The sequence below is a fragment of the Leptotrichia sp. oral taxon 498 genome (genome assembly GCF_002240055.1).
GTDB lineage: Bacteria > Fusobacteriota > Fusobacteriia > Fusobacteriales > Leptotrichiaceae > Leptotrichia > Leptotrichia rugosa.
On the sequence record NZ_CP016753.1, the window covers coordinates 1899243 to 2129928 of the forward strand.

Sequence of the window (230686 nt, forward strand, 5' to 3'; positions counted from 1 at the left end):
CCTTTTTCATCTGTTAGTCCTACCTTTCAAAAAGTTATTTTGTTTTTTTCTAATTGATTTTCAGCTCTTAATTGTCCACAAGCTGCCGCAATGTCTTGACCTTTTGTTTCCCTAAGCGTCACATTAACATTTCTATCCTTTAATATCTTATAAAATTCTCTTTGCTTTGATTTTGACGGCGTCTTATAAATTTTACCTCCAACTGGATTATATGGAATGAGATTTACAAGGCAGTTAAACGAACTTAAAAATTCCGCTAATTCTCTTGCATCTTTTGGTTCGCAATTTAACTCATCAATTAAAATATATTCAAACGTGATTCGATTTTTTGTCTTTTTCTGATACTCTAAAAGCGCTTCCTTTAATTTATTTACATTCCAAGTTTTATTTATTGGCATGATTTGATTTCTAATTTCATCTCTCACCGAATGAAGAGAAATTGCCAAATGAATTTGAGATTCATCTACTGTAAATTTTTTTATCACTGGAACTACTCCGCTCGTCGAAATTGTAAAATTTCTTTTAGAAAAATTTTGTCCTTTTTCAGAATTTAATATATTTATTGAGGAAAGCACGGCACAATAATTTGAAAAAGGCTCTCCCATTCCCATATAAACAACATTTCCAAGTTTTTTTCCACGCTTTAAAAGATGTTTCTGAACGTAGTAATATTGAAGCAAAATCTCTGAAACAGACAAATTGCGCTCGTAACCCATCAGAGCTGTCGCACAAAAATCACAGTTCATAAGACATCCAATTTGCGATGAAACACAGAGCGTGTACCTATTCTTGTGAGTTATTAATACGCTCTCAATAAATTTTTTATCATTTAATTCAAAAAGAAATTTTTCCGTTTCTTTGTCTTCTGAAATTTGATGAGTTTTAAATTCTAATTTTTTCACAAAAAAGCTTTTTTTCAAAATTTCTCTATCTTTTTTTGAAATATTTGAAAAATTGTCAAAGTTAAACTCAAGTTTGCTGTGAAGCCAGTCGAATACTTGATTTGCATTAAATTTTTTGAGTCCTGCCAAAAGAAATTTTTCTTGTAACTCCTCCAAATTTAATCCTAAAATATCAATTTTTTCCATATTTTTATTTTTCTCTCTCCTTTTTTACTTTTAAAACTTTCACATTTAATATCATATCACATTTTTTAAAATATTTATACAATTTTTTAAATTTAAAAAAAATAAATAAATTACTTTGATTATCAAAATTATAAATTTTATTTTTAAAAAAAATAATTCTTGTAAAAAATATAAAAAATATGGTATTATTTAGATAAATGTATGAAAAATGATTTTTTTAATAATTAAATTAGGAGGAAATAATGGTAATAAAACCTAGATTAAAAGGTGGATTAGCTCTGACTAATCACCCAATAGGAGCAAAAGAATTTGTAAAAAGACAAATTGACTATATAAAATCACAAGATAAATATACAGGACCAAAAAAAGTTTTAATAATAGGTTCATCGTCGGGATACGGGCTTTCAACAAGAATTTCACTAGCTTTCGGTGCTGGAGCCGAAACAATTGGAGTCGCATTTGAAAAAGGTGTTGAAGGAAAAAGAATTGGTTCTGCTGGTTGGTGGAATACAATAGCCTTTACTGAAGCTGCGAAAAAAGAAGGAATACCTGCAAAAAATTTTATTGGGGACGCTTTTTCCAACGAAATGAAAGATGAAGTCATAAAATACATAAAAGAAGAATTTGGTGGAAAAATTGACTTAGTAATTTATAGCTTGGCAAGTGGAGTGAGAACTGACCCAAAAGATGGAAAAACTTACAGATCTGCACTAAAATCTACAAAAGAAGAAATCACAGGTCCTACAATAAATTTTGAAAAAGAAACAATGGAAGAAACTACAATGGAAATTGCCACACCTGAAGAAATTAAGAGCACAGTAAAAGTAATGGGTGGTGAAGACTGGAAACTGTGGATTGAAGCTCTTTCAAATGCAAATGTCCTAGCAGATGGGTTTAAAACAGTAGCTTATTCATATTTAGGACCAAAAGTAACTTACGGAATTTACAAAGACGGTACAATTGGAGCTGCAAAAAGAGATTTAGAACATACAGCTGATATTTTAAATGACTATTTAAAAGAAAAAGTCAATGGAGAAGCATATGTTTCACTAAGTAAAGCGCTAATGACAAGAGCTAGTGCTGTTATTCCAATATTTCCGCTATATGCTGCATTACTTTATAAAGTTATGAAAGAAAAAGGAATTCACGAAGGAACAATTCAGCAAAAACATAGATTACTAAAAGATATGGTTTATGGAAATAACCGTGTAATTGATGATGAGAGAAGATTAAGACCTGACAACTTGGAAATGAGAGAAGATGTCCAAGCTGAGGTAGAAGCTTTATGGGACAAAGTAACACCTGAAAATTTTAAGGAAGTTAGTGATTACAAAGGTGCAAGAGAAGAATTCATGCAATTAAATGGATTTGATTTTGACAATGTCGACTACGATGCTGACATTGACATCGAAGAATTAGCAAAACTTCGTCCATAATTTTAAAATAAAAATTACGCTGAAAATTTGTAATTTTAACTTTTTAGAAGTCTGAAATTATAAATAATCAGCGATTTTTTTATCCTTTATTTTTTCATTTCATTTTTTTAATTTATCTTTTCAAAATTTTAAAATTTAAATATTTTGATTTTAGTTCAAATTATTTTATTTTTGAGCAAAATCCAAATTTATTTAACTCCCCAAGTATTTGGACTTTTACTCCATTCAAGTGCAATTTCTGCTTCTTCTTTTGTCAAATAATCTGTATTTTTAAGTAAATTTATCAAAACATTAAAATTTGACAGGGAACTAAATTTACAGTTAAACTTGTTATAATTTTCTTTTGCGGCATCAAATCCATAAGTAAAAATTGATTTTACTTCCATATCAGCCACTCCTTCTTTTTGAAGCACATCAACGGCAATTAAGCTGCTTTTCCCCGTCGTAATCAAATCTTCAATTACAACAACCTTTTTCCCTTTGACTTCAGCACCTTCAATCTGTTTTCCAGCTCCGTGATCTTTTGGTTTATTTCTAACATACGCAAGAGGTTTTTTCATTCTGTCCGCAATAAATGAGGCCCAAGGAATTCCCGCAGTTGCAACTCCCACAATTACATCTGCATCACTGTCAATTGCCTGTACAAATCCATCTACAATGACATCTCTCTCATCAGAAAATCCCAAGACAAATCTGTTGTCACAATAAATTGGACTTTTTATTCCAGACGCAAATGTAAAAGGTTCATTTACATTGATTTTCACCGCTTTTACATCAAATAACGCCTTTGCCACTCTCTCTTCCAAACTTAAATTTTTACTCATAAAATTCTACTTCCCTTCCATTTTCTAACCTATCACTAAATTTTCCATTTTCAAAAACAATTTTCCCATTAACAATTGTCAAAATATTTTTGCCTTTTAATTTCCAGTTTTCATAAGGTGTCCAGCCACATTTTGATTCAATTTTGTCGTCAATTCCAACAGTCCATTCTTTAGATAAATCAACAGCTATAATATCTGCAAAATATCCTTCTTCCAACTTTCCTCTTTTTCTGATTTTCATTATTTTTGCAGGACTTTCACACATCAGTTTTTGAATTGTTTCCAATTTCACTCTTTTTTCATTATAGGCATTTAGCATTAAAGCAAGTGAAGTTTCCACTCCTGGCATTCCAAAAGTTATCTTTTCTAATTTTTCTGAAATTAGGTGTGGTGCATGATCCGTTCCAATTGTATCAATTTCACCATTATTTAACGCTTCCCACAAAAATTCATTGTCAGCTTTTGTTCTAAGTTCTGGTTTCATTCTCAAAAGCATTTTATTTCTTTTGGTACTTTCTCTAATTTCTTCGTTCAAAAACAAGTGATGTGGTGTAACTTCTGCATAAATGGGATGCTTTTCGTTGTTAAAATCCTTATCTTTTTTCGCATTCAAAACTTTAATCAATTCTTCTTTTGACGGAATGTGGCAGACATAAAGTCCATTTCCATAATCTTTATTAAGTTTTAGTGCTTTGTCAATCATCTCATTTTCAGCATGAACCAACACTAATTTAGAATTTTCAAACACTTTTTTTAAAATTTCGTCATCTTCAATAAGCATTTCTCCTGTCGAAACATTCATAAATATTTTTACAGTATTTACTTTGCCGCTTTCAATAACTTTTTTTATTTCACTGGCGTTATTATTTTTACTTCCACCAAAATGAAATCCATAATTTACAATAGATTTTCTAGCCGCCAATTTCTTTTTTTCTTCCAGCGCTTTTAAACTTGTCGTCGTCGGAATTGTATTTGGCATATCATAAAATGTTGTAATTCCTGCTTTAGCACATGCTCTGCTTCCTGTTGCAAAATCTTCTTTATAAGTAAATCCTGGCTCTCTCATATGCGTATGAATATCAATAACTCCTGGCATTACTAATTTCCCGTTCAAATCAATAATTTTTAGATTCTTGTTGCTATTTTCTTTCTTAAATTCTTCAATTTCACTTTCCAAAATTTTTTCGCCAACTTTAAAAATTTTATCGTCTAAAATTAAAAGCTCAATTTGTTTTCCAAAAACATCAACACCATTTTTCAAAAATAACACTTTTTTCTCCTTTCTATCTCTATTTTGCTTTTATATTTTACCACAATAAATAATTTTTGTCTTTTTATTTTTTATTTCTCGAATGATATTTCCTAATTTTTTTTATTTTCTAAATTAAAAAGGTTAAATTAACGAGAAAATTGTGATATAATTTTTAAATAATATTATTTATTTAATAAGAAATTTTAATATTTATTATTTAAAAAATATAAATAATAATAACTATAAATAACAGAAGGGAAAAGAATGATTAACACAAAAAAATATTTAAAAGGCCTAAAAGCTGGAATTGGAATGGGAGTTGCATATATTCCATTTGGTCTGACAGTTGGGCTGATTGCTAAAAATAACGGAATGTATACGATTGTTACGGCAGCGATGTCATTTGGAATTTATGCCGGTGGCTCGGAAGCTATGCTTTTGAAAATGGTTTATGTGCAGCATTCTACAGCGATTGAAGTCATAATTTCAGTACTTATGATAAATTTGAGATATTTGCTTTTAAATTTACTAATTTTCAGGCAATTAAAAAATGGAACTAAATTATTTGAAAAAATACTTGTTGGAGTTGGACTTACTGATGAAACGATAACTTATGCGATTATAAAGGAAGAAAATTCACCTTGGTATATAATTGGGCTAAATACAATTCCATATTTATGCTATGCTGGAAGCTCTGTTCTAGGCTCACTTTTTGGAAATATGATACCTGAAGTTTTTCGTGCAAGTCTAAGTTTTATTTTATATTCAATATATTTTAGTTTACTTGTAATGTCCCTGCAAAAATTGCCAAAATTTTTTGAAGTTGTAATTTATGTAATTGCCGCAAAACTGGCATTTATGTATTTGCCAATTTTAAATAAAGTAAGTAGCGGATGGGCAATGATTTTAATTATGATAGGTTCAAGTTTAATTTATGCGGTAAGACATAGAAAGGATGAGGTAAAAGAAAATGAATAATTTGGAAGTTTTTAAAGTAATTGTCATTTCGGCGTTGGTAACAGTGGCTTTAAGGCTTTTGCCGCTGTTTGTAAAGATTCCAAAAAATCCGATAATGAATAAATTTTTTGAGGCATTGCCGTATTCGGTACTGGCACTTATGATTTTTCCGGATATTTTCACTTCAGGCGGTACAACTCCTTATGACATTGTAAAAATATTGATTGGAATGGGTGTCGTTGCTTTTTTATCACTAAAAAGATTTGGACTTGGAATTATTGTTTCGGTGTCGCTTGTTATGATATTTTTATTTGATTTGGCAAAGATTTATTTGATAAAATAAAAAAGAAGCGAGATTTTTTTTTATTACTTTTTATTTTTATGTATGAATAACTATTTCTTCCATTGGTATATCACTCTGAACCACCCATTCAAGGCCCAATCTTGTAAAATATAAAATACTTTCATTTACAATTCTGCTGTAACCATTTAATTTTATTTCAACATTCGCCCAATTTAATCGATACATATAATCTAATACATCCAAAATCTGATTTTTGGAACGAATCTCACACTTTCTTGCAAATGATTTTAAATTTTCATTTTCTAAAATCTCAATTATCTCCGCCAAATCAGAAAAATTATTTAAATCTGGCAATTTATCAATGGACAAAACCCATAAAAGTGTCTGCGCCGTTTCCAGTCTAAAATAAAACTCCACATTTAATTGATAATTTTCCTTTTTATTTTCCAAAAATTCTCTTTCCCGCTTTGTTAAAAATTCCTTAAACTGATATTTCTTCTCAAAAATCCCAATTATATCATTCAAATTTTTTAACATATTCTCTTTTTTCTCAAGAAATGTCTGCGATGCAATTCTAGTTATGACAATTGCCACAACTTTTCTTATAATTTCCCATTTTTTTCTTATTTTTACATCTTTTTCAGATATATTCACTTCCATTTTATCGTAAAACGGCATTTTATCTTTTTCCATTAACTTTATATTTCTTTCCATTCTGTCAGCATCTTCTTTTGTCTGCTCAAAATTTTCAAACATTTTTTCAGAAAGTGGCGGAATAAAATCTGAAAAATCCCATTTTTCTTCATCTCGCACAAGATTTTTTTTGTCATAATGATAATGTTTTAATCTTTTTGCTATTAAAAATTTTTGAAATCCGTAAAAAAACTCAGTTACTTTTTTTCTTAAAAGTTCATCATCGTCTCTTTTATTTTTATTTAACATTTCAACGGCTATCAATATTCTAGTATATTTTGAAATTTCTTTTTCATTCAAATTTTTAAAAGTTTCAAATTTTAACTTTTCTAAAAACAGCTCCATAAAAAATTCAGTTTCCAAAATATATTTGGGACTTGGATTTACTTGAATTGACAATTTTCTATCATTTTTTAAAACTAAAAAAAACTTTTTTGTCTTTGATGTTATCTCTTTGTCAGCTTCATTAGTAACTGACTTTATTTTATCAGCGTATGCTTCAAAAAAATTTTTTAAAATTTTCTCTTCCGTTTTATCTTTTGAAAAGCAGATAATCAATCTTTCTTTTCGTTTCTTTCTAAAAAACTCTAACACACCCACAGTAATTTTTTTCCTTTCTTAAAATTTAGTTTTCAAAATTATCCAATTCCTTTTCTAGTATAGTAATTATACTTGCTCCCGCCGGTATCATTTCCAAAATTTTTTGATAAAGTTCTTTTCTTTTATTTCGGCACGCTTTTAAAAATATAAGACAATCCTGTTTTTTTCTAAGTCTTAAATTATAACCATCGACCAAAAAAATTCTAAAATTCATAGTCTGAAAAGTTCCTCTTTTTATAAACATTCTAGTAAGTATTGCCATAGTAACTTCATTAATGTTAAAATAAATTTCTTTTTTTCTAATCCGATTTATAAATGTAAATATAAATTCCCCATCTAACTCTTCCAATTTTTCAGATTTATATTTTATCTTTTCTGATATTTTTCTAAAAATAAAATATAAAACATAAAATATCAATATATAAACTATTATCACAATTTTCTCCTTTTTCTAAACTAATCTATTCAAGAACACCGTTGCCAAACTTAAAAAAATCAAAAAGCCAAAGCAATCTGTCGCAGTTGTGAGCACGACAGCTGATGCCATCGCTGGATCAATTTTCATCGCTTTTAGTGTAATTGGAATCAAAAAACCTATCATACAGGCGATTACTAAATTTCCTACCATCGCTAAAAACACAATAAGACCCATATAAAAATTTCCACAAAATGCCCATATTATTGCGCCACACAAAATTCCTAAAAGCGCTCCGTTAATTGCTCCAACCAAAAAAGTTTTTGCGATTATTCCTATTGTATCTTTAAAATCGACTTCTCCCAATGCTAATGCCCGAATTGTTACTGAAAGTGCCTGTGTCCCTGCATTTCCACCCATTCCACTAATAATTGTCATTATTGATGACAAGATAACTACTTTTTCCACAGTTCCTGAAAATAATTTTATAACAAACGATGCCAAGAAAGCTGTTCCTAAATTTATTACAAGCCACGGGAGTCTCTGTTTTACTGAAAACCAAAAACTTGAATAAATTTCTTCTTCTTCCGAAACTCCTCCTAATTTTAAAATATCTTCTGTATTTTCTTCTTGAATTACATCTATTATGTCATCTATCGTAATGATTCCCAAAATAATTTTTTTGTGATTTGTAACTGGAACTACTTTTAAATCATATCTTGAAACTAGCCTTGCCACTTCTTCCTGATCCTGTTCGACATAGACATATTTGGGATTATCGTCCATAATATCCACTAATTTTGTGTCATCAGAAGAAATTAAAATATCTCTTAAATCTACTTCGCCTATCAGCTCTTTTTTTTTGTTTGTCACAAAAATCGTTTCTATAACTTCAGTTCGTGGAGCAATCACTTTTAATTTTTTCATGACATCTTTCACTTCGAGATTTCCTTTAAATGCTATGTATTGAGTCGTCATAATACCTCCAGCGGTATCCTCTTCATAACCCAATAACTCTCTTATTTTATTTGCTTGTGAACGCTTCATTTTATTAAGTATCGATTTACTTTTTTGAATATCAATAAATCCCAGAATATCGGCAACATCGTCTGGTGACATATAGCTTAAAATATCAATTGCTTCTTCATCTGAAAGTAAATCTATAATTCTAGTTTGCAGCTCTTCATCCGCCTGTTCCAAAATTCCCGCTTTATTTTCATCGCTCATAAGCTCAAAAATTCTTATTAATTCATCGTCTTTAAGTTCTTCAAAACTTTCTGCAACATCAATCGAATGATTGTCATCCAAATACTCTTCCAGCTCTTTTTCAGTTTCAATTTTCTGGATTTCCTGCGCCATTTCCTCAGGCGAAAATCTTTCCTCTTCTTCTTCAACTTCTTCATCGTCCGAAATACGCTCTCTAATTTCTTTTTTTAATTTTTCTACATCTTCTTCTGAAATTTCTGAATTTTGAAAATTTTCTAAATTTTCTTTACTTTTTTTACTCTCTTCACTACTTTCTTTATTTTTTCTATTTTCTAAACTTTCTTCAAAATCTTTTTCAAAATTTTCTTTATTTTTTACATTTTTCATCCAGCACCTCTCTTTTTTTGTAAACTAAATTTTATTTATAATTTTGAAAAATAAGTTACCGCAAGTACAGTTTTCATATCCCGTGTAACATTCAAAATGTCTTTCACATCGACCCACAAAACTTTCAAGTCTTCTCCGTGGTCAAGTGACAGCTCTTTTGGTTTAATTTTGTCGGATTTCAATCTTGCGCCGTAAAAATGCAAACTTTCAGTCGTATATCCTGGAGATACATAAAGTCCATGCGGCAATTTTTTTATATCCGTTAAATCTTCCTTAACATATCCCGTTTCTTCTCTAAGCTCTCTAAAAACCGCTTCATCAGGGTTTTCCCCCGGATCTATCAGTCCAGCACAAATTTCTACCATATAGCCTTTTGGTCCAGGTCTATACTGTTTTACCAAAATCACTTTTTCTTTAGTTTCATTAAACAAAACTATGCATACTGCATCAGATTTTGCCAAATACTCCAATGTTATTCCAGTTGTCGGATGTAACATTTTTTCCCCTTTTAAAAATTTAAAACTGCTATCCATTTTTATTTTCCTTTCTATAATTTATCTATAATTTTAAATTTCATTCAAAAATTTTTCTCTTTCTTATTTTATCAGTTATTCCAAAAAAAATAAAGTAATTTATTACAAAATTTAAAATTTTCTTTATTTTAAGCACTTTTTTTGATATAATATAACTAATTATAAAATAAAATATTAACAGGGAGGAATTTATTTGATAGCTACAAGTAACTTATCAGTTCAATTTGGTTCAAGAAAACTTTTTGACGAAGTAAACATAAAATTTACAGAAGGAAACTGCTATGGAATAATTGGTCCAAATGGAGCAGGAAAATCTACATTTTTAAAAGTTTTAACAGGAGAAATGGAATCAACTTCAGGAGAAGTTATTATAGACAAAGGAAAAAGATTATCTTTTCTGAAACAGGATCACTTCGCTTACGAAGATGAAGAAGTATTAAATGTCGTAATGATGGGACATACAAAATTATACGACATCATGAAACAAAAAGAAGCACTTTATTCAAAAGAAGAATTTACCGAAGAAGATGGAAATCTAGCTACTGAACTGGAAGGGGAATTTGCTGAATTAGATGGCTGGGACGCAGAAACAAACGCTGAAAAATTTTTAATTGGACTTGGAATCAATGCCGAATCGCATCATAAATTAATGAAAGAATTGACGGAGCCAGAAAAAGTAAAAGTGCTATTAGCACAGGCAATTTTTGGAAATCCAGATATTTTATTATTGGATGAGCCTACAAATGGACTTGACTTACATGCTGTAAAATGGCTGGAAGACTTTTTGATGGATTTGGAAAATACGACAGTTTTAGTTGTTTCACACGACAGACACTTTTTAAATAAAGTTTGTACTCACATTGCCGATATTGATTACGGAAAAATTAAAATGTTTGTCGGAAACTATGATTTCTGGTACGAATCAAATCAACTTATGCAAGAATTAATAAGAAACCAAAATAAAAAATTAGAACAAAAGAAAAAGGAATTACAGGACTTTATTGCTCGATTTTCTGCCAACGCCTCAAAATCAAAACAGGCGACTAGCCGTAAAAAACAATTAGAAAAACTACAATTTGAAGATATGCAAATCTCAAACCGTAAATATCCGTATATTGAGTTCAAACCTGAGCGTGAAGCTGGAAACAACATGTTAAAAGTGGAAAATTTATCAAAAACTGTAGATGGGGAAAAAGTCATTGATAACATTTCATTTACAATAAATACTGGTGACAAAGTTGTAATTTTATCAAATAATGATATTGCCAAAACTACTCTTTTCCAACTTTTAGCCGGAGAAATTGAGCCTGATGAAGGAAAAATTGAATGGGGTGTTACAACTTCTCAAAGTTATTTTCCAAAAGACAATTCCAAATACTTTGAAGGTGTGGATTTATCGCTAATTGACTGGCTAAGACAATTTTCAAATGACCAGCACGAAGAATATGTGAGAGGATTTTTAGGAAGAATGCTATTTTCTGGTGAAGAAGCTACAAAAAAAGCAAAAGTCTTATCAGGAGGAGAAAAAGTTAGATGTATGCTGTCAAAAATGATGCTATCGAATGCCAATGTCTTACTTTTGGATAATCCGACCGACCATTTGGATTTGGAAAGTATCACTTCATTAAATAAATCTCTGGAAAGATTCCCAGGAACAATTTTATTTACGACACACGACCATGAATTTATTCAGACAATTGCAAACAAAATAATCGAAATCACACCAAAAGGAATTCTTGAGAAAGAAATGGAATATGACGACTATTTAAACGATGAAAACGTACAAGAAAAATTAGAAGAAATGTATAAATAGTTTTTTTAATAATACCATTTCTCATTTAAACAGTAGATTTATAATAAAATTTTTTTATAAGTAAATGAATATAAAAAAACTATCTCGAATCAATTGTACGAGATAGTTTATTTTTTTATTTAATTTATTTATGCTTCAACTCTTTCAGGGTAAATACTAACTCTTTTTTTACCTTTTCCAAATTTTTCAAATTTTACAAATCCATCTGCTACTGCAAATAAAGTGTAATCTTTTCCTAATTTTGCATTAGTTCCTGCATAAAATTTAGTTCCTCTTTGTCTTACGATAATGTTTCCTGATTTTACAGCTTCTCCATCATATTTTTTAATTCCTAAATATTTAGGATTTGAATCTCTACCATTTCTAGTTGAACCTTGTCCTTTTTTTGAGGCAAATAACTGTAAATTTAATTTTAATATCATTTCTGACCTCCTTGTTTATTCTTTCGCTAATTTTTTAATTTACTCAAATTTTACAAATTCTTTGTATTCATATGCAATATCTTTCAAATAAGAATACATTGATTCTGTCAAAATGTCGACTTTTTTAAATTCTTCCTCTGTTAAATTAGAATTTTGCAAATCACAAATTAACTTTCCGCTCTCATCTATTTCATATTTTATTTTACCATTTAACTTCAAAATTTCTAAAATTCCATTTAAAGCCATCTGTGAAACAGATGAAACTGCTGCACACACAATATCTTCACCGCGATCAGCATAACCTGCGTGCTCACTAATTTTAAAATACACAATTCTATCTTTTTTTCGCTTTATTTTTATCTTTATCATTTTTCTCTTTAAAAACTAATTATATTGATTTAATTTCAATAGTTGTATATTGTTGTCTGTGACCTTTTTTTCTGTAATAAGTTTTTTTGTTGTATTTGAAGTTGATTTTTTTCTCACCTTTTCCATGTTCTTTAACTGTTGCCACAACCTTTGCACCTTCTACAAAAGGAGCACCAACTGTTACATTGTCACCTTCTCCTACCATAAGAACTTCTTTAATTTCGATTTCTGAATTAACTTCAGCTGCTAATTTTTCCACTTTTAACACAGTTCCAACTTCTACTTTGTACTGTTTTCCACCTGTTTTAATTACTGCAAACATTTAAGTTCACCTCCACATTATTTTTATTTTTTTCGCTATATTTGGTATTAGCCACCAATTCTAAGCGTAAAAATATTTTACTACATTTTCTTTTATTTGTCAAACTTTTTGAAACAACATTTCCTATTTTCATAGGATTAATAAAAATACCGTAAATATTAAAAAAACAGAAAAAATTATTTTAGTATTGACATTCAAAATCAAAAATGATAATATTAAATTGTAAAGGTAAGAAAAATAAAACTCGTTTTAGAAGGAGAGTAACTATAATGAAAAGAATTGCGATATTAACAAGTGGTGGAGATTCACAAGGTATGAATACTGCTATAAGAGCCGTTACTAAAGCCGCTATAAACAAAGGAATGGAAGTTTATGGTATAAGAAGAGGATATAAAGGTATGCTTGAAGATCAAATCTTTCCATTAACATTGTTAGATGTAAGCGGAATTGCTGATAAAGGAGGAACAATTCTACTATCAGCAAGACTTCCAGAATTTAAAGATCCTAAAGTTAGAGCAAGAGCTGCAGCTAATTTGAAGAAGTATGGAATTGACGGACTAGTTGTAATCGGCGGGGACGGTTCATTCCACGGTGCACATTACTTGTATGAAGAACATGGGATTAAAACAATCGGAATACCAGGAACTATTGATAATGATGTAGCTGGAACTGACTATACAGTTGGTTATGATACAGCATTAAATATTATATTGGATGCCATCTCAAAATTGAAAGATACTGCTACTTCTCATGAAAGAACATATTTAGTAGAAGTAATGGGAAGAAACTGTGGAGATTTAGCTCTTTATTCTGCAATAGCAGGTGGAGCAAGTGGAGTTATGATTCCAGAAACTGAAAGTTCAATTGATGACTTGGCAGAAGTAATCAAAAAAAGACGTTCAGAGGGTAAATTATACGATATAATCGTTGTTGCTGAAGGAGTAGGAAATGTTGTGCAAATTAAAGACGAATTGGCTAAAAAAGTTGATACAAGTATAAGAGTAACTATATTAGGACATATTCAAAGAGGTGGAGCACCTACAGCATCTGATAGAATTCTAGCAACAAGATTAGGAGTTAAAGCAGTTGAATTAATAGAAGAAGGAAAAGGTGGATTGATGGTTGGAATTCAAAGTGAAGAAGTTACAACTCACAAATTATCTTACGCTTGGGAAAACTATTCAAAGGCATCTTCAGCCGACTATGTAATAGCAAATATGTTATCACTATAATATTAGTAAATGAATTTTCCTGTGGTTTTTGCAGGATTCATTGATATAAAGACAATGAAAGATATTTTTTAGGAGGAAAAGACAAAATGAAAATTAAAATGACTAAAGTTGTTTGTACAATTGGACCAAAAACTGAAAGTGTAGAAATGCTTACAAAATTGGTAGAAAGCGGAATGAATGTAATGAGATTAAACTTCTCTCATGGTGATTTTGCTGAACACGGACAAAGAATCAAAAACATCAGAGAAGTTATGAAGAAAACTGGTAAAGAAATAGGGATTTTATTAGATACTAAAGGTCCTGAAATCAGAACAGGAAAATTAGAAGGTGGGAAAGATGTATTACTAGAAACTGGTAAAAAAGTAATTATGACAACAGATTATGATTTTGTTGGAAATGCTAGTAAATTTTCAGTTTCATATCCTGGAATCATAGACGACTTAAAAATAGGAAGTACTGTTTTATTAGATGATGGTTTAGTTGGATTAAAAGTTGAAGCTATCAACAAAGAAGCTGGAGAAGTTGAATGTGTTGTTACAAATACTGGAGAATTAGGAGAAACTAAAGGTGTAAACTTGCCAGATGTTTCAGTTGGTTTACCAGCATTAGCTGAAAAAGACATTGCTGACTTGAAATTTGGTTGTGAACAAGGTGTAGACTTTGTAGCAGCTTCATTCATAAGAAAAGCATCTGACGTTGCCGAAGTAAGAAAAGTATTAGATGATAATGGCGGAAAAAATATTCAAATTATTCCTAAAATTGAAAGCCAAGAAGGTGTTGACAACTTCGATGAAATCTTGGAATTAAGTGATGGAATCATGGTAGCAAGAGGAGATTTAGGAGTAGAAGTTCCTGCTGAAGAAGTTCCTTTCATGCAAAAAATGATGATCAGAAAATGTAATAAAGCTGGAAAACCAGTTATTACAGCTACACAAATGCTAGATTCAATGATTAGAAACCCAAGACCTACAAGAGCAGAAGCAGGAGACGTTGCTAACGCTATCTTAGACGGTACTGATGCTGTTATGTTATCAGGAGAATCAGCAAAAGGTAAATATCCAGTAGAAGCTGTTAAAATGATGGCTACTATTTCAAAAAGAACAGATGAGTTTAAAAAATTCAAACCAGTTGAAACTCCAGGAGCAGATATTTCTGTTACAGAAGCAATTTCAAGCGGTGCAGTAAGTACTACACAATCATTGGATGCTAAATTAATCGTATGTTGGACAAAAACAGGAAGATCTCCTAAGATGATTAGAAAATATGGACCAACTGTACCTATAATCGCATTAACTGACAATGAACAAACTGCTAGACAGTTGGCATTAGTAAGAGGAGTTAGAGCTTATGTAGAAAAAGGATTAGATAAAACTGATGACTTTTTTGCAAAAGCAAGAGAAATTGCAGCTAATCACGAAGAAGCTAAAAAAGGTGATTTAGTAGTATTAGTTACTGGAATTTCTAAAGAAGGAACAACTAATACATTAAGAGTAGAAAGAGTTGGAGAATAGTTAATTTCTAATTTTAAAAAATTTAAAAATTAAAATAATAATTATTTTTGGGGAATAGTTTTATAACTTTTTCCCTTTTTATTTTTTTATTTACAACTGTTTAGTATTTCAAGAATTTTAATTTATTTTTATAAAAAAATTTTGAATTTAAAAAAAATAGGATATAATTATAGTGCAATACATAAAATTTCTGGGATGTGATAAAAATGAAAAAATTCTTTCTAATATTAGCAGTTTTTTTAATGAATATAAAAATTTATGGATTTACACAAAAAGAAAAAATTCAAAGCACTTTGTCAAAAATAGGGATAAAACAAGAAATTATTGACGAAACAATAAAGCTTAACTATGAAATAAGGGATACACAATATTTTGAAGATGACGAAAAAATTATTTCGCAAAGAATTGAAAAATTAAAAAAACTTTTTGGTAAAGATGAGAGAAATTATATAATCTCACAGGATTTAATTACGATTTTTGGAGAAAAATTGGGAGAAAACTATAAACATTATTTGAATTTATTTATAAAATATACACCATATGAATATGAAAAAATTTTTTCAAAAATGATCTATTCACTCGATAACGGTGAAGTTTCAAATTTCCAAAATTATATGAACCAAATTTCTAAAACTTACAAAAATACTCCTGTAATTATTGAATTAGCAAAACTTTTTACAATAAATAACTTTGAAGAAAAACAAATCCAAACTGAAAAAGTTCTAAATTTGCTGAAGGAAGAAAAAGATAGAGAAAAAATAGGAGTTTCAGATGAAGAATATCACTTTATGCGACTTACATATTTTTTGAACAAAATTAGAAATTATTACGATAACGGTGAAATTGAAAAAGCTGTATCAGAATATTTGAAAAATGTGAATACTACAAAAGTCAGCGATGAAGTAAAAAATTATAATCTTCGTGCAGAAGTTATATTATATTTTAATGTTGTACTAATGAACGAGCAAATTTCAGATGAACTAAAAAAAGCAGTTAATATTTCTAGTTTGGAAGACACTTGGGTTGCGTCAAAAATTAAAGAAGAAACTGAAAAAGATAGCAAATTTTTGGATAAAATGTTACAATAAAAATAAAATAAAACAAAATAAAACAAAATAAATTTTATTTATTTATGAGATAATTAAAAAATAATATTAATAAATAAATTTGAGTTTAAATAACTTTAATTAATTAATTGATTAGATGGAGGGAAAATGAAAAAAAATTTTTTACTTTTAATATTTTTTATAATTAGTTTAAACGCTTTGGCTTATACAAGAGCTGAAAATATTAAAGATAAACTTTCTAAAATTGGAGTTAATAAAACAATAATTGATAAAACTATCGAGTTAGATTATGAAATAAAAGATGATTTTTCTGAAGATTTTGATGATAAAATGGAAAAATTGCAAAATCTTTACGCACAAGATAATAAAAATTTTTATGTTAGCGATTTAATTGCAAATGGGTACATGTTTTCTGATAAAAAAGACTTTAACAAGGCAAAAGAATACTTGGAAAAAGGTGAAAAATATAACGAAAAATTTGATAATTTGCTTAATAAAGTGAATTTGTATACCGTATTTAATAAAAAGAAAGATGAAAAAAGATACAAAGATGAACTAAAAAAAATTTATAATGGAACTCCTGTTATGGATTTACTGGACTTTGTCTATTCTGGAATTGAAAATTACAGAGATGAGAAGTTACCAAACAGCTCTGATGATTTGCCATTTGGGTCTTTTTATGATGAAAATACGGGCGAAATTATAAATGGAATTGCTAACGATGACGATGAAAATGACAATCAAAATATGAATTTCGAAGAAAGTCTGGATGAAATTAATAAAACAATTAGAAATTCTACAAAAGAAATTGATAAAAATGTGGAAAAATTTAAAAGAATTTTAAAATATTTTTCAAATGAAAAAAATAAACAAAAATTTTCTTTGACAGACGATATTTACAGAAATTTAGAACTTCTTGTGGAAACTAACACCATCGAAAAAATTTCAGCAAATGATGGAATCTTAAAAGCGCTGGATTACTATATAAACAATGTTTCTAATAAAGCGAAAGATAAAGAATTTGAATTTACAAAAGATGGGGAGATGACACTTTACGCACTGCTATACATAGGTTCTGCAACAATTAAAGATGAAAAAGTTTATGAAACTTACAGAAAAAAATTAAAAGATACAAAGGTTGCAAAACTTTTGAGAGATTCTGAAGCAAAAACAAACAAATAAATAAATAATATCTTAAAAATTAATAATTATAATAATTAATTAATAATTGGTTAAAGGAATTAAAATGAAAACAGTAAAAAAAGAAACTATAATCGAATTTGAAGAAAAAAAATCTAAATTTATTGGTTATATTAAGCCTATTACTACAGTTTTGGAAGGTGAAAATTTCATAGAAAAAATTAAAAAAATGCATCCAAACGCTACTCACAATGTTCCTTTGTACCGTGTCATTGAAAATGGACAGGAATATTTTAAATACAACGACGACGGAGAACCTTCAAATACTGCTGGAAAACCTATGGCTGAAATTTTAAATATTTTAGATGTCTACAATGTGGCAATTGTCGCAACGAGATATTTTGGCGGAATAAAATTGGGAGCTGGAGGACTTATCAGAAATTATGCCAAAACAGCTAAACTTGCTGTAAATGAAGCCGAAATTGTGGAATATATACAAAAATCAACATTTATAATAGACTATAAATATGAATATACTTCAGAGATAGAACTTTTTTTGAACAGCAAAAAAGATGAATATAAAATTGAAATATTGGAAAAAAACTACTCCGACAGAGTTACTATGAAAATATTAGCAACTTCTGAAATAGAAAATGAATTGAATAATTTTCAAAATATATTAGTGATAAAATTATAAAAATTTTTAAAAATTAAGGAGAAAAGTAAAAAAATGAAAAAATTAGATGATTTGATAGATGTCTTTGCGAAACTTCCTGGAATTGGAAGAAAAAGTGCACAAAGAATAGCTTTTGACATATTGGAAAAGAGTGAAAATGAAATTGATGAAATGCTAAATACAATTAAAACTTCACATTCTGGAATTAAGCACTGCAAAATTTGCGGAAATCTGTCAGAAAACGACATCTGTGAAATTTGTTCAGACGATAAAAGGGATAAAAATGTTATCTGTGTCGTGGAAGGTGTAAGAGATGTGATTGCTTTTGAAAAGTCGGACACTTATTTTGGACTTTATCATGTTTTAGGTGGAAAAATTGACCCGCTAAATGGAATAACTATTGAAGATTTGAATTTAAAAAATTTAATTAATAGATTAGATGGTTCTGTCAAGGAAGTTATTTTAGCTCTAAATCCAGATTTGGAAGGAGAAACGACAAATTTATATTTGACTAAAATTTTAAAAGGAAAAAATATAAAAGTTTCAAAAATTGCAAGTGGAATCCCAATTGGCGGAAATATTGAATATACCGATATTTTAACGCTTGGAAAATCGCTGGAAGGTAGAATTGATATAGAATAAAATAAAAAAAATAAAAAATAAAAACTGTAATTGAATTTATTTATTAATTATTCATATACAGTTTTTATTTTCAAATTATTTAATAAACTTATTTAATTATTTCAAATTTTTTATATAATTTTTCACAAATTTCTGAATATCAGCCTTATCAATCACATCTGAAAATCTAATCTCAGAATTTCTAACTTCAGTCAATTTTTCAGGAAATTTTACTCCAGTAATTTCTGAGACTTCATCCAAAATTGCATAAGGTTCTTTTGTATCATCAATTCCCAACGCTTTTGCAATTGGAGCTGGGAACTTGAATGGATGAGCAGTTGACATTATTACAGTGTGAATGTCTTTGTCCAGATGTTTTTCATCCAGTTTTTCGTAAACTGAATAGGCAACGGCTGTGTGGGGATCCATTAAATAGTGGTAATTTTCATAAATTTTTTTAATCGCACTTACAGTTTCTTCATCATTTGCAAATTCTCCGTAAAATTCATTTTGAATATTTTCTAGTTCTTTGTCGCTTACTGACAATTTTCCGCCTGAAAGCAAGTTTTTAATTAACTCGCTTACTCTCTTGCTGTCTTCATTTAACGCATAATATAAATATCTTTCAAAGTTTGATGAAAGAAGAATGTCCATTGATGGTGAATTTGTTGCATAAAAGTCTCTGTTTTTATTATATGTTCCAGTTTGGAAAAAGTCAGCTAAAACTTTGTTTTTGTTTGAAGCTGAAATAAATTTTTTGATTGGTACTCCAAGTTTTTTTGCAATAAATCCTGCTAAGATATTTCCAAAATTTCCAGTTGGAACCACTACATTAAATTCTTCCTCAGCTTTAATTGTTCCAGCATTTACCAAATTTACATAAGTTGTCACATAATATATAATTTGCGGGAATAATCTTCCGATGTTAATTGAATTTGCACTTGAAAACATAACATCGTGTTCATTTGCATATTTTTTAAATTCATCGCTTGAAAAAATCACTTTTATAGCGCTTTGAGCATCATCAAAATTTCCATTAATCGCAACGATTTCCACATTGTTTCCAAGCTGTTTTCTCATTTGTTCTTCCTGCATTGGACTAACTCCATTTTTTGGATAAAAAACGACAATGTTAATTCCATCAACATCCTTAAATCCTTCAAGTGCCGCTTTTCCAGTATCACCAGAAGTTGCCGCTAAAATTAAGATTTTTTTGTCTTCTTTTTGTTTTTCCTTACTCAAAAGAAGTAAATATGGGAAAAGTGACAAAGCTAAATCTTTAAACGCCAGTGTTCTTCCGTGAAATAATTCTCCAAAGCTCACTTTGTCATTTAATTTGTGAACTGGAACTATGTTTTTGTCGTTAAAAGTTGTGCTGTTGTAGGCATTATTTATGGCAGTTTTTATTTCTTTTTCTGAAAATTCTGTAAAAAATAATTTTATAATTTTTTCTGAAATTTCTTGATAAGATAAGTCTTTTAATTCATCATAAGTCAATTTTACATCTGGCAATTTTTCTGGAATATACAATCCTCCATCTTCACAAAGTCCATGAAGTGCCGCAAAAGTAGAACTTTTTACATTATTGGGATTAATTTCTCTCGTACTTTTATAGTTCATAACATACCTCTTTTCATTTTCATTTTTTTATATGGAATAATTATACTATTATTTTTTATAATATGCAAGATGAGGGACAAAAAAAATAAAATTTTAGCTTTTATATAAACGAAAATATGGTATAATTTAAGTAAAAAAGAGAATATTTTATTGGAAGGATGTGTTTTGTTTGAAAAAAGTATTTTTAATTTTATTGCTGCTATTTACGATTGTGTCATGTGAATTAGAAGATGCCAGAGAAGCTTATAATAAAAAGGAATATTTAAAAAGTATAGAATTAGTTTTTAATTATTTTGAAACAAATCCAAAAAAAATTAATAAAATTAAGCCTGAAATAAAAAATGAAATTATGGAGAAATTTTTGAATATTACAAATCATTATAAAGAGATGACAGGGAGCCGTGATTTGAGCGAAAGACAGAAAGGTTATGAAGAATTGGTTAAAATTTATGCATTATTTGACACTTATAAAAACTCTTCAACTTTTTCGGATTTTCAGCAAAAATACCCTTTGGATGAATCTTTGAATAATATTGAAAAAATAATTACGCAAAGATTAAAAAATAATAATTATAATTATGAATATTATGGTTATGACCATTTTAAAGATGTGACGAATGATATAAATAATTACTATGAAGATATCTTAAAATTTATTGATTCTATGGAAAAAAATCCAAAAATATCCAATGAAATGGCTTTAAAATATAAAGAAATAAGTAAGCAGATAAATAAAAATAAAGCTAATAAATTTATCGAATTTGCTAATGCAAGTGAAAATAAAAAAAATTATAGAGAAGCACAGAGATTTTACGAAGAAGCTGATAAACTTTTTGTAATAACTCGCCAAGATGCAAAAAAAGTCTCAATTAAAACAAAGGAATTAAAAGAAAAGGCTGATTTGCAAGCAGCACAAAACGCATATAGTATAGCTTTATCAAGCCTTAAAAATGCTAAAACTAGAAATGACTATAGAAACGCAGTTTGGGATTTAGAAAGAGCAAATGAACTTGTTCCAAATTATAAAGATTCTGTAAGTTTGATTTCAAAATATAAAGATAAAATTTATGTAAAATACAATATTTTTGGGTGCAGCAATAGCTGGGTTGAAAAATATCTAGATAAAAAATTGGAAAATGTCATTGGTAAGAAAACTTCTGCAAATTCTGCTGAAGTTCAAATAAATTGCAGAGTTACTGATAACTATAATATCTCTACATTTCCTAGCAATATTGAGAATCTGAGAGAAATAAGAGAAATTGTAAATAATGCTGGTGAAAAGGTTACAAAAGAGTTTATATTTCAAAAAATTAAAAGTCTAGCGATCGAAAAAATAACTTTTAACTATGAAATAGAAGTATCAGGTCTTGTAAAACAAAGATATTCAAATAATCTTTCAGAAAAAAATGAGGTGCATTCACTCCAATATATAGGAGATATTCCAAAAGAATATAAAGATAAGGATAAAATAGAAAAACCTTTAGGTGAAACCAAAATGAGAAATAAAATTTTAGAAAAATCTAATTTAGAAAGAGAATTAAATCAAATAATTGATGCGATGGATAGGTTATAGTTATGAAAAATAAAATAAAAAAAATAATTTTAGTTAGTACATTTTGCTTTTTACCAATTATAGCGAAATCCCAAAGTTTGGGAAATATTTCAGGTATTTCAAAATTGGAAAATTTTTCAAAAATAAAAAATATTGAAGCAGAAAAAATATTGGATTATGATACACAAATTGTACTAAATAATAATCTAGCTTATGAAAAAGAAAATAATAAATTATTTACTGGAGTTGCAGTTCAAAAAATAAAAGATAACATCAAAAATATAAATTTTTATGAAAACGGAAACCTCATTTCTTATTACAAATATTTTCTGGACGGAAATATTGAAGAGGCAAAGGAGATTGACAAAGAAAAGAATCAAGTAATTATCCAAAAATATGATAAAAATAAAAAAACTGCTTCACAAAAAATTTATGAAAATGGATTTTTAAAATCAGAAAATCAATATGTCAACGGAAATTTGACCGCAGAATATAAATCTAGTGGAAAAGAAAATGGGAAATTTATTTACTATAATGGCAACAAAAAAGTTTTATCAGAAATGGAAGTTTTGCAAGCTAATAAAAAAGGACAGAGTTATCAAATACCAAAGACTATAAAAATCTTTGGAAAAAACGGGAAAATTGAGAGGGAATACACTTTTGAAAATGGAACTCTTGAAAATCAAACACAAAAAGTTTATTATCCAAATGGAAATTTGAAATATACTGGAATTGCTAAAAATAACGATATGATAAATATGGAAATAAAAGATTTGTATGAAGAATATAATTCCAATGGAACAAAAAAAATGAGTTGTAAAGAAATCGAAACTGATAAATGGAGCTGCGAATACTATAAAAAAAATGGAGAACTAAAAATTAGAAAACAAATTAAAAAGGATTTTTCTAAAAATTTAGCTACTTCAAAGTATATCTATGATAATGAGCCTGGAATGAATTTTTTAAAATCTGTGGGAGAAGGAATAGGAAATATATTTTTGATGATTTTAGAAGGAATATAGATGTATTTGAGTTTAAATAATAAAAAATTTTAATCGAAAGGATCTGTTCTTATGAAAAAAATATTTTTAATTTTATTGCTGTTATTTACCATTGTATCTTGTGAATTAAAAAAGGCACAAGAGGCGTATGATAATAAAGAATATATAAGAAGCATATATCTTACTTTGAGTTATTTTGAGAAACATCCAAACAAAGTTGAAAAAATTAAACCAGATATTAAAAATGAAATTATGGAAAAGTTTTCTAATATTGTAAATTATTATAAAACAGAAGCTGGAAGCAGTAATTTAGAAGAAAGACAAGATGGTTATGAAGGACTTTATAAAATTTATGCACTATTCGATGTTTACTCTCAATCTTCAAATTTTACTGATTTTTTGTCAAAATATGATGGCGATGAACTTTTAGGCGAAATTTATAAAATTATAGATGAACGTATAAAAACAGGAGAATTGGAAGGTAAATATTCTAGAGATATTATTTCAATACTTGATGAATATTACAGAAATATGATTGGTTATACTAAAGAATTAAGTGAAATAAAAAAAATAGATGAAAATAAAATTTTAAAATATGAATCAATATCAAGAAAAATGTCTCAAGCTGAAGCTGATAAACTCATAGAATATGCCAATATAAAAGAAAAAGCTGAAGAATACCGTGAAGCACAAAAATTAAATGAAGCAGCACAAGAAACTTATGGACAATATCAGAAAAATTATAAAAATATGTATATAAAAATTAGAGAACTCAAAAAAAAAGCTGATTATCAAGAAGCAGACAAGCTTTACCAAAGTGCTGTACGAACTTCTGGTGCTGTAACTAAACATGGATACAGAGAATCAATAGAAAAATTAAAAAAGGTACAAGAAATTATCCCTAATTTTAAAGATTCAAAAGAGAAAATTGCAGAGTATTCTAAAAAAGCCTACGTAAAATATAACATTTCTGGTTGTGATAATAGCCATGTCCCTGCATATATAAATGGTCATTTATCCAAAGTTGGAGTTTATACAAAATATTCAAGTGAGGCTGAAGTCCAAATAAATTGTAAAGTTACAGATAATTATCAAGTTTCTACGTATCCTAGCCAAATAAAAAATTTATCTCAAGTAAAAGATGTTAAAAATAGCGATGGACAAACGGTAAAAAAAGAATTTATATTTCAGGAAAGTAAAACTAAGTCAGTTGAAAAACTAGATTTCAGTTATGAAATAGAACTTTCTGGATATGTGAAAAAAAAATATTCAGGTAATGCATATAAACAACACGAAATAAACTCGTTACAGTATTTAGGAAATGTTCCGTCTGAGTATTCTGGCAAAGATAAAATTGAAAAACTTTGGGGAGAAAGTGAAATGAGAAGAAAAGTTTATGATAGTGCATCTTTTTTTAAAGATCTTGAAGATATAGTTAAGGAGTTGGAAAAATTATAATTATATATAAAAATAGCGAATTGAAAAAATCTGACAAAAATGGGAAATTAAAATATATAAAAATAGATGGTGCACTTGAAAATAACATATCTTGCTCTTTGAATTAATAAAACAATATTAATAGTATACTTAAAATTTATACTTTACTAAAAGAGCTTTTAGTGAATTCATAGTAAAAAAATTTAAATGTATTTTGGTATAATGCTTGTATTTTTTTTATTAAAATGTTATCATAATAAACGGGAGAAGGACAAAAAATTATGAAAAGGAGTAAAAAATTGAAAACGGTCAAAACAAAATCAAAAAGCATTAAAAATAAAGAAATTTCTTTAAAACAGATGCTTAAAAGTGTAGATGATGACTTAAAAAGAGAAGAAATAATACATATGCTGTTAGAGCAAAAAGTTTCTAAAGTTATAAAAGAAGAAAAAGATGAAAAAATAAAAATTTCAAATAAAATTTCAAGATTTATTGGAAGCAAAAAATTTATTAACTTGGTTATCGCAGTTGTGGCAATCTGGCTTTTTATAAATTTGATATTTATATTTAATAAACAGTTTGACTCTTATTCTTTTGTAATTTTAAATGCAATTTTGTCTTTTGTTATGCTTTTATTTTGTTCACTTATTATAATTAATCAAAACAAATCAAAGAAACTTGATGAGAAAAAGTCTTTGAATGATTATAAAGTGAATTTAAAAAATGAGATTGTAATTGAAGATTTGCACTACAAGTTAGACGAGTTAATAAAAAAACAAAATGAAATGGCACAAAGAGTGGCACAATTGGAAAATAAAAAAGGGAAAAACAATAAAAAAGAAAGGACATTTAAATTTATAGATATTACAGAAACTGAAAAGGAACACGATAGTTGAGGTGAATATGAACATTTTTGATTTGAAAAAATTTGAAAATTTTGAAAATAATGAAGAAATTATAACAATTTTGGAAAAAAATAAAAATATAAAAATCGAAAGAATTATTTCAGAAGGTCAAACTACCGACTGGCAAAGTTGTGATAAGAATGAATTTGTAATTTTGGTGCAAGGAAATGCTGAAATAACTTATTTTAAAAATTCTGAAATTGTAAAATTATCGAGTGGTGATACGCTTTTGATAAAAAAAAATAAAAAACATAAAGTGAGTTATACAAGTAAAAATCCGCATTGTGTGTGGATTTGTATTTTTTATAATTAAAAGGGAGATGATTTTTTATGGTAATGATGATAATGTTACTTATATTTTCACTAGTTGTAGCAATTTTGGCAGGGATTCCATACATAAAAAAAACTGTGGAAGACAATAAAAAATTAAAGGAATTTGTTGAAAATGGAATGGGTAAGAATGAGGCAAAAGGAAAATTGAGAGATGAAAAGACTTCGACTGATAAAGTTATTTGCTATTTGTTTTATTTTTCTTTTGTAGTTTTTGTAATAAGTGGAGTTTACAATATCTATTCACTTACTCAAAATAATGGCATGGGATCTGACAGCACAGCTCAGACTCAACTGCAGCCAACAAGTTCGATGCCTGAAGTTTCAACTGGACCAAATGGAGAAACTGTACAAAGTCATAATAACACTAATTCTTCTGACTCTCAAAATATCCCTGCAACTAACAAGAATTTAAATAGTTCATCCGAAAATGAAAACGATGCAGCTATACAAAATAATGTAAGAAGAGAACAAAATAGAATAAACAAAATGTTTGAAGAAAGTGAAAGAAATACAAAGGATTTACTTAGCGCCTTTACTCGAAATGTTCAGAATAAAGAAGCTGAAGAAGGCATAAAAAATGGAGAAAAAGCTCTTAAAAATGTAAAAAAATCCAATGAAATGTTTAAAAACGCTCAGTGTGTTCAAACAGGCGACACAAGTTTTGACAAAGAATGTCCAAAATTGTTGGAACAAGGAAAAGAGTTATATTCTTCAAAACAAGTGACAGTTGAAAAAGCATTAGAAATGCTAAAAAGTATTGAGAAAGGAATAAAAGATGTTCAATCTAGCCAAATTGGACAGGAAGTGATGAAAAAAGGCGAAGAGCTATGGGATAACATTAAGAAAAATATAAATGGTAATTAATTAAAATATATTTATTAAAAAATAGGGAAACTTAAAAATATAAATTAAGTTTCCTTATTTTGTTTTTTTATTCTTAAAATATTTTCAATAAATAAAATATAACTAAATAAAATTTTACATATTAAAATATTTGCAAAATGGCTGTGAAAATACGATAGCACTTACAGATGCTTCAGGATACATCATAAATTCATCAGTAAGTTTTATTCCATAAATTTCAGGTTTTAACAATTTAAACAATTTTTTCTGGTCGCTTAAATCTGGACACGCTGGATATCCAAATGAATAACGGTTACCTTGATAATTTGCTTTTAATATATCTTCCGTTTGCAATTCTTTATCAATAATTCCCACATCTTTTCTCATAATTTGGTGAATATACTCAGAAGTAGCTTCCGCAAGTTCCAGTCCTATCGAATTTACCAAATGTCCTTTATAAAACTCACCTTTTGCTTTTAATTCGTTAGACACAATTCTTGACTTCTCTCCAGCTGTTGCAACAAAAAATCCTACATAATCTATTCCATCAGGATTTACATAATCGTTTAATGACAAATATTGACCGTATTTCTGTCTTGGAAAATTAAATGTTTCGATAACTTTACTCGAATCATCGGATAAAATTTCCAACGAAAATTCGTTTTTTTCTTTACCATATTTTCGCCGCACAGGAAAATATTTGTAAATTGCAGTTATATCAAAATATTCATCGCCGTGTTCGATAATATCTTTAATTTCATTATATATTTTTACTGTACGAGGATCTTGTTTTTCAAGCATTTTTCCAACAATCCATTTAAGACCCAGATGTTTTCCAATAAGCATTTGTAAATTGATAAACGGAAATACATCTTTTGCCTTTATATTTGTAATAATTTGCTTGTTCAAAGTTTCAGGCTTATAAATTTTCTCAAAATTATATTTTGGAATTTCAATTTCAGAATAGTCAAAAGTTCCGTCTTTATCTTTAATATCGCTAACTGTCTGTTTTACTTTTAATTTTTGCAGTTCTTTTTCATCTTTTATTAAAAGTAAATCTCTTCGCTTTTGCAAATATTCCCTAAATTCTTCAAATTTCTTTTCGTCAATCATTTTATTCAAGTCAGAAAGTGCTGTCATCGCATCTTTTGAATAAATTACAATATTATTTTCATAAGCTGGTTCAATTTTATTAACTGTAAATTTTTCTGTAAGAGCGGCTCCTCCAACGAAAATCGGTATAGAAATTCCCGCTTCTCTCAACACAGCAACAGTATTCACCATTTCAGCTGCAGATTTTACCAGAAGTCCTGAAAGTCCTAAAAAATCAGCTTTTTCTTTTACTACAGCATCTCGAATTTTTTCCGCAGGAGTATTAATTCCCAAATCAATTACTTCGTAGCCATTGTTTCCAATAATTATTCCAACCAAATTTTTCCCGATGTCATGCACATCACCCTTTACAGTTGCCATAATTATTTTACCTTTCACAGAAGACTCATCTTTTTCCATAAACTGCTCTAAATGTGCCACACTCGCTTTCATAACTTCCGCACTTTGCAAAACTTCCGCAACGATTAAATCATTTTTGTTAAAAAGTCTTCCAACTTCGTCCATTCCAGTCATCAAAGGCCCATTTATTATTTCAATTGGAGTATATTTTTTCAAAAGTTCATCAAGTAAAACTGTCAAATCCTTTTTACTTCCTTCAACAACCAAATTTGAGACTTTTTCTTCCGCCGTCAAGTTACTTACATCAACTTTTTTCTTAGTCGCCTTTTTATCTCTATAGAAATTTGCAAATTTTGAAACATTTTCATCATCTGTATGAAACAATATATTTTCTGACAGCTCTTTTTCTTCATCTGAAATTTCATCCATCGGAATAATTTTTTCAGTATTTACAATCGCAAAATCAAGCCCAGCTTCATAGGCTTTATTCATATAATAAGTATTTAACACTTCTCTTCCCGCAATTGGCAATCCAAATGAAATGTTACTCACTCCCAAAATTGTTTTAACATTAGGCATTTCTTTTTTTATTTCTCGAATAGCTTCAATTGTCGCACTTGCAGAACCAATATATTTCTGGTCTCCTGTCGCAACCGGGAAAACAAGCGTATCAAAAATTATATCTCTTTCATCAATTCCATATTTTTTTGTAAGCAGCTCATAACTTCGTCTTGCCACCTTAATTTTCTTCTCAAGCGAAACAGCCATTCCTTCTTCGTCAATAAGCCCCACAACAACCGCAGCTCCAAATTCTTTGATAACTTCAGCCATTTTCTTAAATTTTTCTTCCCCGTCTTCCAAGTTTATCGAATTAATAATCCCTTTTCCCTGAAGATAAGTCAGCCCTTTTTCAACAACATTTATATCAGTCGAGTCAAGCATTATCGGCACTTTTGCAAATTTTGAAACCTTTTCCAAAAATGCTTTCATATCGGCAACTTCATCTCTATCTGGATTTGCAAGACAGACATCAATTACATCGGCATCCCCTTTAATTTGAAGCCTTGCAACTTCAGTCGCTTCATCAAATTTTTCCTGTGCAATAAGATTTTTAAAAATTCTTGAACCTATTACATTTGTTCGTTCTCCCACATAAATTGGTCTATCTTTAGGAGTTTCAAGTGAAATTAGACCAGACAAATTATTAAAATTTTTATCTTTATCAATATTTCTAGGTTCATAGTTCACAGTTTTCTCTTTAATCTCTTTAATGTAATCTGGCGTGGTTCCACAACAGCCACCTACGATATTCAAATATTTATTTTTGAAAAAAGGTTCTAATTTATTTGCCAAAGTTACTGGAGTTTCTTCATATTCTCCATCTTCATTTGGAAGCCCTGCGTTTGGATAAACAGAAATGTAAGTATTTGAAATATCATTTAATGTTTTTAAAAACTGAGTCATAAATTCAGGTCCTGTTGCGCAGTTTAATCCGACAGAAAATGGATGCATATGATTTACAGCGTAATAAAAGGCATCCGCAGTTTGCCCGGCAAGTGTCGTTCCTGTGCTTTCAATCGTAAATGACAACATAAGCGGCACGGTATAATTTTCTTCCATAGCCTTTTTAAGCCCTAAATACGCAGCTTTTAAGTTTCTTGTATCTTGAATTGTCTCAAACAGGATTAAATCCACTCCCCCAGCTAGAAGTCCTGAAACAGCTGTATAATATGTATGGACAAGTTCATCAAAAGTAACTCCTCCAGTAACACTAATTGACTTATTAGATGGTCCTAAAGCTCCTGCAACATAAAGATGCCTAGTATCATCAGGATTTTCACTTCTATATTCTAAAATTGCCTCATTTACAAGCTCTGCCGCTCTTTTGCACATTTCAAAAGCTCTGTCTTCCAAATCATAATCTTTTAGAACAATGTCCAAAGCTCCAAAACTATTTGTTTCAATGATGTCACTTCCAGATTTCAAATATTCTTTATGAATATTTTTAATAATTTCAGGTTTTGTCAACACAAGATAGTCGTTACACCCCTCATATTTTTCGCCGCCAAAATCATCCGCAGTCAAATTCTGCTTTTGAATCATTGTCCCCATAGCTCCATCTAGCAGTAAAATTCTATTTTTTAAATCATTTTGTAAAAAATCATATGAATTTTTATATTGTGATGTTGCCATTAAATCACTCCTTTTATTTTATTAATTTTATTAATTTTTAAATTTAATTTATTTTATTGAAATTTGAAAATTATTCCTGCAATTGCCGATAATACAATTAAAAGTATGGGATTAAACTTAAACTTTGTAAGTATTGCAATAATTATTGCCAAAATAATGGATTTGTAATCAAATAAATTGACAATATTTTTTGACAAATTGTATTTTTCTATATCAAATAAAGACCCTTTTGCTACACTAATCCCAGCTGTTACAATAAGTGCAATAGAAGCTGGTCTCAATCCATAAAAAATATCTTGCACCAAAACTGAATCCTGAAATTTTCTTAGTGCGTTAGAAATCATAATAGTTATTATTATCGATGGTATTGTAAGTGCAATTGGCGCAATTACTGCTCCCCATAGTCCCGCTATTGTAAATCCAACTGAAGTTGCCATATTAATTCCCATAGGTCCAGGTGTTGACTGAGAAATCGCTATCATATCCGACACATCATTAGCAGTAAACCATCCTGTTCTCTGTCCCATATGATAAAGAAACGGCAAAGTCGCAAGTCCTCCACCAACTGAAAAAAGTCCAACTTTTCCAAATTCAATTGATAAATGCAATAATTTCATTATTTCATTCATTATTCTCTGCCTCCATTTCCTATTTTCTGACTATCTTCGTCACTTTTTTTACCATCTTTTTTTCTTGTAAAGTTTTTAATAATAACTCCTGTTACTCCCGCCAAAATCACAAGTAAAGTTGGATCTAATATATTCGTAACTGAAAATATAATTACAAGAATAAATATTACGATACAAATTAAATCAGGCAATGATTTTTTTGCCATCATAAATATAGCTTGAAAAACTTGCACACAGACACACGCACGGATTCCATTAAAAGCGTATTTTATAACCATCAGATGGGAAAAATTTTTCAAAAATATAGCAATCAAAGTAATAATTATAATAGGGGGAACAATCATTCCCATCGTTGCAAATATAGATCCGATAAGACCTTTCACTTTGTGTCCTACAAATGTTGCCGTATTTACTGCAATAACTCCAGGGGTTACTTGTCCTATCGCATAATAATCCATAATTTCATCTTCTGTAGCCCATTTATTCTTTTCAACAACTTCCCTTTTTATCATTGGAAGCATAGCGTATCCGCCACCAAATGTGAAAAGTCCCATTTTTGCAAATGAAAAAAATAATTTAAATAATGTTCCCATTTTAATTTCCTTTCTTTGCTTATAAGCATATATTTTATTATACAAAATATAATTTTAAAAATCAATATATTTTTATTTTATCATTAATTAAAAAAAGAAAGCTCTTACACTTTCTTTAATTTAATAAAAATATTCGAATAATAATTTTAAACCTTGTTTTAATGGATACACTACTTCAACTGAAATTGTTTCAAACATAACTCAATTCAGAGATTTGTTTCAATCCTTGTTTTAATGGATACACTACTTCAACTAAAAGATTTCAGCAGCAAGGAGATTGCTCAGATTAAGTTTCAATCCTTGTTTTAATGGATACACTACTTCAACCAGGTTACATCTATGAAGGAAACAAAGAGAAAGTTTTTGTTTCAATCCTTGTTTTAATGGATACACTACTTCAACAAAAAAGCAGGAGCAAATAACACAAGATTAGTGAGAAGTTTCAATCCTTGTTTTAATGGATACACTACTTCAACGAGTATATTCAGTATCAAAAGAAACAACTAAAGGACGACGTTTCAATCCTTGTTTTAATGGATACACTACTTCAACTTTTCTGATGATTGTAATGTATGTCCGAATTATTGGGCGTGTTTCAATCCTTGTTTTAATGGATACACTACTTCAACACTTGAATAAACTTCTTAAAAGAATGTTCTTAATCATGTTTCAATCCTTGTTTTAATGGATACACTACTTCAACACTCGAAATATATTATACTGATGGTAAAAGAAAGTACCGTCTGTTTCAATCCTTGTTTTAATGGATACACTACTTCAACCCGTATTTTCAATAAAATCCTTTATTTATCAGTATTACAGAGATTTTTTCAGACATTAAAATCACATTTTTTTGCTTAAATTTTGTCATTTTTTGATGTTTTTTTATCATTTTCCGTAACTCCTAAACCTTATATTTACTGACTTTGAGTTGATTTTTCTCCTTATTTTTTAATTCTTGGAGTGGTAGGAACTTTTCCTACGAACTTATTTTACCATATTTTTTTGTTTTTTCAAAATTTTTTTTAAATTTTTTTATGATAAATAAAAAACTTCATTTTCTATTTCTCTCTTTAAAAATTTTTATTTATAATTTTCTCAAAAAATGATATACTAAATTTAAAAATAAAAAAAATCAAAAAAGAAAAGGAAAAAGAAAAAATGAACTCACTTGATAATGAAATATTAAAAAATTATACAAATTTGAAAAACAAAATTGAAAAATATAATAATCTTTATTACAACGAAGATAATCCAATTATTTCAGATATGGAATATGACGGACTCTTGCGAAAGTTAAAAGAGATGGAAAAAGAATATCCCACTCTTTTAGAAATTGATGATTCTCCGACTGAAAAAATTGGAGGGACTGCGAGTAATAAATTTTCTAAAGTTGAACATAAAGTTCCTATGCTAAGTTTGTCAAATACTTATAATATCGCTGAAATCGAAGATTTTGACAAAAGAGTGAAAAAAATAATTAACTTTTCTGAAAAAATTGAATATATTCTGGAACTGAAATTGGACGGACTTAGTATCAGCCTTATTTATGAAAATGGGAACTTAACGAGAGCAGTCACTCGTGGTGACGGGAAAATTGGAGAAGATGTGACGGAAAATATTATGGAAATCGAATCCATTCCGAAGAAACTGAAAGAGCCGATTTCGCTGGAAGTTCGTGGAGAAATTATTTTGCCTATTCCAAATTTTAATAAAATAAATGAAGAGCGGGAAGAAAATGGGGAAGAAGTTTTTGCAAATCCAAGAAATGCTGCTGCTGGAACAATTAGACAACTGGATTCCACGATTGTTTCAAAAAGAGGGCTTGACTGCTATCTCTATTATTTGGTCAATGCGGAAAATTATGGAATTAAGACTCATCTGGAAAGTATTAAATTTATTGAAAAGCTGGGATTTAAGACAACTAAAGTTTTTGAGAAATATTCCGACTTTAAAACTCTTGAAAAATCTATTGAAAAATGGCGAATAAAAAGAGAAAAATTGGATTATGAAACCGACGGGTTGGTTATAAAAATAAATGATTTCTCATTTTATGAAACTTTGGGCTACACGACAAAAAGTCCACGATGGGCAATCGCTTATAAATTTCCTGCTGAACAAGTTAAAACAAGACTTTTGGATGTAACTTTTCAAGTGGGAAGAACGGGAGTTGTGACACCTGTTGCAGAGCTGGAAGCTGTGAATTTATCGGGGTCGGTTGTAAAAAGAGCTAGTCTTCATAACTTTGATGAAATTCGTAGAAAAGATATAAAAATTGGTGACAATGTGATTGTCGAAAAAGCGGCGGAAATTATACCGCAAGTCGTAAATGTCGTATTTGATGACAGGAAAGGGACTGAAAAAGAAATAAAAGAACCTGAAAGCTGTCCTGTTTGTGGCACAAAACTTGTAAAAGAAGAGGGCCTTGTTGCGCTAAAATGCTTAAATCCACATTGTCCTGAAAAAATTAAAAGAGAAATTTCCTACTTTGTGTCAAGGGATGCCATGAATATTTCAGGTCTGGGAGAAAAAATTGTAGAAAAATTTATTGAACTTGAAAAAATTAAAACCGTAGTCGATATTTATTTTTTGGGAAATTATCGCAATGAATTAGAAAATTTGGAAAAGATGGGGAAAAAAAGTGTTGAAAATTTGTTAAACAGCATAAACGAAAGTAAAAATCAGGACTTCTCCAAAGTTCTGTATGCTCTTGGAATCCCATTTGTTGGGAAATTTAACGCCAACCTTTTGAGTAAAACTTTTAAAGATATTGATGTTTTAAAAGAAAAGTCAGTTGAAGAACTTTTGGAAGTAAAAGGAATTGGAGAAAAAGCTGCAATCGCCGTAAACACTTTTTTAAATAACGAAAATAACTGGAAAATTATTACAGAACTTAAAGAAATTGGCTTAAAATTTAAATTTGAAGGAAATGAAATAAAAGAAGTTAAAGACAATCCGATAAAAGGGAAAAATTTCCTTGCAACTGGAAAATTGCAAAAATATAAACGAAACGAAATAAAAGATATAATTTTAGAAAAAGGTGGAAATTATTTATCTGCCGTTTCAAAAAATTTGGATTTTTTAATTGCTGGAGAAAAAGCTGGAAGTAAGTTAGAAAAAGCTCAAAATTTAGGAATTAGAGTGCTAAGTGAAGATGAATTTGAAAAAGAATTTTTATAATATAAAAAAGGGAGAAAAAGACGTTCTCCCTAATTTTTATCTCAAATTTTGGGTGTGTAAAAATTTTTTGTATGCAAATATTTCAAAAAATCGCTACACTTGACAGTTTTGTATACAAATTTACATAAAAATTCTGAATACTCTCATTTTTTTATTCTAAAATTGTTTTTTTATTCCATTTCAGTTGCTTCCAAAAAGATTTTACCATTTGAATTTAAAAATACAAGTTTTTTTAATTTTGTGTCATAAGCATAGACCATACTGTTATCGTCATCTTCTTTTACAAGCGCAAAATTTTTATAAACTTTTAATCTTCTTACTTCCTTTTCTGCTTGAGCATCTTCATTATCTTCATCGTAATAGTAACTTATGACATAATATCCTTTTGCATCTTTTTTTATTTCAAATTCATCAGAAGTATCAGTATATCCAAATTTTTTATTAAGAAATTTATCTTCGTGAAGTTTTCCGTCAGTTGTAAAATCACGATTTTCTCCGTCACCATAAGAAGCTTTCAATTTTTCTTCACTTTCTTTCTCTGTTTTAGAAGAAAAATCATTTACTTTTTTACTTTTATTTTGATTTCCACAAGCTATCACACTTATAGAAATTGCCAAAACTAAAAACATAATCCCAATTTTTCTAATTTTTTTCATACTTAGCCACTCCCAAACTCAAATTATTTTTAATTTTCAGTATTATTATACCACATAACTCAAAAAATTAAAAATTTTTAAACAATAATTTTAATGTATTTTTATTTTTAAAATTTTTAGAACTATATATCAAAATCATCATCATCGTCGTCATCAAATCCAAAGTCATCATCATGTAAATGCACAACTTCCAGTGCTTTTTCATAATTTGTAGATTTTTTAGAGAAAAAATCGTGTTGAGTAGTTTCCACATTAAGTCCATTTAGCACAATCGGATTAACATTTTTTACTTCAAACTCTTCTTCAAATCCCAAATTCATAAGCGCTTTGTTGGCGTTATATCTGATATATTCCTTAACATCGCCTGTAAGCCCAATATCTCCATATACTTCGTCGGTATATCTGCATTCATTTTCATACAAGTCGTAAAGCAATGTCTTTAATTCATCTCTCATTCCTTTTTTAGTTTCTTCATCAAATGAATTATATAATTCTTGGAAAAGCAGTCCAACAAATACTCCGTGAATCGACTCGTCCGCAATAATTTTCTTAATTATATCACAACTTGCCACCATTTCTCCCTGTCCAGCTAACCAAAGCGGTAAAAAGAATCCGCTGTAAAACAAATAAGTTTCCAAGTAAACCGAAGCCGCCAAAGACATCGCAATATCTCTTCTTGAAGCTTCTGGATTATTCATCTTTTGATAATAATTGTCAATTTTATTGGCTTTGTACTGCAAATGTGGATTTTCCTGAACCCAGTTAAATGTTTCATTTATTTCACGAGTTGACGCTACTGTTGTAAATATTGTTGAGTAAGATTTTGCGTGAATCGACTCCATCATGCACATATAAGAAAGCACTGACCGATTCTGCAGTGAATCAATGTGATCAATAATTTTAGGCATTCCAGTATGACTTTGCAATGTATCAAGCATTGTAAGTCCTCCAAGTGCATGTAAATAAGCCAATTTCATTTCAGGCTTAAGCGCATTCCAGCTGTCAATATCCCTTGACGGAATATATTCCGTATCAATCCAAAATTGTCTTATATTTTGTTCCCAGAAAGTTTCCACATAATCATTTTCAGGGGTATTCCAGTTTACTGCTTTGTATATTTTCTTTTCCATTTTTTGACTTCTCCTAATTTTTATTTTTTTACTTAAACTTAATACAATGGTTTAATATTTTATTTTTTTGTTCATTTTTATTAAACTTTTATATTTATTATTTGCAATAAAATCACTATAAAAGTAATCAATTTTTCTTATAATTTCAGAAAAATCAAGTTTCTTGATATTTTCAAATATATCTGTTTTTAATCCAGTATTTAAAACATGTATATAGTCATCAAAATCATATATTTTATTTTTTTCTTCTCCAAGTAAATTTTCTCTTATTTTCGCAGCTTTACTGACTAGACAAATATACTGAAAATCTTTATTAATATATTGTGTTTTATTATCTGGATGAGCCATTCCAAAATGTTGATTTGGAGTCAGCATTATTATATTTTCTAGATAATTTGATATTTCCGGGACTTCATTTTGAGGAAATATGTGATGTGCCTGTGTTGCTTTTATTGAACTAAGATATTCAGAAATCTGATAGACTTCTGATTTTCCATTATACATAATGTCATTAAATTTTCGAACTATTTTTTTAGCTTTATTTACTTCATAATTAGCCATTGCTTTTGTTTTTAAATTATTTTTCTCAATAAATTCATATTCTGAACGAGTCAATGATTTTTGTTTTCCACTTAATTCATCTCTCCAATTTGAACGATTATACTGCAAATCATTTAATGTTATCGGATTTTTTGAAATTTTTCCTCTTTCTGTACCACATTTTTTTAATTTATAGGCTATCGGATTAATTATCTTTGCAAAAATTCTTCCACATTCAGTTTCTCCATTTATGTTGGTATATTCAATTGTAAATTTTGTAAATTTATCTTTTACCATTTCATACATTTCTTTTGTTTGAAATTTAAAAAAATCATCAAAGATACTTATTAAATTACTATCATCCAGTACTTTCAAAATATATTCATAAAGAAAATTTAAGGCATTCATTGGTCTTAATGCAATTTTTCCTAAAATTTCCCTGTTATTTATAGAATAATAATATCTATTTTTTTCTTTCCTTGTGTTTAAAATTTTACTATAACTTAATAATTTTATTGGTTGACCAAAATATTTATCATATTCACTTCCCACTTTCAATTCAGGATCTGGTTTTGAAAAAATTTCAATAACATTCTCTCTCGCATAATTGCTATGCCAAATATCTGAAACAGTAAACTCACTTATAGAACTACTATCAACATATTCTAATATACAATCTGAAATGATAGATATTACATCATATGTACACTTTTGGTCTATCCATCTTGCATCTCTTGTTTTTTCTTATATCATAATCGAAATTATTTAAAAATTTTGTATAAATACTCATAATATACAACTCCTGTTTCTTTTATAATTTATAGATTCCATCCTTCAAAAAAAACTCTTTTAATTTCATCTGATGAAATTTCTTTAATTTTATTTATTAAGATACTTAAAATAGTAGTGTTATTGAGAGATGGCAATACATTTTTTACGTAATCATTTCCTTGTACAACAAAATTGAAATCATTTATTAAATGATTGATATATAAATTAGAATTTATTCTTAAACTTATACTCCCAACCCCTGCACTTTTTGCATTGTATAATGAAACTAAGACAGAATTTAGTTGAGCTTCATCTTTGTAATAATGAATTCTGCATTCTTCATTCCAAGCACCATCTACATCATTTCCTTCTACATGCATACTAATACTTTTATCAAAATAACTTATACTTTGATTTAATGAAGTGTTTTTATAATGTCTAATATTAGACAAAAAACCTAATGTTTTAATGTATTCATATAAATTATTAAAATAAATTCCTTTTAATCCCCATCTTGGGTTATTCGTCCTATAATCTAAGTTAATCATTTTAATCATCTCCTTAAAATAATTTAATAAAGTTTTTTTATATTTCAGTGTTTATACCAAACCAATAACAACTTGTTTTATCTATATTTAAAGAGCGTGTTTGGTAATTTCTTGCTATTTTATAAAAAGCTCTAAATTCATCACTTGAAATATATCTTTTTTGAGCTTCAGTTAATTCAAATTGATATTTTGGAATTAAAATTGCAACTGAACCATTAACAATATAGCCTTTTTCTTTCTTCATCAATCTGGGATTATATGTCATGTTTGGTGTAAGATAAACTTTTTCATCATTTAAATATTTTTTTACCTGAAAATTTTGCAAATCATTTTTATTTATGTAAGCGTCATAATTTTCAATATTTTCTATTTCTCCATCATTAGAAATATTTCTAGATTTTATAACTCTAATATCATTATCACTTAATTTTCCTATATGAGAGTTTGAATTTGTTATTTGCCTATCACGAAATACTTCAAATACTCCAAATATCATTTTACCATAAATTTTATCAAAATCAAAATTTCTATATATTATCCAATAAGGTAATTTCTGATCAAATATATAATTTTGATTTTGTATAACTTGTTCTTTTCTTGTTATTGATATAATTTCTGTTTTTTTAGGAGGTAATTTCATATTTATAGCTAAATTTACTGTTTCTATCAATACATCTTTAAATCCTTTTTCTCCAAAGTCAATTATACTTTCCACTTTTTTTTTAGATAAAATTTCTCTTGTCTTTTCATATTCAGGAGTATTTAAAATATTTTTAGGCATTATCAATGAGATATTATCTGCTATTTTCATTGCTTTTTCTAAAATTAACTCCGCTAAATTTTTTGTTTCTTTATTATGATTTTTTTTTATTTTTTCTTTTAAATAATTTCCTGATAATTTAGTAAATGGTGGATTTCCTACTACTAAATCTACTTTTTCTGTTTCAGAATAATCTAAAAAATCTTTATTTATAAACTCTATATTAAAATTTTCAGGTATTTCAATTTTAGAAATTAATAATTTAAGAATTTCTAAAATATTCTTATCAATATCTATCAATTTTAAATTAACTTTTGATATATTTTCATATTTTTTAAAAATAAATGGTATAAAGTTCCCAATTCCTACTGATGGTTCTAATATTGTTATTTCTTTATTATCAAAATTTGGTAGTTGTTTGAATATTTCCTGTATTATAAATTTATTAGTATAATAAGCTGAATGTTTTTCTCGCTTAGAATTAGACAATTCGATTATTTTTGATAAAATAGAAAAATTATATTTTTCGTAATTTTTTTCTATAAATTTCTTTATGTCTTTTTTTGTTTTCAAAGTTGTTGATATATTTTTTATTTCTGAACCAGACAGATTATTCTTTTCTAAAAATTTACTTATTTTTCTAGCTATCTGTCTAAAAATTTCTGTAGGAACTGCTTCTCCAATACTTTGACGAATATTCATTTCTTCTTTTTTAGATACTTTTCTTTTTTCTTCTAAAGTTAAATTATTTAATTCTTCCAATTCTAAATTTAACCATTTAAAGTTATCTGGAATTGTCATCATTTTCATTAATTCTCTAATAGAAAAAACTCTATCTTCTTTAGGATGAATAGTGTTTTGACTTGCCATTTGATCATTCCTTGTATGAATACAAGGAGCAACTTTATCAAATATCTGTCTTCTATATTTATCTCCATTTTTTGATTGATTAATAATAATTTCTCCATTTATTATTCTATGAGGTTTTTTTAAATCTTCTTTATTGTCAAATGCACTTTCACCTTCATTAATTTCTTTAATCCATTCTCTCATATGTTTAGGATATATTCTAAAATTATGATAAAAATCATTTTTATCGTATTCTCCCCATCTTAATGATGGCATATTACCAATTATTTCTCTTAAAGTTCTTTCTTTTCTATAATCTGGAAATAATTCCACTGGAGATATCTCATCAGAAAATTTATTGAGAACACCTATAACTAAAGTTCTTGTACGTGAAGAATTTGAACCGTAATTTTTAAAATTTATAACATCTTTATATAATGAGTATTCTTTTCCTAATTCTTCTGTTATCATTTCTCCTATTGAAATAATTTTTTTAGCCTTATCTATGCATCCTGTTTTCCAAAATGTGGAAACATTTTCAAAAATAAAAAATTTAGGTTGAATTTTTTTTATTATTTCAACACTTTCATTTACCAGACTATTTCTATTAATTTCATCTTTGGATTTTTTATGATTAACAACACTCATCCCTTGACAAGGAGGAGTTGCAATAACTACATCAATATAATTTTTTTGAACATTACACCATTTTTTTATTTCATTATATATTTTCTCTTTTGTTTCTTCGTTTCGAATATCTCCACAAATATACCCTGTTTCTAATTCACATTTGTTATTTATTTTCTGTATGTTTAATCTTCTTTCTATAATTTCATTAGTTGCAACACATTTAAAATTTTCTTCTTTAAATCCGAAACAACCTACTCCTGCTGAAGAAAACAAAGAAATATACGTATGTTGCCTTTTGTTTCTCATTTACAACTCCTAATTAACTTAAAATTATTTATTAATAAAAATTTTATTATACTGAACATGAAATACACTCCTCAATCGTAGCTTTCCGAGTTCTAGTATAATAAAGTGATTTTAACCCCAATTTATGCGCATAAATATAAAGTTTTGAAATATCTCTTGTAGTATCAGAGCTCTTTGTGTGAAGAATTATTGAAATTCCTTGATCCACATGTCTTTGGATTACTGACATTAATTTTAACACATTTTTTTGATCCATGTCGTAAGCTGATTTATAAAAGAAAAAGTTATCATTTGTCAAGTATGGCATTGGGTAAAAAGTTTTACTGTCCCCATATTCTCTCACTTCTATCATGTCAACTATTGGCATAACTGAAGCTGTCGAATTCATAATATACGATGTTGACTGATTTGGTGCAATTGCCAGTCTATAAGCATTATAAATTCCGTATTTCATAATTTGATCTTTTAATTTTGCCCAGTCTTCTGTCGTCGGAATATACATTCCTTCAAACAACTCTTTCACTTTATCAGTTTTTGGCTCATAATTTTTTTCCAAATATTTGTCAAAATATTTTCCATTCGCATATTCTGATTTTTCAAAATCTTTAAATGTTTCGTCTCTCTCTTTTGCAATTTCCATAGATCTTTCTAACGAATAAAAATTTACCATCATAAAGAAAACGTTACAAAAATCAAGTGCTTCACGGCTTTCATACATAATGAAGTTTTTAGCTAAAAATCCATGTAAATTCATTGCTCCAAGACCAACAGAATGTAATTCCTCATTTGCTTTTTTAATTGTCGGAACAACATCAATATTTGTCAAGTCTGAAACCATTGTAAGTGAATCAATCGCAGCTTTTGTTACTTCTTTAATTCTTTTATTTTCCATAACTGTTGCGATATTTAGTGAACCTAGATTACATGATATTCCTCTTCTTATCGTATCTTCTTCGTAATAAGCATTAATGTCTGAAACTTCTGATAATTGACATATCTCGGTACAAAGATTTGAAAATTTCACACTTCCAATTCTTTTCAAAGCATGTTCTTTATTTGCGTTATCTTTAAAGAAAATATACGGATAACCACTCTCTTTTTGAGATTGTGAAATTTTTACTAAAATTTCTCTTGCATCAACTTTTTTCTTTTTGACATTTGGATTATCGATTAATTTTTCATACATTTCGTTCATATCCATCTCATCTAAATATTTTCCATATTCCAAAAATACTGTATGCGGATTAAATGTGTAGCAAACTTCCCCTTCCTTGGCAAGTTCCAAAAATTTGTCTGGAATTATTACTCCTGTTGAAAGTGATTTTATTCTCACTTTTTCATCGACATTTATCTTTTTACAGTCCAAAAATTCGTTTATATCCGAATGGAAAACATTTAAATAAACAGCTCCTGCTCCTGCTCTTTGTCCCAATTGATTTGCATAAGAAAAAATATCCTCTAAAATCTTCATAATCGGCAAAACTCCAGAAGCTCTTCCTTCCACACCTTTTATCGCTTCTCCTCTTGCTCTTATTTTCGACAAGTTAATTGAAACTCCTCCTCCAAGTGAAGAAAGCTTCATTGAAGAGTCAAAAATGTATCCAATTCCGCTCAAATTGTCTCCCATTTCATCTAAAAAGCAAGAAACAAGTTCTCCTGCTCTTTTTTTTCCAGAGTTTAAAAATGTCGGCGTCGCTGGCTGATATTCCTGATTTATTAACATAAGTGCATATTCTTTTGCTTTTTCCACATCTCCTTGCGCTAAGAATAGCGAAACGATTGCAATTCTGTCTTCATATCTCTCTAAAAATTTTTGTTCTGTGTCATCTTTTAACGCATAGCTTTGATAAAATTTTGAAGCACTCATAAATGATGCAAATCTAAATTTTTTGTCATAGACCAGTTTAAAGACTTCCTTAATTTCATCATGCGAGTACATTTTGTAAAAATCAATATAATAATCGTTTTTTATTAAATATCTCATTTTTTCTTCCAAATTATGAAAAAAAACTGTATTTTTGTTGACATAATCCACAAAATATGAATAAACTGCTTCTTTGTCTTTTTCCAGCTGAAAATCCTCACCTTTTTTAATCATTATTTCATTATTTAGATAAATCCATTTTTTTGCTCTGTTATCTACCATTATTTATTTTTCTCGCTTTCTTTTTTATTTTGTAAAATTTATCTTTCCCAGAAAAACTTTTAAATTTTAAAATAAAGTTTTTTTATTTATTATTTTTTTCAACATAATCAATAAAATGTTTCACTTCTCTATTTGTTCCAGATAATTCAAATTTCATACAAACTGGAATTCCATATTTTTCTTTTATTTTGTCTGCAGCAACCGCAAAATATACTCCCCAGTTCATATTTCCGCTGGAACTAATTGATTTTATATATTTACTGTTCTTTTCCAAAAATCTAGCTGTAGTTTCTGGAACTTCACCTATTTTTGTCGTAAATGTAACAAAATGCCCATCTTTTTTGACTTCCAAATCAGAACTAATTTTAATAATTTCCCAGTTTGGTCTTTCGCCTTTTATTTTTTCCATAAATCTTTGAACATTTCCAGTTTTTGAGTCATAATATATAACCATAAGATTCTCCTCTACAATTCCGAAGCCATTTCGTTTAATTCTTCCATTTTGAATCCCATAACTCTTTTTACTTCAGCGTCATTTTCCATCAAAATCACAGTTGGAACTGTTCTCACCCTAAACTTCATAGCCATTTCTGGATTGTCAAAAGCATTTATTCTTTCATATTTTACACCTTTTTTATCTAAAAACTTCGACACCATCGCACATGGATTGCAGTCATTTTTTTCAAATTTAATTATTTTTTTCATATTTCATTCTCCTTTTCTTATTTTTAAGTTTAATATTTAATTTCAAACTAAAAAACACAATATATTGTGTTTTCTTTTTAAAAAAATTCATATATGTAGTGTATCTTATTTTTTAAAATTTTTCAATAAGATTATTTTTAAAATTAAATTAAGAAGTTTGCCAATTGTCTTAAATAAAGATTTTTTTTAATATATATATTTTATATATTTTTGAAATAAATTTTTGATAATTTAACTAATGAATTAATGTTTATAATTTTTTTTATTATTTTTATAAAAAAAATTAAAAAAAGAGAAAATCAATTAAAATCTTCTCCCTATTAATATTTTATTTTTCAATCTTTCTCAACCTTGATACAACTTCCATATGCTGTGTAACCGGAAACATATCAACAGTAACCATCTTTACTAGCTTATACCCATTTTCCTGCAAAATCTTCAAATCAATATTAAATGTTTTTGGATTGCAAGACACATAAATTATATCTTTCACATCGTATTTCAGCAATTTATTAAGCGTCTTTTCACCAACGCCTGCACGGGGTGGATCTAAAATTATAATATCTGGCTTGATTCCATTTTTATCAAATTCATCTAATTTTTCAAAAACATCTCCTGAGATAAAATGAGCGTTTTCGATACCGTTCAATTTTGCATTTTCATTTGCTTTTTCAACAGCCTCTTCCACAAGCTCAATTCCATAAACTTGTTTTGCCCTTTTTGAAACAATTTGCCCAATCGTACCTGTTCCACTGAATAAATCGAAAACAACTGAATTGTGAATATTTTCCCCTTCAATTTCATCTAAATAATCCAATACTTTTCCATATAGTTTTGCCACTGTTTTTGAATTTGTTTGAAAAAAACTGTACGGACTAATTTTAAATTTTAATCCTAAAATTTCTTCTTCCAAATCTCTTTTTCCAAAAAGAATTTCCTCACTTTCAGAAACAACCGAATCAGAAAAATTATCATTAAATGTATGTAAAATTCCTGTTATTTTGAATTCATTCTCCAGCTCCAAAGCCAACAATCCTTCAACTAAACCTTTTTGAAATTCCAATTTTTTCTCATCTTCAATTTGAGTTGTCGTAACCATATTTACCAAAATTTGTTTCGTAAAATCCGCTTTTCTAATAACTAAATTTCTAAAAAAACCAATATGATCCAATCTGTGATAAAAATCCAGCCCTGTCGCTTTTGAAAATTCATTACAAAAAACATAAATTTTATTAAAGCTATCATCCATCAATTTCAATCCATCTACTTCAACAATATCATGAAAACTGTTTTGTTTATGAAGTCCCAAAATCATAGGCCCGTCTTTCATAGCATTTCCGTAACTAAATTCCATTTTATTTCGATATTTTTCCACTTCGACACTTCTAACTGGCTCTTCAAAAGTAAAATCATATTTTGCAATTTTCTTCACTTCTTTTTCAATGTTAAAATTTTTCATCGCAAGTTGCTCATCATATGAATAATACTGATAATTACAACCACCATTTTGTCTAGCAATTTCGTCATAAATCGCATTTTTTCTTCCTGCAAAATCAATAATTTCACATCGAATCAATTCATATTTTCTTCTTCTTTTCACAAAAATACCTTCAACAATTTGTCCTTCAGCAGCATTTATATTTGGAAAAATCCTATTTTCATCATCTCCATAAAAACCGTACGCACGACCTTTCGTATTAAGTCCTGCTATTTTCAGCTGTATTTTATCACCTTTTTTTAAAATTTTTTTCTCTTTATTTTCCATTCCATCTCCATTTTCCTATAAAATTTTCTCACTTTAATTAAAAATAAATTTGGTAATCCCATCATTTATACAAGATTACCAAACAAATTTTCTGCAATTTTAAAAATTAATTTCTATTTTTATTTTTATTTAGATTCAATATATTTTTTCAATCTCGCAATCGCTTCTTCCAATACAGGCAAGTCATGCACAATCGAAAATCTCACATATCCTTCCACTTGAAATGTAATTCCTGGAATTATTGCTAATTCAGTCTTTTCCAACAAATCCAAAATAAAATCAAAAGAACCTACATTTTTAAACTTATCAATTGTTTTGTATGTCGCAAATACATAAAATGCTCCTTTAGGCTTCAAGCACTTAAATCCTAATTTTTCCAATTCTTCCACAAAATAGTAAACTCTTTTTTTGTAAATTTCTGATAATTCAGTCGTGTCTGAACAGTAATCTAATGCTGCAATTGCTCCATATTGTGACAATGTCGAAGCACTTGTAACTGTATATTGGCTAATTTTTTTCACTTGTGACTGTAAATTTTCACTAGCAATCGTATAACCTAATCTGTATCCTGTCATCGAATGTGATTTTGAAAAACCATTAACAACTATCAATTGCTCCTTCAAAATATCGCTATATTTTGCAAACGAAGTGAATTTTTCAAATGCAATTTGAGCATAAATTTCATCACTTAAAAGATAAATTTCTTTATCCTTCAAAAATTCAACAATTTTTATCATTTCTTCTTCTGGAAGCGTTATTCCTGAAGGATTATTTGGATAAGTCAAAATTATTAATTTAGTTTTTGGTGTAATATATTTTTCCAAGATTTTCTCAGTCAAAATAAAATTATTTTCTTCCAAATCCATAAAAATGGTTTTTGCTCTTGCAACTCTAATTAATGGCTCATATCCAACATACGCTGGAGTTGGAATTAACACTTCGTCATCTTCTGCAAGAATTGTTTTAAGTGTAGAAGAAAGTCCTTCAGTCGAACCAACTGTAACTAAAACATTGTCTTTGTTGTAATTTCCTCCAAATTTTTCATTATAAAATTTTGCAATTTTCTCTCTTAATTCAGGCATTCCACCCACAGGTGAATATTTGATTGGGCTGTTTAAAGCATGATAAGCGATTGCTTCCTTTACTTTTTTCGGTGCATCCGTATCTGGCTCCCCAATTGTCATATTTATTACATTTTTATAAGCTGACAATCTTTCGTGAATTTTTCTTATATCTGATATTTCTATTCCTTTTATTATTGGATCTATGTACATTTATTTACTTCCTTTCTAAATAAAAAAATTATTTTTATAATTTTTTTAATTATAACATATTTTTATTTATATTTCTAATTTTATAATAAAAAAGGAAACAAGGTAATTTATTTATTTTTTCTAAATTAATTCACTAGACACAATTTTTTTCTTGTCAGCTTCTTTAATATCTTCACAAATCACATACTCAATTGTATTTGGATTTTTCAATCTAATAAAAAGACTTCCACTCTCATCATCTTGTACCAAAATCCGTATTCTCAAACATTCTGAAGCTGGAAATTCTTTTCCCTCTGCTCTTGTATCTCCCGAATAAAGTACTTCTATACTATTTTCATTTTCAATATCGTCATATTTTATCCACTCATTGTATTTTGTATTAAAATCAATAATTGGAACAAATCTTCTTTTCTTACTATATCCTATGCAATATTTAAAATTAATTTCTTCATTTTTAGTGATATTTCTAAACGGTATATACTCAACTTCTCCATTACCTTCTCTCAATTCTACTAATCCAAAGGCTACTCCTGTTTTAGAATTTAATCCTATAACTTCTCCTTCTGTTTCATTTTCTATTGAGTAAGCATCTTTCAAAATAATATTATACTTTTGTTTAAATTCTTCTGTTAATTCATTTTCAAATATTTCTTCCACAAATTTACTTTTTGAAGAATTTCCTGCCAAGAAAATATATATTTCTTTCAATTTTTTACCATCAAATACCACTTTGAATTTTTCTAAAAATGATATTACGCCATTATAAATATTTTTTTTCAAAATTTCATCTAATCTGTTATAATCAATATCCAATTCTTCATTTTGATACTGACCTGATTTGTTTGAAAGATAAATCGTTTTTTTCAATTTTTCTTTTTCTGTTTCTTCCAATTTTCCTTCCCAATAATCTCTCATTGATTCCATTATTTTTTTCATATTGTACTCAGCTTGATTTGACTCAGACACAAATGTTTCAAACCCTATTTTAGATTTTTGATTTATTGGCAATGAAATTTCATATCCCTTCTCAAACATCTTTTCTCTATTTTGCAAAAATACATCAAAAGCAATTAATGATAACAAATTTTCTCCACCTAAATATTTATCTCCTCCACTTTCAAGTTCCTGTATTTCATAATCATATTTTCTAGAATTTTCTTTTTCACGATAGATTCCATAAGAAAAATCTGTTGTTCCTCCACCAAAATCAAATACTGAATATCCAATTTCATTTTCCAAGTCTGGTTCTACACAGAATTTTTTCAATGCAGTTATCGCATAAGAAGCAGGTTCACTTGCTCCAAATTTCACTCTAAAATTCTTCATAATTTCTTCGTCATTTAAAATTGAATTTGGAAGTGACTTCATAATACCTTTTCTAAAACTATTCAATATTTTATTTTTTACTTCCAGTTCATAAGTTACTGGGAATGATAAAATGTATTCTAAAAATATCGAATATTGTCCCATATTATTGATTCTACAACCAATATAGTAAGCATAAATTTCTATTGGATCAAACTCATTTTCATTTAATTCCAAATAACCATTTAAAATTATTTCTTTTCCAGTTTTATCAGCTATTGTTTTTTTCTTATTTTTATTTGCAGACCATTGTTTTAAATCTAACATAAACTCGTTTATATCAAAATTATTTTGAGTTCTTTTCAGTTCATTTTCAGCATCAACCGAAACTTGAATATCATCATAATGCGTATATGGTCTACCTTCTGAAGACAAATACTCCGTTATAAATTTTTCAATATTATCAAAATGAATAATTGTAGCATTTTCATAATTTTCGGTTCTTTCAATAGCATCTAAATTCCCAGAAATTCTAATTGGCAAAGTTTTACTACCATTTATTCCCTCATTATCATCTTTATACGAAACAACAACCGTACTTTTAGTCCCAAAATCAATTCCAATTACCCCTGATTTAACAATGTCATTTTTAGGATTTCTGCTATAAATTTTCCTATCTAAGATGTCTTCATTTATTTTTTCTCCATCAATAACAACATCATTGTTTTCATCTGTGGCTTCAAAAATATCCCAGCTTCCTTTGTTTCTGTCATATATTTCTGTAGTATATTTTTTACTTCTGAATCTATCATAATCTTTGTCAACAAAAATTGAAACTAATTTTTTGATTCTAATTTCTTTTTTCATATTTTCTAGTTCGTTTGGTAAAATTTCTTGAAATTCTTTTAATTCTGTTATAACTTTTTCTTTTAAATTTTCAGCCTCCCGGACTGTTATCTTTTTTAACCCTTCAATATATATCCCACCTTTTTGAATATAATTCTTTATTTTAGACAATCCTTCTTCATCCAATTTTTGTATAGCTTCTTTTTGACTATTTTTTAAAATTTCAACTTTATTTTTATTAAACTCTTCTTTTAAAATTTTTTCTTTTTCATTTTCAATAAATTCATCAATTTTTTTAAAATTACTATTATAAATCATTCTAATTTCTTTTATTTTTTCATCAAATTCATTCTCGATATTTGAAAATTTTAATATTTGTTTTCTTACATTTTCTTCTTTTGATTCTGCCTCTCGTAATATTTTTTCTTTTGTTTTAAAATATTGCTCTTCAGCCATTTTTAAAATTTGTAATTTTTTTTCAACACTAGGATTGAATATTTTCATTTGAACAAAATCACCAGTATAATATCTTAAAAACATATTTTCAATTAAATATGAAACTTCCATGTTTGTTCTACTTTTATTTCTGTCATATGCCTCTGAAGATAAACAAATATATTTTTTCTTACCTATTCTATCTTCCCAAATCATTTTTGTATTTTTTATAACTATATTCTCCAAAATATTCGGAATTCTTTTTACTAAATTTACAAATTCACCACTACCTTTTGAAGAAACTTCTCTCAGTTTTTTTAATATATCTTTTATTTCTTCTTGTTTTTTATTATTAAATTCAATTTCAATATCGCCATCATAATAACAATAATAAAATAATTTCTTTTGCAACCACAATATATCTTTATTATAAACATCTTCTTCATAATAAGCTATATCATCATTATCATACTTCTCATTATCCGAAAAATATACAGTTAATTTTCTATCAGTAAAATTTTCATATAATTTTTTACTACCTAGTATTTCTACCTCCCCAACATCTCCTATTTGACTTAAAATATCATTGTAAGTTTTCTTATAAGACTGATAAGCCTTTCTAATTCCATTTTGATAACTTTCTGGTATATCTACTGATATTCTCAATTCTTGATTCATTGTTTTTCCTTTCTAAAAATTATATTTTTAATTCCTATTACAACTCTCTCTCTACAATTTTCCCCTCATCAATCTTCTCAACATCTTCACAAATTACATATTCAATCGTACTTGGATTTTTCAATCTAATAAAAAGACTTCCTTTGTCGTCATCTTGCACTAAAATTCTTATTCTTGAACACTCTGAAGCTGGAAATTCTTTTCCTTCTGCTCTTGTATTTCCTGAATAAAGTACTTCTATTATTTTTTCATCTTCTACATCATCATATTTTATCCACTCGTTGTATTTTGTGTTAAAATTAATAACTGGAATAAATCTTCTCTTTTTACTATATCCAAGGCAATATTTAAAATTAATTTCTTCATTTTTGCAATATTTCTAAATGGAATATACTCTACTTCTCCGTTACCTTCTCTCAATTCTACTAATCCAAAAGCTACTCCTGTTTTTGAGTTTAAACCTATAACTTTCCCTTCTGTTTCTTCCTCTATCGAATAAGCATTTTTTAAAATGATATTATATTTCTGTTTAAATTCCTCTGTTAATTCATTTTCAAATATTTCTTCCACAAATTTACTTTTTGAAGAATTTCCTGCCAAGAAAATATAAATTTCTTTTAATTTCTTATTATTAAATACTGTATCAAATTTTTCTAAAAATGAAATAATTCCTCCATAAATATTTTTCTTTAAAATTTCGTCTAATCTATCATAATCCACATCAAGCTCTTCATTTTTGTATTGATTTTCTTTATTTGAAAGATAAACTGTCACTTTCCCTGAATCCTTCAAACTTTCTTCCAATTTTCCTTCCCAATAATCTCTCATCGCTTCCATCATTTTTTTCATATTATACTCTGCTTGACTCGCTTCTGACACAAATGTTTCAAATCCTATTTCTGATTTTTTATTCGCAGGTAATGAGATAAAATATTTACCATTAACTAATTTTTCTCTATTTTGCAAAAATACATCAAATGCAATTAATGACAATAAATTTTCTCCACCTAAATATTTATCTCCTCCACTTTCTAATTCCTGTATCTCATAATCATATTTTCTAGAATTTTCCTTTTCACGATAAATTCCATAAGAAAAATCAGTCGTTCCACCACCAAAATCAAATACTGAATACCCAATTTCATTTTCCAAATCTGGTTCTACACAAAACTTTTTCAACGCAGTAATCGCATAAGAAGCAGGTTCACTCGCTCCAAAAACTACCCTAAATCTCTTCATAACCTCTTCGTCATTCAAAATTGAATTCGGTAGTGATTTCATAATTCCTTTTCTAAAACTATTCAATATCCGATTTTTTACTTCCAATTCATAAGTTACTGGAAACGAAAGATAATATTCCAAAAATATCGAATATTGTGCCATATTATTAATTCTACAACCAATGTAGTAAGCATAAATTTCTATTGGATCAAATTCTCCTTCTTTCAAATCCAAATACCCATTTATCGTATGCAAAAATCCTCCTTCATCTCTAATTTTTTTCTTTTTATTTTTACTAGAGGCCCATTGTTTCAAATCTAACATAAATTCATTAATATCAAAATCTTCTGTATTTCTTTTCAATTCATTTTCTGCTTCTAATGATACTTGGATATCTTCATAAAATGTATAAGGTCTTCCTTTAGATAAATTATACCACTCAATAAATCTTTCTAAATCACTAAAATGAATAATTGTAGCATTTTCATAATTTTCTGTTCTTTCAATATCATTCATATTTCCAGAAATTCTTATTGGTAATGTCTTACTATTGTTAATCCCTGCATTATCATCTCGATAAGATACAACTACTGTACTTTTCGTTCCAAAATCTATTCCAACTACTCCTGATTCAACAATATCATATTTAGGATTTCTAGCATAAATTTCATCTTCTATTTCTATAATTTCATAATTTTTTCCTTCTCCAATACATAAATTTCCTTCTCCATCTAAATCATCAAAAATATCCCAACTTCCTTTATTTATATCTTTAATTTCATTTTCATAAGTTTGTCCATTAAATCTTTCAAAATCTTTTTTTATATAAGCAGGAATTTTTGAATTCTCTTTCCCTCTTATTTCTATAAATTTATCCAAATTTTTAATTCTCATCGTTTTTTTATTTCTAACTTCTCTATTTTCCATTTTTATTTCTTCCTTTCATTTTTTAGTTACTTATTCCAAATTCAATATTTATTGTAAATTTTGCCACTATAAAATCTATAATTAATATAAAAAATTTTAATTTCCTTCTTTTTACTAAAAATCACAGCTAAAATAAACTGTGATTTTAATTTTTATTTATAAATCTTACTTCTATGTCCAAAATCAATAGCCACTATTACCAAAATATCATCCTGAATATCCACAATAAGCCTATAATCCATTATTCTATACCGCCAAAGCCCTTTTAAATTTCCTGTCAATGCTTTTCCTTTTATTCTTGGATTTTCCACATCTACAAGATTCTTTTTTATATATGAATATAGTGTTCGTTTAGTAGATTTATCTAACTTTTTTATTTTCTTATTTAACTCTTCCGAAATTTCTACTCTAAATCCCATTCTTTAGCTGCCTCCTCAAATGGAATTGTTACTAACTTCCCTTCTTCCTTTGCTTTTAAATACTCTTTACATATTTCCAAATCATATTCATCTTCTATTTTCTCAAATATTAGATCTTTAATATATTGAGATACCGAAAATCCTTTACTCTCAATAAATTTTTTTATTACTTTTTCCTCTTCATCATTAAATCTAATTGAAATTACAGACATTAATATCACTCTCCTTTTTTGTTTACATTGTAAACTAAAAAAATAAATAAGTCAATTTTTTATCTTTCTATAAAAATTTAATCTAAAATAACAAGTGACTGTTTAACAATATCACCTTTCCTATTTTTATATCCTTTAAATACAACTTTTTTTACTTCATTTTTTGTATAACCAGTATTTACTGGAATTGATGTTATAGGATTATATCTATCTCCTATTTTATTATCTAAAAATGTATAAACAGGTGCTGAAAATAATAAATTATATAATTCAAAAAAGTAATAGTATGTTTCTATCAAAATTTCTGTATCTTTTGGATTTTCATTTTTTTGGATATTAAATTCAATTTGTTCCCATAATAATTTTAAATTTGATGCTTGCAATCCTAGTCCTAAAAATATTTCTTTTCCTTTTTTTTCTGTAATTATAACTTCTATTCGTTTTTTTTCATTTTCAGAAATTTTCTTAAAATCATTAAAGATTTTTTCAAAATTATCATTAAAACTTTCATTTGATGAACTATTTTTAACTACTTCTTTTGCTTTTTGTTTTTCTTGATTCAACTCTTTTTCCAACTCATCTATTTTTAAAGTCAAATTTTTTTCTTTTTTCTCTGCTTCATTTTTCAAATTTTCTTTTTCAGAATTTAATGTTTTTATTTGTTGCTCAAGTTTTTCCTTTTCTCCATCATTTCTATTACTTTCAAATTTTTTTATTTTCTCATTCAATTTTCTAATTTCATTTTTCAATGTTTCTTCATTTGATGAACTACTTTGTAAACTTCCCAATTGACTTCTTAAATTTCTAATTTCTATTTTTAATCCATCATTCTCTGCTTTCATTTTTGCTTCATTTACAATTCCACTTTTTTTCAACATTTGATTTCTTTTACTTTTTAAACTTTCTGATAAGTTTTTTATTACCCATAATAAAAAGATAATTATCGCTATTAATATTACTATTATTACTGCTGCCATAATATTTTCCTCCTAAATTAATCCAAAACTTCCGTCCTAATCTCTTCTAATTGTTGTCCTCTCTTGTTAATTACTGTGTAATCAATGGTGTCTTTTCCTCTTGATTTTATAAAAATATCTGCATCTGCATAACTTCTTTCTATTTCTAAAATCAAATTATATATTTCACCTTTTTTATTCATAAAATTCAGACATATTTCTTTCTCATCTGCTGATAAAGTTTTAATCCATTCTTCTTCACTATTATTATCTAGTAATACTTGAAATTCTTCATTTCTTTTTATCCCAACCTTATACAAAAATTCTTCTTCATCAACAATTTTTTCTTTATACATTTTTATCCATCCACTTCTTTGACAAAGAAGAAGACCATAAACTTTAAAGAAATTTTTATTTAATTCAATCCCATTTTCTAAAACAATTTTATCTCCCTCAAAAATTTCAATTATATCAATTTCAAATTCGTACTCTTCCATTTTTTTAAAAACTTCACCAATAACAAAATCTTTAAATTCAGGCATAACATCAAATATTATTTTTACTTTTTTAGAAAAAATATTTTTGTTATTTTCAATATCTAAAAATAAAATTTCTAATTTTTTCCAGATAAGTTCTTGTATTTCCCAAAACTCTTTTCCATCAAATTCTTTATTCAAAAATCCGTTTGCTACTTTTTTATTAATTTCTAAATCGTATCTCTCATTATCTAATATTTTTTTATAGTATCCCATTGAATAAGTATATTCATTTTTATCTAATTTTAAAACAATATAATTTGTTGGAATATCTGATATTTCTATTTTTTTACTGCTTTGCTCACTTAAAATTCCAGCAAGTAAAGATGTTGTATTTTCCACTCGATACTCTACTTTATATTTGCTCATTACTTTATCTTTTAATACTGAAGTTGGGATTGATTTTCTTATACCTTTTTCAAAATTGTATTTTATAAAATCAAGTTCCTCTTTTGTTCTAATATTTGAAAATGACAATGAATATCTCAAAAATATTTTTTTATCAATTTCATTATTCAAATAAAGTCCCAAAGTATATGCAAATATTTCAATTAAATTTATTTCTTTATCTATTTCTTCCAAATAAATTGTATTTTTAAATGGGTTTTGAAAATCTATCCAATAAAAATTTTCTTTATTTTCAGTATTTTCATATTCTTTAAAAGCATCATAAGAAAACAAAATATCATTTTTTGAAGTATTTGGTCTGCTCTCAAATTTTTCATAATCTTCCAAAAATTTTTTAATATTACAAAATTTCATAATACTCAAATTTTCTATAGAATCCTCATTTCTTTTAGAAAAAATACTTTTAGGATATATTCTACCATCTGAATCTTTTATTAATACTCTAACCATTTCATTGTCAAATTCTATCAATACTTGTGCATTTTTATCCACGTTATTAAGCGGATTTTCTCCGTAAATACTTTCATCAGAATACACTTTTCTAAAATCTTCACTTTTAGAAAATTTTCTTTTATCATAAATTGACCATAATCCTAAATTCATATCTTTTAGATTTGGTTTTAAATATTCAATTTTACTTTTATCATTTTCTTCTTCTAAAATTTTATCCTCGAGAAATCCCTTTTCAAAAATAATTTCTCCCTTTTCAATTAATTTTCTTAAACCCTTCACATTTTTCACAATAACTACATATTCATCGGTTCCTTTTTGAGCCATTCCTATAATATTAAAAAACATCATATTTGCCAAATTTTTAGAAATATCTAATTCTCGATCAAAAATATAAAATTTCCCATTTTTTCTTTCAATTAATAAATTTAATATTTCTATCGTAGCATTCGTATTCAACGATATTTCTTTTATCGGAAATATTATAGAATTTCCTTCTTCTTCAGTAAACATTTCAAATTCTATATTATAAATTTCATAATTATTATTTCGATTCATCAATATTTTTTGAAAATTGTTATTACTTATTCTTATTTTCCCATTTTCAAAAATTTTTCTTTGAATATAATAATTTTCATTCTTAATTTGTTTAAATAAATATTCATTAGGAATTGAAGAATTGAAATCTAAAATTCCATATTTTGACAATTCCTCTTCGTATTCTTCTTTTCTTTCAATTATTTCATTTTTGTTTTTCACAAAAATAGGATCTTTTAATTTGTAAATTATCAGTTTTCTTTTTATATCTATTATTTTAGTTTCTGTCTCTACTTTTGTATTAAAATATTCCAAATAAAGTCTTTTTTCAATATTTTTAAATAACTCTATTATTTTTTCTTTATTATCAATATATAACCTAGAAATATAGTTATATAATTCTTCTTTTTTTATAGTATCCTTATGCAAATACACGACCTTATTGTTTACTTTTAACATCTTTACACCATTTCTTCCTATTCATTTGATAAATCTATCTCTTTTGGCTCTTCTATATATTCATCTTTTTTTATTTTTTCACTATTAGAAACGCAATACTCAATTTTATTTGGAGAAATACTTCTTATATAAATATATTCGTCATCATCATATTCATCATCTAAATCAATCATAATTGTTTTTATATTTTCTAATTCAACATCTTTCAATAAGTTAGAATAATTATCTGTAAAGTAAATTTCATTTTCTATCTCATTTGCTACAATATATTTTTTCCACTCATCATACCCAATTTTTTTATCCAAAATATTTTTAAATTCTCCATTTCTCTTTCTTCCAACAATATAATTAAACGGAACTTCTTCTACTGAACTCTCTGTTTTTATTTCTCCATTTTTTCTAAGCAAAATACTTCCATAAGCAACCCCTGTTTTACCATTTGGAATAAATTTATTTCTATCAATCACATATCCCATTTCTCTTTGTTTTTCTTCAGCTTCTTCTGTCCCTAGTGGCGGAAATATCTTTACTTTTTCACTAAATTTTTCATTTCCATCTACCATTTCTACTTTTTTTGCTTCAAAAATTTCTTTAATATATTCAGATTTACTTGAATTTCCTGCCAGAAATATGTTAATTTCATTTATTGTTTTACTTTCTACTGTTGAAATTAGATTTGCAAAAAACTCATTTACTCCTTTTTTTATCATTTCTCTTATTCGATTTTTTAATCTATCAATATCCACTATTAAATTAACTGTAGTTTGATTAGAAAATTTATCCAATAAATTTATTGACAATTCTCCTAAATCATCATTGTAATTATCAGGCATATCACTGTTTTCCCAAATAAATCTTAATCCCTCAGCTATTTTTATTAAATTACTTTTAGCTTCTTTTGTTTCATTTATCATATCATAATTTTTCAATGGCACTTTTTTGTTTAAAGGTAGAGAAATTTGAAAATTCCCCTTTCTCAAATTTTCAATATTTTCTTCTGACATAAATGTTTCATATGCTAATGCACTTAAAATATTTTCTCCTCCTAAATACTTATATCCACCCGATGAAATACTTTCCATTTCATATGAATATCTATCATCATCTTCAAGTTTTCTAAAAATCCCAAAATCAAAATCTGTTGTTCCACCACCGAAATCAAATATACCATAAAATACTTCTTCATCTTTTACCCTATTAAAAAAATTATATTGTTCCAATGCTGTGGCCGCATAACAAAATGGCTCACTATTAAAATTTCTTACAGAAAATTTTTTCATTATTTTTTCATTGTTTAAAATCGTTACAGGTAATGATTTTTTTATTCCTTTTTCAAAGCATAGTCTTATTTTTTCTCTTATAGCTTTTTCATAAGTTACAGGATAACTCAAAATGTATCTTAAAAATATTTTTTTATTACACATATTATTAAGATTTAATCCAATGTAATAAGCATACAATTCAACAGGAGTAATATCGTCTTCTGAACCTTCTAAAAATTTTTTTATACTATACTCATTTCTTCTATCTTTTATATTAATTTTTCGATTTCCACTCGCCCATTGTTTTATATCTGACAATATTGAATTCAGTACTTCAGGTTTATTTGAATTTACAAAATCATTTTGTGCATGATGTGATACTTGAAGATCATTCCATTCAGTATAAGGACGCCCTTCTTTTTCTTTATACAATCTTAAGAATTTCTCAAAGTCTCCAAATTCAATCATTGTCGGATTTTCAAAATTCTTTTCTTTATAATTTTCATTAGCACTATTCGAACCTATTTCTAATGGATATATAGTTTCTGCATTATCTCTATAAATTGCAACTGTACTTTTTGTTCCAAAATCTATCGCTACAATTGCACTTTTTTCTACATCATTTTTTGGATTTCTCCCATATACTTTTATATTCTCTTCCTGCACAAAAGGCACACTTTCTGACCCTTTCACATCATCAAAAACATCCCAATGCCCACCATTTATATCAGTTAATTCTGATTCTAATAACTCATTTAAATTTGCTCTTTTATATTCACTTTTTTTATAATATTCTTTTATTTTAATATCATTCATAAAACAATTCTCTCTTTCTGCTATATTTTCTACCATTCTTTTTATCTCATCTTGTATTCTATTTCTTTCATCGCCAAATTTTTTACTCAATATTCTCAACTCCAAAATACATTTTTACAAACAAAATAACTTTAAATCTTTCTAAATATATTTTTCAACATTTTTTAGATTCTTTAAAGTTATCTTGCTCTTTATTTTTTATTTTAATAAAACAATAGATTGATACAATAATTTTTTGTCTCTTTTTCTTTGATACCCTTTCACAATAACTCTAGCTACATCACCATTGCTCACACTATTTGAAGATGGTATTTGAGAAATTGGATTGTATCTTTCACCAATTTCAGGATTTACAAACTCATACACTTCTTCATCATACTCTTTATTCATCACATTAATTACATAGTCATAGATTTTAACTAACACAGCATAAAAATCAGCATTCTCAATAAAATCATTTTTTAAAAAATCTTTATAATTTGAAAATTTTGTAGTTACCAAATATAAAAACATATCTTTTCCCAAATGTGGTTTTAATATCGCGTCATATTTCTCTCTATCATTTTCAGGAATTTTCAAATACTCGCTATAAAGAGCTTCTAATTCTTCTAAGTCTTTAAAATCCGCTAATCTTGATATTAAGTTATTCTTATCATTTTTTAATTCATTATTATCTTTTTCTAATCCAAAAATTTTATAATCTCTATTTTTCACATCTTCTGTCAAAGAACTAACTTGATTTTCCAAACGAGTTATCGATTGATTTTTAGAAAGAATTTCTCTTCTTAAGTCATCAACATTTTTTTCTAAATTAGTTTTTTCTCTCAACAAATTATTTATTTTGAAGTTTAAATCATTTATTTTAACATCTCTAGATTTAATTTCTCCATTTAATTTTAAAAATTCATCTTCTGCTCCCTTTTTAAAATTTGAAAATTTTGTTTCTAAATTATCGAAATTATCTTTTTCTTGATTTAAATCTTTACTTAATTTTTTAATTTCATCAATTTTCTCATTTTTTTCTTCTTCTAATTTTTTATTTTTTTCTTCCAATTCAGTATTTTTTTCTGTTAGTTCTGATATTCTTTGATCTTTTTCTTCTATCTCTTTTATTTTTTCATTTTTTAAATTTTCTAATCTTTCCTTTAAATCTAGATTTTCTTCTTTTAATTCATTTTCTTGATTTTCATTTCCAAAATTTAAGTTATTTTTCTCTTTTACTTCTTTTTTATCTTCATCAGAAATCGTTTCTTTTGGAGAATAAATATTATTTAATTTCTCAATTTCAGATATTCTCTTTTCTAATCCATCAACTCTTGTACTAATTTTGGCTATAATCGATAAAATACCTTTTATTTTCTCTATACTATCATTTAAAATTTTTCCTGTTTGTCCATCATTCATTTCTATCTCTCCTTAATTTCCTTTCAACTTCTTAGCAAATATTGAACTCAAATTCACTTCATCTTTTGCTACTGTATTCAAATTTTCTTTCTTTTTAGAAATCACTTTTGACCTTTTAGCATTCACTTTAAAAAAATTTTCATTATTAGTCTTTACAAAAATTTCATTTTTAAAATTTTCTTCTTCTTTTGTTCTAATAAATTGTTTTCCTTTTTTAGTTATGAAAATCTTTTCGTTTTCATTATTAGAAATTTTCAAAACTACATTTTCTTTTAAATTCACATTTTCAAGCAAAATTTTTTCCAAAGTCTCTAAAGTGAAATTACTATCTTCTAAAACTTCAAAATCATTAAATCCATTATAAATTTCTTTAACTTTTTCAAAATCTGTACCAAAAATCAATAAATCAAAAACATTTTTTGAACGAAAATTTTTTTTTAACCACGATAAAAATTCTTTTACTTCCCTATTACAAAATTTTTCTCCTTGATATTTTTTTACATTTCCATTATATTCTGTCAAAATTCCCTGTTCAGAAACATAAATCGCAATCGAAATTTTCACTGTCATTTTTCTCAGCTCCTCTCAATTATTCTTTTGCTGTTTTTTCTATATTTTTTTATTCTGATATAATTTCTAATCAATATATGTTCTTTATTATATTTTTTCGTTTAATTTTTCAAGTTCTTCATCCATCTTGTCTAATTTCTCTTTTAAATAATCATACATTGCAACATCATCATCTGCGTCTAATTCATTATTTAAATATGCATCTATATTTGTTGTAGGAATTTTACCATTTTTATGATCTTCTAGCATTTTTTTAAATTCATTTGCATCCATTTTTATTTCAGCTGCTCCTTTTATTGTTCCAAATGAAATAGGTTCTTCCAACCCTAAATCTTCACCAAAAGCCTGAAATATTGTTGAAATTGTATTTGATTTATGTTTTTTCTTCTCTGTTTCATTTAAATTTTCTAATTTATGTTCTTCTTCAGGAGTTAATTCTTTCATTGATTCTTTTACAGCATTTATATAACTTGCAACACTTTCATAGTTCTCAGGTTTTATATCTCTAACTTCTGCTGTATAAGAGAATCTTTCATAATCTCTTGGCTCTATTTGGCTTTTTGGACTTAACAATTTTACTATACCTTCAGCTAAATTCGCTATTCCGGAAAATAGTGCTCTTCCTACACCAGCTATTGCAGTTCCCACCGCTCTAATTGCTCCTGTTATTGCATGTCCTACCCCACTAAGAAAACTCCAAAATCCCATTTTATTCATCTCCTCTTATTAATTTTTATTACTATTTTTTTCTTTCTTATATTTTTTTATTTTACTTTAATGATGTATCATCCCATTTTATCCAATTTTTCTTTTAAATAATCATACATCGCTACATCATCATCTGCATCTAATTTATTGTCTAAATACGCATCTACATCCATTGTAGGTATTTTATTATTTTTATAATCCTCTACCATTTTTTTAAATTCTGTTGGATTCATTTTTATTTCAGCTGCACCCTTTATTGCTCCAAATGAAATTGGTTCTTTCAATCCTAATTCTTCTCCAAAAGCCTGAAATATTGTTGCTATCGTATTCGATTTATATCTTTTCTTTTCTGTCTCACTTAAATTTCCTAATTTTTGTTCTTCTTCAGGTGTCAATTCTTTCATTGAATTTTTTACATCACTTATATAACTTGAAACATCCTCATAATTTTCAGGTTTTTTATCTTTTATATTAGCTGTATAAGAAAATCTTTCATAATCTCTTGGTTCTATTTGATTTTTGGGACTCAATAATTTTGCTATACCTATAGCTAAATTTACTATTCCAAGAAACGGACCTACTCCTAGACCAAGTATAGAACTTCCTATCGCGCTAATTGCTCCTACAACACCACTTATTGCTGATGCTATCAAACCAAATACCATTTTTACTCATCTCCTTTTCCTAATTTTTCCATTGCTAATTTTTTTATTTCTAAAGGATCTCCACTATCTATTTTTTCATCTGTTATTTCTTCTGACAAAAATTCTATTATATTTTTCTCTAATTCTTCTACTCTATTAATTTCTTCTAATTTATGTTTTTTCTTAACAAAATATTTTTCTTTTAAATATTTTGCTAATAGATTTTTTTCATTTTCTGTTGCAATTCTTATATTTTTTACATATTCTTTGTTAGCTTTTTTAAAAATATTTGATCTATCTCTTATATCCCTTATAGAAAAATTTTCCAATGCTGCATACATATTTTTGAAACTACTTAGCAAGTCACTTCTGCTAAATTCTATAATAGTTTTCATTTCCTCAAAAGTCGGCTCCCTATCAAAAATATTACTTTCTGAAAATATTTCTCTTCTATAATTTTCTCTATAGTAATTAATGCAACTATCTTTCAATATTTGTTCATCTACTTCTTCATCCGAAGTTGTATTTGTCAATAATTTTATTTGAACTTGTACTGCTTTTGACCATCCTTGAGAAAAAACAACTGCTCTTCCTGTTGGCAAACTAGATAAAAATTCTTTTTGTTCTTTTTCCAAAATCATTGTATTTCCAACCGATTCTTTATCATCTTCTGCAAACAATTTATGAATTATTTTTGTATTCGTATTTTTCAACACTTCAGGAGTTAATTTATTCGGAATTTGATCAGCAATTATTAACGATTCTCCATATTTTCTAACTTCAGCAAGCATGTCAGCAAAAATTTCCACACCTTGTTTTTTATTAACCGAATCTCCTGGCTCAAATTTACTAAGTAGTCTATGTGCTTCTTCAATCAATGTAATATGTTTAAAATGTTTATTTTCTTTATATTTTGCTCTTAATGCTTCTCTTAAATTCGTCATTATAAGTCCCATTACAAAAGATTTTTCTCCAGTATTTTTTACTTCTTCTATTTCTAAAACAACTTTTTTATCTAATAATCCCACAAAATCAATACTTCTCGGTGTATTTAACATAAGTCCTTTTGAACCTAGAGTCAAACTTTGTAATCTAGCTTTTATTGAACCAATATAGTCTTTTTTCAATCTTTCATCAAATCCTTGTTTCTCAGCTACAGCATCCACTTTTTTCAATATATCATTGAATGTAGGAAATGCGTAAACATCATCTGCAAATGGATTTTCAAATTTTGTATTCTTATTCGTATTTACATTCCAACCATAATCTTTGTAACATTCATATATTGTTGATTCAATTAATTGTGGTATAGCTGCTTCCATATCAAATGAGGCTTCAATAGCAGCTTTTATCATATCTACTCTCGAAGTTAAACTTTCGTGTGGAAAAAACTCGAATGGATTCAATCTAAATGGTGCAATATTATCTTGACCTAAAGTAAAAATTACCATATCTTCTGTTTTTTTACTAAGTTTCATAATTCTATATTCCGTTTTAGCTGGTTCCACTACCAAAAATGGCATTCCACTTTCAAGCAAAATTCTTTGACAAGTAGTCGTTTTACCTGTTCCTGTTACTCCAGCAACAAAAATATGTTTATTCAAATCTTTTTTATCAATATTTACTTCTGAATTTTCTAATATTTTCCCACTTTGTACCAAATTTCCTAGTTCCAATGGTTCTTTCATTTTTTCATCAGTTGTATTTAATCCAAATTCCACTTGTTTTGTTACTTTTAATCCGTTTACTTCTTTTCTAGGAAGTCCTGCAATCAACGATAATTCTTTCGATGAATAAAAATCATTAACAAATCCATTTCCTATTTCTATTGAATTTACAGTATAGAACTCATCTTTTTCAATATCATTTTGAATTTTATTCATTTGAAAATTAACTAAATTATTTATTATTTTTTTATCTTTCACATTATCTAATCTGTAATATTCCAATGGCCTTTTATTCCCTTTTTTCCCAGAAGATAATGATTTCAATGTATTTCCCAATTTAAGCAAAGTTGCAGAATTATCAGCAAAAATATATGTATTTACTCTAAATAACCCTTTTCCTTTTCCATAATCAATTATTGGCAATAAAGTTTCATCAATATATGAAATCCATGAATGAATTTCTTTTTTTATAATTTCAATATTTTCTGTTTCAGATGTTCCTGTACTAGAACCACTATTTTTAGTTGTACTGTTATTTTTTGTAGTTCCAATTGTCTTATTTTCCGAAGTTCCTGATGTTTTGCTAGTTGAAGTTCCAGTAGCTTTACTCAATGAAGTTCCTGATGTTCTACTTGTCGATGTTCCTTTAGCTTGGCTAAGGTTACTTCCTTCTGTGATTGTTTTACTTCCTCCTTCTGATTTATTTTTATTTGTTCCCCATGATGTTCCAGCACTTTCCCCTGTTGAAGATGATTTACTACTTGTAGAAGAACCATTACTCGTTCCTGTTGTCGTACTTTTACCTGTATTTTCTGTTTTGTTAGATCCCTCAGAATTACTCCAGGTATTTCCAGTAGCTTTATTATAATTCGTTCCTTTTGTTTCACTTTCATTAGAACCTTTAGTATCACTAGCACTGCTTCCTTCTGTTTTTGTCTCACTAGATCCACTAGTCTCATTACTACTTTTACCTTTTGCTGTACTCTCACTAGTCCCACTTCCTACAGTAGCACTCTCCCCAGTATTATTACTTTGATTTTCCCCCAATTGATAACTTCTCTTATGAACTGTATTATAATAATTATACTGTTTATAAATATCCTTCTCAATCTCTACAATTTCCTCTTTCTGAATTGGATTAGCATAAATCACAAGTCCAAATGTCCCTTGATTTCCCACGCTCATTATGTCAATTAATCTGTCAATTCCCTGAAAATCACTTCTATCTTCAGATTCATTTATTCCAGGATTTCCTTCAAAATATGCATATTTATTCCCTTGATTTCTTATAACCTTCAAAACTTCTTCTTTTTCATCAGAAATAATTTCTTTTATCTTACTTCCTCTAAAATTCCCTTCAATACTCGGTTTTAAAATCATATCTCCAACATCTTGCAATTCCAAAATGCTATTGCTTGAATCAATATAACTGTTTTTCGCAACTCCAAAATAAATCGAAACTTTTTCTTTCGTCCCCAAAATAATGTACAAAAAATTATTAAAACTATCCCTCAATGCTCCCAAAACATTCTCAAAAGCCTCTCTTCTCGGTGCTTTTTCTTCTTCTTCATAAGTAATCTCATTAATCTTATAAAGTGCAATATCCCCAAAATTCTCCTCTAACAAATCAAAATCCGTCACTTCATAAATATCAGTAAATAAATCTTGTTTTTTTACTTCATTCACTAATTTTGTGTCAATTTCTTTTAAACTTTCTATTAAAGTTTCTTTTTTCATATTTTTTTGCCTCCAATTTTTTAAAAATTTTAATAGATGTCTCCAAAATAATTTTTAACTTCAGCTGATTTTGCATTTTTTTCATAGATTAAATCTATTAAGAAGTTCATGAAATTTAATGTGTCATTTAAGTCTATTTTGAAAGTATAATATCCATTTCCTTTATCATTATTATTATCAGAATATTGATAATACCATCTCATTTTTAAATATATTTCTCCTGTTTTTTCTATTTTTAAATTATAATGCCCATCAATAGAATACCATTTTGCATCACTATTATTCCCATGATAATTTGTATACTGATAATCATTATAATCATATGAACATCTCTCATTCTCCCAACCTAAAAACGACCCCTCATACACATAAGACATCGGCAACTCCCTTACAATATTATCCTCAGTCTCTTTCTCATTCGGCTTATCCCCATACTTTCTAAACTTAAATTTATAATTCGCTAACTCCTCTTTTGTTTTCCAAGTTTCTTTCAAAATATCTCTCAACGGAACTGCTCCACCCGAAATAAATCTCATTTTCAATAACTTCTCAATCCCACTTCTATCACTTATCGAATACAACAACTCCATAAATTTCTCATCATCTGTCAAATATTCTTCCGCATTCTCCCTCAAATAATCTACATTTAACTGCACCACTTTCAATGCCTTAGTACTCTCATCATTCATTGTTTCAACTTCTTGCACATCTTCAATCACAATAATATCATCACTCATTAAATTTTCTCCTCATTTTAAAATTTCTTTTTATTATCTTTTATCTAATTATTATTTACATTTTGAAAATAAATTATATCAATAAATATCTTCAAAATAATTCTTCAAATTATCCGCCTTCACATTTTTCTCATGAATTATATCAATCAAAAAATTCATAAAATTTTCAGTGTCATCTGCATCTATCTTGAAAGTGTAATGACTATTTCCTTTACCAAAAGAACTATAATAACAATACCATCTCATTTTTATATATATTTCTCCTGTTCTCTCCATTTTTAAATTATAATGTCCACCAATAGAATACCATTTAGCGTTGGAATTATTACCTCTATAAGTGTTTTTAAAATTAGCAGTATCATACAAACATATCTCATTTTCCCAACCTCTAAAACTCCCTTCCAAAACATCCGACATCAATAACTCCCTCACAATATTGTCTTCCGTCTTCTTCTCTTCAGGTTTATCCCCATATTTTCTAAATTTCACTTTATAATTTGCCAATTCTGCTTTAGTCTTCCCACTTCTCCACAAAATATCTCTTAATGGTACTGCTCCGCCTGATAAAAATCTCATTTTTAATAATTTTTCTACTCCGCTTCTATCGTTTATTGAATATAGCAAATCCATAAATTTTTCATCATCTGTCAAATATTCCTCAGCATTTTCTTTCAAATATTCCATATCTAATTGAATTACTTTTAACGGATTATTACCATTTTCTTTTACTGTTTCAGCTTCTATAATTTCTTTATCACTCATATTCTTATCCTTTCTCGCATTTCACATTATTATCATGTAATCTTGCTAAAAAATATCTCCAAAATAGCATTTTAATTTATTTTCTTTAACATTTTTCTCATAAATTATATCTATCAAAAAATTCATAAAATTTAAAGTATCGTCAATATCTATTTGAAAAAAATATTCTGATGAATCCCCACAAGTCATATTAAAATATAATTCCCAACTCTTATCCAATTTCAAATTAAAATTATCAGGCGACCGCCAAGTTCCATTCCCCACATATCTTTCACCTGACCAAACTCCAAAAGTTCCTAAAAAGATAGCCGCCATTGATAATTCTCTTACCACATTATCCTGCGTAATTTTTTCATTCTCTCCAATTCCATATTTTCTAAATTTTACTATATATTCTTTTAACTCTTCCCTATTTTTCCCGCTTCTCCACAAAATATCTCTAATTGATACCCCTTTTCCTAATAAAAATCTCATCTTTAATACTCTCTCTACACCACTTCTATCAGCCATTGAATAAAGTAAATCCATATATTTCTCGTCATCTTCAAAATATTCTTTTATATTATTTTTCAAAAATGGCACATCTAATTGAAGTTTTTTAAGTACACCATCATTATTTTTGTCGAATTTTCCCACATCAGATGATTCTCTTACTATAATTTCATCTTCGACTATAATATCTTCCATCTCACACTCTCCTCTACAGTTATGCAAAAGCTGCATTTAAACTTTCGTTTTTCTAATTTTAATAAAAAAGATAAACTCTTTTACTTTCTAAATTTTTATTTTTTTATTTTTTAATATATTATCTTTAAACTTATTAATATTATAACTTATTTCTGTTATTTTTCAAATTATTTTAATAAAAAAAATCCCTTTCCCAGAGATTTTTAAATTACTATTATTTCTTTTTAATCCAATATCTAGCCACAATCCTAGATAACTTCACAATCTTTTTTATTCCTTTCAAATGTTTCGTTTCCAAAAAAAGACTTGCAGATAAGCTGCTCCAGCTGTCATTCCACCAATGAATTCCATAAGTTTCAGGTTTTATGCAATCTTCTGTGTATTTTTCGTGATAACCGTATGGATAAAAGTATTCTTTCGGAAAAATTACAATTTCTCCATCTTTTAAAATATTTTCTCTTTTTTCGCTCAAATTATATTTTTTCTCAAAAACATAAGTAAAAATCTTTGGAATCGTCCAAATAGGCTTTTCCCAAATGTCAGCTTCGTAAAACTCCATTATTTCTTTTAAAATTTCATTATGTTTCGTTGTCCCAAAAATACCTACACTTATGTGTTTTTTGTCTTCGTAGCCAATAAAAAATTCCATTTTTTTTGAAAGTTTATCTTTTTGATTTTGAAAAAAAGAAATTTTTTCTTCCAAAATTGGTGTCAAATCTTTTATTATTTCCATATCTGTGTCCACATAAATTCCTGAATTCTCATACATAAAATGAACTCTCATGTAATCTGAAACATATGCCCACAATTTTTTCTCATAACATTCACGAAAAAATCTGTTCTTTTTTAGATGTTTTTCCATATCAAAATTTTTCTCGTTAATCTCAATTATCTCAAAATCTGGTAAATTCTTTTTCCAAGATTCCAAGCATTTGTAAAAAATCTCTGGCTTTTTTGCATTTCCTATCCAGACATAATATATTTTTTTATCTATAATTTTTTTTTCTGACATTTTTTCTCCTATTTTTATTTTTAAATAAAATTATATTAAATTTTTAAATATTTTTATCAAAAATTTTATAATTTTTTTTATTTTTAAACTTTAATTCTCTCCAATTCCCTTTTTTTCTCAATTTGCTTATACATGTAGTCAATACTTGTAACAATTGCATAAACTGCCACTAATAGCGCCATATTTTTGATTAATCCATCTCCAAAGAATGAACCTCTTGGAATGTAAAATAAATTTGGGATGAAATAATAGCTTGTAAGCAATAAAAATCTGTTTTTTACAACATATTTTTCATATTTTATGATTGCAATTCCCAATAAAATTGAGATTATAATTAGCCAAATATATCCTAAATCATACATTTCAGCGATATAGTTTGAACCTATTCCTTCTCCTTTTAAATATGCCGTTGGATCTAGCTCGTATGTCAATCTGTCGGCTAATGAATTTGTCATGTAAAGCGTGTCCATTGACTGTGGCTTGAATCCAAAAAGTCCTTGTAAAATGTAAGGATATGGACCTGCACCCACAATTTTGCCTTTGAAATTGACTGTGTATCCTAAAACTAAGTAACTTACTCCTTGTGAGAATAAAAAGTTGCAGATTGAATTTATTAAGTCGAAACTGAATATTTTTTTACTTCTGAATGAGACCAGAAATTGGGAAAAAATTACTGTAAAAGCCGTTAATTTGACCATTGTCTTTGGTTTTATCTTTATTCCATAAACTTTTGCGTAATACCACATAACGAATAATAATTGAGTTAAGAAAATCGCTCTTGCTCCTTTGAATGAATCCAATAATTTTACCATTAAATAAAGTGCTGAAACGAATAAAAATTTCTTTTTTTTAGGAATGGAAATTAAAAATATTAAAAATCCGATTGTCATTATTGTTCCGCTTCCTTTTGTAAAAACGGGATATTCGACATTTTTTAAAATTCCTGTGTAATATGCTTCGTATCCAGCACTTAAAATTACTTTTAACTGAAGCAACATCTTGTAAGCTAGAGCGGGTAACGAAATTATGAATAAGAACATTCCTAAATTTTCAAAAATGGGATTTTTTTGAAGTGTTACGCTGCTTTTTAATTCATAGATTTCTTCATTCATAATTCCAATAAAAAATCCTAGATGTGTAAATAGCAAAACTAATAAAAATATTGTTATAATTTCTATTCGGACATCGTAATAAAAGTAAAAATTGGCAAATTTTGTTGCCCAGCCGAATTCACGGTAATTTACAACATCTAAAAAAATTCTCGTAAAATTGAATAAGAACGTGGTGTACAAAAAAATCATATAGGAATTTAGCCAATCTAAATAAACTTTTGCTGTTAAGAATACATAAATATAGACAAACATAAGCAAAACTTCTAAAAATTTCATATCTGACTTTATGTTTTCAAAATGTACTGCCACTTTTAAAAATAACACAAAAGCTATTACAAATATATGAAATATTAAAAATAACAGTTTATCTCTTCTCATTTTTTTATTTTTCTCCTTTTTTTATTATTTTTATTTTTTTTATTTTATAAAAATTTATAAAATTTAATATTTGACAAGATGGCTTGAACCTTTGCTGTTATTATAAATTTTAATAATTTTTCTTTTCTAAAAATTTTTTTTATCTTTCGACCACATAATAAATCCTAAAAAACTTCCCAAAACAAAAAATAACTTGCTGTTGCACTCTTTAAAAGATTTTAAGTAGCTATAATTTGAAAATCTGCAAAATTTATAATAAACTGCGTTATTTAAAAGCCTTTGCTTAAAAGATAATTTTTCAAAATTTATTTCGTTGTGATAAAGCGCCTGTCCCTTTGGATTTTTTAGCAGCAAATTATTATATTTTGCCGTTAATCCATCTTTTTGATAATCTTTAATTTCAATTTTTTCATTGACATAAAGCATTTTATAATTTCTGCAAATTCTGTTATAAACAACAGCTTCGGTTATAAATTTTTCACCGTCAAATACAGGAAATGGAAATTTTTTTATAATTTTTGTAAAAAATGCAAGCCCTTTATCTCCTGTTACGCCGTATTTGTTATAAACTTCAAACTGTGTCGCAATTAATTCATCTTTTGGAAAAGCGCTTCCTATAATTTTTCCGTTTGGATAAGTTGAAAGATAGCCCATTCCAGCTAAATTCTTGTTATTTTCATATTTTTTTAAATATTTTAAAATAATTTCAAGCCCATAATTTTTGTATTCATCGTCAGAATCAAGACAGATAAACAATTCTCCTTGTGCTTTTTCCAGCGCAAAATTATACGCCCTCTGTTTTCCGCCATTTTCTTTAAAAAAATATTTTATATCGAGTTTTTTTTCTTTTAAAAAATCTTTTACAAGTTCATTTGTTCCATCATTTGAGCCATCGTCGACAATCAGCCATTCAAAATCTTTGAAAGTCTGATTTTGCAATGAAACATATAATTTTTTTAGTAATTCTTTTCGGTTGTAGGTCGGTGTAAAAATTGTAAATTTCATAATTTTCTCCTATTTATTTCATCTTTTCAAAAATTTTTTAAAAATATTTTTTATTTTTTCAGCAACTTCTTTATTAATAAGTATTTTTGCGATGATTCCCAAATAAACTATTTTTAATGCAAATTTCATCCACGAAACTTCATGATTTGACAGATAAAAAATCGCTGGATTTAATAAAATTATCAAATAAAAAAACATTTTTCTGTAATTAAAAGAAATATGATATTTTCTTTTTATGACGACCATTTCGGCAACTGCTCTCAATAAAAATGCCAAAATTGTTGTCCACAATGCAATAAATACCCCATAACTTTTAAAATTTGGAATCAAAATTAAATTTCCAATTAAATTAAAAGCCATCGCAAAAACTGAAAAATAAAAAATATACATACTGTCTTCATGAAAATGAAAAAAATAATCCAGACAGACAAGCGCCTGTATCACAATTCCCGCAAGAACATATGGGATAAAGTCAATTGCAGCGGCATAACTTTTTGGAAAAATAAGTTTTATTGCTTCTGGTGCAAAAAGCTGCGCAATTACACATGCAAACGAAATTATTCCCAAAAATGTTTCAAGACTTTTTGTAATTTTTGGATTATTTCTATCCGTTTTCATTGCTTCATAAAACTCTGGAGTCCAGCTGTTTATAAACGATCCCGTTATTACTGAAAGCGCCCTTCCACCAGTAAATGCAAGGCTGTAAGCTCCAACAATTGCAATTGGAATAAATTTTCCCAAAACAATTCTGTCGCTAAAATTTACAATTTGGTCAGTTAATTCAATGAAAATTAGTGGCAATCCATTTTTTAGTGAATAATTTACATATTCTTTCTTAAATTTAAAATTAAATTTTCCAAAATAATCTTTAAAGCAATAAATCAAAAGCAAAACTACAGCCGCAAAATTTGCAATTTGATTTCCAAGCGCTCCTAACTTCATATATTTTATAAAATATATCGCTAAGAAATAATTTGAAAAAAGTTTGATTAAACTTCCAAATGCAACTTTTCTGTACATCTTTTTCATTCTAAAAAGCGTTATTGCAAGTGTATTTAAAGCATTTACAAATCCTATTACAATTGTTAAAATAATCAGTGAATTGTAATCAATTTTGTTTAAATCAATTATATATGAAAATATTTTTTTTGAAAACGGCGTTATTAAAAATAAAAAAACTAATAAGTTAAAAACTATTATGACAAAAAACGAAGAAAACAAGAAACTTCCAAATTCTTTTGGATCATCTTTTAAATCCACATATTTTTTCATTTGCGCATTATAAATTCCAAGTCCTAAAAATACTGCAAAAAGCGTGGCAATTGGTTCTAACATTCCGACAATTCCATATTCTTCAACGGTCAAAAGCCTTGTGATTATCGGCAAAAATACGAGTGATCCCATTTTTGTGACAACATTTGAGAGCGTGTAGACAAGTGTCCCTTTTAATAAACTTTTATTATCCATAATTTCCTTTCTTTCTCTTTCTTTCCTATTTTAACCCAACCAAATCGTGCACTCTAATAATTCCAATAACTTTTCCATCTTCTGTAACTGGAAGCACTCCAATTTCATTTTTTCTATTTTCCATAAGTTTCAACGCTTCCAGTGCCATCGCTTCTTTATGAATAAAAATAGGCGATTTTGTCATAATGTCCTTTGCCTTGTAGCCAAAAAACTTTTCTTTGTGCTGCAATGCTCGTCGTATATCTCCTTCTGTTATAATTCCTTTAAGTTTTCCATTAATTCTTCCATTTTCAGAGATACAGACAGCTCCCATCTTCTTTTTTGTCAAAGTCATAATGACATTTTCTATCGGATCATCTTCACAAAGTACAGGTAATTCATCGCCAATGTGCATTAAATCTGACACATGCAACAAAAGTCTTTTTCCAAGACTTCCACCAGGATGATATTTTGCAAAATCATTTTTTGTGAAATTTCTAAGTTTCATAAGACTTGCTGCTATTGCGTCTCCCATGACAAGTGTTACAGTTGTCGAACTTGTCGGCGCTTGACCAATTGGGCACGCTTCCTTGTCAACTCCGATATTTACTACAACTTCAGAATGTTTCGCAAGCGCTGAATTTTTATTTCCAGTAAGGCTGACAATTTTTGCTCCAATTTTTTTTATTGGATCCAAAATGCTCAAAACTTCATCTGAATTTCCGCTATTTGAAATTGCTATGACAATATCCCCACAGCTTATCATTCCCAAATCGCCGTGAAGCGCTTCTGCTGAATTTACAAAAATGGCACTTGTTCCAGTTGAAGCCAAAGTCGCAGCTATTTTTTCTCCAATTATTCCAGATTTTCCAATCCCTGTAATTATAACTTTATTTTTTTCTAAATTAAAAATCATATTCACAAGTTTTTCAAAATTTTCATCAACTTTATTTCTAACTTTTTTTAATTCGTCTATTTCAATTTCAAAAACTTTTTTTCCTTCATCAATAACATCAATTTTATTTTTATTTTTCATCTTTCTTAAACTTCCTTAACTTTTATTTTTTTCAATTTTATCCAGTATCTTTTTAATTTCCTGACTTTTATCCTTATGACAGACCAGAAGTGCATCTTTTGTATTTACAATAACAATATTTTCCAGTCCAATTGTTGCAATCATTTTATCATTTTCCTTGTTGATGATAATGTTTCCTTCAGAGTCAATTTTCTCAAATTTTTCAGATTTTACAACATTTCCCTTGTCATCTTTGGAAAAAATATCTCCCAGTGACTTAAAACTTCCAACATCATTCCAACCAATATTCACAGGAATCACACTCACAGATTTTGTATGCTCCATCACGCCAAAGTCAATCGAGATTTTTTCAAAATTTTTAAATTCATCTCTGACATAACTACTCAATTTTTCTCCATGAAACTCTTTTAAATCAACTTTCTCAAGTAATTTTTCAATATTTTCCAAAACACTTTTGTGCGAATCCATATGTTTTTTTATCTCGCTCAAAATGAACTTCGTCTTCCAGACAAATATTCCGCTATTCCATAAAAAATTTCCCTGCTCAATATATTTTTCCGCAAGTTCCTTATTTGGCTTTTCCCTAAATCTCTTAACCTTGTATATGCAAAGCCCATCTTTTTTCTCGCAACTTTTATTTTTTTTCACATATTCAATATATCCGTACCCAGTTTCAGGATACGAAGGTCTTATTCCAAGCGTAATAATCCTGTCTCCCTTTGCCGCCTCAAATGCAAATTCAAGGCTTTTTAAAAACTCATCTTCCTTTTCAATCAAATGATCAGACGGCAACACAGCCATAATGCTATTTCCCATAATTTTGTCAATTATTTGCGAAGCATACCCAATACAAGCTGCAGTATCCCGTGCCATTGGCTCAAAAATAATATTCCTTACAGGTATTTGCGGCAATTCCTTTTTTACAATTTCCAAATAATTTATATTTGTTGAAATAAATATATTTTCACTTGGTATCAGTTTCAAAATTCTGTCAACTGTCTCTTTAATCATCGTCTTTTCCGACACCAAGTCCAAAAATTGCTTCGGCTTTTCATTAGTCGACAAGGGCCAAAATCTAGTACCACTTCCTCCCGCCATAATCAAGGCAACTCTATTAATTTTTTTCGTTTCCATTTTCAATTTTCTCCTAATTTTTTTTACTAAAATTGCACTTTAAGTATATCACAAATTACTGAGTTATTCCATCGTTTTTAAAAAATAAATTAACTGTAAAAAATAAAAAAATAACTCAATATGAATTCTAAAATTTATAAAGAGTTATTTTTTTATTTTACTGTATTTTCAAAAATTTAACTAATAAATCAATCTAAATCCAAGTCCACCTCTAATATTTTCTCCTCTTGTATCGTATCCTAAGTTTGCTGTAACTCCAAATCTAGTATTGTCAACTCCAACGTTTAAGTCAAATTTTCCACTTCCTCGTCTATCTTCCTTCTCACTTCTTATTCCAAACCAGTCGGCCTCTGTGTATCTTACTCTTGCCTTGTTCTTACCGTTTGCAACTCTTCCCAATTCATTTTCATACGCTGCTGCAAGTCCTACTGACAAGTTTGTTTTTAGTGCCATTGGCTGTACATACTTGAATTCCAATCCAACTTCCGGTTTTACTGAGAAATAGTCGTTTCCGTCAACCTCTAGTCTGATTTCCCCTGAATCTTCTTTAATATCAGTAAATCTTCCATATTCCATCTTCAACGCTCCATATGGTCTTAGGTGTGCTCTTTCACTTAAACGGACATCATATCCCAAATCTGTCTTGAATGCCGCACCATATGATGTGTAGTCAGCTTTTGCATTAAAGATGTCATCAACTACCAGGAATCTACGTTTCATTTCATTTCTTCCTGCAAATACATCTCCTGCTATTGTCCATCTAAGTGAACCATTGTGGTCAAAAGATGGAGACATTGTTTTAAAGACTCCCGCTTTTATCATAGTTTGATTTTCTCTTGATTTTCCTATATCTTTGAATTTAAATCTGTTGTTTACTGCTCCTGCATACCATCCAGAAGAATTTCCCAATCTTACAGTTTCATCTTCATGAACGTAAGCCACGCCGTAGGCGTTACTTGTATAATCAATTATTCCTGCTGTATCAGTCTTGTATTCATCTCTTTGACCAAATACTTTAATTTTGTTGCTTTGTTTAGATGAATTTTTCCAGTTATCATGCAAATAAGTAAATTCCTTGTCCAAAGCATTTCCTGTGGAATTTATTCTCTGTTGAACATTTCCATATTGGTGTCCCATCATTTCGTCGAATGCTTGGTACAGTAATACTTCCTCGTTGTTTCCAATTCCATTCAATTTGCTGAATACCTGTCTTTCCCTAGTTCCTAAAGCTTCAACTCCGTATCTTTGCTCAAGCCCGTCTGCAAAGTTGTATGTATCTGTGCTGTCTACTGGCGTAGCCTGTCTTCCTGCCCATTCTGTATACGGTATTTTTGCCATATATAGGCTTGTTATTGAACCGTCATTCGGATCTAGTGTTGGAGTAGCTATCCAACTTATTGAACCTGAGTACACATTCCACTTAATGTTTGGATTGCTTAGCATTGCTGTTTTATACGGATTTATTATATTAGGATCGTTTACTAATATATATTTGCTGTTTGTTGACTCAGCCGCTTCATTACCAATAATTAAGTCTGCTTCACTTGTCAAGTTTTGCAATCCGTCTATTGATCTTGTGTAGTCAACTCCTGATGTATTTACATACAGTCCAATACTTGAAGCTGATACTGTTATCGGGTTTCTACCTTTTGTATTTACTACCACTGGTGTTTGCGGCACTCCATTTAGTGTGATTGTAGCAGTCTGAGCTCCTGCCGGTGCATCAATTGCTACTCCGCCTACACCTTTTCCTGTTTCAGGCACTGTAAATTGGTATATTATGTTTCCGTCCACATCATTGTTATTTGTTTTAGAAGCACCATTTACTGTGATTGTTCCGTAGTTTGCTACTATTCCACCTTTCAAGTAAACTCCCACACCGTTCTTGGCATTTATGTTAATTGTTGCGCCTTTGTTATTTATCAGTTTAGAATCTTTTCCAAGATATACCCCTACTGCATTTGTGTAAGTTCCTGAACCAGTCGTAATTGATTTGTTATTAATTGCTGTCGCTCCATTGTCAACGTAGATACCTGTCGTGCTGCTTGCATTCAATACAATGTTTCCATCATTTGTCGCCGTACTTCCTGCTCCACTTGCATACATACCTATGCTGTGTTTTCCATTTACATTAATTGTTCCTTTATTTACAATGTTTCCTGTATCAGTTGTAGAATATCCTGCACCCATACCTATTGAGTAAAGGCTGCTTGCAACATCTGACTCCCCTACCGTAATTGTCGCATTATTTGTCGCAGTTCCACCTTTTATACTGTAAACTGCCACACTTCCTTTTCCGCTTGACAAATTAATATCTGCATTATTTGTTACTGTTCCTGCTGAATAGATTCCATAGTTCTGTTCTCCAGTAGAAGTTATTTTTGTAGAGTTTGTCACAGTTCCTGCCGTATCATTTGAATACATGTACACATTGTTGTCCCCAAGCCCTACATTTGAAATGCTTGAAGTTATTGTATTTCCTGTCCCGACGTTTACAAATCCAAATGAGTTGTTTCCAATGTTGAATGCTGTTCCGCTGTTTGTAACAGTTTGTCCGCTTCCCACTGTGTAAACTCCAACTGCCTCATCTGTTCCAGTTGTAATTGTTCCTCCTGTTAAATTAACATTTCCGCTTTGAGAGTAAATTCCAATTGCAGCATTTCCTACCTTCAAGTCACCTGAATTTTCTACATTGTGTCCATATACTCCAATTGTATTGTTTCCAGATTCTATTTTTCCTGTATTTTGCAATGGTACACTATTATGATCTGTGTAAAGCCCGACATTAGGACTTGTAATTGATGCCGAATCTCCCAATGTGATTGTTCCGCTGTTTTTAGCTGTATATCCTGGTGTTCCTGTTGCATAAACTGCTGTATTTCTGTCACCTGTCATTGTGATTTTTCCTGTATTTTCAAGCACTGTTCCTGAACCAAGTCCCGCATCTGGCTTGTAGGAAATCGCAACCGAATCATTTCCAGACGTTTCTATAGTTCCTGTATTTTTTATTGTCTGTGATGTGGAACCTTCTGAATACAGTCCTGTAGAATTAGAACCTATTGTGATCTTACCTGCATTTTCAATTAATGAATCATCAATACCATAAATAGCAGTTGATTTGTCACCTATTGTCATAACTCCTGTTGCTTTATTATACAATTCTCCAAACTTGGCATACATTCCTGTAGAACCTGTACCGCTCAAGTTAATTGTTCCTTCATTTGACAAGACAACATCATTTCTATGATATAAAGCCTTATCATTTTCCTGAGCCATTGCAACCTGATTAGCCTTTGTTCCTGTGATAGTCTTAGTATTTGCATTTGTTATTGATGAATTTGAAATTTCAAGCTGGTTATATGCGTCAGTTGCATCATCTAAATTTACATCCTGGTTGATTGCAAGTTTGCTTAAATACAGCATGAATGTCTTATAGTCAGTTCCATTTATATGTGCACCTGTAGCAGTAGAAACTGTATTTCCAGTCGTATCAGACAGGTCCATCTTAACATTTTGTGCAATGAACAGTCTTGAACCGCTGTTCATATTTAATGTTAAGTGCCCTAAAGTTGAATTTGTTCCATCTCCAAAGTTATTCTTTGCCCAGTTTTCAATTTGAGATTTCCCAAAGTCTCCACCATTTCCTACATAAAGAAAAGCGTTACCTCTAGTATTAGGAGTTGTTCCACCTTCAACGGTTGCTGTCATAGTTCCATTTATTAAAACTTTTCCTTGGTTTGCATTATCTGACCCTGTATAGAACAGCAATGACTTTTGCCCTGTAGTTGCAGTTCCTGTTCCTTTTAATGTTATAGTTGAATTTTTATCAGCATCATAGTTTACAGCACCATCGTATGCTTTTACTGTATGATCTTTAACATCTAATTTAGCATTTTCACCAGTATATAGTCCAACTGATTCTTGTCCTTTTACATTAATATCAGCATTAATATCGTGAGTTCCATCACTTACAAGTTTTGAATCTTTACTTACAATAATACCATAAGAACCTTGTTTCTTCTTATTAGCACCTTCCATATATTCATAAACTCCAGCAGATGTTGATGTTCCATTATTTACAGTTACTGTACCATTTTCTTTTACTGTTGCTTCAGCCTTACCATTTTTATTATCTCCAATAATTATTCCCGAAACTCCATTTCCTGTAACTGATACATTTCCACCATATTCTAAAGTGGCTGTTGCAGGAGTTGCTGTGCTTGTTGAACCATTAATTAATACTCCTGTTGAGCTATCTCCTGATACTGTTATCGCACTGTTTTGCCCTAACTTACCTGTTGGGTTATACATAGTTTTAACATGTGTAATTGGATCTTCATATTCATAGTTATTTAAAAATACTCCAATATTTTTTGTAACTCCACTTCCAGTTATTTTTATAGTTCCGTCATTATCAAGTATCCCTCCTAAAGTAGACATTCCAACAGAATTTTTTACATCACCACTAGTTATTATCTTACCACCATTTTTATTTGTAGCTTTAGAAACTCTTGCTAACTGTCCTATTGCAAAATTACCTTTCAAACTAATTTCACCAGTAGTATCATTTATTACTTCAGCATTTAAACCAACATTTTGAGTTCCTCCATGCCCAGTTCCATAATCAGCTCTCATTGCTACGTTCATAGGTTGATCTGTATCAACTTCAGCTATATCTGAATCTATTTGAATTTTACCTTTATTTGTCATATCTGAGTCTATATTGACAAACATTCCTAATGAATTTTGTACTCCGCTAAGTTTAATAGTTCCTGTTGTTGTATTGTTCACAGCCTTTCCTCTATCCAAACTTACATCATTTCTGACACTCGTATCTTCCATAAGTGCCATTGCTGCCGAATTGTCTGCTTTATCATTACCAGCAGGGTTTACTCTAAGTTCAATAATTCCATTATTAGTCATTTCAGCTGCTGGATCAGAATGAGCAGCTAATTTCATACCATAGCTTTCTGCTCCACTTAGTTGAATTTTTCCATCTGTTGTATTTATCATTTTTGCATAAGTTACGAAAGTATCATAACTTGATGCTTGTTTAGGAAGATATATATATATTCCTATAGAACGTTCTCCTCTAAAATCAATAGTTCCGTTATTTTCTAATCTTTGATTTTGAACTTGAGCCCAAACAGCTGATCCCCAACCAGTTCTACTATTTTCTTCAACTTGTGCTATTCCAACTTTATATCCAACATAACCATCTCCACTTTTTTTACATAATATTGACTATTATTAGGTCCATAAATTAATTTATAATTTTTCCCCGCATCATAATTCATATTTACTATGTAACCATCATTTTTTTCATCTACATCTGTTATTGTACCACTATTTTTAAGTGTTGCTCCATTTTCTTGAGAAACCATTGCTAATGTTAAAATTCCTCCAAGACTTACAGTTTTTCCATTAGGAATTTCAAAAGTACCTGTTCCCGAATAATTATCTATTTCCCAAAATCTAGAACCTCCTATAAAAAAATACTGATGGTTTCTATCAGTTCCTTGTGAACTTGCAACTCCGCCGCCAAATTCTTTTATCCCACCAAAATTATAAGAATTAAAATAATACGTATTCCCAGTTAGTAGAGCTGGTAATGTTGTTGTATTTGTCTCTTTATACATTTTAAAAGCATAAGACATTTCAGCTAAATTATTGTATGGCCAAGTATAATGTAAAATAGTGTCTATATTTTGACTACTAGTATTATCACCTGAACCTAAAAACCCACCTCTTGTATTTTGTCTAGGTGTAGCACTACTACTATTACCATTTTCATTATAATCCGCCCCTAGTATTACTGCAAATGTTGGTGGATTTGGAGTAAATGGATCTTTTGGAATACCAATAACTGGTTTTGGCGGTGTAAAGCTAATTGCTTCTGGCAATGTAGGTGTAACTGCCGTCTTATCTGCTATTCTTATTGCTGATTTATTTATGCTTCTTGGACGTATCCCTGCGTTCACTTCAAATGGTACAATTGGCTCCTTAACAGGTTTGAAACTTCCTATACCGTATCCAGCGGCTGAACCCAAGGCAAAATTTGGTCTTCTGTTTCTGCTTAACAGTCCGTATTTGTCACTGTCTGGAGAAACTGATCTCTCGTAAATGTCCAAACTTCTCTGATAAACCCCTTCATAAGGATATTTTGCCTTTTTATCTCCACGACCTTTATAAGTTCCTTGCCAGTCGTTATACACATAATTCATTCCATATTGCCAAGAGCTCCAAGGTGATTTAACTACGTGGTCTCCCTGTTCCATTAATTGAATTAACTCAAGATTTGTCGTACGTAACAGTCTATTATTTTCCTGTCTTGCCCGCTTAAAATCCTTTTGTAATTGTAGTATTGATGTATTTATAGCATGTTCCTGTGTCTTAATTTCATCTTCAGCAGAATAAAGATTAAATGAGATGCCACCAATTCCTATCATTCCTGTCAACAGAAATACGATAAGTGCTGAATCGGTATATTTAAAATCTTTAACTCTTTTTGCAAAAGCTTTCAGTTCTTTTTTTAAGACTTTTAAATTATTTGTCATAACTTTTACCTCTTTTCATTTTATTCAAAATTAAGGAAACTAGAAAGCTATTATAGAATAATTTAAAATAAATGAGTGAGTGGGTGATATTAAAACTTTAAGTTTCCTAAATTTTTTCAGCAATGTTATTTTATCAGAAAAATCAAGAAAAAACAAGTATTTTTTTAAGATTTTTCAAAAAATTTGTATATTTTTTACTTATTAATAAAGATAAAACAAATATAAAAGGGAGAATTAATAGGTATAAATAATATAATTTTGTATTCGTTTTAATAAAGGAATCTTTTCTAATATAAAAAAAAGACACATTTATTTCAGTGCCTTTTATATTTTAAATTTAAAATACTTTAAATTGCAATTATAAACAAGAAATTTCCTCTCTATTCTATCAATATTCTATCCCCAACTCACGTTTTAGAGCATCTTGCAATATTTGAGAAAAATTTATGTTTTGTTTTTTTGCCATTTCATTTAGCCAGCTCGGTACTGACACATTCTTTCTAATTGTCGTTTTTTTACATTCATTTACATACTTTAACATATCTAATGCAATTAATGTTTTAAAACTCTCCCCTTCCACATAAAAATCTTTTTCATCTTCTGGGATTTCAAGAGAGACATCATTCAATTTACTCGGAGTCGGTAATTTTTTTTTGTTTACAAAATCGTCATATAACCAAGTCCCAACATAGTCCTCTGCCATTTCCATCGCTTCCTCCAATGTTTTTCCTTCAGTCGCTCCACAGTCAAAATCTGGAAATACTACAATGTATCCTTCTTCTCTTGTTTTATGAAATATTGCTGGATATACTACCAACATTACTTATCACACTCCTTTTGTGAGGCACAAGCTAGACTATTTTAATCCAGCCTGTTTTAAAATTTTATGTTCCAAACCTTTCCCAAGTTCTTGTTTATGATCTGGAACAACTGTTAATCTGCCTGTAATCTTGTTATAAAATTTCTTATGTGAACCTTTTCCACCTGCAACTTGTACAAAGCCATTTTTTTTAAGAAATTTTATCATTTGCGTAGATGTCATCGGCATTTTATCACCTCAAAATTATTATACTTAAAATTATGTATAAAGTCAATATTTTTTATAAGATTTTTAGATTACCAATTATTTGACAAGCTTGTTACACAAAAAAAGACACATTTGTTTCAGTGCCTTTTTAAATAATATTTTAATCCACAAACAGCAGATTACTTATCTCGTCTATTTTCGGTATTTCAAATTCTTTTCCTAAAATTGAAAATACTGCCGCTACAGCTTGCAATATTAATATAATTGCAACAATTATAAAAAATAGTGCAGAGCCAATTTTCATTATTATATTTAATGGCAGTGCCACAATTATTATGACATTTAGTGAAAGTGTCTGTTTTGAATATTTTCTGACAAATTCGTTTTCTGGTTCTAAAATTAATACGATTAAAGAAAAAATTAGTCCAACTCCCACGAAAGTGCTTAAATTCGTTAAAAATGCCACAGCATTAGCCCTTAATCCAGCTATTGATCTCTGATTTTTAATATCTAAATCCATTTTTTACCTCCTAAATTTTGTATGATTTTAACATATATTTAAAAAAAAATCAATTTAAACTTATTTCTTTGCCAAAGGATGCGTATTCATGTAAATATCCCGCAGTAGATTTTTATTCACATGAGTATACATCTGTGTTGTTGAAAGGGAACTATGTCCTAAGAGCTCTTGTAAATATTCCATATCTATTCCTTTATTTAAAAGCTCTACTGCAAATGAATGACGAAATACATGTGGGGTTATTTCCTTTTCTATTCCCGCATTTTTTGCATGACCTGAAATTAATCTTCTGAGCGACCGTGTAGTCAGTTTTCTGCCTTTACTATTTACAATTATCGCATCTGGCGTGTAATTTTTATACTGTTTTTGTTTTTCTGCAATATATTTTATCAGCCATTTTTTTGCAGTTTCACTAAAAAAAGTAAACCTTTCCTTGCCACCTTTTCCAATGACACGGATTTCACGTTCCTCAATGTCAACCATATATTCACTTAAATTTATGAGTTCTACCGAACGAAGACCGCTGGAATAAAGAAGTTCTATGATAAGCCTGTCCCTTAATCCAAGAATTTTACTTGTGTCAATCACATTCCTCAACTTTTGCAGCTCATCTCGATTTATAACATCTGGCAGTTCTTTTTCAAATTTTGGCATATTTATGTAAATAACTTTATTTGTCTTTACTACTTTAATTTCCTGCAAATATTTAAAAAATGTTCTGAGAGCCGATATTTTACGATTTATGCTTCTTTTAGAAACTGGCTTAATCTCTTTTTTTCTACCCAAAACATCTTTTTTGTCAGATTTATTTTCTTTTCTTTCTGGAGAATTTAAAAACATGATAAATGACCTAAAAGTCATCATTTCAATTTGCTCAAAATCATAAATTTTTTCATATTTAAAAAGATATTCTGCAAACTGAAGCAAATCCCTTTTATAACTTCTAATCGTATTATAACTTTTACCCATCAGCACTTCCTCATAATACAAAAATTTATCGACATAGGAAAGAAGAGCTTCGCTTTTCTGCTGCTTTAAAATGTTATTTTTTTTCTCATTTTCCATTTTTTAATTCTCCTTTTTGAAAATTTTTCAAAATTTTTAATGATAAATTAAATATTATTTTTTTGTAATTGACTTTTTCGCAGTTTTCGCTTTTGTTTTTCTAGTTGCAGTCTTCTTTTTAGTTGTCGCTTTTTTTGCTGTTTTAGCTGCTGATTTTGTCTTATCTTTTGTTTCAGTTTTTTTGTCAGAAGCAACCGTTATTTTCCCAGTTTTTATATTTTTAATTGTCTTGCAATCTGGATAACCTGTACAAGCTAGAAATTTTCCAAATCGTCCATTTTTTATTTCAAACGGTTTTCCACAATTCGGACAAACTCCGGCTTCTTTTACAATCTTCTCATTTTCTTCTAAAATTCTAGTCATTTCTTCGTTAATTTGCAAAATATCATCAACTTCAACTATTGCTCCCTTTTTAAACTTTTGTTTCAATTCTGGTGGCAACGACATTCTTTTTTCATCTTTTTCATAATTTTCACTTTCCAAATACTCCCCAAATCGCCCACTTTTCAATAAATAACGGCTCCCATCTTCCGTAAAAAAATCTGTCAAAATTCCTTTTTTTGTACTCTGAATTTTTTCGACTTCCTCTTTTACAAAAATTTGTCCATTTTCTAGCTGCTCTTGTGGAATAACGACTTTTTTCAATGAAACTGTTTCTTTTTCATTACTCTCGCTTACCAGATATTTTCCATAAAGCCCTGTTTTTAAAACCATAGGAGCTCCCTTACTATCCAGCACATCCGAAACAATTCGTTTACTTTTTATCTTTTCAATTTCAATTTCAAATTTTTTAATATCTTTTTCCAGCGAATCATAAAAATCTGACAGAAGCTGTACCCATTCAACTAGACCTTCTTCAACTTTGTCGAGATCTTTCTCCATATTTGCTGTAAATTTTACATTTATTATATTTCTAAAGTTTTTAACTAATTCATCTTTTACTTCATAGCCCAAATAAGTTGGGAAAAATCGCTTGTCAACGACTTCGACATATTCCCTTGCCTTTAGTGTTTCAACTATCGTAGCATAAGTCGACGGTCTTCCAATTCCTTCAGATTCAAGTTTTTTCACAAGAGTCGCTTCCGAAAATCTTGTCGGTGCTTTTGTTATTCCTTCCTCAATATTTAATTTTTCAATCGGATAAATATCATTTTCTTTTAATTCTGGAAAATCCCCTGTTTTTATTTCATCCTCGTCTTTAAAAATTTTGTAATAACCGTCAAAAACTACTTTATTAATCGTCCCACGGAATTTGTAGTCGCCATTTACTGCATTAATTTGCATCTGCTCATATTTCATCGCCGCAAACTGTGAAACCAAAAATCTGTCCCAAATTAATTTATATAGTTTATATTGCTCATTTGTCAAATTGTCTTTTATCGAATCTGGTGTAAGCTCGATGTAGGACGGTCTAATTCCTTCGTGCGCATCTTGAACATTTGATTTTGAATTTCGTGTCACATATTTTCCAACATATTTTTCACCGTAATTTTGAGTTATGTAATCTTTTGCCATATTTATCGCATCGTTTGAAATCCTTGTCGAATCTGTTCTCATGTATGTGATAAGCCCTTTATTTTCGCCATCTATTGACAGTCCTTCATAAAGTTGCTGTGCAATTCTCATAGTTTTAGTTGCGCCGTAACCCAAATATGATGAAGCCAGTTGTTGCAATGTGCTTGTTTTAAAGACAAGTGGCGGTCTTTGAGATTTTTTCTTAACTTCGATTTTGTCAAGCGTAAGTTTGCCATTTTTCAAATCTTTTTTCAACTTTTTTATCACTTTTTCATCAAAAATTCTGTCAACTTTTTCATCGGCAATCTTTATTAAATTAAGATTTATATTTTTTTGAATAGACGCGCTGACTTCCCAGTATTTTTGCGGCACAAATGCTTTTATTTCATCTTCCAGGTCACAAATTAATTTTAGTGCAACCGACTGAACTCTTCCAGCACTCGCATTTCTGCTTATGATTTTCCACAAAAGTGGACTTATTTTGTATCCGACTATTCTATCTAGCAGTCTTCTTGCCTGTTGCGAATGGACAAGATTTTTATTTATTACTCTTGGATTTTTTATCGCATTGGTTACGGCATTTTTTGTAATTTCGTTAAATTCTATTCTTTTAATTTTGTCTGGCTGATTTATGTAATTTGCGATATGCCAAGCTATTGCTTCTCCCTCCCTGTCTTGATCGGACGCAAGATACACAACACTTGCCTTTTTTGATTTTTCCTTTAAATTTTTTAAAATTTCACCTTTACCTTTTATAACCTTGTATTGCGGTTCAAAATTGTTTTCTATGTCAATTCCCAATTTTGTTTTCGGCAAATCAATCACATGTCCATAAGATGCTGTAACTTCATAGCCTCTTCCTAGTATTTTTTCAATAGTTTTCGCCTTTGATGGCGACTCCACAATTACTAACTTTTTTGCCAACTTTCTTTCTCCTGTTTTAAATAATTCTTATATATTTTGAGCCATTCGTTTCGGTAATCAAACCTTTTATTTCTAAACTCATTATTATTGAAAATAATTTTACTCTATCCACTTTTTCATTCGTTTTATTAATTATTTCTTCAAAGCTTGTCTCTTCCGTTATCGCTTCAAACACGATTTTCTCTTCTGAACTCAATTTTTTTAGTTTGCTTTTCTCTTTTTTTATGTCCCACAAAAACTCTTTTGCTATATCTTCAGCACTAGCCACAAGTTTAGCTTTGTTATCTCTTATTAAATTATTACAGCCCTCAAACGACGGATAATTGATGCACCCTGGTATTGCAAAAATTTCCCTGTCCATAGAAAATCCAAGTTCTGCTGTTATGAGCGAACCTCCAGATTTAAAACTTTCAGCAATTAAAATTCCGTCTGACATTCCAGCTATGATTCTGTTTCTTCTAGGAAAAGTCCACCTTGTTGGCTGAGTTCCCAGCGGATATTCACTCACAATAGTCCCAATTTCACTAATTTTTTGCCACAAATCTCGATTTTCATAAGGATAGACAACATCTATTCCGCTTCCCACGACAGCTATGACTTCCATTTCACATTCAATAGCCTTTTTTTGTGCAATCGAGTCAATTCCTTCTGCAAGTCCGCTTATTATTGTGACATCGTAACTCGACAGTTCCTTTACTATCTTTTCACATGCACTTTTCCCAAAACTTGTAAATTTTCTCGTTCCAACGACAGCAATATTTCGTTTATTATCCACAAAGATTTTGTCCTTGTCTATTTTTATTCTGTCATATTCTTTTATTTTTTTTCCTTTTAAATATAAAAATACGGGAAAATCTTTTATCTCTTTCAGTCTTTTGGGATATTCCACATCGTTTACGCTCACTATCCTCACTTTATTACGCCTATAGAGCGCAAGTCTTTCTTCCAAATTAATTTTTTGCGCCTCTTCCAGCTTTCTTTTCAAATCATCGCTAAATAATTTGAAATTTTCTTCTGAGAATAATTCTTCATAATTCTGAAAAACTGCCATTATTTTTTTTATATGAGAATTTTTCATTCCAATTTCCTTAAGTCTAATCCATTCCATAAAAATCCCCCCCTTTTTTGAATGTTTTAGTTTAACTGTTTGTCGCTAGAACTTCATTTAAATATTTTATTTCTTTTTGAACTTGTTCTGTTGAGTTAAGATCTTCATATTCGTTTAAATATTTTAGAGCTTTTGCAAAATCTCCTTTACTTTTATAAGCGATGGCAATTCCCAAAAGTGCTTCAGGCTGTGCCTCACCTTGAGAAAGTATTCTGTTATAATACTCAACAGACTGGTCAAAATTTCCCATAAGCCGTGATCCGATTGCGACGACATACAACAGAGAAATATCAGGTTCTCCCTCTTTTAACGCCAAATTTACAGCTTTTTCATAAAGTCCGTCTTTAAAATACAATTGTGCCATTCTAAATGTTGCAGATTTTCCTTTTTTTAGCGTGGCATTTTCGTAATTTCCATACGAGCTGTATTTTTCTTCAGATGAAACATCTTCGCTTTGTGTAACAGGCATCGTCCCAGTATCAACATTTTGCTTGCCCGTTTCCTTCTTCACGTCAACCCGTTTTTTCGGTTTTGCTTTAGGAGCTACTGCTGGCTGCTCTTCTTGCGGTGGCGCTGAAGGTTCTTCCAAAGTGCTCTCTTCAATTGCTGTCGATGTTTGAGAATTTTCAACTTCCGCTATGACAATTGTTGTGCTAAGCAGCAAAATTCCAACTAATCCGTATATTATTTTTTTCATTTTTTCACCTTTTTCTCTGGTAAATTTTAGAACTCGAGATTTTTATTAGTTCTAGGAAACGGTATCACATCCCTAATATTTGTCATTCCTGTTATATACATAAGCATTCTGTCAAATCCTAGCCCAAATCCTGAATGCGGTACACTTCCATATTTTCTAAGATCCAAATACCACCAGTAGTCTTTTTCTTTTAGTCCCATTTCATTTATTTTGTCTAAAAGAATATTGTAGTCATCTTCCCTTTGACTTCCTCCAACGATTTCCCCAATTCCGGGAGCAAGTAAATCAACCGCTCTGACTGTTTTTCCATCTTTGTTAAGCTTCATGTAAAACGCTTTTATATCCTTTGGGTAATCAGTTACAAATACAGGCTTTTTAAAGTGTTTTTCCGCTAAATATCTTTCGTGCTCAGTCTGCAAGTCAATTCCCCATTCCACTTCATACTCAAATTTTTCTTTTGAATTTTTCAAAATTTCAATCGCTTCCGTATAAGTAATTCTATCGAATTTATTGTTTACTAGAGTATCAAGCCGCTCAAATAGACCTTTATCCACCCATTTGTTGAAAAATTCCATCTCTTCAGCTGCATTTTCTCTCACGTAATTTACAATATATTTAATCATTTCTTCAATGATATCCATATTTACTTCCAAATCTGCAAATGCGATTTCAGGTTCCATCATCCAAAATTCCGCAGCGTGTTTAGGAGTATTTGAACGCTCCGCCCTAAATGTTGGTCCAAAAGTGTAAGTATTTTTAAACGCTGTCGCAAATGTTTCCACATTTAACTGCCCGCTTACGGTCAGATTGGCTTCTTTTCCGAAAAAATCCTGTCTGTAGTCAACTTCCCCACTATCAGTTTTAGGAATATTGTTGATATCCATCGTCGTAAGTCTAAACATTTCTCCTGCACCTTCCGCGTCACTTCCAGTAATAATTGGAGTTTGAACGTAGACAAAGTTCTTTTCCTGAAAAAATTTGTGAATTGCATAAGACAAAATTGAACGCACTCTAAAAGTCGCAAAAAAAGCATTTGTTCTTGGTCTCAAGTGTGCTATTGTTCTCAAAAACTCAAAGCTGTGCCTTTTATTTTGAAGCGGATAATCTGAATTAGCTTTCTGATAAACCGAAATTCGAGTTGCCTTAATTTCATAATCCTGCCCTGCTCCTTGGGATTTTACAACAACTCCAGTAACTTTGACAGACGACGAAATCGTAAGTTTTGAAATTTCTGCAAAATTTTCCAGCTCTTCTCCAAACACGATTTGAATTCCATTAAAAAAAGTTCCATCATTTAATTCAATAAATCCAAAATTTTTCTGACTTCTAATTTTCTTAACCCATCCATTCAATGTAACTTCTTGCTCCAAATATTTTGAAGTATTTTTTTGTAATTCTCTCAATTCTAATAACATTTTCTCTCCTTTTAACTTTTATTTATATATTATATCACAATTTAATCTTTTTTAAATAAACTTATTTTAAAATCGTGATTTTTTAATTTCATAGTAAAATTATACTTTACTTTGTTCGTAAAATCAAGGTTTTTTTATTAATAAATAATAAAAATAGTGAAACATAAAAGTCTCACTATTTTTTTATTCATGCTAAATTGTAAAAAAGTTTTCTTCAATTAGTAAATCAATCTGAATCCAAGTCCACCTCTTACATTTTCTCCCTTAGTGTCATATCCAGCATTTACTGTTACTCCGAATCTTGTGTTGTCAATTCCAATATTAAGGTCAAACTTACCGCTTCCTTTTCTGTCTTCTTTTTCATTCTTCAAGTTATACCAGTCTGCTGTCGTATATCTTACCTTGGCTTTATTTAATTCGTTTACTTTTCCTAGCTCATCTGTATAGGCTGCTGTAAGTCCTACTGACAAGTTTGTTTTTAGTGCCATTGGCTGTACATACTTAAATTCCACTCCAACTTCCGGTTTTACTGAAATATAGTCGTTTCCGTCAACTGTCAATCTGATTTCTCCGTCATCCTCTTTTATGTCCGTAAATCTTCCATATTCCACTTTCAATGCTCCGTATGGTCTTAAATGTGTTCTTTCTGATGTTCTTATGTCGTATCCCAAGTCAGTCTTCAATGCGGCTCCGTATGAATAGTAATCAGATTTCGCATTGAATGTGTCGTCAACTATCCAGAATCTACGTTTCATCTCATTTCTTCCTGCAAATACATCTCCTGCTATTGTCCATTGAAGTGCGCCGTTATGGTCCTTAGCCGGTGACATTGTCTTGAACACTCCTGCTTTTACCATTGTCTGGTTCTCTCTTGAGCCACCTAAATCTTTAAATTTATAGTGGTTGTTTACCGCACCTGCATACCATCCTTGGCTGTGACCCATTCTCACATCTTCCTTTTCATGGACGTAAGCTACTCCGTAGGCGTTGCTTTCGTTATCTATCACTCCTGCTGTATCTGTGTTGTATTCGTTTCTCATTCCAAATACTTTTATCTTGTTGCTGTCTTTCGATGGATTTCTCCACTGATCCTGAAGATAACTGAACTCCTTGTCAAGAAGGCTTCCTGTTTCGTTTATTCTCTGCTGTGTATTTGAATATTGGTAACCCTTCATTTCATTTACTGCTTGTGCAAATATGTGAGTTTCACCTTTTCCTATGTCATTCAATTTATTAAACAGAAGTTTTTCTCTGGCACCTCTGTCGCCGTATGTGTCAGCTCCATATCTTTGTTCCAGTCCATCCAGGAAGTTCTTCGTATCTGGATCTTTTGCGCTTGCAAAGTCTGTATATGGAACTTTTACCAAGTAGATTCTGTCTATTCCGCTTCCTGCCAAGTTTCTTACTGGCTGTGCAAGCCAAGTCAAGCTTGATGAATTTACATTAAGTGTTCCTGTTATTCCTGTCAACGCATCGTTATATGGTTTTAATATGTTGTCCCCTATTTCAATCGCTTTGGCATTTGAATATTGAGTAGCTTCTACTCCCACTATCAAGTTTATATCTGTCAATCCTGACAAATAATGCAATCCTTGAATTGGGTGAGTGAAGTTAATTCCTGATGTATCTACATACATTGCTAGGCTTGTGATTTCTCCAGTCTGCCCTTTTTGTGAGAAGTCTTTCAAGTTAAATGTTCTAAATGGATCATTCAATAGTGTACTGTCTCCTGCTCTCACTTCCACCAATGTCGCATTAGGTGTTGCAGCATTTGTGTCAACATTTTCTATTGCTACTGGTTCAAGTGTTCCATCTGGCTTTCTTACCATTACTGACTGTGGATTTGCCTTTGGCGGAGTCTTGATTACTACGCTTCCTTCAGGTTTTTCATCTGTAGCTGAGGCCAAATATATTGGTCTGTCTGAGTTGTTATGTCCTGTCACTCCTCTTGCAGAATCTTCATCTTCCGCATAAGGCATGCTTACGCTTCCTGTTCCATCTGAGTAAACTCCCATTGTATCTGGTCCTGTTATTTCGATGTTACCATAGTTCTTAAGGATACCTCCGTTGGCTAATACCACACCTTTCATTTTAGATCCTGTCGCTACTGTCTTTATTGTTCCGTAGTTTATTCCTGTCGCTCCCTGGTCGATGTACATTCCTACTGTGTTAGCTCCGCTCAGGTTGATTATTCCACTTGTTTCATTTATCGCTTTTGAACCTGCTCCTACCGCATACATTCCTATACTGTTTGGAGTCGTTACATTGATTACTCCTCTGTTTACTACTGTTCCTCTATTTGAAACCGCTCCTGTTGCTTCATCAAAATATCCTGTTGCCATTCCGATTCCAAATTCTTTTGTCATTGTATTAGACGGTCCTACATTAATTGTTCCTGTATTCGTAATTGTTCCACCTGTCGAGTAAAGACCTATATTTCCTACCCCTGAACCTAGGTTAAGAGTTCCGTTGTTCACTGCATCCTGCAATGAGTAGATTGCATATCCGTTACTTCCTGTAGTATTTACAGTACTGTTATTAGTTATCAAGCTTCCTGCCTGAATTGGTGATGCTGAGTAGATATACACTGACTTATCTCCAACTGTAGCTGTAGTTCCCGCTCCTGTTGTCAAGTTTACAGGTCTGTTTGTGATTAAGCTGTATCCAAATGACTGGTTGTTTCCAACATTCATATTTACATTTCCTGTAATATTTATTGCAGGAGATGGTGAATTCTTGTCATCTTGAGCATACACCCCTACCGCATTGTCGTTACCGACATTGATTGTTCCACCAGTTAATGCTATATTTGGACCTGTTGAGTAAATACCTAGTCCGCTGTCGTCAACATTGATTGTTCCGCCAGTCATATTTACGTTTCTTCCGTAAATACCGTATGAATTTTTACCAACATTGATTGTTCCTGATGTTGTTATTGGTGTATCAACATCTTGCGTAAACATACCGATTGATTCGCTTCCAGCTGTTGTTGCCGCAACATTAATTATACCTGTACTTGCATTTTCCATTGAAGATTTATCTGTGGCATACATACCTGCTGAAACTGTTCCATTTACATTGATTGTTCCTGCATTTGTCAATGTACCTCTTGAAGTTCCCATTGCAATTGAGTTGTTTCCACCGTTCATTGTAATTGTTCCGCCAGCTGCATTTGTCGCTTTAACGTCACCTGCTCCTCTTTCGTTGTTGTTTCCAATACCCAAGCTGTTGTTGTAGGCATAGATTCCAACTGAGCTGTCTTTGTTCACTGTGATTTTTCCTGTATTTGTCACATCAACCTTACCATATTGTCCAGCTGCAGCTAAAGTAGGATTATAGTATGCTTCTGTAGTTGGGTCAACTCTTGCTCCGGCATTGTTTATTCTGTATGAAAGTCCTAAAATACCAAATGATTTTTCTCCACCTACTGTCACTTCTCCAGCATTTACAATTGGAGTACTGTTTGTTCCGTAAATTCCTACTGCGTGTGGATTATTTTTTGTAGCTTCCACTTCCACTTTTCCACTTGCGTTATTATTAATTTTACCGTAGTTTACGTAAAGCCCTACTCCACCGTTTCCGCTGTCTGTTCTGTTTACTGTCACATTTCCATCGTTGTTGATACCAGTTTTATTATTGGCTGGCACTTTTGAATTAGATGAAGCTGCTACTGCAATTCCTACTGGAATATTTGCTCCACCTATTGAAGTAAGGTCTGCTGTGTTTAAGTTTGCAGTTACATTTTTTCCTGCTCCTACATTGATTTCAGCATTCTGTAAAAGTAATCTTCTTGTGAATACATAACCATCTGATGTTGACGAACTGTCTCCTTTGTCGATGTCAGAATCAATATTAAATTGAATACCATCAATTACTGCATATTTATATTTGAATTTATTACTTCCTGTTGTTATTTTAGCTCCAGCCAAGTATCCTGAACCACCTGTAAATTGGTTATCCAAGTTTGTTGAGTTCAATGGACCCGAATTTCTTAAATCCATTAATATTACATCATCTGATTTAACATCTATCTTAGTGTTACTATCGAATTGAATAGTACTTGGATTAGACATATCTTTTATGTAACCAGTTGCTTTTCCACCTAATGTTAATGTACCACCTTGGAATTCTATCTGTCCAACACCATCAGAATACAAGGCATATCCTGAACCTTCATAATCTACTCCACCATCTCGCAAAACAACTTTACCATTTGCTCCTGTGGCTGCAGCAGCTACCGCTGTATTAGTTGCTTTTACTGTGTTTTTATTTGCTATTATAGTCGCTCCATCAGCAAATAATCCAAATCCTGCATATACATCAGTATCATTTCCTGCCTTATCTTTTGCCCTTGCACCTGTTATATCAATGTTATATTCACCTGTTCCATGTCCAAAGGTACTTGTAGATTGACTAATATCCACTTCACTGCCACTTTTTGCATACACACCTCCAGAATTTTTAGAAAGAGTTCCTCCAACGTAAACAGGATTGCCATTACTAATTTTACCTTTTATTTTAAGTCCACCAGCTGCAGCATCTGTTTTTACTTTTGCACCACTTTCAGTATATACAAATACTCCATCTTCCATTGCATCTGTATCAGTTTCAATACTTTTAGCTGTCACATCTGGCGTATTATGTGCTGAATTATGTCCAGAAGCATAAATAGCAACATTATTATTTCCGCCTTTTAACACCATTTCACTTTCAGAGTATACAGTACCTACATTACCACTATTATTTTTTACTACAATTCCAGTATTATTATTTCCACCTTCAAGTCTTATACTACCAGCACCTAGATAAATATTAGCATCATTAGCCGTTGGTGTAGTACCATATAAAGCAGGATATACTCCAACATTATTACTTCCACTTAATTTAATATAATGTCCTTGTAAATCTACATCATCTGCTGCATAAATCCCTGCTGACCCATCTGTTGTTCCTCCAGAAGTTTGTACATCAACTGCAAGTTGTCCTGTTACAACAGAATTTTTATTTGGCAAATACAGTCCCGCACTTGATTTACCACTTATAATCAAAGGATGTGAATTATTTTCAGCAGTAGTTCTATTAGTTATTCCGCCAGTTATTTCATTATAATATTTACTATTATGTGCACTTTCTGAATGTACTAGTTGTAATTGATTTCCTGCACTTTTTCCATCACTAAAATTAATAAATAAATCTATTCCCATATCACCATTATTAGGAAATAATCCTGCTGTAGTGTTTCCTGTTAATTTTAAAGTTCCTTTATTTATAACACTTATATGTCTATGTCCACCATTTTGTTCTGGCAAAAATAAAAACATAGCTGTATTATCTGTTTCCGCGGTTACACTTCCCTTGTCAGCATTGTAAAAATATTGATTGTTAACTTTATTATGATTAACTACATTATCTTTTGAAACTAAAAATACAGCATGTTGAGTTTCAGGCTTTCCGTCCTTTCTTTTTTCCAATAACACTTTACCATCATTAAAAACAACACCATTTGCTTCACCAGTAGTAAAATCAGTATGTTTATAACTATGTGTAAATATTGCTTTTTGTCCTCTTATAGTAATATTTCCTGTATTACCAAAAACATTGTAGAAATCATCTGTAGATACCTTTGATGAATTAGCGTTTGTTTTTTTTATATCATCAAATACTGTAGTATTGTAAGACCCCATTCCACCAGTTGTTAATGCTGTTTGAACATCTGTCATACTAGCTCCACCATGCACATCTTGGTGAACAAGTTCAGCATAATGATCAGTATCAGTAAATCCGTCAGTTACAGTATAATCAATTTTTGAAGAGTTTAAAGTAACTCCAAATTTTTGATGTCCATTTACTTGAAAGAACGCATTATTACCAGTTGAAGTAAAAGACTTATTATCATATTGTGTTCCAAAACTTGCTTTTGAATTTCCATCATAACTAACTGTAATTGAAGACGGTTTAATTGAAACCGGTGTTACCCCTTTAACATTAGCAGTATGAGTAGACTCTCCATCACTTCCAATACTATTAATTCTTTTAATTTCTATTTCTCCACCTTGTATACTAATAGATTCCACCGCTGCATTTCCACTTGATGAAAATACTCTTATAGATTCTCCACTTCCACGAGATTTTGAAGTAATATCTAATTTAACACTTATATTAGGATTAGGAGCAGCAATACTTGGAGTAACTGGCGCCGCCACAGTAGTAGGCTCAAAAGCTGGAAGTCCACTAAGATCAACATTCAAAGCCAAATTAGCATTCTTAGCCAACGGTGTAATAGGTTTTAGTGCCGCTGCTATTGGTATTGCCGCATTAGGCTCAATTGGGAATGTTATATCAGTAGAACCACCATAGCTTAGCTGTCCTCTTCTTTGGTATTGATATTTATCCATTCCTGTACTTCTTGTGTATTTAACGTCTTTTACTTTATCTCCACGTCCTTTATATTCACCATTCCAGTTGTTATTAACATAATTCATTCCATATTGCCAAGAGCTCCAAGGTGATTTAACTACGTGATCTCCTTGTTCCATTAATTGAATTAATTCAAGATTTGTCGCTCTTAACAGCTTGTTATTTTCCTGTCTTGCCCGCTTAAAATCCTTCTGTAGTTGTAATATGGATGTATTTATTGCATGTTCCTGTGTTTTTATTTCGTCCTCTGCTGAATAAAGATTAACTGTAAACCCAGTAATTCCCAACATTCCTGTCAATAGGAAAGTAATAACCGCTGAGTCTGTATATTTAAAATCTTTAACTCTTTTTGCAAAAGCTTTCAGTTCTTTTTTTAAATTTCTTAAATTATCAGTCATAAACTTTAACCTCTCTTCAAATTTTTTTAAAAACTAAGAAATGCGGAAAAACTATCAAGAATAGCTTTAAATGAGTGAGTGATTTTAATAGAATTTCCGAACTTTTTTAAATTTTTTACTTTTTTAGTAACATTAACATTATAACAATCGAAAAAAAAAAAATCAAGCTTTTTTTTAAGAATTTACAAAAAAATTGAAAGGATAAATGCTTTTTTTTATTTATTAACAAAGATAAAACAAATATTAAGACTATTATTAACTGGATTTGAAAAGATGCACTTTTTATTTTTTTTAATAATAAAAAATAGGGGGTATTGATTTCCTAATATAATTTTTAATACTTTTCTTATAATTTTAATGCCTTGCTATATTTATATTCTTGACAGCTTAGTTTATAATTTTATCCCGAATGCCACAAAAAAATAATTATTATTGCTTTAACCAAAAAAAAATGGTATTATTTAATGATGAAAAAAATGTAGGATAGTAGGAAGCGAGGGAAATTTATGAAAAAATTATTAATTTTGTTTAGCCTTCTGACTTTTTTAATTATCGGTTGCGGTAATTCAGCAGAAAGCGGAAATAAAACAAATGAAAAGACAGGTAATTCCAAAAAATTTAAGATAGGAATTACACAAATTGCGTCACATCCGGCGCTAGATAATGCGAGAAAAGGATTTGAAGATGCCTTTAAAGAAGCTGGAGTCGATGCGGACTTTGATGAAAAAAATGCAAATGGGGAAACTGCAAATGCAAATCTTATTGCAAATAATTTTGCCAGTTCAAAAGTTGACTTAATTTACGCAATAGCGACAAGTACAGCACAAACTGCGGTACAGTCAACAAGTTCTATACCAATTGTCTTTGCGGCGATTACAGACCCAAAATCAGCTGGAATTTTGAAACCAAATGTAACTGGTGTCAGTGACAGAATGGATGTATCTGAACAAATGAAACTGCTAAAAAGATTGGATGACAAAATCAAATCAGTTGGTGTCATTTACAATTCATCTGAACCAAATTCAAAAGTTCAAGTGGAAGACTTAAAAAAAGCATCAGCGCCACTAGGACTTACAGTTGTTGAGAAAAGTGTAACTCAGGCAAATGAAATTCCACAGACAGTTGATAATTTGACAAGGGAAGCCGACGCAATCTATTTGCCGACAGATAATTTGGTCGCTTCGGTTGCAAATTTAATCACAGAAAAAGCTGCAAGTGCTAAAAAAATAGTATTTGGAGCGGAAGCCGCCCATGTAGAAAAAGGAGCTTTAATAACTCAGGGAGTAAGTTATTATGAAATTGGAAAAGAAGCTGGAAAAATGGCAATTGAAATTTTGAAAAATGGTAAAAAGCCAAATGAAATCCAGTTTAAGCAAATGCCATTAAGCGAAATCGTAATTAATGAAAAAACACTTGCAGCGCTAAATATTAACTTGCCACAAGATATTAAAAGTAAAGCAAAAATGGTAAAATAAAAAATATAAAAATTTTTTTATTAAATTTATTAAATTAAATACTTACTAATAATTAAATTAATAAATTAATTAATCAAAAAATTAAAAATTTTAAATTTTTAAAAAAAATAAAAATTAAGAAATTAAAAAATAATAAATTTTAAGAAAGGAAAAATAAGAACATGAAAAAGATATTATTGGTGCTTGTAAGTTTAATTTTTGCACTTTCGTGTGGAAATAAAAACGACACAGTCAATGGAAAGACTCAAAATAATTCACAGCAAAAAGCTAAATTCAAAATTGGAGTAACTCAGTTTATGACACATCCATCGCTTGATTTGGTAAAAAAAGGATTTGAAGATGCGATAAAACAAGCTGGAATTGATGCAGACTTCGATGAAAAAAATGCAAATGGAGAAGTTTCAACTGCAACATTAATCGCAAATAACTATAAAGCCGACAAAAAAGACTTGGTATTCGGAATTGCAACTCCGTCAGCACAGCAGCTGGCAAACAACATAACTGATATACCAGTACTATTTTCTGCTGTGACAGACCCCGCTTCTGCCAAAATTTTAAATTCAAATGTAACAGGGACAAGCGACAAGGTTGACAACGTTTCACAGCAATTAGATTTACTTTTAAAATTAAATCCCAATGTAAAAAAAATAGGAGTTTTATACAATCCATCTGAACAAAACTCACTTGTTCAAATCGCTGAAATTCAAAAAAGAGCAAAAGAAAAAAAATTAGAAGTTGTGCTACAAGGTATTACAAATTTTGGAGAATTGGCTCAAGCTACAAAAAATTTACTTACACAAGTTGATGCTCTTTATTTGCCAACTGATAACTTGGTAGTCTCAGGAATGCAGCTTATCACATCAGAAGCGATAAATGCTAAAAAAATAGTCGTTGTTTCCGAAAACTCATCAGTTGAAATAGGAGCACTATTTACAATGGGAATTGACTACTACGAATTAGGTAAGAGAACTGGTCAAATGGCAGTTGAGATTTTAAACGGAAAACCTGTTTCGCAAGTTCCTTTTGAAACTTCAAAGCAATTAAAGCTTTATGTTAATAAAAAGACTGCAAAAGCACTTGGAATCGATATAAATAATCCGCTATTTAAAGGTGCCGAAATTGTAGGTAAATAAAACAAAAAAACTAATACAAAAAGAAAGAGAGTAAAAAATGAATGAGTTGGTAATTTTCTTACAGAGCTTGCCTGAAGCTTTTAAGATAGGATTTATATATTCAATAATGGTTATGGGAGTCTATTTGACTTATAAAATACTGGATTTTCCAGATATGTCGGTGGACGGAACTTTTCCACTTGGAGGATTTATCTTTGCGGCGTTTTCCCTTTCGTCAACAGGATTTTTTGGAATAACAAGTCCTGTTATGGGACTAATTTTAGCCGTTATTGGTGGAATGATAGCTGGACTTATTACAGGAGCACTGCACGTCTATTTAAAAATTAACGGACTTCTTGCGGGAATTCTTGTAATGACTGGACTTTACAGTATAAATTCCAGAATTGTCGGAATGCCAAATGTGTTTATTTCGCCAGAGAGAAGTATTTATGAAATAGTTTCGTTTGAAAAAAACTTTATTCCATTTATAATTATATTAGTATTTTTACTAATTTTAAAAGGATTTTACGATTATAAAATCAAAGCAAATAAATATATGTTTGTAAGCATGGGAGTTTATACAGTTTCAACAATCGTATTAATTATCTATGTTGCACTTACAAAAGATGTAAAACTTATGCTAACTGTTATAATTGCCTTTGTCATAAAGATGATAATTGACTATATTTTAACTTCAAAATTTGGATTTGCGTTAAGAGCACTAGGAAATAATGAACAGCTTGTAATCAGTTTGGGAGTCAATCAGAAAAGATTAAAAATATTTGGACTTATGATTTCAAACGGAGTTGTCGCACTATCTGGAGCACTTTTTGCCCAAAACTTAAAGGTTGCGGATTTACAATCTGGAGTTGGGACAATCGTAATCGGTCTTGCCGCAATAATTTTAGGACTTGGAGTATTAAAAAAATCGCAACTCATAAATGAAATTTCAATCGTTACGATAGGTTCGCTTATGTACTATTTCATAATAAATTTGGCACTTATGTCAAATACCTGGACAAAATCACTATTTCAAGCAATCAAATTGCCAGATAACTTAATTCAGATTTTGGAAATCAAGCCAACTGATGTAAAAATTATTACAGCTATAATTTTGACAATAATTTTATGGCACGAATTTGCAAAGAAAGCCAAAAAAGGTAAGAAAAAATTGAAAAAAGAAAGTGGAAGATAAAAAATGATAGAAATAAAAGATTTACATAAAACATTTTTTTCAGAACTAGGGACGGAAAAAAAAGTTTTCAGAGGACTAGATTTTACAATAAATGACGGCGATTTTATAACAGTTATCGGAAGCAATGGTGCAGGAAAATCAACTTTATTAAATGTTCTAAATGGACAAGTGATACCTGACGCAGGAGAAATTATTTTAAATGGACAAAATATAACATCTATAGAACAGCACAAAAGAGCCAGATGGATTTCTCAAGTTTACCAAAACCCGACAATGGGAACAGCGCCTTCAATGACCGTTTTAGAAAATCTGTCAATGGCGAAAAATAAAGGAAAAAGATTTAATTTTACATTCGGACTTGACACAAAAAACATTGATTTTTACAAGTCACAATTAGCTGACATCGGTTTAGGTCTTGAAAAGCAGCTGCATACTCAAGTAGGACTTCTATCTGGTGGACAAAGACAGTGTCTATCGCTTATAATGGCAACCCTAAACCGTCCAGATATACTTTTGTTAGACGAACATACAGCAGCACTTGACCCAGAAACTTCCAATAAAATTTTGGAAAAGACAAAGGAAATTATCGAAAAAAATAATATCACAAGCCTTATGATAACCCACAATATGCAAGATGCCATAACCTATGGAAATCGTCTTATTATGCTTCACGCAGGAGAAATTATTTTCGACATAAAAGGTGCTGAAAAGCAAAAATTGACAGTTGAAAAATTATTGGAAATGTTTAAGACAAAAGATGCCAAGTTATCAGATAAAGATGTATTTTAAAAAAATTTTTAAATTCAAAAAAAATTAAAAAATCGAAAATATTAAAATTATAAAAATAAAAGTGGAAATAATATAAAATAAAAATAAATTTCCACTTTTTTATTAATTTTATAAAAAATTTTAGAATTTTAAAATTTTTCTGCTATCCAGCTTTCTATTTCATATCTCAAAGGACGACTGGAAACTTTTTTTATAAATCCTTTTTTTTCCAATTCTTTCGTATATTTATTTATCGTCTGTTGAGTTTTATTTAAATTTGGAATTTTTGCTATATCTTTGTTTTTTATTTTTTCAAATTCGTTAAATAAATAATCTTGGATAAAAATATATAATATTTGCATTTCTATTTTTTTCACATCTTTTCTTTGATTTTCAATTTCTTCACAAATTTTATCCATATATTCCGCCTTTTCAATCGTTTTTTCAATTAATTCCAAAATTGAATTCTGTCCTTCAATAACATTTTCCAAAATATTTTCAACAAAAAAAGTTACTTCTCCCAAATTATATTTACTCTCGACTTCTTTAAATGATTTATAATATTTCATTTTATTTTGTGCAATCATATATGAAATTGACAGCGCTGTATATTTTCCCACATATTTAGCCAAGTTCATTGACAGCAAATATCTTCCAAAGCGACCATTGCCGTCATAAAACGGATGAATATATTCAACAAAAAAATGAATTATTGAAATTTTTATAAGCGACGGAATTTCTTTTTCGTTTAAAAGTTTTATTACTTTTTCAACTTCTTTTTGTATATTTTCCTCTCCTAAAATTCCCCGATGAATTACTTCCATCGCATCGTTTTTTATTTCAACGCCATCTTTTCTAAAAATTTTTCCATCTAATTTATAATTTTCACTCTCCAAAAAATCAATAAACAATTTTTCATATATTTTCCTAAAATCTTCAGAACTTTCAATTTTTTCTTCTTTATTTTTCAAAATATTTTCATATTTTTTTACAATTCCAACTAATTTTTCTTTTTTACTAAATTTTTTTTTACTAGTTTTATTTTGCAATTCGGAATAAATAGCCTTTTTGCTAGAATGAATCCCTTCAACTTTGTTCGTATAAAGAATTTCATTTACAAACAGCTTATTTACTGTATAAAACATCATCAAAGAAGTCAACTTTTGAAATTCTAATTCAATTTTTTTACTATTTTTATAAATTTCTTCCTGCAATTTAAAGTGTTTCGGCAAAAATTTAAAAAACAATGGCACTTGCTTTTTTTTATATTCGGAATAAATCATCAAATTTGTAACAATCGTTGAGCTATCTTTTATTCTTTTTTCATATTCTTCATCTAATTTTTTACTTTTATAATATAATTTTTCTAATTTTTCATATTTTATATACATTTTAATCACTCCTACTATATAAATAATATCATTTTTATATTTTAAAGTAAAGATTTTATAAAAAATTTTTTTATTTTTTATAATTACTAAAATTATTTAAAAAATTCAAAATACACAGTTTTTAAAATTTTTGTTGTAATATCCCATTTTTTTTGGTAAAATCTTAATTGAGAAAAAATATTTTTAGAAAGGAAATTAAAATGAATACAGAAAATCAAACATTAAATTTGAACACAATAATCAAAATTATTTACAAAAATAAAGCCTTAATTGCTCTAATTACAGTTATAACAATAGCGCTTGCGACAGCCTTTGTTTTTTTAAACAAATCTTTTAAAACGGAAATAAACTTATATGGAAATGACAAAGTTTTGACGGAAATTGGAGAAAATTCTCAATATTCACTTAGTTCATTTGAATTTTTTTCCTACATAAAAAATCATTCAAAAACACTAAAAAACTTAAATTTGCCAGAAAATAAATTTTTAAAAGAAATGTCAACTAGACTTACTACACAAACTGAAACTGGCGATCCGATGGTAAAAGTAAAATTTTCAACAAAAAGTAAATCCGAAGGGGAAAATTTTTCCAAAGAATATCACATACTTGCACAAAATTATTTGGCAGACAAAAAAAACAGTTATTTGAATTCTCAATTGAAATTATTGGATGAACAATATAAATTTATTTCTAAAAATACAGATATAAGAACGACGAAAGACCCTTTGACTGACACTCTGGTTTCAAGACTTTCATATTACAGACTTCTAAAAAATGATTCAAGCCCAGTTATAAAATACATTAATTCAACTACAAAACCATCATTAAATAAAAAATTAGTTTTAGCTGCAGCACTTTTTGTCGGACTATTTTTAGGAATTTTTGCTGCATTTGTTAAAGATTTTTCAAATACATTGGATTGGAAAGATATTAAAAGCAAAAAATAAATAAATTAAAGAAAAAGAGAAAATATAGAGAAAAAAATTAAAAAAAAAGAAAACAAGAAAAAATGAAAGGGAAAAGAAAAGGAGAAATGGATTTTTTTTATCACACGATAACAACATTAATTTTAATATTTTTTTATTATGTCGGCTTCAAATTTCCAGATTACGACTTCAAGTTTAAATTAAGCCATAGGAATATATTGACCCACTCTCCGCTACTTGTAATTATTTTATTTGTGCTGCATCAAAGTAAAATTCTTACATTGACTTATAAAACGAAGTATGACATAACAGATTTTGTAACGGTTGGACTTAGCCTTGGAATTGCAATCCATTTACTTTATGACTTATTTCCCAAAAGTTTTAAAGGCACAGCTCTTCTACAATTTCCTATTGTGGAAAAAAGTTTGTCAAAAGACGAAACAATTGCATCCATAATAATTTTTATCATCTTTTTGACAGGATTTTCTGTTTACAAGATAAAAAATTACCTTGATTTGGCAACAAACCTCATTTTAATAATAATTACTTTTATTTTAAAAAGAAAAAGTGAAAAAAAATTTTTTCGAGTGGCATTTCTTTTCGTCGCTATTTTCTCACTTTTAATTTATTTAAAACAAAACACAATTTTTAATAAATTTTTTTAAAATCAAAAAAACTATCTTAAAAATTGATATTCAAATCTATTAAGATAGTTTTATTTTTTGTTTTTCTTTTAATTTTTTTACTTTTAAATTATAATTTAATTATTTATTGACTTCGTCAGCCAATTTTTTACCAACTTTAAATTTTACTACTTTTTTAGCAGCTATTTGCATTTTTTCTCCTGTTGCCGGGTTTCTTCCTTCTCTTGCCGCCTTTTCTTCCACTTTAAATGTTCCCCATCCAACGAATTGGATTGATTCTCCTTTTAATAAAATTTCTTTTGCTGTTTCTAAAAAGGAATTTACTAATTCTTCCGATCTTTTTTTAGTTTCTCCTGTTGCTTTTGCATAAGCATCTACAAATTCTTTTTTTGACATTTTCATTCCTCCAATTTTTTTTATCACTATAATAGTACCATATTTTCGGCATTTGTCAAGTTTTAAAAGAAGCTTTTTAAAATTTTTTTAATCATTTTTTCTTCTTGAAATCACTTTTATAATTTCATTCACAACAAACGGAACAAGTGACAATCCTATCACCATTTCCCAATGACTCGGATCTATCGCAGTTACTTTAAACATTTGTGCAATACTTGGAATTGAAGTCAGACCAATTTGCAAAACTATCCCAATAACAATTGCTCCAATCAAAAATTTATTTCCAAAAAATCCAATTTCAAAAATAGTTTTTTTACTATTTCTCATTGACAATGAATAAAATAATTGTGAGAATGTAAGAACAATAAACGCCATTGTTCTTCCATAAGTTAAAATTTCCCGTGTTGCGGGATTACTGTCTTTTACGACCGAAATAGGCACAGTCCCGCTATGAATAATTCCTAGGTAAAATGCCACAAGTGTAAGCACTCCAATCAGCACTCCACCAACAATTGATCTCATTCCCGCACCTTCAGAAAAGAAACTCTCCTTCGGATCTCTAGGCTTTCTAGTCATAACTTCCTTATCTCCAGGATCCATTCCAAGCGAAATTGCAGGTAATGTATCCGTTATTAGGTTTACCCATAGAAGCTGAGTCGCAACTAACGGTATTGCCCAGCCGAATAACGTCGCAATAAATACACACAAAACTTCTCCTAAGTTACAAGAAAGCAAGAATATAATTGTCTTTTTGATGTTGTTAAAAATATTTCTTCCTTCTTCAATCGCATGAATTATCGTAGTAAAATTATCATCAGTCAATATCATATCACTAGCACCTTTAGAAACATCTGTACCAGTAATTCCCATAGCAACTCCTATATCGGCAAATTTAAGCGACGGTGCATCATTTACTCCATCTCCAGTCATTGACACAATATTTCCTTGCTCCTTAAACGCCTTTACTATTTTAACCTTGTGCTCTGGCGAAACTCTCGCAAACACTCTATATTTATTCACTTCCCTAGCAAATTTATCATCTGGAATCTCATCAATTTCAGCTCCAGTTAAACTTTGGCTAATATCTGTCGCAATTCCAAGCTCTTTTGCAATCGCAACCGCCGTATTCTTATGATCTCCAGTTATCATAATCGGAGTAATTCCAGCCTTTTTAGCTTCCACAATCGAATCTTTCACTTCAGTCCTAGGCGGATCAATCATTCCAACAATTCCAACTACAACCAGATCCTTTTCCATCTCTTCAGGTAAAATTTGACTGTTAACATCTTTAAATGCCACTCCAAGCACTCTTAAAGCGTCATCAGACATTTCTTCAGCAACTTTCAATATTTTATTTTTCGCTTCTTCAGTCAATGGCAAAATTTTTCCATTTACAAGAATTTTATTTGCTCTTGTAAGAATGTTGTCAATCGCACCTTTTGTATGAACTCTATATTTCCCACCTTCTTCATTAAGTGTCGACATAAGTTTTCTGTCCGAATCAAATGGATTTTCAGAAACCCTTTTATATTTAGCATTCAATGCGTTTTTTTCCAAATCAAATTTATTTCCCAAGACAATCAGAGCCACTTCTGTCGGATCTCCGATATCTTGTCCATTTTCAACAGATGCATCTGAGCAAAGCACAAACGAACGGATTAACTCAGTTTCATCAATATTTGCCTTTTGTCCATCTTGACTGGAAATATCTCTCAAATTATCCAAAGTATAAGTTTTTACAACAGTCATCTTATTTTGAGTAAGCGTCCCGGTTTTATCAGAACAAACGATATTTACCGCTCCCAATGTTTCAACCGCAGGTAATTTTCTCACAATTGCATTTTTCCTTGACATAGTCTTTACCCCAAGCGAAAGCACAATTGCAACAATCGCAACAAGTCCTTCAGGAATTGCCGCCACAGCTAGACTTATTGCAGTCATAAACATTTCAACTGCTTCTCTTCCTTGAATCAACCCTATGACAAAAATAATTCCACAAATTGCCAACGCTCCATATCCCAAAATTTTTCCAAGTTCTTCTAATTTTATCTGAAGCGGAGTCAATGTATTGTTATCTTCATCTAAAATCTGTGCAATTTTTCCAATTTCCGTATTCATTCCAGTTTCAACTACAACTCCTTCTCCTCTTCCATAAGTTGCCATAGTTGACATAAATGCCATATTTTCCTTATCTCCAATAGGTATTTTTGCATCAGTTGTAATAAAATTAGCATCTTTTTCACTTGGAACAGATTCTCCAGTAAGTGCTGACTCTTCAATCTGCAAATTAGCACTTTCAATAAGTCTGACATCTGCTGGAATATATCTTCCTGCATCAATTACTAAAATATCTCCCGGCACCAACTCTTCTGAATTTATTTCAATCACTTCGCCATTTCTTCTAACCAAGCTCTTAGGTGTCGTCATCTGCTGTAATGCTTCCAATGCCTTTTCCGCCTTAGATTCCTGCACAACTCCAACTATTGCATTTATAAGAACTACCGCTAAAATTATCAAAGCATCAGCTATCCCGTCTTTCCCATGCGCAATAATATTAACAACAGCTGCACCAATTAACACATAAATAAGCATATCCTGAAGCTGTGCCAAAAATAGCTGCAATAAACTTTTTTTCGGCTTTCCTTTTAATTTATTAGGTCCATATTTCTCCAGCCTCCTTTTTACTTCTTCCGTTGAAAGTCCCGTTTCAGCCGAGACATTCAACTCTTTTAAAACATCTTTTGGTGATTTAGTAAACCACATATTTTAACATACCTCTTCTTTCTAAAAAAATCTTTATAACTAGAATCATTATACACTAAAATCGATTTTATTTCTATAATTTATTATGAAAAAAATTGCCCTTTTAATAAAAAGGACAATATATATTATAAAATTTATTGTTGATTATTCAGTTGTGTTTTTTACTGGCGCAGCATTTTGAAATTGAATTTCAATTCTTCTATTTTCTGCTCTACCTTGTTCAGTTTCATTTGTAGCAATTGGTTGTTTTTCACCCATTGATTCCACTCCAATAATTCTTGCTGGATTCAATCCAAATTCAACTAATTTATCTCTAACAGCAACAGCCCTTCTCATTCCAAGTTTCATATTATAAGCATCTGAACCTTTAGAATCTGTATGTCCAACAATTACTAAATTTAAATTATTTACTTCTGCATATTCTTTTACATTTCTTAACAATTCATAATATTTTTCTTTAACTACAGATTTATCAAAATCAAAATTCAATTTATTAGAATCAAGTGTTATAGTCTTAGGACCTTCATCTATAATTCCTTGTTCCTTAGCTTCTTCTAATTCCAAAGCATTAATTCTTATTGTATTTTCTCTCATTTTAGTTGTAGTCAATCTTCTAGCCATTACTGGTGCTGAAATCATTAAAATTGCAAATATGGCAATTATTGTTGATCTGATGGTTGTTCTTGTTGTGGTTGTTGGTTTGACCATGATTCAGCCTCCTTTTCAAGAGATTTGTATTCTTTACTTCCTGGATATGGTTTGTTAGCTTTTAAATAATCTTCGATAGTATCTAATCTACCTGCATTATAGTCTACCAATTTTGCGTTTGTACAAGACAAAGCTCCTAATCCTAATGCTAATAATATTAATTTTTTCATATTTTTATCCTTTCCCTTCCTGTAATAACTACTTATTTCTATTTTTTTATTTCATTTTTCCTTGAATTCCATCTAGTCTTTCTTCCATTTTATCTAATAATTCATTAGTTTTGTGAAATTTTTCAATATTATTGTTAATTTCATCGACTCTTTTGCTAATTCTTTGTATTTCATAGTTCATCTGTTCACTTTCAGACATATTTTTTCTATTTATTCTTACTTTTTTTACTTTTTTTACATTTAAATTTACAGCAGAATTTCCACCTTGTTTTGTAACAGCTGGTTCAGAAGTTGTTTCTTTTGTTTTTCTCTGTTTAGCAAGTTTTACTAATCTTTGAACTGCAGCATCAGTATCTGCACTTTTTGCCATCACAGCAAACGGAAGTTGACTAAGCATTAATACTGCTATTATTCCTACTTTTTTATTCATTTTTTTTCCTTTCTAAAATAAATTAAAAGAATTTATTTTATTTGATTATTTATTTACCTGAACTTTTTCTTATAACTTTTCTAGAAGATTTCTTCTTACCAAAAACATCATTAAATCCTTTTAGTTCATTTTCTTCTCTTTGAACACTTCTCACTACGCTTTGATAAAAATCTACTCTATCTTTTGCTCTTGCAGTGTTATATTCCAATTTTTCCAATCCAGTTCTTGGTTTGTACACCTCTTCCACACTTCCATCGGCATTTTCAATTACAGTTAAAGTTTTATCAACTTTTTTAGGTTTCAAACTATTGTAGTAATCTTTTCTTGCATCATTTATTATAGCTTGTGCACTTTTACCAAATATCGGTAAAGAGGATGCCACCACTACACCGAATAATAATAATTTACTATTTGATTTCATTTTCATTACCATTCCTTCCATTTTTTATTAATCCATAACTGATAAAAGTGTTTCTAGTTCAGTAATTTTTTGTTCTTTTTCAGCTATCATTTTTTCAATATTGTAATTATTTTTTTCAAAGTCTTTTAAAATAACTTTATATTTATCTCTGTGCCATCTAACTTCAGAATCTACTCTTAATTTTTCTATAGTTTTTTCTCTTCCGTCTCTTTGTTCTTTTAGAACTTCTACTTCAGATTTTAACTTTTCAAGTTGTCTCTTATAAGATTCTTTCTGTGCCGCTTCTTTCTTCAACAATTCATTATATTGATTTTCAATAGAATTTAAACTGTCCTCCAACTTACTTGTTGCGGAGTAACTTGTCATTGAAACCATCATTATTCCTATTAACAAGAATCCCATCTTTTTCATTCCATTTCCTCCTACTTTAATTTGAAATCAACACTCCTCACTCACAATTGCATAAATTTTTCTCAAACTATTCTATAATGTTACCACTCACAATTATTATACCAAATATTTTTTAAAAATACAATATCTTTATAATTTATTTTTAAGAAAATAAAACCCCATTAAATAAAGGGGTTCTACATATTTTCTATATTTTTTTAATAAAAAAATAATAATTTATTATTTTAATAAAATTAAAACTTCTTCAACTGTTTCCGCAGACTCTATTTTTTCTACAAGTTCTTCTTCAAAGCTCAATTTTGAAATTTCTGCAAGTAAATCTAAATGTTCCCCTTTTGCATCTTCTGGTGCAGCTATCATAAATATTAATTTTGAAGGTTCATCGTCCATACTGTCAAAATCTATTCCAGTTTTAGAAATTCCAAGTGCTAAGGACATTTTTTTTATTAAATGTGTTTTTGTATGTGGAATTGCGACACCATCTTGCATTCCTGTCGGAGATAATTTTTCTCTTTCATAAATTGAGGAAATAAATTCATCTAAATCATCAGCATTCAAAATACCATCTTTTACAAAAACTTGCGCCATTTCTTTTATAACTTCCTCTTTGTTTTTCCCTTTTAAATCCACTTTTATTCTATTTTTTGATAAATATTCTAAAATTTCCATTTTTTTAATACAAGACCAAAATTTTGGTCTTTCTCCTTTCTCAAAATTTATTTTTTAAAAATTTTTCCATCTTTTTAAGATATCCTCTATAATTTCACATTCAGACATTTCAGAAAAATTGTAAACAATATAGTTCTTTTCTTTTTTAAACCAAGTCAGTTGTCGCTTTGCGTAATTTCTGCTTTCTTTTTTTATTAATTCTATGGCGCAATCAAAAGTTATTTTATGTTCAAAATATAGAAATAATTCCTTGTAGCCTATCGAAGATATTTTATAAAGATTCTTTCTGTACTTATTATATACTTTTTTTGCCTCTTCAACAAGCCCATTTTTAATCATAATTTCCACGCGTAAATTTATTCTTTCATACAATTCATCACGATTTCTATTTAAGAAAATTTTTAAAAATTTATAATTATTACTTTTTATATTTTTCATCCTTAATTCACTAAATTTTCCATTAGTTAAATAACAAACTTCTATTGCTCTAATTAACCTTAATTTATTAAATAAATCAATTTCATTGTAAGATTTTTTGTCCAAATCTTTTAAAATTTCCTGTAATTCTTCCAAAGATTTACTGGAAAGTTCTTCTCTAATTTTTTCATTTTTTGGCGGCAAATTGGCAAATCCATCAGTTATAGATTTTATATAAAGTCCTGTTCCACCGACAAGCATAATATTTTTATTTTTAGATTCCAAATTATTTTCTTTTTCAAATAAAATTTTGTTGACTTCTTTTTCAAAATCTCCGACAGAATAATCACTGCAAGGATCTGCAACATCAATCATATAGTGCTTTACCCCCTGCATTTCCTTTGGGGATATTTTAGCTGTTCCAATGTTTAACTCTTTGTAAATTTGAGAAGCATCTGCGGAAATAATTTCGCTATTTATTTCCTTTGCTAACTTTATTGATAAATCTGTTTTTCCAACTCCAGTAGGTCCAGCTATTACAATTCCTTTTAAATTTTTTTTCACCCCAATTTCTTTCCATCCTTTCCTTTTATTTTTTCTCTTGTTTTTTCCTTCCCCCATTTTTTATTTTTTAAATCACATATTCAAATTCATATCCAGCGATAAGTATTGTATCTCCTTCTTTTACACCTGCTTTTTCAAGCTCAGCTTCCATTCCCAGACTTCGCATTTTCTGTAAAAAATTAATAATTCCCTCTTCTCCAATAAATACATATTTATTAAGTACATCATCCACAATTCGTCCATCCACTTCAAAGGCGTTTTCACCAGTTTGTCTTATTTCCCAGTCCTCTTTTTTATTAATGTCACTTAATAAATCCTCAACTGATTCCACTTCTTCCAACGGTTCTCTAGGAATAGTTTGAATCAATTCCCAAGCTTTAGATAAAACCGGTTTTATCCCATCATTCGCAATAACCGAAATTGGATATATAAATTCAGCTCCATTTTCTTTTACAAATTTTTCAAACTCGTCGTATTTTTCATCTTCATAGAGCATATCAATCTTGTTTGCTACAACAATTTGTTTCTTTTGTGACAATTTTTCACTATAATTTTTTAACTCCTCATTTATTTTTAAAAAATCTTCTTTCGAATCCCTTCCGTCAATTCCAGAAATATCAACAATGTGAATAATCGCTTTACATCTCTCAATATGCCTTAAAAATCTATCTCCAAGTCCCACTCCTTCATGAGCGCCTTCAATCAAACCTGGTACATCGGCAATTACAAAGCTTTCTTCATCTCCCATTCTGACAACTCCCAATTTTGGTTTTAAAGTTGTAAAATGATAACTTGCAACTTTTGATTTTGCTTTTGACACCTTGTTTATGAAGCTTGATTTTCCAACACTCGGATAGCCAACTAAAGCTATATCTGCTAACATTTTTAATTCCATTTTTATTTTTAACTCCACGCCTTCTCTTCCACTTTGAGCGATTTTTGGCGCTTTTGTTACAGAAGATTTGAAGTGGATATTTCCACGGCCTCCATCTCCTCCTTTTAAAAACACCACTTTTTCATTGGGACTACTCAAATCAAGTAAAAGCCTATTTGTTTCAAAATCCCTAATCATCGTTCCAACTGGTACTTTTATGACCAAATCTTCTCCAGATTTTCCCGTTGCACGAGATGGCATCCCCTTTTGCCCATCTTGAGCCTTAAATTTTTTACTGCTTTTAAAGTCTACCAACGTATTGATATTTGGATCTGCAAGAAAGACAATATCCCCTCCTTTTCCGCCGTCTCCGCCATCAGGTCCACCAAACTGGACAAACTTTTCACGCCTAAAAGTAGCGGCTCCATCTCCTCCTTTTCCAGAAATTACCGTAATTACACTTTCATCAATAAACATCTATTTTATCTTCCTTTTCTATATTCTATCTTTTTTATTTGCTCCACTTTTTTTCTTTTATCTTCTTTTCATTTTAGTTTGCTTAACATTTTCCTTCTTATTTCTTCTGTAAATCCAAGGCTCAATGTAACCTTTTCTTGAAAATAATCCCAATTTTTTTTGTTTTGCATTTTGCTGATACTCTCCAAATTGCGTATCATTTTTGGCGTATTCCTGATACCACCATGCGTTTCCAGTTTTTACCATCTCTTCATTGATATTTTTACCATTTACATAAATAACCGCAACTGTTCTGCCATATCTATCCTTATTCTTCACTTCTATGCTCAAAGTTTTCCCGGCCACTAATTTTTCTAAAGCTTGTCTACTTTCAGGACCATAATCCTGCGATTTTTCAGGCGCATCCATTCCATACATTCTAATTTTTAACATTTCACCGACAAATTTTCCATTTTCAACTTTTTGAATGTTAATTGTATCTCCATCGCTGACTTTTAGCACTTGATAACCATCAGAAATTTTTGGAATTATTTCTTTTTTTTCTTTAGATTTTTTAATTTTAGGATTTTTTGTGGCACTTTTAGAGATTTTAGCACTTTTAGTATTTTCACTGTTTTTTATATCTTTTCCGTTTTTGTTAAACATCCCAAAGAGCATAAATACTGCAATTATAACAACTGCCATAATTAATATTATCTGAGATTTTCCATCATCAATTTTTTTAGCCATTTTTCTCCTATTTTTCTATTTTTCCAATGCTTGTTTAAAGTCTGCAATTAAATCGTCAATATTTTCAAATCCGACTGCAATTCTAATCAATGAATGTGTAAATCCTCTTGCTTCCTTTTCCTCTTCAGGCATTTCAGCGTGAGTAATTGTGCTTGGATGGGTTACCAATGTTTCAGCTCCACCAAGACTAGCAGCAAATATTGCCACATTTAAACTTTCAAAAAACGTTTTTACTTTTGAGTCGTCTTTTAGAGTGAATGAAAATACTGCTCCACCACCAGTTGCTTGACTTTCGTGAATTTTTTTACCTTTGTTTGTATCCAAAGTTGGATAGTAAATTTTGTCAACTGCATCATGTTTTTGGAAAAACTCTATCAATTTTTCTGTATTTTTTTGTGCAGCTTCCACTCTTAATTTAAGTGTTTTAAGACTTCTCATAAGTAGCCAGCTGTCAAACGGAGAAATTAGCGCTCCCGCCGCAGTTTGAGCAAATTGAATTTTTTCTGCCAATTTTTCATCGTTTGTAACTGCAACTCCCGCAAGTAAATCGTGATGTCCAGATAAAAATTTAGTTGCGCTGTGAATTACAATGTCAACTCCAAAATCAAGCGGTCTTTGCAAATACGGTGTCATAAATGTGTTGTCCACAATTGTAATTAAATTATGTTCTTTCGCAAGTTTTACAACTCCCCTTATATCAGTTACATCCAACAAAGGATTTGACGGTGTTTCGATAAGAATTGCTTTTGTATTAGGCTTTATTGCTTTTCTTATATTTTCTAAATCAGTTGTATCAACAAACGTAGATTCAACTCCAAATTTTGAATAAACATCGTTCAAAATTCTGTAAGTTCCGCCATAAATATCTTGCCCCAAAATGATATGATCTCCTGCTTCAAATATTGTAAAAACTGAAGTTGTAGTTGCCATTCCAGATGAAAAGGCATATCCATATTTACCGCCTTCCAAATTTGCAAGTAAACTTTCGAGTTGATTTCTAGTTGGAGCGGACACCCTTGAATATTCAAATTCCTGCGTTACTCCAAATTCTGCAACAGGAAAAGTTGAAGCGAAATTTACAGTTGTTCCCCATAATTCTTTCTTTTTTTCCTTTTTTATTCCATGTATTGTCTTAGTTTCAAATTTCACGCTTAATCATCTCACTTTCTTTAAACTTTTATTTTCTATATTTTTATATTTCTTTTCTAATATCACTTATAACAGGTTTTTTTCGCAAAATTTTTTCAAATGCAATTCTTTTGGCCCCAACATCTGGCTCTCTGTCCAAAAATATTACTCCACAATACTTAAAATTCTGTTTTTCCAAAATTCTTCTCATTGGCTCATTATTTTCATGCGTATCTGCTCTCAAGCTGAAAATATTATTCTTTAGGCAGACATCTTGTGAAAATTCCAAAAGTTTTGTAGCAATTCCTTGATTTTTTACATTTTTATCAACCGCAATTCGATGAATTACCACATAATCACCGCAAGTTAGCCATTTCCCATCAATTTTACTATATGGTGTCTCTTTTTCAGGAGAGAGTGCAATTGTCGCCACAACTTTATTTTTTCCATCAATTCGAGTTTCCAGCACATAACTTATCCCTTTTTTTATATCACTTTCAATTGAGTTTCTATTTGGATAGCCATTTTGCCACTGATTTAGCTTCATTTTTTTTAGCTCTTCCTTTGCCATTTCAATGATTTCCAAAATTCTGTTGACATCTTTTGGCTCTGATTTTCTAAAATTCATTTAATTTTCCTCCTTTCCTAAAAAAAATTATATTTGCCAGTCAATCTCTTTTTTCCCTAATTTTTTCAGAATCTCATTAGTTTTTTTAAAATGTCCACAGCCAAAAAAACCACGACTTGCAGATAATGGACTTGGATGCACACTTTCCAGAATATAATGTTTTTCCAAATTTATAAGCTTTTTCTTACTTTTTGCATTATTACCCCATAAAATAAATATAATCGGATCTTCTCTTTCGTTTAAATAACTTATCACATTGTCAGTAAAAATTTCCCATCCGATTTTTGAGTGAGAATTTGCTTTTCCTGCAACAACTGTAAGAGCTGTATTCAAAAGCAGCACTCCTTGCTTTGCCCACTTTTCCAAATATCCGCTATTACTCATTTGATAGCCGTATTCATCACTAATTTCCTTATAAATATTTTTTAACGACGGTGGAAGCATAATTCCTTTTTTTACAGAAAAAGCCATTCCATGCGCCTGATTTTGTCCATGATAAGGATCCTGTCCAAGTAAAACCACTTTACAGTCCTTGTAACTTGTAAGTTTAAAAGCTGTAAAAATTTCTTCAGCTTTTGGATAAATTTTCTTTGTCCTATATTCAGACACCAGAAATTTTCTCATCTTTCTATAGTAATCTTTTTCAAATTCTTTGTGATAACTAAAAATCTCATCCCAGTCATTTCCAATATTAACCATTTTTTTCCTCTTTTCAGCTTTCAACTTTTTTATTTTAAATTTTTTATTTACGACTATTTTTATTTCTAATCTTTAAAATTTATAACAATCTTTTCCTTTTCCATTTTTAGATTCACAATTTCTACACCTGCATTTTTCAATATTGTTCTCGAAGCAACAGTTGATTCCAAATTCTTATGTTTATCTGAAAAATAGATAACTTTTTTTATTCCTGATTGCACTATCGCTTTTGCACACTCATTGCATGGGAAATGTGTCACATAAATTGTGCTTTCTTTCAAAGATTTTATGCTGTTTAAAATTGCGTTTAATTCGGCGTGAACAACATACGGATATTTTGTGTCTAAAAAATCTCCAGTTTTCCCCCAAGGCATCTCATCGTCAGAACTTCCTAAAGGGAACCCATTGTAGCCCATTCCAATTATTTTTTTTTCCTTGTCAATTATACAAGCTCCCACTTGTGTCGATGGATCTTTACTTCGCATTCCAGACAAAAAGGCGACACCCATAAAATACTCGTCCCACGAAAGATAATCCTCTCTCTTTGGCATCTTTTTCACCTCGTTTTTATAATTTTTTGTTTTTTTAATCAACTTTCATTTTTCTTCTCACATCTTTAAACTGAACTTCCACAGCATCATTCTTGCTAAGCTCAATTCCCCTTTTCACAATTTTTCCATTTTTTCTCGTAATTGTATATCCTAAATTCAAAATATCCTGAACAGAATATTTAGAAATTTTTAGTTTTTTATACTGCAAATTTTTTTTTGCGTCATTCAAAATATTTTTTATCGCAAAATTTATATTTTTCTCTTTTTCTCTCAAGTTTTCTTTTCGCTTAAAAATCTCTTTTTTTAAATCAATTTTATTAATTTGCTGTTTTCTGTATTCTAACTTTTCCTCAGCTTTTTTCAAAATTCTTTTAAGTTCTTTTATTAAAATTTTCTCTTTTTCAATAATTTCCATTTTTTTGTCGTCTAAAATATTCAAGAAATTTTTTATATAGTAGTTATTTTTCTTTTGCTCCAATTCTTTTCTCATCAAAGTTACACGATTTTGTAAAATTTTAGTAAGTCCATTTTTTTTATTATTCAATTCCTCAATCAAATTTTTCTTTTCAGGAATCAAAATTTCTGCAGCTTGAGTTGGAGTTGCAGCACGTCTATCAGCCACTAAGTCCGATAGTAAATTGTCAATTTCGTGTCCAACTGACGAAATAATCGGAATTTCAGACTGGTGAATCGCTTCTATCACGATTTCTTCATTAAAAGCCCACAAATCCTCAATACTTCCACCTCCACGTCCGACAATGACTGTATCTACACAAATTTTATTCTTTTCTTCAAAATTTTTAGCCCTATTGAAAAACTCAATTCCACTCACAATTTCCTGTGCCGCCCCATCTCCTTGAACTTTTGCAGGATAAAGAAAGATATTCACATTTGGAAATCTTTTGTGAGCTGTATTTACTATGTCTCGAATTGCAGCTCCTGTCGCAGCTGTCACAACTCCCACATTTGTTGGAAGTTTTGGAAGCAATTTTTTTTGGCTACTGTCAAAATAGCCCTTTTCATTATATTTTCGCTTTAACATTTCCATTTTTTCATAAAGTGAGCCAATTGAATTAGTTCTCTCAAGAAAATCGGCGACAATCTGATAACTTCCACTTCTTTCATAAAGAGTAACATTCCCCCTTATTTTCACTTGTTCCCCCTCTTTTAAATCCACAGGAACTCCACGGTACTTATATCTAAAAATTGCACATTTCACGCTAGCTCCAGCGTCTTTTAGAGTAAAATACAGATGTCCTGAACTGTAATAAGTTATATTTGAAATTTCACCTTGAATGAAAATATTTTTAAATGTATTTGTCCCTTCCAAATACTGTTTTACTTCAAAATTAATCTCACTTACCGAAAATACCGTTGCTTCCACATCTTTTCACCTTCTTTTGTCAAATAACTTTCAAATTTTTAATTTCATAGTAAAATTATACTTTACTTTGTTCGTAAAATCAAGGTTTTTTTATTAATAAATAATAAAAATAGTGAAACATAAAAGTCTCACTATTTTTTTATTCATGCTAAATTGTAAAAAAGTTTTCTTCAATTAGTAAATCAATCTGAATCCAAGTCCACCTCTTACATTTTCTCCCTTAGTGTCATATCCAGCATTTACTGTTACTCCGAATCTTGTGTTGTCAATTCCAATGTTAAGGTCAAACTTACCGCTTCCTTTTCTGTCTTCTTGCTATAAATATTGATGTCTTTTGTATTTTTCTATCATAACTACGTAATTAAGCTGTTTCATTCACTCTTACACCATATTTAAAAGTTTTATTCCAGTAAATATTTTCAAGTGTAGAAATTACAACTCCTTTTGATGTTGAAGCGTTTAAGAATAATGAATTTCCCAAATACACGGCAGTATGATTTCCTGTGCCTTCTGGTTTAAAAAATACAATATCTCCCGCTTTTAATTGGCTTCTTGGGACATGGCTTCCCGCTTGAGCTTGGTCAACTGACCGTCTTGGCAGCTCAAAGCTAAACACTTCCCGATAGACTCTCCGAGTGAATGCCGAGCAGTCGATTCCACTTGCAGAATCTCCACCAAGCACATATTTTGTCCCTTTCCATTGCTTATATGCCCGCAGTAATTTATTTTGCAGCGCCACAACTTTTTTTTGACTTGATGTTCCTTCACTTAATATTTTTCTCTGCTCCATTTTTAATTCTGTCAATTTCTGCATTACTAGCCGGGAATTTGGCATCTCTTCATCAACCAGTTCCTTTTCATCCAATAGCCCATTTGAATTAATATTCGTCGTGATATAATCTGAATCATCTTCTTCTTTTTCCGAATGCTTTTTCGCAATTTTATTTTTTATTTCATCATTATTTTCTTTTGACTTTTTATTTTTTTTAGTGTCATTTCCTTTTTTTATAATAACTTTTACTTCATCATTTTGACTAGTATTTGCAACGACAGGATTAGCGCTGCTGTCCTTATCTAAATTAGTTTGTAAACCTGTACAACTTGCAGTAAGCAGCATACAAGCCGATGTAAATGCTATCTTTCTTCCCATTTTCTTTTTTTCCCTTTCCTTTCTTTTCTCTCCAATAAAAATGCTAAAATCCATCAATTTTTAAATATTAATAAAAAGAAATAAAAAGCGATTATTTTAAAAAAAATGGTATTACTAAAAAAATTAAAAAAACTAACTTTCAATTATCAAATTTACAGGTCCATCACTTTCTGAAACAATTTTCATATTTGCTCCAAATTCACCTGAACCAAATTTTATTTTTTCTTCACTTAATTTTTCTAAAAATAAATCGTACAGTTCTTTTGCTTTTTCCGCTTTTGCCGAATCAACGAAACTTGGTCTTCTACCTTTTTTAGTATTTCCATAGATTGTAAAATTACTGACGACCATTACTTCATATTCTAGATCTTTTAACGACAAATTTAATTTTTCATTTTTATCATTAAAAATTCTTAAATTTATCAATTTATCTATACAATATGTTATATCTTCTCGTGTATCTTCATTTTTTATTCCGACAAAAGCTAAAATCCCTTTTCTTATCTCCTCCTTAAATTTATCATTGACAAACATTTTAGCATAATTTACTCTTTGAATTATTAATTTCATTTTATATTCTCTCTCTTTTTGCAATTATATCATTTTTTTTTAAATTTGTATAGAATTATTTTTATCTTTTTTTTAATAATATCTTTTTTCTTCTCCAATTGTTGTATCAAAGCTATGTCCTGGATAAACTTTCGTATCTTCTGGATACTGCATAAGTTTTTTTAGCGATTTCCCCATTTCAATTGGATTACTTGTAGGCAAGTCAACTCTTCCATAAGTTCCTTTAAAAATCGTATCTCCTGTAATCATAACTTTTTCCTTTTCATTATAATAGCAAATATCTCCCGATGTATGCCCTGGCGTTTCTATTATTTTAAAAATACATTCATCTTCATCTTCCGTAATTCCCGCTAATCCAATCATATCATTTTCCTTCACGGTTCTGATGTCCAAACTTTTGTCAATTTTAAATTCCACATCTTGCCAGATACAAAGCGAAATTTCTGGATTAAACAAAAATTCGTAACCTTTTTCACTCACAAAAAGTGGAACTTTTTTGTATTCCATCATCGAATTAATTCCCAAGATATGATCCCAATGTCCGTGCGTCAAAAGTACCGCCACCATTTCCAGCTCATTTTTTTCCAAAAAGTCAATAACTTTTGTCATTTTTTCTTCTCCTGGATCAACCACAAAACATTTTTTTCCACATTTTACTATGTAACAGTTGCTTCGTGCCAAATTATCGTTTACAAATCTTATTAATTCCATTTTTATTTCTCCCTTCAAATTTTATTTATTTTTAAATATTTTAAATTATTTTTATTTTTTATAAAAATTTTTTAATAAAATTATTTATTTTTTATCATCACATTCATATGCGGATAAGGTATTTCAATCCCTTCTTTTTCAAATTCCAATTTTATTTTTTCATTCAATTTTAACTTTAAATCTATGTAGTGTTCAGTTCTCGTGTAGACATAGACGTAAAAAATTATCGCAGATTCTCCTAGTTCTCCCACACCAATAATCGGTTTATGCGATGGCAAAATCAACTTGTCATGTTCTGTAATCTCTTTTTCTTTTTCAACTTCTTCGAGTTCATCGAGATCCTCTTTCAAATTCTCATGCGCTGATTTTTCAGCTTCTTCCATTTTCTTTCTGGAAAATAACGTAGAAAAGAAATTTATTTTTTTTCTTTCCTTCGATTCCAGAACTGTACTTTGCCACTTTTTAAACAAATTTTCTTTTCTTTTATCTTCTTCGATTTTATCCATTGTCTCTTCTTTAATAATCTTATTAATGACCTCTTTAACCTTTTGAATATCACTGTCGTAAGATACTCCTACGGTTAAATCTAGCCGTCTTTCTCCATCTTCCCTTATGTTTCTGATTTCTGTATTAGTTATAATTCCATTTGGGATGATTACAAGCTCATTTTGCGGATTTATAATTTTTGTGTAAAACAATTCAATTTTTTTTACAGTTCCGATGTAATTATTATATTCAATCGTGTCTCCCACACGAAACGGCTTAAAAGTAAGAATAATAATTCCACCGCAAAAATTTCCCAACGTTTCTTTAAAAGCAATCCCAAACACGATCCCAGCCGCTCCTAAAAATGTTGTAATTGAAGTCGTATTAATTCCCAAAATTCCAATTGAAATATAAATTAATATAAAATAGTAAATAACCGAATAAAGTGAAATCAAAAAAGATGCAATACTTTTATCCATATTCGATTTTTCAAATATTAAATTTAATATTTTTTCAATTCTTCCTTTAAATATTTTTGCAATTTTAAACATAATGTAAATAATAAATAATTTAAAAATATTTGTCTTTAAAAATTTAATTATGTTGTCAAGTTCCAAAAATTTTTGCAATGCAGTTAGTTTCATTTTTTCTCCTATTTTCATTCTATTCTAAAATTATAAAATTATAAAAAAATAGAAATATTTTTTCTATTTCTATTTAAGAATAAGCGGGGCAAGACCCCCTTGATAATTTTTTTAAACATTAAATCTAAAGAACATAACATCTCCATCTTGCACAATATACTCTTTCCCTTCAAGCCGCATCGCACCTTTCTCTTTTGCTCCATTCCATCCATTTAATTCAATAAATTTATCAAATGAAACAACTTCTGCACGAATAAATCCTTTTTCAATATCCGTATGAATTTCACTTGCTGATTTTTGTGCATTTGTCCCTTGTTTAATCGTCCAAGCTCTGACTTCCTTAACTCCAGCCGTAAAATATGTGATTAATCCCAATAATTTAAATCCAGCACGAATTAATCTATTTAAACTTGGCTCTTTAATTCCAAGTTCATCAATGAACATTTGTCTTTCCTCTTCATCTTCAATTTCAATTAGTTCTGCTTCCACTTTTGCCGAAAAAGTCACGACTTCGCTGTCATACTGTTTTGCAAATTCCCTAACTTTTTTTACATAGTCATTTTCAGTCCCGCTTGTCAAGTCATCTTCAGAAATATTTGCTGCAAACATCATTGGTTTTACTGTCAAAAATTGATAAACTTTTATTAATTCTTCTTCCCTTTGAGTAAATTCTAAAGTTTTTAACAATTTGAATTCTTCCAAATGTGCCTTACATCTTTCAAGAACTGCAAGTAATTCCTTTCCTTCAGCGTTTCCGCCACGAGCCAGTTTCTGATTTTTCTGAATCGCTCTTTCGACAGTTTCCAAATCAGCAAAAATAAGTTCTGCATTGATTGTTTCAATATCTCTAATCGGATCAACGCTTCCTTCCACATGAATAATGTTGTCATCGTCAAAACATCTCACAACTTGACAAATTGCAGCCGTATTTCTGATATTTGACAAAAACTGATTTCCAAGCCCTTCCCCTTTAGAAGCACCTTTCACAAGCCCCGCAATATCCACAAATTCAACTGTCGCTCCAACCGTTCTCTCTGGATTAATCACTTTTTCCAAAGCCTTTAGCCGTGGATCTGGAACACTCACAAGCCCCACATTTGGCTCAATTGTCGCAAACGGATAATTTGCGGCTTCTGCATTTTGTGTCTTTGTTATCGCATTAAATAATGTTGATTTTCCTACATTTGGTAATCCTACAATTCCTATTCCTATCATTCTTTTTATTTCCTTTCTTATAAATAAATACTTTTTTAAATAATTTTATATATTTGCAAATATATTTGCTATTTTCCATTTTTCCTTATCGGTTGTCTTATTCAAAAAATAGTCAATGTCATAAATTGGAATAACAGTTATCCCAAAATAGTCGTACTCCTTGCCAAACATTTTTTTTATATCTACTTTTTGACTTTTTATAAGTGCCTTTGTTGGCCTTTCTCCAACTGAAATTATATATTTAGGATTCACCAGAGCAATCTGTGTGTCCAAAAAGACACTGCACGCACTGATGTTTTCTTCTTCGATGATATTATCTGCTTTATAGCACTTTGTGAGAGTTGTAAAATAACATCTTTTCATATCCAAATTTGAATATTTAAAAAAATTTTTTAATAACTTTCCGTTTTCATCTTCTAGCAAAAGTCCTCTCTCTGCTTCTTTTCCATTTATTTCATCCATCAAAAAGAATATCTCAGCTTCTTGGTTTCCTTGCCCAACAATGCGGACATTGTCGTATTTTTTCCCCAATTTACATCTCTCGCAAATATCTACTTCAACTTCCAAATTTTCCCACATATTTTTTCCTTTTAAAATTTCAAAAAAATTAATTTCTTATATTCATTTTATAGTTTCATCACTAAATTAACGATTTTTTAAGGTAATTTGTAAATTTTTGTACCTGCCTCCCCAATAACTTCAATTTCCAAATTTTTTCTGTTTTCTTTTTTCAAAATCTTGTGCAGCGAGTTATAAGCCAGTTCTGGCGTATTGTTGTCTTTACTTATATGCATTAAATAAACTTTTTTTAATTTGTCGCACAAAACTTGTCCAACTAACTTTGACGCATCTTCATTTGACAGGTGACCGTATCTGCTTTTCACACGATTTTTTAACTCCCAGTGATAAGGTCCTGTTATAAGCATCTCGTAGTCATAGTTGCTTTCCAAAACGATGACATTGCTATTTTTCAAATTTTCTCTTATAATATTATTCACACATCCAACATCACTCGCATAAGAAAGTTTTTTTTCACCAAATTCAAAAGTGTAGCCCAGACATTTTTTTGCGTCATGCATAACTTCAAAATTATTTATCACACAATTTCCAATCACAATTTTATCTTCTCTTATAAAATTAAGATTTTTTCTATCTATTTTTCCAATTTTATCTTTAATTACGCTGTAAGTTAATTCGTGTAAATATATCGGAATATCATATCTTCTGGATAGAACTCCAAGCCCCAGAATATGGTCAGTATGCTCGTGCGTCACAAAAATTCCCTCTATGTCTTCAATTCGCTTTTCTATGTCATTCAATCTTTGAGCCGTTCTTTTTCCGCTAAATCCTGCATCAATTAAAAATTTTTTATTTCCCATTTCAATAAAACTGGAATTTCCACTGCTTCCACTCCCTAAACTTGAAAATTTCATTTTTTTTGATTTCCTTCATTTTTTTGTTTAATTATCAACATATAATTATATTTTTTAAATTATTAAATATTTGGTGTAACCTTTCCACTTTTTTTATCGTAGACCCAGCCACCTTTTTTATCTTTTTTTATTACAATTTGGTTGCTTCTTTCCCTGTGAAGCTTCAAATTTTCAGGAATTTCATAAATTTGTTCAGTCCCATAGAATGTACTAAAATTAAAACCGTCATTTTTAGGACTTTTGACAAGAGATAAATTATTTTCAAATCCCGCAATTTCAGGATAAATTCCCTCTTTTTTATAATATTCATTCACAGCATTCTGAAATCTTGCCGTCTCCACTTGCACATCAGCCTTTATTAATTTATCGGCTTTTCTTGAAGCCATGATTACGACAATAAAAATTGCAACAGCGAATGCAAACACAAAAGAAATACTTCTGAATAACAATTTTTTCAATATTTTTGAACTATTTTCATTAAACGCCATATTCTTCTCCATTTTTTAATTTTTTTTTGACTTAAATATTGCTTCTCTCACAACGACTTTAACCGCTTCTGGATACACAATTTCTACTTTTAACGTTCCTCTTTTGACATTAATCCAGCCAAGTCCTGCAATTACAAGCTCTTCATTTTCTTTAACTTCTATAACTTTTGTTACAAATTTATTTTCAAAATATCTCTCCTTTTCACTTTTGGATAAAATTTGAAAAAAATCTCCTTTTAATAAGTCAGAAACTCTTTCTTGACGCGTCACATGAAATTTCACATTTTTTGAGCTATACGCTGAAAATATTGTCTTGTACCCCAAATTTGCTTCCAAAATCTTAAATCTACAAAAAACATCAAACATAAATACTTGATTTTCTTCAAGCTTAAACGTCTTTCTTGAGATTTCTCCAGCTGGAACCAATTTTAACCCAGATTCCACGCTTATTAAATCAGAAACTCTGCCAACTGGAATAAGTCCAGGTGTGTCTACAATTGTAATCTGAGTGTCTGGAACTTTGTTATTTATTGATTTTAATGTCGTTCCAGAATATTTTGAAGTTGTGATTCTATCATCTTTTAAAAGTAAATTTATAATCGAAGATTTCCCAACATTTGACACTCCTAAAATTGTCGCTCTCACTTTTTTATTTTTAAAAATATTATTTATTTTTCTGATTATACCATTTACGCCATATTTATTTTTAGCACTCACAAATGCAATATCATCTGGCACAATTCCCTCTTCGGCAAGTCTTGCTTTTACCCAATTTGAAATCTCTGTTGGATGAACAAAATCTGGCAATAAATCAATTTTATTAATCAAAACTATTGAATTGTAATCTCGTAAATAGTCCAGAACTTCATCGGTAAACGAACCTTCAAAGTCAATAATATCAAAAATTGGAAGTATTATGTCAGATTTTTTTACACTTTGTAAAACTTCTTTTCTGTAATCTTCCGAACTAAAATTATTTGTCAAATTTTGCCCATAATTTTTTATTTTATAACACCTCTGACAAAGCAAATTTTCTTGCGTCAAAAGTTTTTCTTCTGGGACAAATCCTTCTTTATTTTTGTCTTCACATTGCAATTCAATTCCACAACCAAGGCATTTTTTTGTTATCAATTCTTTCCTCTCTTTCCTCCATCATTACATTTTATACTTTTTATAACCTTCTCTTCTCCCTTTTAAAACTACTCTGTGATAATCCTTATTTTTCGTAATAAGCATTCCCACAAAGCTTCTAAAGATTTTTTTCCAATATTTAAAAATATACATTCTATTTTTTCTATATTTAACTTCTTTTTTTGCCAAAGCTCCAAATCCCAAAGCGTAGTTATATGCTCTCGTCAAATCACTGTAATTTCCTTTTTTTGCTGGATGAAAAATTATATCATTTGCAAAATATCTACCTTTGTAACCTTTATGAAGCAAAGTCAACACATAATCAGTTTCCTCGCCACTTCCATAAGTTGCTCCAACTCCCAGCTGCTCATCAAATAAAATTATTTCGTCCCTGTTATAATTCACAAAAAAAGTGATGGATTTTACAGTCGTATCAACATTATCAGGTGTAATATTCATATCTTTTGTTTCCATAACACCTGTTCCATAATTTTTCCCACGCTCAAGCGTACGGCATGAATAGATTTTGTAATTTTTTTTTCGCTTAAAAAAAGAAACTACTTTTTCTAGCGTATCGTCGTCATACTCACAATCATCATCAGGAAATCCAACTATTTCGCCATTTCTCAAAATAAGCCCTTTATTTCTATTAAGACTAAGCCCTTTTTCATCGCTTTTCACATATTTTATGTCAAATAACTTTTCATATCTTTTTAAAATTTCAAATACTTCATCGTGCTTATTCTGATCTATCACAATCAATTCAAAATCTTTAAATGTCTGTCTTGAAAGGCTATCCAAAAACAATATAAGCTCATCTGTGACATTTATCGTCGGCATTATCAAAGAAACTTTCATAAAAAAACTTCTCCTTTCAAATTTTTTTATTTTTCAATTAAATTAGCGAATATCCAGTACAGCCATATATGGAAGATGGTCTGATAATTTTGTCCAGTCTTGCGTGTTGTCATTTATGTAATAACTTGACTTAACTCTCCATTTATTTGACTTATTTCCAAAAATATAGTCAATTCTTGGTTTATCAAGCGATCTTATCTCAGGCGAACGAGTTTCCATATAAGTATCTTTCCAATTTTTCATCATTTCGCTGTAATAGCTTGTTGTCGGTAAAAAATTGAAATCTCCGCTTATAAATTTTATGTCATTTTTGTCAAAAAAACTTGTCAAAACTCCAAGTGATTCTATTTCCTCAGGTTTCATTTCCTGTTTAAAATCCAAATGTGTATTCATAATTAAAACTTTTTTCCCAAAAACTTTTTTTTGAATTTCAGCAATTATGAGCTGTCGTCTTTCCCGTCCCATCGAAGGCAACTCGTAGCTATAAATCTTTTCAATCGGATATTTTGAAATAAATGCAATTCCAAACTCACCTTTGTCATAATCCATTGCTTTCTGAAAATAATAATAGCCATATCCCAGCTCTTTTGCAATATCCGAAGTCACATCTCTAAAATTACTTCTCTGAGTGTTTCTGTCAACTTCCTGTAGTGAAACAAAGTCCGGTGAATACGGCTTTATACTCTGCCCCAATTTTTGTCCATTTGTAAGTCTAGCTCCGTAAATATTATATGTCATCAATTTTAATTCCTTTGCCGAAAGCATGATAGCGTTTGCCATCAAAAACAATGACACCATTTTTTTTATACTGCTCATTTTAAAATTACTTCTCCTGTTTTTTTATTATTATATCATTTTTTTTTATATTCGTAAAATTTATTTTTTAAAAATAAAAATGGAAGACCTTTTTAATTTTCTTCCATTAATTTAGTTATTTAGTTAATTTAGTAATATTTAGATTAATTTTGATATTTTTTATTTAAAAAGTTCATTTATCTTTTGTATAGTAAAATTTACATCATTTGATTTTGTGATCTCAACTATACTTGTCCCAACTATAACTCCATCTGCAAATTTTCTCATTGTATTAACATTGTCATTATTTTTTATTCCAAATCCCAATGACACAGGCAAATCAGTTTTCGTTCTAATATTTTCAATAAATTTTTCAAGTCTTGGTAAGTCAACTTGTTTACTTCCTGTCACTCCGAGCGAACCAATTGCATATACAAATCCACTTCCCCTAGATGCAACTTTTTCAATTCTATCCTGTGAAGTCACACTCACAAAAGGAATAAAATCAATATTATTTTTTTTAGCTTTCTCAAACAGTTCTTTAGCTTCCTCATAAGGCAAATCAGGAACCAAAAGTCCTTTTATGCCACATTCTACACATTTTTTAATAAATTTGTCAATTCCATAAGAAAAAATTAAATTATAATAAATTAAAAATACAAGCGGTTTTGTAACTTTCTCTTTCACTTCATTTATCAAATCAAATACTGTATCTGTTGTAACTCCAGCTTCTGATGCTGCAAAAGAAGCTTCAGAAATAAGTTTTCCATCAGCCAGTGGATCTGAATAGGGAACTCCAACTTCTAATATATCAATGCTTGTCTTATCCAAATTCTCTAAGAATTTTTTTGTAAATTCCAAGTTTGGATAACCTGCGACAACATAGCCAATATTTGTTTTTTCTCCATTTTGTCTTTTTTTCTCAAATACATTTTTTATACTATTCATTAACGTCATCTCCTCTCAATACTGAAAACACTGTATGCATATCTTTATCTCCTCGTCCAGATACATTTACAATTATAGTTTCTCTTCTATCTTTAGAAAGTGTCGGACAAAGTTTTTCCAGATAAGCAAGTGCATGAGCACTTTCTATCGCAGGTATTATCCCTTCTTTTCTAGTTACCAAAATTAGTGCATCCATCGCTTCTTTATCAGTAACCGGCGCATAAATTGCCCTTTTCATATCATGTAAATACGAATGTTCAGGTCCTATTCCAGGATAATCAAGTCCTGCTGAAATCGAGTGAACTGGTAAAATTTGCCCATATTTATTTTGAAGCACATAAGTTTTCATTCCATGAATAATCCCTTCTCTTCCAAGCGTCAACGTAGCAGCATGTTTATCCGTATCAATTCCAAGCCCCCCAGCTTCAACACCATACAATTTCGTAGTTTTGTCATCTAAAAATCCGCTAAAAATCCCAATCGCGTTACTTCCTCCACCAACACAAGCAATCACATGGTCAGCATGTTTCCCTAAATCTTCAATCTGATGTCTAGCTTCTTTTCCAATAATCGACTGAAAATCTCTAACAATCGTAGGATAAGGATGTGGTCCAACAACAGAACCAATTACATAAAATACAGTTTCAATCTCCGCAACCCAAGCCTGAATTGCCGCAGTAGTAGCTTCTTTCAATGTTTTAAGCCCATCTTCAACCGAAACAACTTTCGCTCCTAAAAGCTCCATTCTAAACACATTCAATTTTTGACGCTCAATGTCAACTGCTCCCATATAAACATCACATTCAAGCCCAAGAAGTGCCGCAGCTGTAGCAGTCGCAACCCCATGCTGTCCAGCCCCAGTTTCAGCAATAACTTTCTTTTTTCCCATTTTTTTTGCAAGTAAAACTTGTCCAAGCGCATTATTAATTTTATGTGCTCCCGTGTGATTCAAGTCCTCTCTTTTCAAATAAATGTCGTGGTTGTAATAGTCGCTCAAACTTTTTGCATAATAAAGTGGCGTTTCTCTTCCAACATAATTTTTCAGCAAATCTTCAAAATTTTCATAAAATTCCTTGTCATCCTTCAATTCATCGTAAGCTTTTTCCAACTCAAATAATGCCGTCATTACCGTTTCTGGAACAAACTGCCCTCCAAATTCTCCAAAATATGCTTTTTTATTTTCCATAGTTACTCCTTCTATTTTTTATTAAATAATATTTTTTTAAATACTTTTTATCGGTATATCTTGACTCCTTAATATATAAATATCGCTATTACCTAATTTTTATTTTAACTTAACTTTTTACAATTTCAATTATTTTTTCTACTAATTTTTTATTTTTTCTGTTATCAATTTCAACTTTGCTATTTACATCAACTACCGCTGGTCTATAAGATATTGCTGCTTCCACATTTTCTGTTGAGATTCCTCCAGCTAAAATAAATGAATATGGACTCACTTCCTTTAAAATTTGCCAATTAAAAGTTTTTCCATTTCCACCCGCTTTTTCGCCTTTTGTTTCAAAAAGTGGATATTCGATAAATGATTTATAATCATTGATATTTGGAAGTTTATTTTTCACAGCAAAACTTTTCCAAATCACAGTTTTATCTTTAATACTTTTTACATCATTTTTCAAATCATTCAAATAATTTTTATGAATTCTCTCAAGCGCTTTTCCCAGCTCTTCACAATATTCCGCTGTTTCATTTCCGTGAAGCTGTACAACATCAATTTTAAGCGTTTCCACAATTCTCACAATATCTCTAATCATTGCATTTACAAACACGCCAACGACTTTTTTTTCATTTTTATGCGCAATTTTTACAATTTGACTTGCAATTTCAATATTCACTTGCCTTGGACTTTTTGCAAAAATACATCCAATATAATCAATGTCAAGTCCTTTTAATTCTTCCATTTCCTCAATCGACCGAATCCCACAAATTTTTAGTAAAGTTTTATTCTTTTCCAACGCATCTCCTCTCAATTCAATAAATTCAAAAATTTATATTATTTTTTAAATTTTTTCAAAATTCAAATTTCCTCTCATAAGCGCTTCCCCAATCAAAAGACCATCAACTCCAATAGTTTTTGCATATTCCAAATCATCTTTTGTCATAAAACCGCTTTCTCCAACAAGAATAAGTTTTTCTTTCATTTCAGCTGGAATTTTATCTACCAATTTTTTTGTTGTCAAAATATCCACTTCAAAAGTATCAAGATTTCTATTATTCACTCCCAAAATTTCCAAGTCAGGTATCTTTAAAGCTCGTTCCAACTCAACCTCATCATGAATTTCAACCAAAACATCAAGCTCCAAATCATGTGCCAATTTATGCAACTCACACAAAGTCTTATCATCCAACATTCTCACAATAAGAAGTATTGCCGAAGCCCCTAAAAACTTAGCATGCGCCACCTGAAACAGAGTATAAATAAAATCCTTCCTCAAAATCGGCATTTCTGGAAATTTTTCCCGAACAATTTTTATAAACTCATTCTCCCCTTTAAAATATTCTTTTTCTGTCAATATCGAAAAAGCTGCAACCCCTTTATCCACATAACTTTGAGCTTGTTTTAACAAATCAAAATCATCTTTTGCAATTTTTCCCTTCGATGGAGAAGCTCTCTTAATTTCCCCAATAATCTGAATTCCTTTTTGATTAAGTGCCTTTTTTAAAGATGGTTGCTTAAAAGACTTTAATTCTTCTTCAAGCTGTATATCTCTTTTAATTTTTATTTTTTCTAAAATATCCATATTTTCCCTTTCAATAAAATATAATTTTATCAATAAACTTAATAAAAATTCCCAACACGATTACATGTGTAAAAAAAATTATTATTTTTAATTTAATTTTATATTTTTTTCTTTTTTCTTTATCTTTAATTCTATTTATTTTTTCAAGCGTTTTAAAACTGAAGTATATAATTATTATTTTAAATAAAATCCAACTTATAGGAAGATTCCAAAATCTATTTTTAATCGTATTATTAAGGAGATCAGTCAAAATCCATAAAGGATCTACTGGAACATAAAATAAAAAAATAATTATAGATATTATGTCAGGTACTATAAAATACCTCAAACATTTTTCTTTATATAAAGTTTTTATCATATTTTCAATTTCTCTTACTTTCTATAATTTTATCAATATCTTCAAATGCGTTTTCTAAAGTTTCCGTATGATATTTTTCGTACATACTGTATATTAATTGTGTTATATTAAGTTTATCCCATTCTTTTAAAATATCACTCGCATTTTTATTTTTTTTATCTGCATATTTTTCCAATAAATATATAAAAAAATTCATTTCTTTAGACATAGTAATCATCTCTCATATATAGTGAATTTCTAGGATTTCCAGTTACCTGCTCATTTTCCCACATATCAAAAATTACAAGAGGGCTAAAATCCCACATTTCTAATTCAAAATTTGAAAGCATTTTATATGTTTCTGAATAAAAAAACTTTCTTAACGCTTCCATTTCATTAAAACCGTATTTTTCAACAATTAATCTTATGATTTGAGTATCATATTTTTCCAATATATCTGAAAAAATTGTTTTCATATTCATAATTCCACCTCCAAAAATTTTAAATATTTAAGAGCCTTTTCTGTTTTAAAAGTATACTGATCTTTAAGATTTTGAGGTAAAAGTCTTTTTAAAGCCTCGTTTTCATCGTAGATTCCATTTAAATAGAGATTGATAACAGGCATTGTATTATCGTTTGCAACAGGTCCTATTATAATATCCCAATTTTCATTATTTATTATATTATTGCTCCTATTTTGAGTAACAAATTTAAGCCATTCTCTATTGGCTGATTCAAAATATAAAACTTTCAAATTCTTTAATTGCTCCTTGCTTATTTCATACACGGAAACTGTTGCAATTCCTTGTTGTCTCCGTTTTTGAGTCAGCTTTGCCCATTTTTTAGCCTGTTTAAAATCCGAAGTTAGATAAAAACCATATCCAAAATCTAAGAGCCTAGTATTTGTGATAATTCTAGGATTTTTTACTTTGACATTACTTCCATGATACAATTTCACTTAATCACCCTTTTTTCTTATTTTTTATAATTTTAGGAAAACTAAATAATTTTTATTAGAAAAATTTTAAATTTAAATCCTTTTTATAACATAAATTTCAAAATTATATTTTTTTCAGTTATATTTTACAATACTATTTCACTATTTCTAACAATTTATTATATTGAATTTTGTTTATTAGATAAATAGCATTATACGGAACTTCTACATAATATTTTTTATCATTCTCATAAATATAAACATTTAGTTCTTCAATTTTTAACAAATAATATTTTTCTAGATTTGGAAAATCATTTACAGATTCTGTTCTGCTTCTCAATTGTTTCAATATTTTTACAATGTCATCTATTTTATTAGGAGAATTTATATCTTTAATTTTTCTCTCTTTGCTAAAAACTTCTATTCTAGCAATTTTTTCAGGATTAAAATTGATTTTTCTTGTACTGGTACTATAAAGAAAAAATCCTAAAATAGCCAATATTAAAGTTACTAAAATCAAATACTTACTTTGTATAGTTTTCATAAAACTCATAAACCTTCCCACTCTCAATCGCTTCCAAAATCAATTCTTTTGCCTTTGCAGGATGATCCACCATATTTGCAGTATAAAGTCCAAACATCGCATTTAATACAACTATATCGAATTTTGCTGATTTTTCTTCACCTTTTAATATTCTTTTTAAAATTTCAGCATTTTCTTCTGCTGTTCCACCTTCGATTTCAGAATGAAAAGCCCGTTTAAAGCCAAAACTTTCAGGCGAAATTGTATATTCTAGAATTTGATCTCTTTTTACTTCGATAATTTTTGTATCGTCACAAATCGTAATTTCATCAAGTCCATCATTTCCACGAACAACCAACGCATGTTCTCTTCCCAATAATTGTAATGTTTCAGCGTACAATCTATGAACAGGTTCGTGATAAAGCCCAACCAACTGATATTTTAATTTTCTGTTAGGATGCAACAAAGGCCCTAAAACATTGAAGACAGTTCTTATTCCAAGCTCTCCTCTAACTTCTCTCACTTCTCCCACCAATTTATGGAAAAATGGCGCATGGAAAAAGGCAAGATTTTTATTTTCAAGTTTATTTATTTGATTTATCAAATTATTTTCAAGCGGTACACCCAATTTATCCAATACATCGCTACTTCCACTCTTACTTGAAACCGCACGATTTCCGTGTTTTGCGACTTTTATGCCCATCGCTCCCAAAATAAATGCCACTGCTGTAGAAACATTTATCGTTTTAAATCCATCTCCACCAGTCCCACAAACATCTATCATATCACTTTCATCCTCAAATGTCGTACTGTAAGCCAAAATATTTTTTACAAAAGCCGTAAGCGACTCTGGATAAAGACTTTTTTCTGAAATTAGTACAAGAAGTGCTCCCAGTTGCACAATATTGTAGTTCTTGCTGTCAATGATTTCACAAATTTCCCTAAAATCAGAATCTGTAAGCGAAATATTGTCTTGCAGTTTCTTCAAATATTTTTTCAAACTTTCATTTTTTTCCATATTTTTTAACTCCTTTTTTATCTCTACTTCTCTTTTATTTTTATTATCAAGTTTTACAAAATTTTCTATTATTTTTTTACCATATTCCGTAAAAAATGACTCAGGATGAAATTGTATTCCATAAATGTCTTTATTTTTATGTTCAATCGCCATAATTACGCCATCTTTTGACTTTGCTGCAACGATTAAATCTGGACTTAGTGTATCTTCATCCACATAAAGTGAGTGATAACGCATTACATTAAACTTTTTAGGTAAATCACGAAACAATTTTGAATTATCGTAAAGAACTTCAATTTCTGAAGACTTCCCGTGCATTGGATTTTCCATTCTTTTTATTTGTGAACCAAATGTATATCCAATCGCTTGATGTCCCAGACAAATTCCTAAAATTGGAATATCTTCGATTTCTTTCAAAATCTCAAGACAAACTCCGCTATCTTTCGGATGCTTTGGTCCAGGCGACAAAACTATTTTACTTGGATTTAATTTTCTAATTTCTTCTATCGAAATTTCATCATTTCTCACTGTTTTAACTTCTTCGCAAGACAGCTCCTTTAAATATTGCTCCACATTAAACACGAATGAATCGTAGTTATCTATCATTAAAATCATATTTTCTCCTATTCTACAAAAAATTTTTTTATTTGCAAAATTTTATTTTTTTGATTTTTTATTTTGAAAAAATTTTATTTCTTAAACTTTTTTATAACTTTAATTACAATTTAAAAAAACTATATTTTTTTGGCATTTTTTTCAAAAACCCCTATAATAGACGCTCTTTTATTGCAAATTTCCTTGTATTCATTCTCTTTTACTGAGTCAAACACAATTCCCGCTCCCGCTTGAATAAACACAGTTCTTTTTTCATCAATCTTATTAATATCGCAATTTTTATTTTCAAAAAACGCTGTTCTAATCACAATCGCAATTTGCACATCTCCATTAAACCGTAAAAATCCAATTCCTCCGCCATATACATTTCGCTTGTAAATCTCAAATTCTGAAATTATCTGCATTGCACGAATTTTTGGTGAGCCAGAGAGCGTTCCAGCAGGAAGAGCAAGGGAAATCACGTCAAATACCGACACATCTTTTCTTTTTTTTCCATAAACTTCTGACACAATGTGCATAACATGCTGATAATTTTTAATGTGCATAAGATTTTTTACCACGACACTTCCTTTTTCCGCAAATTTTCCCACGTCGTTTCGAGCCAAATCCACAAGCATTCTATGTTCAGCACATTCTTTTTCGTCATTTAACAAATCATTTGCCAAGAATACATCTTCATTGGCATCTTTTCCTCTCGGACGAGTTCCTGCAATTGGAGCGATATAGATGTTATCCGATGTAATTTCAACTAATATTTCTGGACTTGAACCAACCACATCTCCATATTTTGTTGGGAAATGGAACATATACGGTGATGGATTTGCTTTAGACAAATATCTGTAAAATTCTAACGAATCCATATTTGTTTCTAACTTCAACTGTTCACTCAAAACAACTTGAAATATATCTCCAGATTTTATATATTCTTTCGCTTTTTCAACTATTTCATAAAAATGATTTTTTTCATCATCTAAATTTGTCTTAACAGAATAATAAATTTCTTTTTTATTTTTTAATTTTTCTTTTGCTTTTTCTTGTTTTTCTTCTTCTTCTTTATTTTTTTCTTTTAAATTATCAAAATATTTTTTATTTCCGTAAAATGAATAATCTTTACTCACTTTTGAATAGTGCAAATAAGCCTTCGCATTGGCAAAAATGAACTTTGGAAATTCAAACTGAGAATTTTCAACATTTTCTATTTTTTCAAAATAATGAATACTTTCATACGCAAATGTTCCAAAAAGTCCTGCAAATGGCGCAATTTTTTCTCTTTTGGAAAGTATTTCATAGTAATTTTTCAACATTTTGAAGTCGTATTCATTTGAATCTAAATAATTGCAGTCAATTCCAATAATAATTTGTCTTTCGTCTTCTGCAAGATACGAATTTGGAAAATTTTTTCTTATAATTGAATAATAATAAATCGGTTCTTTTGTAAACATAATTTATTTTTCCTTTCTTTGATTGTACGAATATTATAAGGCAAAATCTTTATTAATATTTTTCTGTAATTTCCCATAAAACACTTTATTTATAGTGAAGTAAAAATTTTAAAAATTATTTTTAAATATCAAATATTTTTTATTTTCCAATAAAAATTTTTTTAGATTGATTTTTTTAAGATTTAAAAATAAAATTTTCTTATTTGCCGTCAGATTTTTACTTTCTGTAATTTTACTAAAATTTGTAAAATAAAAATCCTTTAAACCACAAATGTAGAATAAAGGACTTAAAAAAATAAAAAACATTGATAAATTTTGTTCACCAATGTTTTTTTTATTTTATATTTTAGCAATTAATTAATAAAATTATCCCGAATTTATGGCGAAAAATATTAAATTGTATTTAAAATTTGCCACCACCATAATAATTTTACCATCTTAATCACTCCTATTTTTTAATTTTTTATTTGTCTTAGTATACAACATTTTTTTTAATTTGTAAAGTCTATTTAAAAAATTTTTTATTATTTTTGAATTATTATATAAAAATAAAAAATGGCATAGTAGCTAAAATACTTTATAAAAAAGGGAATTTCTATTATTTTTACTATGCCATTTTTTTTAATTTTTGTTTTTACCGAATATCGGGATGTCTTTCTGGTCTATTTAATAACTGAACTAATTTACTTGATTCCTCTTTTGTTAGTTTTTTGCTATTTATTGAATTTACCAAAGAATCAATTTCTTCTTTAGATAATCTAGGTCTTGCATTTTTATCTGCTTTTTTGCCTTTAAATTTTTTCTCAAATTCTAATTTACATTCTTCGCTCATTTTATCATCAGGTTTAGGACCATCAAAATGAGGTTTAATCAACTGAGTTAAATTTTCAGCTTCTTCATCTGTCAATGTTACTGCACCTTTTTTTAATTTTGCTTTTAAACTTTCAATTTCTTCTTTTTTAACTATTTTAACTATTGTTCCATCTGGAGCAATCATATTTCCATTTGCATCTTTTTTTAATTCAAGTTTCTGCAGCGGTTTGCAATCCGCTTTTTTATTTACAGTTTCATTCGTATTTGAAGCTCCTACTGCAACTCCTGCATAAACCGACAGTGAAGCTAATAAAGCCATTCCCATTATTCCTTTTTTTCCTAATCTTTTCATAATATATTCTCCTTACCAATCAAAATATTTTTGATTTATTTATTTCTTATTTTTTCAACATATGTATAGTATCATTTATTTTTGACAAAAAAATGAAAAAATTGTGTCTTTTTTGTGAAATTTTAAAAATTTTTTTTATATCCTGTTTTATCACAGAATAAAATATTTAGCGATAAATAAAAAAATGTTGAAGTTAAAATTTTTACACTATTCCTACTTTATCTTTTAAAGAAAAAAGCTGGACTAATTCAAAAATTTTGTATATAATTTATTAAAAGAAAGAAAATTTAAGAAATTAAAAAATGAATAATGGGAGAATATTTAATAAAAAAAATTATGAAAAAAGAAATATTTTTAAAGCAATTTTCAAAAGAGCTGGAATATTTGGCAAGTAAACTTTTTAATGTTTATGAAATTGCCAGCGACTATGAAATAATAAGTTATTCTGAAGAATTTTATACTCCAAATTTTTGGAAAAAGTTTCAAAAAAAGGCAAATGGTCTAAATGTGATTACAAATGGCATCTTTGAAAACAGTGATAGACGACAAATCGCTTTTGTTCCCGATAATTTTATACCAAAAAATAACGAAGATTTTGAAAATTTTTTTGATTTTCCACATAAACTACTAAAAATTTCGATTGCTTCAAAATTTAAAGAATACAGGCATAAAGATTTTTTAGGAAGTCTTATGGGATTAAATATAAAAAGAGAATTAATGGGAGATCTGATTTTAGAAAATGGTGCGGGATATATCCCTGTTTCAAATAAAATTGCCGATATTATTTCAAATGAGCTTACACAAATTGGAAAAGCACCTTGTACAGTCGAAATTGTTGATTTAAAAGAAATAAAAAATTTACCGAAATACAAATATGACGACAAATTAATTACAGTTTCATCAAAACGGCTTGACAACATAGTCTGTGCAATAACAAATATTTCAAGGAACAAAGTTATAGAACCAATTGAAAAAGGAAAAATCTTAGTCGATTACACGAAGGAAACAGACAAATCAAAATTGATTGAAATTGGAAGTCTGATTACAATAAAAGGATTTGGAAAATACAAGCTTTTTTCTGAAAAAGGGGAAACAAAAAAAGGTAAAGAAAGACTTCTTATAAAAAAATATATTTAATAGGAGATGAGAATTATGAGAGATGTAACACCAAAAGGAAATTTAGAATTATTTTTAAAATGTTTAGGAATAGCTGTCGGAGCAGTTGCAATTATAGCACTTCTAAAACTGGCATTTTCAGTATTTATGTCGGTTGCTGGATGGATTATTCCGATTGCAATAGTGCTTTTTATTTATAAAAAATTTTTTGATTGATGAATAATAAAAAACAGGAGAAATGATTATAAATGAACAATTAAAAGAAATTTCGCTGCAAGAACAACAACATTTTATCGAAAAAGCTGATAAAATGTTATTTTTAAACAAAAATCTTCAAGAATTATCCCAAAAATTTCAAAGATTATTAACTAGAAAATTTGAATTAGAAAAACTTACGACAAAATTACAAGATTGGTATTTACTTAAATTTTCTGAATTTGTAAAAGAATTGAAAAAATCGAAAATAAAATTATCTTTAAAAGAAGAGATGGAATAGGAAGAAATATTTTTAGAGAACAAGGAAGAAGCTGAGAAAATAAAAAATGAGATTGAAATGACGGATAAAGAAATTGATAAGATGGTTTATGAGTTGTATGGGTTGAATGAGGAGGAAATTGAGATAATTGAAAAAAGTTAAATAATTTATAAGAAAGGAGCGATTACAAATGAAAATAAAAAATCTTCACATAAAAGAATACAACGGACTTGAAAATTTAGATATAAATTTTGAGTCAGAAAGAAAAGTTTTGGATTTGGTAGTTCTGGTTGGAATTAATGGGAGTGGAAAAACTAGAGTTTTGGAAAGTGTATTAGATTTTTTTTATAAAATAGAAATGTTTTACAAAAGTCAAAATAAAATTGAATTATTTTATGAAGAAATAGAAAATGAAAGTATAAAAACAGCAGGAAATATTGATGTTTTTTATAATGAACTAAAAAATGGAGCAAAAGGAGCATTTCTTAGTCCAAAATATTTAGAAATTAAAAAAATATTGAAAAAATTTCCTAAAATAATTTATGTTCCAACTGAAATTAATTTTCAAAAAGTTCAAAAAGCTCAAACAAATTTGAAAAAAGAGTACAGTTTTATTAATATCGTAGATTCATACGAAATTAAGGATATTCCATCCTATATTGCGACACGGATTTCAAAAGTTGCGAATGAAGAAGAAAATTTGACGATGGGACAGGTTAGAAAAAAAGTTTTTGCGGAAATTAATGGGATTTTTGAAATTTTGGAGTTGGATGTGAAACTTTCAGAAATATCGAAAGATGAGAACAGTATGCCGATTTTTACTGATTCTAGTGGGAAAAAATTTGGAATAAATGAACTTTCTTCTGGGGAAAAGCAGTTATTTTTACGGACTTTGGCGATAAAAATGCTGGAGCCTGAAAATTCCATAATTATGATTGATGAGCCTGAATTGTCGTTACATCCGAAATGGCAGCAAAAAATTGTTGATGTTTATAGAAAAATTGGTAGAAATAATCAGATTATTTTGGCAACTCATTCGCCACATATTTTAGGAAGTGTGGAAAAAGAGAATATAATTTTATTGGAAAAAAATGAAAATGGAATTGTAAAAGTTAAAACGGGAGATGAGTTTGGAAATTCATATGGACAGACTACAGGAAGAATACTTGAAGATATAATGGGGTTAGAAACAGATAGAAATCCTAGCGTGAATAATTTGCTTAATTTGGTAAAAGAAATGGTTAAAAATGGTAATTATGAAAATTCTGAATTTAAGGAAAAATATACTAAAATAAAGGATATTTTAGGAGAAGATGATAGAGATTTATTTTTGGTGGATATGGATTTACAAATAAAAAAGGGGAGAAAAAATGCTGAAAGTAAACAAAATTAGTGAGCCTGAGTTTTTTAAAGAATTTAAGAGGAAAAGTAAATTAAAAAATTGGAAGGATTTTGATTATGAAATAAAGACTAAATTAAAGAAATATATGCTTGAAAATGAACAGAAATTCGATGGAATCTATTTTTGTCCTTATTGTGAGAGGGAGATTAATGTTGAAAAAAGTCAGATTGAACATGTGAAACCAAAAGATAAATTTCCTAAATTGTTTCATGAATATAAAAATTTTTTGACAGGCTGTTTGGAAAATCAAACTTGTGGCTCAATTAAGAAAAATAAGTGGGACGATAATTTTATAAATCCAATTGAAATTGATCCGGAAAAATATTTCGAGTACAGTATTAGTACAGGTGAGATAATTCCTAAATATGAAACTGGAATAAAGTACAAAATGGCAGTAAAAACGATAGATATATTAAACTTAAATCATAAAAAATTATGTGAAATAAGAAAAACCATGATTTTGGAAATTTTAAATGTGAATATAGAAAATATAAAATACATCAATAAATTTCCAACACTAAAAAAATTTTTAATCAAAAACATAAAATTTTTATCTAAAAATAAATAATAAATAAAAAAATAGGAGGAAAAAAATATGGAAAGAAAAGACATACCAAAGGAATATAAATGGAATTTAGGCGACATTTATGAAAATTATGAAAAATGGAATGAAGATCTTGAAAAAATGGAAAAAATTCAAAAAGAACTTGTTGGATATAAAGGAAAATTTGACAATGAAGATAAACTTCTGGAATTTTTGAAAAAGCAGGAAGAGTCAGAAAAAATCGGTTACAAGCTTTATAGATACCCACAACTTGCAAGAGACCTTGACTCATCAGATAAAGAAGCAACTGAAAATATGCAAAAAATTCAGTTTTTGTTTGCAAAAATGGGAACGGAGCTCTCTTGGGCAAATCCAGAACTTATTGAAAATAGAGAAAATATTGAAAAATGGATTCAAAAAAAAGAATTTTCAGATTACAAATTTGGACTTGAAAACTTGTTTAGACTGCAAAGTCATGTTTTGGACGAAGATAAGAGTAAGCTGCTTTCTTATTACAATTCATATTTTTCAGCGCCTAGAAGTATTTATTCTGAAATAACAGTAACTGATGTAGAATGGCCTTTAATTAAACTAAATAATGGTGAAGAAATTCAGGCGACAGCTGCTAATTATAGTAAAGTTGTGTCTACAAATAGAAATCAGGAAGATAGAAAATTGATATTTGAAAATTACTACGGCATTTTTGAAAAAAGAAAAAATACGATTGCGGCAATTTATAATTCAATTTTGCAAAAAAATGTAGCAAGTTCAAAAGCCTACAATTATAAATCATTTTTAGCTAGTGCCTTAGAAGATAACAACATTCCCGAAGATATTTATTTGAATTTGATAAATACTGCAAAAGAAAATACTGCACCGCTAAAACGATATATAAAATTGAGAAAAGAAATTTTGGGCCTTTCTGAATATCATAACTATGACGGTTCGATAAATCTTGTTAAATTTGATAAAGAATATGAATATGACGATGCTAAAAAAATTGTTTTAAATTCAATTGTGCCGCTTGGAAAAGATTATACAAAAAAAATGGAAAAAGCAATTTCACAAGGCTGGCTTGACGTATTTGAAACTCAAGGAAAACGCTCGGGAGCTTATTCTGCTGGAGTTTACGGAGTTCATCCATATATGTTATTAAATTACAACAAGACTCTTGACAGTGTATTTACATTGGCACATGAATTAGGACATACTTTACACACATTGTATTCTCAAGAAAATCAACCTTTTTCAACATCAGATTACACAATTTTTGTAGCGGAAGTGGCATCAACCTTTAACGAAAGACTCCTACTTGACTATATGCTTGAAAAAACGCAAGATCCAACTGAAAAAATAGCGCTTTTGGAACAGGAGATAAGGAATATTACAGGAACATTCTATTTTCAGGCGTTACTTGCTGACTACGAATATCAGGCACACAAATTGGCGGAAACTGGCCAGCCAATTACAGCTGATGTTTTGAGCAAGATAACAGAAGATTTATTTAAGGCTTATTACGGCGACGAAATTGAAAGAGACGAACTATTAAGTATTTTCTGGGCAAGAGTGCCACATTTCTTTAATTCATCGTTTTATGTGTATCAATATGCAACTTGTTTTGCTTCATCGGCAATACTTTACGATAAAATGATAAAAAATGAAGATGAAAACACTAGAATTGAAGCACTAAAAAAATATATCGAGCTATTAAGTTCAGGTGGAAATGATTTTCCAATGAACCAATTAAAAAAAGCAGGAGTAGACTTGAGTAAAAAATCTACAATTGAAGCAGTTTCCAAACAACTTGACAGTCTCCTAGATAAATTGGAAGCTGAAATAAAAAAATTGAGAAATTAAAATAAAAAATTTCAAAAATATAAGGAGATGATTTTATGAAACTTAAAGAAAAATTTAAAAACTTGTTTCCTGATATGAAAAAGGGAATAGAAAGATTTCCAGTAACTGTGATATTTGGTTTAATACTTTTTATTGTAACAATATTTTCAATTGAAGGCAGCTATTATAAGCTAGAAACTTGGATAGAATATTTAATCATAGCGATACCTTTTTCTGCAACAGTTGAGCTTATAAGAGAAAAATATTTTGAAAATAAAAATCGTAAATTCTTTAGAGCTATCAATTTTTTTGGAACAATTTTGTTTATTTTTGTTTCAAAAATGTTTTTTAAAAATTATTTTGCGGGAGAAATAATTAATATTACCACTACAATATTGATTTTTTATGTGCTTTTTTATTTGATTCCGATTGTTTACAGAAATGAAAACAGAGAAAAATATTTGCAGTCAGTTGTTGGAAATCAAATAATTACAATAGGTTTTGCTTTAGTTTTATTTTTAGGATTTTCTGCCATAATAGGCACAGTCGATGTCCTTCTTGTAAATCTTTCACACACACTATATATTCATGCTCTCGTGTTTTCATCGGCAGTTTTCGGGGTAATATTTTTTGTATCAAGATTAAAAGAAAAAGATGAAAGTCTTGAAAATTATGCATTGCCAAAAATTGTGGAAATTTTAATCTGCTATATTTTAATACCATTAATCTTATTTTATACAGCAATTTTATATTTATACTTTGCAAAAATTATATTTACACTAAAAATGCCAAAAGGAGTTGTGTCGCACTTAGTTTTATGGTATACAGCTTTTAGTCTGTTTATAATAATTATGGTAACTCCAATAACTTTTAAAAATAAATTTGCAAAATTTTATAAAAAATTTTTTCCAATGATTTCAGTACCGCTTATTCTACTGGCACTTTTTTCAATAAACGAAAGAATTTTTCAATATGGAATAACAGAAAATCGATATTTAGTGGTAATTCTTGTAATTTGGCTGTTATTTAATATGATTTTGTACATTGTAAAAAATGATGTAAAATGGGTACTTATTTCATATATTTTTGCAATTTTAATCGCAGTATTTAGTCCATTTAACTTGGTAACTGTTTCTATAAACAGTCAAAATAAACGGCTTGAAAGACTTCTTATAAAAAATGGAATTATTCAAAATGGAAAAATTACAAATAAAAATGATAAGGTTTCCATAAAAAGTAAAAATGAGATTATGTCAGTAATAGATTATTTTTACAACAATACTTCAGAATTAAAATGGAAAAAAATAAAAATTTTAGGAAAAACATACGAAAAGCCAGAAGATTTTATGAAAGTAATCGGCGCTAACGACTTCTGGAGAAGCTATGAAAGTATTGACAATCAAGAAAAAGGCGTTATTTCTGAAATTAGTTTAAAAATGAATGATGGTATTAAAATGACTGAAGCAAAGGGATATGATTACTTAATATATGATTTTAGCGTTTCGTATCTATTGGATGCAAATGAAACAAAAGAATTTGACAACGAAAACTATAAAGTAGTATTAAAAAATAAAAATTTAATGATTAAAAATATTCAAAAAAATATTGAAGTATTAAATATTGATTTAAACAAAATTGCAACTGAAGTCTATTTAAAAATAAAAGAAAAAGCTAAAAAACAAAATCAAAGTTACGTCGAACTTCCTGAAAATGATTTAACTTATTTATCTGAAACAAAAAATTCTAAATATAAAATTGTATTTAGCGACATTCATTTTAGTGAAGAGGATAAAATTGATGGTTTGAATATAAATATTTATTTTAGTGAAAAATAAGATTTTTTGAAACCATAGATATTTTTACATTATTTATTAAAAATCAATTTTAAAAGGGAATGTTTCTCTTATTTACGAAACACTCCCTTATTATTTTAATATCCTTAACCTACTTTTTAGTGTTCTAAACTTCTCAATTCACAGACTGCAAATATTTTTACACCAAATTAATATTTTTTTAACTTATAAGCATAATCAAGCTTAAAAATGTTCCGACCAGTACTTCTCCACCCATCAATCCATTTGAAAATAATAACATTCTGCCATAAAAACTTTTTGAAATCCGATTTGCTAAAAAACTTAACATACCGCCAAAAAATACTGTCAATGTAAAACTAAATGGCATATACATTCCTATTCCAAAAATTATTATATTAAAATTGAAAAATTTTAAAATCGCTCCTATTAAAAATCCTGTAAAAAATACTTTCAAATGCGGAATTTGATTTATAGAGTCCAATATAATTGAAATTTTTAAGTTGGAACTAGCATATGATAAAGTTTTTTCTGATGAAAAAAATAAAAGAAATAAAAATGTTATTATAAAAGAGCTGGCAACTGCCCCTATCATCTGTGCCAAAAACTGTTCTCTTGGATTGATTCCAACTTTTGTGCACATTTTAGAATTATTTAAAATATCTCCTGCAAAAGAACTGGCAACAGTTACAATACATGCCATTAAAAATAATATCAAAGTTGTTAGTCCCACAACATATCTTTCTCCAGAAATATTTAGTCCATTAAACAGCTTATTTAAAAATGATATTAAAGAAATTGTCACAATGGCATTGATTTCTATTGGATTTATTCCTGTTTTTCCAGTTGTATAACCAGAGATTACTACGGCAAAAATTACTAAAAACATCGAAAGTATTGATAAAAACAGCGGTATTTTATAAATCATATTCGTGAAAAAAAGAAAAAAAATTGTCAAAAATAAAAGTTTTACCAAAATATTTGAATTTTTTTTAAAATTTTCAAATGTAAACGTCTTAAAAACTATACAAAATCCTATCCCAACTAAGATTCCCATAGTCAAACTAAATTTTACATTTGCGAAATCATCTATTTCATAAAATTTTGAAATTAAATCTGAAATAAAATAAACTAAAATTCCTCCCAAGAACCAGAGAAAAGTTTTTGAAAGCCCTAAAATATAGCCTATTCCGACTAACATTGGAGAAATATAAAAATTAAGACCATTTTTTAAGAAAAAAACTGTTGGAACTAATGGTTTACTTCTAGAAAAATTGGCATCCCGCAGAATGGTTACGATTGAACTCATTCCCACTCCAAATCCAACCGCTCTGGAACTTTGAATGTTTTTTCCAGAATTTATCACATTAAAAGTGGCTTCTCCAACAGGAAATTCGAGTTTATCCTCTTCTAACATCTTGGCTCTAAAAATATATGACACAAATCCACCCAGGATGCTTCCAACTAAAACTGTAAAAAACATTGTATCTCTATTAATACTTTCAAGGCTTCCTCCAAAAAGAACATAAACTGGCATAGTAAAAGCTACCCCAGCCGCAATCGTGGTTCCACTTCCCATAATCATCTGGGTAATCGCTATTTCTTTGTCATTTGTGTTTTTTAGAAAATTTAGAATTAATATGGAAATTGTTGTAACTGTAATTGAGGACCAGGTTAAAGTTCCAAATTTCAATACCATGTAAAATGCACTAGATGAAACTAAAACTGCGCCAAGAACTCCCAAAAGGATGGAAGTGATTGTTATATTTAATTTTTTCCCTTCAGCCATACCAAGCTTTCTCCTTCTTTAGTATAAAAATATTTTATAAATAAAATTGCTGTATGAATTATTCACAATTTTGTCAAAAAGAAAATTTTAAAGTAAGAATAATTTTTTACAGCAATTTTTTACTTGTTATTTTTTATTATTTTAAAATTTAAACAAAGATTATTGTGTGAATTATTCATATTAAGGTCTGAAAGGAAATCCATATTTCAGGAATTCCTCTCCGATTAGCACTTTCGTGCTCTACAAAGTTCAGAAGTAGGAATAACTTTTTAACAATAATCTTTAGTTTATTTTAACATAAAAATTAACACTTATCAAGTTTTTTTAATAAAAATCTGCTAAAATTTGTGCAAGCGGAAGCGGATTGTTCACATCAATTTTATCAAATACGACATCTGCCACTTCTTTATCAAACACTTTTGTCCCTCTCGCTTTTACATTCATCTCAATCAAATCATGCATTGTCATATATTCTTTGTTTACAAAATATTTCAAAACATCTTCAAGATAAGCTATTTCATTATTTTGAAGCCTATTTTGCTCTCTATAATTTTCGCTGACAGGCAAATTCATATCAATCCAAATGTATTCAAATTTTTGTAAATCCACCAAAATTGTACTAGTTGTATAATTTTTTGACAAAATTTGAAAACCTTGACTAATTGCACTGCTAAACATATTTTCTCTATCTTGCGATTCTTCTTTTGTAAGTTCTAAAACTCCTGCAAATACGCTATTAATTTCCTTAAAATTAAACCCGTTGTAACTTCTAATAGTCATTAGAATGTAATTAATCCCTTTTTCCTTAATTTTTTTTAGATCACAAATATCAATAAATTCCAGTGCTCCAGAAGGTGCATCTACGATGTCTCCACTAAAAGCAAAACCTTCTTCAACCTGATTATAATATGCGATTGAATTTAAAAATTTAAACTCAGAATCAAAGTAAACGGCAGATAAATCAATATCTGTTCGGATTTTTAGGCCATCTTTTTCAAAATTTTTCCAGCCAACAAAAAATCTCAAAACCTCAGCTTCGCTGTTAAATTTGATTTTTGAACCTTTTGTCATTGGACGAAGTGAGATGTTGCTATCTTTTTCACTCGTTGTGACCACAATATTTTTATAACTCTCATCGACAAATACTTTTTTTAGCTCATCTTTTTCTTTTAATTTTTCTTTAATTCCATCTCTTACAACTTCCGCCAAGTCTTCAATCAATTCATTACTTAAAAATATTGTCTCATCTATTTTCCTCCAAATTCCTTTACTATTTACAACTCTTGGAATTTCCATCTGTAAATTTTTGATTTTTTCTTTCTCAAGAATTTCAAAAATTTCAATTTTACTTTTTTTCTCTTCATCATTTTTTCGATTTTCTAAATCAGATTCATTTTTCTGTTCTTCCTTGAAAACAAGATTTCTAAAAACATTTCTAATTTTTGAGCGTTTTTCAGGTGAAGATTTTTTCTCAAAAATTTCTTCCACAGTTTTTTCTTCTTCTGAAATTTGTAAGTTTTTGATTTTTTCTTTTTCAATTTCTTTATTTTTTTTAATTTCTTCCAATTGATTTTTTTTCTTTAAATTTAAAAGTCTGTCATAAAGTTGCAATAAAACCCTTGTATTTACATCTTTCATACATTTTTTTAAACCATCTATCAAAATGTGATATTGTTTTTTACTTGAAATATTCAAAAGCGACAAAATTTGTCTTGTATAATCGCCAGAAAATTTTAAATAAAGTCCAATAAATTTTTCTAAATCTTTATTTGACATATTTGAAATATTTTTTCTCACTCTGTCAAAATAACCTTTTGGTGTTTCATATTCAAATTTTGAAAATAACATATTCACAATTTTTTGAACATTCGGATATTTTTTTAAATTAATTTTTTTTGCATTCAATTTAAAAAACTTGTGCCACGGCTTTTTGTATCTTTTAATATCAGGAAAACTGTTTTTTATTTTATCCAATTTTTTTATAATTTGATCCAATTCTGTTCTACTAAAATATGCAAAATGAATATACTTCGTATTCAATTCTTCATTTGACAACTTTGCAATAAACCGTAAAACATCTGTTGCCGTGTCAAAATCTCCAATTAAAATCTTTCTTTTTTCCCAAACATAACTTGACAGCGTCGTAAGAGTTTCCTTCATCAAAATATTTTTAGAATATTCCTCCAATTCATCGCCAGAAAATCCATTTGACAAAAAACAGACATCTTCCAAATATTGACTGGACAAAGTGACATTGCTTGAAAGTAAATTATAAAACAATTTTTCAATATCAGAATCAACTACTAATTTTAAGTGAGAAAGTTCAACTAATTGAGCTGGTTCACTTTCTTCGTATTCAAACTTTTTTTTGTTCTTAAAACTTTCATGTTTTGGAACATAGCCAAACCAGTAATGAAGTATCTGATTTATATAAATATCCGCTTCTTCCATATTCATCACATCTTTCGGAAAATTTTTATAAAAAACTTCATATTCTTTACCTGACTTAAAATCTTCAATATTTTCCAGAATTTCACGGCACAAATCTATGGCATAATCCCTATCTACTTTAAAAATTATCTCTGCCAAGTCCTTTTCAAAAGTATATCCATATCCTTGAAATTTTTTGATGATCGTAGCCATCTCGGCAATACTCAATGTATTATTATTGCTCACTTTTTCAATATTTAGTTTTTGCTCTTGAACATAAACTCCGTTTAAATGTCGTAAAGTAATATTGTTTATTGATTTTATCATTCTTCTTCCACCTTTTAAAATAGTTTATACTTAATTATACTAAAAAGATTAATATAAGTCCAGCACTAAATTTTCTCTTTATTAAGAAAATATTTTATTTAATTTTTTTATTTTTAGTTTTTTAAAAAAAAGACTAGAATTTTTTATTTTTCTAGTCTTTATTTTAAAATTATTTTTTTTAAATTTTTTAAATTATTCTTTAAAATATTTCAAAATTTCTTGCATAACTTTATCTGACTTTAAAATGCTTGAATGACTTTCCCCATCAATTATTTTAAATTTACAGTTTTCCAATTTTGCACTTTTAACTGGAACCGCTCCGTCACTTTCTCCATCTGTTATTACCGAATATAACGGATTATTTGCTCTATTTCCAACCATGACATAACAGTTGTAATCTGGCTCTTTCAGATGATTTACAAAACTATCTTTTTGAACATTTATCTGTTTTATCGCTTTCCCCAAATATGGACTTAACAGTTCTGTAAAAAAATTTCCTGCCATTGAACTTCCGTGAGATGGTGGCGAGAGAAACACTACTTTTCCCAATTCTTCAAAAGTATTTTCTTGTAACTGGTATCTCAAAACGACTGAACCCATTGAATGAACTATAAAGTTTATTTTTAATTTTTTTTGTTTTCCGATACTCTTTTTTTATTTATTTCATTTAAAATTTTAATTTTTTTCTCAATTTCTGGCTCAATATATTTTTTTGCTATATCTTGAATTTCATCTTTAGTAGTTGGATACTGAATATTAACTCCTGAATATCCATTTTCCTCCAATTTTTTCTCAATATACTCCAAATTGTCCAATTTACTGTAAATACCGTGCATCAAAATAACAATATCTTTATCTGTCTTTTCAATATTCCCAAATTCTTCTGTCCTAAATTCATGCGTCAATATTCCAGCATTAATATTTATTGTTACTGACAATAAAAAAACAATTTTTAATATATAATTTTTTATATTTTTCATATTTTTCCCTTTCACTAAGAAAGCCTATTACGAAAATCCTCATACTTAAATGTACGAATAACTTTTAATCCATCCTTTTCAGTATAAACTGCAATTGACGGAAGATTTATTCCATTGAAGGTGTTTGTTTTAACCATGCTGTAATGCGCCATATCGGTAAAAATCAGTTTATCCCCAACTTTTACTGGCTCATCAAAAGAATAATCTCCGATAATATCTCCTGCAAGACAGGTTGGTCCACCAAGTCTATAATTATATTTTTTCTCATTTGGCATTCCAGAACCGAAAATATACGGTCTATACGGCATTTCTAAAACATCAGGCATATGACACGAAGCCGATGTATCAAGCAAAAGTATATCAATTTCATTTTTTGTCATATCCAGTACCTCTGACACCAAAAATCCTATGTTTAACGCGACAGCTTCTCCTGGCTCAAGATAGACTTCCACATCATATTTATTTTTGATGTGATTTATACATTCTACAAGCTTTTCTATGTCGTAATCTTTTCGAGTGATATGATGTCCACCGCCAAAATTTACCCATTTCATATCATAAAGATATTTTCCAAACTTTTCTTCAAATATTTTTAGCACATTTTCCAAAGCGTCGGAATTTTGCTCACAAAGTGCGTGAAAATGAAGTCCATCTAATCCAGAAAGCCTTTTTTCGTCAAAATTTTCCAAAGTCACTCCAAATCTTGAATATCTTCCTGCAGGGTTGTAGATTTCTGTTTCAACTTCTGAAAATTCAGGATTAATTCTAAGTCCACAGCTTATTTTTTTTCCAGTTTCTTTTATTTTAGCAAAAACTCTGTCTTTAAATTTATCCCACTGATTAAACGAATTAAACACGATATGATTAGTTAAATCTAATATTTCATCAAATTCATCATCTCTGTAAGCTGGATTAAAAATGTGAGTTTCGATATTTTTATCAGAAACTTTTTTTTCCATTTCTTCATAACCAAGTTTTGCCTCAAATAGTGAACTTGCTGTAGTTCCGTCCAAATACTGCGCTATTAACGGATAAAAATAAAACATCGAAAATCCTTTTTGCGCCAACAAAATTTTACATCCAGTTCTATCTTTAACACCTTTCAGCACTTCCAAATTTTTTTTCAAAAGTCTTTCATCCACCAAAAATGATGGTGTTGGAAGATTTGTAATATCTATGTCTATATATTTATTTTTTGTCACTTTTCCTCCTAATTTAAATATTTTGTTAAAATTTTTGATTTAAAAAAATTTTCACAAAAACTAATCCACTAATTCAGGATTAAAATCTTCAATCCAAGGAAGTCCAAATTTATTTAATGCATCCATAAATTTATCAGGATCAAGTTCTTCCACATTGTAAACTCCTGGTTTTTTCCATTCTCCAGTAAGCACCATAGATGCCCCGATCATCGCTGGAACTCCAGTCGTATACGAAATTGCCTGAGAACTAACTTCTTTGTAGCATTCTTCATGTGTGCAGACATTGTAAAGATAATAAGTTTTATCTTTTCCATCTTTTTTCCCTCTAAAAATATTTCCAATATTCGTCTTTCCTTTAGTTCTAGGTCCAAGTGAAGCAGGATCTGGAAGCACAGCTTTTAAAAACTGCAGTGGCACAATTTTTTGACCTTCAAAATCAATTGGCTCAATCGAAGTCATTCCCACATTTTCCAATACTTTTAAGTGAGTCAAGTAACTTTGCCCAAAAGTCATAAAAAATCTAATTCTCTTAATACCTTTTATATTTAATGCAAGTGACTCAAGTTCTTCGTGATGAAGCAAATACATATCCTTTTCCCCAATTTGCGGAAAATTATACACTCTTTTAATTTCCATTGGCTTTGTTTCCACCCATTTTCCATCTTCCCAGTAACTTCCATTAGCAGTCACTTCTCTTATATTTATTTCAGGATTAAAATTTGTCGCAAACGGATACCCATGATCTCCAGCATTTGCGTCAAGAATGTCAATATAATTAATTTCATCAAAATAATGCTTTTGTGCATAAGCTGAAAATACTCCAGTCACACCTGGATCAAATCCGCAACCTAAAATCGCTGTAATCCCAGCATCTTCAAATTTTTTACGATAGTCCCACTGCCATTTATATTCAAATTTCGCCGTATCTAGCGGTTCATAATTGGCTGTATCCAAATAATCTGTCTTAGTTTCAAGACAGGCATCCATTATTGTCAAATCCTGATAAGGTAGTGCCACATTTATCACAATATCAGGTTTATATTCATTTATTAATGCCACAAGTTCTGGCACATTGTCAGCATCAACTTTAGCTGTCTGAATATCAATTCTTCCTGCATATTTACTTTTTTTGATTGTTTCTTTAATTGCATCACATTTAGATTTTGTTCTACTGGCAATCATAATGGAGCTAAAAACTTCTGAATTTTGTGCACATTTATGACACACGACATTTGACACTCCTCCTGCTCCTATTATTAATGCTTTTTTACCCATTTTTTTACCTCCTGCTTTCATTTACATTTAATAGTTTTTAAATTTTTAAATTAATTAATCAATATAAATTATCCCATTTTTAAAATAAATTCTATTTGCATTTTTTTCTTTCAAATTAAATTTTATTTCAACAGAATTTACTTTTATTCCCATTTTCCTAGCTTCTAACTCATTTAATGTCCTATTTACCTTTGCTAAATTTATACTTTCAGGTATTAATTTATTTATCAATTCTTTACTTATGAGCACTTTTTTTAATTTATATTTAAATTTTCCTTTTTCAAATGGATAATTTAAATTTGTATTTATTCCTGTTTTTATCACCGCTTCCACTTCCATGGCTTTGTAAATTAACTCAACTTTACTGTTGTCATAAGGTCGGATTTCTACTACTGTAATTCCTAATCTGTCAATTGGATATTCTATATTATCATTTAATTCTGGTTTTTCCGCTCTTGGTACATTTTTTTCAATTTCTTTCACTTGCGTCTGCATTTCAAATGAATAAGAAGATACTCCCGTAACAATTAACATTGCAATTAATAATTCTTTTAACATATTTTCCTCCTTCTTAAACTTTTTTATACGATTTAAAATATATAAAAACTACTAATAATATTATTTCTATAAAAGAATAAAAAGTTAAATTTATCTTTTTTTATTTTACTTTTTCAATTAATTATATCACAAATATTTTAAAATTTTAATTATTTTTATAAAAAAATTACAACATCAAATGCTGTAATTTTATTAATATTTTATAATTCTTGTTTTAAAATGTGTCCCATTTTTTCTTTTTTTGTTTTCAAATATTTTCCATCAATTTCATTTGCAGGGATTTCAATTTCTTCTCTATTCACAACTTTTATTTTATAATCTTCAAGGCCCTTAATTTTAGCTGGATTATTTGTCATAAGTGAAATTGATTTTATTCCCAAATCTTTTATTATTTGAGCTGCCACTGCATAATCTCTTAAATCTCCCTCAAATCCAAGTTTGTGATTGGCTTCCACTGTATCAAATCCTTCATCTTGAAGTTTATATGCTTTTAATTTATTTAAAATTCCTATTCCCCGACCTTCCTGTCTTAAATAAATAACAAGGCCTTGCCCCCTTTTTTCTATTTCATTTAAAGCTTTGTGAAGCTGAGCTTGGCAATCACATCTTTTCGAGCCAAAGACATCGCCAGTCAAACATTCAGAATGAAGTCTGACGCTTACGTTTTCTTTGCCTTTCACGTCGCCTTTAATTACAGCAATATATTCCTTATTTTCTATTTTATCGCTATATCCTATAAAGTCAAATGTCCCATATTTTGTTGGTATTTTAACACTTGCTTCACTTTTTACCAACTTTTCGTTATTTTTTCTGTATAAAATTAATTCATCAACTGTAATAATTTTTATGTCGTGTTTTTCACAAAATACAAATAGATCATCTCGTCTTGCCATCGTTCCATCGCTGTTTAGCATTTCCATAATAACTGCAACTGGCTCAAATCCAGCAAGTTTGGTCAAATCCACAGCGGCTTCAGTGTGTCCCCGTCTTTCCAGAACTCCATTTTTCTTAGCAATCAAAGGAAACATATGACCAGGTCTTAAAAAATCTTCTGGCTTTTTATTCGGATTTGCCAAATCCAGAACAGTTTTTAATCTGTCAGCTACCGAAATTCCAGTTGTTGTCCCTTCAGCCGCATCTACTGAAATTGTAAAAGCCGTCCCGTGATGGTCAGTATTGTGATGGGTCATCGGATCCAACATAAGTCTTTCGGCTACTTCGTGGGAAACTGGCACACACATAAGTCCTCTTGCTTCATTTATAATAAATCTCATCCATTCATAGGTTGCAACTTGTGCAGGAAGTATCAAATCCCCTTCATTTTCCCTATCTTCGTCATCCACAACTACAATTGGTTTTCCAATTTTCAAATCTTCTAAAGCTTCTTCAACACTATTAAAATTTTTTTTCATTTTATCTCTCCAATCAAAACTTATAATTTATTTTAGCTATAAAATATAAATTGTTACATTTTGACAAGGAATAAAAATTCCTTTATTTTACTTAATTTTGCTCAATTCTTAAAATCCATTTTTTTGTAAAAAATCCATCGTTATTTTTGATTTTTCTTCTTTTTTACCATTTTCCATTTCCTCAAATTTCAAAATTTTCTCAACATATTTTCCAAATAAATCGGTTTCAATATTGACAAAATCTCCAGCCTTTTTTCTCCCAAGCGTAATATTTTCAAGCGTATGTGGAATTAAAGACACCGAAAAAGTTCCTAAATCATCATCTACATCAATTACGGTAAGACTTGCTCCATCTATCGTAATTCTACCTTTTTGGACCACATATTTTATATTATTTTTGTGCTTTTCTTCCAGCTGAAATTTATATAATTTTGCTATTCCCTTGGAAGTAATCGACAAGATTTTGGCTTCGCTGTCAACATCTCCCATAACTAGATGTCCTCCTAAAAATGTTATCAGAGTCAGTGATTTTTCAAGATTAACTTTATCTCCAATTTTTATTCGTTTAAGTCCACTTCTATTAATTGTTTCATACATCACATCCGCTGTAAAAGCTTCACCATTCATCTTTGTAACAGTAAGACACACTCCATTGACCGCAATACTGTCTCCTATTTTTGCTTTTTTAGTAACTTCATTGCCTTTAACAGTTATGCCAAGTCCTGTTTCTTTTTTGGAAATATTTATCACTTCTCCCATTTCTTCAACTAAACCTGTAAATATATGAATCACCTCCCTTTAAATTTAGAGAACTTTATTTTCTACGCATTTTAATTTTTACTTTTCTGAATATTTTTTCAAATAAAATTTCATTCCAACATTTTCGCCATAAATATTATTTTTCACATTATTTAATAGAATAGCTTCTTCCATTTTATCTTTTGAAAATCCTGAAATAAAAGGTTTTGCATTTTTGTCTCCTAAAATTTTATTGGCAACAAAAATCTCTCCCGCATCTATCACTTCTTCTTTAAATGCAAGTGAAATAAGACTTTCTCCGCCTTCTAATAAAACGCTGTCAATTCCCATTTTTCCAATCTCTTCAAGCATTTCTTTAAAACTAAATTTTTCTTTATCAAGAAATATAAATTTCACTTTATTATTTTGACTTAGTCTTTTCTGTTTCATCTTAATTTCAAAATCTTTGTCATTAATATTTTCAGAATTTTCAACAAACTGATTTTTTTGCGAAGTAATAATCACAGTTTTTTCATCTTCATTATTTTTTACAACTTTACAATTTTCATCAATCTTTAAATGTGGATCGACAACTACTCTAAAAGGATTTACTCCATTTTGAATCCTTGCTGTAAGACTTGGATTATCAAGCACAACTGTGTTTATGCCGACCATTATTCCCATAAATTTATTTCGGTAAAATTGAACTTTTTCACGAGCAATTTCGTTTGTAATCCATTTGGAATTTCCTGTCTTTGTAGCAATTTTCCCATCCAAAGTTATTGCACATTTTAAAAACAAATACGGAATTTTTGTTTTTATATATTTAAAAAAAACTTGATTTAATTTATCGCACTCATCTTTTAATACACTTTCTACGACTTCAATCCCAGCTTTTTTTAGCATCGCCACGCCTTTTCCAGCAACTTGTGGATTTGGGTCACTTGAACCTACAAAACATTTTTTTATTCCCATATCAATTATTTTTTTTGCACAGGGCGGTGTTTTTCCATAATGTGAACACGGCTCCAAAGTAACATAAATTGTAGCCCCACAAGCCTCTTTCCCTGCTTCTTCCAATGCATAAACTTCCGCATGTGATCCACCAAAAAATCTATGATACCCTTTTCCTACCACTTTTCCATCTTTTACAACAACAGCTCCGACCAAGGGATTAGGATTCACTGCTCCTTCTCCTTTTTTAGCCAGTTCTATTGCCATTCTCATATATTTTTTGTCAATATTTTCTTCCATTTTATTTTTTTATTTTCCTTTTTTTATTAATTTTTAAAGTTTTTAAAATTTAATTTTAGAAAATTAGAAATATCAAATATTTAAATATTTATTATAAAATTATCCAATATTTTTTATCAAATCAATCATTTCTAATGCTCCAAATGCTGCATCAGCACCTTTATTCCCTGCTTTTGTACCCGCTCTTTCAATAGCTTCTTCAATATTATTTGTAGTAAGCACACCAAACATAACAGGTAATCCTGTGTGCAGTGAAATCTGAGCAACTCCCTTGGAAACTTCCGCACAAACATAGTCAAAATGAGGAGTTGCTCCTTTTATAACAGCTCCCAACGCCAAAATTGCATCATATTTTTTTGACTCAGCCATTTTTTTAGTAATTAAAGGTATTTCAAATGCTCCTGGAACCCATGCAACATCAATATCGTCGTCATTTACATCATTTCTTTTCAGTACATCTACTGCTCCTGCAACCAATTTTGATGTAATAAATTCATTAAATCTTCCTGCAACAATTCCTATTTTTAAACCTTTTCCATTAAATTTTCCCTCTAGTGTTCTCATTTTTGTTCCTCCTATTTTATTTAGTTTTTAATTTTTATAATTTTATTTTTAAAATAAAAAAAACTGGATTTTTAACCCAGAGCTTTAAATTATTTTAAGAAATTTTTATAACTTTATGAATTTTTTACTTATGTTAATAGTTAAATTTTTCTTTTCTTAAATTCACATATTATACCACTTCTTTCATCCAGACTGTACTGTCGGTAACGGAATTGCACCGTTTCATGCAACTAAAATATATTTAGCTTTGCTCGTGGACTTTAACCACCGGTCAGGAATTTCACCTTGCCCTGAAGTTTACTATTAAAGCTATTATATACTCTTTTTCTCAATTTGTCAAATGATTTCATTTTTAATTTCTTTTAAAATTAAAAAAAATTAATCAATTTAAAATTTTATTTTTTTAAAATTAATGATATAATACTACAAGTGTCGTTTAAAAATTATAATTACTAAGTTCGACATTTAAAATATAAAATAATACAAAATATGCAAACAAGGAAAGGATTTTTAACATTTATGAAAAAAAAGGGACTTTTAACTACGACTTTTATGATGGTCGCAATGCTTCCTGGAACTTTGCAAGCCAAAGTTTCAAAAACTAAAAAACCTATAAAAAAGAAAACTTTAGCAGCAAATACGAAATCAAAAAATATTTCAAGAAAAAAAATAACTTCTTCTAATTCAGGAATTTACTCAATTCCAAAAAATAATAAATCAGAACTTGTTGTAGAAAAGATGAACGAGTTAAAAAAATATCACGAAAAAGTGCTTCACTCAGGAACAGCTGCTCAAAAGAAAAAAGTTTTCACGCAAAAAAAACTTTTGACATCTTATAGTCATTGGAAAGGAACAAAATATGCATTAGGTGGAGATTCTAAAAAAGGTATCGACTGTTCTGCCCTAACTCGTCAAGTTTATCGTGAAGTATATAAAAAAGAGCTTCCAAGAGTTTCAGCTCAGCAAGTAAAATCTGGAAAAAGAGTTGCAAATAAAAATTTGGAGCCAGGAGATATTTTATTTTTCAAAACTAACGGCGGAAAAACTAACCACACTACAGTTTATGTTGGAAATACATTATTTATAAACGCCTCTTCTTCAAAAGGGGTCGTTATGTCTTCTCTAAAAAGCCCATATTGGAATAAGTCTTATAAATATGGAGTCAGAGTAAAAAAATCATAAAATAATTTATTTAATTTCTAAATATAAATTATATTTAGAGATTTTTTATTTTTTATACAATGAAAATGTCTGGAATTTTTTTAAAATATACACATAAATTCAGTAATATAGCAACTTTTTATTGTATTTACATAATTTTCAATATGATAATTTTAAATAAAATATCATAAAAAAATCACAGTTAAATTAATAACTGTGATTTTATCTTTTAGATATTTAACTTTTTGTCTAATTTTAAATATCTAATTTTTTTGAGACGATTATTTCATGAGATAAATCCTCTTTTGCTATTTTACACTTCTGTAAAAAACTTATTTGAATTAGTAAATCAATCTAAATCCTACACCGCTTCTTACATTCTTACCTTTAGTGTCGTATCCTGCATTTACTGTTACTCCAAATCTTGTGTTGTCCACTCCGATATTTAAGTCAAACTTACCGTTTCCTTTTCTATCTTCCTTGTCTCCTCTTATTCCAAACCAGTCTGCATCTGTATATCTTACTCTTCCTTCGTTGTTCTTACTTGCCATCTTTCCTAGTTCATTTTCATATGCCGCTGTAAGTCCTACTGATAGATTTGTTTTTACTGCCATTGGTTGGATATATTTGAACTCTAGTCCTGCTTCCGGTTTTACTGAGAAATAGTTGTTTCCTTTTACTTCCAATCTCATTTCCCCTGAATCCTCTTTAATTTTGCTAAATCTTCCATACTCCATCTTTAACGCTCCATAAGGTCTTAAGTGTGTTCTTTCACTCAATCTTATATCATATCCCAAGTCTGTCTTAAGCGCTGCTCCATATGAATGATAATCTGATTTTGCTTGGAATATATCGTCTACAACTAAATATCTACGTTTCATATCATTAATTCCGAAGAATACATCTCCTCCAATTGTCCATTGTAGTGATCCATTATGATCTTTTGACGGCGACATTGTCTTAAAGACTCCTGCTTTAATTTGAGTTTGGTTTTCTCTTGAATGCCCTATATCTTTAAATTTAAATCTATTTGTTACTGCTCCTGCATACCATCCTTGTGAGTTACCCATCTTAACTGTTTCATCTTCATGAACATAAGCTACTCCGTAGGCATTACTTGTATAGTCAATAACCCCCGCTGTGTCAGTATTATATTCATCTCTTTGACCAAATACTTTTATCTTGTTGTTTTGTTTTGATGAATTTCTCCAGTCATGTTTTAAATATCTGAATTCTTTGTCCAACAAGTTTCCTGTTGCATTGATTCTTTGCTGTAGATTTCCATATTGGTGTCCCATCATTTCGTCTGTCGCTTGATAGAATAAAATTTCCTCGTTATTTCCTATTCCATTTAACTTATTAAATAATGTTTTTTCTCTTGTCCCTAAACCTTCAACTCCATATCTTTGTTCCAATCCATCTAGGAAATTGTATGTATCTGTACTATTTACTGGAGTATTTTGATTTCCTGCCCATTTAGTATATGGTATTTTTGCCAAGTAAGCATTTTCTATTGTTCCATCTGTTTGGTTTTGTGCTACACTTGACATCCATGTAAGTGAACCTGAATAAATATTCCATTTTCCAATCTGTGGATTATTTAAAATCATCTGATTATATGGTGCAAGTATTTGTGGACTTAATTGAATATATTTACTTGTTGTATTTTGTGCCGCTTCTGTCCCTATAATCAAATCTGCATTCTTTAACGTACTCAGATTACTTAATCCAACTATTGGTCTTGTAAACCGTTTGTTTGAAGTGTCTATATACATTCCTATTGTTGAAACTTCCATTGGTTTGTATTCTTCTCCTGTCGTTGTCGCTACTTCTGGTACTACTGGCACTCCGTTTACTGTTATTGTCGCTGTTGATGAACCTGATGGCGCATGTATCTTAATTCCCGCCATATCTTTTGATATTTCATGTCCTGGCTGCGGAATCTGAGTATTTACTGATCCTGCTCCTCTTATAGTCAATGTTCCGTAGTTCTTGATTATTCCTGGATTATTTCCTGCCGCATTTCCTTTCGAAAGTAATCCTACCGCTTCATCGGCATTAATATCAATTGTTCCATTATTTTCTATTGTCGAACCAGCTTTAACTACCACTCCAACTACTTTCTTTAGTCCTGTTCCATTTGACTTGATTATTCCGTTATTTATTCCTTCTGCTCCGTTATCAAGGTACATTCCTGTTGTGTTGCTTGCATTCAAGTTAATTGTTCCACTGTTTACTACCTTTGTTCCTTTGTTTACTCCGTACATTCCTATACTGTATGGTCCTACTACATTAATTGTTCCCTTGTTTTCTATGTTTCCTGTATAAGCCGGTGTTGTCGCATCTCCTATATATCCTGCCGCCATTCCTATTGCATACTGGTTAGCTGTCGGATCAGAATTTGAAGCTCCTACTGTTATTGAAACACCTGGATTATTTACCGCATTTCCTCCATTTATACTGTAAATTCCTACGTTTCCTATTCCTGAACTGTAGTTAATATCTGCATTATTTACTACATTTCCTGCTGAATAAAGTCCATAGTTTAGTGAACCAGTCGAAGTTAACGGTGTATTGTTTATCACTGTTCCTGATGTATCTCTTGAGAATACGAAGACTGTGTTATCTCCAACTGTCTGTGAAGTCATATTACTTGTTATTGTATTTCCTGTTCCTTCGTTGATGAATCCATATGAACCATTACCAATTGCCATTGTAGAACCTGCATCTGCCGTTATGTTGTTTCCTGTTCCTTTTGTGTATACCCCAATTGCTTCATCTTCTCCCAGATTAATTATAGAACTGCTTGTTAATCTAACGTTTCCACCTGTACTTAGTATTCCCTTACCTTTGTTTCCAATATTTAGTGTTCCGTTATTTACCACATCTGCACCTTCAGAATAGATTCCATAAGCTTTTCCGCTTTTATCTGTTATTGTTGCTGCATTTGTTAGGGTTCCACCTGTTGTATAAAGTCCAACAACACCTCTGTCGCTACCATTATTTACAATGTTTATATTAGTTGTATTTGTTGCTGTATTGTCATAGAAAATACCAGCTCCAGAACCATTTGCAGAACCAGTGTATTTTATTTCAAAAGTTTTTCCATTAGGATTTACAATTGAACCGTTTGAAACAGAAATTCCTACACCTTTGTCTTTTACTTCTATTCCTGTATCTGAAGTAAAGTTTACGACACTTTTTGTTCCGCTTGCATAAACTCCAATTCCGTTAGTTCCTACTGCAATGTCTGAACTTCCTGTTCCTCCTAGATTAATCGTATTTCCTTTTCCTTCGGATACTATTCCAACGCCACTATCTCCAGTCATTACTATTTTACCATTATTTGTAATAACTCCATTTGAAGTTGAAACTAATCCTGTCCCTGCAACATCATTTGTATTTCCATACAATCCAATTGAACCATTTCCTGCAACTGTTATTGTACCATTATTAGTTACTTCTAAAACCTTATTACTTCCCAAAGTTCCAGTTGTTATCAGATTGTCAGTTCCATAAGTTTTTAATGTGGAAGCCGAAGCAAATCCTGCCATACCTACTCCGCTTGAAGTAATATTTATAGCACTATTATTTGTAAGGCTGCTTCCATTTATTCCATACGCTCCAATTCCGTTATCCACATTGATAGTTCCTTTATTATCAACATATCCAAAACTTGTAGACAATGCTGTTGTATTTGAAGGCGTACCTCCTGTTATATTAATTGTTCCGTTATTTGTGTATCCTGTAGTTGTATTATTGGGAACATTATCATGAGAAGCCATTGACAATCCTTTTCCAGTTGCAGAACTTACAGTTACACCATTTGCTATAGTAAACTGTTCATTTGAAAGCCCTATTTTTGTATTAAATTCATCTGTCGGATCATCTAAATTTTGATTATTATTAAGATTAAATATGCCATCTATGTAATATATTTTATATCCATGCCCATTATCATTTAAAGCAGCAAGTTTCATATCAGTTTTTACTCCGTTAATTCCTGCTGTTGAACCTGTCCAGTTTGTAACTCTACCTTGATAAGTACGTAATACTGAATTATCTCCAGTAAGATTTACAGTTACATTACTCATTCCGTTATATTTAGTAGCTGTTCCTCCTGTAGCTGCAGTATAATCTGTATCTTCACCAGTCATTAAAATACCATCAGACATATTTATTGTAGTAGTTCCTGTAAAATCTATTACAGAAGAATTATTATCCGCATAAAATGGTGTAGATTTAGAGTGGTCTACTGTAGAAGTTCCACTTGCAACTACACTACCTGAAGTTGCATTATCTTCCTGATAAATAGTTCCACCTGCGAAATTAACTTTTCCTCCGTTTAATGCAATCAATGCACTTGATTCTCCCGTTTGTATAACATTATTTGAAGATGTAATATTTACTGTTGACCCTGTTCCATCAGCAAAACCTGCTGTTCCTGCAATTGTCATTCCTCCATTTAAGTTTACTACTCCGCCACCTCTGGCAAGCCCAGCTATATTTCTAAACTTATAAGGTTTTGTTGCTGCATCTGAAGCGACCCATTCATCTTTAGCCGTTACAGCTCCTGTCGCATTTACTATTGACCCCGTTCCATCAGCAAAACCTATTATTGAATAAAATCCTTTGGCATCTGTCGTTCCTTCAGCATTGACAAGTCCACCATCTTTTGCAAGATAGGCGATAGGATTTATTCCTGTTTCAGATGAAGTTCCTAACGTACCACCTGTTAATAAATATCTTCCCGTCATTTCAACATTTTTACCAATGTTGATTGTACTTGGCTTACCATTAAGACTACTAGCAGTTGCTGAACTCATTTGATGTTTACCATTATCCCATTTTCCATTTGCATATGCAATAATTGTAGCTGTTGCAGCCTGATTTGCATTATCATCAGCTGAAATGTTTCCAGGTGCCACTGTTACTTCGCTTCCATAATCTTTTATTGGACCACCCATTATACCAACAATTTTATGATCATTTGTACTTTTTGCCACATCTATTTGAGTTCCATATTCTGAAGTAATCATTATCCCACTCTTAGAATATTTACCAAATTGAATGTCAATATCATTTACTTGAAGTGCATGAATAGGATCATAATCGAACATACTAGTAGTAGCTCCTGTTGTTTCTGCAGGTGCCCCTAAATCTCTAAAAGGAGAAATTCCACTTCTCTGTCCTGAACGCGAAAAAATACCTACATTTGTTTCCACATATTTATCATCACCACCAGGTTTATTTCCTCCAGTCTGATTACCTATATTTGATATATTACGTTGACTTCCAATAGCAGCTTTTGCACTTATTTCCCCTTGATAAATACCTACTATTGATTCTTGCCATTTAGCTACTGAGTTGGCTCCTCCTGTTCTACCTTCCTGATACGGATCATCTGCTGCATCTTTCGTTTTATTCCCAAAATACAGTATTATATTATCGTCACCATACGATTTAACATATTTTGTTAAATTTATATATGGTACCATCCCTGTCCCGCTAGGAGTTGAAGTATCTGCAATTGTTGCTGTTCTTGTACCTCCTTCATATCCGGTGAAAGTTTTTCCAACTAAATTTTGATAATTTGGAGAATATCCGTATCCTGAATAAACCATATTTCCTTGACCTTCAAGAGTATATTCCCCTTCACTTTCTATTTTAAAAGCGGCCTGAACTCCTAATGCATTATAAATTATATTTCGACTAGAATTTCCAGGTATTTCAACATTTACTTCACCTGAAAATTCCCCTCTCTTATTATAAGTTCCAGGTACATTATATGTTTTTGTATGTAAAACCAAAGTTTCCCAAGCTGCTGGGTAAATAAGAAATACTGTATTATCATTTCCACCTTTAATATTAACTTTTACATTAGTATATTTATTATGTCCTGCATGCCAAGTTTCGATTGAATGAAATGCAGCTTGTCCATAAAGATTTGCTGTTATATCATAAAGTTGTCCATTTGCAACTGTATGTAATCCTACTTGACCTGCAACCTTTTTAGTCCCTGTACCTATTATTTTATCAGTTACCGAACTTCCACCTTTTATATAAAGATTAACTTTTCCATACTTATATCCACCTTGACCTAGTATATTTCCCGAATCATTCAAATATGTAATTATTCCTGGTCTGTTAGAAGTATAAGACGGAACAGTCTGTCCCTTGGTGTCTGTATCTCCTCCAGCTATGTTTCCAGGAGTACCGTTTATATCTACTCCAGCCCATAAATTTTCACCTCTACCTTCATAAACCGCAGGTGTAGTAGCTTTTGTAGTATTATTTCTCGTTACCATTTGACCACATCCTGTAAAACAGTAGTTAGCAAATGGTTTTGCATTAGGTTCAGGTAAAGTTACTGTTATATTTGGCGGTGTAGGTGTAGGTACAGTTACCGCTTTTGGAGGTTCTCCATTTACAGCTAAAGCATTTAACTGAGGAGCTCTTATTCCCAAATCTGGAATTTCTATGTTTACTGTTTTTGGTCTAATTGACGCTTCCACGTTCATTTCCACAATTGGTTCTTGTGCTGGGTCGTTACTTGCTATTCCGTATGATGAAGAAATTCCACTTCTTAAATTTGATGAGGCTGAACGTCTGTTTGCTCCCAAGGATAAATCTCCGTAATGGCTACTTAAAGGCGAAGTATATCTTTCAAATGAGTTTTTACTTCTCTCAAATCTTCCTTCATAAGGATATTTTTCTTTCTTATCTCCTCTTCCCTTATATGTTCCATTCCAATTGTTATTAAAATAATTCATACCGTATTGCCAGCTGCTCCAAGGTGATTTTACAACGTGATCCCCTTGTTCCATTAATTAAATTAACTCTAAGTTTGTGTCTCTAAGTAACTTATCATTTTTATTCCTTGCCTTTTTAAACTGTAATCTCATGTCTTTTATTGAGCTGTTTATCTGTCTAGTTTGAGTAGCTATCACATCTTCGGCAGAAAATGTCACGTTTGTAATTCCTAACGTTATAATTCCTGTCAAAAGAAACGTAATTAATGCTGAATCTGTGTATTTAAAGTCTTTTACTCTTTTGGCAAAAGCTTTTAAATCTTTTTTTAGTTGTCTTAAATTATTGCTTCCCATGATCTTTTTCCTTTCAAAACTGTTTTTATATGTTTTACATTTCAAAGAATTTTTTTTGAAAATAAAAAAATTTCAAGAATAATTTTTTTAAGTGAGTGATGAGTGAAATTTTTTATTTCCTCAAAAAAAACTTTTTATTATACGCTATAATTATACTAAAAAAAGAAAAAAAAACAAGTACTTTTTCTGAGAAACTTTAAAAAAATATAAATTTTTTTATTTGTTTTTTAAAGAAAAATTCCAAAATTTAACTAAATTACTGAATTTTCACAAATGATTTTTTTATTTGTTTTTTAAAAAGTTTTTTTTTGTTTTTAGTAATTCTTTTCATTTTTTTTAAGGAACAATATTATACTACTACACCACAGTTAATTCTATTTTTTATTATTTTTCAAAAAAAAATCACAGTACAACACTATGATTTTTTTATATATTCTTTATTTTCAAAATTAAACCTCAACCGCAACTTCATTTCTCAAACTTGGCTTCATCTCCAAAAATTCTCCCCAAAGTTCCAGAACAGCTTTATACTCGTCAAAATGACAGCTCCATTCTGGATATTCTTCACAAATTCCAAAAATTGTATGCTCAAAGCTCACTTTGTCTCTCGTTATTTTATGCTGAAACGACTGACCATCCCAATATGTTTCATTTATTTTCCCTTGTGCCACTTTGTTCACTTCATTCAAAAAATCTTGCACCATTTTTTCTTCTGGAAAATCTTCCATAATCGCCGTTATCAAAAACTTTGTATATTCATTTTGCTTTTTTTCTAAATCTTTAAATTTTATTGTTTTTTTTCCACCAAACTCCTGCGCATCAAAAAATTTTATTTCAGAAGTTGGCATAATTCCAAAATCTCCATTTTTACAATAACTAAATTTTACTCTCAATGTTGTATTCACCTTTCTCAAACTTTATCTATTTTCATAAACAGGGTATGCTGTAATTCTTGGACTTTTATATCCTCTTATCAAAACTTTGCTCTTACTCAAACCCTGCCACATATTTTTATCTCTTCCAGGAACATCTCTTCTATTTTCCCAAGCTGAGTTTATTTCATCAATTATTCTAGCTTCATCCCAATTGCTCGGAAACATCGTATTAACTCCACCATTTGAAGTCTTTTGCTGCCATTTTCCGCTAGAAGTTTTTATTTCAACAGTTGCCTTGTAAACCCCGTTTTTTGCAGGTTGTCCAATTTTTTTTACAATTCTAACATCACCCTTTAAAAGAGAGTGTCCGCCAGTAACTTTTCCTAAATGGTTTTCATCACCGCCTATTACATGCTCATAATCTATATTATACTTCCGATTTCCGCTGAAATCATCACTCCTGTGATTCTTATTTTTTTTAGAACCGAAAGACTTTTCATTTTTATTATTATCGCTATTTTCAGCAACCAAGCCTTTTATATAAGTTTTATCTGTGTTATTTTTAGTCATGTTGTCAAAATAAGTTTTTCCAAAAGCAAATAATGCAACTACAAATACTACTAAAATACTTAAAATCTTATTTTTTTTCATCTTTCCTCCTCACACATTTTTTTACAAAAGTTTTAATATTTCTCTTTTGTATTCTATAAATTTTTTTGTTAAAGTCACATCTTCACCATTCTCGCCTTCTGACAACTCAATTTTCAGTTCCTTTATGATTTTTCCCGGACTTCCAGAAATAATGTAAATTCTTTTGGAAATTAAAATTGCTTCGTCAATGTCGTGAGTTATAAATAACGTTGACAACTTTATTTTTTTCATTATATTTAAATACCAGTTTTGCATTTTTCGCTTTGTTATGGCATCCAGCGCACTAAATGGCTCATCTAGCAAAGCTACTTCGCAAGAAAACATATAAGTTCGTAAAAGTGCTGCACGTTGCCTCATTCCACCTGAAAGTTGACTAGGATATTTTTTTTCTGTACCCGCAAGTCCAAACTCTGCAAAATACTTTTGAGCTTTTTCTCTTGCAATAGACTTTTTCTCACCTTTTATGACCAAAGGCAATGATACATTGTCAATAATTGTCTTAAACGGCAAAAGTAAATCTTTTTGAAGCATATAACTTATTTTTCCAGATTTCTTTACAATATTTTCCCCATTTAGAAAAACTGTTCCGCAAGTTGGAGCAATTAACCCAGAAATCACATTAAACAGAGTAGTTTTCCCAACTCCGCTCGATCCCAGAATACAGACAAGTTCTCCCTCTCTCAAATCAATCGAAATATTTTCAATAATTTTTTTTTCATCAAATTCAACAGATACATTTCTAACTTGTAATTTAACATCATTCATTTTTTCACCTTAAAAATTTTATTCACGAAATTAGATTAGCATATGGAAAAAAAAATGTCAACAAAAAAATCTTTTTTATAAATGAACACAAATGAAACAAAGAATATTCATAATTTCAATTGTAAAAAATTCATAGTAATTTAAAATTAAGAAATCTATTTTATTTCTACCTTAAAAATTTGCATTTTTAATAAATATTGGTATAATTATATCGAATAGTTTGCTAACCAAAATATTTGAAGGAGGAAAGAAATATGAAAATAAAACTAAACAATATTTCAGAAACTATGCTTATTACTTTGCATGCACGTGCGAAGGATGCTGAAAGTAAAAATCCAATTTTAAATGATAAAAAATCTTCCGAGATTCTTTCACAGCTGGATTATGATTTTTCAAAATTTGAGAAGGCGTGGGCTTCGTACTATGGGATTCTTTCACGTGCGAAAGTGATGGATAATGAAGTAAAAAAATTTATGGAAAAATATCCAGATTGTGCGATTGTGTCAATTGGCTGTGGACTAGATACGAGATTTTTACGAATAGATAACGGAAAAATAAAATGGTACAATCTTGATTTGCCAGAAGTCATTGAAAAACGAAAGCTCTTTTTTGAACCAAATGAAAGAGTTATAGATATTGCAAAATCTGCATTTGATTCAGCATGGACAAAGGATATTAAGCTGGAAGGGAAGAAATTACTTATTATTTCTGAAGGTGTATTAATGTACTTTGAAGAACAGCAAATTAAACAGTTTTTGGAAATACTAACTGATAATTTTGATTCTTTTGAAGCTCAATTTGACTTGCTTTACAAAGGAACAGTTAAAATGAGTAAAAAACATGATACCTTAAAAAATATGGAAGCAAAATTTAGTTGGGGAGTAAAAGATGGAAGTGAAGTTGTAAAATTAAATCCAAAATTAAAACAAACTGGACTTATTAATTTTACTGACGAAATGAAACATCATCTTCCTGGCTGGAAAAAATTGTTTATTCCATTCTTTTACATTTTTAATAACAGACTTGGAATTTATACTTATGAAAAATAGAATTATTTTTTAATTTATTTCCTTTAATACATGAATGGAGGGATTATTATGAAAGAATTGAAATATTTGCTAAGTTTATCTGGTAAACATAAGGTGAAGCTGATTTTTTCAGCAATATTCAGTATAATTGGTACAACATTGTCTGCTGTGCCTTATCTTCTTGTGTATCAGATTGTTTTGGAGCTTTTTAAGGCGAATATTGATTATTCAAAAATAAAGTTCTGTGTTTCTATTGCGATATTTTTTATAATTGTAAAAATAATTATGCAGATTTTATCAGGGGTATTTTCACATATTGCGGCTTTTTCAATTTTGTACAAGATTAGGATTGATTTGATTGAGCATTTGTCAAAGCTAAATATGGGATTTTTTAAGAAAAATATGTCTGGAAAGCTGAAAAAGATTATTAATGAGGATATTGAAAAATTGGAACTTTTTATTGCACATCAGATTCCAGATTTATCATCAGCACTTGTAACTCCGATAATATTTTTGGGAATTATGATTTACTTTAACTGGAAATTGACACTTGTTTTATTTATTCCAATTATTCTAAGCATAATGGCGCAGGGAAAAATGTTTCAAAGCTACGGAACCCATGTAGAACATTATTATACTCTTCTTGCAAACTTAAACGCTACTATTATGGAATACATAAATGCAATGAATGTTATGAAAGCATTCAACCTTACTGCTAAATCATTCAAGGATTATCGGGATATTACTCAGGAATATGCGGATTACTGGATTGAACTCACAGAATTAAGTGTACCATTTTATTCAATTTTTCTCTGTCTGACTGATTCCGGGCTGCTTTTCATTATTCCCGTTGGCGGACTTATGCTATTTTATAATCAAATTTCAGTATCTGCGTATATTTTATTTATTTTAATGAGTACAATTTTTTTAAGCTCATTAAAGGCATTATTTGACTTGGCACACCATCTTTCCGCATTAACTAAAGGGTTAGGGAAAATTATGGAAATCAATGGGGAACAGGAGCAAAAATCTGGAAACACAAATTTCCCTTCTAATTTTTCAGGCTATATAAAATATGAAAATGTAAATTTTGCATATAAAAATAAAAATGTTATAAATAACTTTTCCTTGGAAATAAAATCTGGAACTTCAACCGCACTTGTAGGGCCTTCTGGCTCAGGAAAAACAACGATAGGACTTCTGCTTGGAAGATTTTGGGATATAAATAGCGGAAAAATAACTATTGATGGAACTGATATTAAGGACTTCGCTTACACAGGATTGGCTGACAATGTTTCGTTTGTCTTTCAGGATACATTTATGCTTCACGATACTATTTTTGAGAATATAAGAATGGGAAGGGATTATTCGCTGCAAGAAGTGGAAAATGCTGCAAAAAAGGCACAAATTCACGATTTTGTAATGTCCTTGCCTCAGAAATACGAAACTGTAATTGGTGAAGGCGGAATTAAGTTAAGCGGTGGGGAAAAGCAGAGAATTTCAATAGCTCGTGCTATTTTAAAAAATGCTCCAATTATCGTGCTGGACGAAGTTACTTCCTACTCTGACATTGAAAACGAAGCCAAGATTCAGGAGGCTCTGCGTACTTTACTAAAAGGAAAAACTGCCATTATCATTGCTCACAGGCTTTACACAATAAAAAATGCCGATAATATCGTTGTAATGAATAAAGGACGTATTACCGAGCAAGGTACTCATAAGGAGCTTCTGCAAAACAAGTCTGAATACTGGCATTTATGGAATTTATATAGCGATAATGATTTGATGGAAAATAAGGAAATTTAGGGGGTGTAGACAATGATTAACGATATTAGAAATATAAAAACTCTTGCTGGAAATAAATATAAAAATTTGAAAAAGCCAATATTTTTTCTAACAATAGATGCCATATTTTATATGATGAACTATGCAATGTTTTATTTTACAATTATTGATTTGATGAATAATAATTTTACAATGAAAAAGTTGATAATCTATACTTTTATTATGATTTTTGCCATTATATGCAGATTTGTATTAAATCGTATCGGATATATCGGGATTCAAAGCGAGGGAGCTAAAATTATTCAGGATTTGAGAATCAGGATGGGGGATCATTTGAGAAATTTGAATCTGGGATACTTTAACAGTCATAACATTGGGAATATTATTAATATTATGACAAATGATTTACAGGATTTTGAGCAGGTTATAACTCACAGCACATCAGAAATTATAAAGTTATCCATACTGACAATTTATCTTCTGTTAATTATATTTGCAATTTCACCTCTACTTGCCATACTGCAACTAATAATCTCCCTGACTGGATTAGTATTTGTCATTCTGGGAACGAAAAAAGGTGCAAAAATAGCATTGAAAAAGAAGCATACTATGGATAATGTTGTTTCACGTATGGTGGAATATATCGCCGGAATGGAACTTTTTAAAGCATATAATCTGACTGGGGAAAAATTCAAAAGACTAAAGGACAGCTTTAATGATTTGAAAAGGGAAAGTATAAATACTGAAATTGCTCTTGCCCCTTATGTCATGATTTTTCAGCTTATTACGGATATTTCCTTTGCCTTGCTTCTGCTTGTGTCTACACAGCTTTTTATGGCCTCTTCCATTAATAAAGTTGAATTTTTTTCATACATAATTATAGGGCTTTCACTTTCAAACGTGCTAAAAGCCTTTTCTACACAATATACTTTTATCCAATACTTGAAACTTGCCACAGATAAGCTGATAAATGTGCATAATGAAAAGGAAATTTCCTATGAACTTGAAAAAGTTACTTTACCAAATTACAATATAAAATTCCAGAATGTAAGTTTTTCTTATGAAAAAGACACTCCTGTTCTAAAAAACATCACTTTTGAAGCAAAACAGGGGACAAAAACTGCCCTAGTCGGTTCGTCAGGCTCTGGAAAAACAACTGTTACCAGCCTTATTGCAAGATTCTGGGACTGCCAGTCTGGCGAAATTACCATTGGTGGAGTAAATATCCAAAAAATATATCCAGAAGAACTGCCTACAAATATAAGCATGATTTTTCAAGATGTCTACTTGGTAAATGACACTTTTGAAAATAATATAAGGCTGGGAAAGCCTAAGGCTGCAAGGGAAGAAGTAATAAATGCGGCTAAAAATGCCAATTGCCACGATTTTATAATGGAAAGCGAAAATGGATATGACACTATAATCGGAGAAGGCGGCTCTACTTTGTCTGGTGGAGAAAAACAGAGAATTTCAATTGCAAGAGCATTATTAAAGGATACGCCAATTATTTTAGTCGATGAAGCCACAGCCTCACTTGATGCTGATAATGAATACGAAATAAGAAAATCTTTCAATATTCTTACAAAAAATAAAACTGTAATTACAATCGCCCACAAACTCAATACAATAAAAGATTATGACAAAATCATAGTTATGTTCGACGGGATAATCGAAGAAATTGGAAATCATGAGCAGCTTATGGAAAATAAAGGACGATATTACAAAATGTATACTGAAATGGAAAAGGCACAGTCAGAATTTGAACTAGTCTAAATTAAAACTTTAATTCATTATACAAATTTAATAAAAAAGGAGCTGTTTTATAAAATTAAACTTATTAGACAACTCCTAAACATTTACTTTACTAATTTAATGAACTTCTTATGCTTGAATAAAAATTTTCTCTAATGCTTATTAAAATTCTCACATTTTTTTCTCTTTCAACTATTTATTCCAAATACTCATTACTAAATCCATATCCACTTGGAATTTGCTTTTTAATCAATTTATTTTTATATAGCCAACTGTAAAATAAATCCCATCTATTTTTATCTATCTCTCCCCATTTTTTAGCGTTTCCTTTATACTGTGAAACTAGCCACTTTTGACTGGCAAGCGCTAATTTTGGATTTATTTCAGGCGAATTTTTTACCAAAATTTTCGCCGCTTTTTCAGGATTTTGAATTGAATATTCATAGCCTTTTTTTATTGCTTTTAAAACTTTTTTTGCTTCATTTGGATTTTTTTTCAAATAATCGTTGTTTGCAATAATTACAGGACTGTAAAAGTCAAGCTCAGGCCCATAATCCACAAATTTTAAAAAGTTTGTCTTAAGACCCGCAAGCTTCGTTGCAACACCATCCCACGCATAGTAAACCCAGACCGCATCAATATTTGTTCTTAGTGCTGTCACAACATCAGTAACTGTGTTTGGAATCATTTTTACGTTATTAAAATTTCCGTTGTCATCGGTAACCATCTTTTTTAAAATGGCTTTTTCAATTTCATCGTCCCAAGTTGCGTATCTTTTACCCTCCAATTTTTTTGGCGAATCAATACCTTTTTCTTTCAATGAAATAATTCCAGATGTATTGTGATTGATTATTGCTGCGACCGCTGTTACTGGAACAGGTGCATCAGACGAAAATGACTTTGCCAGTGTGTCTTGAAAGCTTATTCCAAATTCAGCTCCACCAGCTCCGATTAGTGCTGTTGTACTTCCTTCAGGCGGCTGCACAATCTCTACATCGATTCCCTCATCTTTAAAATATCCCAAATCTTTTGCGACAAATAGTCCTGTGTGATTAGTATTAGGTGTCCAATCCAAAACTATTCTTATTTTTTTAGATTTTTTTACACAAGACACTGACAATATCAGCATTACCATTAAAATTAAGATTTTAATAAAATTTTTTTTCATAAAGCTCTCCTTTTTTCAAAATCAAATAGCTTCTTCCCAAGGCATACTCAATTTTTGAATTTTTTTTACAACAAACATCAAAAATAAACTAATTATTGAAATTAAAAATATCACTGCAAACATTTTATCAAATGAATACGACTTTCTGACTCTCGTCATATACACTCCAAGTCCATCAAATCCGCCCAGCCATTCAGCAACAACTGCGCCTATAATTGAATAGCTGACAGATATTCTAAGTCCCGCAAAAAAATATCCAATCGAACTTGGAAGCTTTATGTGGACAAAATTCTGAAATGGTGTTGCTCCCATCGTTTTCATAAGTTTTAGCGCATCTTTATCCGCCGACTTAAATCCATCCAAAAGTCCTATTGTTATCGGAAAAAATGAAGTTAAAACAATAAGTACAATTTTGGGTAAAATTCCATACCCCAGCCAAAGTACCAGAAGTGGTGCAATCGCAACAGTTGGAATAGTTTGAGTAATTATTAAAATTGGATAGATGGACTTGTAAAAAAATTCAAACATATCCATAATAATTGCGACTAAAAAACCTAAAATCACTCCCATTCCCAATCCTAAAGAAGCTTCTACAAGTGTAACCTTCATATGGTGCACAAGAAGTGGAAAATCATTTACAAAAGCCTTTATTACATCAAAAGGCGAAGGCAGCATAAATTTTGGTACAACTCCTGTAATTGACAATATTTGCCACTTTATTAAGATACATAAAATAATAATTAGTGGTGCGATTTTATTTAATAGTTTACTGTATATATTTTTTGATTTTTTCTTCAATTGTGAGTATCTCTCCTCTCGGCTTATAATTTATCTTGACATACGACATCACACTTTCCGCTCCAGCTTCAACTGCAATAATTTGACACATTTTAACAATGTTCATAAGTTCATCATAATCTCCTTCAATCGTCGTTTCAAAAGGTCCAACTACCATTTCTAAATTTTTACTTTTAATGTACTCAATAACTTTGTCCACTATTCTTACCACTTCTTTGTTTTCGCAAGTATTCGGCAAAACTTGAATTGCAACACTTGCATTGATTTTATTAGACATAAAAATATCTCCTTTCAAATTATATTAAAAACAAAAGGAGATTTATTTATTTATTAATATTAAATTGTAATATTAAAAAAATACTCCCTTCGCCGGCATTATCCGTATCAGGTTAAACGGGTTAAGTCAAAAGACTACTCTCAGCCATTATAGCACCCCTGTATTTATATTTAACTTTGATATCTTTACTTTAAGTATATCCCTATTTTTTCATAAGTCAATATCATTCTAAAAAAAATTTAAAATTATAATATATTTTATTTTTTTATATTATAAATTTATTTTCTTTTGAAAAAATTCAAATTTTCATATTTTTCCAAAAACATTTCTAAATATTCAGCTGGATCTACATCTTCCTCTTTTCCATCAACCATTCTCTTAAGTCCCAATTTTTCTAATTCACTTATTAATTTATCTTTAGTTGTAGGTTCTTTTAACTGCTGCAAAAGTAAGAGTTCAATGGTATCCACAGGGAAAATTTCATTTTTAAAGTTTCCAATTCCGATATATTGTCCGTCTTCACTTAAAATAACTTCCACATATTTGATAAATTTTTCTGGAACATAAGTTTCATTTTCCACAAAACTTACTCTTTCAATTCTTGTCAAATAAAAGTTTAGGTTTCCTGTTATTACATTATTTAAAATAAATCCTCTTATTTCTTGAACTATTTTATCTTTTTGCTCTTGATTTAAATCTTTATCTTCTAAAAACTTCTTCGCATCTTCTATTTGAAATTCACCATGTTTTTTGCTAAGCAAATGTTTTAATGCCTCTTCCAAAACTTTGTCTTCAAGTTCGGCTATCTCTATTTTATTTTTTATCACATAATAAAGAGTGTCAATTATTGTATTAGGTATACTTTCAGAAAAATTTAATTTCTCCGTTTGACTTTTCTTACACATAAGTGATTTTCTAAATTTTGTATCCAAGATAAAATCTATGCATTGTTCTTTGATTACATTATCTCCACCAGACAACTGCTGTAACTTTTCTACAGTTTCCTTTTTATAAGAAGTTGCCATTGATAATTTTAGATTTGTATCAGTAAAATATTTTAATCCATTTTTATCAGCTAGCTCAGCAAATTGGTGAATGTACAGTGGATCATTAAACATTTCCAAATATTCGTGTCCAAGATAATAATTCTTATGTTTTAGCACGCTATCCATCCATTCTAAATAACCCTTGCTTCTTTCTTTCAAATCTGGATAAAGTTCTATCTGTTCTTTAAAAATTTCTACAACTAATCTTCCTCTTTCTGTTTTTTCAAGCAATGAAAGGTTTGGATAAAATTTATTTACGTACATCATCATATCTCTTACTTTTGAGGCTTCTTTCCAACCTGGATAAGTATTGTATGACAAATATGCAATTCCGTTTTCATTCAGATTTTGGTTACAAATTTCTATCATTTTATGTTTTACATCATTCGGAACCCATGAAAAAACACCATGAGAAATTATATAATCAAATTTACCAAAGCTTTCATCAATTGTCAAAATATCCTTTTGATGTAACTCAATATTCTTTAATCCCAATTTTTTTATAATTTCATTTCCTTTTTTTATCTGTTCATGTGACAAATCCACACCAACATAATAGTTATCTTCAAAATTAATCGCTTGAGCAATTAAATTTCCTCCAAAAGATGTCCCTAACTCTAGCACTCGAGCTTTTGTAGCTTTTTGAGGATTAAGTCCATAAAAATATGCATATGCTTCCAATTTCATCATCGCAGTATCTGCAAACGGATTTGCTTTATAGACTAATTCATCGTAACTTTCTTTTTTTTCTTCGTTATTCATTTTATAATTTCCTTTCTTTGTTTTAACTTAACTTCCAAAATTATATCATATTTTTAACCTTTTTTCATTATTTTTTTGTCATTTTAGAAAAAAATTCCCATCAATTTAAAATTAACAGGAATTTTACTTTTATAAATTTATTTTTTAGACTTTTTCTTAGATTTTTTATCTTTTTTGTCTTTTTTTGAAGAACTTTTTTTACTTGATGATTTTTTTCTTCCAGATTTTTTAGAAGATTTTTTCTCATTCCCTCCGCTTTTTCTTCCGCCTGTAGCTTCTTCAACCAAAGGTTTAGAATCTTTTTTAGAATTTAGTGCTCTCATAATATATTCCGCTTCTTGCAATGGCACTGTTATAAACGAATATTTATCCATAATTTTTACATCTTTTACTTTTCTTCCTGGAGTTTTTGCCTTTTTATGAAGTAAATCTAATAGCCTTCCCACATTATAACCATCTTTTGAGCCAAGTGCGATAAATAATCTTGTTTTATCCGCAATTTTAACTTTCACATCTTGAATTTCACTGTAATTTTCAGGTAGAAACTCATCTTCATAGACATGTCTTAACACAGATGCCAACACTTGTTTTGGATCTCTTCCTTGGAGTAAATTATTTGCCAATTCATCGTAAGCGCTGTGGTCGTCTTCTTTTATAATTTCTTCAACATAAGCGATTAATGCTTCTTTTTTAGCATTTAAAATTTCTTCCACATTTGGTATGTCTTCTCTTTTGATGTCAGTTTTTGTAATTCTTTTTATCTGAGCTAATTTACTAGCTTCCCTAGGTGTAACAAATGTAATTGCAATCCCTTTTTGTCCAGCTCTTCCAGTTCTTCCAATTCTGTGAACGTAAGATTCAGCTTCTTGTGGAATTGAATAATTAATTACATGTGTTAAATTGCTTACATCTATTCCCCTTGCCGCAACATCTGTCGCCACAAGAATCGTCAACACTTTTTTCTTGAATAAATCTAGCGCTTTTTGTCTTAATGCTTGAGTGATGTCCCCGTGAATGCATTCAGCATCATAATTTCTAGCTTTCAGTTTATTTGTAACATCGTCAACTTCCGATTTTGTTCTACAAAACACAATTCCATAAAAATCCTGTTCATAGTCCAAAACTCTGCATAGCGCTTCAAATTTATCCTCTTGCTTAACTTCATAATAAATTTGTTCCGTCAAATTTGTAGTCAATTCTTTTTTTGCAACTTTTAATAATTTATATTCTGGCATAAATTTTTTAGCTATCGCCAAAATTGGTTTAGGAATCGTTGCTGAGAAAAATAACATTTTTTTCTCGTCGTTTGTCTTTTTAAGTATTTCTTCAATATCTTCAACAAATCCCATATTTAACATTTCATCTGCTTCGTCTAATACGAAATAATCTAAATTATTAACTTTTAAGACTTTTTTATTCATCAAGTCTATAACTCTTCCAGGTGTTCCAACAACAATGTCAACTCCTGACTTTAACCTTCTAATTTGATTTTCGATAGATGCGCCACCATAAACTGCCAATACTTTTAAATCCTTTTCACCTTTTAACGAATAAATTTCATCTGCCACTTGATTTGCAAGTTCTCTTGTAGGTGCCAAAATTAACGCTTTAACAGTTTTATCAGATTTAATAGTTTCTAGGATTGGAATGCCAAATGCCGCTGTTTTTCCTGTCCCTGTCTGTGCTTGTCCTATTAAGTGCGTTCTTTCCTTTAATAATTCGGGAAGTACCAATTTCTGTATTTCACTTGGCTCCTCGAATCCTTTTTTACTTAGTGCATTAAGCATTTCTGTACTTAATCCAAAATCTTCAAATTTTTGCATCTTTTAAAATTACCTTCCTTTTTTCTTTTATAATATTTTTGACCAATTATTTGATTTTAATTTTACAATTGGTCGTTTTATCGTATTAAAAATTTTCTTTTTCATACTTTTATTTTTTTATACTATATATTATTATATCACATTTTTTTAAAATTTGATAATTTTTTTATATTTTATTTTATAATTTTTCTAATTTTAATTTCGCTTCTTTACTTCCAGCCTCCGCTGCTTTTTCATACCACTTTTTAGCTTCTTTAGTATCTTTAGCCACACCTTTTCCCTCTTTGTATAAATCTCCCAGTGCAACTAGCATTGGCGCTGCATCTGCATCTTTTCTTTCTTCAGCCTTCTTGTAAAGTTCAATCGCTCTTTCATAGTTATTTTGACTTTCATAAATTTTTGCTAAATTATACTGAGCAACAATATCTCCTGCACTATCTCCTATCTCATAATAAAAAATTGCATCTTCAACATTTTTTTTTGTACCTAGACCTTTTTGTGCCATAATTCCCAAATATCTAGGAGCTTTCATTTCAGCGTTCATATTTCCTTTGTCCATAGCTTTATTAAACAATTCAGATGCTTTTTTATAATTTGTTTTGACTCCAAATCCTTCAAAATATATTATTCCCACATTTGTAGTCGCTATTTCATTTCCTTTTTTCATCGCTTTTGTTGACCACATAAGTGCTTTTTTGGGATCTTTTGGAACTCCTTTTCCAAAAAGATACATTTCCCCCAGCTCAGTTTGTGCCGCAACATCTCCTTTTTGAGCCGCTTCTGTCAATTTTTTCACCTTTTCATCAATCGCCGACACGATTTTAGGCTTAGGAGCTGATTTAAAACTTCGCTCTTTTTTACCACAACTTGCAAAAATCATAAGTCCCATTACAAGCAAAATACTTTTTTTATATTTTTTCATCTATATTTTTCTCCTAAATTTTATTATAATAACATTGATTAGTCAATTAAGATAATTTTTAAATAAAATAAAAATTCTGTAAAATAAAATAACTCCCTTAGAATCAACTAAAAGAGTTATTTCCTTCATTAACTATTTTTGAATGTCTAAAACTACTGTTTCCCCAGCTTTAGCCACTCCGCTTTCAACTGGATTTAATGAACTGTAGTCTTCATAGTTTGAAATAATTACTGGTGTGATTATTGATTTTGCATTTGCTTTTAAGAAATCATAATCGTATTTAATTAATGGATCTCCAGCTTTTACAACTGCACCTTCTTCGGCAACTCTTTCAAATCCTTTTCCTTCTAATTGAACTGTGTCCATCCCAAAGTGAACAAAAATTTCAACTCCTGCTGGTGTCACAATACTAAATGCATGATTAGTATCAAAGATTTTTTCAACTCTTCCTGCAGCTGGTGCTAACATTATACCTGATCCGTTAGGCTCAATTGCAATTCCGTCTCCTACCATTTTTTGAGCAAATACTTCATCAGGAACTTGAGATAAAGGCATGATTGTACCTGAAATTGGTGCGATTATTCTCCCTTCAAACTCTTGTTTTGCTTCTTCTTTTTTTCCCTTTTTAAATAAATCAAATAGTCCCATTTTTTTTCCTCCAATATATTTTTTTAACTAATTTATAATAATATGATACCATATATTATTCAAAAATACAAAATTTTTTTTACTAAAAAAATTTATTTTTCTATCAAACTACTTCCATCCATTTCAACAGGTTTTTCCAATCCTAAAAGTTCTAACATTGTAGGTGCAATATCAGCTAATCTTCCACCTTTTCTCAATTTAACATCCTTCATATCATTTGAAACGAAGATAAATGGAACAGGATTCGTAGTATGCGCTGTATGAGCTTCTCCTGTTTCTGGATTTACTAATAAATCAGCATTTCCGTGATCTGCAGTTATAAATAATACTCCGTCCATTTCCAGCACTTTTCTTACAATTTGTCCAAGGCAGTTATCAACAGCTTGACAAGCTTCAATTACTGCATTTACATTTCCTGTATGTCCAACCATGTCAGGATTTGCAAAGTTTAAGATAACAGTGTCAACTTTTCCTGTGTTTAATTCTTCAATTAATCTGTCTTTTACTTTGTAAGCACTCATTTCAGGTTGCAAGTCATAAGTTGCAACTTTGGGCGAATCAGTTAAAAGTCTTATTTCTCCCAGATAAGGTTCTTCTTTTCCACCGTTAAAGAAAAATGTAACATGTGCATATTTTTCAGTTTCTGCAGTTCTTACTTGAATTAATCCAGCTTTTGAAACAACTTCTCCAAAACAGTTTACTATTTTTTCAGGCGGAAAAGCGATCGGTGAATTAAATGTCGCATCATATTGAGCCATTGTAACAAAGTTTACTTTAGGATAAACTTTTCTGTCAAATCCTTTAAATTCTGGATCAACAAATATTCTGGTAAGCTGTCTTGCTCTATCTGGTCTAAAGTTTGCAAAAATTACTCCATCTCCATCTTTGATTAATCCATTGTCTTTTGAACCAATTTTAACAGGAACTACGAATTCATCAGTTACACCTTTTGCATAAGACGCTTTAATAGCTTCGTTTGCAATTGGATAAACTTCTCCTTCTCCAATAGTTAGTGCATCATAAGCTAATTTTTCTCTATCCCAGTTGTTATCTCTGTCCATTCCATAATATCTTCCTATTATAGTTGCGATTTTTCCAACACCAATTTTATCCAAACCTTCTTGCAACTGAGCTAAGTAATTTACTCCACTTTCAGGCGCTGTATCCCTTCCATCTGTAATAGGGTGAACATAAACTTCTGTAAGCCCCTTTTTAGCTGCCATGTCAACTAATCCAATAATGTGGTCGATGTGGCAGTGAACTCCACCATCAGATGCAAGTCCTAAAATGTGAAGAGCTTTACCATTATTTTTTGTTGTATCCATCACATTTTCCAAAACTTCATTTTCTAAAATTGAGCTATCGTTAATTGCTTTTGAAATTTTTGGAAGCATTTGAAAAACTGTTCTACCAGCTCCAATATTTGTATGTCCAACTTCAGAGTTTCCAAATTGTCCGTCAGGAAGTCCAACATGTCCTCCATCAGCACGAAGTTCTGTAAAAGGATATTCCCTTTTATACCTTTCAAAATTTAATGGTTTCGCCATTTTTATTCCATTAACTTGATCGTCGTGGTGATTAATTCCTCAACCATCTAAAATTACTAAAACTACAGGTCTTTTTTTCATTTTATTGTCCTTTCAAATTAATATGTGAAATTTTCACTTACCATATTTATTATACTAGTTTTTTTTCAAATTTTCAAGAAATTATATATTTATTTTTAAAAAAATTTTTAAAAACTCAGTAAACATATAGTAAGTTAACTATATATAACATGTGTTTTTTCTAATTTAACAAAAGTTTTTCTAGAAATTTTGGTTTATTTTTGATAAAATATGTATAAGCAAATTTATATAAAAAATTTTTAGGAAAAGAAAGGAGCGTGTGTGGAAAATATTAAATTTTTCACAAAAAAATATGTTAAAAAAATTACTACTTGCTACTATTTTTTTAGTAATTTCAGTTACTGGATTTTCCGAAACTGATATTTCGCAAATAGCAGCTGATTATCCTTATAAAGAAAGTGCTATAATATCAACTGTCTTAGGAACACCGACAGAACAGTATTATAAATTTAAACATGCGAAAGGACCTAAAGTAAAAAAATTTAAACCTACTAAAAAAATACCTGAAATTTTAAGACAATGGAGCATATATGATTATGGCGTTTGGGAACAAAAGGAAAAAGCACCACTTATGATTGTTATTTCAGGAACTGGATCGACTTACAACAGTGGAATGTCACTTTATTTAGCTAATGTCTTTTATGATAAAGGTTACAATGTAATAGCGTTTAGTTCACCTACAACAATGCCTTACATAGTATCTCAAGGTATGAATAAGTATGGGGGATATATGAAAGACGAAACTGAGCAGATGTACAATTTAATTACACGAGCTATTTCTGAAGAAAAAAAACATGGTATGAAAATCTCAAAAACCTATGTTTCAGGATATAGTTTAGGTGGATTTCAATCGCTTTTGCTACAGGAATTAGACAGTGAGAAAAAAAGAATTGGAATAGAAAAATCCTTGCTTCTAAATTCTCCAATAAGTATTCTTACAGCAACTAAAAAATTGGATGGATTTTTAGTAAAAAATGGGATTTTTGATGCAAAAAGTTTGGAAAAATATTTAGATAATATTTTTTCTAAAATTGTAAATGACGACTCCGTTAAATTAAATGATTTTTCTTCTACAAATATTTCTGCATCACTTGGAAAATTAAATCTTGGAGAAAAAGACTTTGAGATATTAACTGGACTTCTATTTAGATTTTATTCGGCAAATATGACTTTTGCGGGTGAAGTTTTCAGCGGAAACGATGCTTACGGAAGGCTTTCTGACAAAAAACATTACAAAAGGTTTGATTCTATAACAAAGGAATTTCAAGAAGGACTTTCAGTTTCATTTGAAGAATATGCAAAAGAGCTTTTATACCCTTATTTAAAGAAATATAAGCATCCTAACTTGACACCAGATGAATTTTTAAATGATTTTGATTTAAGAAGCCACAAAGATTTTATAGAAAAAAATAACAAAAACATTGTCTTTATTACTTCAGAAAATGATATTTTACTTACACAAAGCGATTTGGACTACATAAAAAATACTTTTTCAAATAGAGTTTTAATGCCGTTTGGAGGACATACAGGACTTCTTTGGCATAGCGACATGGCAAACTTGATGGTAGAAAAATTGGAGGAAGAATAAAATGACAAAATTTAACAAAAATAAAATTATGATATTTAGCACCGTTATTGCGGCTTGTACAATATCCTATGCAGATGCTGACGAATTTTATCCAGAAACAAAAAATGTCGATACAGTTAGCTATCTAGATGAATCAGTAAAAGAAGCAAATGACGATATTTATATAGAATTCGTAAATGAAAAAGAGGATATTCCGACTCAAAATAATGTGGAAAAATTTAAACTTACAAATTTGAAAACTAAAAAGAAAAAAATTGATAAAAATAGATATATTGCTTTTGAACAGGATAATTATGGGGATTTGGCGAATAATATTGAAGGATTGGACGACGAATACATAGTATCAAGTAAAGTTCTTGATTTAACTGGAATGGGTGGCACAATAAACGACCCGCTTGAACCATTTAACCGAAGAATGTACGCATTTAATACTCAGTTTGACAAAAAAATTGCTTATCCAGTGTCAAGAATTTACGGAGCAATTGTTCCAAAACCTATAAGAACAGGAATTTCAAACTTTTTCGGCAACTTTAAAGAAATTCCGACTTTTGTAAACTCAATGTTACAATTAAAACCTGGAAAAGCAGTAAATGCGCTGGGAAGATTTGTAGTAAATTCGACTGTTGGAGTTTTGGGAGTTACTGACGTGGCAACTAAAATGGGAATGAAAAAAGATTACGAAACAATGGGAGAAACACTTGGACATTATGGAGCTAGAAGCGGAGCTTATTTGATCTTGCCTCTTGTAGGTCCAAGTAATGTTAGAGATGCTATTGGAAGTGGAATTGACGGTGCAATGGAAGGTGCAGCCAGAGGTTACGTTGAAGATAAATTATTTTTTGACACAGGTGTCTTTGACAAGACTGTGTATGGATTTACAAGACCTGTCGTTACAGGGCTTAACCTGCGTTCATTAATAAATTTCAAATACGGGGATTTGAATTCGCCATTTGAATATGATTTAGTAAAAATACTTTATCAGAATTATAGAAAAGTTCAAATAAAAAAATAGATAAAAAAATAAATTTAATTTAATATGGTACAAATAGTATAGAAGGAGAAAAAATGAGTTATATAAAAGATTGTGACATTGAAGTTTATAATGCTATAAAAGCGGAAGAAAAAAGACAAGAAGAAGGAATTGAGCTAATCGCTTCTGAAAATTTTGTCTCAAAAGCTGTGATGGAAGCTGCTGGGTCAGTTTTTACGAATAAATATGCGGAAGGTTATCCTGGAAAAAGGTATTATGGAGGTTGTGTAAATGTCGATATTGTTGAAACTTTGGCAATTGAAAGACTGAAAAAAATTTTTGGAGCAAAATTTGCGAATGTTCAGCCACATTCAGGTTCTCAAGCTAATATGGGAGTTTATGTTGGACTTTTAAATGCCGGGGATAAAATTTTGGGAATGGGACTTAGTTCTGGTGGACATTTGACTCATGGATATAAAATTAATTTTTCTGGAAAAAATTATGTTGGTGTTGAATATGGTCTGGATCCTGAAACTGAATTAATTGATTATGACAAAGTGCGTGAAATTGCACTAAAAGAAAGACCTAGAATAATTGTTGCAGGTGCGAGTGCTTATTCAAGAATTATTGATTTTAAAAAATTTAGAGAAATTGCTGATGAAGTTGGCGCTTATTTTATGGTCGATATGGCTCATATTGCGGGACTTGTTGCAGCTGGAGTTCATCCAAATCCAATGGAGTACGCTGATGTTGTAACTTCTACAACTCACAAAACTTTAAGAGGACCTCGTGGTGGAATTATTTTGACAAATAATGAAGAAATTGCAAAAAAAGTTGATAAGACAATTTTTCCTGGAATTCAAGGTGGACCTCTTGCACATATTATCGCAGCAAAAGCTGTCTCTTTTAAAGAAGCATTGACTCCTGAATTTAAAGAATATCAAATTCAAGTGGCTAAAAATGCTAAAATCTTGGCGGAAGAGCTTACAGAAGGTGGACTTAGAATTGTAAGCGGCGGAACTGACAATCACTTGATGCTAGTTGATTTAAGACCGATGAAAGTCACTGGAAAATTGGCGGAAGAAAAATTAGAAAAAGCTGGGATAACTTGTAACAAAAACGCTATTCCAAACGACCCTGAAAAACCGTTTATCACAAGTGGAGTAAGACTTGGGACCCCAGCGATTACCGCTCGTGGATTTAAAGAAGAAGAAACTAAGCTTGTTGCAAAATTCATTTTAGAAGTTCTAAATAATATTGACGATGACAAAGTTATAGAAGAAGTTAAAAAACAAGTTTTGGAATTGACTAAAAAATTTCCACTTTACAAAAATAAATAAAAAATCTAAAAGGAGAAAAAAATCAAGTTGAGAAATAATAATAGGAAAAATGATGAAATGCGAGAAGTTAAAGTTACAAAAAACTACATTATTCATCCTGAAGGTTCAGTTTTAATTGAATTTGGAAATACAAAAGTCATCTGTAATGCGACGATTGAAGAAAAAATTCCAAGATGGTTAAAAATGGATAATTCTTCCAAAGGGATTCACTCAGGCTGGATTGCCGCTGAATACAGTATGCTTCCCCGTGCAACGAACACCCGTGTCCAAAGGGAATCTATAAAAGGAAAAATTTCAGGTAGGACAATGGAAATCCAAAGGCTTATTGGAAGATCTCTTAGAGCTGTAATTGATCTTGAAAAACTGGGAGATAGAACAATTATGGTCGACTGCGATGTCATTCAGGCGGACGGCGGTACAAGAACTGCTTCAATCACAGGAGCTTATCTAGCGGTGGAACTCGCAATTGAAAAGTTAATTGATGAAAATAAATTAAAAGAAATTCCAATAAAATCAAAAGTTGCCGCAATAAGCGTCGGAAAAGTCCGAAATGAGATAATTTTGGATTTAGACTACGAAGAAGATTCCGCAGCAGATGTCGATATGAATATCATCATGACGGATAAAGGCGAATTTGTAGAAATTCAAGGAACTGGTGAAGAAGCTACTTTTACTCAAAATGAACTCTTAAAATTCATTGAATTATCCAAAAATGCTTTTAACAAATTATTTACTTTATAAAAATTTTTACCCACTTAAAAAAGTGGGTATAGTTTTAAAAAATTTTATGAAAGAGGAAAAAATGGAATTTAACGAAAATACTAAATTATTTCAAAAATATATGGAAAAAATAAAAAATGGCGATACAAAGGCAATGAATGAAATCGGTTTAATTTTTCAAAACAGTAAAGACAATGAAAATGCTAAAAAATGGTATTTACGTGCAATTGAAAAAAATGATTTTTCTTATGCTAATAATCTAGGCTATCTTTACGCTGGAGAAAAAGACTATGAAAATGCCAAAAAATATTATTTAATTGCGATAGAACACAATGATTTCAATGCTTTAACCAATCTTGCCGTTTTACTTCAAGATAATAAAAAATTTGAAGAAGCTGAAAAATTTTATTTGAAAGCTGTGGAAAAAAACTGTGAAAATGCTAAAAATAATCTTTTAATATTTTATAACGAAACTAAACAAACGCAAAAAGAGAAAAAAGTATATTCTCAAATGGCTTGGGGCGGTGATACAAATGCGATGAATCATCTAGGAATGATTTATGCTGGAGAAGGAAAATATCACGAATCTGAAGAATGGTTTTTAAAAGCTGCAGCACTTGGAGATAAACATGCTAAGAAAAACCTTAAAATTTTGAGAGACAACAAACATAAATTTTCAAAAAAATAAATTAATTTTATTTTAAAATATTTTAATTTCTTGATTTTTTTAAAATATTTTGATAAAATATATTTCGATGTTTGGGAAAATCCATCGTTAAAAAAAACCTTTTGTAAACACATATTTTCAAAAGGATATGTGTTTTTTTATTTGTAAAAATTTTTAAGGAGGAAATAAATGTTTAATTTTTTTAGCCAGCTTCGATTCGGAGTAAATGAATTGTTGTGGCTTTCATATTTAATTTTAAATTTTACGGCAGTTGTACTTGCTTACAGATTTTGGGGAAAAGGAGGACTGTTGTCAGTTGTACCGCTGTCAATAGTTTTAGCTAATATTCAAGTTGGAAAATTGATGACCTTGTTTGGTTTTGATGGCATCACAATGGGAAATATCGCATATGGAGGAATTTATCTCGCGTCTGATATTTTGACGGAAAATGAAGGAAAACATTACTCAAGAAAAGTGGTTTCGCTAGGTTTTGCCGCAATGTTATTTACGACATTTATAATGCAAATTGTGCTAAAAGTAAAAGTTTCGCCTGATGATACAATGCAAGGTGCTTTATCAGCAGTATTTGGATTCATGCCAAGACTTGCGATTTCAAGTGTGTGCGGATTTGCAGTTTCTCAGTCATTTGATATATGGTCTTATCAATTTATTAGAAAATTTAGACCATCTTATAGAGATATTTGGATTAGAAACAATGCGAGTACAATGATAAGTCAAATTTTAGACAATATCGTATTTTCGTTTTTAGCATTTACAGGAAAATATCCTCTAAAAACAGTAATCGGAATCATATTTTCAACATATTTATTAAAAATCGTAATTTCACTGCTTGACACACCTTTTGTGTATATTGCGACTTTATGGAAAAAACAAGGTAAAATAAGTGATTGATATTAGAATATTTGATAAAAAATAAAAAAGGATACAAATGGAAAGATATAGTGTAATAAAAGAGAAAAATCCTCGTGAAATCGTGTTATTAAAAGGATTTAGCTGCGCTTATGGAAAATGTGCTTTTTGTAATTACATCTTGGATAATACGAATGACGAAGAAGAGATGAAAAAAATAAATTTTAAGGCTTTGAGCAGGGTTACTGGGGAATATGGAGTTCTTGAAGTTATAAACTCTGGGTCAGTGTTTGAACTAAATGGTGCGACATTGGAGAGAATAAGAGAAGTTTGTAAAGAGAAAAATATAAAAATACTTTATTTTGAGGCGTATTTTGGTTATTTAAACAGATTGAACGAGATTAGGGAGTATTTTTCTGAACAGGAAGTGAGATTTGCATTTGGATTGGAAACATTCGATAATCATTACAGGACAAAAGTTCTGAAGAAAAATTTTATCTTGAATGAAAAAGTTTTAGAAAAATTGAAAACAGAATATCAGATGTGTCTATTAATGATTTGTACAAAAGGACAGACGAAAGAGCAAATCTTAAATGATATTGAGCAGGGAATAAAGCATTTCAAAGAGTTAGTTGTAAGTGTGTTTGTAAATAACGGTACCCAAATTGAACGGGATGAAGAATTAGTTTCTTGGTTTTTAAAAGAAATCTATCCGAAATATAAAGATAAAAAAAATATTGAAATTTTGATTGATAATAAAGATTTTGGAGTTTATGTGCAATAAAAATATAAAAGTTATGATAAAATAATGAAATTATTTTGTTGTAACTTTTTTTATATCTGGTAAAAATTATTTGATAACCAAATATTTTGTCTTGACAATTAATATAACATATGTTATATTAATCAGACAAACATATAAGTTACAATTTAAAATCTGTTTTATTTGCTATCTTGAAATACTTAAAGATTTTTTTAATAACAAACTTATATAAATAAAAAATTAGAAAAAATTAAAGGAGATTAAAGGAAAAAATGAGATTAAAAATAATATTAACAGCGCTTTTAAGTACTTTGGCATTAAAAGCAGTAAGTATGGACTATCTTTCAAATAATTCAGCTTCATACTTTCAAAATCCATCACAAACTGGGAAAATAACAGTGGAAGGAATTTTTTACAATCCAGCGGGAACAGTATTTTTAGAAGATGGAAAATATATAAATGCAAATATGCAAAATTCTATAATCCAGGAATCAATGACATTGAATAGAAAAAAATTGGCTTCAAACAGATATGCCGGAGCACCGTCATTTAATTATTTACAGAAAAAAGAAAGAACTTCAATTTTTGCAAATGCAAGTGTCATTGCGGGAGGAGCCACTTTGAAATATGATGAAGGAGTCGCTGGAATAGATTTGGCGTCAGAAACATTTGATAATATGACACGAGGACTATTGGGGGCTAAAGTTACTAAAAATCAATTTAGCGGACAAAATAGATATTATCAATTGATGGTTGGTGGAGCACACAAAATAACAGATAAATTCTCAATTGGCGGAGGAATAAAATATGTCCACGCTTTGAGAAAATTAAACGGACACGCTTCTTTCGGATATAATCCATTTGTCGGTGCAAGAGTTGGATTGACAGGAAATGACTTGTATTTAGACTCCAGAAGAAAAGCAGATGGTGTTGGAGCAGTATTAGGTTTGGATTATAAAGCGACTGATACATTGAATTTTGCTTTGAAATATGAAACACCTGTAAAATTGAAATTCAAGACAAAAGCGGTTGAAAGTACAAATATGACATTAGCTGGAAAAAAAATTGGATTGTCAGATTTTTACCCTAAATATGCAAATGGTGTAAATTCAAGAAGAGATCTGCCAGGAGTATTATCATTGGGAGTTTCTAAAGATATTAATGACTGGACTGTTTCTAGCGGATATATTCATTATTTCAATAAAGCAGCAAATATAGACGGAGTAAGTTATAGAGATGGTCATGAAATAAACTTTGGAGTTGACTACAGATTTTCGCCAAAATGGACTTGGCACGCAGGATACAATTATGCTCACACAGGTGCTCCAAAACAATCATACAACGATACAGAATATACCATAAATGCACAAATTTACACGACAGGATTGACATTCAAGCCGGCAGAAAATCACGAATGGAAATTCGGTGTTGGATATGTAAAATATAATTCAGAAAATGGAGAACCAGAAATAACTCATGGAATAAAATTGGATAAATCAAAAGTTAAATATGATAAAAAAGTGAGTGTCTTTTCTTTGGGGTATACTTATAAATTTTAAAGTTTGAATTTTTGGAAAAATAGGAAAATATTGTTTTAAGGGAGTGGAATTTATACTCCCTGTTTTTAATAATTATTTTGAAAAAAGAATAAAAAAACAGGATAATACAAAATACTATCCTGCGCCATATATCATACTTTGAGTTTACGCAAAATTTTGGATACTCTTGACACTATATTCATTTTTACTTACATAACCCCCTCCTTTTAAACTTGAACACTCAATCTTATTTCTTAGGTGGTTTAAAATTATTTTTAAATTCTTCAACAATATCATCCATATCAAGATAGTTAGTTGGTCTTCCTTCTTTAATATATCTAATACATAAATTTTTCAATGTTATTATGTAGGCTTCTCCCATAGCTTTTGTTATAGCAGCAGCTGTTCCGATTGAAGCCACTGAACCAACAATAGGAATAAATTTTAATAGATTAGAAGCTACTGTTCTTCCAATCATAGAAGCACCAATAACAGTTCCTAGTCCACTAACAATCATTTTAGCTTCTGTTTCAACATTAAATTTTTCATTTATTTGATAAATCATATTTAATTGTATTCCTGAAATAGGAATCGCATCTGCAAAAGGTATTGGTATAACTCCTACTCCACCTGCTGCTACAGAACTCATATCAACAATTTCTCTTGCTTTCTTTTCTTGACGCTCTACTTCTTCAATTTCTTCTTCTTGCTTTCTTTTTTTCTCTATTATTTCATTCTCCTGATCTATTTCTTCATCTTTTCCTGCTTCCTTTTTTAAATTGTTTAACTCTTCTTTTAGTTTTTCAAATTCATCATCATAATAATTTCCACTCATTTTTATTATCTCCTTCACTTTTATTTTTTATTTAATATTATTTTTTTAATAACTCATCTAATTCTTCCACAGAATAAATTATTTTTTCTTTTGAAACTCCCATTATTTTAGCATATTCAACACTATAAATCATTTGTTGAGTTGCGTTATTTTTTTTTGAAAAAGATTCAATTAATAATTTTTGTCTTTGTTTGTATTCTTCTTGTATCTGTTGAATAAATTCATACAAAGTCCTTGTTATCTCTCTATCGATTTTTTGTATTCTTTCGTAGAATTCTTCTATTAATTTTTGTTCATTTAAATTTTTAATTGTATTAAATATAGAATATAAAAACTTATCTAAATATTCCTTTATGAAAGGGCCATAACGTATAATTAATTCTTTAAATACCAACATTATTAATCTTACCCAAGCGACATAATTTAAATGGAGAATAAATTGTACCATATTGCCACCTGAACGAAGTCCTGCATCAATACCATCTATTAAACAAAAAGTTGTATATCCTATAAGTAACATTAATCTCAGATCTCCATGTTTTTCAGTTGGAATACATTCTTTCCAATCTTTCTTTTCAAAATATCTTTTTTTAATTACCCATAAACTTCTAATCATTAATTCTTGTATTAAAACAGGAATTGACATTGTTACTCCAAAACGGGCATCATATCCTTCTTGAAAAACCCTTGTCATTGTTACAGCTAATGATTGTCTATCATTTCCATTTTGAAATTTACCAAAATCACACATTAAAAATAATTCCATAAAAGGAATCGGTATTCCTGAACCTCTTCCAGCATTTATTTTTCCTCTTCCACCTGAACTTCCAGATAGATCAGACATTATATGTCCAATCCAATTACAGAATCCGCAAAATAATTTTTCAATAAAATTATTCCCTTTCAATTCAAAGTTTCCATCTGATGTATCAATATTAAATATTTTCCCTTCACTAACAAATGTTGCAGTAGATGTAAATTGATTTAATATTGAAAAAAATAATCCAATAATATCAGGTGAATGGCTTAGTGACTTTATATGATGATTTTTAGTTCCCATTTTAAATAATTTGTTTACATCAGTTGTATTTCTTTGATCATAATTCACTCTAAATTTACCTTCAAGAAATCCTATCGCAGAAGCTACATTATTCTCATTATCTATTTTAGGTTTCCAACCACTCACTTTAGCAAATTTTTTTACTAATTCATCTGCTCCAGCATCTGTCAAACTTCCTAATTTACTTAAACTAGGATTTCCAACAAAAAAGACATCAATAATTCCTGCAATAGCTCCACTAAAGCCAGCAATCATGAAATCATATCTATCACAGGTCGACAACTTCCATTCTTTTTCTTTCAATTCGTATTTATTCATTTGACACAAATTCTCCTATTTTAGTCGATAACGATTCAGAAATATTTATTAATGTTGCTAATCGTTCTTTATTTTCTATCGAAAACTGATTGTAATCATTATTGTACTTTATTAATTCAAATCCATTTTCAATATTATCAGAAATTTCTTTTATTTCTTTTTCAGACATTAAAACTTTAATATCTAATTTCATTATTTTCATCATTTCTTTTTTTATTTCTAATATTTGTTCTTCAATTTTATCAGCAGCTTCTTTGTTTTTATTATTTAAGATCAAACCAGCACCTAATAATGCACTTCCTCCTATAGCCCAACCTATTGGTCCTGTTAATGCTAGAAGCGTTTCCCCACCTACAATTCCACCTCCTCCTGCAGCTAAAGCTCCTCCACCAAGCCAGGCTAATGCAGCATTTGTTGCAGCAGCACCTGATAAACTTGCTATTGCTGTCCCAGTAGAAGCAGTTCCAAATGTTGTTGCTATTGCCATGGCTGCTGTTGGAGCAAATGCAGCAACTCCTGCACCAGCTAATGCCCCAGCACCAACCATGGCTGTCGGAACTACTTCTGCTTGATTAATCTCTTTTTTCACTTCTTCAATTTTATTGTCAAATTTTTTTATATTCATTTCTATTTTACCTAAACTAGTTTCAAATTCTATTGGTTTATTTGACAATTTCTGAATATAACTACTAAAATTTTTAAGTATTTCAACAGCATGTAATTTTTTTTCATACAATGATTCAGAGTGATTTATAGTATTGGCTAATGTTCTTTTATAATCCCCATACACTTCCTCTAAAACTTTTTTTGCTTTTTCTTTTAATTCTGAGTTAAACATATTTTTATCCTCCTATTTTTCTAATATTCTTCTTAAATCAATCAATTTTTTAAGATTTTCTTTAACTTCTAACAAATTTTTTTTATCTTTTTTTGTCTTATCTGTTTTATTTTCTAAATCCATTATATATTCTTTATAATCCTCAATCAATTTTTCATATTCTTTTTTTCTTTCTTCAGTTATTTTCTTTTTTATTCTTTTTATATCAAATTTTTCTATTTTAACATTATTATTCTTTAAAACATATAATTTCTCTTCCTTCAACTCAACACATCTTAAAACATTAGTAAAAAAACATCCAGCATCCAGATTTATACAATTATTTTCGACAGTTATATCTTCTTGTGGTGTATGTCCGTAATATACGGTTTTTGCTGTATTATTTTTTTTGTACCAATCATCTCGAGTCCACAATAAATATTTAATTTCTTGATTTTCTAAACTTTTAGAAAAATCAATTCCCGCATGAACAAATAAATAATTTTCACTTTCAGCAATGTGTGGCATTTCCCCAATAAAATTAAATAGCCATTCTTCTTCATAAAATTTATCATTTTTCCAATATTCATTAATTGTTTTTACTTTATTTTGATGTTTAAAAAATGATTTTATTGTTTTATTTCCGCCATTATATACCCAATTTAAACGATAAGTTTCATCATCTTTTGATTTGAAAAGCATATTTTCGTGATTTCCCATTAAATGAATGATATTGTAACCTTTCTGAATCATCTTTTTATACCAATTGTACAACTCAAAAGAAAATTCCCCTCTATCGCAACTATCTCCAAGAATCAATAGCAAATCTTTCTTTTTTAATTTGATTTTTCTTATCATCTTTTTAAATAGATCAAATCTTCCGTGAATATCCGTCAAAACAAAAATTTTTTGATAATCAGATTCCTTAATCCTTTTTATATTCAATTCCATATTTTCATCATCTCCCCCATTTCAAACAACCACCCTGGCGTAATATACTCCCGCTTTTCATCATACTTTTTCTGTATTTTATCAATTTTTTCATTAAATTTTTGATTATTCGCATAATAGTTTTTCACAATATATTTTAAAACTTCAAAACAAAAATTTGAACAAATAGTCATATTTTTACTAAAACTTCCCTTCACATACTTTTCATTTCCAAAACCAAAATCTCCGATTGTGAAAACTTTCATATTTTTATCATAATTATTTTTCTCAAAATATTCTTCCACAAAATTTTGGATTTTTCCAAACTCTCCTTCTGGAAAATTAATTTCAAAAATTTCTGCTCGATTTTCTAAATATGTCCTTGTTTCCAGACGATTTGGCAGATACCATTTCATTTTCCCGTCTTTATTCAAATTTTCTGAATAATCATAGACTGTATTTCCGACTATCATTTCACAATGAATAAAATCTGACTTTGTTACATTTTTTATTAATTTTTCTATAATATTTTTGTCATTGCTCCGGCAAAATGAAATAAATATCCGCTTCATCTTTCTCCCTTTTTTCTTTTTATTTTTCTTTCTATTTTCTATTTAACATTTTTATTTAATATTTTCATATTTTTAAATTCATTAAAATATTTTAAGAAATTTTCTTTCAAGTCATCTAAGTCTAAAATAATTTCTCCAGTTTCATTATTCACATTATTTTTTAAATATTCTGAATAACCTAATCCAATTGCTCCTGTAATGCTTCCAGCAACCGCTCCATTTGCAGCCCAGCCAATAACTGGAATAATTTTTAACAAATTTGCAGCCAATTTTCCAATTTGCGCTATACCTGTTATTGAAATTAGTGCCGCCGCAATGTCGGTAAAAGTGTGAGTTCCTGCGTCTACACGATAAATTGTATTTATATCAATTATCATTTTTGTCTGTAACGCCGCAAGAGCTATTGAATCTGGAAATGGTAACGGTGTTGCTCCGATTCCAGCTGCAAGAAAAGCATATTTATTTGTCGCATCAGCAGCTTCTTTTGCCATTGTTTCAAGCCGTTCTTTTAAAATTATAGTTTGAGCTTTTTTTACTGCGTTTTGTCTGCCTTCTGAAATATATTTATATGTTTCGTGCAACAGTTCCTGTGCGCCTTTTGGATTTAAAACTACTATTTCATCATCAATTTCAAACATTTCTTTAACATTTCGAACTCTCACAAATGCTCTTGCTTTTTCGAGCATTTTTTCATCAATAACTTTTTTCACAAATTCAGATTCCTTCAAAGTATCTCTTTTTGTAAATACAACAATCGTTGGGATTCCACAATTTTCAAGAATATCCAAAAGTCTTACATCAGCCGTTTCAACTCTGCCGCTTTTTTCGCTGATACAAAGCCAAGCGATGTGGATATGCTCATTTTCATCTTTAGACTTTTGCTTTTCATCCAAAAAATCTTGAATATTTGCCAATGTCTGCTCATAGTCTTCCGCTTCAATTCCTTTTGTGTCGTATAAATTTACATTGTCTTTTTCCAGATGATAACATTTTATTTCTTGAGTTACTGGCATTCCAACTCCAATTTTAGCAACTTCTTTTCCAAAAATATAGTTAATTAGCGAACTTTTTCCAACTCCAGTTTTTCCAGAAATAATGATATTTACAGTTTCTTTCCCAGAATAAGATTTAAAAAATTTTTCTTCTTTATTTTTTTCTTTTTCTTTATCAAAAATTATCGCTCCATTGCTAATCATTAGACCTTTAAGACTTTTTAAAATTTCTTCTCTCGTTCCAACTTTTTGATTATTTTCATTCGTTTCTTTACTTTCTATTTCCACTAAATCTTTAAATTCTTTAACATCCATATTTTGCTCCTCTCTTTTTTTAATGAATTCTTTACATCTTTTTAGTTTTAATTTCACTGTAAGTATACTATTTTTAGATTTTGTTTTACTTATAAAAAAATTAAAAAATATAAAATCATAAGATTTTTTTTAATTTATCTCTTGTTTTTTTCGTATTTCAAGTTAAAATTTAGTATAGAGAATTAAATTTTTATTTATATTAGCAAAAAATTGTTAATTGAGAGGAGAAAATTATGAGAATATATGATGGCAATAACATTAGAAACATTGCTTTATTGGGAGAAAGCGGTGCTGGAAAAAGTAATATGACTTCCGCTCTTGAATTTACGGCAAAACTTACAAATAAAATTCCTAATTCTAGCGATAATGTTAAAATAAGTAGTTCTCTTGCCCTACATGCAATTGAATATCAATCTTTCAAATTTAATTTTTTTGATGTGCCTGGATATGTTGATTTTTTCGGGGAACTTGAATCTGGACTTGCAGCGTGTGATGGAGCAATTATCACAGTTGACGGAACGGCTGACTTATCTGTCGGAACTGAAACTGCTCTTGAACTTGCTGATAGCCGAAACATCCCACGATTCATATTTGTGAATAAAATTGACAGTGAAAAAGCTGACTACGAAAAGATTCTTTTGCAATTGCGAAAAAAATATGGTAAAAGAATCGCACCATTTCATGTACCTTGGGGAGTTGCCGCTAATTTCAAGGGACATATAAATGTTGTGGATATGTTCGCCCGTGAATATAATGGCTCTGAATGTGTCAATGCAGATATGCCAACTGATATGGACGACAAGATTTTGCCGATTCGTGAGATGCTTTTGGAAGCGGTTGCTGAAACAAGTGAAGAATTGATGGAAAAATATTTTAATGGAGAAGAATTTACTACAAATGAAATTCACGCTGGACTTAGAAAAGGTGTACTAGATTGCAGCGTAATTCCTGTTATTTGCGGTTCAACTACAAAAAACATCGGACTTCACACAACATTTGACATGATAAGAGATTATTTGCCAGAACCAATGGACAATCCAAAAGTTGATGCTAAAAAAGATAAAACTACTTGCCAAATTTTTAAAACAATAATTGATTCATTTTTGGGAAAAGTTTCTTATGCAAAAGTTTTATCTGGAGAGCTAAAACCTGATTCAGAAATTTATAATTTGAATAAGAAAAAAAATGAAAAAATTGGAAAACTTGGAACAAATGTGGCTGGAAAAATGGAAATTTTAAAAAAAGGAGTCTGTGGAGATGTTGTTTTATTAACGAAACTCGAACATGCTCAAACTTCAGATACACTTTCAACTGATAAAAATGAAACTGCACAAAAGAATATCACTTTTCCAAAAGCTCAACTTTTGGTTGCAATAGAACCACTAAATAAAAACGATGATGAAAAGATGTCGACTGGACTTAACAAACTTATGGAAGAAGATCCGTCTTTTTCTTGGAAAAGGGATATGGAAACTAAGCAAACTATTTTGGGAGTGCAAGGAGAACTGCATTCCATCACATTGATTGAAAAACTAAAATCTAAATTCGGAGTTGATATAAAAACAGTTGACTTAAAAGTGCCATACCGTGAAACTATTAAAGGAAATTCGGATGTTCAAGGAAAATATAAAAAGCAATCGGGAGGACACGGACAATATGGAGATGTGCTTATCAAATTTTCTCCTTGCGATGAACATTTTGTATTTGAAGAAACTATTACTGGAGGAAGGGTGCCGAAATCATATATTCCAGCTGTTGAAAAAGGATTAAGAGAATCACTTGCCCACGGAGTTTTAGCGGATTATCCTGTCACAAATATAAAAGCAGTTTTGTATGATGGCTCTTATCACGATGTGGATTCTTCAGAAATGGCTTTTAAAATTGCAGCAAATTTAGCTTTTAAAAAAGGAATGCTTGAAGCTAAACCGACTTTGCTCGAACCAATTATGGAACTTACAATTTTTGTGCCAGAAAACTGTATCGGGGATATAATGGGGGACATTAACAAAAAGCGTGGAAAAATCATCGGTATGGACACTCATAAATCAACTAAGCAAAAAATTACAGCTGAAATTCCAATGGCCGAAACATTTAAATATGCAACCGATTTAAAATCGATGACAAAAGGAAAGGGATATTTTGAAATGAAACTTTTAAAATATGAAGAAGTTCCCTTTGATTTAGCACAAAAGATAATTGAAATCAGAAAAAAATAATTCTTGAAATAATAAATTTATATTTTTAATAAAATTTTTGAAAGCGTCTGAAATTTATAGTTATTTTAATATATATTTTAGAGATTTATGAAAAAATTTTTACTTATCTAATAAAAGTCATAAAAATTCGGTGATAACGATATTCATAGGATAAAGGACTGTTTTATGAAACCGTCATGAAACAGTTCTTAAAAAAAATTATAGGCATCTCACTTTACTGTGAATTACCTATTTATTTTTTAAATATTATTCTTTTCTTTCGGAATCCCTATTCCATTTAAAAATAAATCTATTTCTTTTTCAAGATCCAATACATCCTCCCTCGCATAATGCTCATAATTATTTCCCAATTTTAGTGTTCTTAACACCACTTCCCCAAGATAACTTATTTCAAACATATACTCTTCTACAACTAATTTTGTTTTATTATTTATTTCATCATCGTAAAAATCTATAACCAATGTTACCGTAAAATCTGAAAGATCTTTTAAATCAACTTTCCTGTCATTAACAAAATAATGTAAAATGCTTTGTTTTATAATAAATTCCAAATCGCTTTCAATAAAATCTCGTGGCTTATCCATATTGTGTGCAATATAAACTAGCACTTTATCCAAAAATATCGTATCAATCAACTCCTAATTTTTATTTTAATTTTTTTATTTTCAAAATTTACTTTTATCCCTTTGAAAAAAATTCTTTTGCTAATTCTTTTAGAAAAAAAACATCATAAACTCCACATACTTCTCTTGCCGAATGCATAGCAAGCATAGGGACTCCAACATCCACTGAATCTATTCCCAAGTGAGTTGCAGAAATTGGACCAATTGTCGAGCCACCAGGTTCATTTGATTCATTTACAAAATTTTGAATTTTTATATCGGTTCCTTCGACCAATTGCTTAATCACAGAAATTGAATAGGCATCCGATGTATATCTCTGTTTTGCGCTTATTTTCACAGATAAACCTTCATTCATTTTTCCACGGTTTGTTGGATCTGTTTTGGAAATATGTGCGGGATGTGCAGCGTGTGCTGCATCAGCTGAAAGCATAAAAGAATTTTCAATCATTTGTAAAAATTCAATTCTATCAAGTCCCAATGTCAAAGCAATTCTCTCTAACGTATTTAACAAGTAATTGGAATCAGCTCCCTGTTTTGTTGCACTTCCAATTTCCTCATTATCAAATGCGACAAATACATTAATTCTATCCTCATTTTTACTGGCTTCAAAAAGTCCAAGCAGTCCCGTGTAAACTGAAGCCAAATTATCAATTTTAGGCGAAGAAATCATTTCTTCGTTTGCACCCAAAAGGCAACCTTTTTCCCAGCAATAAACATACAAGTCAAAATCAAGAATATCTTCTTTTCTCACATCAACATTTTCCAAAATCAATTTTGTGAGAAATTCTTCTTTTTCAAATTTTTCATTTATAAGAGAAAGCACTGGCAAGACATCGTTTTGTCTGTCTATTTTTACTCCATTATTAACTTCTCTATTCTGATGAATTGCTAAATTTGGTATTGTCATAACTGGCTTATCTATTTTCACTTTTATAGTTTTTGGTGCAAATATATTTTCTCCTTTTACAATAAGTCTTCCTGCAATAGATAGCGGTCTATCAAACCAAGTATTTAAAATTGGACCTCCATAAACTTCTGTATTTAATCTTAATATATTTTCTGTTATCATTTCAGGATTCGGCTTAATTTTAAAACAAGGCGAATCCGTATGTGCCGCAAATATTTTAAATCCTTTTTTTATATCAACGTTTTTTCCCACTGTAAATGCTATTATTGTAGAGCTTGACTTTTTAAAAAAATATTTTCCACCTTTTTTCAATTTCCATTTTTCTTGTGGCATAAGTCTTAAAAATTTATTTTCTTCTAAAATATCAGAACAATTTTTTACAACATGAAATGTACTTACGCTGTCATCAATAAATTCAATAACTTCTCTTCCAAAACTTTTTACTTCCATATCCAAAAATTTCTCTTGAATATTAACCAATTCTTTCGTATTATGTATCACCTGTATGTCCTCCCAATAAATAAATTTCTTAATACTTATATTATACCCCAAAAATCAAAAATTCCTAAAAATTTTTTTATTTAAAAAAAACAGGAATTTAGTTATTCCTGAATTTTTATCTTATTTTTTTTCCACAAATACTTCAGTCGCATTGTTAACTTCTTCTCCAAGTGACACTTTTAACGCAACAATTGCCACTTCAAGTTGACTTTCATCTGGCTCTCTGGTTGTAATTTTTTGCAGCCACATTCCAGGAATTGCTATCATTTTTGCAAAGATGTTATCTAAATGAAAACTTGACCATCTTTGGAACTCATATGAAATTCCTGCAACAAATGGCACAAAGAGTACTCTTGTAATCAATTTATAAAGCACCATAAATAGATGATTTCCCTTTGGCATTGGCAAAATAAAATCTACCAGCGAAAAAACTATTATACTTACAAGCATTACAAGAAGCAAAAAGCTTGTTCCACATCTTGGATGAAATCTTGTGCAAACTTTTGCATTTTTTGGCGTTAACTCTTTGTGTAATTCATAGTTCATTATACTTTTGTGCTCCGCCCCATGATATTCAAATACTCTTTTTATATCTTTTAAAAACGAGATCCCAAAAATATATCCCAAAAACAATAATAATTTTATAATAGCTTCTGTTAAATTTTGCATCACAATATTTGAAGGAAATAAAAATCCTCCGACTGCTGATGGCAACCACATAAATACTGCAATACTTACTAGGACTGATATTAAAATTGTAAAACCAATTTGTTTGTCGCTTAACTCCTCTTCTTCAAGTCCAGCTTGATTTGATGCGAATATAAGCTCACTTGTCCCTATAAACATTGCGTCATAAAGGGAAATAATTCCTCTTATGAATGGAATTTTTACCCATTTATTATTATTTTCTGTCAAAATTCTTTTTTTGTAGACAATACTTCCGTCCTGTTTTCTCACCGCTGTTGCAATTGCTTTAGGACCTCTCATCATGACACCTTCCACAACGGCTTGTCCACCCACTGTAACCCTATTTTCTTTTTGTTTCATTTATTTCTCACTTTCTTAAATTAATTTATTCCCTGTCCAAAGCAGTTTTATTTTTTATTCTTCTCAGAGCTTTACTAATATGAAGCGCTTTAAATTTACTTATGCCTTTTAGTTCTGTTACCTCTTGAACAGAAGCCGCCAAAATAGACTGTACTCCTGAAAATTCTTTTATCAAAGTTTCCTTATCCTTTTTAGTAATTTTTGAAATATTGTTTAATAGCCCGTATCCTCTTGGCTCAATCTTTTCATCTAAATTAATAACGTTAATGTCATATCCCAATAGATTTAAAATTTTTTCATCATCTAACAAATCTTCTTTTGTCAAATTTTTTACTTTATTTACAATTTTCTCAATTTTTACGCAACCTTTTTGATAATCTCTTATGAGTGCTTCAAAACTTTCATTTTTATTGAGCATAATTTCCTCATATTGAATTTTTATAAGCCTGCCTTCAGTCCCTAGCTCAGACATATATTCTTTTAGCTCTTCAGACATTCTAAAAAAAAGTCCATACATTCTAAAACATTCAATAACATCAAATAACATAACTGTATTATCATATTCCAAAATAGATAAATTAGTGCGAATTTTTTCAATGTTTACAGAATATTTTTCAAGTGCCGTTATCGCTTGGGAAGCTTTTGTAAATAAACCGCCTATATCATTTAACAAATATCTGAATTTCCCCAAATATACCGTTATTTTATTTCGTCTTTCAGAAACTGTTATTACCAGATTCCCTTTTTGCTGTGCTATTCTGTGTGCTGCCTGATGCCGTGTACCGCTTTCATCAGTCTCTATATTATAATTTGGCTGCAGCTGGATATTCGCACCATAAATTGTTTCAATATCTTCAGATAAAATTATTGCACCGTCCATTTTGGAAAGCTCGTAGACTCTTTGCGGAGAATACTCGGCATTTAATTCAAATCCACCACCCATAACATCTTTTAACTCTTCAGGATTTCCTAAAACAATCAAAGCTCCAAGTTTTGCTTCTTGGATTCTACCAACGGCTTCTCTTAATTTTGAACCCGGTGATATAATTTCAAATATATATTCTAATATTTTTTTTCTGTTTGTTAATTTTTTCATTATTTTATTTTATCCTTTCAACTAATTCACTTATATTACTGATGTAATTTAGTTTTATTTTTCTTTTGGATTTATTATTTTCTTCGTTTTCCAGCTCTTCTTTATGGCTTTTTGGCAAATAAACTCCTGTGAATCCTAACTTTTCAAGTTCCGTTATTCTATTCTTTATAAACGAAACCTTCCTCACTTCTCCTCTAAGCCCCAGCTCCCCAATTGCCGCTATTTTTTGACTAACAGGCTTTCCACTAATTGAAGACAATAGAGAAAAAACTACAGCCAAATCGGAACTTCTGTCACTTAAATTGATTCCGCCAGGAATATTAATATAAATATCCTTTGAATTTACATCTACCTTCAATGAACGTGATAAAACTGCACTTAAAATTTCAACTCTATTTTTGTCATATCCTTCCACAGTTCTTCGTGGCATTCCAAAATTTGGTGTTCCAAGTAGTGACTGCACTTCAAACAAAAACACTCTACTTCCTTCAAAAACTGGAACTATTATACTTCCGATATTTTTTTCATCTCTGTCACTTATAAAAAAATCTGACGGATTTTTTACTTCACTTATTCCATTTTCCTTTATATCAAAAATAGAAACTTCATTTGTTGACCCATATCTATTTTTTGTTGAACGAATTATTCTGTAATAGTTATTTTCTTCTCCTTCAATCTGCAATACGGCATCAACCATATGCTCCAAAAGTTTCGGTCCCGCCAATTTTCCATCTTTCGTTATATGTCCGACTATGTAAAAGGAAATCTCATTTTTTTTCGCAATTTCAATTATTTTTAACGTAGTTTCCCGAATTTGAGAAACACCTCCAGCAATAGAAGACAAATTTTGTGAATACATCGTCTGAATCGAATCAATTACAACAACTTTAGGTTTTTCCTTCAAAATAATACTTTCGATATTTTCAATTTTTGTGTCGCTCACAATGTACAAATTTTCACTTTTTACATTTACTCTGTCCGCTCTTTGCTTTATCTGACTTGCTGATTCTTCCCCAGAAACATAAAAAACTGCTCCCAATTTTGAATATTCCTGTGACAACTGAAGGAGTAGTGTCGACTTTCCAATTCCAGGACTTCCTGTTACGAGCACCACTTCTCCTTTTATCAGTCCCCCGCCTAAAACTCTGTCAAATTCCTCAAACGAAGTTCTCATTCTAAATTCTTTCTCTATTTCTATCTCTGAAATTTTACTTATGGAAATATCTTGAGATACTATATTTTTAGATGCTTTTAATTCCACTTCTTCTTCAAATGTTCCCCAGGAATTGCAATTTGGACATTTCCCTAGCCACTTTAGTGAACTGTAGCCACATTCTGAACATATAAATTTCATCTTTTCCTTTTTTACTGCCAAAACTCACACCCCCTTTTTTACACATTGAATATTGAACTAAATATTCTTACTTTTTTATTCACTCATTAATTCCACTTTTTCTATTATTTTTTCTTCCACTTCTTTTGTCACAAAATGGCTTAAATCTCCATTATTTTGTGCAACTTCTTTAACCAAACTGGAACTTAAATATAAATATTCTCTTGATGCAGTCAAAAATACCGTTTCATATTCACTTTTTGCAAGTGTCTTATTTGTCAGTGTAAACTGCAACTCATACTCATAATCTGACAATGCTCTAAGTCCACGAATTAGAATATCAACTTTTTCTTGACAAATAAAATCTACCAATAACCCATTGAAAATTTTAACTTCTGCTTCTATATTCTCTTTTTTTAAAGTTTCTTTTATCATCGCAACTTTTTCTTCATCAGAAAACCAGGATTTTGATTTTGAAGAATTTTTAAAAATTCCAATTACCACTTTGTCAAATAATTTTGAAGAACGTCTTATAATATCTAAATGACCTTTTGTTATTGGATCAAAGCTACCTGGATACAAAGCTTTTTTTTTCATAATTGTTCTCCTATTTTTTTAATTTACTCAATTTTTCAAGTGCCTGTTTTGCCGCATTTTTTTCTGCTTCTTTTTTACTCTTACCTACTCCAACACCAAAAACTTCGTCATTCCATTTCACACAAGTTTCAAAAATTTTATCATGATCAGGTCCTTTTGTTCCAATTAACACATATTCTGGCATTTTTTTATATTTTCCTTGAACAACTTCCTGTAAAATTGTTTTATGATCTCCTGTTCCTTCGATTTCTTCAAGATTGTCTATCTTATTAAGTAAAAATTTTAATGCGACTTCTTTAGCAGTATAATAGTCAGAATCCTTAAAAATTGCACCAATTAGCGCTTCAAACGCATCTCCTAAAATTGATTTTCTGTGTCTTCCACCAGACATAATTTCACCGTTACTTAAATATAAATATTCTCCCAATTCCATATCGGATGAAATTGACGAAAATACTGGTTCACTTATAATTTGACTTTTTAATTTGGCAAGTTCTCCTTCTGTTTTTCCTTCATATCTTTCGTAAATATATTCTGTCGTTATTAAATTCAGGACGGCATCTCCTAAAAATTCAAGTTTTTCATTGTTATAGCGCTTCGTCTTTTCGATTTCATTCGAGTATGACCTATGTATCAAAGCTTTCTCCAAATATTTTTTATTTTTAAACTCATAACCTATCTTCCTCATAAGTTCCTCTGAATCTTTTTGCATCATTCCACCTCCTTAACTTATTAATAGTCAAACTACAAAATAGCAGTTTGACTATAAATTTTAATATTATCCTTTATATTTTCTAAACGCAAGTACCGCATTATGTCCACCAAATCCAAGTGAACTTGACATTCCAACTTCAATATCTCTTTTTACAGCTTTATTTGGCACATAATCCAAATCACAAAGTGGATCAGGATTTTCGTAATTTATCGTAGGCGGCATTATTCCTCTATCAATAGCAAGTGCTAAAAATGCAGCTTCTATTCCACCTGCTCCCCCCAATAGATGTCCTGTCGCACCTTTTGTCGAACTTACTGAAAGTTTGTAAGCGTGTTCTCCAAATGCTGTTTTTATTGCTTGTGTTTCATTTTTATCGTTTGCCGGAGTTGAAGTTCCGTGTGCATTTATATATCCAACTTCTTCAGGTTTTATATTTCCTTGCTCCATTGCCATTTTAAAAGCTCTGGCTGCTCCTTCTCCACCGTCAGATGGCGCTGTCATATGATAAGCATCTCCTGTTTCTCCGTATCCCACAACTTCTGCATAAATCTTAGCTCCTCGTGCTTTTGCATGTTCCAACTCTTCCAAAATTAAAACTCCTGCTCCTTCTCCTAATACAAATCCATCTCTATCCGCAGTAAACGGTCTTGAAGCAGTTTTAGGGTCAGGATTAGTTGATAACGCTTTTAAGTTTGCAAATCCTGCAATTCCAGATGGTGTCACAGTAGCTTCAGTTCCTCCCGCAATCATCGCATCCGCTTTTCCTAATAGAATTGTCTGGAAAGCATCTCCAATTGAGTTTGTCCCTGACGCACAAGCTGTCACTACTGTTTTATTTGGTCCTTTTGCCCCTGTGTAAATTGACGTATTTCCAGACGCCATGTTTGCAATAGCTGCTGGAATATAAAATGGAGATACTCTTTTTGGTCCTCTTGTAACCAATTTTTCCACTTCTTGCTCTATCACATCAAGTCCACCAATTCCTGAACCAATAATTGTCCCAATTCTATCTGCGTTTTCTTCTGTAATTTCAAGTTTTGCATCTTCCAAAGCTTCTTTAGATGCCGCTATTGCAAATTGTGAAAATCTAGCAATTTTTTTCATTTCTTTTTTTTCAATAAACTTTTCTGCCTCAAAATCTTTCACTTCGGCTGCAATATGCACAGGATGATTTGAACTGTCAAATTGGGTAATTTTATCAATTCCACACTCCCCAGCTAATAAATTTTTCCAAGCTTTTTCTCTTCCAGTTCCCAATGGCGTTACTAATCCTATTCCCGTTATAACTACTCTTTTCATCAATACACCTCTCATTTTTATTATTATCAATTTTAGATTTATAATTTAATTATTATCTATTCTTTTACATTTTAACATTTTTTTTAAAATTTTTCAATAAAAAAAGGGGGGAACTCCCCCTTAAAAGTATAAGTCTAAGCAACTATTTAGATTCAATATATTCCATTACATCTTTAACTGTTTTAATTTTTTGTGCATCTTCATCAGGAATTTCTATATCAAATTCTTCTTCAAATGCCATAATCAATTCAACTGTATCTAGTGAATCAGCTCCCAAATCATCAACAAATGACGCATCTTCAGTAACTTGATCTTCGTCAACTCCTAACTGTTCAGCAACTATTGATTTAATTTTATCTAGCATTAAATGCCACCTCCGTTTTAATATTCTAAATTATTATACCAAAAGAATTTAAATTTTGCAACTATTTTAAGAACTTTTTTTAAAAATACTTAATTTTTTAGTACAAATTATAAACTTTCAATATTTTCTACATTTTCAATATTGACAACTTCTATTTCTTTATTAATTTTCTTAATAAGCCCGGCAAGGACTTTCCCAGGTCCGACTTCATAAATTTTTGTTACGCCGTTTTCACTAAGTTTGTTAATTGTATCAACCCATTTTACAGGACCAAATGTCTGATTATAAAGTTCATTTTTTATTTCATTAGATGAAGTCAGAATATTTGCCGTAGTATTAGCCACAATTGGTGTTTTTGCGTCATTCCAGCTATAATTTTCAAATTCTTTTTTCAAAATTTCGGCAACAGGCTTCATAAGCGACGAATGAAAAGGTCCTGACACCGCAAGAGGCAATGCTCTTCTAGCCCCTTTTTCCTTGAAAATTTCCAAACTTTTTTCAATCACATCTTTTTCTCCCGCAACAACTGTTTGTTTAGGCTCATTATAATTTACTGCTTCAATTACTCCATCAATATTATTACAAATATTTTCCACTTCATTTGAAGATAATCCTAAAATTGCAGCCATTGAACCCTCTATTTTAGCCTCGCTCATTATTTTCCCTCTCGCAGAAATCAATTTTAACGTATCAACTTCGTTCAAAAATCCAGCTGCATACAGCGAACTATATTCTCCCAAACTATGTCCTGCAACAAAATCTGGATTTATTCCTTTTTCTTTTAATAATTTTGTTAAAACTACTGAAAATAAAGCTATTGCTGGTTGTGCAAACTTTGTATCTTTTAATTCATCTTTTGTCCCTTCAAATATAACTTTTTTCACTTCTTCATTATTTTCAAAAACTCTGTCTATTATCTTTTTATTTTCACAGCTCACACTGTTATACAAAACTTCACCCATTTTTTCATACTGTGTTCCTTGACCAGGAAATACAAAAGCAATTTTTGACATATTTTCTCCTTAATTATTTGATTTCTTCTGCTTCTTCTATTTCTTCTTCATCATTTTTTTTAGATTTTGATTTTTTAGGAAATTTGTTAAATTTATTTTTGTCAACAGTTTCTTTTACACCAAGTCCTAAAATTACAAGTCCAGATATTAAAAGAAGTATCCAAAATGGTAAGTCTTCCCAAATTAATGATAAATAAGAATAAATTCCCACTCCTACAAAAATCCATCCAAGCACTTTTTTCTTAAACACAAAGTAAATTCCCAAAAGAATCAATATAACTTGATAATTAAAAACATATTTTTGAATTTCTTCAGGAATAAATTGAAGTAAACTCAATATTACTATTACTAATCCCCAAAATATTTTTGAGTTCATAATCATCACCCTTTCTAAAATAATTTTTTTATTTTGACCATTCAAATAAAATTGAACCGTAAGTAAGTCCTCCGCCGAATCCTGTTATTACAATTTTATCACCTTTTTTAAGTCTATTTTGCTTACTAGCTTCATCTATTGCAATCGGAATTGAAGCTCCCGAAGTATTTCCATATTTATTTAAATTTACAAAAAACTTATCTAACGGTTGCTTAAATCTCTTAGCAATTGACTCAATTATTCTTATATTTGCCTGATGTGGTATAAATAAATCTATATCGTCTGCTGTAATATTTTGTTGTTTTAAAACATCATCAACACTTTCAGGGAATACTTTTACCGCAAATTTAAAAATTTCTCTTCCATTCATTTGTAAATATGTCTCTTTATTTTCCAATGCCTCAACAGTTACAACTTTTCTAGAGCCTCCTGCAGGTACAATCAATTCACAGGCGCCAGAACCATCCGCAACCAAATGACTTGCACAAAATCCGCCAGTTTGCACTTCTCCTAATACAACAGCTCCTGAACCATCTCCAAACAAGATACAAGTCCCTCTGTCGCTCCAATCCATAACTCTTGACATAGTTTCAGCACCAATTACAAGAACTTTTTTATAAATCCCTGATTTTATAAAACTGTATCCTGTCGTAAATGCATAGACAAATCCTGTACACGCTGCACTTATATCAAAAGCTGCAGCTTTTATTCCCAATTTATCTTGAACTAACGCCGCTGTCGACGGCGTGAAATGATCTGGGGTCATTGTTGCAACGATAATCAAATCAATTTCATTTTTATCTATCCCGGCATCATTTATAGCTTTTTTTGCTGCGCAAAATGCCAAATCTGAAGTTGCTTCATTTTCAGAGGCTATTCTTCGCTCCTTGATACCTGTTCTTGTTGTGATCCATTCATCGTTAGTGTCAACTATCTTTGCTAAATCATCGTTTGTCAACACTTTTTCTGGAACATAAGAACCTGTCCCCAAAATTCCTATTCTCATTTTTTTCTCCTTCTATTAAATTTTATAAAACTTGTTATATTTCCCTCTTTATTTTTACAAATTTTAATATTTACACAATAAGTTTATCATAAATTTTAAAATTTTACAACACAATAAATTTTTTAAATATAAAAACTTTTATAAAAGTTTAATTACTTTTTTTAATTTTTTTAGGTCCAATATAACATTCAGTGCTTTAAGAATTTTAGGATACGTAACGAATAAAATTAATCAATGATTTCTATCACCACTTTTTGCCCGCTAACTTTTTCATTTTGTAACACATACGCATCTAAAAGCATTTCTTTTGAATTTTTTAAATTTTTTTCGTCATTATAATAAATTTCTGCCAATTTTTCTCCTTTTTCCACTTTATCACCAACTTTTTTAAAAATCTTTATTCCGACAGAATGATCAATTTTATCATATTTTGTAGCTCTTCCTGCACCAATTATCATCGCCGCTTTTCCAATTTCTTCAGCTTTTATTTTTGCGACATAGCCACTATTTTGGGAAAAAATTTCCAATTTTTCTTTTGCAACCGGTAAAATTGAATAATCATTGACTAAATTTTCATCGCCTCCGCTTTCAGCTATAAATTCTTTCAATTTTGAAAGTGCAAGACCGCTGTTTATCACTTCATCAATTTTCCTATATCCATCTTTTAATTCTTTTATTACACCTTTAGCTTTTAACGCAACTGCTGCAATTGTATAAACCACTTCTTTTACATCTTTTGCTCCATTTCCCTTCAATGTTTCTATCGCTTCAATTATTTCAATCGCATTTCCTACTGAATATCCAAGCGGTTCATCCATATTGCTCAAAACTGCTCTTACTTTTCTTTTAAATCCAATCCCAATTTCAATCATTCTTTTTGCCAATTCTCTTGCACGCTCAATATTTTTCATAAAAGCTCCGTCACCAACTTTCACATCAAGAATTATCACATCTGACTGAATCGCCAGCTTTTTACTCATTATACTGCTTGCAATTAATGGAATACTTGGAACTGTCGCTGTAACATCTCTTAACGAATACAATTTTTTGTCAAGTGGAACGATTTTATCGCTGTAGCCCATAAGCCCGATTCCAGTTTTACTTGCGATTTTTTCAACTTCTTCTTTTGAACTTGAAAATTTGAACCCTTTTATCGCTTCAAATTTATCAATCGTACCGCCAGTATGACCCAAACCTTTACCTGATAATTTAGTCGAAGCCAAACCAAGTGCTGCAAGTATTGGCGCTAATACAACGGTTACTTTATCTCCAACTCCACCTGTACTATGTTTGTCGACTAAAAATTTATTAATCTTTTCAAATTTTATAATTTCTCCTGAATCTCTCATTAAAGTTGTAAATTCCAAAAGTTCAGCTTTTGTCATATCATTAAAATATACCGCCATCAGAAATGCTGACATTTGATAATCTGGAACATTTCCTTTTAAATATTCACTCAATAAAAAATGAATCTCTTCTTTTGCAAGTTCTTCTTTTTCTCTTTTTTTCTCAATCAAATCCACTACTCTCATAATTTTTCCTTTCTATAAATTATCTAATTATTTAATTTTTAAAATAAAAAAATAAAGTTTTAAATTTTTAAAAAAAATAAGCGAGACCAAAAAGATCCCGCTTTTTTAACTTTTATAATTATATTTTTGGTTTTACAACAATTTTTCCACTTTTAATATCTTGTTTAATTTGTTCAAGTTTTTTAATATTTTCTTCACCAATTTTATCTTTGGTAAATTCAAAATTTGTTGTTCCAATTCCATCTTCTTTTATTCCATATGTCTGAACTTTTGCGGCAAACTTTCCATTTAAAGTTGTTTTAATTTCATCAAAAACTGCATTATCCACATATTTCATCATGGAAGTTAAAATATTTCCTGGATATAGACCGTCTTGATTTGAATCCACACCTATTCCATAAATATTTTTTTCTTTAACAGCTTGAAATACTCCAAGCCCACTTGCTCCAGCTGCGTGATAAACTACATCTGCACCTTGTTGAATCAAAGTTTCAGTTTTAGCTTTTGCCGAAGCTTGATCGTTAAATGCTGATGTTCCACCAATTGTAACTGGTATAACTTTAATATCAGGTTTTACATATCTTGCACCTTGCGCATACCCTGCAAAAAATTTTGCTATCAAATCTGAATTATCAGCACCCACAAATCCTATAGTTCCTGTTTTATCCATCATTGCAGCCAAAGCTCCTACTAAAAATGAACCTTCTTCTTCTTTAAACGTAATCGAAGCTACGTTAGGTTTGCCATTAACTACACTATCAATAATTGCAAATTTTTGCTCTGGAAATGCATCAGCTACTGCAGTTACTGCATCTTGCATTGTATATCCAACTGCAATTATCAAGTCATATTGTCCTTCTTCCGCAAATCTTGTAAGTGCATCCTTTGCTTCTGAATTTGGATCTTTTGGCTCATACTCACTATAAGTTATACCCAATTCTTTTTTAGCCTTTTCAAGTCCTCTAAAAGTTGAATCATTAAAAGATTTATCGCCTTTTCCACCAGTTGAATAAACAACTGCCACACTTTTGTTGGAATTTGTCGAATCAGTTGAAGTTTTTCCATCTTTTACCTGATCCGCTGTTGCAGGTTTATTTCCACATGCAACAATAAACATCAATGCGAGAATCACACTAAAAATCGTCAAAATTCTTTTCATTTTTTCCTCCTAAATTTACTTCATAATAATACTATTATTATACCTTATTTTTCTCTGTTTTTAAATAACTTTTTTTGTTTTTTTAGTTAAAAAATAATTAAAAAAATAATAATAAAATCAAAATATTCTGAACAAATAATTTTTTTTAATAAAAAAACTATCTCTTTAGATTGAGATAGTTAATTTTTATTATTCAGCAACAAAACTTCCTGCTAATAATGGGTCAATTTTAATTCCAGGTCCCATAGTTAATGAGATTGCAACTGTTCTTAAATATTGTCCTTTAGAAGCTGCTGGCTTTAATTTAACAATTTGATTTAATGCAACTTTAAAGTTTTCTACGATTGCTTCTTTTGAAAAATCAACTTTTCCAATTGGTAAATGAATCGAACCTAATTTATCAACTTTAAATGCAACTTTTCCTTTTTTAAATTCTGTTACAGTTTGTTCAATGTTTGTTGTAACTGTTCCTGATTTAGGGTTAGGCATAAGTCCTTTAGTTCCTAAAATTCTTCCTAATCTTCCTAATTTAGGCATCATATCAGGTGTAGCTATAACTAGATCGAAATCTAGCCATCCACCTTGAATTTTACTGATATATTCATCATCTCCAGCAAAATCTGCTCCAGCGTCTAACGCTTTTTGGATGTTATCTCCTGAAGTAATTGCTAATACTCTTACAGTTTTTCCTGTTCCATGTGGCAACGAAACTGTCCCTCTTACTTGCTGATCAGCATGTCTTGGGTCAACTCCAAGTCTTACAGCTAATTCAACTGTTTCAACGAATTTTGCACTTTTTGTATCAAATACTAATTCCAAAGCTTCCTCTGGAGTATAAACTTTCATTTTATCTACTTTTTGAGATATTTCATTATATCTCTTACCTTTTTTTGCCATTTATTATTTCCTCCTCTGTGGTCATTGGCTAGAAAACCTTCCACTTCTTCCAATAATGTTTTTTATTTTTTATATATAATTATTCAGAAATTTTAATTCCCATGCTTCTTGCAGTTCCTGCAACAATATTCATAGCTGCTTCAACACTTCCAGCATTCAAATCTGGCATTTTAGTTTCTGCAATTTCTTGTAATTGAGCTTTAGTTATAGTTCCAGCAACTTCTTTTAATGAGTTTCCAGCACCTTTTTTAACTTTAGCTGCTTTTTTTAACAAGTCTGATGCTGGTGGAGTTTTTAAAACAAATGTAAAACTTCTGTCAGCATATACTGTAATTTCTACTGGAATTACAAATCCCATTTTATCTTGTGTTTGTGCGTTAAATGATTTACAGAATTCTGCGATATTTACTCCATGTTGTCCTAATGCAGGTCCTACTGGTGGTGCAGGATTCGCTTTCCCTGCTTCTAATTGTAATTTAATCTTTCCGATTACTTCTTTAGCCATTTTTCCTCCTCTGTGGTCAGTGAATTTTTTTAAATCTCCCACTTTTTCATAAATTTTGCTAATAGTTATTCTTAAATAATACTTTTAATACTATTTTAGTAATGTAGTTAATATTTTTTGACTTTTATTAATAGTCTAATTTTGCAATTTCTGTGTATTCAAGTTCAACCGGTGTCTGTCTTCCAAATACTTCTAGCATGACAGTAACTTTTCCATTTACATCGTCAATAGCTGAAATTTCTCCTTCTTGATCCAAGAATGAATCTTTTTTAATAATTACTTTTTCTCCAACTTTGAAATCAATGTTATATCTAGGTTCTTTTTCAACTGTATCACCATTTATATTAATTCCAACTTTAGCAAGTAATTCTTGGGCTTCTTCGTCAGATAGCGGTATTGGATCACTTCCAACCCCGACAAACCCAGTAACTCCGTTAGTATTTCTTATAACATACCAAGCATCACTGTCAACACGATAACCTAATCCTAATTCATTTTCTTCTTTCACAGATAACATTTCAATTAGTACATAACTTGGAAACAATTTTCTTGAAACTTTTACCATTTTTCCTCGCTTTTCTTCCAAGACTTCTTCTTCAGGTACTAAAATTCTAAAAACTCTATCTGTCAAATCCAATGATTCGATTCTTTTTTCCAAATCTGTTGCTACTTTTTTTTCGTAACCAGAATAAGTATGAATTATATACCATTTTTTTTCGTATACAATTTCATTTTCATTTTTTTCAGTCAACTTACGCGCCTCCTATAAAATTTTTTATAATGTTGCTCACATTGGTCAATACAAAACTGAATGCTGTATCAAAAAGAAGTGTATAAAGTGCTATGAAAATTGTTATTAAAATTACAATTACAGTTACATGATAAACTTCTTTCTTATTAGGCCAATATATTTTTTTATATTCTTCACGCAAATTTTTTAGACTTTCTCCTAAATTAAATTTACCCATAAATATTCTCCTAGAATTATTTAAGACATATCTTAAACTTCTATTTTATTTTTCTAAAAAAAAATACTCATATTTTAAAATGGCAGGCCAGGCAGGAATCGAACCCGCAACTTTCGGTTTTGGAGACCGACGCTCTACCAATTGAACTACTGACCTATCTTTTTATATGAGATTATTTTACTTCTCTGTAAAGAGAATGTCTTTTTAGCACTGGATTATATTTTCTCATTTCCAATCTTTCTGGATGAGTTTTTTTATTTTTAGTTGTAACATAGTGTCTCAACTTAGTTTCAGTGCATTCTAAAATTACTTGTACTCTCATCTTCTTCTATCCCTCCCAATAAAATATTGGTATTACCAGAATAAACTAGCGAAAAAATTATAACACAGTTTTTTATCTTTGTCAACATCATTTTTTTATTTTTATTAAACTTCCAATATTTGCGTTATAATTTCATAACTTTTTCCAACTTTTTTTGATAAGATTCTTTTATAATTTTCTATTTGCTCTTTATATTTTTCATTTTTTTCAGGTTCATAACCTGTTTTGTAGTCAAAAATGTAGATTTTTTTATTTTTTTCGTCGATATTGATTCTGTCAATTATTCTTTTTTCCATCTTTTCATTGTCGTAAATTTCAAATTCATTATAAACTTTATATTTTGGATTATAAATTTCGAGATTTCTTTGAATAAAATTATTCATTCGTTCAATCATCTCAAAAATATTATTTTTCCCAATCATATTCCCATAACGGCTAAAAATTGCTGAATTTGCAACTTTCTTTTCGTTTTCCACATCTGTTAAAATATGTTCAAAATAATAGTGCATTGCAAGTCCTTTTTTTCTTTTGAATTCTTTTTCTAAATTAATCTTACTTGAGTTTCTGTCATTTTTTGCAATATTATCCGAAAAATATGGGAGAATTTTTTTTAGATCTAATATTGTTGTTTCTTTCATATTTTTTATTTTTTTGATTTCATTAATTTCTTCATAAATCTCTCCATTTGAATAATTCTCGCTTTCATTTAAATATAAACAATCTTTATATTTTTCAATTAATTTTTCTGTTAATTTATCACAATATTTCTCACCTGATTTTTTTATGTCAAACAGTAAAATCAAATTTTTCTTGGCTCTTGTGAGCGCCACATAATCTCTGTTAATTTCTTCGATTTTTTCTTTTTCTTCTTCCAATTCTCTAATTTTTTTATATTTCTCATCTCTTAAAATCAATTTTTCATATTTTTTCAAAGTCACCAAAAATTCCGTAACTTTTTCAAAATTTCTGTCAAATTGTATAAATGTCTTTATTTTTGATGTTTCATTTCGGGAATTTTTGCTCATTCTTTTACATTTATAATAAAAAACCGTATCAAATTCCAATCCTTTTGATTTATGTACTGTCATAAGATTTATAGCGTTTTTGTCCTCGCTTCCAAATTGCTTTATGTCTTCTTTTTTTTCTTCGATATAATTTATAAAGTCAAATAAATCTGTGTGACTTTTTAAAATATTGAAAAATTCAAAAATATTTTTTATGTCGCTATTTGTTGAATAAAAATTTGTTATCTCAAAATCTTTTATAACTTCCAGCGAAAAATTTTCTTTTTTTGTTTTTGAATTTAAGTTTTCAGACAATTTTTTTAATTTTTTTATTTTACTCAAAACATCTGAAAATAAAAAGCCATTTCTTTCAATTAAATTTATTTTTTTATATTTCAATAATTCTTCTTTTTTTATTTTTATTTCTTTATCTTTTTCTTTATCTTCTATTTCTTCTTTATCTTCATATTTTTTTTCTATTTTTTCATCTTTTATTTCTTCTTTTTTTTCTTTTTCTCTTTCTCTTTTTTCTATTCTTTCAATATTTATATTTTTAGTATTTTCATTATTTTCATTTTTATTTTTTTCAAAATCAAAATTAAAATCAAAATTTTCTAAAAACAAATCAAAATCTTCTTCTTTTGAATTTTTCATAAAAATTTCAATAATATTTTTATTTTCCAAAATATATTTCACATGGCTATTCAGACATCCAATTAAATCTGAACGAAGAAATTCTAACAAATATTGAAAGTTATTGTATAAAAAATATTTTATAAGTCTGTAAATTGGATTAACTGCGCTGTGCTCTAAAATCGACTTGTTGCTCTTCAAAGTATACGGAATATTATAAGCATTCAATTCACTTGCGATTTCAGATAAATATTTATTTTTTCCAGCGATTATACAACTTTTTCCAAGATTTTTAATCTCTTTATTTTCTATCATTTGAATAATATTTTTAAAAATTCTCTTTTCAGTTGGAGACTTTTTGCTTTCTAGTTCATTTATCTTAAACTCAAAATAACCTTTTTGGTATTCAGCATCTTCAGCTTTATAATCAACTTTCTCATAATTCCAATTACTTTTCTCATCATAATCGCAATAAATTTTGTTTACATTTTCAATAACCGCTTTATAACTTCTGTACGATTTTTTCAAAGTTTCCACTTTCGAGCCGTCAACTATTTCGTCAAGATTTTCAAAAAGCTCTTTTTCTCCGTCACGCCAACCGTAAATACTTTGCTTTTCATCTCCCACGCAAATTATATTTTTAGCGCAGTCCATTATGAGCTTTAAAATTTTCCACTGCAAAATGCTCGTGTCCTGAAATTCATCGACCATAATTGTATCAATATTTCCACCAATTATTTCAAAAAAATCTTGAGTAAATTTATTATTTTCGATAAATTTTAAATTTTTGTCAAAAATAAATTCGTAAGTATAAATCGAAATATCGTCGTGCGTAAATTTTTTGGAAGAAATTTTTTCTCTTCGGACCAAGTCGTACAAAAATTCACAAAATTCTTTTAATTTATTGTGAAATGGATAAACTTTATTTTTTAAAATATATTTTGAAAATTTATCTAAAAAGTTTTTTTGAAGTTCTTGCAAAGTTTCTGTTAATTCTTTTTTCCGAATAAACTTTCCGTTATAATAATTTTTTATTTTAGAATCTAAAAGTTTTTCCAAATTTTTAACCACAATTTCTATTTTTTTTTCAGAAGAATTTTCACTTTCTTTTTTTATTTGGTCAAAAATTTCAAAAAGTTTGTCATTAAAACATTCAGAAATATTTTTCCCTTTTTCTTCAGAAAATATTTTTACTTCAGAATAAATTTCTTGAAGTGGTGTCAAAAAATCAAATACTTCTAAAACTTTTTTTGGGTTATCTTTTTTTTCTTCTTTTAACTCAAAATCTTTTGCAATAACATATTTTTTTTGAAATTCCACAAGCTCTTCAATGATTTTTACATAATTTTTTATTTCTTTTTTTTCTCCAACTTCTTCAATCAAAAACTCAAATTTTTTATAATAATTTTCGTTGTCCATAATTTTCTTAAATATTTTTTCATAAAAATCATTGCTCTCACTGTCAAGAGTTTCAAAACTCGAAATTTCAAAATAAGGAGCAATCGCCTGTTTAAAAATTCTGTTTGTAAAACTGTCAATTGTGTAAATTCTAATATCTTCTTTATTTTTCAACATTTCAAAATAAATATCCTGCAATTTTTCCTTATCAAAATCATCTTCACTCAAATTATAAATTTCTTTCAGATTTTTTTTTAACTCAATTCCTTTACTTTTTTCAAAAGCGACTTGATACAAAAAATTAAAAATCCGCTCTTTTATTTCCGCAGTTGCCTTTTTTGTAAAAGTTACGACAACAATATTTTTAAAGTCGATATTTTTTAATAAATTATAAATATATTCTAGCGACAGTCTATAAGTCTTTCCTGTTCCTGCACTCGCTTTTAATATTATTTTATTACTTTCCTGATTTTTCATTTTCGTCCTCCCATCGCAAAATCAATTCATATTTTTTCTGATTTGAACTTTCTAAAGTGCTATTTTTTTCTCCCAATCTGTAAAAACTTACTTTTTTATCACTTTCCACTTCAAAATATTTTTTCAAAACTTCCATCACTTCATCTTTCGTAAGTTTTTTATTATCTTTTCGACTGTCGGAAATAATTTTCCCATCCCAGACATCCACAACATATTTTTTATATTCATTTTCTCCCAAAACAATCGAATAAAAGTCAAGTTGCGTAAATGCGTTATCAATTCTTTTTTGCGTCAAATTTCCAGTTTTATAGTCAACCAAAATTTCTTCTTTTTTATCTTTTTTTTCATCTTTTATATGCAAGTCAATTGAAATACTAAAAGCTGCATTTCCAAATTTTTCGCTGTCAATCTCTTTTTCAAACTTTTCTTTGATTCTTTCTTCTGAGCTAACTTTTATTACACTTTTATCACTAATTTTATTTGATAAATCAACAAAATATTTTTTTATTCCAATTTTTAAATCTTCAAACGAAATATTTTTATAAAATTCCAAATATTCCTGCGGAATTTTATATTTGTAGGACTGTATTCCAGCCTCAAATTCACTTGCAATTTCTTCCTCACTTATGTCAAAATTTCCTTTTTCCAACATTTTTTTATTTTTTTTCACAATATTTTCATAAATCGAATGAATTATCGTCCCAAAAAATCTCGCATCAATAACTTCTTCAATTTTTTCTCTTTCCACTTTTCCCAATTTTTTATCAATGTAATAGGCATATTCTGATTCTTTTAAATTTTTATAATCGTAATAACCCAAAGTTATTTTTTCATTTTTTAACTCTTCCACATCTTTTAAAAGTCTTGACTGAATAAATTTCCCAATTTTTTTCTCTTTGTAATCTTTTATAAAATAATTTTTTATAAATTCCATCTCTTCTTCTTCAGAAATTTTTTTATTTTTGTTATTTATCTCTAAATCATATTTTAATTTAATTTCTTCCAAAATCCCAGAGCAATCAACATTTTCGTCCAAATTTTTTATATATGAAAGACAAACTTTTTTTGCACCAAAAATTGCGTTCAAAAATCTAAAAATTTCTATTGCTTTCGCATCTTCTGGAACTGGCAGTCCCATTTTCTTTCTCTGAATTTGCGAAAATAAATAATTGTTGACCTTGCCTTTTGGAAAAGTGTCCTGAAAATTTAAAAACACAATATTTTTTTTATTCGTTTCAGGCAAAGTTTTAAATTCGTTAATTTTGTATTGATTGTCGTTTTCTTGTCCCGCAATTTCTTCCAAGTCCAAGCTAATTGATTTCTTGTCCAAATATTTTAAAAACATCTTTAAAAGTCCCGCCGAAATATTTCCCTTGTCAAAAAATTTGTCCCAAAGATTGTCAAAGTCAAATTCTTCTAAAACTGCAATTTCTGAGAGAGCTTCAAAATATTTGTCCCTAATTTTTTTCCCGCTATTTTTTTGTCTGTCAAATATTTCTTCCAAAAATTTTGAATAATCCTGCAAATTTTTTATTTCAAAAATTTTTTCTAATTCTTCTAAAAATTTTATAAATTTATTTATATTTTTTTTCAGTTCAGAAAATTTATTTTTCTCTTTTTTTAATTTTTCAATCTCTTCAACTTCTTCAATTTTTTTATTTTCTTTAATTTCTTTATTTTTTTTATCTTCTTCTTTTTTATCTTTTTTATTTTCACTATTTTCAAAATCAAAATCAAAATTTTCTTCAAATTTTTTATATTTTTTTTCAAGATTAAAATAAATTTTCTCTTTAATTTTAAAATTTTTACTTTCGTTTTCCAAATATTTTTTCAACATTTCAATTGATAAATATTTATAATCTTCTCTGACAAATTTTTGAAAAAGCCAGTAAATATTTTCGATTTTAAATGTTTCTAAAAATTCTTTTAACTTAAACCCGTTATATAATTCTTTCACTTTAAAAATATATTCATTCCCATTTTCTCTTTTTTTAATTCTCACTTCATTCAAAATGTTGCAAAGCACATCCAAAACTTTATAAATCTTAGTTTCCTGCAAAGTTTCTTCCAAATTGTAAATTATTTTCTTTTGGTTTAACAGCTGATAATCTCTTTTAGTTTCACTATTTATATCCTGAACATCGTAAATTTGACATTGCTCTTTTTCATCCGACAATTTTTTTACCAAGCCTAACAGCTGATTAAATTTTGAGCTGTATTCAAAAATTTTAATATCTATATTTTTTTCCAAAAATTTTTCTTTTGGCAAAATTGAAAAGCCATTTTTTATTTTTAATTCCTTTTCGTCAAAATCTTTTTTTGAAAGCTGCAAAATATTTTTTATTTCTACTCCATTTTTTTCCAAATAAATGATTATTTCCTTTTCAAACGGAGTAAAATTAACTTTATTCACAAAACAAATTTTTTTATTTTTCTTCACAAAATCTTTTGAAATATTTTCAATTGTTCTAATCATATAAGGTAAAATTAAATTTTTTTTCTCAACTTGCAATTTAATGCTTCTATCAATTTCCTTCAAATTTTCAAAAATTTCCCGCTGCCAATTTTCCACTTCAATTTTTTGTGCATCAATTTTATATTCCTGCAATTCCGCAAACAAATTATAATAATTATAAGCCACATCAATTATGTCATAATAATTTTTAACTTTCAGTTTTTTTCCAATTTTATTTTTTATCGCATTATAAAAAAATATAACTTGCTTTTCTTCTTTTATCAAAATTTTATCTGTAAAAAAAAGATTTTCATTAAAATCATAACTATTCGTAAGTTTAAAATTATGAAAAATCCCAATTTTTTCATTAAATTCCACATCTTGTAAAAGTTCTTTTTTTATTTCATAAAAAGTCGAAGCATTTTCAAAAACATATAAAACCTTTTCATTTTTTTCAAATTCACAAAACAAATTTTGTTTTAAATCCGCTCCCAGTCCTAAATAATTTATTTCCATCTTTCTTTTCCTTTTCCCCTTTCAACCAAAACTTTTTACTAAAATTATACCACAATTTTTTCCATATCAAAAAAAAACTTTGTTTCACAAAATATTTGATAAAACTATTGACAAAATAAAAAAAATATTGTATCATAACAAATGAATAGTTGTTCATATATTAAATAATAGAGGTGAAAAAATGGAAAAAAATAACGAATGCACTTTGGGAATAAAAGGCCTTGAATGTCCCCACTGTGCCGCAAAAATCGAGCATAATCTAAATGCTTTGGATGAAATAAAAGCAGCTACTGTTGATGTTTTAGGAAAAAAAATTGTGATTAATCCTAACAAAAAATTTTCTAGTGAAGACATCACAAAACTTGTTCAAAAAGAAGTTGACAGAGTTGAAGAAGGTGTGACTGTTTTAATGCCAAATTCTGCAATTGAAGAAGATGAGGAAATAGAAGAAACGGAAGAAAATTTTAAAAGTATAAGAAATAGATTTATTTTAGGTGCAATTATACTAGCAGCTGCAATATTTGTTCCAAAAAATTTATTTGTTCCAAGATTAATTTTATTTTTAATAAGCTATTTTACAGTCGGATACGATGTTTTATTTAAAGCTGTAAAAAATATAAAAAAAGGACAGATTTTTGACGAAAACTTTTTGATGACGATTGCGACAGTTGGAGCTTTTGCGATAAAAGAGTTTCCTGAAGCTGTGTCAGTTATGTTATTTTACCAAATTGGAGAAATGTTCCAAGATTTGGCAGTTGGAAAATCGAGAAAATCCATCACCTCACTTATGAATATTAGACCTGATTACGCAAACTTAAAAATTGAGGGAGAAATTAAAAAAGTTTTGCCAAAAGAAGTAAAATTAGGCGATATAATAGTTATAAAACCTGGAGAAAAAGTCGCATTGGATGGAAAAATTACAAATGGAAGTTCAACTTTTGACACATCCGCTTTAACTGGAGAAGCCATTCCAAGAATATTTGAAATTGGAGATGAAATTCTAAGTGGATTTATAAACACCACAAATCTTGTAGAAATCGAAGTTACGAAGTCATTTGAAAATTCCACAATTTCAAAAATATTAGATTTGGTACAAAATGCAAGTTCTAAAAAATCTAAAACTGAAAACTTTATCACAAAATTTGCAAGATTTTACACACCGGTAGTTGTAATAATCGCTTTACTTATTGCAATTTTGCCAATGATATTTGTAAAAGATGCCCAGTTTTCAACTTGGCTTTACAGAGCGCTTATCTTTTTAGTAGTTTCGTGTCCGTGCGCCTTAGTTGTTTCAATCCCTCTAGGATTTTTCGGGGGAATCGGTGGAGCTTCAAAAAATGGAATTTTAATAAAAGGAGCAAATTATTTAGAAGCATTAAACAATTTGGAAACTGTTGTTTTTGACAAAACTGGAACGCTTACAAAAGGTAAATTTAAAGTTTATGAAATAAATGTTCAAAATTCCAAATACACAAAAGACGATTTATTAAAATACGCAGCTATTGCAGAAAGTTTTTCAAATCACCCAATTGCACAATCAATTGTTTTAGAATATGAAAAAAACAATAAAAAACTTGAAAAAACTGACAGTTCAGAATTTGAATTTGAAGAAATCGCAGGTCATGGAGTAAAAGTAAAATATGAAAATAGCGAAATTTTAGCGGGAAATCTTAAATTATTAAAAAAAGAAAATGTAGAAGCTGCTGAAAAAGACGCTGTCGGAACAGTTGTCTATGTCGCAAAAGATGGAGAATATTTGGGAAATTTAATAATTGCGGACGAAATAAAAGAAGACGCTAAAAAAACAGTTGAAGAACTTAATAATTTAGGGATAAAAAATGTTGTAATGCTAACAGGTGATAACAGAAAAATTGGGGAAAATGTGGCTAGTAAATTAAATATTTCAAAAGTATTTACTGATTTATTACCGCTTGGAAAAGTTGAGAAAATGGAAGAATTTTTGAAAAATAAAAGCGCTAACGGAAAAGTTTTGTTTGTAGGTGACGGAATAAACGACGCACCAGTTCTTGCAAGAGCCGATATTGGAGTGGCGATGGGCGGTGTGGGAAGTGACGCTGCAATCGAAGCCGCAGATATGATTATAATGAACGATGAACCGTCAAAAATAGTAACCGCTCTAAAAATTGCCAAAAAGACAAAAAAAATTGTCTGGCAAAACATAATTTTTGCACTAGGTGTGAAAATCATCATTCTAGGAATGGGAGCATTAGGATTTGCCACAATGTGGGAAGCTGTGTTTGGCGATGTCGGAGTCGCATTAATTGCAATATTAAACGCAACAAGAGCATTGACTTACAAAGAAAATTAAATTTACTAATACTAAAATGGAACTGTCTCTAAATGAGAATCAGTTCCTTTTTTCTGAACCTCCCACGACAAAATCTTTTTTTATTTAAATTTTTTTATTAATTTTTATACAAATTAATTGATTCTTTAAATTTAGCGATTTTATTTTCCAATTCTTCTTTAATCCCTTTTTCTTTGTCAATAACTTCTTTTGGCGCTTTAGACAAGAATTTTTCATTTGATAATTTTCCTAAAACTTTATTTAATTCTTTTTCAGTTTTTTCAATATTTTTTGTAAGTTTAGCAATTTCTTTTTCCTTGTCAATCAAATCGTTAAGCGGCACATAAATTTCAGTAGTTTCAACCAATTTAAAGCCAACTAGCTCAGGAATTTCTGCATTAAATTCATATTTTTCAACATTTGCCAATTTATCCAATATTTTAGCATTATGCTGTAAAATATTTTTTTCTGCATCATTTACAGTTTTGAAAATCACTTCGATTTTCTTAGCTGGACTTACATTAGCTTCTCCCCTAATATTTCTAATTGCATTGACAATTTCTTTTAAGAAGTCAAATTCTTTTTCAGCTTCCAAATTAACAAATTCTTTTTCTTCTTTAGGAAAGTCCGATAACATTATTGTTTCTTCTCCTAAATCCAGTTTTTGCCAAATTTCTTCCGTGATAAACGGCATAAATGGATGAAGCATTTTTAAACCTTTGTCAAGAACAGTTTTTAGAACATATTGTGCTACTGTCTTATCTCTTCCTTCTTGTCCATAAACACGAGTTTTCGCAATTTCAACATACCAATCGCAGAAATTTCCTCTGAAAAATTCGTAAGTAAGTTTTGCCGCCGTGTCAAGCTCATATTTTTCAAAGCTTTCATTAACTTGTCTAGCTGTATTTTGCAATTTTGATAAAATCCATTTATCTTCTAACTTAAATTCTGAACTATCAATTTTTGCACTTGAATCAAAATCTTCCAAATTTGACAACACAAATCTTGACGCATTCCAAACTTTATTAGCAAAAGTCGATCCCATTTCAATCAATTTTTCTGAAAAGTGAATGTCCTGTCCTTGCGAAGTATTATATAAAAAGCTGAATCTTATCGCATCCGCTCCATATTTTGCAATCAAATCCAATGGATCTGGTGAATTTCCAAGAGATTTTGACATTTTTCTGCCAAGCTCATCTCTTATAATTCCGTGCAAATATACATAGCTAAATGGAATTTCATCTTTTATGTAAAGACTCATCATAACCATTCTTGCAACCCAAAAAAATAAGATATCCGCTCCTGTCACAAGTGCGTCTGTCGGAAAGAATTTTTTCAAATCTTCAGTTTCCTTTGGCCAGCCAAGTGTTGAAAAAGGCCACAATGCCGATGAAAACCAAGTGTCAAGCACATCTTTTTCTTCTGTCAGTTCAGTTTCAACTCCAAGTTTTTCTTTTGCTTGTTTTTTAGCGTCTTCCAAGTTTTTTGCTACAAAAACCGTTCCATCTTGAGCATAATAAGCAGGAATTCTATGTCCCCACCAAATTTGACGGGAAATTGTCCAGTCTCTTATATTTTCAAGCCAATTATAGTAAACTTTTTCCCATCTTTGCGGAGTTATTTTAATCTGTCCATTTTTTACTACTTCCAAAGCTCTTTTAGCAAGTGGCTTCATTTTTACAAACCACTGTGTCGACACTCTCGGCTCAATTACTGAATTACATCTATAGCAATGCCCAACTGCGTGATTATGCTCTTTTACTCCAACTAAAAGCCCTTCTTTTTCCAAATCAGCTAAAATAGCATCTCTTGCCTCATATCTGTCAAGTCCTTCATATTTTCCACCATTTGAATTGACATGCGCATCTTCGGTAAAGATATTTATAAATTCAAGTCCTGTTCTTTTTGCCACTTCAAAGTCGTTAGGATCGTGAGAAGGTGTCATTTTTACAACTCCCGTTCCAAATTCCATATCGACATATTCATCGGCAACTACAGGGATCTCTCTATTCATAAGCGGCAAGATAACTTTTTTTCCAACTAAATCTTTATATCTTTTGTCATTTGGATTGACAGCAACTCCCGTATCTCCAAGCATTGTTTCAGGTCTAGTTGTCGCAATAATCACATAGTCGTCGCTATCTTTTATTTTATACTTAATTTCCCAAATTTTTCCTTTTTCGTCAGCGTGATCAACTTCATCATCCGCAAGTGCAGTTTTATCAAACGGACACCAGTTTACAATATATTCTCCACGATAAATAAGCCCGTCGTTGTAAAGTTTTATAAACACTTCTTTTACAGCATCTGAAAGCCCTTCGTCCATCGTGAATCTCTCTCTTGACCAATCCAGAGAAACTCCCAATTTACGAAGCTGCTTAGTTATAAGTCCTCCGTGTTTTTCTTTCCATTCCCAAGTTCTTCTTAAAAACTCATCATATCCAATTTCTTCTTTAGAAGTTCCTTCTTCTTTTAACATTCTCTCAACTTTATTTTGAGTTGCAATCCCAGCGTGATCCATCCCTGGAATCCAAAGCGTATCAAATCCGCTCATTCTTTTAAATCTAATAATCGCATCTTGAATGGAATTGTTTAACATATGTCCCATATGCAAAATTCCTGTTACATTTGGTGGCGGAATTGCGATTGAATATCCTGGTTTTTCAGCATTGTGCTGAGCATTAAAATATCCATTTTCTTCCCATATTTTATACCATTTATCTTCAATTTCATTTGGTGAATATGTTTTATTTAGTTCTTCTGACATTTTGTCCTCCTATTTTTTTCTATTTTTCATTTTTTTATTATACTACATTTATCCCAATAATTCCATAAGTTCTTTGTCACTCATTTCAAACAGCACTTTTTCTCCATCTTTATTTTCCAAAAGATTTTCACTTAACTGCCGTTTTTTCTCTTGAATTTTTATAATTTTTTCTTCAATTGTCCCTTCTGTCACAAGTTTTATAACTTGCACACTTTTTTTCTGCCCAATTCTATAGGCCCTGTCACTCGCCTGATTTTCCACCGCAATATTCCACCAAGGGTCATAGTGAATAACAACATCAGCTCCCACAAGATTAAGCCCTGTTCCTCCAGCTTTTAACGAAATCAGCACAACTTGTCTTTCTCCATCATTAAATCTGTTACAAATTTCCACTCTCTCTTTGGATTTCACATTTCCATCGATATAAAAATATTCAATTCCCATATTTGAAAGCTCTTTTTCAATTTCTTTCAATGTGCCAACAAACTGAGAAAAAATCAAAAGTCTATGTCCATTTTCAGTAATATCTGGCATTAAATCTTTTAAAACTTCAATTTTAGCAACTTCTCCGCTATAATCTTGTTTAAACAAAGCTGGAGAATTACAAATTTGACGAAGCTTTGTTAAAATTGCAAGAATTTTTATTCTGTTATTTTCATTTTTATCAAATTTTTTCATTTCTTTTTTCGCCTGTTTTACATACGACAAATAAAGCTGTTTTTGCTCACTGCTAAGCGTCACAAACACATTTGATTCCATTTTTTCTGGAAGTTCAGTCAAAACTTCTTTCTTTGTTCTTCTAAGCAAAAAAGGCGCAATGATTTCACGCAAATTATTTATTTTTGAAGAATTTGGATTTACAATCGCTTCTTTATAAGTTTTTTTAAATTTGCTCAAAGAATCCAAATATCCAGGAATGACAAAGTCAAAGATTGACCACAGCTCTAAAATATTATTTTCCACAGGAGTTCCTGTAAGTGCGAAATTTACTCTGCTGTTAATTTTCATAACTGCTTTTTTAATCTGTGAAGTAGTAGTTTTGATATTTTGCGCTTCATCTAGCACAACAATGTCAAAAATTCTATTTTTATACTCTTCTATATCGTTTCTAAGCGCTTGATATGTCGTTATCAAAAATCCACTTTTTTGACTTTCGATAATTTTTTTCCTGCTGCTTGCTACACCTTCCACAAGAATTGGAGTAATTCCAGTAAATTTGATAATTTCTTCCTTCCAGTTATAAAGAAGCGAGCTTGGTACAATTATAAGCCCCAGAAAATCTTTATTTTCCTGATAGACCTCATTTAATAAGGAAATTGTCTGAAGCGTCTTTCCAAGTCCCATATCGTCCGCTAAGATTCCTCCAAATCCAATATCATACATATTTTTTAACCAGTTAAATCCCAATTTCTGATACGGAAACAAGCTTACTTTTATATTTTTCGGCTCAACTTCCTTTCGATTCTTTATTTTATGAAAAAGCTCCTTAAATTCATCCAATTTTTCCAAATCTTCTCTAATATTCTTAGAAATTTGTGCCAATTGGAGCGCTTTTACTTTGGAAATTCTATTTTTTCCCACTTTTATATTTCCAATTGAATCAACAATTCCAAGCAGTTCTTCCATACTTTTATTTGCAATTTTAACAAGTTCTCCGCTTGAGAGCGTTATAAATTTTTTCTCTTTTTTAATCGCTTCCGTCACAATTTCAACATCTTGCGGCTTAATTCCCTCAATTTTAAAATTTACATCCAAAAAGTTGTTGCTCGCTTTTTTTATTTCAATTCCAACATTGATATTTCTAGCATTTTTTATTTTATTTTCCAAATGAATTTTCACTTTGTCAGAATATTTCTTATCAATTATTTCAGAGAGTTTACTAAGTCCTTCATAATTTAAAATATATGTATTTTTTGCCAAAGTCGGATTTGAAATTGTAAAATTTCCAATAATTTCTTCCAACTTTTCAAAAAGTTCTGTATTTCTTCGTGGAATAAAATACTTATTATCTTTTTTTTTCGCACAAACCGTGTTTGAAATATTAATTTTTACGATTTCATCTTCTTCGGTTTCCAGCACAAAAACATCAATTTCCCCGTCTTCTTCAATATATTCAGCAACATTTATGCCTTCAAAAGCAAATATCTTTTTTAATTTCTCACTTTCCTTTTTTGGGAGCTGATTAATTAATTCAGCGTCGATAAAATCAAATTTTGCTAAAAATCTAGCTTCGTTTTCCGCCATTTTAAATATTTTGGAAGAATCATTTTCAAAGTTATAGAATAGACTTGTCTCATTAATTTTTTCAATTTCACGCATTTTAATTTTATCATTTTCAAAAACAAAAATCGGCTCATAACTAGACATAACTTGTTTATTTTCTCCCAAAAGTAAAAAGTTTTTTCCTTTTTCCATTGCAAAAAGAAGTTTATTTAAAAGCATATCGTAAACTTTTAATCCTTTTTTATCTTTTATTCCATTTTCAATAACACTTTGAATCTGTTTGCTGTATTCGTAAATCGCCAAAATAATATTTTTATTTATCTCGCTAAAATAGCATTTTTCAGGCTCATATTTAATTTTAGAAGTTATCTCAAATTCTTCTTCTAAAACAATTGCTTGTACAAATTTTATAATATCTTTGACATAATAAGTTTTTTGAAAACCAGTTTTTATTCTCAAAATATAATCTGGAATATTGTTCTCTTCATTATAATCGTAGCCGTATTTATAGTCACTATAGCTTCCTTCATCAATTTCCACTTCTAGTCGTAACTCTTTTTTATTTTCATTTAAAATTTTTTCTTTTTGAAGATGGAAATTATAGATTTCATCTATTTTTTGACTTATTTTTTTAATATTTTCAAAATTTTCTAAATCATCAAAATCTTTTTCTTTTTCAGTTTCAACTTTTTTTGCATCAAAATTTTTACTTTGATTTTCTTCTTTCTTAACTTTTTTATTTTCTTCACTTTCTGACAAAATTCCCACTTTTTTATTATTTTTTTTGTCTTTCAAATCACTAACTTCTTTTTGCTCCGAAGGTTTTATTTTACTTCTTTTTAAATTATTTTTTTCTTCATCTTTTTCAAAATCTTCATTTTTTTCTTTTTTAACTTTTACAATTTCTTCTTTTTTATTTTCCTCTTCAAAGTCATCTTCAAAAAGTACCTCAAAATCGTCTGTTCCAACAATATTATTAATTTTCTTAGATTCATCTGCAAGGATACTCAGCGCCACAATATGCTTACAAGCTCCATGCTGCTTATTATTTTGAAAAAACATGCAATCGCAACTCGCCTCTTCCAACACAGCAGTTTTCTGATTTAGCGTAAGAGATGTATGATAAAGTTTATTTTCCTGAAATTCTCCATCCAATGTAACCAGATTTCCATCTGCATAAAGCGCCGTAATTCCTCCAATTCTTTTCATGTAATACTCTTTCCCAATTGAATAAATTGTCGGTGTAAATTTTTCTTTTAGTTTCATTAAGATATTATTTTTTCTCATTTTTCTCCCTTACTTTTTTTCATTTCAAATTAAAATTATTTATTTTAATTTTTTCAGCATCATTATTATTGCATTTTTATTTTGCCCATAATAATTTTTCCGCACAGATATTTTTTCAAAACCTATTTTCTCATATAATTTTATCGCAAAAAGATTTTTTTCGTAAACTTCCAAAAAAATATCTTCTCCAAAAAAATTTATTTCATCAGAAGAATCATTTTTTATTTTTGAGAAAAATAACTCTTTTATTGAATTTTCCAAAAGTATTTTCCCAAATCCTTTATTTTGACAGCTTTTCAAAATGACAATTTCAAATATATCCGTGTTCTCTATTGTACCATAGAATATAATGTAACCCAAAATTTTTTTTATTTTTTTTTCAAAAACTAAATTTTCAACTTTAAAAATTTCAAAAATTTTCACTTCACTTTCATCTATAAAATCAAATAAGCAGTATATAGCATACTGCTTACTTAATATCATCTCAGAAAAATATTCGGCTTTTACTGTTTTTTCAAAATTTTCGTTATGAATCTTTACCAAATTTTCCAATATTTTCATTTTACATAAGTCCTATTCTATTTAATGGCCACCATCTAAGAAGCAGCTCACCCTTTATACGGTTCTTTGCAACCAACCCAAAATATCTTGTATCCAAACTGTTTGCCGTATTATCTCCCATAGCCATGTAATAATCTTTGTCAAGTGTTATAGTTTCGCCATTTAACAGTCTTGTAAATAGTGCGTCATCATATTTAAAGTCCATAATAGGCATAACCATTTCAGGTCTTCCTTCAACCTTTAACAGGAAAGTATAATAATTTTCAGTGCTGTTTGAATCATCATTTCCGATTATATCTTTAAAGTTTTCAGTTGTTTTTATCTCTTTCAAAAATTCTTTTCCGCTCATAGTTTTATAATTTTCCCCAAAGCTGAATTTTTCCCAGTCAATATCAAAGCTTCTCTCGTTATAAATTGTCATATATTCAGATTTTGAAATTGCTATAATTTTATCCAATTTAACTTTGTCACCTTTTTTTGGAATATAAATTTTATTATTTCCCATAAGTCCTTCAGGAAGATAATTTTTCTCAGGTTTAACTTCGGCTAAAACTTGTGATTTTTCACCATTTATAAGCATCTCACCTCCGACATTTGCCACTTTTAAACTATTAAATGCTTTTGTGTCTGCATAATATTTTTTTACAGCTTCTTCAAATGACTTTTTGTCTGTAAATTGCGAAGCGTCAGGATAAATCGGCTGGTTGTCGACATTTGCCATCATAAATGTCTTTAAGTCAACTTTTCCTTTTGAGATTTGAAGCGTATTTCCAGGCGCTCCAACTATTCTTTTTGTATACATCATCTTGTTAGTTACAGGCTCTTTAAACGCAATAATCTGCCCAACTTTAGGTGCTTCAAATCTATATTTTATCATATTTGCAAAAACTCTATCTTTTACAGCGATTGTTGGCTCCATCGAACCTGTTGGAATAACATAGTTTCCAAGATAAAACATCTGAATCAAAAGCACAAGAATGATTGCAAGAATTGAATTTGTAATTCTTGTAAAAGCTCTTCCAAGTGAACTTCTTTTTCTTTTTTCCTTTGATACAACCTCTTCTGGCGTAATATTTTCATCTTTAAATATTTTTTTTACAATTTCCTGTGTCGATTCATTTTTAATTTTCGCTTCAGTCAGCATTTTTTCTATTTCTTTATTATTTTGTGCGATTTCTTTCAAAACTGACTGCTCAGTTATTTCTTCTTTTGACGGTTTTCTCAAAAAATAAACAAGCAATAGCGACAACACTACATTTATCGCAACATAAATATAATATTTCACATCCAATATATTAAACATCGCTTTTCCCAAAAATAGCATAACCAAATTCCCTAAAAAAATCCATTCATGTTGTTCTCTCAAAACATAAAAAATTAAATTTAGAATAAAAACTCCATAAATTCCAAAAACTTTTATTTTAATGATATTGTCAGGTGTTTTGTCAATAATTGAAAAAAACACGGCAGTCACAACTAAACTTATAACTGTCAAAATATTCCCCAAAAAAAGATTGTTATTTTCTTCCAAATCAATATTTTTAAGTACGTCGTCTTCTTTTTTTCTTAAAAAGCTCATCACTTTTTTCTCTCTAAAAAAGAAATACAACAAGCACAATGTAGTAATAATATAAAATACTACCCACAATACTATATTCACTAATTTCCCCTTTCTTTCTAACTTTATTTTATTTTTTGTTTTTTTTAATAAGCTCTAAAAACAGAAAAAGCTAGCAAAAATTTGCTAGCCCGCTTGCTATTTTCTAATTTCTTTAATTCTAGCAGCTTTTCCTGATAAGTTTCTTAAATAGTATAATTTAGATCTTCTTACTTTACCAATTCTCTTAACTTCGATTTTTTCGATTAATGGTGAATTTAAAGGAATGATTCTTTCTACACCGATTCCAGAAGATATTTTTCTAACTGTGAAGTTTTTAGCAACGCTTCCTCCACTTACTCTGATTACCACACCTTCAAAAACTTGTATTCTTTCTTTATTTCCTTCTTTTACTTTGTAGTGTACTGCCACTGTATCTCCAGATTTAAACTGAGGTACATCAGCTTTCAAATAATCTTTTTCTACTAATTCAATTAATTTCTCTTTCAAGAAATTCACTCCCTTCTTTTTTAAATATTCTTTCTATCTATACCAATTTTACAAAAATTTTAAATCAAAACTGGTAGCAACAATAAAAGCGGAATATTTATTTTTTATAACTAAAATAGTATAACATATTTAATTTTATTTTTCAATCAAATAACAAAAAAAATATAAACTTTTTGAATAAATTATTTTCTATTTTTTAAAGTATATCCAAAGACATAATCCAAATTTATATTTTTCATTGAATTAAAAACACTTTGCTTTATTCCTGGATTTTTTTC

194 protein-coding genes, 1 tRNA gene, 2 pseudogenes, 1 CRISPR repeat array and 2 riboswitches (2 of these 200 only partly in view) are annotated in these 230686 nt (G+C 29.5%); of the genes and pseudogenes, 44 read left to right on the plus strand and 153 right to left on the minus strand.

Annotation, left to right across the window (positions count from 1 at the left end):
• Both BCB68_RS09395 and rlmN read right to left on the minus strand, forming a co-directional pair.
• A protein-coding gene (locus BCB68_RS09395) for a transglycosylase domain-containing protein (protein WP_094080541.1) crosses the window boundary here: on the minus strand, positions 1-10 show its start. The gene continues 2042 nt to the left of window position 1, outside the view; the window shows 10 of its 2052 coding nt (coding positions 1-10); it begins with the start codon at positions 8-10; the stop codon falls past the left edge of the window.
• A gap of 16 nt (positions 11-26) precedes the next feature.
• Positions 27-1088: a 23S rRNA (adenine(2503)-C(2))-methyltransferase RlmN gene (rlmN, locus tag BCB68_RS09400; protein WP_094080542.1), complete on the minus strand. Its 1062-nt coding sequence runs from the start codon at positions 1086-1088 to the stop codon at positions 27-29.
• Positions 1089-1330: 242 nt separating this feature from the next.
• Between rlmN and fabV the strand changes: the two genes are divergently transcribed.
• Entirely contained in the window at positions 1331-2524 is a 1194-nt protein-coding gene (fabV, locus tag BCB68_RS09405; protein WP_094080543.1) for an enoyl-ACP reductase FabV, read from the plus strand.
• 188 nt (positions 2525-2712) lie between these two features.
• Here the strand turns inward: fabV and pyrE are convergent, their stop codons facing one another.
• Together pyrE and BCB68_RS09415 are read right to left on the minus strand one after the other, a co-directional pair.
• Entirely contained in the window at positions 2713-3348 is a 636-nt protein-coding gene (pyrE, locus tag BCB68_RS09410; RefSeq protein WP_094080544.1) for an orotate phosphoribosyltransferase, read from the minus strand.
• Positions 3341-4618, minus strand: a complete 1278-nt coding sequence (locus BCB68_RS09415) for a dihydroorotase (RefSeq protein WP_094080545.1) — start codon at positions 4616-4618, stop codon at positions 3341-3343. The genes pyrE and BCB68_RS09415 overlap by 8 nt, the downstream gene beginning before the upstream one ends.
• Positions 4619-4864: 246 nt before the next feature.
• Between BCB68_RS09415 and BCB68_RS09420 the strand changes: the two genes are divergently transcribed.
• Complete coding sequence (locus tag BCB68_RS09420) at positions 4865-5578, plus strand: AzlC family ABC transporter permease (RefSeq protein ID WP_094080546.1); 714 nt, start codon at positions 4865-4867, stop codon at positions 5576-5578.
• The gene (locus BCB68_RS09425; protein ID WP_094080547.1) at positions 5571-5900 is read left to right on the plus strand and encodes an AzlD domain-containing protein; all 330 of its coding nucleotides are present in this window, start codon (positions 5571-5573) and stop codon (positions 5898-5900) included. The genes BCB68_RS09420 and BCB68_RS09425 overlap by 8 nt, the downstream gene beginning before the upstream one ends.
• 36 nt (positions 5901-5936) lie before the next feature.
• Here the strand turns inward: BCB68_RS09425 and BCB68_RS09430 are convergent, their stop codons facing one another.
• From BCB68_RS09430 to BCB68_RS09445, 4 genes are read right to left on the minus strand one after another with little or no spacing between them, the layout of a single operon-like run.
• Positions 5937-7154, minus strand: a complete 1218-nt coding sequence (locus BCB68_RS09430) for a DUF4272 domain-containing protein (RefSeq protein WP_094080548.1) — start codon at positions 7152-7154, stop codon at positions 5937-5939.
• Between the two features lie 25 nt (positions 7155-7179).
• The gene (locus tag BCB68_RS09435; RefSeq protein ID WP_237048625.1) at positions 7180-7590 is read right to left on the minus strand and encodes a hypothetical protein; all 411 of its coding nucleotides are present in this window, start codon (positions 7588-7590) and stop codon (positions 7180-7182) included.
• Between the two features lie 15 nt (positions 7591-7605).
• Positions 7606-9162 carry a magnesium transporter gene (mgtE, locus tag BCB68_RS09440; RefSeq protein ID WP_094080550.1) on the minus strand — a complete coding sequence of 519 codons (1557 nt, stop codon included), beginning with the start codon at positions 9160-9162 and terminating at the stop codon, positions 7606-7608.
• Between the two features lie 35 nt (positions 9163-9197).
• A complete protein-coding gene (locus tag BCB68_RS09445) occupies positions 9198-9695 on the minus strand; it encodes an NUDIX hydrolase (protein WP_094080551.1) in 498 nt (165 codons plus the stop codon).
• Between the two features lie 193 nt (positions 9696-9888).
• Between BCB68_RS09445 and BCB68_RS09450 the strand changes: the two genes are divergently transcribed.
• Positions 9889-11508 (plus strand): ABC-F family ATP-binding cassette domain-containing protein, encoded by a 1620-nt coding sequence (locus tag BCB68_RS09450; protein ID WP_094080552.1) that lies wholly within the window; start codon positions 9889-9891, stop codon positions 11506-11508.
• A gap of 128 nt (positions 11509-11636) precedes the next feature.
• Here BCB68_RS09450 and rpmA read toward each other — a convergent pair whose 3' ends face one another.
• The 3 genes from rpmA to rplU are packed head-to-tail and all read right to left on the minus strand — an operon-like array spanning position 11637 to position 12621.
• Entirely contained in the window at positions 11637-11930 is a 294-nt protein-coding gene (gene rpmA / locus BCB68_RS09455) for a 50S ribosomal protein L27 (protein WP_094080553.1), read from the minus strand.
• A 39-nt stretch (positions 11931-11969) separates the two neighbouring features.
• The gene (locus BCB68_RS09460; RefSeq protein WP_094080554.1) at positions 11970-12299 is read right to left on the minus strand and encodes a ribosomal-processing cysteine protease Prp; all 330 of its coding nucleotides are present in this window, start codon (positions 12297-12299) and stop codon (positions 11970-11972) included.
• A 19-nt stretch (positions 12300-12318) separates the two neighbouring features.
• Entirely contained in the window at positions 12319-12621 is a 303-nt protein-coding gene (gene rplU, locus BCB68_RS09465; RefSeq protein WP_094080555.1) for a 50S ribosomal protein L21, read from the minus strand.
• A gap of 269 nt (positions 12622-12890) precedes the next feature.
• Here rplU and pfkA point away from each other — a divergent pair, with 269 nt between their 5' ends.
• The 6 genes from pfkA to recR all read left to right on the plus strand — a co-directional run bounded on the left by pfkA (position 12891) and on the right by recR (position 18889).
• Positions 12891-13853 (plus strand): 6-phosphofructokinase, encoded by a 963-nt coding sequence (pfkA, locus tag BCB68_RS09470; protein ID WP_094080556.1) that lies wholly within the window; start codon positions 12891-12893, stop codon positions 13851-13853.
• A gap of 86 nt (positions 13854-13939) precedes the next feature.
• Entirely contained in the window at positions 13940-15364 is a 1425-nt protein-coding gene (gene pykF / locus BCB68_RS09475) for a pyruvate kinase PykF (protein ID WP_216639346.1), read from the plus strand.
• A 206-nt stretch (positions 15365-15570) separates the two neighbouring features.
• Positions 15571-16452, plus strand: coding sequence for a hypothetical protein (locus BCB68_RS09480; protein WP_094080557.1), 882 nt, complete (start codon positions 15571-15573; stop codon positions 16450-16452).
• Between the two features lie 126 nt (positions 16453-16578).
• Positions 16579-17613, plus strand: coding sequence for a hypothetical protein (locus tag BCB68_RS09485; protein ID WP_094080558.1), 1035 nt, complete (start codon positions 16579-16581; stop codon positions 17611-17613).
• A 64-nt stretch (positions 17614-17677) separates the two neighbouring features.
• A complete protein-coding gene (locus BCB68_RS09490; RefSeq protein ID WP_094080559.1) occupies positions 17678-18268 on the plus strand; it encodes an IMPACT family protein in 591 nt (196 codons plus the stop codon).
• A 33-nt stretch (positions 18269-18301) separates the two neighbouring features.
• Positions 18302-18889, plus strand: coding sequence for a recombination mediator RecR (gene recR / locus BCB68_RS09495; RefSeq protein WP_094080560.1), 588 nt, complete (start codon positions 18302-18304; stop codon positions 18887-18889).
• A gap of 96 nt (positions 18890-18985) precedes the next feature.
• Here recR and thrC read toward each other — a convergent pair whose 3' ends face one another.
• A complete protein-coding gene (gene thrC, locus BCB68_RS09500) occupies positions 18986-20488 on the minus strand; it encodes a threonine synthase (protein WP_094080561.1) in 1503 nt (500 codons plus the stop codon).
• A gap of 160 nt (positions 20489-20648) precedes the next feature.
• Between thrC and BCB68_RS09505 the strand changes: the two genes are divergently transcribed.
• The 6 genes from BCB68_RS09505 to BCB68_RS09530 all read left to right on the plus strand — a co-directional run bounded on the left by BCB68_RS09505 (position 20649) and on the right by BCB68_RS09530 (position 26580).
• Positions 20649-22061: a hypothetical protein gene (locus BCB68_RS09505; RefSeq protein WP_237048626.1), complete on the plus strand. Its 1413-nt coding sequence runs from the start codon at positions 20649-20651 to the stop codon at positions 22059-22061.
• 2 nt (positions 22062-22063) lie between these two features.
• The gene (locus tag BCB68_RS09510; RefSeq protein ID WP_094080563.1) at positions 22064-23062 is read left to right on the plus strand and encodes a hypothetical protein; all 999 of its coding nucleotides are present in this window, start codon (positions 22064-22066) and stop codon (positions 23060-23062) included.
• A gap of 51 nt (positions 23063-23113) precedes the next feature.
• Entirely contained in the window at positions 23114-24499 is a 1386-nt protein-coding gene (locus BCB68_RS09515; RefSeq protein WP_094080564.1) for a hypothetical protein, read from the plus strand.
• 260 nt (positions 24500-24759) lie between these two features.
• Positions 24760-25374, plus strand: a complete 615-nt coding sequence (locus BCB68_RS09520) for a DUF1003 domain-containing protein (RefSeq protein ID WP_237048627.1) — start codon at positions 24760-24762, stop codon at positions 25372-25374.
• A 7-nt stretch (positions 25375-25381) separates the two neighbouring features.
• On the plus strand, positions 25382-25696 hold the full coding sequence (locus tag BCB68_RS09525) for a cupin domain-containing protein (protein WP_094080565.1): 315 nt from the start codon (positions 25382-25384) through the stop codon (positions 25694-25696).
• Positions 25697-25713: 17 nt separating this feature from the next.
• On the plus strand, positions 25714-26580 hold the full coding sequence (locus tag BCB68_RS09530) for a hypothetical protein (protein ID WP_237048628.1): 867 nt from the start codon (positions 25714-25716) through the stop codon (positions 26578-26580).
• A gap of 114 nt (positions 26581-26694) precedes the next feature.
• On the opposite strand, the gene metH is transcribed toward BCB68_RS09530, so the two are convergent.
• The 3 genes from metH to BCB68_RS09545 are packed head-to-tail and all read right to left on the minus strand — an operon-like array spanning position 26695 to position 31426.
• On the minus strand, positions 26695-30204 hold the full coding sequence (gene metH / locus BCB68_RS09535) for a methionine synthase (protein ID WP_094080566.1): 3510 nt from the start codon (positions 30202-30204) through the stop codon (positions 26695-26697).
• A gap of 53 nt (positions 30205-30257) precedes the next feature.
• Positions 30258-30833, minus strand: coding sequence for a chromate transporter (locus tag BCB68_RS09540; RefSeq protein WP_216639347.1), 576 nt, complete (start codon positions 30831-30833; stop codon positions 30258-30260).
• On the minus strand, positions 30833-31426 hold the full coding sequence (locus tag BCB68_RS09545; protein ID WP_094080567.1) for a chromate transporter: 594 nt from the start codon (positions 31424-31426) through the stop codon (positions 30833-30835). The genes BCB68_RS09540 and BCB68_RS09545 overlap by 1 nt, the downstream gene beginning before the upstream one ends.
• Positions 31427-31569: 143 nt before the next feature.
• A CRISPR array of direct repeats spans positions 31570-32208; the repeat unit is 37 nt; unit sequence GTTTCAATCCTTGTTTTAATGGATACACTACTTCAAC.
• 379 nt (positions 32209-32587) lie between these two features.
• Here BCB68_RS09545 and ligA point away from each other — a divergent pair.
• Complete coding sequence (ligA, locus tag BCB68_RS09550; RefSeq protein WP_094080568.1) at positions 32588-34606, plus strand: NAD-dependent DNA ligase LigA; 2019 nt, start codon at positions 32588-32590, stop codon at positions 34604-34606.
• Positions 34607-34776: 170 nt separating this feature from the next.
• Here the strand turns inward: ligA and BCB68_RS09555 are convergent, their stop codons facing one another.
• The 42 genes and pseudogenes from BCB68_RS09555 to BCB68_RS09755 form a co-directional block, all read right to left on the minus strand.
• Positions 34777-35262, minus strand: a complete 486-nt coding sequence (locus tag BCB68_RS09555) for a hypothetical protein (RefSeq protein ID WP_094080569.1) — start codon at positions 35260-35262, stop codon at positions 34777-34779.
• A gap of 122 nt (positions 35263-35384) precedes the next feature.
• Positions 35385-36392 (minus strand): class 1b ribonucleoside-diphosphate reductase subunit beta, encoded by a 1008-nt coding sequence (nrdF, locus tag BCB68_RS09560; RefSeq protein ID WP_094080570.1) that lies wholly within the window; start codon positions 36390-36392, stop codon positions 35385-35387.
• Positions 36393-36443: 51 nt separating this feature from the next.
• Positions 36444-37490 carry a hypothetical protein gene (locus tag BCB68_RS09565; protein WP_216639348.1) on the minus strand — a complete coding sequence of 349 codons (1047 nt, stop codon included), beginning with the start codon at positions 37488-37490 and terminating at the stop codon, positions 36444-36446.
• A 260-nt stretch (positions 37491-37750) separates the two neighbouring features.
• Entirely contained in the window at positions 37751-38251 is a 501-nt protein-coding gene (locus BCB68_RS09570) for a hypothetical protein (protein ID WP_094080571.1), read from the minus strand.
• Positions 38252-38288: 37 nt separating this feature from the next.
• Positions 38289-40796 (minus strand): DNA cytosine methyltransferase, encoded by a 2508-nt coding sequence (locus BCB68_RS09575; RefSeq protein ID WP_094080572.1) that lies wholly within the window; start codon positions 40794-40796, stop codon positions 38289-38291.
• 46 nt (positions 40797-40842) lie between these two features.
• Entirely contained in the window at positions 40843-42942 is a 2100-nt protein-coding gene (gene nrdE / locus BCB68_RS09580; protein WP_094080573.1) for a class 1b ribonucleoside-diphosphate reductase subunit alpha, read from the minus strand.
• Between the two features lie 82 nt (positions 42943-43024).
• Positions 43025-43396 carry a class Ib ribonucleoside-diphosphate reductase assembly flavoprotein NrdI gene (gene nrdI / locus BCB68_RS09585; RefSeq protein WP_094080574.1) on the minus strand — a complete coding sequence of 124 codons (372 nt, stop codon included), beginning with the start codon at positions 43394-43396 and terminating at the stop codon, positions 43025-43027.
• Positions 43397-43407: 11 nt separating this feature from the next.
• Positions 43408-43647 carry a thioredoxin family protein gene (locus BCB68_RS09590; RefSeq protein ID WP_094080575.1) on the minus strand — a complete coding sequence of 80 codons (240 nt, stop codon included), beginning with the start codon at positions 43645-43647 and terminating at the stop codon, positions 43408-43410.
• Positions 43648-43975: 328 nt separating this feature from the next.
• Positions 43976-45412: a 23S rRNA (uracil(1939)-C(5))-methyltransferase RlmD gene (gene rlmD / locus BCB68_RS09595; RefSeq protein WP_094080576.1), complete on the minus strand. Its 1437-nt coding sequence runs from the start codon at positions 45410-45412 to the stop codon at positions 43976-43978.
• A gap of 125 nt (positions 45413-45537) precedes the next feature.
• Positions 45538-46686, minus strand: a complete 1149-nt coding sequence (locus BCB68_RS09600) for a pyridoxal phosphate-dependent aminotransferase (protein ID WP_094080577.1) — start codon at positions 46684-46686, stop codon at positions 45538-45540.
• A gap of 120 nt (positions 46687-46806) precedes the next feature.
• Complete coding sequence (locus BCB68_RS09605) at positions 46807-49950, minus strand: hypothetical protein (protein WP_094080578.1); 3144 nt, start codon at positions 49948-49950, stop codon at positions 46807-46809.
• Between the two features lie 37 nt (positions 49951-49987).
• A complete protein-coding gene (locus tag BCB68_RS10980; RefSeq protein WP_257789798.1) occupies positions 49988-50110 on the minus strand; it encodes a hypothetical protein in 123 nt (40 codons plus the stop codon).
• Between the two features lie 110 nt (positions 50111-50220).
• The gene (locus BCB68_RS09610; RefSeq protein WP_094080579.1) at positions 50221-52098 is read right to left on the minus strand and encodes a hypothetical protein; all 1878 of its coding nucleotides are present in this window, start codon (positions 52096-52098) and stop codon (positions 50221-50223) included.
• Between the two features lie 152 nt (positions 52099-52250).
• Positions 52251-52517: a type II toxin-antitoxin system RelE family toxin gene (locus tag BCB68_RS09615; protein WP_094080580.1), complete on the minus strand. Its 267-nt coding sequence runs from the start codon at positions 52515-52517 to the stop codon at positions 52251-52253.
• Positions 52502-52729: a type II toxin-antitoxin system RelB family antitoxin gene (relB, locus tag BCB68_RS09620; protein ID WP_018498169.1), complete on the minus strand. Its 228-nt coding sequence runs from the start codon at positions 52727-52729 to the stop codon at positions 52502-52504. The genes BCB68_RS09615 and relB overlap by 16 nt, the downstream gene beginning before the upstream one ends.
• A gap of 77 nt (positions 52730-52806) precedes the next feature.
• On the minus strand, positions 52807-53706 hold the full coding sequence (locus tag BCB68_RS09625) for a coiled-coil domain-containing protein (RefSeq protein WP_094080581.1): 900 nt from the start codon (positions 53704-53706) through the stop codon (positions 52807-52809).
• Between the two features lie 17 nt (positions 53707-53723).
• Positions 53724-56075, minus strand: a complete 2352-nt coding sequence (locus tag BCB68_RS09630) for a hypothetical protein (RefSeq protein WP_094080582.1) — start codon at positions 56073-56075, stop codon at positions 53724-53726.
• Between the two features lie 17 nt (positions 56076-56092).
• The gene (locus tag BCB68_RS09635) at positions 56093-58243 is read right to left on the minus strand and encodes a hypothetical protein (RefSeq protein ID WP_094080583.1); all 2151 of its coding nucleotides are present in this window, start codon (positions 58241-58243) and stop codon (positions 56093-56095) included.
• Between the two features lie 108 nt (positions 58244-58351).
• Positions 58352-59557, minus strand: a complete 1206-nt coding sequence (locus tag BCB68_RS09640; protein ID WP_094080584.1) for a hypothetical protein — start codon at positions 59555-59557, stop codon at positions 58352-58354.
• A 12-nt stretch (positions 59558-59569) separates the two neighbouring features.
• Positions 59570-60127, minus strand: a complete 558-nt coding sequence (locus BCB68_RS09645; protein ID WP_094080585.1) for a hypothetical protein — start codon at positions 60125-60127, stop codon at positions 59570-59572.
• A gap of 87 nt (positions 60128-60214) precedes the next feature.
• Positions 60215-60835 (minus strand): hypothetical protein, encoded by a 621-nt coding sequence (locus BCB68_RS09650; RefSeq protein ID WP_094080586.1) that lies wholly within the window; start codon positions 60833-60835, stop codon positions 60215-60217.
• Positions 60836-60912: 77 nt separating this feature from the next.
• Entirely contained in the window at positions 60913-61500 is a 588-nt protein-coding gene (locus BCB68_RS09655; protein WP_094080587.1) for a hypothetical protein, read from the minus strand.
• Between the two features lie 2 nt (positions 61501-61502).
• A complete protein-coding gene (locus tag BCB68_RS09660) occupies positions 61503-64883 on the minus strand; it encodes a helicase HerA domain-containing protein (protein WP_094080588.1) in 3381 nt (1126 codons plus the stop codon).
• A gap of 29 nt (positions 64884-64912) precedes the next feature.
• A complete protein-coding gene (locus BCB68_RS09665) occupies positions 64913-65620 on the minus strand; it encodes a hypothetical protein (RefSeq protein ID WP_157697383.1) in 708 nt (235 codons plus the stop codon).
• Positions 65621-65698: 78 nt separating this feature from the next.
• Positions 65699-66382, minus strand: a complete 684-nt coding sequence (locus tag BCB68_RS09670) for a hypothetical protein (RefSeq protein ID WP_094080589.1) — start codon at positions 66380-66382, stop codon at positions 65699-65701.
• 45 nt (positions 66383-66427) lie between these two features.
• Positions 66428-67069 (minus strand): hypothetical protein, encoded by a 642-nt coding sequence (locus tag BCB68_RS09675; RefSeq protein WP_237048629.1) that lies wholly within the window; start codon positions 67067-67069, stop codon positions 66428-66430.
• A gap of 214 nt (positions 67070-67283) precedes the next feature.
• Positions 67284-68066, minus strand: a complete 783-nt coding sequence (locus tag BCB68_RS09680; protein ID WP_094080828.1) for a glycosyltransferase — start codon at positions 68064-68066, stop codon at positions 67284-67286.
• Between the two features lie 98 nt (positions 68067-68164).
• Positions 68165-69571, minus strand: a complete 1407-nt coding sequence (wzy, locus tag BCB68_RS09685) for an O-antigen polysaccharide polymerase Wzy (RefSeq protein WP_094080590.1) — start codon at positions 69569-69571, stop codon at positions 68165-68167.
• Between the two features lie 126 nt (positions 69572-69697).
• Positions 69698-70576, minus strand: a complete 879-nt coding sequence (locus tag BCB68_RS09690; protein WP_094080591.1) for a glycosyltransferase family 2 protein — start codon at positions 70574-70576, stop codon at positions 69698-69700.
• Between the two features lie 18 nt (positions 70577-70594).
• Positions 70595-72043, minus strand: a complete 1449-nt coding sequence (locus BCB68_RS09695) for a lipopolysaccharide biosynthesis protein (RefSeq protein WP_094080592.1) — start codon at positions 72041-72043, stop codon at positions 70595-70597.
• Between the two features lie 25 nt (positions 72044-72068).
• Positions 72069-73058 (minus strand): KpsF/GutQ family sugar-phosphate isomerase, encoded by a 990-nt coding sequence (locus tag BCB68_RS09700; RefSeq protein WP_094080593.1) that lies wholly within the window; start codon positions 73056-73058, stop codon positions 72069-72071.
• Between the two features lie 15 nt (positions 73059-73073).
• Positions 73074-74177, minus strand: a complete 1104-nt coding sequence (locus BCB68_RS09705) for a mannose-1-phosphate guanylyltransferase (RefSeq protein WP_094080829.1) — start codon at positions 74175-74177, stop codon at positions 73074-73076.
• Between the two features lie 195 nt (positions 74178-74372).
• Positions 74373-80749, minus strand: a pseudogene (locus tag BCB68_RS09710) (autotransporter-associated N-terminal domain-containing protein).
• A gap of 388 nt (positions 80750-81137) precedes the next feature.
• Complete coding sequence (locus BCB68_RS09715) at positions 81138-81569, minus strand: type II toxin-antitoxin system HicB family antitoxin (RefSeq protein WP_237048632.1); 432 nt, start codon at positions 81567-81569, stop codon at positions 81138-81140.
• A gap of 36 nt (positions 81570-81605) precedes the next feature.
• Complete coding sequence (locus BCB68_RS09720) at positions 81606-81791, minus strand: type II toxin-antitoxin system HicA family toxin (RefSeq protein WP_237048633.1); 186 nt, start codon at positions 81789-81791, stop codon at positions 81606-81608.
• 145 nt (positions 81792-81936) lie between these two features.
• Positions 81937-82296, minus strand: a complete 360-nt coding sequence (locus BCB68_RS09725) for a DUF4870 domain-containing protein (protein ID WP_094080595.1) — start codon at positions 82294-82296, stop codon at positions 81937-81939.
• A 60-nt stretch (positions 82297-82356) separates the two neighbouring features.
• A complete protein-coding gene (locus BCB68_RS09730; RefSeq protein ID WP_094080596.1) occupies positions 82357-83361 on the minus strand; it encodes a tyrosine-type recombinase/integrase in 1005 nt (334 codons plus the stop codon).
• Between the two features lie 54 nt (positions 83362-83415).
• Complete coding sequence (topA, locus tag BCB68_RS09735) at positions 83416-85800, minus strand: type I DNA topoisomerase (RefSeq protein WP_094080597.1); 2385 nt, start codon at positions 85798-85800, stop codon at positions 83416-83418.
• Positions 85801-85816: 16 nt separating this feature from the next.
• Positions 85817-86908, minus strand: a complete 1092-nt coding sequence (dprA, locus tag BCB68_RS09740; RefSeq protein WP_094080598.1) for a DNA-processing protein DprA — start codon at positions 86906-86908, stop codon at positions 85817-85819.
• Positions 86909-86939: 31 nt separating this feature from the next.
• Positions 86940-87605: a tetratricopeptide repeat protein gene (locus BCB68_RS09745; RefSeq protein WP_094080599.1), complete on the minus strand. Its 666-nt coding sequence runs from the start codon at positions 87603-87605 to the stop codon at positions 86940-86942.
• 26 nt (positions 87606-87631) lie between these two features.
• Entirely contained in the window at positions 87632-89020 is a 1389-nt protein-coding gene (gene asnS / locus BCB68_RS09750; protein ID WP_094080600.1) for an asparagine--tRNA ligase, read from the minus strand.
• Positions 89021-89238: 218 nt separating this feature from the next.
• Positions 89239-95835 carry an autotransporter-associated N-terminal domain-containing protein gene (locus BCB68_RS09755; RefSeq protein ID WP_094080601.1) on the minus strand — a complete coding sequence of 2199 codons (6597 nt, stop codon included), beginning with the start codon at positions 95833-95835 and terminating at the stop codon, positions 89239-89241.
• Between the two features lie 506 nt (positions 95836-96341).
• Here BCB68_RS09755 and BCB68_RS09760 point away from each other — a divergent pair.
• The 4 genes from BCB68_RS09760 (at position 96342) to BCB68_RS09775 (ending at position 100406) form a co-directional block, all read left to right on the plus strand.
• Positions 96342-97310 (plus strand): ABC transporter substrate-binding protein, encoded by a 969-nt coding sequence (locus BCB68_RS09760; protein ID WP_094080602.1) that lies wholly within the window; start codon positions 96342-96344, stop codon positions 97308-97310.
• A gap of 161 nt (positions 97311-97471) precedes the next feature.
• On the plus strand, positions 97472-98443 hold the full coding sequence (locus tag BCB68_RS09765; protein ID WP_094080603.1) for an ABC transporter substrate-binding protein: 972 nt from the start codon (positions 97472-97474) through the stop codon (positions 98441-98443).
• A gap of 37 nt (positions 98444-98480) precedes the next feature.
• Positions 98481-99617: an ABC transporter permease gene (locus BCB68_RS09770; protein ID WP_094080604.1), complete on the plus strand. Its 1137-nt coding sequence runs from the start codon at positions 98481-98483 to the stop codon at positions 99615-99617.
• 3 nt (positions 99618-99620) lie between these two features.
• Positions 99621-100406 (plus strand): ABC transporter ATP-binding protein, encoded by a 786-nt coding sequence (locus BCB68_RS09775; protein WP_094080605.1) that lies wholly within the window; start codon positions 99621-99623, stop codon positions 100404-100406.
• Positions 100407-100534: 128 nt separating this feature from the next.
• Here the strand turns inward: BCB68_RS09775 and BCB68_RS09780 are convergent, their stop codons facing one another.
• A complete protein-coding gene (locus BCB68_RS09780) occupies positions 100535-101776 on the minus strand; it encodes a Fic family protein (RefSeq protein WP_094080606.1) in 1242 nt (413 codons plus the stop codon).
• A gap of 200 nt (positions 101777-101976) precedes the next feature.
• Between BCB68_RS09780 and BCB68_RS09785 the strand changes: the two genes are divergently transcribed.
• Positions 101977-102723, plus strand: a complete 747-nt coding sequence (locus BCB68_RS09785; RefSeq protein WP_094080607.1) for a lipopolysaccharide biosynthesis protein — start codon at positions 101977-101979, stop codon at positions 102721-102723.
• A gap of 62 nt (positions 102724-102785) precedes the next feature.
• Complete coding sequence (locus tag BCB68_RS09790; protein WP_094080608.1) at positions 102786-103367, plus strand: hypothetical protein; 582 nt, start codon at positions 102786-102788, stop codon at positions 103365-103367.
• A gap of 99 nt (positions 103368-103466) precedes the next feature.
• Here BCB68_RS09790 and BCB68_RS09795 read toward each other — a convergent pair whose 3' ends face one another.
• From BCB68_RS09795 to BCB68_RS09990, 38 genes are all read right to left on the minus strand, one after another.
• Complete coding sequence (locus BCB68_RS09795; protein ID WP_094080609.1) at positions 103467-103742, minus strand: HU family DNA-binding protein; 276 nt, start codon at positions 103740-103742, stop codon at positions 103467-103469.
• An 87-nt stretch (positions 103743-103829) separates the two neighbouring features.
• The gene (locus tag BCB68_RS09800; protein ID WP_094080610.1) at positions 103830-106505 is read right to left on the minus strand and encodes a cation-translocating P-type ATPase; all 2676 of its coding nucleotides are present in this window, start codon (positions 106503-106505) and stop codon (positions 103830-103832) included.
• A gap of 144 nt (positions 106506-106649) precedes the next feature.
• Positions 106650-107213: an OmpA family protein gene (locus BCB68_RS09805; RefSeq protein ID WP_094080611.1), complete on the minus strand. Its 564-nt coding sequence runs from the start codon at positions 107211-107213 to the stop codon at positions 106650-106652.
• Complete coding sequence (locus BCB68_RS09810) at positions 107165-107383, minus strand: hypothetical protein (protein WP_094080612.1); 219 nt, start codon at positions 107381-107383, stop codon at positions 107165-107167. The genes BCB68_RS09805 and BCB68_RS09810 overlap by 49 nt, the downstream gene beginning before the upstream one ends.
• A gap of 46 nt (positions 107384-107429) precedes the next feature.
• Positions 107430-107813, minus strand: coding sequence for an FAD-I family protein (locus BCB68_RS09815; protein ID WP_094080613.1), 384 nt, complete (start codon positions 107811-107813; stop codon positions 107430-107432).
• Between the two features lie 49 nt (positions 107814-107862).
• Complete coding sequence (locus BCB68_RS09820) at positions 107863-108240, minus strand: hypothetical protein (RefSeq protein WP_094080614.1); 378 nt, start codon at positions 108238-108240, stop codon at positions 107863-107865.
• A gap of 21 nt (positions 108241-108261) precedes the next feature.
• The gene (locus BCB68_RS09825; protein ID WP_094080615.1) at positions 108262-108645 is read right to left on the minus strand and encodes an adhesion protein FadA; all 384 of its coding nucleotides are present in this window, start codon (positions 108643-108645) and stop codon (positions 108262-108264) included.
• A 219-nt stretch (positions 108646-108864) separates the two neighbouring features.
• Entirely contained in the window at positions 108865-109314 is a 450-nt protein-coding gene (locus tag BCB68_RS09830; protein ID WP_094080616.1) for a PTS sugar transporter subunit IIA, read from the minus strand.
• Between the two features lie 54 nt (positions 109315-109368).
• Positions 109369-110295 (minus strand): tRNA (adenosine(37)-N6)-dimethylallyltransferase MiaA, encoded by a 927-nt coding sequence (gene miaA, locus BCB68_RS09835; RefSeq protein ID WP_237048634.1) that lies wholly within the window; start codon positions 110293-110295, stop codon positions 109369-109371.
• 67 nt (positions 110296-110362) lie between these two features.
• Positions 110363-111646 (minus strand): GTPase ObgE, encoded by a 1284-nt coding sequence (gene obgE / locus BCB68_RS09840; protein ID WP_094080618.1) that lies wholly within the window; start codon positions 111644-111646, stop codon positions 110363-110365.
• 57 nt (positions 111647-111703) lie between these two features.
• Positions 111704-112375: a thermonuclease family protein gene (locus BCB68_RS09845; RefSeq protein WP_094080619.1), complete on the minus strand. Its 672-nt coding sequence runs from the start codon at positions 112373-112375 to the stop codon at positions 111704-111706.
• A gap of 15 nt (positions 112376-112390) precedes the next feature.
• Complete coding sequence (locus BCB68_RS09850) at positions 112391-113524, minus strand: trans-sulfuration enzyme family protein (protein WP_094080620.1); 1134 nt, start codon at positions 113522-113524, stop codon at positions 112391-112393.
• Positions 113525-113567: 43 nt separating this feature from the next.
• Complete coding sequence (locus BCB68_RS09855) at positions 113568-114131, minus strand: GNAT family N-acetyltransferase (protein WP_094080621.1); 564 nt, start codon at positions 114129-114131, stop codon at positions 113568-113570.
• 27 nt (positions 114132-114158) lie between these two features.
• Positions 114159-114830, minus strand: a complete 672-nt coding sequence (locus BCB68_RS09860) for a uracil-DNA glycosylase (protein ID WP_094080622.1) — start codon at positions 114828-114830, stop codon at positions 114159-114161.
• A gap of 65 nt (positions 114831-114895) precedes the next feature.
• Positions 114896-115381, minus strand: coding sequence for a deoxycytidylate deaminase (locus tag BCB68_RS09865; RefSeq protein WP_094080831.1), 486 nt, complete (start codon positions 115379-115381; stop codon positions 114896-114898).
• Between the two features lie 34 nt (positions 115382-115415).
• Positions 115416-116765 carry an exodeoxyribonuclease VII large subunit gene (xseA, locus tag BCB68_RS09870; protein WP_094080623.1) on the minus strand — a complete coding sequence of 450 codons (1350 nt, stop codon included), beginning with the start codon at positions 116763-116765 and terminating at the stop codon, positions 115416-115418.
• A gap of 361 nt (positions 116766-117126) precedes the next feature.
• Positions 117127-117915 (minus strand): NlpC/P60 family protein, encoded by a 789-nt coding sequence (locus BCB68_RS09875; protein ID WP_094080624.1) that lies wholly within the window; start codon positions 117913-117915, stop codon positions 117127-117129.
• A 132-nt stretch (positions 117916-118047) separates the two neighbouring features.
• Complete coding sequence (gene dtd / locus BCB68_RS09880; RefSeq protein ID WP_094080625.1) at positions 118048-118485, minus strand: D-aminoacyl-tRNA deacylase; 438 nt, start codon at positions 118483-118485, stop codon at positions 118048-118050.
• Between the two features lie 72 nt (positions 118486-118557).
• The gene (locus BCB68_RS09885; protein ID WP_094080626.1) at positions 118558-119196 is read right to left on the minus strand and encodes an MBL fold metallo-hydrolase; all 639 of its coding nucleotides are present in this window, start codon (positions 119194-119196) and stop codon (positions 118558-118560) included.
• A gap of 80 nt (positions 119197-119276) precedes the next feature.
• On the minus strand, positions 119277-120326 hold the full coding sequence (locus BCB68_RS09890) for a mechanosensitive ion channel family protein (RefSeq protein WP_094080627.1): 1050 nt from the start codon (positions 120324-120326) through the stop codon (positions 119277-119279).
• Positions 120327-120437: 111 nt separating this feature from the next.
• On the minus strand, positions 120438-121541 hold the full coding sequence (gene ychF / locus BCB68_RS09895) for a redox-regulated ATPase YchF (protein WP_094080628.1): 1104 nt from the start codon (positions 121539-121541) through the stop codon (positions 120438-120440).
• A 45-nt stretch (positions 121542-121586) separates the two neighbouring features.
• A complete protein-coding gene (locus BCB68_RS09900) occupies positions 121587-122120 on the minus strand; it encodes a uracil-DNA glycosylase family protein (protein ID WP_094080629.1) in 534 nt (177 codons plus the stop codon).
• Positions 122121-122197: 77 nt separating this feature from the next.
• Positions 122198-122974 carry an MBL fold metallo-hydrolase gene (locus BCB68_RS09905; protein ID WP_094080630.1) on the minus strand — a complete coding sequence of 259 codons (777 nt, stop codon included), beginning with the start codon at positions 122972-122974 and terminating at the stop codon, positions 122198-122200.
• 62 nt (positions 122975-123036) lie between these two features.
• Positions 123037-123462: a competence protein ComE gene (locus tag BCB68_RS09910; protein ID WP_094080631.1), complete on the minus strand. Its 426-nt coding sequence runs from the start codon at positions 123460-123462 to the stop codon at positions 123037-123039.
• Positions 123463-123477: 15 nt separating this feature from the next.
• Positions 123478-124593 (minus strand): ribosome biogenesis GTPase YqeH, encoded by a 1116-nt coding sequence (gene yqeH, locus BCB68_RS09915; protein WP_094080632.1) that lies wholly within the window; start codon positions 124591-124593, stop codon positions 123478-123480.
• A gap of 24 nt (positions 124594-124617) precedes the next feature.
• Positions 124618-125451 carry a glycosyltransferase family 2 protein gene (locus BCB68_RS09920; RefSeq protein ID WP_094080633.1) on the minus strand — a complete coding sequence of 278 codons (834 nt, stop codon included), beginning with the start codon at positions 125449-125451 and terminating at the stop codon, positions 124618-124620.
• Positions 125452-125493: 42 nt separating this feature from the next.
• Positions 125494-126267 carry an endonuclease/exonuclease/phosphatase family protein gene (locus BCB68_RS09925; protein ID WP_094080634.1) on the minus strand — a complete coding sequence of 258 codons (774 nt, stop codon included), beginning with the start codon at positions 126265-126267 and terminating at the stop codon, positions 125494-125496.
• A 159-nt stretch (positions 126268-126426) separates the two neighbouring features.
• A complete protein-coding gene (gene trpA / locus BCB68_RS09930) occupies positions 126427-127194 on the minus strand; it encodes a tryptophan synthase subunit alpha (protein WP_094080635.1) in 768 nt (255 codons plus the stop codon).
• Positions 127187-128380, minus strand: coding sequence for a tryptophan synthase subunit beta (trpB, locus tag BCB68_RS09935; protein ID WP_094080636.1), 1194 nt, complete (start codon positions 128378-128380; stop codon positions 127187-127189). Before trpB ends, trpA begins: the two co-directional genes overlap by 8 nt.
• 109 nt (positions 128381-128489) lie before the next feature.
• Positions 128490-129170 carry a phosphoribosylanthranilate isomerase gene (locus BCB68_RS09940; protein WP_237048635.1) on the minus strand — a complete coding sequence of 227 codons (681 nt, stop codon included), beginning with the start codon at positions 129168-129170 and terminating at the stop codon, positions 128490-128492.
• A gap of 45 nt (positions 129171-129215) precedes the next feature.
• A complete protein-coding gene (locus BCB68_RS09945; protein ID WP_094080833.1) occupies positions 129216-129956 on the minus strand; it encodes an indole-3-glycerol phosphate synthase TrpC in 741 nt (246 codons plus the stop codon).
• Positions 129957-130318: 362 nt separating this feature from the next.
• Positions 130319-130522, minus strand: coding sequence for a DUF3791 domain-containing protein (locus BCB68_RS09955; RefSeq protein WP_068154129.1), 204 nt, complete (start codon positions 130520-130522; stop codon positions 130319-130321).
• Entirely contained in the window at positions 130515-130775 is a 261-nt protein-coding gene (locus BCB68_RS09960; RefSeq protein ID WP_015769084.1) for a hypothetical protein, read from the minus strand. The genes BCB68_RS09955 and BCB68_RS09960 overlap by 8 nt, the downstream gene beginning before the upstream one ends.
• Complete coding sequence (locus BCB68_RS09965) at positions 130772-131251, minus strand: DUF3990 domain-containing protein (RefSeq protein ID WP_094080638.1); 480 nt, start codon at positions 131249-131251, stop codon at positions 130772-130774. Before BCB68_RS09965 ends, BCB68_RS09960 begins: the two co-directional genes overlap by 4 nt.
• Positions 131252-131384: 133 nt before the next feature.
• Positions 131385-131783 carry a DUF5301 domain-containing protein gene (locus tag BCB68_RS09970; RefSeq protein WP_068154132.1) on the minus strand — a complete coding sequence of 133 codons (399 nt, stop codon included), beginning with the start codon at positions 131781-131783 and terminating at the stop codon, positions 131385-131387.
• Positions 131755-133386 carry an anthranilate phosphoribosyltransferase gene (gene trpD, locus BCB68_RS09975; protein ID WP_094080639.1) on the minus strand — a complete coding sequence of 544 codons (1632 nt, stop codon included), beginning with the start codon at positions 133384-133386 and terminating at the stop codon, positions 131755-131757. The genes BCB68_RS09970 and trpD overlap by 29 nt, the downstream gene beginning before the upstream one ends.
• Before the next feature lie 119 nt (positions 133387-133505).
• Positions 133506-134828 carry a chorismate-binding protein gene (locus tag BCB68_RS09980; protein WP_094080640.1) on the minus strand — a complete coding sequence of 441 codons (1323 nt, stop codon included), beginning with the start codon at positions 134826-134828 and terminating at the stop codon, positions 133506-133508.
• 634 nt (positions 134829-135462) lie between these two features.
• The gene (locus BCB68_RS09990) at positions 135463-135993 is read right to left on the minus strand and encodes a hypothetical protein (RefSeq protein ID WP_094080642.1); all 531 of its coding nucleotides are present in this window, start codon (positions 135991-135993) and stop codon (positions 135463-135465) included.
• A gap of 309 nt (positions 135994-136302) precedes the next feature.
• On the opposite strand from BCB68_RS09990, the gene BCB68_RS09995 reads away from it, so the two are divergent.
• The 7 genes from BCB68_RS09995 (at position 136303) to BCB68_RS10025 (ending at position 143201) form a co-directional block, all read left to right on the plus strand.
• Positions 136303-137130, plus strand: coding sequence for a YlmH family RNA-binding protein (locus tag BCB68_RS09995; RefSeq protein ID WP_237048636.1), 828 nt, complete (start codon positions 136303-136305; stop codon positions 137128-137130).
• Positions 137131-137145: 15 nt separating this feature from the next.
• Positions 137146-137325 carry a hypothetical protein gene (locus tag BCB68_RS10000; RefSeq protein WP_094080643.1) on the plus strand — a complete coding sequence of 60 codons (180 nt, stop codon included), beginning with the start codon at positions 137146-137148 and terminating at the stop codon, positions 137323-137325.
• A 22-nt stretch (positions 137326-137347) separates the two neighbouring features.
• Positions 137348-137605 (plus strand): hypothetical protein, encoded by a 258-nt coding sequence (locus BCB68_RS10005; RefSeq protein ID WP_094080644.1) that lies wholly within the window; start codon positions 137348-137350, stop codon positions 137603-137605.
• Positions 137606-137774: 169 nt separating this feature from the next.
• On the plus strand, positions 137775-138977 hold the full coding sequence (locus BCB68_RS10010) for an AAA family ATPase (RefSeq protein ID WP_094080645.1): 1203 nt from the start codon (positions 137775-137777) through the stop codon (positions 138975-138977).
• On the plus strand, positions 138955-139554 hold the full coding sequence (locus BCB68_RS10015; RefSeq protein ID WP_094080646.1) for a retron system putative HNH endonuclease: 600 nt from the start codon (positions 138955-138957) through the stop codon (positions 139552-139554). The genes BCB68_RS10010 and BCB68_RS10015 overlap by 23 nt, the downstream gene beginning before the upstream one ends.
• A 27-nt stretch (positions 139555-139581) precedes the next feature.
• Entirely contained in the window at positions 139582-141387 is a 1806-nt protein-coding gene (gene pepF, locus BCB68_RS10020; RefSeq protein ID WP_094080647.1) for an oligoendopeptidase F, read from the plus strand.
• A gap of 35 nt (positions 141388-141422) precedes the next feature.
• Complete coding sequence (locus BCB68_RS10025; protein ID WP_094080648.1) at positions 141423-143201, plus strand: DUF4153 domain-containing protein; 1779 nt, start codon at positions 141423-141425, stop codon at positions 143199-143201.
• Between the two features lie 178 nt (positions 143202-143379).
• On the opposite strand, the gene BCB68_RS10030 is transcribed toward BCB68_RS10025, so the two are convergent.
• The 11 genes from BCB68_RS10030 to ribH all read right to left on the minus strand — a co-directional run bounded on the left by BCB68_RS10030 (position 143380) and on the right by ribH (position 155706).
• Positions 143380-144966 carry an OPT/YSL family transporter gene (locus BCB68_RS10030; protein ID WP_094080649.1) on the minus strand — a complete coding sequence of 529 codons (1587 nt, stop codon included), beginning with the start codon at positions 144964-144966 and terminating at the stop codon, positions 143380-143382.
• 324 nt (positions 144967-145290) lie between these two features.
• Positions 145291-147723: a TerD family protein gene (locus tag BCB68_RS10035; RefSeq protein ID WP_094080650.1), complete on the minus strand. Its 2433-nt coding sequence runs from the start codon at positions 147721-147723 to the stop codon at positions 145291-145293.
• Positions 147724-147915: 192 nt separating this feature from the next.
• Complete coding sequence (locus BCB68_RS10040) at positions 147916-148323, minus strand: hypothetical protein (protein ID WP_094080651.1); 408 nt, start codon at positions 148321-148323, stop codon at positions 147916-147918.
• 23 nt (positions 148324-148346) lie between these two features.
• On the minus strand, positions 148347-148703 hold the full coding sequence (locus BCB68_RS10045) for a hypothetical protein (RefSeq protein WP_094080652.1): 357 nt from the start codon (positions 148701-148703) through the stop codon (positions 148347-148349).
• Positions 148704-148717: 14 nt separating this feature from the next.
• On the minus strand, positions 148718-149905 hold the full coding sequence (gene nspC, locus BCB68_RS10050) for a carboxynorspermidine decarboxylase (RefSeq protein WP_094080653.1): 1188 nt from the start codon (positions 149903-149905) through the stop codon (positions 148718-148720).
• A 60-nt stretch (positions 149906-149965) separates the two neighbouring features.
• On the minus strand, positions 149966-151180 hold the full coding sequence (locus BCB68_RS10055; RefSeq protein WP_094080654.1) for a saccharopine dehydrogenase family protein: 1215 nt from the start codon (positions 151178-151180) through the stop codon (positions 149966-149968).
• Positions 151181-151234: 54 nt separating this feature from the next.
• The gene (locus BCB68_RS10060) at positions 151235-151738 is read right to left on the minus strand and encodes a hypothetical protein (RefSeq protein ID WP_094080655.1); all 504 of its coding nucleotides are present in this window, start codon (positions 151736-151738) and stop codon (positions 151235-151237) included.
• A 200-nt stretch (positions 151739-151938) separates the two neighbouring features.
• A complete protein-coding gene (locus BCB68_RS10065; RefSeq protein ID WP_094080656.1) occupies positions 151939-153150 on the minus strand; it encodes a bifunctional 3,4-dihydroxy-2-butanone-4-phosphate synthase/GTP cyclohydrolase II in 1212 nt (403 codons plus the stop codon).
• A 108-nt stretch (positions 153151-153258) separates the two neighbouring features.
• Positions 153259-153933: a riboflavin synthase gene (locus BCB68_RS10070; RefSeq protein WP_094080835.1), complete on the minus strand. Its 675-nt coding sequence runs from the start codon at positions 153931-153933 to the stop codon at positions 153259-153261.
• 54 nt (positions 153934-153987) lie between these two features.
• Positions 153988-155142, minus strand: coding sequence for a bifunctional diaminohydroxyphosphoribosylaminopyrimidine deaminase/5-amino-6-(5-phosphoribosylamino)uracil reductase RibD (gene ribD / locus BCB68_RS10075; protein ID WP_172826474.1), 1155 nt, complete (start codon positions 155140-155142; stop codon positions 153988-153990).
• A gap of 99 nt (positions 155143-155241) precedes the next feature.
• Positions 155242-155706 (minus strand): 6,7-dimethyl-8-ribityllumazine synthase, encoded by a 465-nt coding sequence (gene ribH, locus BCB68_RS10080; protein WP_094080657.1) that lies wholly within the window; start codon positions 155704-155706, stop codon positions 155242-155244.
• Between the two features lie 171 nt (positions 155707-155877).
• A riboswitch (FMN riboswitch) is annotated at positions 155878-156008 on the minus strand.
• Positions 156009-156225: 217 nt separating this feature from the next.
• On the opposite strand from ribH, the gene BCB68_RS10085 reads away from it, so the two are divergent.
• Positions 156226-156888, plus strand: coding sequence for a C40 family peptidase (locus tag BCB68_RS10085; protein WP_094080658.1), 663 nt, complete (start codon positions 156226-156228; stop codon positions 156886-156888).
• A gap of 320 nt (positions 156889-157208) precedes the next feature.
• Here BCB68_RS10085 and BCB68_RS10090 read toward each other — a convergent pair.
• From BCB68_RS10090 to BCB68_RS10105, 4 genes and pseudogenes are all read right to left on the minus strand, one after another.
• Positions 157209-163973 (minus strand): annotated as a pseudogene (locus BCB68_RS10090) (autotransporter-associated N-terminal domain-containing protein).
• A gap of 449 nt (positions 163974-164422) precedes the next feature.
• Entirely contained in the window at positions 164423-164866 is a 444-nt protein-coding gene (locus BCB68_RS10095; RefSeq protein ID WP_094080659.1) for a hypothetical protein, read from the minus strand.
• A gap of 24 nt (positions 164867-164890) precedes the next feature.
• Entirely contained in the window at positions 164891-165499 is a 609-nt protein-coding gene (locus BCB68_RS10100) for an EndoU domain-containing protein (protein ID WP_094080660.1), read from the minus strand.
• A gap of 21 nt (positions 165500-165520) precedes the next feature.
• Positions 165521-166264 carry an ABC transporter ATP-binding protein gene (locus tag BCB68_RS10105; protein WP_094080661.1) on the minus strand — a complete coding sequence of 248 codons (744 nt, stop codon included), beginning with the start codon at positions 166262-166264 and terminating at the stop codon, positions 165521-165523.
• A gap of 254 nt (positions 166265-166518) precedes the next feature.
• Here BCB68_RS10105 and BCB68_RS10110 point away from each other — a divergent pair, with 254 nt between their 5' ends.
• The 3 genes from BCB68_RS10110 to BCB68_RS10120 are packed head-to-tail and all read left to right on the plus strand — an operon-like array spanning position 166519 to position 170850.
• On the plus strand, positions 166519-167313 hold the full coding sequence (locus tag BCB68_RS10110) for a class I SAM-dependent methyltransferase (protein ID WP_094080662.1): 795 nt from the start codon (positions 166519-166521) through the stop codon (positions 167311-167313).
• Positions 167314-167361: 48 nt separating this feature from the next.
• Positions 167362-169098, plus strand: a complete 1737-nt coding sequence (locus tag BCB68_RS10115; protein ID WP_094080663.1) for an ABC transporter ATP-binding protein — start codon at positions 167362-167364, stop codon at positions 169096-169098.
• 12 nt (positions 169099-169110) lie between these two features.
• Positions 169111-170850, plus strand: a complete 1740-nt coding sequence (locus tag BCB68_RS10120) for an ABC transporter ATP-binding protein (protein ID WP_094080664.1) — start codon at positions 169111-169113, stop codon at positions 170848-170850.
• A gap of 175 nt (positions 170851-171025) precedes the next feature.
• On the opposite strand, the gene BCB68_RS10125 is transcribed toward BCB68_RS10120, so the two are convergent.
• The 8 genes from BCB68_RS10125 to gpmI form a co-directional block, all read right to left on the minus strand.
• A complete protein-coding gene (locus BCB68_RS10125; RefSeq protein WP_094080665.1) occupies positions 171026-171997 on the minus strand; it encodes an ABC transporter substrate-binding protein in 972 nt (323 codons plus the stop codon).
• A 21-nt stretch (positions 171998-172018) separates the two neighbouring features.
• Positions 172019-172795, minus strand: a complete 777-nt coding sequence (locus BCB68_RS10130; RefSeq protein ID WP_094080666.1) for an ABC transporter permease — start codon at positions 172793-172795, stop codon at positions 172019-172021.
• A complete protein-coding gene (locus BCB68_RS10135) occupies positions 172764-173072 on the minus strand; it encodes a thiamine-binding protein (RefSeq protein WP_094080667.1) in 309 nt (102 codons plus the stop codon). Before BCB68_RS10135 ends, BCB68_RS10130 begins: the two co-directional genes overlap by 32 nt.
• Positions 173073-173139: 67 nt before the next feature.
• Positions 173140-173242, minus strand: a riboswitch (TPP riboswitch).
• A gap of 108 nt (positions 173243-173350) precedes the next feature.
• Positions 173351-174880, minus strand: coding sequence for a methyltransferase regulatory domain-containing protein (locus tag BCB68_RS10140; RefSeq protein ID WP_094080668.1), 1530 nt, complete (start codon positions 174878-174880; stop codon positions 173351-173353).
• Positions 174881-175017: 137 nt separating this feature from the next.
• On the minus strand, positions 175018-176703 hold the full coding sequence (locus tag BCB68_RS10145; protein ID WP_094080669.1) for a DEAD/DEAH box helicase: 1686 nt from the start codon (positions 176701-176703) through the stop codon (positions 175018-175020).
• Positions 176704-176881: 178 nt separating this feature from the next.
• Positions 176882-177625 (minus strand): tetratricopeptide repeat protein, encoded by a 744-nt coding sequence (locus BCB68_RS10150; RefSeq protein WP_094080670.1) that lies wholly within the window; start codon positions 177623-177625, stop codon positions 176882-176884.
• 132 nt (positions 177626-177757) lie between these two features.
• Positions 177758-178273 (minus strand): PTS sugar transporter subunit IIA, encoded by a 516-nt coding sequence (locus BCB68_RS10155; RefSeq protein WP_094080671.1) that lies wholly within the window; start codon positions 178271-178273, stop codon positions 177758-177760.
• A 92-nt stretch (positions 178274-178365) separates the two neighbouring features.
• A complete protein-coding gene (gene gpmI, locus BCB68_RS10160; protein ID WP_237048731.1) occupies positions 178366-179856 on the minus strand; it encodes a 2,3-bisphosphoglycerate-independent phosphoglycerate mutase in 1491 nt (496 codons plus the stop codon).
• Positions 179857-180160: 304 nt separating this feature from the next.
• Between gpmI and BCB68_RS10165 the strand changes: the two genes are divergently transcribed.
• The 8 genes from BCB68_RS10165 to BCB68_RS10200 all read left to right on the plus strand — a co-directional run bounded on the left by BCB68_RS10165 (position 180161) and on the right by BCB68_RS10200 (position 188378).
• Complete coding sequence (locus BCB68_RS10165) at positions 180161-181489, plus strand: alpha/beta hydrolase (protein ID WP_237048637.1); 1329 nt, start codon at positions 180161-180163, stop codon at positions 181487-181489.
• Between the two features lies 1 nt (position 181490).
• Positions 181491-182501 carry an MlaA family lipoprotein gene (locus tag BCB68_RS10170; protein ID WP_094080672.1) on the plus strand — a complete coding sequence of 337 codons (1011 nt, stop codon included), beginning with the start codon at positions 181491-181493 and terminating at the stop codon, positions 182499-182501.
• 53 nt (positions 182502-182554) lie between these two features.
• Positions 182555-183799 (plus strand): serine hydroxymethyltransferase, encoded by a 1245-nt coding sequence (gene glyA, locus BCB68_RS10175; protein WP_094080673.1) that lies wholly within the window; start codon positions 182555-182557, stop codon positions 183797-183799.
• A gap of 27 nt (positions 183800-183826) precedes the next feature.
• Complete coding sequence (gene rph, locus BCB68_RS10180) at positions 183827-184540, plus strand: ribonuclease PH (RefSeq protein WP_094080674.1); 714 nt, start codon at positions 183827-183829, stop codon at positions 184538-184540.
• A gap of 61 nt (positions 184541-184601) precedes the next feature.
• On the plus strand, positions 184602-185207 hold the full coding sequence (locus BCB68_RS10185; RefSeq protein ID WP_237048638.1) for a tetratricopeptide repeat protein: 606 nt from the start codon (positions 184602-184604) through the stop codon (positions 185205-185207).
• Between the two features lie 168 nt (positions 185208-185375).
• Positions 185376-186098 carry a queuosine precursor transporter gene (locus BCB68_RS10190; protein WP_094080675.1) on the plus strand — a complete coding sequence of 241 codons (723 nt, stop codon included), beginning with the start codon at positions 185376-185378 and terminating at the stop codon, positions 186096-186098.
• A gap of 37 nt (positions 186099-186135) precedes the next feature.
• Complete coding sequence (locus tag BCB68_RS10195; protein ID WP_094080676.1) at positions 186136-186840, plus strand: radical SAM protein; 705 nt, start codon at positions 186136-186138, stop codon at positions 186838-186840.
• 251 nt (positions 186841-187091) lie between these two features.
• Positions 187092-188378 (plus strand): OmpP1/FadL family transporter, encoded by a 1287-nt coding sequence (locus BCB68_RS10200; RefSeq protein ID WP_094080677.1) that lies wholly within the window; start codon positions 187092-187094, stop codon positions 188376-188378.
• Positions 188379-188604: 226 nt separating this feature from the next.
• On the opposite strand, the gene BCB68_RS10205 is transcribed toward BCB68_RS10200, so the two are convergent.
• The 6 genes from BCB68_RS10205 to BCB68_RS10230 are packed head-to-tail and all read right to left on the minus strand — an operon-like array spanning position 188605 to position 194196.
• A complete protein-coding gene (locus BCB68_RS10205) occupies positions 188605-189192 on the minus strand; it encodes a YcjF family protein (protein WP_094080678.1) in 588 nt (195 codons plus the stop codon).
• A 37-nt stretch (positions 189193-189229) separates the two neighbouring features.
• On the minus strand, positions 189230-190570 hold the full coding sequence (locus BCB68_RS10210; RefSeq protein WP_094080679.1) for a hypothetical protein: 1341 nt from the start codon (positions 190568-190570) through the stop codon (positions 189230-189232).
• Positions 190563-191408, minus strand: a complete 846-nt coding sequence (locus BCB68_RS10215) for a hypothetical protein (RefSeq protein WP_094080680.1) — start codon at positions 191406-191408, stop codon at positions 190563-190565. The genes BCB68_RS10210 and BCB68_RS10215 overlap by 8 nt, the downstream gene beginning before the upstream one ends.
• Before the next feature lie 12 nt (positions 191409-191420).
• Entirely contained in the window at positions 191421-192338 is a 918-nt protein-coding gene (locus BCB68_RS10220; RefSeq protein WP_094080681.1) for a metallophosphoesterase, read from the minus strand.
• Positions 192329-192889: a hypothetical protein gene (locus BCB68_RS10225; RefSeq protein ID WP_094080682.1), complete on the minus strand. Its 561-nt coding sequence runs from the start codon at positions 192887-192889 to the stop codon at positions 192329-192331. Before BCB68_RS10225 ends, BCB68_RS10220 begins: the two co-directional genes overlap by 10 nt.
• 38 nt (positions 192890-192927) lie before the next feature.
• On the minus strand, positions 192928-194196 hold the full coding sequence (locus tag BCB68_RS10230; RefSeq protein ID WP_094080683.1) for a YcjF family protein: 1269 nt from the start codon (positions 194194-194196) through the stop codon (positions 192928-192930).
• A 233-nt stretch (positions 194197-194429) separates the two neighbouring features.
• On the opposite strand from BCB68_RS10230, the gene BCB68_RS10235 reads away from it, so the two are divergent.
• On the plus strand, positions 194430-196412 hold the full coding sequence (locus BCB68_RS10235; RefSeq protein WP_094080684.1) for an elongation factor G: 1983 nt from the start codon (positions 194430-194432) through the stop codon (positions 196410-196412).
• Between the two features lie 239 nt (positions 196413-196651).
• Here the strand turns inward: BCB68_RS10235 and BCB68_RS10240 are convergent, their stop codons facing one another.
• From BCB68_RS10240 to BCB68_RS10590, 22 genes are all read right to left on the minus strand, one after another.
• Entirely contained in the window at positions 196652-197047 is a 396-nt protein-coding gene (locus BCB68_RS10240; protein WP_237048639.1) for a hypothetical protein, read from the minus strand.
• Between the two features lie 43 nt (positions 197048-197090).
• Positions 197091-198443, minus strand: coding sequence for a M18 family aminopeptidase (locus tag BCB68_RS10245; protein ID WP_094080685.1), 1353 nt, complete (start codon positions 198441-198443; stop codon positions 197091-197093).
• Positions 198444-198563: 120 nt separating this feature from the next.
• Positions 198564-199490: a DUF1385 domain-containing protein gene (locus tag BCB68_RS10250; RefSeq protein ID WP_094080686.1), complete on the minus strand. Its 927-nt coding sequence runs from the start codon at positions 199488-199490 to the stop codon at positions 198564-198566.
• Positions 199491-199515: 25 nt separating this feature from the next.
• Positions 199516-200586 carry a DNA integrity scanning diadenylate cyclase DisA gene (gene disA, locus BCB68_RS10255; RefSeq protein WP_237048640.1) on the minus strand — a complete coding sequence of 357 codons (1071 nt, stop codon included), beginning with the start codon at positions 200584-200586 and terminating at the stop codon, positions 199516-199518.
• A 4-nt stretch (positions 200587-200590) separates the two neighbouring features.
• The gene (radA, locus tag BCB68_RS10260; RefSeq protein WP_172826488.1) at positions 200591-201940 is read right to left on the minus strand and encodes a DNA repair protein RadA; all 1350 of its coding nucleotides are present in this window, start codon (positions 201938-201940) and stop codon (positions 200591-200593) included.
• Positions 201941-202015: 75 nt separating this feature from the next.
• Positions 202016-202516: a pantetheine-phosphate adenylyltransferase gene (gene coaD / locus BCB68_RS10265; RefSeq protein ID WP_094080689.1), complete on the minus strand. Its 501-nt coding sequence runs from the start codon at positions 202514-202516 to the stop codon at positions 202016-202018.
• A gap of 10 nt (positions 202517-202526) precedes the next feature.
• The gene (gene rnc / locus BCB68_RS10270; RefSeq protein ID WP_442915274.1) at positions 202527-203231 is read right to left on the minus strand and encodes a ribonuclease III; all 705 of its coding nucleotides are present in this window, start codon (positions 203229-203231) and stop codon (positions 202527-202529) included.
• 63 nt (positions 203232-203294) lie between these two features.
• Positions 203295-204530, minus strand: a complete 1236-nt coding sequence (fabF, locus tag BCB68_RS10275; protein WP_094080691.1) for a beta-ketoacyl-ACP synthase II — start codon at positions 204528-204530, stop codon at positions 203295-203297.
• Positions 204531-204672: 142 nt separating this feature from the next.
• A complete protein-coding gene (acpP, locus tag BCB68_RS10280; protein WP_094080692.1) occupies positions 204673-204894 on the minus strand; it encodes an acyl carrier protein in 222 nt (73 codons plus the stop codon).
• Between the two features lie 107 nt (positions 204895-205001).
• Positions 205002-205907: an ACP S-malonyltransferase gene (fabD, locus tag BCB68_RS10285; RefSeq protein WP_094080693.1), complete on the minus strand. Its 906-nt coding sequence runs from the start codon at positions 205905-205907 to the stop codon at positions 205002-205004.
• A gap of 13 nt (positions 205908-205920) precedes the next feature.
• Positions 205921-206283, minus strand: coding sequence for a hypothetical protein (locus tag BCB68_RS10290; RefSeq protein WP_094080840.1), 363 nt, complete (start codon positions 206281-206283; stop codon positions 205921-205923).
• 28 nt (positions 206284-206311) lie between these two features.
• Positions 206312-207289 carry a beta-ketoacyl-ACP synthase III gene (locus tag BCB68_RS10295; protein WP_094080694.1) on the minus strand — a complete coding sequence of 326 codons (978 nt, stop codon included), beginning with the start codon at positions 207287-207289 and terminating at the stop codon, positions 206312-206314.
• A gap of 227 nt (positions 207290-207516) precedes the next feature.
• Entirely contained in the window at positions 207517-208821 is a 1305-nt protein-coding gene (locus BCB68_RS10300; RefSeq protein WP_094080695.1) for a thymidine phosphorylase, read from the minus strand.
• A gap of 118 nt (positions 208822-208939) precedes the next feature.
• Positions 208940-209980 carry a BMP family lipoprotein gene (locus tag BCB68_RS10305; RefSeq protein ID WP_094080696.1) on the minus strand — a complete coding sequence of 347 codons (1041 nt, stop codon included), beginning with the start codon at positions 209978-209980 and terminating at the stop codon, positions 208940-208942.
• Positions 209981-210169: 189 nt separating this feature from the next.
• A complete protein-coding gene (gene rplA / locus BCB68_RS10310; RefSeq protein ID WP_094080697.1) occupies positions 210170-210877 on the minus strand; it encodes a 50S ribosomal protein L1 in 708 nt (235 codons plus the stop codon).
• Positions 210878-210956: 79 nt separating this feature from the next.
• Positions 210957-211382 (minus strand): 50S ribosomal protein L11, encoded by a 426-nt coding sequence (gene rplK / locus BCB68_RS10315; RefSeq protein WP_094080698.1) that lies wholly within the window; start codon positions 211380-211382, stop codon positions 210957-210959.
• Between the two features lie 127 nt (positions 211383-211509).
• The gene (gene nusG / locus BCB68_RS10320) at positions 211510-212133 is read right to left on the minus strand and encodes a transcription termination/antitermination protein NusG (protein WP_094080699.1); all 624 of its coding nucleotides are present in this window, start codon (positions 212131-212133) and stop codon (positions 211510-211512) included.
• Between the two features lies 1 nt (position 212134).
• Positions 212135-212350, minus strand: a complete 216-nt coding sequence (gene secE, locus BCB68_RS10325) for a preprotein translocase subunit SecE (RefSeq protein WP_094080700.1) — start codon at positions 212348-212350, stop codon at positions 212135-212137.
• Between the two features lie 80 nt (positions 212351-212430).
• A tRNA-Trp gene (locus tag BCB68_RS10330) sits at positions 212431-212506 on the minus strand.
• A 16-nt stretch (positions 212507-212522) separates the two neighbouring features.
• On the minus strand, positions 212523-212672 hold the full coding sequence (gene rpmG, locus BCB68_RS10335; protein ID WP_006807173.1) for a 50S ribosomal protein L33: 150 nt from the start codon (positions 212670-212672) through the stop codon (positions 212523-212525).
• A 104-nt stretch (positions 212673-212776) separates the two neighbouring features.
• Positions 212777-216184 carry a UvrD-helicase domain-containing protein gene (locus BCB68_RS10340; RefSeq protein WP_094080701.1) on the minus strand — a complete coding sequence of 1136 codons (3408 nt, stop codon included), beginning with the start codon at positions 216182-216184 and terminating at the stop codon, positions 212777-212779.
• A complete protein-coding gene (locus tag BCB68_RS10590) occupies positions 216165-219155 on the minus strand; it encodes a PD-(D/E)XK nuclease family protein (protein ID WP_157697384.1) in 2991 nt (996 codons plus the stop codon). The genes BCB68_RS10340 and BCB68_RS10590 overlap by 20 nt, the downstream gene beginning before the upstream one ends.
• A 181-nt stretch (positions 219156-219336) precedes the next feature.
• Here BCB68_RS10590 and BCB68_RS10350 point away from each other — a divergent pair, with 181 nt between their 5' ends.
• The gene (locus BCB68_RS10350) at positions 219337-221484 is read left to right on the plus strand and encodes a heavy metal translocating P-type ATPase (RefSeq protein ID WP_094080702.1); all 2148 of its coding nucleotides are present in this window, start codon (positions 219337-219339) and stop codon (positions 221482-221484) included.
• 97 nt (positions 221485-221581) lie between these two features.
• Here the strand turns inward: BCB68_RS10350 and BCB68_RS10355 are convergent, their stop codons facing one another.
• The 6 genes from BCB68_RS10355 to BCB68_RS10380 form a co-directional block, all read right to left on the minus strand.
• On the minus strand, positions 221582-224230 hold the full coding sequence (locus BCB68_RS10355) for a valine--tRNA ligase (RefSeq protein ID WP_094080703.1): 2649 nt from the start codon (positions 224228-224230) through the stop codon (positions 221582-221584).
• Positions 224231-224278: 48 nt separating this feature from the next.
• Entirely contained in the window at positions 224279-227740 is a 3462-nt protein-coding gene (locus BCB68_RS10360) for a DEAD/DEAH box helicase (RefSeq protein ID WP_094080704.1), read from the minus strand.
• A 39-nt stretch (positions 227741-227779) separates the two neighbouring features.
• Positions 227780-228301, minus strand: a complete 522-nt coding sequence (locus BCB68_RS10365) for a GNAT family N-acetyltransferase (RefSeq protein WP_216639349.1) — start codon at positions 228299-228301, stop codon at positions 227780-227782.
• A gap of 1 nt (position 228302) precedes the next feature.
• Entirely contained in the window at positions 228303-229880 is a 1578-nt protein-coding gene (gene lepB / locus BCB68_RS10370; protein WP_237048641.1) for a signal peptidase I, read from the minus strand.
• 177 nt (positions 229881-230057) lie between these two features.
• Positions 230058-230408: a 50S ribosomal protein L19 gene (gene rplS / locus BCB68_RS10375; RefSeq protein WP_094080706.1), complete on the minus strand. Its 351-nt coding sequence runs from the start codon at positions 230406-230408 to the stop codon at positions 230058-230060.
• Positions 230409-230590: 182 nt separating this feature from the next.
• Positions 230591-230686: the 3' end of a tRNA lysidine(34) synthetase gene (locus BCB68_RS10380; protein WP_094080707.1), read on the minus strand. 729 nt of this gene lie beyond the right edge of the window; only the last 96 of its 825 coding nucleotides appear in the window; its start codon lies off the right edge, out of view; its stop codon occupies positions 230591-230593.

Bases quoted from the DNA above. Each gene is read 5' to 3' on its own strand.
- BCB68_RS10115 (WP_094080663.1), top strand. From the start codon at position 167,362: ATGAAAGAATTGAAATATTTGCTAAGTTTATCTGGTAAACATAAGGTG.
- pepF (WP_094080647.1), top strand. From the start codon at position 139,582: ATGGAAAGAAAAGACATACCAAAGGAATATAAATGGAATTTAGGCGAC.
- BCB68_RS09540 (WP_216639347.1), bottom strand. From the start codon at position 30,833: ATGAATGAAATAATGAAATTATTGCATTTATCAATTGAATTTGGAAAA.
- BCB68_RS10305 (WP_094080696.1), bottom strand. From the start codon at position 209,980: ATGAAAAGAATTTTGACGATTTTTAGTGTGATTCTCGCATTGATGTTT.
- nrdE (WP_094080573.1), bottom strand. From the start codon at position 42,942: ATGGTAGATAACAGAGCAAAAAAATGGATTTATCTAAATAATGAAATA.
- ligA (WP_094080568.1), top strand. From the start codon at position 32,588: ATGAACTCACTTGATAATGAAATATTAAAAAATTATACAAATTTGAAA.
- BCB68_RS10355 (WP_094080703.1), bottom strand. From the start codon at position 224,230: ATGTCAGAAGAACTAAATAAAACATATTCACCAAATGAAATTGAAGAT.
- BCB68_RS09745 (WP_094080599.1), bottom strand. From the start codon at position 87,605: ATGAAAAAAATAATATACGGATTAGTTGGAATTTTGCTGCTTAGCACA.
- BCB68_RS10135 (WP_094080667.1), bottom strand. From the start codon at position 173,072: ATGTCTAATAAAATCAATGCAAGTGTTGCAATTCAAGTTTTGCCGAAT.
- BCB68_RS09630 (WP_094080582.1), bottom strand. From the start codon at position 56,075: ATGTTAAAAGTAAACAATAAGGTCGTGTATTTGCATAAGGATACTATA.
- BCB68_RS09970 (WP_068154132.1), bottom strand. From the start codon at position 131,783: ATGAGTTTTATGAAAACTATACAAAGTAAGTATTTGATTTTAGTAACT.
- BCB68_RS10190 (WP_094080675.1), top strand. From the start codon at position 185,376: ATGTTTAATTTTTTTAGCCAGCTTCGATTCGGAGTAAATGAATTGTTG.
- trpD (WP_094080639.1), bottom strand. From the start codon at position 133,386: ATGATTTTAATGATAGATAACTACGATTCATTCGTGTTTAATGTGGAG.
- BCB68_RS10025 (WP_094080648.1), top strand. From the start codon at position 141,423: ATGAAACTTAAAGAAAAATTTAAAAACTTGTTTCCTGATATGAAAAAG.
- lepB (WP_237048641.1), bottom strand. From the start codon at position 229,880: ATGAGCTTTTTAAGAAAAAAAGAAGACGACGTACTTAAAAATATTGAT.
- BCB68_RS09520 (WP_237048627.1), top strand. From the start codon at position 24,760: ATGAAAAGGAGTAAAAAATTGAAAACGGTCAAAACAAAATCAAAAAGC.
- BCB68_RS09600 (WP_094080577.1), bottom strand. From the start codon at position 46,686: ATGTACATAGATCCAATAATAAAAGGAATAGAAATATCAGATATAAGA.
- obgE (WP_094080618.1), bottom strand. From the start codon at position 111,646: ATGTTTATTGATGAAAGTGTAATTACGGTAATTTCTGGAAAAGGAGGA.
- BCB68_RS09655 (WP_094080587.1), bottom strand. From the start codon at position 61,500: ATGGTATTTGGTTTGATAGCATCAGCAATAAGTGGTGTTGTAGGAGCA.
- BCB68_RS09530 (WP_237048628.1), top strand. From the start codon at position 25,714: ATGGTAATGATGATAATGTTACTTATATTTTCACTAGTTGTAGCAATT.
- coaD (WP_094080689.1), bottom strand. From the start codon at position 202,516: ATGAAAAAAAAAGCTTTGTATCCAGGTAGCTTTGATCCAATAACAAAA.
- relB (WP_018498169.1), bottom strand. From the start codon at position 52,729: ATGTCTGTAATTTCAATTAGATTTAATGATGAAGAGGAAAAAGTAATA.
- thrC (WP_094080561.1), bottom strand. From the start codon at position 20,488: ATGAACTATAAAAGTACGAGAGAAATTAATCCCAATAATGTAAAAAGT.
- BCB68_RS10210 (WP_094080679.1), bottom strand. From the start codon at position 190,570: ATGAATAAATACGAATTGAAAGAAAAAGAATGGAAGTTGTCGACCTGT.
- mgtE (WP_094080550.1), bottom strand. From the start codon at position 9,162: ATGAAAAATGTAAAAAATAAAGAAAATTTTGAAAAAGATTTTGAAGAA.
- BCB68_RS09815 (WP_094080613.1), bottom strand. From the start codon at position 107,813: ATGAATAAAAAAGTAGGAATAATAGCAGTATTAATGCTTAGTCAACTT.
- BCB68_RS09890 (WP_094080627.1), bottom strand. From the start codon at position 120,326: ATGAAACTAACTGCATTGCAAAAATTTTTGGAACTTGACAACATAATT.
- dprA (WP_094080598.1), bottom strand. From the start codon at position 86,908: ATGGAATGGATTAGACTTAAGGAAATTGGAATGAAAAATTCTCATATA.
- BCB68_RS10120 (WP_094080664.1), top strand. From the start codon at position 169,111: ATGATTAACGATATTAGAAATATAAAAACTCTTGCTGGAAATAAATAT.
- BCB68_RS10125 (WP_094080665.1), bottom strand. From the start codon at position 171,997: ATGAAAAAAAATTTTATTAAAATCTTAATTTTAATGGTAATGCTGATA.
- BCB68_RS10030 (WP_094080649.1), bottom strand. From the start codon at position 144,966: ATGGCTGAAGGGAAAAAATTAAATATAACAATCACTTCCATCCTTTTG.
- BCB68_RS09920 (WP_094080633.1), bottom strand. From the start codon at position 125,451: ATGAAAGTTTCTTTGATAATGCCGACGATAAATGTCACAGATGAGCTT.
- trpA (WP_094080635.1), bottom strand. From the start codon at position 127,194: ATGAATAGTATAAAAAATGTATTTGAGAAAAAAAGACAAAATGGAGAA.
- recR (WP_094080560.1), top strand. From the start codon at position 18,302: ATGAAAAAATTAGATGATTTGATAGATGTCTTTGCGAAACTTCCTGGA.
- secE (WP_094080700.1), bottom strand. From the start codon at position 212,350: ATGGGTAAATTTAATTTAGGAGAAAGTCTAAAAAATTTGCGTGAAGAA.
- rnc (WP_442915274.1), bottom strand. From the start codon at position 203,231: ATGATGCAAAAAGATTCAGAGGAACTTATGAGGAAGATAGGTTATGAG.
- BCB68_RS09480 (WP_094080557.1), top strand. From the start codon at position 15,571: ATGAAAAAATTCTTTCTAATATTAGCAGTTTTTTTAATGAATATAAAA.
- dtd (WP_094080625.1), bottom strand. From the start codon at position 118,485: ATGAAATTAATAATTCAAAGAGTAAATTATGCTAAAATGTTTGTCAAT.
- BCB68_RS09615 (WP_094080580.1), bottom strand. From the start codon at position 52,517: ATGGGATTTAGAGTAGAAATTTCGGAAGAGTTAAATAAGAAAATAAAA.
- BCB68_RS09905 (WP_094080630.1), bottom strand. From the start codon at position 122,974: ATGAAATTTTCAAGTTTAGGGAGTGGAAGCAGTGGAAATTCCAGTTTT.
- BCB68_RS09460 (WP_094080554.1), bottom strand. From the start codon at position 12,299: ATGATAAAGATAAAAATAAAGCGAAAAAAAGATAGAATTGTGTATTTT.
- BCB68_RS10235 (WP_094080684.1), top strand. From the start codon at position 194,430: ATGAGAATATATGATGGCAATAACATTAGAAACATTGCTTTATTGGGA.
- BCB68_RS10040 (WP_094080651.1), bottom strand. From the start codon at position 148,323: ATGGGTTCAGTCGTTTTGAGATACCAGTTACAAGAAAATACTTTTGAA.
- BCB68_RS09610 (WP_094080579.1), bottom strand. From the start codon at position 52,098: ATGGAAAATAGAGAAGTTAGAAATAAAAAAACGATGAGAATTAAAAAT.
- BCB68_RS09720 (WP_237048633.1), bottom strand. From the start codon at position 81,791: ATGACATCTACGCAAATGATAAAATTTCTTAAAAAAAATGGCTTTGTA.
- BCB68_RS09855 (WP_094080621.1), bottom strand. From the start codon at position 114,131: ATGAATTTTAGAAAATCAGAGCCAAAAGATGTCAACAGAATTTTGGAA.
- BCB68_RS10200 (WP_094080677.1), top strand. From the start codon at position 187,092: ATGAGATTAAAAATAATATTAACAGCGCTTTTAAGTACTTTGGCATTA.
- BCB68_RS10140 (WP_094080668.1), bottom strand. From the start codon at position 174,880: ATGAATAACGAAGAAAAAAAAGAAAGTTACGATGAATTAGTCTATAAA.
- BCB68_RS09990 (WP_094080642.1), bottom strand. From the start codon at position 135,993: ATGAAAAGATTAGGAAAAAAAGGAATAATGGGAATGGCTTTATTAGCT.
- fabF (WP_094080691.1), bottom strand. From the start codon at position 204,530: ATGAAAAGAGTAGTTATAACGGGAATAGGATTAGTAACGCCATTGGGA.
- BCB68_RS10055 (WP_094080654.1), bottom strand. From the start codon at position 151,180: ATGGGTAAAAAAGCATTAATAATAGGAGCAGGAGGAGTGTCAAATGTC.
- BCB68_RS09425 (WP_094080547.1), top strand. From the start codon at position 5,571: ATGAATAATTTGGAAGTTTTTAAAGTAATTGTCATTTCGGCGTTGGTA.
- BCB68_RS10105 (WP_094080661.1), bottom strand. From the start codon at position 166,264: ATGAATGATGTTAAATTACAAGTTAGAAATGTATCTGTTGAATTTGAT.
- BCB68_RS09770 (WP_094080604.1), top strand. From the start codon at position 98,481: ATGAATGAGTTGGTAATTTTCTTACAGAGCTTGCCTGAAGCTTTTAAG.
- BCB68_RS09910 (WP_094080631.1), bottom strand. From the start codon at position 123,462: ATGGCGTTTAATGAAAATAGTTCAAAAATATTGAAAAAATTGTTATTC.
- BCB68_RS09875 (WP_094080624.1), bottom strand. From the start codon at position 117,915: ATGGGAAGAAAGATAGCATTTACATCGGCTTGTATGCTGCTTACTGCA.
- BCB68_RS09445 (WP_094080551.1), bottom strand. From the start codon at position 9,695: ATGGATAGCAGTTTTAAATTTTTAAAAGGGGAAAAAATGTTACATCCG.
- pfkA (WP_094080556.1), top strand. From the start codon at position 12,891: ATGAAAAGAATTGCGATATTAACAAGTGGTGGAGATTCACAAGGTATG.
- BCB68_RS09795 (WP_094080609.1), bottom strand. From the start codon at position 103,742: ATGTCAAAAAAAGAATTTGTAGATGCTTATGCAAAAGCAACAGGAGAA.
- BCB68_RS09525 (WP_094080565.1), top strand. From the start codon at position 25,382: ATGAACATTTTTGATTTGAAAAAATTTGAAAATTTTGAAAATAATGAA.
- BCB68_RS09665 (WP_157697383.1), bottom strand. From the start codon at position 65,620: ATGAGTGATGATATTATTGTGATTGAAGATGTGCAAGAAGTTGAAACA.
- BCB68_RS09725 (WP_094080595.1), bottom strand. From the start codon at position 82,296: ATGGATTTAGATATTAAAAATCAGAGATCAATAGCTGGATTAAGGGCT.
- BCB68_RS09805 (WP_094080611.1), bottom strand. From the start codon at position 107,213: ATGGTCAAACCAACAACCACAACAAGAACAACCATCAGATCAACAATA.
- BCB68_RS09625 (WP_094080581.1), bottom strand. From the start codon at position 53,706: ATGGCAGCAGTAATAATAGTAATATTAATAGCGATAATTATCTTTTTA.
- ribD (WP_172826474.1), bottom strand. From the start codon at position 155,142: ATGGAAGAAAATATTGACAAAAAATATATGAGAATGGCAATAGAACTG.
- BCB68_RS10065 (WP_094080656.1), bottom strand. From the start codon at position 153,150: ATGAAAAAAAATTTTAATAGTGTTGAAGAAGCTTTAGAAGATTTGAAA.
- BCB68_RS09785 (WP_094080607.1), top strand. From the start codon at position 101,977: ATGAATACAGAAAATCAAACATTAAATTTGAACACAATAATCAAAATT.
- radA (WP_172826488.1), bottom strand. From the start codon at position 201,940: ATGAAATTTATATGTTCAGAATGTGGCTACAGTTCACTAAAGTGGCTA.
- BCB68_RS10300 (WP_094080695.1), bottom strand. From the start codon at position 208,821: ATGAGAGTAGTGGATTTGATTGAGAAAAAAAGAGAAAAAGAAGAACTT.
- BCB68_RS09980 (WP_094080640.1), bottom strand. From the start codon at position 134,828: ATGTTTACAAAAGAACCGATTTATTATTATTCAATTATAAGAAAAAAT.
- rplK (WP_094080698.1), bottom strand. From the start codon at position 211,382: ATGGCTAAAGAAGTAATCGGAAAGATTAAATTACAATTAGAAGCAGGG.
- BCB68_RS10100 (WP_094080660.1), bottom strand. From the start codon at position 165,499: ATGAAAAAAAATAAGATTTTAAGTATTTTAGTAGTATTTGTAGTTGCA.
- BCB68_RS09605 (WP_094080578.1), bottom strand. From the start codon at position 49,950: ATGAATCAAGAATTGAGAATATCAGTAGATATACCAGAAAGTTATCAA.
- BCB68_RS09955 (WP_068154129.1), bottom strand. From the start codon at position 130,522: ATGTCTAAAGAAATGAATTTTTTTATATATTTATTGGAAAAATATGCA.
- BCB68_RS09775 (WP_094080605.1), top strand. From the start codon at position 99,621: ATGATAGAAATAAAAGATTTACATAAAACATTTTTTTCAGAACTAGGG.
- ribH (WP_094080657.1), bottom strand. From the start codon at position 155,706: ATGAGAACACTAGAGGGAAAATTTAATGGAAAAGGTTTAAAAATAGGA.
- BCB68_RS09715 (WP_237048632.1), bottom strand. From the start codon at position 81,569: ATGTTGGTAGTATATCCAGCAATATTTCATAAAACAAGAGAAGAAGGA.
- rlmN (WP_094080542.1), bottom strand. From the start codon at position 1,088: ATGGAAAAAATTGATATTTTAGGATTAAATTTGGAGGAGTTACAAGAA.
- BCB68_RS10360 (WP_094080704.1), bottom strand. From the start codon at position 227,740: ATGAGAAAAAATAATATCTTAATGAAACTAAAAGAAAAATTTACACCG.
- disA (WP_237048640.1), bottom strand. From the start codon at position 200,586: ATGAAAAAATTAACAAACAGAAAAAAAATATTAGAATATATATTTGAA.
- BCB68_RS10045 (WP_094080652.1), bottom strand. From the start codon at position 148,703: ATGAAAAATATAAAAAATTATATATTAAAAATTGTTTTTTTATTGTCA.
- BCB68_RS10365 (WP_216639349.1), bottom strand. From the start codon at position 228,301: ATGAAAATATTGGAAAATTTGGTAAAGATTCATAACGAAAATTTTGAA.
- BCB68_RS10145 (WP_094080669.1), bottom strand. From the start codon at position 176,703: ATGCAAAAATTTGAAGATTTTGGATTAAGTACAGAAATGCTTAATGCA.
- acpP (WP_094080692.1), bottom strand. From the start codon at position 204,894: ATGCTAGATAAAATTAAATCAATAGTTGCTGAACAGTTAGGAGTTGAC.
- BCB68_RS09575 (WP_094080572.1), bottom strand. From the start codon at position 40,796: ATGAGAAACAAAAGGCAACATACGTATATTTCTTTGTTTTCTTCAGCA.
- pykF (WP_216639346.1), top strand. From the start codon at position 13,940: ATGAAAATTAAAATGACTAAAGTTGTTTGTACAATTGGACCAAAAACT.
- BCB68_RS09820 (WP_094080614.1), bottom strand. From the start codon at position 108,240: ATGAAAATGAAATCAAATAGTAAATTATTATTATTCGGTGTAGTGGTG.
- BCB68_RS09865 (WP_094080831.1), bottom strand. From the start codon at position 115,381: ATGCCAAAGAGAGAGGATTATCTTTCGTGGGACGAGTATTTTATGGGT.
- BCB68_RS10015 (WP_094080646.1), top strand. From the start codon at position 138,955: ATGCTGAAAGTAAACAAAATTAGTGAGCCTGAGTTTTTTAAAGAATTT.
- BCB68_RS09640 (WP_094080584.1), bottom strand. From the start codon at position 59,557: ATGAATGATGGACAAACAGGAAAAATTTTAAATGATAGTATAGAGAAA.
- rpmA (WP_094080553.1), bottom strand. From the start codon at position 11,930: ATGATATTAAAATTAAATTTACAGTTATTTGCCTCAAAAAAAGGACAA.
- nrdI (WP_094080574.1), bottom strand. From the start codon at position 43,396: ATGGTTATATATTATGACTCAAAAACTGGAAATGTTCAAAGATTTATG.
- glyA (WP_094080673.1), top strand. From the start codon at position 182,555: ATGAGTTATATAAAAGATTGTGACATTGAAGTTTATAATGCTATAAAA.
- BCB68_RS10035 (WP_094080650.1), bottom strand. From the start codon at position 147,723: ATGATAAAATCAATAAACAATATTACTTTACGACATTTAAACGGAGTT.
- BCB68_RS09645 (WP_094080585.1), bottom strand. From the start codon at position 60,127: ATGACAGTGAAAATTTCGATTGCGATTTATGTTTCTGAACAGGGAATT.
- BCB68_RS10290 (WP_094080840.1), bottom strand. From the start codon at position 206,283: ATGAACTCAAAAATATTTTGGGGATTAGTAATAGTAATATTGAGTTTA.
- BCB68_RS09675 (WP_237048629.1), bottom strand. From the start codon at position 67,069: ATGGAAGATATTATAGTCGAAGATGAAATTATAGTAAGAGAATCATCT.
- rlmD (WP_094080576.1), bottom strand. From the start codon at position 45,412: ATGGAAAATAAAGAGAAAAAAATTTTAAAAAAAGGTGATAAAATACAG.
- BCB68_RS09885 (WP_094080626.1), bottom strand. From the start codon at position 119,196: ATGGAATTAATAAGATTTGTAAACGATAATTTGGCACGAAGCAACTGT.
- BCB68_RS09810 (WP_094080612.1), bottom strand. From the start codon at position 107,383: ATGAAAAAATTAATATTATTAGCATTAGGATTAGGAGCTTTGTCTTGT.
- rpmG (WP_006807173.1), bottom strand. From the start codon at position 212,672: ATGAGAGTACAAGTAATTTTAGAATGCACTGAAACTAAGTTGAGACAC.
- BCB68_RS10085 (WP_094080658.1), top strand. From the start codon at position 156,226: ATGAAAAAAAAGGGACTTTTAACTACGACTTTTATGATGGTCGCAATG.
- BCB68_RS09995 (WP_237048636.1), top strand. From the start codon at position 136,303: ATGGGAGAATATTTAATAAAAAAAATTATGAAAAAAGAAATATTTTTA.
- BCB68_RS09860 (WP_094080622.1), bottom strand. From the start codon at position 114,830: ATGGTTAATATTGGAAATGACTGGGATGAGATTTTTAGTTATCACAAA.
- fabD (WP_094080693.1), bottom strand. From the start codon at position 205,907: ATGTCAAAAATTGCTTTTGTATTTCCTGGTCAAGGAACACAGTATGAA.
- BCB68_RS10350 (WP_094080702.1), top strand. From the start codon at position 219,337: ATGGAAAAAAATAACGAATGCACTTTGGGAATAAAAGGCCTTGAATGT.
- BCB68_RS10155 (WP_094080671.1), bottom strand. From the start codon at position 178,273: ATGGGACTATTTGATTTATTTAAAAAGGGAAAAAAAGAAGAAGCAAAA.
- BCB68_RS10225 (WP_094080682.1), bottom strand. From the start codon at position 192,889: ATGAAGCGGATATTTATTTCATTTTGCCGGAGCAATGACAAAAATATT.
- metH (WP_094080566.1), bottom strand. From the start codon at position 30,204: ATGGCAACATCACAATATAAAAATTCATATGATTTTTTACAAAATGAT.
- BCB68_RS09945 (WP_094080833.1), bottom strand. From the start codon at position 129,956: ATGGATATTTTAGAAAAAATAAAAATTAAAAGAGATATACAGCTTGAA.
- BCB68_RS09590 (WP_094080575.1), bottom strand. From the start codon at position 43,647: ATGAAAAAAATAATTAAATTTGAAAAAAATGACTGCAATCCATGTGCG.
- BCB68_RS09650 (WP_094080586.1), bottom strand. From the start codon at position 60,835: ATGGGATTTTGGAGTTTTCTTAGTGGGGTAGGACATGCAATAACAGGA.
- rplA (WP_094080697.1), bottom strand. From the start codon at position 210,877: ATGGCAAAAAAAGGTAAGAGATATAATGAAATATCTCAAAAAGTAGAT.
- BCB68_RS09800 (WP_094080610.1), bottom strand. From the start codon at position 106,505: ATGTGGTTTACTAAATCACCAAAAGATGTTTTAAAAGAGTTGAATGTC.
- BCB68_RS10185 (WP_237048638.1), top strand. From the start codon at position 184,602: ATGGAATTTAACGAAAATACTAAATTATTTCAAAAATATATGGAAAAA.
- BCB68_RS09825 (WP_094080615.1), bottom strand. From the start codon at position 108,645: ATGAAAAAGATGGGATTCTTGTTAATAGGAATAATGATGGTTTCAATG.
- BCB68_RS09670 (WP_094080589.1), bottom strand. From the start codon at position 66,382: ATGAGTGATAAAGAAATTATAGAAGCTGAAACAGTAAAAGAAAATGGT.
- BCB68_RS10005 (WP_094080644.1), top strand. From the start codon at position 137,348: ATGATTATAAATGAACAATTAAAAGAAATTTCGCTGCAAGAACAACAA.
- BCB68_RS09660 (WP_094080588.1), bottom strand. From the start codon at position 64,883: ATGAAAAAAGAAACTTTAATAGAAAGTTTAAAAGAAATTGACACAAAA.
- BCB68_RS10110 (WP_094080662.1), top strand. From the start codon at position 166,519: ATGAAAATAAAACTAAACAATATTTCAGAAACTATGCTTATTACTTTG.
- BCB68_RS10205 (WP_094080678.1), bottom strand. From the start codon at position 189,192: ATGAGTGGAAATTATTATGATGATGAATTTGAAAAACTAAAAGAAGAG.
- BCB68_RS10250 (WP_094080686.1), bottom strand. From the start codon at position 199,490: ATGAAACAAAAAGAAAATAGGGTTACAGTGGGTGGACAAGCCGTTGTG.
- ychF (WP_094080628.1), bottom strand. From the start codon at position 121,541: ATGATAGGAATAGGAATTGTAGGATTACCAAATGTAGGAAAATCAACA.
- BCB68_RS10295 (WP_094080694.1), bottom strand. From the start codon at position 207,289: ATGAGAATAGGAATTTTGGGGACAGGTTCTTATGTTCCAGAAAAAGTG.
- BCB68_RS10230 (WP_094080683.1), bottom strand. From the start codon at position 194,196: ATGGATGTTAAAGAATTTAAAGATTTAGTGGAAATAGAAAGTAAAGAA.
- BCB68_RS09900 (WP_094080629.1), bottom strand. From the start codon at position 122,120: ATGTGGGAAAATTTGGAAGTTGAAGTAGATATTTGCGAGAGATGTAAA.
- BCB68_RS09490 (WP_094080559.1), top strand. From the start codon at position 17,678: ATGAAAACAGTAAAAAAAGAAACTATAATCGAATTTGAAGAAAAAAAA.
- pyrE (WP_094080544.1), bottom strand. From the start codon at position 3,348: ATGAGTAAAAATTTAAGTTTGGAAGAGAGAGTGGCAAAGGCGTTATTT.
- fabV (WP_094080543.1), top strand. From the start codon at position 1,331: ATGGTAATAAAACCTAGATTAAAAGGTGGATTAGCTCTGACTAATCAC.
- BCB68_RS09545 (WP_094080567.1), bottom strand. From the start codon at position 31,426: ATGGGAACATTATTTAAATTATTTTTTTCATTTGCAAAAATGGGACTT.
- BCB68_RS09510 (WP_094080563.1), top strand. From the start codon at position 22,064: ATGAAAAATAAAATAAAAAAAATAATTTTAGTTAGTACATTTTGCTTT.
- BCB68_RS10060 (WP_094080655.1), bottom strand. From the start codon at position 151,738: ATGTTAAAAGAATTATTAATTGCAATGTTAATTGTTACGGGAGTATCT.
- BCB68_RS09755 (WP_094080601.1), bottom strand. From the start codon at position 95,835: ATGACTGATAATTTAAGAAATTTAAAAAAAGAACTGAAAGCTTTTGCA.
- BCB68_RS10215 (WP_094080680.1), bottom strand. From the start codon at position 191,408: ATGTTTAACTCAGAATTAAAAGAAAAAGCAAAAAAAGTTTTAGAGGAA.
- BCB68_RS09570 (WP_094080571.1), bottom strand. From the start codon at position 38,251: ATGATTAACTTAGATTATAGGACGAATAACCCAAGATGGGGATTAAAA.
- BCB68_RS09730 (WP_094080596.1), bottom strand. From the start codon at position 83,361: ATGGAAAATGAGAAAAAAAATAACATTTTAAAGCAGCAGAAAAGCGAA.
- rplU (WP_094080555.1), bottom strand. From the start codon at position 12,621: ATGTTTGCAGTAATTAAAACAGGTGGAAAACAGTACAAAGTAGAAGTT.
- BCB68_RS09760 (WP_094080602.1), top strand. From the start codon at position 96,342: ATGAAAAAATTATTAATTTTGTTTAGCCTTCTGACTTTTTTAATTATC.
- BCB68_RS09420 (WP_094080546.1), top strand. From the start codon at position 4,865: ATGATTAACACAAAAAAATATTTAAAAGGCCTAAAAGCTGGAATTGGA.
- wzy (WP_094080590.1), bottom strand. From the start codon at position 69,571: ATGAGAAGAGATAAACTGTTATTTTTAATATTTCATATATTTGTAATA.
- trpB (WP_094080636.1), bottom strand. From the start codon at position 128,380: ATGGAAAATAAAAAAGCATATTTTGGAGAATTTGGAGGGCAGTTTGTT.
- BCB68_RS10150 (WP_094080670.1), bottom strand. From the start codon at position 177,625: ATGAAAAAATATAAAAAAAGTATTTTGCTTGTAATGGGACTTATGATT.
- BCB68_RS09790 (WP_094080608.1), top strand. From the start codon at position 102,786: ATGAAAGGGAAAAGAAAAGGAGAAATGGATTTTTTTTATCACACGATA.
- BCB68_RS10340 (WP_094080701.1), bottom strand. From the start codon at position 216,184: ATGAAAAATCAGGAAAGTAATAAAATAATATTAAAAGCGAGTGCAGGA.
- BCB68_RS09485 (WP_094080558.1), top strand. From the start codon at position 16,579: ATGAAAAAAAATTTTTTACTTTTAATATTTTTTATAATTAGTTTAAAC.
- BCB68_RS09845 (WP_094080619.1), bottom strand. From the start codon at position 112,375: ATGGCTAAAAAAATTGATGATGGAAAATCTCAGATAATATTAATTATG.
- BCB68_RS10590 (WP_157697384.1), bottom strand. From the start codon at position 219,155: ATGGAAATAAATTATTTAGGACTGGGAGCGGATTTAAAACAAAATTTG.
- BCB68_RS09765 (WP_094080603.1), top strand. From the start codon at position 97,472: ATGAAAAAGATATTATTGGTGCTTGTAAGTTTAATTTTTGCACTTTCG.
- BCB68_RS09695 (WP_094080592.1), bottom strand. From the start codon at position 72,043: ATGGATAATAAAAGTTTATTAAAAGGGACACTTGTCTACACGCTCTCA.
- BCB68_RS10000 (WP_094080643.1), top strand. From the start codon at position 137,146: ATGAGAGATGTAACACCAAAAGGAAATTTAGAATTATTTTTAAAATGT.
- BCB68_RS10170 (WP_094080672.1), top strand. From the start codon at position 181,491: ATGACAAAATTTAACAAAAATAAAATTATGATATTTAGCACCGTTATT.
- BCB68_RS09555 (WP_094080569.1), bottom strand. From the start codon at position 35,262: ATGAAAAAAATTAGAAAAATTGGGATTATGTTTTTAGTTTTGGCAATT.
- asnS (WP_094080600.1), bottom strand. From the start codon at position 89,020: ATGTTATTAGAATTGAGAGAATTACAAAAAAATACTTCAAAATATTTG.
- BCB68_RS10010 (WP_094080645.1), top strand. From the start codon at position 137,775: ATGAAAATAAAAAATCTTCACATAAAAGAATACAACGGACTTGAAAAT.
- BCB68_RS09925 (WP_094080634.1), bottom strand. From the start codon at position 126,267: ATGAGCAGTATAAAAAAAATGGTGTCATTGTTTTTGATGGCAAACGCT.
- nrdF (WP_094080570.1), bottom strand. From the start codon at position 36,392: ATGGAAAAGAAAATATACAAAGCAGTAAACTGGAATACCCCTGAAAAT.
- BCB68_RS09515 (WP_094080564.1), top strand. From the start codon at position 23,114: ATGAAAAAAATATTTTTAATTTTATTGCTGTTATTTACCATTGTATCT.
- BCB68_RS09960 (WP_015769084.1), bottom strand. From the start codon at position 130,775: ATGAATATGAAAACAATTTTTTCAGATATATTGGAAAAATATGATACT.
- BCB68_RS10220 (WP_094080681.1), bottom strand. From the start codon at position 192,338: ATGGAATTGAATATAAAAAGGATTAAGGAATCTGATTATCAAAAAATT.
- BCB68_RS09690 (WP_094080591.1), bottom strand. From the start codon at position 70,576: ATGAAATTTACAATTTTTACACCGACCTACAACCGAAAAGAATTACTA.
- BCB68_RS09700 (WP_094080593.1), bottom strand. From the start codon at position 73,058: ATGAAAAATAAAAATAAAATTGATGTTATTGATGAAGGAAAAAAAGTT.
- BCB68_RS09830 (WP_094080616.1), bottom strand. From the start codon at position 109,314: ATGGAAATTTTAGAATATTTATCAAAAAATAGAATAAAAGTGGATTTA.
- BCB68_RS09780 (WP_094080606.1), bottom strand. From the start codon at position 101,776: ATGTATATAAAATATGAAAAATTAGAAAAATTATATTATAAAAGTAAA.
- BCB68_RS10195 (WP_094080676.1), top strand. From the start codon at position 186,136: ATGGAAAGATATAGTGTAATAAAAGAGAAAAATCCTCGTGAAATCGTG.